The sequence below is a fragment of the Ilumatobacteraceae bacterium genome (assembly GCA_033344875.1).
In the GTDB taxonomy this organism is placed as follows: domain Bacteria; phylum Actinomycetota; class Acidimicrobiia; order Acidimicrobiales; family Ilumatobacteraceae; genus Ilumatobacter.
On sequence record JAWPMO010000001.1, the window covers coordinates 2,357,503 to 2,588,188 of the forward strand.

Consider the following 230,686-nt stretch of genomic DNA (forward strand, 5'->3'; position numbering starts at 1 on the left):
CGATGTTCGGCATCGTCGTCGGCGGGCTCCTCGGCGCACTCGTCGGCTTCGTGCGCGGCCGCACCGAGACCGTGATCATGTCGATGATCGACGTCATCCTGGCGTTCCCGGCGCTGATCCTCCTGCTCGCACTCGTGTCGATCTTCCAGGTGCGCGACCTGTTCCTGATCAGCGTCGTGATCGGCGTGCTGTCGATTCCCGCCTACACCCGTGTCGCCCGCGCCAACAGCCTCGCGATCTCCAACCGCGAGTTCGTCATGGCCGCACGCGCCATCGGCACTCGACCACGCTCGATCCTGTTCCGCGAGATCATCCCCAACGTGTTGCCGACGCTGATCGCGTACGCGATGGTCGCGTCGGCGTTCGTCATCGTCGTCGAAGGCGCACTGTCGTTCCTCGGCCTCAGCGTGCAGCTGCCCACCTCGACCTGGGGCAACATGATCAACCAGGCACGGGGCGACATCAAGGTCGACGCGACGCAGGTGCTGTGGCCCTCGCTCGCACTGTCGCTGACCGTGCTGTCGCTCAACCAGGTCGGCGACTTCTTCCAGAAGCGCGGCTCGGTTCGGGGTTCCGCCCTGTGATCTTCCGCCTCGTCGTCGGCGTCCGACCGAACCGGCACCGGTCGGGCACCGACGCTCGGCGCGCGCGTCGCCGAGGGGAACACGCTCGATGATCGTGTCACGGGGGACATCGCCGAGTCGGCACGTACAGAAAGTAAGAACCCCTGGTGCAGACGTTTCACGACAGCTATGGTTCCGGCTCATGCTGACCTCGGGGGCGGGAGCAATCTGTTGAGCACACCTGTGCTCAAGGTCGACGACCTCCGCACGGAGTTCGACACTCCGGACGGTGTCGTCCACGCGGTCAACGGCGTCAGCTTCGAGGTCCGGCCCGGCGAGTTCGTCGGCGTCGTCGGCGAGAGCGGATCGGGCAAGAGCGTCACGATGATGTCGCTGTTGCGGCTGATCCCGATGCCGCCCGGTCGCGTGGTCAGCGGCACGGCCGAGTTCGACGACCACGACCTGATCGCCATGGACAACGGCGAGCTGCGCACGGTGCGAGGCGGCAAGATCGGCTTCATCTTCCAGGACCCGATGACATCGCTCAACCCGGTGCTCACGATCGGACACCAGATCACCGAGCCCCTCAAGCTCCACCTCCGCTGCGATCGCAAGACCGCCAACGAGACCGCCGCCAACCTGCTGACGATGGTGGGCCTGCCCGACGCCAAACAACGACTCAAGTCGTACCCGCACGAACTCTCCGGCGGCATGCGTCAGCGCGTGATGATCGCGATCGCGCTCGCCTGCTCCCCTCAGCTGCTGATCGCCGACGAGCCGACCACGGCACTCGACGTCACCGTGCAGGCACAGATCATCGAGATCGTGCGCAACCTGCGCGATCAACTCGGCACCGCGATGATCTGGATCACCCACGACCTCGGTGTCATCGCCGGGCTCGCCGACCGGGTCATCGTGATGTACGGCGGCGCCATCGTCGAAGAGGCGCGGGTCGCCGATCTGTACCAGCGCCCCGAACATCCGTACACGCAGGGGCTGCTGCGATCGATCCCTCGCCTCGACCAGAAGGGTTCGACGCTCGAGAGCATCACGGGCACACCGCCCAACCTCTACGCCGCGCCGACCGGATGCACGTTCGCTCCGAGGTGCCCGCACGCGTTCGAACGATGCATCGACGAGGTGCCGGTACTGATCGGGGTCGGCGACGACCACCGCGTCGCCTGCTGGTACGACACGGCAGCGGAGGCGCCCCGCGATGTCTGACGTCTCCACGGCCACGACGACCACCGCGACCCGGCAGGGCGACGCGCTGGTCTCGGTGACCGGTCTCAAGAAGCACTTCCCGATCATGAAGGGCGTGTTCCGCCGCCAGGTCGGCGCGGTGCGGGCGGTCGACGGCATCTCGTTCGACATCTTCCGCGGCGAGACGCTCGGCCTCGTCGGTGAGAGCGGCTCGGGCAAGTCGACCGCCGGACGCACGGTGCTGCGCCTCGAGAAGCCCACCGACGGATCGATCCTGTTCGAGGGCCGCGACCTCGCCAGCCTGTCCAACACCCAGCTGCGCAAGCTGCGCCCGCGCATGCAGATGGTGTTCCAGAACCCGCACTCGTCGCTCAACCCACGGATGACGGTGGCGTCGATCATCGGTGAACCGCTCGTCGAGCACCGCTCGCTCAGCAAGCAGGAGCGGCGCACCCGGATCGGCGAGTTGCTCGAACTCGTGGGCCTCGATCCGAGCCACGCCAACCGTTACCCGCACGAGTTCTCGGGCGGCCAGCGGCAGCGCATCGGCGTCGCCCGGGCGATCGCGCTCGATCCCGACTTCATCGTGTGCGACGAGCCGATCGCTGCGCTCGACGTGTCGATCCAGGCCCAGGTCGTCAACCTGCTCGAGCGGGTGCAGGACGAGTTGGGCCTCGCCTACCTGTTCATCTCGCACGACATGAGCATGGTGCGCCACATCGCCGACCGGGTCGCCGTCATGTACCTCGGACGCATCGTCGAACTCGCGCCGGTCGACCAGCTCTACGAATCGCCGAAGCACCCGTACACCCGAGCGCTCCACTCGGCGGTGCCGGTACCCGACCCCGTCGTCGAGGGCCAGCGGGTGCGGGTGATCCTCAAGGGCGACATTCCGAGTCCCGCCAACCCCCCGAGCGGTTGCCCGTTCCACACCCGCTGCCCGGTCGCCCGCGACCGGTGCGCGAGCGATGTGCCGGAGAACCGAGAGATCGCACCGGGCCACGTCGTGGCCTGCCATTTCGCCGACGAGCCAGGGTGGTGAACGCCGTGAACATCACGAACACGATGGTCACATCGCCGTCACACGGTTCGCTCGCACCATCGTCATCCCAGCATTTAGGATGATGAACACGATGCCGGTCGACCTCGACCGGCTCTGGGGGAGGGGAATCCACCACATGAAAGCAAGAAGAATGTTCGCAGCTGCTGCTGCACTGGCGTTGATCGCCGGTGCATGCGGCGGAGACGACGACACGGCAGAACCACCGGCAGATGCCACCGACGACGGTGGCGGTGACACGGGCGACGACGGCGGCGACACCGGTGACGACGGTGGCGACACCGGCGACGACGGCGGTGACACGGGCGACGACGGCGGTGACACCGGCGACGACGGCGGTGACACGGGCGACGACGGTGGCGACGACGGCGGTGACACCGGCGGCGACTCCACTGCCGGCCAGGGCGGCAACCTCGTGATGCTGCAGTGGCAGGCCCCGTCACAGGCCAACTCGTTGCTCTCCAACGGCACGAAGGACCTGCTCGCCGGCTCGCTCGTGCTCGAACCGTTCGCCGAGTTCACGCCCGACGGCGAAGTCGTCCCGGCACTCGCGACCGAGATCCCGACGCAGAGCAACGGCGGCATCTCCGAGGACCTGACGACGATCACGTGGAAGCTCCGCGACGACGTGTTGTGGTCGGACGGCTCACCGTTCACCGCGGCCGACGCCGTGTTCACGTACGAGTACTGCACCAACGAGGAGACCGGTTGTTCGGTCGAGGTGTTCGCCGACGTCACCAGCGTGGTGGCCGACGACGACTACACCGTGACCGTCACGTTCGACGCTCCGAAGCCGTACCCGTTCGCTCCGTTCGTCGGCTACACCAGCCCGGTCATCCAGGCGGCACAGTTCGCCGACTGCGTGGGTGCGGCAGCGAAGTCGTGCTCCGACCAGAACTTCCAGCCCATCGGTACCGGCCCGTACGTCGTGACCGAACTGCGCCCGGAAGACACCGTGTCGTACGCGATGAACGAGAACTACCGCGGCATCCCCGACGGCAAGCCGTTCTTCGGCACGATCGAGATCAAGGGCGGCGGCGACGCCGAGGCCTCGGCTCGTTCGGTCCTCGAGGTCGGCGAAGCCGACTACGCCTGGAACCTGCAGGTCGCTCCCGAGATCATCGCTCCGATGGTCGACGCCGGCAACGGCACGGTCAAGTCGGCCTTCGCGTCCAGCGTCGAGCACATCAACCTGAACCAGACCGACCCGGACGCGGATCCGCCCTCCGAGGGCACGCCGCACCCGCTGTTCGTCGACAACCCCGACCTGCACCGGGCGCTGTCGATCGCGATCAACCGTGACGAGCTCGTCGCGGTCGGTTACGGCCCGACGGGTGCTCCGACCTGCAACATGTGGCCGGTGGGCGCCGAGAACAGCACCAACAACGACTGGTGCCTGACCCAGGACATCGAGGCGGCCAACGCCCTCCTCGACGGCCTCGGTTACATGGACACCGACGGCGACGGCGTTCGCGAGGCCGAAGGCTTCGGACCGCTCGAGTTCGACTTCGTCACGTCGACCAATGCCGTTCGTCAGAGCAACCAGGAGTTGATCGCCAACCATTGGGATCAGATCGGCGTGAAGGCCAACATGAAGAACGAGGACGCGAGTCTGTTCTTCGACGGCACCTGCGCCGCCGACGCCTGCATCTGGAAGTTCTTCAGCCCGATCCAGATGTTCACCAACTCGTCCTCGGGTCCGGATGCCGGCACCTACCTCAACGGTTGGACGAGCGGCAAGATCCCGACGTCGGCGACGAGCTGGGGCGGCGACAACATCCCCCGCCTCAACAACGCCGACTACGACGCGCTCGACACGCAGTTGTCGGAGACGGCACTGGACGATCCGTCCCGTACCGATCTCGTCATCCAGATGAACGACATCTTGTCGACGACGGCGATCATCCCGTTGATCCACCGGGCCAACCCCTCGGCCTTCGCCAACAGCATCGAGAACGTCGGCGACCTCAACGGTTGGGACAGCGAGTACTGGAACATCGAGGATTGGACCCGAGCGGGCTGATTCATCGATGACGTGACGGTGGCGGGGGCCCGACCGGGCCCCCGCCACGGTCGAACATTCGATTCACGGGGGGAACATGGGGCTGTACGTCATTCGCCGGTTGTTGTTGGCGATTCCGACTCTGCTGGTCATCAGCTTGATCGTTTTCGCAATTCTCGATCTGGCACCCGGCGACCCGACGAGTCAGCTCCCCCTCACGATCCCGGCCGAGATCCGCGAGCAGATCCGCGAGTCGCTCGGCTTCAACGACCCGTTCTTCCTCCGCTGGTGGAACTGGAACAAGTTGATGGTGATCAACGAACCGATCCACGCGTTCGAGTCGATCACCAACACGTGCTTCGGCGACTGCGACAGTCGAGAGCGCATCATCTCCTGGAGCTCACGCTCACCGGCGATGGACACGGTGTACCAGCGGCTGCCGCAGACCCTGTGGGTCCTCGGCCTCGGCCTCCTCTTCGGCGTCCTGATCGCCGTGCCGATCGGCACGATGCAGGCCTACAAGCAGTACTCGTGGTTCGACAACGTCGGCACGGTGGTCACCCTCCTCGGGTTCTCCGTCCCGGTGTTCGTGATCGGGCCGCTCTTCATCTACCTCTTCTCGGTCAAGCTCGGCTGGCTCCCCACCTACTACACGACGACCCACGACGTGCAGTGGACGAGTTGGAGCAGCATCTGGTTTCAGATCAAACAGTTGCTGATGCCCGTCGGCGTGTTGACGCTGTTCAATGCCGCCACGTTCGGCCGGTTCGCCCGAGCCTCGGTGCTCGAGAACCTCAACCAGTCGTACGTGCGCACCGCCCGCTCCAAGGGCGTGCGCGAACGCTCGGTGATGACGACCCACGTGTTGCGCAACAGTCTGATCCCGGTGATCACGCTCCTCGCCCTGTCGGTCCCCGGCATCTTCGGCGGGGCGATCATCACCGAGAACATCTTCCGCATCAACGGACTCGGGCAGCTGCTGCTGGTCTCGATCGGGCAGAACGACCTCCCGATGGTGCAATCGCTCGTGTTCATCTTCGCGGTGCTCACCGTGATGTTCAACATCCTCGCCGACGTGCTGTACGGCTTCCTCGACCCACGGATCCGATATGACTGACATCGCTGACGAACCGCTGAACCCCGTGCTGGCCGTCGAGGGCGTCGGCATCGTGCCGCCGGCCGACGAGCTCCGCGAGTTCCGCTCGCTCCGGGCCGACGTGTGGCGCCAGTTCCGACGACACAAGGGTGCACTCGCCGGGATGGTGATGCTCACGGTGATCATCCTCGGCTGCTTCCTCGGACCGATCCTGCTGCCGTTCGACACGTCGACACCGGTCGTCCTCAACGCCAACCGCACCGCCGGCTGGCCGCACATCTGGGGCACCGACAACCTGGGCCGCGACGCATTCGCCAGGGCACTGCTCGGCGGGCGCATCTCGCTGCTGGTCGGCTTCGTCGCGATGGCGGTGTCGATCCTGCTCGGCGCCCTCGTCGGGGTGCTCGCCGGCTACTTCCGGCTCCTCGACGGAGCGCTCATGCGCATCACCGACCTGTTCCTCTCGCTGCCGCTGCTGCCCGTGTTGCTCGTGGTGATCGTGCTGTTCCGCGACCCGGTCCAGGACCGGCTCGGCGACGGCCTCGGCATCTTCGTGCTGATGGTGCTCATCATCGGCGGCACGAGTTGGATGCAGACGGCGCGCATCGTGCGCGGCGAGGTCCTCACGATCAAGGAACAGGAGTTCATCCTCGCCAGCCGCAGCATCGGGACCCGGTCGCGGCGCATCATCGTGCAGCACATCATCCCCAACGTGATGAGCCCGGTGATCGTGTCGGCGTCGCTCGGCATCGCGGTCGCGATCCTCACCGAGTCGGCGGTGTCGTTCCTCGGGCTCGGCTTCCCGCTCGAACTGCCCACGTGGGGGCGGCTGCTCAACGACGCGAAGGACCGCATCTCGCTCAACATCTGGCTCGTCGCCGGACCGGGCCTGCTGCTGTCGATGACCGTGATGAGCGTCAACCTGATCGGCGACGGTCTCCGCGACGCCCTCGACCCGCAGGTCCGCTCCAAGGGGTAGCGCCGATCGGCCTCACCCGCTCGACGAGCGAGTGAGGCCGAGTGGATCACTTCGGTGGCATGCGGATGCCGCCGTCGACCCGGATGGTCTCGGCGTTCATGTAGGGGTTGGTGATCAGATCGACGACCATGAACGCCAGCTCCTCGCCGGAACCGAGCCGCTTCGGGAACAGCACCGATTGGCCGAGGTGCGCCTTGAATGCCTCGGAGGCTTCGCCCTCGCCGTAGATCGGCGTGTCGATCAACCCGGGGGCGATCGTGTTGACGCGGATCCCGACGGCCGACAGGTCACGAGCGATCGGCAGGGTCATACCGACCACACCGCCCTTCGACGCCGAGTACGCGGCCTGGCCGATCTGGCCGTCGAACGCTGCCGCCGACGCCATGTTGACGATCGCGCCACGGCTGCCGTCGGCGTCGACCGGTTCGGTCTTGGCCATCGCCGCCGCCGACTGGCGCAGCATGTTGAACGTGCCCAACAGGTTGATCTTGATGACGAAGTCGAACAGGTCCTGCGGCATCGGATCGTTGTTGCGGTCGACCGTGCGTGCCGCACGGCCGAGGCCGGCCGAGTTCACCAGCGAGCGCAGTGGCCCCATCTCCGAGGCGGCAGCGACCGCTGCGGCACCGTCTTCCTCGCTCGACACGTCACACTTGACGAACAGGCCGCCGATCTCGTTCGCCACCTCGGTCCCGCGGTCTTCCTGGAGGTCGGCGATCACGACGCGCGCGCCGAGCGCCGCCAGCTGCCGGGCCGACGCCTCACCGATACCGGAAGCGCCTCCGGTGACGATCGACGAGGAACCTTCGAGATTCATTCTGGGCATCAGCTGATCCTTTCGATGATGGTCGCGTTCGCGAGGCCCCCGCCTTCGCACATCGTCTGCAGACCGTAGCGACCGTCGGTGCGCTCGAGCTCATTGAGCAGGGTGGTCATCAGCTTGGTGCCCGAACTCCCGAGCGGATGACCGAGCGCGATCGCTCCCCCGTTGACGTTGGTCTTCGCCAGGTCGGTGCCGTGCTCCTGCTGCCAAGCGAGCACGACCGAGGCGAACGCCTCGTTGACCTCGAACAGGTCGATGTCGTCGAGCGTCAGGCCCGACCGGGCCATGATCTTCTCGGTGGCGGGGATCGGGCCCTTGAGCATGGTGACCGGGTCGGTGCCGGCGACGGCGAAGCTGTGGAACCGGGCCCGCGGCGTGAGCCCGAGCTCGGCCGCCTTCTCCTCGCTCATGATCAGCACCGCCGATGCGCCGTCGCTGATCTGCGACGAGTTGCCGGCGGTGATCTTGCCGTCTTCCTTGAAGGCGGGCTTGAGGTTGGCGAGCGTCTCGGGCGTGGTGCCCTCGCGGATGCCCTCGTCGGCGGTCATCATCACCGTCTGGCCGTCGATCACGACCGGGACCGGGATGATCTCGTTCTCGAATCGACCCTCGGCCGTCGCCTGCGCGGCACGCCGCTGGCTCTCGGCCCCGAAGGCGTCGAGGTCGGCGCGGGTGATGCCGTACTCGTCGGCGATCATCTCGGCGCCGATGCCCTGCGGCGGCAGGCCGGTGTCGGCGTACCGGTCGATCATCGGCTGCGGGAACGGGAAGCCCATGTCCTTCACGATCGAGGCCCCCATCGGGGTGCGGGTCATCACTTCGACCCCGGCTGCGACGACGACGTCGTAGGCGCCGGCGATCACGCCCTGCGCGGCGAAGTGGAGCGCCTGCTGGCTCGACCCGCACTGACGGTCGACGGTCGTGGCGGGCACGGTCTCGGGCCAACCGGCGGCGAGCACCGCGTTGCGGCCGATGTTCAGCGACTGCTCACCGACCTGCATGACGCAGCCCATGATGACGTCGTCGATGATGGCCGGGTCGATGCCGTTGCGCTCCTCGAGCGCCTTGAGGACATGGGCAGCGAGGTCGGCGGCGTGCCAATCCTTCAGCATTCCGTTGCGACGTCCGCCCGGGGTCCGGACGGCGTCGACGATGACAGCGTTGGTCATGGTGTAGCTCCCTGATGGTGTGACTGGTTGGTGGATCGATGGAGGTTCTGTTGGAGACGGACGAGCGTCGCCGCCAGCGTCTGGCGATCGGCCCGTGAGATCCCGGCCCGGAGTTCGGCCCGCAGGACACGGTCGACGTCGGCGATCGACACCGACAGGTCGAGTCCGTCCGGCGTGATCGCCACGAGCCAGACCCGGCGGTCGCGGGGATCGGGACGGCGTTCGACGTGGCCGAGTGCTTCGAGCCGGTCGATCTGGGTACCGGTCACGGCGCGCCCCTGACCCAGGTGTTCGGCGACGCGCGTCTGGCTGACGGGGCCGTAGTCGGCCACGTAGGCGAGCAGGCTCGCCAGACTGAGCGTCAGACCGAGGTCGGCGAGCCGTTCGTCGTACGCGGCACGGATCGCGTTGGCGGTCGCCATCAGCGTGCTCTCGACCCGACGCCAGGGCGGCGCGTCGAGCTCGTGCTCCAGACCTGCCGGCGCAGTGGCCGCCCCGTTCGCACCATTTGTCGCGGACATGATTGTATGAGACCATACAGTCATCGGCGGTACAACGCCAAGCCGACATCGCCCGCCCGAGGAGACCCATGACCGACACGACCGACGCCACCCTGTCCCCCGCCGAGGCCGACGAGTTCCGAGCCAGGTGCCGCGCGTTCCTCGAGACGCACGCCCGCCCGGGAGCTCGCCGCAACCTCGACGCCGCCCGTGAGTTCCAGGGCGAGCTCGCCGCGGCGGGGCTGGCGGGCTTGGCCTATCCGACCGAGTACGGCGGCGCCGGGCTCACGTCGGAGCACGAACGCATCTGGCGCGCGGTCGCACAGGAGTTCCCGGCCATGACCGGCGAACTCGTGATCAGCCACGGTATGTGCCTCCCCGTACTCAACGAGTTCGGCACCGACGAGCAGAAGCGCACCTACATGCCCGACAACATCGCGGCGCGCACGGTGTGGTGCCAGATGTTCTCCGAGCCCGGTGCCGGTTCCGACGTCGCCAGCCTGCAGACCAAGGCCGAACGCGACGGCGACGAATGGATCCTCAACGGTCAGAAGGTCTGGACCACCCTCGCTCACGTCAGCGACTACGGCGTCGTCATCGCCCGCACCGACCCCGAGCAGCCGAAGCACGCGGGCATCTCGATGTTCATCGTCGACCTGCAGGCACCCGGCGTCGAGATCCGCCCGATCCACCAGATCGACGGTGGCCGCCACTTCAACGAGGTCTTCTTCACCGATGTCCGCGTCCCGGTCGACCACCTGATCGGCGAGTACAACAACGGCTGGCGGCAGGCGACCGCGATGCTCATGTACGAGCGGGTCGCGATCGGCTCGATGGGCGCCGGCTCGATCAGCCAGCCGATGTACGAGTTGCTCCGCAACGCAGCCACGGCCGCCGGCCGGATCGACGACCCGGTCGTGCGTGACCAGCTGATGGAGATCTACGCGATGGAAACCACCAAGTCCCTCGTCGCGATGCGCACCCGCGCCGAGATGAAGGCCGGCAAGGCACCGGGCCCCGGTGGGTCACTCGGCAAGCTCTACGGCTCGGTCATCTCGTGGCGATTCCGCGAGATCGCGATGGAGATCGCCGGCGCCGGATCACAGGCGTGGGACCCCGACGACGAGATCGCCGGCCTGCTCCAGAACACCGTCGTCGGGTCGTTCTCGTCGAGCATCGCCGGCGGCACCGACGAGATCCAGCGCAACATCATCGGCGACCGCGTGCTCGGTCTCCCCCGCGACATCTCCGTCGACACCAAGGTCCCGTTCAAGGACCTGAAGGTCGGCACCGCCCGCTGATCCGATCACGAGTTGTGCCTGGAGGATCAGCGGATCAGGCGCTGAAGCCCGATGCGGCGGGGTCGGCCCCCGGTTCGCGGCCGAATGTCGGCCAGAGGTGGCCGGTGTCGTTGTAGCACCGCACGACCCACCGCGTCGGCTCGACGACGAGGTGAGTGATCGAGCCGTTCGCCGCGCCGTTGAAGGTGAACCCCGTCGCGCCCGAGGCGATGTTCATCGCCTGACCGATCACGCCGCCGTGCACCACGACCGCGACGAGTTGATCGGGGTGTGCCGCGGCGATCCGCTCGATGCCGCGGCGTACGCGGGCCTCGAAGTCGGCCGCCGGTTCTCCGTTGGGGATCACATCCCACCGCTGCTGGCGGTACATCTCCTGTGCGACCGCGTCGCCGTCCGCCACCCGGCGACGGAACTCACCACCCTCCCAATCCCCGAGGAACACCTCGTGCAGGTCGGGATCGACGATGGGATCCAGACCGAGCCGGGCAGCCAACGGTGCCGCGGTCTGGTGCGTCCGGGTGAGCTTCGTGACGTAGATCGCCGCGATCGACTCCGCCGTCGACGCCAACCGCTCGGCCATGCGCTCGGCCTGTTCGACACCGTCGGGGTGCAGGTGCGGGTCGCCGTGCCCGTCGATGAGATCGAACGCCGACCCTTCGACCATCGGCGCGGACTCGCCGTGGCGGACGAGGAGGATCTCGCACGAGCCGGGTGCCGGCGCGAAGCGGTGCTGACGGAACTCTCTCGGAGGGGTCACCCCGGCGAAGTTACCGGCCGGCGTCGGTCCGCGGGGTGTTCGGCGGCGGTCCGGCGAAGCGGGTGCCCTCCGGGTCGACCGCCCACGGCGCGGCGTCGCCCCAACCGCCGTCGTACACCACGTCGCCGATCGGGAGCCGTCGCACCGGACCGTGACCGCCGAGCGGACGACCGAGCGGGATCGTCGCCGAGATCGCCACCCCGTCGGGAATCGACAGGAGCCGCCGTAGGTCGGCCTCGACCGGTGCGTGCCAACCGGTCAGCACCCCGCCGTACCCGAGCGCCCGTGCGGCCAGCAGGAGGTTCTGGCAGGCGGGATACACCGAGGCACCCTCGGACGGGTTGGGTTCGCGATAGCGCACCAGGCAGGCGAGCACGACGACGGGGACATCTTCGAAACGGTCGACGAGGTGTTGCATCGCGGCACGCTGCCTGCCCTTGCGTGAGTGCGGGTCGAGCGCCGACCCGGAGTCGTAGCCGGCGTCGTCGGACTTCGCGGCCCACCCTGCACGGAAGCCACGTGCGAGGGTCGCCTTGGCCGCGGCAGCGGTCTCACCGTCGCGGAGCACGACGAACCGGGTCGGCTGACGGTTGGTGCCCGACGGCGCACGTGTGGCGTGCCACAGGATCGTCGACAGGTCGTCGTCGGGAATCGGGTCGGGAGCGATCCGTCGGATCGCCCGCGTCGTCGCGAGACCGGTGAGCAGGTCGGGGATCTCCTGACTGGTCACCACTCAGAGACCGTCGCTCAGTGGCCAGAGGTCGGGGAACTCGGGTCGCCGCTGCTCCATCTGGGCAGCGAACGCCTCGGCCATGTCATCGGTGTCGAACATCGCTGCGTTCCAGTTGGCGATGAACTCGAGACCGTCGGCGACGCTGTGGTCGCGCGTGTAGTGCATCGCCTGCTTCGTGCCCCAGATCGCGATCGGGCTCTTCGCGGCGATCTCGGCCGCGGTGGCCATCACCGAGGCCATCATCGTCTCATGGTCGGGGAACACGGCGTTCACGAACCCGGCGGCGTAGGCCTCTGCGGCCGACCATCTGCGGCCGGTGTAGGCCAGTTCGCGCACGATGCCCTCGGCGACGAGCTTCGGCATGCGCTGCAGCGTGCCGACGTCGGCCGTCATCCCGATGTTGATCTCCTGGATCGAGAAGTACGCGGACTCGGTCGCGTAGCGCATGTCGGCGGCGGAGATCATGTCGATGCCACCGCCGATGCAGGCGCCCTGGATCGCGCACAGCACGGGCACCCTCGCTCGCTCCAGGCACGTGAACGAGTCCTGCAGCTTCAGCGCGGTGCTGCGGAACCGTTCGTTGCGACGGCTTCGGTGACCGGCGGCCGTTCCGTCGGCGGCACCCTGCCCGATCGTGTCGTCGCTGCCGAACACCGACAGGTCCATCCCCGAACAGAAGTGTTTGCCATCGCCGGACAGGACGATCGCCCGAACCGAGCCGGACGCCGAGAGTCCGTCGACGATCTGGGGGAGGTCACGCCAGAACGACGCGACCATCGAGTTCGCCTTGTCGGGCCGGGTCATGCGGATGTGACCGATCTTGTCGTTCACCTCGACGTCGAAACACTCATATCCCATCGCCCGAGCTTGGCAGAGCACCGGAGAACGTGACGGATCGGTGTACCGCCGGCGATGTCGCTCGACGGCTCAGGCGTCGGAGATACGGGCCTCGAGACGGGACAGGAAGTGTGTCCATCCGTCGACGTAGCCGGTTCCCTCGTCGTCGGAGTCGCACTCGTGCGTCACCGACACGAGCGTGCCGCGATCGGACGGGGCGAACATCACCTCGACCCGGCGCGGCGGCAGCTCTTCGTGGTCCCATGACCAGGTGAACTCGAGTCGTTCGCCCGGTGTCACGTCGCGGTACTCGCCACGCAAGGTGACGTCTGGCCCGGCCCAGAACAGTCGGTATCGCCCACCCTCGACGGCGTGGGTCTCCGCCTCGCTCGGCCACCATCTCGGCAGCAGCACCGGATCGACGAACCACTCGAACACGGCGACCGGGTCGCCGGGCAGGTCGTGCTCCACGTGGATCGTCGACATCGCGCTACGCCGGGGTACGGGCTGCCCACGGGGCAGCGGTCTCGAGCTGACCGGCCACCTGGATCAGCACGTCTTCGCGGCCGTAGGCGGCGACGAGTTGCACCCCGATCGGCAACCCGTCGGCGTTCCAGTGCAGCGGCACGTTGATCGCCGGTTGGCCGGAGGTGTTGAACGCCGGCGTGAACGGCACGAACTCGGCGGCCCGACGCATCCCGGCCATCGGGTCGTCGGGCAACGGGTCGAGCGCACCGATCGGCACCGGCGGCTCGGCGAGCGTCGGTGTGAGGAGGAGGTCCCAACCGTCGGCCCACCACTGCTGCGTCGCCCTGCGGAACTCGGCGACCGCCGCGAGCGACTTGGCGTAGTCGACCGCCGACAGATGCTTCGCGAACTCCGCCTGCGCCCAGTTGACCGGCTCGATGTCGGCCTCGGTCAGCGTGCGTCCGATCGTGTCGCCGTACCCCTCGATGCCGGCCGCCATCATCGTCGCCCAGATCGACATGAACCGCGCCGTGAACGAACCGTCGGCGAGGGTCGACGGGAAACCGATCTCGACGTCGTGGCCGAGCGACTCGAGCAACGTCGCCGCCGAACGGACCGCCTCGACGCAGTCGTCGTGCAGCGGGCCGCCGCGCGGGTGGACGTCGAGCAGACCGATCCGGAGGCGGCCGGGGTCGGCACCCACCTCGTCGGCGTACGGACGGCGGGGAGGCGGGGCGATCACGGTGTCACCGACGCCAGGCCCGTGCACGGCATCGAGGAGGCGGGCGGTGTCTCGCACCGACCGGCTGACACACAACTCGACGCTCAGCCCCGACTCGGTGCGCTGCGGGCCCAGCGTGATCCGACCCTGCGACGGCTTGAGACCGATCAGACCACAGCACGACGCCGGGATCCGGATCGATCCGCCCCCGTCGGAGGCATGCGCGATCGGGACCAGGCCGGCGGCGACCGCTGCTGCCGCACCGCCGCTCGAGCCACCGGGGGTCCGGCTCGTGTCCCACGGGTTCCGGGTCGGGCCGTACGCCGCCGGCTCGGTGACGGGAACGCTCCCGAGCTCGGGACTGTTCGTACGACCCATCGTCACGAGGCCGGCCGAGCGGAAGCGCGACACCAGCGTCGTGTCGGTCGGTGACACCGGCTGCGCCTCGACCAGGGCGACGTTGCCGTTCGTGAGCACCTGGCCCCGGTAGCTCGCCCAGAGATCCTTCAGCAGGAACGGGACGCCACCGAAGGGAGCGTCGGGCGTCGGGCCGCGTTCGGCGACCTCGCGTGCGTGGTCGTACCACGTGATCACGACCGAGTTGAGCGGGCCGTCGTGGGCCTCGATCCGATCGATCGCCGACTCGAGCAGTTCGAGTGGCGTCGCCGCTCCGCTCGCGACGAGTTCGGCCTGCGCCGTCGCGTCCATCCATCGTGTGTCGTCGGCCATCGTCCCCATGACGCGGTTCTACCAGGGCGGCGGGTCACGACCCGACCCGCGCGAGAGCCGACCGGTACGGTCGGAGCGACGTCGAGGAGGCTGACATGGGTGATCGGGTGGCAGGGAAGGTGGCGATCGTGACCGGCGGCGCGTCGGGAATCGGTCGTGCCTCGGCGGTGCGGTTGGCCGAGGAGGGCGCGATCGTCGTCATCACCGACATCCAGGACGACACCGGCAAGGACGCCGTCGCCGAGATCGAAGCCGGCGGCGGCACCGCCCAGTTCGCCCATCTCGACGTCACATCGGAGGACGAGTGGATCGCGTTGGTCGCTTCGGTGTCGTCCGAACACGGACGCCTCGACGTGCTGGTGAACAACGCCGGGATCGGCATCGGGGCGAGCATCGTCGAGATGACACTCGCCGACTGGCAGCGTCAGCAGGCGATCAACCTCGACGGCGTGTTCCTCGGGCTCAAGCACTGCATCCCGGCCATGCGCGACAGCGGTGGCGGTTCGATCATCAACATGTCCTCGGTCGCCGGCCTGAAGGGCAGTGCTCGCCTCGCGGGTTACAACGCGACCAAGGGCGGCGTCCGCCTCCTGACGAAGGGCGTCGCCCTCGAGTGCGCGCAGAACCGCTGGAACGTGCGGGTCAACTCGGTCCATCCCGGCATCATCGACACGCCGATCTGGAACTCCGTCGTACCCGGCTCACTCCGGCCCGGCGGGGAGCCGCTCGACGTGGCGGCGATGGCAGCGATGGCGGTGCCGACCGGCGTGCTCGGCCAGCCGACCGACATCGCCAACGGGGTGCTGTTCCTGGCGAGCGACGAGTCGAGCTACATGACCGGCACCGAGCTGGTCATCGACGCCGGTGTGTCCGCCTAGGGTTTCGACCGATGGCCGACTTCGACATGACCACCGAACAGCGCGAGGAGTTCCTCGCCGACCTGCACGTCGGCATCCTCTCGATCCAGCGCGACGGCAAGGGTCCGCTCGCACTCCCGATCTGGTACCGGTACGACGAGGGCCAGGTCGTCATCCACATGGGCCGCGACTCGGTCAAGGCCAAGCTGCTCCGTCGGCACGGTCGCGCCTCGCTCACCGTGCAGGACGAGACGCCCCCGTACCGGTACGTCATGGTCGAGGGTCCGGTCGCGGTGGCCCACGAAGACGAAGACATCACGGAGATGGCGGTCCGGTACCTCGGTGACGAGCTCGGTCGCCGGTACGCAGCCGACAACCCGGTGACCGACGAATCGGTCGTCGCGCGACTCACGCCCGAGCGCTGGCTGACCACCGATTACGGCTCGACCGGCTGACCGGCGCCCGAGGGCGACACACCGCGCCGTCGAGATCGTCCCTGCGGCCGACCCTCGGTCGTCCGGGCGGACGACCCCGATCGCCCAGCCGGGCGGTACCGTCGCACCCCATGTCCGCCGGCGCTCCCTCCCCCCACGCATCCACGGAGGCCGGTGCCGCCGTAGTCGACGACGTGGCCACCGATTCCGCGCACGATCGTTCCATCATCACCAAGCTGGCGACGTCGGCAGCGTCCAACTGGAAGATCACCATGGCGATCTGGGGCGTCGTCATCGCGATCGGCCTGATCGCCTACGGCGGCGGCCTCGCCCGCGAGGGCTTTCCGCCCGTCAACCTGCCGATCGTCGTGGTCGACGGCACCTACTTCGTCGACGACCCGTCCGCCGTCGACGACGACGTCGCACTTCCCCTCCAGAACGCCTACGCCGACCTCGACGGCGTCGTCGAGGTCCAGAGTTTCGCCCGGGGCAATGCGTTCGCGGTCATCGTCGAGTTCGACGACACGTTCAGTTCACCCGACGGAGCCGCCGTGCTCGACGCGGCCAACACCTCGATCGACCTGCCCGACGAGGCGTCGGTCACGGTCCGACCGATCGACGCGACCAAGTTCCTCGAGGTCTACGACCTGCTCGTGACCGTCAGCGGCCCGACCGATGCGACCGCCGAACAGCTCGAAGCGGAGGCGGCCCGGCTCGCCACCTACCTCGAGACCGGCGACGGCGTCGACCGCGCCGCCGTCCGCGATCTGCTGACCGAGGGCACCAACGCGACCTCCGGTGACGACGAGATCCGCCGGACGCGGTTCATCCGGGTCGCGTTCGCCGAGACGGGCCGCTACGACGAAGCGATCGCGATCGGGCTCGTCCGCTCCGCCGACACCGACCTCGACCTGCTCGCGTTCAGCGACGAGATCAACGAGCTGGTCGACGACGAGACGGTGCTCTCCGACGGCTTCAGCGCCGCCGTCACCGCCGACTTCGCCAATGACATCCGGACGCAGATCAGCTCGCTCACCCGCAACCTGCTGCAGGGTCTGATCGCCGTGGCGATCGTCAGCCTGCTCCTGATCGGTTGGCGCGTCTCGGTCATCACCGCTGGGTTCATGGCGACCGTGATGATGGCCGCCCTCGGCGGTCTCTGGTTCCTCGGCTACTCCCTCAACACGATCACGCTGTTCGGACTGATCCTCACGCTCGGCCTGCTCGTCGACGACGCGATCGTGATCTCCGAGTCGATCGATTCGGCACGCGATCAGTCCGACGACGAGATCGGTGTCATCCGCGCCGCCATCAACCGGGTCGGGACCGCATCCCTGTCGGGCACCTTGACGACCGTCCTCGTGTTCGCTCCGATGCTGTTCGTCGGCGGCGTGCTCGGCGAGTTCATCCGTGCGATCCCGGCGACCGTGATCCTGACGCTGCTGGTGTCGTTCGTGTTCTCGATCATCTTCATCTCGGCCGTCGCCAAGCCGTTCCTCCTCAAGGGCGCCGCCCCGCACAACCCGGTGACCCGAGCCGAGCGGGCCATCGCCGGTCGGCTCGGCCGACTCGCCGAGTACCCCTCGAGCCACGGTTGGAAGGGCGTCGGCGTCGGCGTCGGCATCTTCGTGGGCGCGATCGCCGTCATCCTGGGTTCGTTCCAGATCGCCGCGACGCTCGGGTTCAACATCTTCCCGCCGAGCGACGACGCGAACGCCGTGTTCATCACCACCGACTTCGACCCGGGTACGACGATCGACGAGGCCCAAGATCTCGCGGACGAGATCGACGCGGCCGTCGTCGAGACGATCGGCGACGACCTCGTGCGCTCCCAGTACATCAACGGCAACGAGCGGCAGGTTCTGACGTTGGTCGACCTCACCCCGTTCGACGAACGTGACACGAAGGCGCCGACGTACATCGAGCGCCTCGAGCGGCAACTCGGCGACCTGTCCGGCGCCAGGGTCTCGATCGCGATGTTGGAGAACGGACCCCCGGTCGAGGACTTCCCCTTCGCGGCCCAGATCGCCGTCGACGCCGACACCGCCGACGCCGGGCGACAGATCGCCTTCGACCTGCGCGACCGGCTGATCGGCGTCGAACTCGACAAGCCGAGCGGCGAGGCGACCACGATCGACGACGCGATCGTGTCGACCGACGGCGTCGTCTACCGCATCGACGGCACACAGCAGATCGAGGTGCGCGCGTCGTTCTCGACCGACGATCTCACCAACAACCTCGACGCGACCGAGGCACTCGTCGGCGAGCTGATCGACGCCGACGATCTGGAGGCCGCCGGCCTGACGGCCGACGCGATCGACTTCGACTTCGGTCAGGAGTCCGACAACCAGGACGACTTCGCGTCGCTCGGCCAGGCCCTCATGATCGCACTCGGACTCATGCTGCTCCTGCTGGTCGTGCAGTTCCGGTCGATCGTGCAGCCGCTGCTGATCTTCCTCGCCATCCCGTTCAGCTTCTTCGGGGTGTTCACCGCGCTCAGCCTCACCGGCAACCCGATCAGCTTTTTCGTGGCCGTCGGCTTCATCGCCCTGATCGGCGTCGTCGTCAACAACACGATCCTGCTCGTCGATGCCGCCAATCAGGCACGCCGACGGGGTCTCCGCCCCGGAGCGGCGATCGCCGAGGCCGTCGAACGACGCTTCCGGCCGCTGGTCGCCACGACGCTCACCACGGTCGTCGGCCTGCTCCCGCTCGCGCTCAGCGACCCGTTCTGGGAGGCGCTCAGCTTCACCCTGATCGGCGGCCTCATCAGCTCGACGATCCTCGTGCTCCTCGCGTTCCCGGTGTTCTACCTCGCCGTCGAGAAGGTGCGGACGCCGGCGCGGAACGCCGTTCGCTCGCGGCGCGGCAAGCCGCTGGTCTGATCGCTCAGCCCAGCACCGCGACCACGAGTCGGCGGCCCATCCGTTCGAGCCGGGCATCGTCGGCCGAGTTCGCGAGGTAGAGCACGGCGAAGTACAGCGCCCACGCCTCGGCCCGGCGCCACATCGCATCGTCGACCGCGGCGAACCCGGCCGAAGCCGCCGCACGGAAGACGGCGCGGTCCGGTTCGTCGAACAGCATCCAGGCGATCGCGAGATCGACCGCCGGGTCACCCGCACACAGATCTCCGAAGTCGATGACGGCTCCGATCTCGCCGTCGGTGACGACGAGGTTCGCGGCGTGCACGTCGCCCGCGACCCACAGCGACGGGCCCGCCCACCGCTCGGTCCGACGGAGCGATTCCCAACGGTGCGCAACGCGCTCGGCGCCGGACGCGGCGAGTTCGTCGAGCACGCCGGCCACGGCACGGTGCGCGTGTTCGAACCGCTCGGTCCGGTCGCCGGCGAACGTGTCACGGGCCGGGTTCGCCGGCGCATCGGACGGAGCGACGCGGTGCAGTGCCGCCATGAAGTCACCGAGCCGCCGCGCCTCGCGAGTCGGATCGGACAGATCGGTTTCGGCGGCGCTGGTGCCGCGGAACCAGGGCACCACACTCCACGACCACCGATATCCGAGCCCCGGCCGGCCCACTCGGACCGGTGCGGGAATCGGCAACGGCAGGCGGTCGGCCAGTTCGGGCAGCCAACGCTGTTCGTGCTCGACCAGGACCGCGCCGGCCGACCGGCGAGGAAGGCGGACGGCGAGGTCGTCGCCGAGTCGGAACATGATGTTGTCCCAGCCGTTCGCGAACGGACGCACGGGCAGATCCGCCAGATCGGCGTGCTGCGATCGCAGCAGCGCGACGACGAGTTCGACGCCGATGTCGACCTCGGCGGAGGGGATGGGCCTCGAGCCGCCGGATGTCATCGCGACCAGCCTGTCACGACGGTGTCAGTGACGGAGGTTGCGATCGAACAGGGCGAGCAGGCGCGACCAGTGGCGCTCGGCCGCGGCCTTGTCGTAGACCGGCCGCAGCGGGAACGCGAACCCGTGGTGGGTCCCCGGGTACCACTCGACGCGTGCGTTGGCGCCGATCTTCTCCAGGTGCTCCTCGAGCGAATCGATCATCTCCTTCGGCGCGTACTCGTCGGTCTCGGCGCACGCGAAGTACAGCTCGCCCTGAACCTGGTCCGCGAGGTTGGCCGGCGAGTTGTCGCCGAACAGACGGACGCCGTACACCGACGCCGCCGCCTTGATCCGATCGGGGAACGTGCCGGCCATCGCGAACGAGAAGGGGCCGCTCATGCAGTAGCCGACGCACCCGATGTGCGAGCCGTCGGCGTACGGGTCGGCGTCGACGAGCTCGAACATCGTCTCGGTGTCGCGAGCCACCATCCGGTCGCTGAGCCCGTACATGAGCTCGGTCATCTGCTCGCGCGTCTCGCCGTTGGGCATCCCGATGAGGTCGAACTCGCGGATCGACCGGTAGTACAGGTTGGGGAGCACGACGTAGTAACCGACGGTCGCGATCCGGCGCGCCATGTCGTGCAGCTCCTCCCGTTTGCCGGGCGCATCCATGTAGAAGAACACCACCGGGAACGGCCCGCCCTCGTCGGGGTGCACGACGAACGTGTTCATCGCACCGTCGGCGGTCATCAGGTCGAGATGGTGTTCGATCATGTCAGCCCCGCTCGACGACGGTCGTCGGGGTCATCCCCAGGTCGCCGTGCTGCCCCCACGTTTGCGAACTCGTGCCCCGGCGGGTTCCCCTCGGGTTGCGGCAGGCGTCGATGATCGGTGCATCCGGCATGGGACGAGTCTTGCCGACCTGCCCGCCGGTTCACGAGGCCGGGCCACCGGGGCGGAGCGAGCGAGGGCCCCGGCCGACCTGACAGGGGTCGACCGGGGCCCGGTGGGAGGATCAGAGATCGATCGGACGGAGCACGAAGCTGATGCCGTGTGCGATGCCGTTGCTCGCCTCGATGTCGAGCTTGCTCCGGACGAGGAACGGGTTGATGTCGTTCCTGTCCTGGTCGGCGAGGACCGCGGTGCCGAGGCGGCGCTTCGGGTACACGCGGATGTCGCCGCCCTGGAGCGTCGTGAGCGCCGTGCCGCGGGGCACGCTCAGTGCGGTCTCGGCATCGATGCGTCCCGGAACTGCGTGGTAGAGGATCACCGTCGCGAGGGTCTCCGCCCCGAGCGATGCAACCTTGTCGAGGATCTTCGCCTCGCCGGCGAACCAGTAGCGCCAGCCGAACAGATCGGCGACGAGGGCTTGGAACGCACGATCGTTCGGCAGGAAGACCGTCAGGTCGGCGGCCGGATCGTCGAGCGCATCGGACAGCCCGGCGACTTCGACCCCGGCGGCGAGGATGTCGAAGTCGTACCAGTTGCGGTCGGTGCCACCGCCCTGTGCTTCGAGCAGATCGGTGAGTGTCGGCCCGTCGACCTCGGTGGCCTCGGCGGGTGCAGCGACGGCGATGCTGCCGACCAGCGCGAGCGAAGCGGCGGCGGTGGCAAGGGAACGGAACTTCATGGGATACCTCCGGGTGGGCGATGCTGGACGCATCGGTGGGACGTTGAGGTGACTACGCACCGACCGCCCGTTCCGGATGCGACCAGGGCGAGATTCCCCGCTGCGACGCCGACCCGAGCGGGTCACTACCGTTTGGGCATGCAGCCGACATACCCGCCAGAGGCCGACGCGTTCCGCACGAAGATCAGTGGGTTCCTCGACACCAACCTGCCCGACGGTTGGTCCGGCATCGGCGCGTTGCCCGACGACGAACGGGTCGACTTCCAGCAGAATTGGCGGGCGACGCTGCGGGCGAACAACCTGCTCGCCCCGAACTGGCCGGCCGAGTACGGCGGAGGCGGCCTCACCCACATCGAACAGGTCATCCTCAACGAGGAGTTCGCGAAGCGTGGCGTCCCGACGGCCGGAGCCAACGACGGGTTCTCGATCGGCATGGTCGGCAACACGATCCTCGTGTGGGGCACCGAGGAACAGAAGGCCCACTACATCCCGCGCATCCTCGACGGCGACGACGTGTGGTGCCAGGGCTACAGCGAGCCCGACGCCGGTTCCGACCTCGCGAACGTCGGGTGCCGGGCCGAGCTCGACGGCGACGAGTGGATCATCAACGGCCAGAAGATCTGGACCTCGCAGGGCCACACGGCGAACATGATCTTCTGTCTCGCCCGCACCGCACCCGACCAACCGAAGCACGCGGGCATCTCGTTCCTGCTCGTGCCGATGGAGCAGCCCGGCGTCGAGTTGCGACCGATCACCAACATGGTCGGGCACGATCACTTCAACGAGGTGTTCTTCAGCGATGCGCGCTGCCCCAAGGAGAACGTGCTCGGCGAGCTCAACAACGGGTGGGCCGTCGGCAACACCCTGCTCGGCTTCGAGCGCGGCGTCGGCGCGACGGTCACGTCGCTCGCGTTCGGTGCCGAGTTCGACCAGTTCGTCGAACTGGTGCGAGCCCACGGCAAGGCCGACGACCCGAACGTCCGCCAGGACGTCGCTCGCTTCTACACGAACGTGCAGATCATGAAGTACCGGGGCATGCAGATGCTCACGCGGTACCTCCAGGGCAACCAGCCCGGGCCCGAGTCATCGGTGGGCAAGCTGTTCTGGTCGGAGCACCACCTGAAGATCACCGAGGCGGCGATGCACGTGCTCGGCGCCGATGGCATGGTCGGCTTCGGCACGGAGACCCGAGGTGGACTCGCGGCGCCGCCGATTGGCACCGAGAACACGCCGGGCAACTGGATGGCGTCGTTCATGATCGCTCGCCCGGGCACGATCTACGCCGGCACGAGCCAGGTGCAGCGCAACATCATCGGCGAGCGAGTGCTCGGACTGCCGAAGGAACCGCGCGCCGACGCCGGCCCGTGGAAGGACGTCAAGTGATCGCGAGTTACTTGCAGACACAAGCTTGTTGAGGAGATCATGGCAACACTGGGAATCCGACACGCCGTGCTCTGGGTCACCGACCCGGTGGCATCGGCCGACTTCTACACCGAGGCACTCGGCCTCGAGGTCAAGAACGCCGGCGACGGCCGGGCGTTCCTCAGTTCGCCCGATTCGGCGACCGATCACGACCTCGGTCTGTTCCGCTCCGCCGGCACGACCCCGGGGCAACGCACGACCGGCTTGTACCACATCGCCTGGGAGGTCGGCACGCTCGCCGAACTCGCCGAGGCCAAGGAGCGTCTGGCCCGGATGGGTGCGCTCGTCGGCGAGAACAACCACGGCATGAGCCGCAGCCTGTACTGCCAGGACCCCGACGGCATCGAGTTCGAGGTCATGTGGGAGCTGCCCCTCGACCTGTACGACGAGGATGCTCCGTCGAACGTCCCACTCGACCTCGAGGCCGACATCGCCCGCTGGGGCGCCGATCGTCCCGGCCGCGGCGCCGGCTGACCCCCGGCCGCCCCGTCGGGCGACGCCGACGAGCCGGTCGAATCGGCACCGAGCGGGCGCGGCTGCTTGACTGTTCCGATGACCGATCTGAGCCAGTCCGTCCGACTCGAGACCGTCGACCACGACGGTGTCGAGGTCGCCCTCGTCGTCGTGAACAACCCGCCGGTCAACGCGCTCAGCTGGCACGTCCGCCAGGGACTGTTCGACGGGATGACCCAGGCGGTCGAACGGGGGGCCAAGGCGATCGTGGTCATCTGCGACGGCCGCACCTTCATCGCCGGCGCCGACATCTCCGAGTTCGGGGGCAACGTCCCCGACGCCGCCGGTCTCCCCCAGGTGCAGTCCGCGATGGAAGACGCTCCCGTCCCCGTGATCGCCGCGATCCACGGCACGGCGCTGGGCGGCGGACTCGAGGTCGCGCTGTGTGCCCACTACCGCGTGTCGGTGGCGACGGCGAAGTTCGGCCTGCCCGAGGTCAACCTCGGCCTGCTGCCCGGCGCGGGCGGCACGCAACGGCTCCCTCGCCTGACGGGCGTGCCGATGGCGCTCGAGATGATGACGACCGGCCGGCACATCAGCACCGGCGAGGCGCTCGAGAGCGGGCTCGTCGACGAGGTCGTCGAGGGCGGCACCGACGAACTGCGCAACGCCGCGATCGCCTTCGCCGCACGGGCGGTCACAGAGGGCCTCCCGCTCGCGAAGGTCCGCGACCGCGACGACAAGGTGGCCGAGGCTCGCGGCAACGATCAGCTCTTCGCCGACTTCCGGAAGTCGATCGCCCGCAAGACGCGTGGCTTCCTCGCACCCGAGTACAACGTGCAGTGCGTCGAGGCCGCAGCGAACCTTCCCTTCGACGAAGGGCTCAAGGTCGAGCGGCAGCTCTTCAACGAGCTGATGGCCGGGCCGCAGTCGGGCGCGCAGCGCTACTACTTCTTCGCCGAGCGCGCCGCCAACAAGATCCCCGACATCCCCAAGGACACGCCGCTGATCGACATCCGGAAGGCCGGCGTCCTCGGTGCCGGCACGATGGGCGGCGGCATCGCGATGAACTTCGCGAACGCCGGCATCCCGGTGGTCATCGTCGAACGTGACCAGGACGCCCTCGACCGCGGCCTCGGCGTCGTGCGCAAGAACTACGAGCGCTCGCGTTCGACCACACCCGAGCAGGTCGAACAGCGCATGTCGTTGATCTCCGGCTCGACGAGCAAGTCCGACTTCGCGGACTGCGACATCGTGATCGAGGCGGTGTTCGAGGACATGGACCTCAAGAAATCGATCTTCCGTGAACTCGACGAGATCTGCAAGCCCGGCGCACTGCTCGCGTCCAACACGTCGGCGCTCGACATCAACGAGATCGCGACCGCGACGTCACGTCCCGAGAGCGTGATCGGGATGCACTTCTTCTCCCCCGCCAACGTGATGAAGCTGCTCGAGGTCGTGCGCGGCGAGCAGTCGTCCGACTCGGTCGTCGCCACGGCCATGGCGGTCGGCAAGCGGGTCGGCAAGGTCGCCACGCTCGTCGGGGTGTGCCATGGGTTCGTCGGCAACCGGATGCTGTTCCAGCGCCGGATCGAAGCCGATCAGCTGGTGCTCGAGGGTGCCACCCCGGCGCAGATCGACCGGGTGCTGTACGACTTCGGATTCCCGATGGGTCCGTTCGCGATGGGCGACCTCGCCGGGCTCGACATCGGCTGGAAGGCCGAGGAGTCGACGAGCTCGACGATCCGTGAGCTGATGTGCGAGAGCGGTCGCCGAGGCCAGAAGAACGGTCGCGGCTACTACACGTACGACCCAGAGACCCGGGCGGCGACGCCCGACCCCGAGGTCGAGCAGATGATCAAGGACTTCGCGATCGCCCAGGGGCACGAGCAGCGTGAAGTGACCGACCAGGAAGTGCTCGAACGGTGCCTCTACTCGATGGTCAACGAAGGAGCGAAGATCCTCGAGGAGGGCATCGCGATCCGCGGCAGCGACATCGACGTGGTCTGGGTCAACGGCTACGGCTGGCCCGTCTACCGAGGCGGCCCCATGTACTGGGCCGATTCGGTCGGCCTCTCCGACGTGGTCGAGCGGATCGAGCACTACGGCAACACGGTCGGCGGTCGCCACTGGGAGCTCTCGCCGCTCCTCGCTCGTCTCGCCGCGGACGACGGCAAGCTCCACCAGTTCTCGAACTGAGGTCGTGAGGGGCCGACTCGCCGCGCCGCGAGCCTCGGTCGGACCCCGCTGCGGTACGAGGGGCGGCGAGCTGCTACAAACCGTTGCTATGTCGATGACCTTCCACGAGGCGTGTGCAGCGGTCTGTGCGCCGGGCACCATGTTCGAGATCCAGGAAACCGAGGTGCTCGGCGTCCCGACCAAGGTCTTCGCCGGGACGCCACCCAACCTCCGCTACCTCTACGCCCTCGCCGGCGGTCGCACCGACGACTTCATCGTCTACGAGGACGACCGCTGGACCATGCCCGACGTGTTGGGCCTCGCGGGCAAGATCGGCCACGCGCTCGTCCACGAACTCGGTGTCGAGCACGGCGACCGCGTCGCGATCGCGATGCGGAACTATCCCGAGTGGATCGCCTCGTTCGTCGCGATCACGAGCGTCGGTGCGGTTGCGGTGCCGTTGAACGCCTGGTGGGCGACCGACGAGATCGTGTACGCACTCGACGATTCCGGCGCCAAGGTGGTCTTCGCCGACGACGAACGCCTCGCCCGGATCGCCGACGCGCCGGCCGGAACGATCGACACCACCGTGGTCGCCGTTCGGTCCGAGCGCCGACTCACCGACGGCGTGATCGCCCTCGACGACCTGCTTCGCGACGATGCCACGATGCCCGAGGTCGAGATCGCCCCCGACGACGACGTCACGATCCTCTACACCTCGGGCACCACCGGCCGTCCGAAGGGTGCGGTGTCGACGCACCGGGCGGTGTTGAGCGCGCTGCTGAGCTTCGCGGCTCGGGCAGCGGTCGCGGCCATCCGCGAGCCCGAGGAGCCCGATCCCGATGCGCCACAAACCGCGTTCATGCTGCCGATCCCGCTGTTCCACGTCACCGGCCTCGTGCCGGTGATGCTCGGCTCGTTCGTCAGCGGCGCCAAACTCGTCGTCACCCACAAGTGGAATCCCGACCGCGCCCTCGAACTGATCGAACGCGAGCGGGTCACCAACTTCGTGGCCGTCCCGACGATGAGTTGGGACCTGCTCGAGGCGCCCACGTTCGCCGAACGTGACACATCGAGCCTGCGCTCGGTCGGCGGTGGCGGCGCTCCGATGCCGCCCGAGCTGGTCAAGCGCATCGACGACAACTTCAGCAAGGGCAGTCCCGGCCTCGGGTACGGCATGACCGAGACCAACGCCTACGGACCGCAGAACGCCGGTGCCGACTTCCTCGCCAACCCCACGTCGACCGGTCGCGCCATCCCGATCATGGACATCAAGATCACCGATCCGCTCGGAGAGCCACTGCCGATCGGTGAGACCGGCGAGATCTGGTTCCGGGCACCGTCGCTGATCCGCGGCTACTGGAACCGTCCCGACGCCACCGCCGAGACGATCGTCGACGGGTGGCTGCGCTCGGGCGACATCGGCCGCGTCGACGAGGACGGGTTCGTCTACGTCAGCGATCGCGCCAAGGACATGGTGCTGCGCGGCGGCGAGAACATCTACTGCGCCGAGGTCGAGGCCGCGATCTACGAGCACCCCGCCGTCTACGAGGCCGCCGTGTACGGCATCCCCGACGAACGACTCGGCGAACAACTCGCCTGCCACGTCATGGCGAAGCCGGGCGAGTCGTTGACGGTCGAGGAACTCCAGCACTTCGTCGGTGAACGCCTCGCCAAGTTCAAGGTCCCGACCACCGTCACCATCGTCGAGGACCAGCTGCCGCGGAACGCGTCCGGCAAGATCCTCAAGCGCGACCTCCGCGACGCCGTCGTCTCCGACGCGTGACCCGTCGCCTCCCGGCCTGAATCGTCGGCCGGCGGGCGCGGCGCGTACCGTCGCCGACATGGAACTGAACGACAGGGTCGTGGTCATCACCGGCGGTGGGTCGGGCATCGGCGAAGCGCTCGCCAGAGCGGCGAACGACGCCGGTGCGCGCCACGTGGTGGTCGCCGACCTCAACGGCGGCGAGGCCCGGCGGGTCGCCGCCGACATCGGCGGCACCGGGGTCGAGATCGACGTCCGCGACGAGGCCGCGATCCAACGGCTCGTCGACGACACCCAGAGCGCGCACGGCCCGATCGACCTGTTCGTCTCGAACGCCGGCTACGTCACATCGGCGGGTCTCGAGGATCCCAACGAGTCGATCCAGAACATGTGGGACGTGCACTGCATGGCCCACATCTACGCCGCGCGCGCCGTGGTCCCGTCGATGATCGCCCGGGGCGAGGGGTACCTGCTCAACACCGCGTCGGCCGCCGGCCTGCTCACCCAGATCGGCTCGATGACCTACTCGATCACGAAGGCTGCTGCGGTGTCGCTCGGCGAGTGGCTGTCGGTCACCCACCACCACCAGGGCATCCGCGTCTCGGTCCTCTGCCCGCAGGCCGTCCGCACGAACATCATCGCCAACAGCCCGGATCATCGTGACCGCACCGAGGGCGACGCCTGGGAGGGCGGCGTGGCCAGCGGCGACGGCGTGCTCGAACCCGCCGACGTCGCCCGGTTGTGTCTCGAGGCGATCCGCGACGAGCGGTTCCTCGTCTTGCCGCATCCCGAGGTCGCGACGTACGTCGAACGCAAGGCCACCGACCGTGACCGCTGGCTCGCCGGCATGCGCCGCTACCAGTCGGCGCTCCACCCCGACGGCGTGCTCCCCGGCGACGCCATGGCCCCGAAGGTCTGACCGCCGACGTGCGGTCGAGCGTCAGCCGTTCGGATCGGGTTCGGGGTCGGTCACGTCGAGCAGCTCGTCCTTGCCCTGCAGGTCGGGACGAGCGCGGTAGTACACCGATCGCCCGAGCAGGTGTGCACTGACGGGTCCGGCGAGCAGCTGGAGCACCACGACGAGCGTCACCACCACGGTCGCGGGCACGGTTCGGATCGACAGCACCGTGCCGACCCCGATGCTCAGCAAGCCGAGCGCCGGCGCCTTCGCCGCCGCGTGCATGCGCGAGAACGTGTCGTGGAACCTCAGGACGCCCACCCCGGCCAGGGCGATGAACGCGGCACCGATGATCAAGAAGACGCCGGCGACGATCTCCATCAGCTTCCTCGCTGTTCGATGTAGCGGGCGAGGACGCTCGTGCCGACGAACCCGAGCAACGCCACGACGAGGACCGTGTCGATACTGATCGACGACCCGGTGAACGAGGCATTGACCATCACCCCGGCCAGGATCGTGGCGAGCAACCCGTCGATGGCGATCACACGATCGGCGATGTTCGGACCGATCAGCATCCGCACCATGAACAGCGCGGCGGCGATCGCGAGGAGTACGTAGGCGATCGCGATCATGGCGTCGGCTCTCCCGTTGCGTTGCCCCGTGCACTCTCGGCCAACTGGGCCCGAGCCCTGGCCGAACCGAACGCGCGGACCGACAACTCCTCGACGTGCAGCAGGTCGTGGCGGACGCGTTCGACGTCGTGGAGGTGCATCACGTTCACGTACAGCGTGGGAGGCGAGCCGAGCGACTCGATCGTGATCGAGCCGGGTGTCAGCGTGATCACGTTCGCGACGACCATCGCCGCCGTGGTCGACTCGGTCCGCAACGGCACCGCGACGACCCCGACGTTGATCCGGTTGCGAGGGGTCAGGATCTCCCAGGCGAGGTAGAGATTCGCCTCGACGAGCTTGAACAGCACGAAGCAGACGAAGTAGAGCGATGCCAACGGTCGGACCCGAACGCGGTCTTCGTCGCCGTGCTCGAGCACGCGAGGGGCACCGGCCACCACGAGCACGGCGGCGCCGACGAGCAACCCGGCGAGGACGTTCGCCACGCTGATGTCCTGCCAGAGCGCGACCCAGAGCATGGCCGACCACAGCAGAACACCGGAGAGCCGCATCGCGTTCATGGCGAACGCTCCAACACCGCTTCGACGTAGCCCGAGGGATCGAGCAGGTCGTCCGCTGCCCGCTCGGCGACGTCGTACAGCAACCCGGCCCAGACCGACACGGCGATCGACGCGATGACGAGCATCGCGGTACCGAGCAGCATCGCCCACGGCGAACCGAGCCGACCCTCGTGCTTCGGCTCGACCGGGGGGTCGATCTCGCGGATGCCCCAGAACACGCCGGCCCAGATCTTCGTCATCGAGTACAACGTCAGCAGACCGACCGCGAGGCTCGCGGCCACGGCGACAGCGGCGCCCGCATCGAGGCCGGCGTCGACCAGTGCGAACTTGGCGAGGAACCCGGAGAACGGCGGCAGACCGGCGAGGCTGAGCGCCGGCACGGCGAACAGGAGTGCGATCACCGGTGCCGACCGGACGAGCCCGCCGACTTCGGACAGGCGACTCGAACCCGCCCGGCGGGCGACGAGACCGGTCACCAGGAACAGGGCGGTCTTCACGATGATGTGGTGCACGATGTAGAACACCGCACCCGCGACACCGGCAACGGTGAACAAACCGAGACCGAAGATCATGTAGCCGATCTGGCTGATGATGTGGAATGCCAGGATGCGCTTCATGTCGTCCTGGGCGATGGCGCCGAGCACGCCGACGACCATCGTGAGCACCGCCACGACGATCAGGACGGTACCCATCCAGTCGGGGGCGTCGAACAGCAGCGTCTGGGTGCGGATGATGGCGTAGACGCCCACCTTGGTGAGCAGGCCGGCGAAGATCGCGGTGACCGGACCCGGTGCCGTGGGGTAGCTGTCCGGCAGCCAGAAGAACAGCGGGAACAGCCCCGCCTTGATGGCGAACACGACGAGCAGCGACAGCGCGAATGCGGCGCGCACCGCCGGGTCGATCTCGGCGAGCCGGACGCTGAGGTCGGCCATGTTGACGGTGCCGGTCGAGGCGTAGAGCAACGCGAGCACCGTGATGAACAACGTCGACGCCACCAGGCTGATGACCACGTAGCTCATGCCCGACCGCACCTGGTCGGGGCGACCGCCGAGCGTGATCAAAACGTAGCTGGCGGCCAGCATCATCTCGAACGCGACGAACAGGTTGAACAGGTCGGCGGTGACGAAGCTGGCCGCCACGCCGGCCGCGAGCACCAGGTACACGGGGTGGAACCCCACCCGCTGCTGTTCCTCGTCGGCCTCGCCGACGGCGAACACCATCACGGCGAACAAGGCCAGCGCAGACACGACCAGCATCAGACCCGCGAGACGGTCGACGACCAGCACGATGCCGAGGTCGGCCGACCAGCCGCCGGCATCGTGTGCGACGAAGCCGTCACGATCGGCCCGCACGAGGAGCAGCACGCTGATCACGAGGGTGGTCGCGAGCACCGACAGACTGATCCCGCGCTGCACGTTGCGATACCGGCCGACGAGGATCGACAGCGCGGCGCCCGCGAGTGGCAGCACGACCGGGAGTGGCACCAGTGCGCTCATGCCCCGTCCTCCGCGCTCGTCGCGTCGCCGGAGCTGTCGGTCGGCTCGAACTCGTCGAGGTCCTCGCGACGACGGGCGGCGAGTCGGTCTTCGAGGTCGTCTTCCACACGGTCGTCGCCGGTGATCTGCCAGCTCCGGAAGCCGAGGGCGAGCAACAGCGCCGTGACACCGAACGTGATGACCACCGCGGTGAGACCGAGCGCCTGGGGCAGCGGGTCGGAGTATGGGCCGTCGCCCGGACCGATGATCGGTTCGCGGCCCGCTTCGCCGCCGGCGGTGATCAGCAACATGTTGGCCCCGTGCCCGAGCAGTCCGATGCCGATGATGATGCGCGACAGCCGCCGTTGCATCAACAGCCAGGCACCGCACGCGAACAGGAGCGCGGCGACGAACGCCAGGAGCACGGTCATGCGGTCACCACCGCATCGGAACCGCCGTCGACCGCAGCATCGTCGCCCTCCGCCTCGGCTGCCTCTTCGCCGAAGGCCTCGTACGCCATCAGGATCACACCGAGCACCACGAGGAACACGCCGATGTCGAAGGGCAGTGCCGAGGTGGTCTTGACCTTGCCGAGGACCGGCAGGTCGGCCTCCCAGAGTGCGTGTTCGAGCACCGACCCGCCGAGCGCGAGCGGCATGATCGCCGTCGTCACCGCCGTGGCCAGACCGACCCCGAGCACCGTCCACGGGGCGACCGGCACGGACCGTCGCACTGCGGCGAGGCCACCCGCGATGTACCGCAGGCTGATCGCGGCGGCGGCGGTGAGCCCGCCGACGAACCCGCCACCCGGCTGGTTGTGACCGGCGAACAACAGGTACACGGCCACCACGAGGATGCTCGGGTACAGCAATCGCGCCGACGCATCGACCACCGGCAGGTGGGCGAACGGTGGTCGCTCGGTACCGGCGCCGTCACCGGGCCGGCGAGCGGCTCGCGCCAGTGCCACCAGACCGAGCGCGGCGACCGCCAGCACGGTGATCTCGCCCAACGTGTCGAAACCACGGAAGTCGACGAGGATCACGTTGACCACGTTGGATCCCTCGCCGTCGGGGACCGACCGCTCGATCATCTCGGCCGACACCGGCGCCTGCGAGACATCGCTGCGCGCCTGGGCGGCCACGAGCGCGAAGACGAAGATTCCGACGAACGTCATCCCGGCGACCACCAGCCGGATCGGCAGGCGGATCGCTGCCCGCTCGTCGACGAACTCGCGCGGGAGGAACCGGAGCACCAGCACGAACAGGACGGTGGCGAGCGTCTCGATCGCGAACTGGGTCAGCGCCAGGTCGGGCGCACCCTGCACCACGTAGAACGCCGCCATCGCGAACCCGACCGCGCCGAGCATCAGCGCGGCGGCGATGCGACGGCGGGTGATCGAGGCACCGACCGCGGCGACGACCACCACGGCCACGATCGGAATGTGAACCCAGTTGCCGATCAGCACCGGGAAACCGTCGAGTCCGGCGAGCGCCGGCCCGAGCGGAGCGGCCACCGCCACCCCGATGATCACGACCAGGTACGCCGGCAGCGACCCGTTCTGCACGATGCCGGTGACCCGCCGCCCGAACTGCGACACCCCGCTGACCGTGGAGGTGAACGCCCGGTTGGCGTCGGGGATCCATGCGATGGGGCGGTGGGCGAGGCGTTGGAGCCGTTCGACCGATGACCGCACGAGCACGAGCGCGACACCTGCGGCGATGATGATCGTCGACAGCAGCAGCGCCGAGTTGAAGCCGGCCCAGAGGACGACGTGCTTCGGCTTCGCGTCGGTGTACAGCGTGGTGGTCGCGCCGCGCACGAGCGAATCGATCAGCCACGGGACGACACCGAACGCGATCGACGCCAACCCGAGCAGCGCGGCCGGAGCGACGAAACGGCTCGCCGGCGGCGGTGCCGCACCTGGCTCGAGCACCAGATCGGGGTCGGCGTGGTCGACCAGCCGACCGCTCACGCCGAGCACGAACCGTGCCGAGTAGGCGAAGGTCAGCACCGACCCGACGACGACCACGGCCACGACGACCGGGGCACCCCCGAACTCGGCGTGCAGCAGCGCATCGAGCGCCTTTTCCTTGCCGATGAACCCGACGAGCGGCGGCACGCCCGCCATCGACGCGGCGGCGACGACCGAGATCGCGACGACCGGCCACCACCCGCGGCCGAGGCCGGCGAGTCGACGGACGTCACGGGTGCCCGTCTGGTGGTCGACGATGCCGACGACCATGAACAGCGCCGCTTTGAACGCGGCATGGGCGATCAGCACGACGAGCCCCGCCTGCGCGACCGCGTACACGCCGGTACCGAACAGCAGCATCAGGAACCCGAGCTGACTGACGGTGCCGTACGCGAGCAGGAGCTTGAGGTCGTGCTGACGGAGGGCACGCCACGCCCCCGTGATCATCGTCGCCGATGCGACCGTGAGCACGATCGGCCGCCAGGTCGACACCTCGCCGAGCACGGGGGCGAGGCGGGCGACGAGGAACACGCCGGCTTTCACCATCGTCGCGGCGTGCAGGTAGGTGCTGATGGGCGTGGGTGCGACCATGGCCCCGGGGAGCCAGCCACCGAACGGCAGCTGGGCCGACTTCGTGAACGCCCCGATGAGCACCAGGACCACCCCGACGCCGGCGGCGGTGCCGGTCGGTGGCGCGGTGAGCAGCTCGCTGAGCCGGTAGGTCCCGGCGTCCTGTCCGATCACGACGAACCCGGCCAGCATCACGAGCCCGCCCATGCCGGTGATCAGGATCGCCGACAAGGCAGCGGCACGAGCTTGGGGCTGTTCGTCGTCGTTGCCGATCAGCAGATACGACGTGATCGACGTCAGCTCCCAGAACACGAACAGCGCCAACAGGTGGTCGGAGGCGGCGATGCCGAGCATGGCTCCGGCGAACAGGGTGAGCAGCCCGGCGAGCCGACCGATCGCCGGGCCGGGGTGGGAGAAGTAGCCGACGGCGTAGAGGCAGACGAGGAGTCCGACACCCGACACGATCAGGGCGAGGACGAGGCCCACCGCGTCGAGACGAAGGTCGAGGGAGAGGCCGAGTTGCGGCACCCAGTCGAACGAGCCGGTGATCGCGTCGCCGCGGACCAGGCTGCGAGCCCGCGAGCCGATGAGCACGAGCGTGACCGCCGGGGCGACGGCGGCCACGAGGAACGCGCGTGCACCGAGGCGTTGCCCGCCGCCGAGCAGCACGATGCCCAGGACGAGATGGAGCAGGAGGACGGCGAGCAGCATGGCGGGAGATACCGGTCCGCCCGAAACTACCACGAGACATCTGCCTTCGGAAACGCATGATCGGATTGACCTTTTGGGAAAGGTGTGTTCTGATGCAGGCATGGACCGGCAGCGGAACGGGAAGGATCGGCGGCGCGGCCCCGCCGCTTCTCGAACCGATTCGCGAGCGTGGACGTTCCTCACCAATCACGCGCACGTCCTCCTGGCGATCAGCCGGAACCCCGAACTCCGCCAGCGCGAGATCGGCGACCTGGTCGGTATCACCGAAGGAGCGGCGCAGCGGATCCTCCACGAGCTCGAGGACGAGGGCTACCTCGCTCGCGAACGCGTGGGACGGCGCAACCGCTACGCCGTGATCGGCGGCGGACCGTTGCGCCACCCGCTCGAGGCCGGGCGCACGATCGAAGAACTGATCGACGCCCTCCGCCCGGGTGTCGGCCGCACCGACCGCACCTCCCCCGACAGCACCAACGAATCGGAGCCACGATGACCAAGCGCAGCCCTCAGATCGACGAACTCGTCGGACTCAACCGCGACTACGCCGCCGAGTTCCACGATGCCGGCCTCCAGGTCGAGCCGACACGCAACCTGGCCGTGGTCGCGTGCATGGACTCCCGCATCGACACCTTCGCCGTCCTCGGCCTCGGCAACGGCGAAGCCCACATCATCCGCAACGCCGGCGGCGTCATCACCGACGACGTGATCCGGTCGCTGTGCCTGTCACAGCGCTTCCTCGGCACTCGCGAGATCGTCCTCGTCCATCACACCGACTGCGGCTTGCAGAAGGTGAACGAGGCCGAGTTCCGCGACCAGCTCGCCGACGAACTCGGCCTCAAGCCCTGGTGGTCGCTCGAAGCCTTCCAGGATCCGTACGAGGACGTCCAGCAGTCGATCCGGCGACTCCGGCTGACGCCGTTCATCCCCCACAAGGACTCGATCACCGGGTTCGTGTACGACGTGACCGACGGACTCCTGCACCAGGTCGACGTCGAGCCGTCCTGAGCGCGACCCGGGCGGTGATCAGCGGCCGCGGCGCGGCGGCGCCGGCAGGCGACTCGCCGACGCGGCACCGAAGAACGACACGGCGGCCGAGAGCACGAACACCCAGGTGAACGAACCGAGCAGGTCGGCGAGCAACCCCCCGATCTGTGGCGAGACCATCTGGGTCACCCCGAACGCCAGCGTGGCGGCGCTGAACGCCGGCCCGTACGTGTCGACGTCGGTGTGGTCGACGACGTGGGCGATGATCAGCGCCGGCATGCCCGAGAACATCAGGCCGATCCCCACGCACGCGATCGCCACCCAGGGCTGCCGACCGGTCAGGAGCAGCAGCGTGCACGCCCCGAACCCGACGAACGCCCCGGTCAACGTCGCCCGGCGACCGATGCGATCGGACAGTGGTCCGAGCGTCGTCCCACCGAACACGGTCGCCGCACCGACCACGGAGAACATCGCCGACGCCTGACCGGAACTGAAACCGGAGTCGTCCTCGAGCCGCGCCACGAGGAACCCGAGGACCAGGATGTAGGCGAATCCGAACGCGGCGTAGGCGACCGTGGCGGGGACCCACGACGTCACCGACCTGAGCGCTGCGATCCCACCGAATCCGCCGGTCATCGAGGGCCGATCGCCTCGGGATCGGATCAGTGCGAACGCCCCGACGACCACGACACAGGCGACCGCGAACTCGATGCGGTACACCAACTGCCAGTTGTCGGGACCGTCGCTCCGCCGATCGAGGAACGCCGCCAACTGGCCAGCGAACAGGATCCCGATGCCGATGCCCGACCCGACGAGACCGACCGCCATGCCGGCTCGATGCGGCGGCAGCGCCCGCGCCGAGATCGCCGGTGCCGGAATCCAGATCACCGCTCCCCCGATCCCCATCGCGAACAGCGCCACGCCCAGCAACGGTCCGCTCGGAGCGAACGCTGCGAGCCCCAGCGCGAGGGTCGAGATCGAGAGCCCGATCCGCATCAACCCGACCAGCGTCACCCTCGATGCAGCCCATGACACGGCCAGGGTCCCGAGCAGGTAGGCGGTCACGTTCAGCGTGCCGAAGAAGCCGGCGAGCGTGTTGGAGCCGTCGAGCACGTCGTCGCGGGCCCCCGGCAGGACGACACCCCACGTGAACCGACCGAACGCCTGCGCCACACACACCGATGCCATCACGAGCACGATGACGACCCAGGCCCGCTCGCCGCGCAACGTCGACGACGCCGCCGGCACGGTCACAGGTCGCCTGCGTCGAGCGCGGCGACGACAAGAACGGCATGTTCGCGGACCGCGGGCAGATCGCCGAGTTGTCGCATCGCCGCCAACTGTCGCGCCATCCGGTGGTTCCCGGCGAACCGGTCGGCGTGGCGGGCGAGGAAGTCCCAGTAGAGGGTGGTGAACGGGCAGGCATCGTCGCCGGTCCGCTGCTTCGGATCGAACCGGCACCCACGACACGAGTCGCTCATCCGGTTGATGTACGCGCCACCGGATGCGTACGGCTTGGTCGCCATCCGTCCTCCGTCGGCATGCAACGCCATCCCCATCACGTTCGGCAGCATCACCCACTCGGCACCGTCGACGAAGCTCGCCCACATCCACTCCGTCATCGCCGCCGGGTCGACACCGGCGGTGAGTGCGAGGTTGCCGAAGACCATCAGCCGTTCGATGTGATGGGCGTACCCGTGATCGTGCAGGTGCGTGACCGCGTTGGCGACGCAGGCCATCTCGGTGGCTGCATCACCGGTGAACGCCGGCGGCACGGGCCGTGTCGCCCCGAGACCGTTGACGCCCCGGTAGTCGGGCATCCAGAGCCAGAACACGCCCCACACGTACTCGCGCCAACCGATGACCTGCCGCACGAACCCCTCGACCGAGTTGATCGGGGCATCGCCGGCCCACCAGGCACGCTCGGCGGCCTCGACGACCTCGCCGGGGTGCAGCAGGCCGAGGTTCATCGACGACGACAGCACCGAGTGCGCCAGCTTCCACTCGGCGGCGAGCATCGCGTCCTCGTGCGGGCCGAACGGAGCGAGACCGGTCGCGACGAACTCGTCGAGCCGGGCCAGCGCCTGAGCCCGCGTGACCGGCCAGGTGCCGTCGGGCGCCGCTCCCCAGCACGTGTCGGGAAGCCGGTCGATCACCTCGCGGTCGATCCCGTCCAACTCGAACCGGGTGATCTCCGGCCAGGCCCGCCCGTCCTTCGGGGGACGCTCACGGTTGTCGTGGTCGAAGTTCCACTGCCCGCCGGCGGGTTCGGCACCGTCGGGACCGTCCTCCATCAGCAGATCCAGGCGCCGCCGTTGCCACCGGTAGAAGTCCTCCATCTTGAACGAGTCGCGATCGGCTGTCCATTCGGCGAAGTCGTCGTAGTGGCAGGTGAACTGGTCGTTGCGCACGGTCTCGACGCCGAGGCCGTCGAGCAGGACACGGCCGTCCCAACTCATCGGCTCCATCGCGATCACCCGCCCGACGTCGAACTCGTCGCGGTGGGCGGTGACGCCGGCTGCGAGCGTGGCGGCACGCCGGACGTCGACGTCGAACCCCTCGGCCAGCAGTTCGTCCGCGAAGTGCAGCATCGCCGACAGCACCACGTGTAGACGTTGACGGTGCCAGCGTTTCGACGCGATCTTCCGCTCGCTCACCACGAGCAGCACCCGACATTCCCCCGGCTCGCGACCGGCGAGGGCGCCACCGTCTCGGCGCAGCTGATCGCCGAGCACCCACACGGTGGGAACGTCGCTCGACCCGCCGCCCACGGTCACCGGCGCTCGCCCACCGGGTCGAACCAGGCGAGATCGACCGCGACCCCCGGCGAGTAGCAGGCCCGAGGTGGCCCGACCGGGGTGGGCAGACCGGCCGCTTCGAGCGCCGTGCCGTGCACCTTGAACCGGTCGATGCGATGGAGCGGCCAGCGTTCGTGTTCGACCGCCCCGTAGAGCAGTCGCCGACGGCGAGACGTGAGGAGCGCCCAGCGTGCCGACAGGAAGTGGTCGAGCGGTTCGACGTCGTCGGCGGGGATCGGTGCGCCCACGTCGAACTCGATTGACGCCGTGGCCCGTTCACAGTGCGGCCATCGTCGCCTCATCGTGTACCGGTGGCGGTCGCCGACGACCTCGTGGGACGCGTGCGCCCAGCAGTACGGCAGCGAGAACACCGTTCGGGCGACGCCGACGATCGCGATCCGCGGCACGTCGAGCGAGAAGAACCAGATCGCGCGCCGGCCGAGCGCGTCGACGACGTACGTCCGCACGTTGGTCTCGATGAAGTGCGACAGGTACGGGATCGGGGGTGTCGGGCCGAGCTGGACCCGCCGCATCTCGAACGGGATCAGACCGACCCACGCCCGCCCGTCGAACGTGTCGACCCGGATGCCGTCGGGCAGCAGGCGCTGGACGTCCTCGGGGTCGTAGCTCCAGTGGAAGTACGCAAGTTCGTCCCACCGCTGGTGCAGGACGGCACGACCGCCGAGACGAGGCGGGTCGGGACTGACCGGTTCGATGGATCCAGCGTCGTCGAGCACCGACGTCGAGCGTACCGACGCACGACCGCCGGTCAGTCGGGCGCGGGGTCGGGCGTGTCGTGCGCGGCGAGGATCGTGAGCATCTCGCGGGCGACCATCGGTCCGGCGTTCTGGTTCTGTCCGGTGACGAGGTTGCCGTCGACGACCCAGTGGTTGGCGAGCGGGTCGCGGAACCTCGTCTCGCTCTCGAACTCGGCGCCGACCCGGCGGAGTTCGGTCTCCGGGTGGTGCGGCGTCGACCCGATGCCGAGTTCACGCACCTGCTTGTCGGTCACCGCCGACACCCGCCGCCCGGCCACGAGCGGTTCGCCATCGGTCCCCCGAGCGTTGATCAGACCGAGCGGTCCGTGGCACACCCCGCCGATGATCTTGCCGGCGGCGTTCGCCGCGGTCATCTGGTCGGCCAGCGGTTGCGAGAAGCCGAAGTCGAATGCCGCGCCCCAGCCCCCGGCGAGGAACACGATGTCGTACTCGGTGATGTCGACATCGGCGATCGACGGCGACTCGGTGACCTTGCGGCGGAACTCGTCGTCGGCGAGGAACCGGTCGTCCTCCGCGGTCCGGATCACCGGCTTGAGCGACATGGGATCGACGGGGACGACACCGCCGAGCGGGCTGGCGACGTCGACGTCCATGCCGGCATCGAGGAACGCGTAGTACGGCACGGTCATCTCGCTCGCGAACACGCCGGTCGGCTTGCCGATGTCGAGGGTGCCGTGGTTGGTCGCCACGATCAGCGCTCGCCGCCCGGGCAGCGAGAACTCCTCCGCCGCAGGGTCGTCCGGGTGGAGACCGAGTCGCTGCACGACCTTGCGGACGAGTCGGGCGGGCGGTGGTGGTCGTCGTGACACGGGTCCTCCGGTCGGCCGGCGGGTGGCGTAGGGCCACGGCTGGTTGCGTTCGGGAACGGCCCGCGCCCGTTCGGCCGCCAGAGCGGCGCGGAGCGCGGCGAACACGTCGGCGCAGGTGCCGTCGTGTGCTCGGTTCGCCGCTTCGATCGGATCGGCGTCGAGGTCGTAGAGCTCCCATTGGTCGGGCAGTGGGGTCGACCGGAACTGGTCGCCGGCAGGACCCGTGGCCGCCAGGTGGCGACGGCCCGGTTCGGTCCAGGTCGCCGGATCGTCGAAGGTGCGGACCAGCTTCCAGAGCGTGCCGTCGACCCGCTGGACGATGCCTTCGAAGTTCGCGGCGACGTGCGCCGGGACCCGGATCCGCAACGGCGCGGGTGGCCGCACGTCGCGGCCGAACCGCCGTGCCAGACCCGACGCTTCCGAGTCGCCCTCGAGCATGTTGTCGCGGGTCATCAGGTACACGCCACGCTCGGCGTCGGCACTGGTCGGGTCGTCGACGACCGGCATGAGGTTCGTGCCGGGCAACGGATGCACCTCGGAGAAGTCGCGCCGCAGTCGCTCACTCACGTCCGCCTGGTCGATTCCGGCTGCGGCGAGGAGTGTGGGCACGATGTCGACGTGCGAGGTCGGCGCCTCGGTGACCGTGGCAGGGCTGGTGACCCGGGTTCCGATGCGGGCGATCGAGAACGGCACCCGCGTCGCCTCGTCGTAGAGGTTGAACCACTTCTGGTGCAGCCCGCCGTGGGCGCCGAGCAGTTCGCCGTGATCGGACGTGCGCACGATCACGGCCTCGTCGGAGCCACCGTCGGTCACGGCACGACGGACCCGGTCGAGCGGGCCGTCGACCTCCGCGTGCAGGCGGTAGTAGAGGTCGCGGTACTCCTGCGCCCGGTTGCGGTACGTCGCCGCGACGCGGGCGGCCGGGCCGTACGCCGACGGGTAGGCCGAGCGGTAGGCGATCTGGGCCGCCGGTTTGGCGGCGAGGTCCTCGGTGGCCGTCGGCGGCGCGGCGACCGGTGGCGGGTCGAGCGGCGAGGGGTCCAACGGGGTTCCCCGCCGCGCCCACGCCGGGAACAGCACGATGTCGTGAGGGTTCACGAAACTCGCGACGAGCAGGAACGGTCGCAGCGCCGCTGCGTCACCGGCGCGGCGGCGGGCGTAGCGGTCGTGGAGCCAGGCGACGACGCGGTCGGCGATCAGCGGATCGCGTCGCACACCGGCGTTGGCGAGCGCTGCACCGTGGGGCTCGGGGCCGACCCATCCGTCGAACCCGAATGCGTCGAGTGGGTTGGCTTCCCGGTATCGGGCGTCCGCCGCGAGGTCGATGTTGCCGTGGTCGTCGTTGGTCGCCACCACGTTGCCGTCGTCGTCGATCAGGTCGGCGTGCGAGAGGTGCCACTTGCCGTCGTAGTGCGTGTCGTATCCCGCGGCACGGAACCAGTGCCCGAGCGTGGGCACTTCGCCCTCGGGAAGCCACCGCAGGCGCGAGTCGTCGGCCATCTTGCCGAGTCCGTCGGTCTGGGTGACGCCGTGGACGTCGGGATACTGCCCGGTGAAGATCGTCGGTCTGCTCGGCACGCACGCGAGCGAACCGGTGTAGTGACGACGGAAGTCGACCGCGTGGTCGTCGAACCAGGCTCGACCGGGCAGCGCGCAGCGACGCCACTCGGTCACCGCATCGGACTCGTACGGGGGCGCGGCACGCTCCTCGTCGGTCATCAGGATGACGATGTCGGGTCGGTGCGGCCCGCTCACGAGGTGACGCTGCGATCGACGTCGGCGGCGAGGCCGGCCAACATCTCGTCCGCGGCCGATCCGAACTTGCGGGCGATCACCTTGGCGATCAGCTGCTGTGGTGGGCGCGGGCCGGCGTCGATGTCGGTCCGGACGGCCACATCGGTGCGATCGTCGGGCGAACCGGTGGTGAGGGTCCAGGTCGTGACGACGGACCGGACGACCGGCGGCAGACCCGTGATCGAGTACGACAGCGTGGCGCCGGGGTCCCACACCTCGACGGTCTCGAGCAACGTGGTTCGCCCGGTCTGGATACGGCGGACCGCACCGATGCCCGTGGGCGTGTCGGTCATCGAGCACGAGTGGTCGACGTTGGACGCCCACCGGCTGATCCCCGGGAAGTCGGCCAGGACCGACCACACCGCGTCGAGCGGCGCAGCGACCGTCGCCCGCCGTTCGACGGTCGTCATCGGGCGGCGACCGCGTCGAGAACGACCTGCACGAGCTGCGGTGCCGCGTCCTCCTGGAAGAAGTGGTTGGCACGCTCGACGGTGACGTGCGGCTGTCCGGCCGCGCCCGGCACGAGCGAACGGAACGGCTTGTCGCCGCCCGCGGTCACGGGGTCGCTGTCGCTGAAGCAGCAGATCAGCGGCTTCTCCCAGTTCGTGAACACGTCCCAGGCCGCCCGGTTCGCCTCGGCGGCGGGGTCGTCGGGGCTGGTGGGGACGAGCGCCGGGAAGATCCGGGCTCCCGCCTTGAACGTGTCGTCGGGGAACGGTGCGTCGTACGCGGCGACCTCGCCGGGAGCGAGTTCGGCCTGCGTCGCGCTCTGGAGGAGGAATCCGACGTCGAAGACCGGGGTCGTCTGGCTGAACTTCTGCCACGCCAGGAACGCGTCGCTCGGCGAGTGATCCCCCGTCGGCAGACCGGTGTTGCCGACGATGACCCGGGCGAACCGATCGGGATGCTCGGCGACGAGACGCAGGCCGACGAGACCTCCCCAGTCCTGACCGAAGAACGTCGCGTCGCGCAGGTCGAGGTGGTCGACGACCACCGCTCGCATCCACGCGACGTGGCGGGCGTACGTGTAGTCGGACTGTTCGGTCGGCTTGTCGCTCTTGCCGAATCCGACCAGGTCGGGCGCGATGCACCGGTGGCCGGCCTCGACGAGCGCCGGGATCATCTTCCGGTAGAGATAGCTCCACGACGGTTCGCCGTGCATGAGCAGGATCGGGTGACCGTCACGGGGTCCCTCGTCGAGGTAGTGGACCCGCAGCGTGCCGCCGTCCTGGTCGTCGACGTCGACGTAGTGGGGAGCGAAGGGGTAGTCGGGGAGGTCGGCGAAACGTTCGTCGGGGGTACGGAGGGTGTGCATGTCACATACTTTCGCTGGGGTCGGTCGGTGGGGTCGTCGGGGCGACGGTGATCGTGTGCAAGTCGTCACCGAGTTCGATCGCGCCGTCGAAGTGTTCGGCGGCGAGGGCACGCCAATCGGCGCCGTCGCCGCCGGTGGGGATGGCCGGTACGTAGTGGGTGAGCACGAGCGTGCCGACGCCGGCGCGGGCGGCGGTCTGCGCCGCCTGCTCGGGCGAGGAGTGGTAGTCGAGCGTGTCCTGCAACCGCTGCAGCGGGACATCGGCGATGATGTCCTTGCGGATCACGGTGTGGACGACCGCGTCGGCGCCGTGGCACAGCGAGTCGAGCCCGACGCACGGCACCGTGTCGCCGGCGGTCACGACCGAGGCACCGTCGTGGTCGAACCGGAACCCGATGCTCGGCTCGACCGGTTTGTGGTCGGTCGGGGCACACGTGATCGTCGTCTGAGCGCCCAGCGGCACCGGCCCGGACTCGACCTCGATCACGGAGACCGGCGGCGGTTCGTTCAGGTCCTCGTGGTGAGCGATCCGGTACTCGATGTCGGGCCCCAGCGACGCGAGGATGTGGTTGACGACGGCACGGGTGCCGACCGGGCCGACGATCGTCAGCGGCGTCGGCGTGAAGGTCATCACCCATCGGGTGGTGATCACGTCGTTGAGGTCGGTGATGTGGTCGCTGTGCAGGTGGGTGATCAGCACGGCGGCGAGGTCGGCGGCGCCGAGCCCGGCCGCCGCGAGCCGCATCAGCACACCGCGGCCGGCATCGACGAGGTAGTGCTCGGCCTGCTCGCCCTCGCCCGTCGAGACGAGCGTCGACGGCCCGGCCCGGTCGGGGCTGGGCATCGGACTCCCGGTGCCGAGCAGGGTGATCGTGATGCTCATTGGCGACTCATCTCGGCCGCGGCCTCGGCCTCGCGCGCGGCGAGATCGGCCGGCGACAGCAGCTGGATGACGACCTCGTGCAAGGTGCCGGCGAACGCGAACGGCGCTTCGTACCGATTCGACACCGGCGAGCCGTGGTCGTGGCCCACGCTCGGCCCGACCGACGACATCATCCGCATGAACAGCGGCAGATCGATCGACCCCGCCGGCGCGCCGTCGATCTCGATCGCCATCCGCCCGACACGACCGTCGGCGCGACGAACCTGCACGACCACCGTCGAGTCGCCGACCGGCACGACCGCGTCGGACTCGAGGATCGTGTGCTCGTCGAAGGCGTTGTAGTCGACGACCAGCCGGTCGTCCTGCACGAAGACCGACAGCCCCGCGTTCTGCGTCCCGGATGCGTAGAGCACGCCGTCGTCGCCCGCGGCACGGGTGAGCTCGGCGGTCAGGTCGAAGCTGCGACCCCCGATTGCGGCCGACGCCTGCCCGGGCATCGGTGACATCGGCGGTCGGTACACGTACCGGCGGTCTTCCGGGTGCGGCGAGTTCGGTCGGAACCGGGCGCCGAAGAGCTCGATGGTCCGGTCGTCGAGCGGGAGTACACCGTGCCGCTCGGCCTCCTGCCACCACAGCGCGATCAGCTCCTGCAACCGGTCGGGTTCGGCGGCAGCCAGATCATCGCACTCCGACCAGTCGTGATCGAGGCGGTACAGCTCCCACGGTTCGGTGTCGTAGTCGGCCCCCGCCGTGTGCTTGCACACCGCCTTCCACCATCCGTCCGCGAACCTGCCGACGACCGCGCGACTGCCCGCCATCTCGAAGTACTGGAGCGTGTTGGTGGCAGGGGCATCGGCATCGGCGAGCACCGAGGCGAACGAGTGCCCGGTGACCGGGAGTTGCTCGACACCCCGGTACGTGTCGGGCGGTGTGATCCCGACGAGTTCGTAGATCGTCGGTGCGATGTCGGCGACGTTGACGAACTGGTCGCGTTTCGATCCGGTCGATGCAGCGTCGATCGCACCCGGGGCGTGCACGATCATCGGCACGTGCACGCCGCCCTCGTGCGTGTTCTGCTTGTACCACTTGAACGGCGAGTTGCCGCACTGTGCCCATCCCCACGGGTAGTTGGTGTGGCTGTGCGGCCCACCGATGTCGTCGATACGGTCGATCACGTCGTCGGGCAGGTCGAAGATGCCGTTGAAGAACTTCATCTCGTGCATGACGCCGAACGGCCCACCCTCCTGTGATGCCCCGTTGTCGGCGAGCACCACGAGGATCGTGTTGTCGAGCTGCCCCATGGCGCGGAGCCCGTCGACCAGCCGTCCGATCTGGTCGTCGGTGTGGTCGAGGAACGCGGCGAACGCCTCCTGCAAGCGGCAGGCCAGCCGCCGCTGGTTCTCGGGCAGGTCGTCCCACGCGTCGACACCGGGGTTGCGGGGAGCGAGTCGGGTGCCCTCGGGGATCACGCCCAGTTCGAGCTGCCGCTCGAACCAGCGCTGCCGGACGACGTCCCACCCGTCGTCGAAGGCGCCGCGGTACTTGTCGAGGTATGCCTGCGGTGCCTGGTGCGGTGCGTGGGTGGCACCGAACGGCACGTACGCGAAGAACGGTCGGTCGGGCCGCACGCCCTTGCTGTCGGAGACCATCCGCAGGAGTTGGTCGACGAGGTCTTCCGACACGTGATAGCCGTCGTCGGGACCTCCCGGCGGCGTGATCGGGTGGTTGTCGCAGATCAGGTCGGGATGGAACTGGTCGGTCTCCCCCTCGAGGAACCCGTAGAAGCGGTCGAAGCCACGACCGAGCGGCCACTGGTCGAACGGACCGGCGGCCGAACACTGCTCCATCGGCGCGAGGTGCCACTTGCCGACGCAGAACGTGGCGTATCCGACATCGCGCACGACCTCGGCCACGGTGGCGGCGTGGTGGCTGATGTGGCCCAGCTGGTTCGGGAACCCGGTTCGGAAGTTCGACACGGCGCGCATCCCGACGGCGTGCTGCGAGCGACCGGTCAGCAGCGAGGCGCGGGTCGGCGAACAGAGCGGTGTCACGTGGAAGTTGGTGAACTGCACGCCGCCGGCGGCGAGCGCGTCGACGTTCGGCGTGTCGATGTCGGAGCCGTAGCAACCGAACTGGGCGAACCCGGTGTCGTCGAGCAGCACGAGCACGACGTTCGGCGCCTCGGGGCCGGGGTGCGGCGGCTCGTCGTGCCAGGCCTCGGAGTCCGCGACGGTCCGCCCGATGCTGCCCTCGAATCGTGATGGTCGCGTCATGGGATCCTTTCGCTCACCACCGACCGTAACTTATGCGAGTGCTACTCTCAACTGTTGGAGGCCCCGCATGACCGAACCAGTGCCCACCGACGACATCGACGGACGCACCCTTCGCCGCGAGCGCGGTCGATCCGCCGTCACCGACGCGATGATCGAACTCGTGCTCGAGGGTCACCTCCCACCCTCCGTCGAACAGCTGGCGTCACGTGCCGGCGTGTCGGTCGCGTCGGTCTTCCGGTACTTCGACGGCCTCGACGACCTCCGACGCGCCGCGACCGAGGTGTACTTCGAGCGGTACGCCGACCTCTTCGAGATCCCGCAGATCGGTGAGGGCACCCGTGCCGACCGCATCGACCGCATCGTCGAGGTGCGGCTTCGGCTGTATCTCGTCGCCGGGCCGATGGGCCGCCTGGTCCGCATCCGCGCCCACGACGACGAGGCCGTCCGGGCCAGCCTGGCACGGCTGCGACTCACCTACGCCGACCAGATCCGCCACCACTTCGACACCGAACTGGCGGCTCGATCCACCGAGGAGCAGTCCGACCTGGTCGGTCTCGCGGCGACGCTGACATCGTTCGAGTCGTGGGAGCAGCTCCGCGAGCACCTGGGCCGCACCGATGCCGACATCGCCCGGTCGTGGACGCAGGCGCTCACCCACCTGTTCACCGCCACCTGACCGCGGTCGACCCGGCCCCGCTCGACCACCACCCAACCGATACGATCGCGCCGTGCCGCGCTACGAGTTCCGATGCCGATCGTGTGACGACGTCTTCGAAGTGCGTCGCCCGATGAACGAGTCGGGCGACCCGGCATCGTGCCCGAGCGGCCACGCCGACACCGTCCGGCTGCTCTCGGTCTTCGCCCGGACCGGAGCCGCCGACGCGACGCGGGCCGGCGGCGCGCCGACCGGCGGCGGTTGCTGCGGTGGCAGCTGCGGCTGCGGCTGAGCCGCCGTGCCCGAGTTCCGGCCGCCGGTCGTCGCCTATCTGTCGACGTTCCTGATCGTCGGGTTCTCGCTGAGCGTCCTCGGTCCGGCGTTGACCGAACTCCGCGATCGGACCGGGAGCGACATCGCCGACATCGGCATCCTGTTCGTCGGCCAGAGTCTCGGCTACATCGTCGGGTCGCTGTTCGGCGGGCGCCTCTACGACCGGTTCGACGGACACCGCGTGGCCGGCGCATCGCTGGTGCTGATGGCGGTCGGGCTGGCGCTCCTGCCCCAGTTCGATCACCGGAGCGGGTTGTTCCTCGCAGTCGCCGTGCTCGGCGCCGGCGCGGCGACCACCGACATCGGGGCCAACACCCTGCTGCTGTGGCAGCTCGGGCCCGCGAGCGGTCGAGCGATGAACATGCTGCACCTGTGCTTCGGGATCGGTGCGCTCTCGGCCCCACTCCTCGTGCACGTCGGCCTCGACCTGTCAGTGCGCGGCGCGGCCGTCGCGTGTCTCGCACTCGCCACGTGGCTCGTCGCCGTGCCGGCGCCGACCGCGCCCGCGGCGCGCGACGAGCACGTCGTGCACGACCGGCCGATGCTCGCGATCCTGGCGCTGTTCTTCCTGCTGTACGTCGGGCTCGAGGTCGGGTTCGCCGGCTGGGTGCAGACGTATGGCGAGGAGATCGAGTTCAGCGAACTCGCTGCGACGTGGTTGACCACCACGTTCTGGATCGGATTCACCGCCGGCCGGCTGCTGGCCAGTGCGTTGGGACACCGTTTCCGTCCCAAGGTGCTGCTGATGGCGTCGTGCAGCCTCACGATCGGGGCGGCGCTCGTGCTGATCGTCGGCGACGGCCGGACCGCTCCGGTCTGGGTCGGCGCGGCGCTGATGGGTGTGGCGACGGCACCCCAGTTCCCGGTGATGCTGACCTACCTCGAGCGGCGGATCACCGTCACCGGCGCTGCGACGGCGTGGTTCGTCGGCGGCGCCGGCGTCGGCGGACTGGTCTTCCCGTGGCTGATCGGTCGATGGTTCGACACCAGCGGGGCGTCGACCCTGCCCTGGGCGATGCTGGTCCTCGGCCTGCTGACGTTCGGGTCGTTCGGGCTGTCGAACCGCCGTCTCGGCGGCTGACGATCCGCGCCGATCACATCGTGAAGGCGAGATTGCGGGCGGCGCGTTCGCCGAGTTCGGCGTCGCCCTCCCACGCGATGCGACCGTCGTCGATCGGCAGCTGCGGATCGATCCGACCGCACGCGAGCAGCGCGAACGTCGTCGAGTCGGTGCGCAACGTCACATCGGGCGATTCCAACATCGCCACCTGCGCAGCCCGTCCGTCGACGGCGACGTGGAACATCCGGTCGATCGGGCCGGTCAGGTCGATCGTGATACCGGCGCCGTCGGGCAGACCCACCTTGCGACCGACGATGTAGCCGAGCGACATCTCGATCTCACGGATCGCCGCCTCGGCGGCGGGGCCGGTCTCGTGACCCGGCCGACCGAGCGGCACGCGGATGTCCTGCTCGTGCACCCAGAAGTCGAACACCCGGATGTCCATGAACCGCCCGTAGGTGCCGGGTCCGACCGGCGTCATGCAGGGCAGGTCGAACTCGTCGTCGGACATCGCCGCCAACTCGGCTCGGCGCCCGGCGATCACGTCGCGGTATCGCGCGAGCACCTCGGTGTCACTCAGGGCGGCGACCTCCTGCATCCACTCCCCCGCCTTCGCGAACGGCAGCGTCTCGGTCAGCGAGCCCGGGGCCTCGCCCAGGAGCATGTGCTCGATCGCGCCGAGGTGCTCCAACACCCCGCGCACCGACCAGTCGGGGCACAGCGACTGCGTCGTCCACTGGTCGGTGGTCAGGTCTTCGAACAGATCGTCGAGCGACGCCCAGCAGCGGTTGAGCTGATCGACCGCGGGTCGGTGGTTCATGAGGTGCTCCCTGTGGATGGCGGTGTTGCGGTCGAACGATCCCGATCGGCGGCGCCGACGACCTCGAAGCCGTCATCGGTGAAGCCGACCTCGACCCCACGGTTGATGCTCACCCAGTCGCGAGCCTCGAGATAGGGCCGGAATGCCTCGGCGATGCGGCGTTCGATCGCCTTCGTCTTCGGTTGCTGCAGTTCGTAGAGGTCGGGGAACTCGGTCCAGGCCGTGACCGCGTGCCACAGGCGCACCGCCGCGTCGCCCGTCGGCGGGTCGATCAGCACCGGTCCGAACAGGCAGTGATCACCGAAGAACAGCGTCGGCACGCCGTACCCGCCGGCGGCCACCACTCGATCGTGATCGTTGCGAACATCGTCGTGGGTGGTCGGGTCGGCGATCGCCGCATCGACGAGCGCCGGGTCGAGATCGAGCCGTTCGAGCAGATGGCGGGCCACCGCCGGCTCGTGTGGCCGGTTGCCGTCCTCGTGCAAGGCCTTGCCCGCGATCGCGTACCAGCGTCCGAGGTCGTCGTTGCTCGTGCGTCGGAGCAGGGCCCCGATCCGCATCAGCGACCAGCCGTACGACCACTCGCGTTCCCACGGGTGCTTCTTGCCATCGACCCGGTTGATCTCCTCGAGGCTGAAGAACTTCCAGGTGATCTCGAGGTCGAGTTGCCGACCGACGTCCCGGATCCACTTCGACGTCTGATAGGCGTACGGACACAGGACATCGAAATGGAAATCGATACCGGTGGGTGCTGGCGGTGCGCTCACGTGACTCCTCCACGTCGGATCCGTTCATCGTGGCACCCGCCCCCCGTCGACGGCGACCCGGGCGTCAGCCGAGCACCTGCCGGACTCGTCGTCGCAGGGTAGGCCCGACGTCGGCGGAACTCACGACCGCGCCGCGTCCCCGAGCGGGCCGATCGTGGCGCGGATCAGCGGCACGCCCGGCCGGTAGGCCAGGTGATGGTGCGTCGGAGCATCCAGCACGACCGCGTGACCCGCGGCGCCGGGAGCCAGGTGCCCGACGTCGTAGCGGCGGAGCGCGCGTGCGCCGCCCGACGTGACCGCCTGGACCGCCTCGTCGATCGTCATCCGCATCTCGCGAACGGCGAGCGCGATGCAGAACGAGATCGACGTCGTGTAGCTCGACCCGGGGTTGCAGTTCGAGGCGATCGCGACCCGCACGCCGGCATCGATCGCACGCCGGGCATCGGGATACGGCTGACGGGTCGAGAAGTCGGCGGCCGGGAGGAACGTCGCGACCGTGTCGCTCGCAGCGAGCGCCTCGATGTCGGCGTCGCTCAGGTACGTGCAGTGATCGACCGACGCACAACCGCACTCGACGGCGAGCTGCACCCCCGGTCCGTGGCCGAGTTGGTTGCCGTGCAGCCGCAGTCCGAGGCCCGCCACGCGTCCGGCGTCGAGCACGGCGCGGCACTGGTCGGCGTCGAACGCCCCCGTCTCGCAGAACGCGTCGACCCACGCCGCGTGCGGGGCCGAGTGCGCGAGCATCTCGTTGCACACCAGGTCGACGTACTCGTCGGCGCGCCCGGCGTACTCGTGCGGGAGCAGGTGGGCGCCGAGGAACGTCGTCTCCGGCGTGTGCGCGTGGGCGATCTCGAGCGACCGTCGCTCGTCGTCGACGTTCAGGCCGTAGCCGGACTTGATCTCGATCGTGGTCGTACCCGCCCGATGCGCCTCGTCGAGACGTTGCCGGACGAGCCGATCGAGCTCGGCCGTCGACGCCGTTCGTGTGGCCTCGGTCGTGACCCGGATCCCGCCACCGTCGTACGGTTCGCCCGCCATGCGTGCGGTGAACTCCGCCGAACGATCACCGGCGAAGACGAGATGCGTGTGGGAGTCGACGAATCCGGGCAGCACACAGGCCCCCGCGGCGTCGATGCGCTCGTCGCCGACGGCACCGGCGGGGCCGACGGACACGACGCGCCCGTCGACGATCACCACGGCGGCCCGTTCGACGATGCCGAGCGGTCCGCGGCCGAGTTCCGGTTGGTTGGTGATCAGCGAACCGATGTTGTCGATGACGAGCGCGCGGCCCGCGTCGACCGTTGCCGAGTCGGCAGCCATCCCGTCAGTCTCCCATCAGCTCGGGGATGATGTCGTCGAGTTCGGCGGAGACGTCGACCGCCAGGTGTCGGCCGTCGGCGACCACCGGGCGCCCGTCGATCAGCACGTCGGTGACGTCGGCCGCCACGGCGGAGAAAACGACCGCTTCGAGCAACGCGCGCTCGCCGGTGCCGGCCAGACGAGGCGTCGACGTCGACACGGTGACGAGGTCGGCTCGGCGACCGACCTGGATCGACCCGGCGTCGTCCCAGCCGAGGCACCGATGGCCGGCGACGGTGGCGGCGGCGAGCAGCGAGGCCGCCGGGTGCACGCCGCGCCGGCCCGAACGCAGCCGCTCGTCGAGTTCGACCGCCCGCGCCTCCTCGAACAGGTCGATGATCGCGTGCGAGTCGCTACCCAGTGAGAGGTCGACACCGGCGTCCACCAACCGGGCCGTCGGCCCGACGCCGTCGCCGAGGTCGCGTTCGGTGGTCGGGCACATGCACACGACCAACCCCTCGAGTGCCCGGATGTCGTCCGGGGTCAGGTGCGTGGCGTGGACGGCGGTGAACCGGACGTCGAGCAGACCCGCCTCGCGCAGTACCGAGACCGGTGTGACGCCGTATGCGGCGAGGCACCGTTCGTTCTCCTCGACCTGCTCGGACACGTGGGCGTGCACCGGCAGATCGCGCCCGCGCGCCCACGTCGCGACCTCGCGCATCGCGGCCGGGTCGACGGCACGGACCGAGTGGATTCCCGCTCCGAGCCGGGCGACTCCGGTGCCGATCGTCGAGTCGATGCCGTCGACCCGGTCGATCCAGGCCGCCACCGATCCGTCGGTGAAGCGTCGCTGCGCCCCGCTCGGCGCGCGATGACCGTCGGCGTCGAGTCCACCGTGGAGGTACAGCGTGTCGAGCAGCGTGATGCGGAGGCCGGCTGCCGATGCCGCCTCGACCAGCGCGGCCGCCATCACGTTCGGATCGTCGTACGGCCGGCCGTCGGGCCGGTGGTGCAGGTAGTGGAACTCACCGACGCACGAGATCCCCGCCATCGCCATCTCGGCGAACGTCGCGCGCGCGAGCCGGAGGTAGCGGTCGGGGTCGAGCCGTTCGGCGGCGGCGTACATGAGTTCCCGCCACGTCCAGAACGTTCCACCGTGGCGCTGGGTCCGTGACCGGAGCGAGCGATGGAACGCGTGGCTGTGTGCGTTGGCCAGGCCCGGGACCGTCACCCCGGCCAACCGGTGGTCACCGGCCGACGGAGCGGCACCGACCTGGACCGAGTGGAAGCGCCCGGCATCGACCGTGATGCGCACCGACGGTTCAACCGCTCCGTCGACCAGCGCGTGTTCGCACCAGTACCCGGCGTTCATGACCCGACGCGCTCGACGAACTCCGTGATGCGTTCGACGAAGGCGTCCCGATGGAACGCCTCGAACTCGGCCCACGTCGACAGCGTGGTCGGATCGCTCACCCGGTCGACGAACAACACACCGTCGAGGTGATCGCACTCGTGCTGCCACGTGCCGGCGGTGAGCCCGCGCTCGACCTGGTCGTGCTCGACGCCGTCACGGTCGAGATACCGAATCCTGACGTTGACGTTGCGTTGCACGTTGCCCCGCAGCGGGACCGACAGACACCCTTCGTTGATCTCGACCAGTTCGTCGTCGAGCGGCTCGATCACCGGGTTGATCGCGACGGTCAGCGGGATCCGCGGCTTGTAGGGATACCGAGGGTTGTCGGTGACCTCCATCACCGCGATCCGGAGCCCCTCGCCGACCTGCGGGGCGGCGATCCCGGCGCCGTCGGCATCGTGCATCGTGTCGATCAGGTCGTCGATCAGCGACTGGATCCGCTCGGTCGAGATCTGGTCGACCGGTACCGGACGGGCCACCTCGCGGAGCGTCGGATGCCCGATCGACAGGATGGGTCGGACGGCCATCAGCCCTCGTCCATCGGCACGCGCACGCCGCGCTCCGCGGCGACGTCGGCCGCCCGCTCGTAGCCGGCGTCGACGTGTCGGATCACCCCGGTCGCCGGGTCGTTGGTGAGGACCCGCTCGAGCTTCTCGGCGGCGAGGTCGGTGCCGTCGGCGACGCTGACCTGGCCGGCGTGGATCGACCGGCCGATCCCCACGCCACCCCCGTGATGGATGCTCACCCAGGTCGCGCCGGAGCAGGTGTTGACCAGCCCGTTCAGCAGTGGCCAGTCCGCGATCGCGTCGGAGCCGTCGAGCATGTCCTCGGTCTCGCGGTACGGCGATGCCACCGAGCCGGAGTCGAGGTGGTCACGCCCGATGACGACCGGCGCCTTCAGCTCGCCGGACCGCACCATCTCGTTGAACCGGAGTCCGAGTCGGTGGCGTTCGCCGTACCCGAGCCAGCAGATCCGCGCCGGGAGCCCCTGGAACGCGACCCGTTCCCCCGCCAACCGGATCCAGCGGGCGAGCCCCTCGTCGTCGGGGAACTCGTCGAGCACCGCTCGGTCGGTGGCGGCGATGTCGGCCGGATCGCCCGACAGCGCGACCCAGCGGAACGGGTCCTTGCCCTCGCAGAACAGTGGCCGGATGTATGCCGGCAGGAAACCCGGGTAGTCCATCGCCCGCTCGAAGCCACCGAGCTGCGCCTCGGCGCGCAGGCTGTTGCCGTAGTCGAACACCTCGGCGCCGGCGTCCATGAACCCGACCATCGCCTCGCAGTGCGTCGCCATCGCGGCGCGGGCGCGACGGGTGAACTCGCCCGGGTCGCTGAGCTTCAGTTCGGCGGCCGCCTCGGGTGCCAGGTCGTTGGGGAGGTAGCTGAGCGGGTCGTGGGCGCTGGTCTGGTCGGTGACGATGTCGGCCGCCACGCCGTCGGCGAGCAACCGTGGCAACACGTCGGCGGCGTTGCCGAGCAGGCCGACCGACAGCGGTCGCTTCGCCGCCTTCGCCTCGACGACGCGATGCACGGCCGAGTCGTAGTCGTCGGAGATCTCGTCGAGATACCGATGGTCGACGCGCCGCTGGAGCATGTGCTGATCGACGTCGACGATCAGCACGACGCCGTCGTTCATCGTGACGGCGAGCGGCTGCGCGCCGCCCATGCCGCCGGCACCGGCCGTGACGGTGAGCGTGCCGGCGAGCGTGCCGCCGAACCGCTTGCGGGCGATCTCGGCGAAGCACTCGTACGTGCCCTGGAGGATGCCCTGTGTGCCGATGTAGATCCACGAGCCGGCGGTCATCTGGCCGTACATCGTCAGGCCCTGATGTTCGAGCCGCCGGAACTCGTCCCAGTTCGCCCAGTCGGGCACGAGGTTCGAGTTGGCGATCAGCACCCTGGGGGCCCACTCGTGGGTCCGCAGTACCCCGACCGGCTTGCCCGACTGGACGAGCATCGTCTCGTCGCGCTCGAGCGTGGTCAGCGTGCGCAGCATCGCCCGGTACGCGTCCCACGACCGGGCGGCGCGACCGGTGCCGCCGTACACGACGAGCTGGTCGGGATTCTCCGCGACCGCCGGGTCGAGGTTGTTCTGGAGCATCCGGTAGGCGGCTTCCTGCTGCCAGCCGCGGCACGTCAGTTGCGTCCCGCGCGGTGCGGCGATGTTGGTGACCGGCGTACCAAGTTCCACGACGAAACGTCCCTTCCCGCTCGGCCACTCGGACGACCGGCGCGTCCTTGCAGTCTGGGCGGCCGTGTCCTAGGTTGTCAACTCACAACATTCATTGTCATGTGGTGACAGTCGCGACACCGCACGGCCGATCCGTACGAGAAAGCGAGCTGCTCGATGACGCTCACCACCGACGACCGACGCGATCCGACCGACCACGCCGTGCCGAGATCGGTCGGACGGGTGCTCGACCTGCTCGAGGTCGTGCTCGGCACGCCCGGGTGCACACTCACCAACGCCGCCGACGCGTGTGAACTCACGCCCACGACCGCGCTGCGACACCTCCGTGCACTCGAGGCGCGCGGCTACGTCGAGCGCGACCGGTCCGGCATCTACTCGGTCGGGCCGACCATGTCACGGCTGACCGCAGCCCTCGGCGACGACGATCCGATCCGCCGACTCGTCGCGGCCGCCCAGCCCCACCTCGACGCCCTCGCCGCGTCGACCGGCGAATCCGCCTACCTCGCCGTGAGCGACGGACGGACCGCCACCTACGTCGCCGCCGCCGAGAGCGACCGCGCGATCCGCCACGTCGGGTGGGTCGGCCAGAACGTCCCGCTCGACGGCACCGCACTCGGGGCCGCGCTCGCCGCGCCCGGCACCTGCGCCACCAGGACCGGGGCGGTCGAACCGGACATCACGGCCGTCTCCGTCGCGCTCCCGGTACCCGGCACCGTCGGCGTGGCGCTGTCCGTGATCGGGCCGCAGCACCGATTCGACGAGACCAATCGGCGCGAGCACGAACGGGCCCTGCTCCGCTCGGCAGCCACGCTGAGCCGACACCTCGGTGCGAGCGACGAGGTCGCATCATGATCGACCTCGACGGACCCGACGTCACGATCGACGACGTCGTACGGGTCGCCCGATACTGGGACAGCGTCGCGCTGACCCCGGCCGCGATCGACCGGATGTCGGCGGCCCGAGCCGTGGTCGAACGACTCGCCGAGGGCGAACCGAAGTACGGGATCTCCACCGGGTTCGGCGCGCTCGCGACCGTGTCGATCCCCGCCGACCGGCGCCGAGCCCTCCAACTCGCACTCATCCGATCACACGCGGCGGGCATGGGCGAGCCGGTCGAGACCGAGGTCGTGCGCGCGATGGTGTTCCTGCGGGCCCGAACGCTCGCGATGGGCCACAGCGGAGCTCGCCCACTCGTCGCTCAGGCGATGGTCGATCTCGTCAACGCCGGTATCACGCCGATCGTGCCCGAGTACGGCTCGCTCGGGGCGAGCGGCGACCTGGCACCGCTCGCGCACGGGGCACTGGCGTTGCTCGGCGAAGGTGAGGTCCGCCACGATGGCCGCACCCGACCGGCGGCCGACGCACTCCGCGACGCCGGACTCGCGCCGATCCGGCTCGCCGAGAAGGAAGGGCTCGCGGTCACCAACGGCACCGACGCGATCCTCGGCATGCTCTGTCTGGCCGTCGACGACACACGACGGCTGCTCACCCAGGCCGACATGGTGGCCGCCATGACGGTCGAAGGGCTCTTGGCGACCGACGCGCCGTTCGCCGCCGACCTCCAGGCGCTGCGACCGCACCTCGGCCAGGCGACCAGTGCCCACAACCTGCGCACGATGCTGGCCGACTCCCCGATCGTCGCGAGCCACACGAACGACGATCCCCGCGTCCAGGACGCCTACTCGATCCGGTGCACACCGTCGGTCCACGGCGCCGCGCGCGACACGCTCGACCACGCCCGGCGCGTGGTCGAGGTCGAGTTGGCCTCGGCGATCGACAACCCGATGGTGCTCGCCGACGGTCGTGTCGAGTCGTGCGGCAACTTCCACGGGGCACCGCTCGGGTTCGTCGCCGACTTCCTCGCGATCGCGCTCGCCGAGATCGGCGCGATCTCCGAACGCCGGATCGACCGGATGCTCGACCGCACACGCAGCCACGGTCTGCCGCCGTTCCTGGCCCACGAGGTCGGCGTCGACAGTGGCCTGATGATCGGGCACTACACGGCGGCGGCGATGGCGTCGGACAACAAGCGGCTCGCCGCCCCCGCCTCGGTCGACTCCCTACCCACGTCGGGCATGCAGGAGGACCACGTGTCGATGGCATGGCTCGCGGCGCGCAAACTCCGCAAGGTGGTCGACAACGTCCGCCGCATCCTCGCCGTCGAGTACGTGTGTGCGGCTCGGGCGATCGAACTCCGGGCCCCGCTCGAGCCGGCTCCCGCCACCGGTGTCGCGCTCGCCTCGCTGCGCACCGTCGTGCCGGGAGTCGGCCCGGATCGGTACCTGTCGCCCGAACTCGGCGCCGTCGAACAGCTGCTCGGTGATGGGGCGATCGACGCCGCGCTCGGCGACGCCGGGGTGATGCTGCGGTAGCGCCGACGATTGGTCTCCGGTGTCACCGGGTACACGCGGGTGACATCCGCCCGACAGAGAGGAAACCCCCGTGTCACCCACCTACTCCCCCCACTCGCCCGCCACGACGCCCCGCCCGGCCCGCCGATTTCGCCGTGCGTTGGCCATCGGCGCCGTCGTGTCGCTCGCAGCAGCCTGCGGCGGCGACGACGACACCCTCGAGGGAGCGGCCGACGACCTCAGCGCCGATCTCAGCGCCGATGACGTCGAGGATGCCGCCGACGACGTCGCAGATGCCGCCGACGACATCGCCGACGACGCCGAGTCCGGCGCAGCGGATCTCGCGGACGCGCTTCGGGACAACGGTCTCGGATCGATCGCGACGGCCGTTTCGGCGATCGATTTCGGCGAGATCACCGACACCCCCGAGTTCACGTTCTTCGCCCCGAACGACGAGGCGTTCACCGCTCTGACGTCCGACGAACTGACCGACCTGCTGGCTCAGCCCACCGAGATCGCCGACGTGCTGCGCAATCACACGATCGGCGAGCGCGTTGCGGCCGGCGACCTCACCGACGGCATGGAGCTCACCACCGAGGCCGGCAACGTGTTGACCGTCTCGATCGACGGCGACACCGTCATGGTCGGCGACGCCACCGTGGTCACGACCGACGTCGACGTCGACGACGGCGTCGTCCACGTCGTCGACGCACTCATCGTCCCCTGATCGAAGCCTCTCGACCGACGACCGGATGTCACCCCTGGCGGAAGATCAGCAACGCCAGGGGTGGCAGGTCGACGATCACCGAGGCGTCGAAACCGTGGGTCGCCTCGCCATCCGCGACCAGCCGCTCCGGGGCGGCCATGCCGGAGCCGCCGTACCCGGGATCGTCGCTGTTGGCGAGCAGTTCCCACGTACCACCGGTCGCACCCAGGCGGTAGCCGTGACGAGGCGCCGGCGTGTTGTTCATCACCACGAGAACCGTGTCGTCGCCGTCGGAACGCAGGAACGCGAGCACGCTCTGCTCGTGGTCGTCGTTGACGACCCACCGGAACCCAGCCGGGTCGCGATCGACCCGATGCAGCGCCGGCACCTCGCGATACAGCTCGTTGATCCGGCGCACCCAGCCCTGGACACCGGCGTGTGCCGCGTCGCCCAACACCGGCCACGGCAGCTCGGCTTCGTGGTTCCACTCGTCGGGCGAGCCGAACTCGCCACCCATGAACAGGAGCTTCTTGCCGGGCGCCGTCCACTGGTAGCCGAGCAGCAGACGGAGGTTCGCGAACTGCTGCCAGCGGTCGCCGGGCATCTTGGTGAGCAGGCTGCCCTTGCCGTGCACGACCTCGTCGTGGGAGAGCGGCAGGACGTAGTTCTCCGAGGCCTGGTACACCGACCGGAACGTGATCCGGTCGTGGTGCCACTGTCGATGGATCGGGTCCTGCGACAGGTATTCGAGCGTGTCGTGCATCCAACCCATGTCCCACTTGAACGCGAACCCGAGACCGCCTGCGTCGGCAGGGTTGGTGACACCGGGCCACGCCGTCGACTCCTCGGCCACCATCAGCACGTCGGGGAACGCGCCGTACACCGTGCGGTTGAGATCTTGCAGGAACGCGACCGCCTCGAGGTTCTCGTTGCCGCCGTGGATGTTCGGAATCCACTCGCCGTCTTCGCGGGAGTAGTCGAGGTAGAGCATCGAAGCGACCGCGTCGACGCGCAGCCCGTCGACGTGGAATTCGTCGAGCCAGAAGTGGGCCGACGAGAGCAGGAACGACCGGACCTCGGGCCGCCCGTAGTTGAACACGAACGACTTCCAGTCGGGGTGGAAACCCTGCTTCGGATCGGCGTGCTCGTACAGATGGGTCCCGTCGAAGTAGCCGAGCGCGGCTTCGTCGGTCGGGAAGTGCGACGGCACCCAGTCGAGGATCACGCCGACCCCCGCCTGGTGCAGGATGTCGACGAGTTGCATCACGTCGTCGGGGCGGCCGTAGCGCGCCGTCGGCGCGAAGTACCCGGTGCTCTGGTACCCCCATGACCCGTAGAACGGGTGCTCCATGATCGGGAGCAGCTCGACGTGTGTGAAGCCCATGTCGACGCAGTAGTCGGCGAGTTGGCGGGCGAGCGCCTCGTACCCACCCGGCTCGTAGCGCCACGAGCCCAGGTGCACCTCGTAGGTGGAGATCGCAGCGTCGTGACGGTTGCGTTCGCCGCGGCCGGTCATCCAATCGGCGTCGCTCCAGTCGTGGGACGCCGCCGCGATGATCGAGGCCGTCTCGGGAGCGATCTGCGAAGCCCGGGCGAACGGGTCGGACTTCGCGACGTGGTGCACACCGTCGGCCGACACCACCGAGAACTTGTAGAGGTCGCCGACCGAGTAGCCGTCGAACGTGCCGCGCCACACGCCGGACGTGTCGGGCTCGAGCGCGTGTTCGCCGGGACGCCACCCGTTGCGCTCGGACACGACCGACACGGCGGACGCGTTGGGTGCCCACACCCGGAAGGTCGTCGCCGACCCGGTCGGGTGGGCGCCCATCACCTCCCAGAGTCGGGTGTGGCTCCCGGCGGCCAGATGCCACGCATCGTCAGCATCGAACGCCCTCGTCATCGGCCGGCCCCCGGGTACCTCATCGCAACAGCCTACGATGATGTCATGTCCACGGCTTCAAACGACCGAGTGCTCAGCATCGTCCTCGCCGGTGGAGAGGGCAAACGACTCATGCCCCTCACGCTCGACCGCGCCAAACCGGCGGTCCCCTTCGGCGGCAAATACCGCCTGATCGACTTCGCGATCTCGAACCTCGTCAACGGCGGGTTCCGCAAGGTCGTCGTGCTGACGCAGTACAAGAGCCACAGCCTCGACGTGCACATCTCGCTGACCTGGCAGCTGTCGACGTTGCTCGGCAACTACGTCACCACCGTCCCGGCCCAGATGCGGAAAGGCCCCCGGTGGTTCACCGGTTCGGCCGACGCCCTGTTCCAGAACATGAACCTGCTCGACGACATGCGCCCCGACCACGTGATCGTGTTCGGCGCCGACCACATCTACCGCCTCGACCCGCGTCAGATGCTCGACTTCCATCGCGAACAGGGTGCCGGTGTCACCGTTGCGGGCATCCGTGTGCCGGCCGAGGAGGCGTTCCAGTTCGGGGTGATCGAAAAGGAGGACGACTCCACCAAGATCGTCAAGTTCCACGAGAAGAACCCCGACGCACCGCGACTCGCCGACGCACCACACCAGGTCCTCGCGTCGATGGGCAACTACATCTTCGACGCCGAGGTGTTCCGCGAGATCATGACCGCCGACGCGAACGACGAGAACTCCAAGCACGACGTCGGCGGCGACATCATCCCGAAACTCGTCGCCGCCGGCCAAGCGCACGTGTACGACTACACGACCAATGTCGTGCCGGGCGAGACCGGGCAGGAGGACCACTACTGGCGCGACGTCGGGACCCTGGACTCCTACTTCGATGCGCACATGGATCTCGTCGCGCGACTCCCGGCGTTCGACCTCTACAACCACGACTGGCCGATCTTCACCCGGACGCTCACCGAACCTCCGGCGAAGATCACCGAGGGCGACAGCGGTCCGAGCAGCATCTCCAACTCGATCCTCGCGAGCGGTGTGATCGTCTCCGGGGGCATCGTCAACAGCTCGGTGCTGTCGGGCGGGGTCACCGTGACCGACGCCGAAGTGCAGGACTCGGTGTTGATGCAGGGCGTGCAGGTCGGCTTGGGGGCTCGTTTGCGGCGCTGCATCATCGACAAGAACGTCGTGATCCCGCCCGGGTTCGAGATCGGTCACGACCTCGACGCCGACCGCGAACGCTTCACCGTCTCCGACGGCGGCGTCGTCGCCGTCGCCAAGAACACGATCATCGCCTGACCATCCGGATCGAACACGATCATCGCCTGACCATCCGGATCCCGGCCTGAATCCGGTCGTCGGGCCCGGCAGACGGCGTTCGCGCTGTCGCCGCTGGTTCGGCAGGGCGCCAGAACGACGACGTCGCGCCGAAGGGCGTTGACCCGACGATCACAGTCGGAACTCGTCGCACCGACCGGTACAGCACGGGCGAAGAACGGGTCGAACCCATGACTTCGGTCCGTACCGAACCCGACCAGCAGCGTCTGGCTCCACTGGAACTCGGCCGAGAGCGCCGCCCGGCCTGACGCCGACTCTCGGCGCCGACCTCGCCGTGCCCTCCCCGGGTTCGCGTCCGCCCCGAGTCGACCCCGTCGCACGCTGGTCGGTGACGATGAAGCGAGCAGTTCGTTATAAGACTATGATCATTGCAACATTACGCCGGACGTGCCGGGGCACGAGGGCGGACGGTCCAGACAATGCCGCGCGGGCGAACCACGGGTTCGTCAGCGAGTCGACGAGTGGGGATCTCGAGTGAGAACGCAACCGGTCATCAGAAAAGAGGATCATCGGCTGCTGGTGGGCACGGCCGACTTCGTCGACGATCTCGGTGGCGACGACACGCTCCACCTGGCGTTCGCACGCTCGATCAACGCCCACGCCCTGATCCGAGGAATCGACATCCAGTCGGCGAGCTCAGCCCCGGGAATCATCGGCGTGTATCTCGGCACGGACGTCGGTATCGCTCCCCAACGGGGATACCACTCACTCGATGCTGCGTTCGACCGCCCGCCGCTCGCCATCGAGCGTGTCCGATTCGTCGGTGAGCCCCTCGCCGCGGTCGTCGCACGATCACGGTCACTTGCGGCCGATGCCGCAGAGCTCGTCGAGGTCGACTACGAGTCACTCCCCGTCGTCGTCGATCAGGAGGTTGCGGCCGAGCCGGACGCACCGCAGTTGTTCCCTGATCATGGGACCAACGTCGCACTGGAGATGAGCTTCGGAGAACCCGACGAGATCTTCGACGACGTCGATCACGTCATCTCGGCGCGTTTCGTGAACCAGCGTCTCGCCTGTAGTCCGATGGAACCGAACTCGGTGTACGTGGAGCCGGGCGCCGACGGTCGTCTGTCGGTCTGGCTGTCGACACAGCGTCCGCATGCGGCACGAGACGCGATCGCCCGAGCGCTCGAGCTGCCGTCGGAAGCAATCCGAGTGATCGCGCCACACGTGGGCGGCGGTTTCGGAGGAAAGTTCGAGGTCTATCCGGAGCTGTTCGTCGCTGTCTGGGTCGCTCATCGACTCGGACGGTCGGTCAAGTACATCGAAGCGCGCACCGAGAACCTGATGAACATGCCGCATGGCCGAGGGCAGATCCAAGACGTCGAACTCGGACTGCACGACGACGGGACGTTCCACGGGCTGCGAGTCCGCGTCTTCGCCGACGCCGGGGCATACCCGTCGCTCGGCGCGCTCATTCCCAACGCGACACAACGTGTCCTGGCCGGACAGTACCGATTCGAACAGATTGCCTTCTCGGCCAAGAGTGTCGCCACCAACACGACGCCTGTGGGCGCGTACCGGGGTGCCGGGAGACCGGAAGCGATCACACTCCTCGAGCGAATCATCGACATCGCCGCCGACGAGCTGGGCGTCGACCCGATCGAACTTCGCCGCCGCAACATGTTCAGCGCCGACGAGTTCCCCGTCGTGACCGCCACGGGAGCCGAATACGACACCGGGTCGTACGCCGAAGCGCTCGAGCATGCGCTCGAGACCGCCGGTTACGCCGACCTTCGATCGCGCCAAGCCGAGCAACGCCGTGCCGGGTCGAGCACCGTGCTCGGCATCGGAGTCGCGAACTGGGTCGACGCGACACCGTTCCAGCTCACACGGGAGTACGCGTCGCTCGCGCTCGAGGTCGTCGACGGTCGCGTGGAGGCACAGCTGGCCGTCGGGACTTCCGACCACGGCCAAGGCCACGACACGACGTTCTCGGGCGTCGTCGAGCGACTGCTCGGCATCTCCACCGACTGCGTGACCTACACCCGACCCGACACCGACGTGATCCCGCGAGGTGACGGCACCGGTAGCGCCCGCTCCGCGCAGGTGGGGGGTGGCGCGTCCCATGCCGCCGGCATGGAGATGATCCGACTCGCGCGCTTGATCGCCGGCGACCTGTTGGAAGCCGACCCCGAGGACGTGGCGTTCGATCCGACCGGCACGTTCGCGGTGCAAGGTGTTCCCTCACGAACTGTCGATCTCGTCGACGTCGTCGAGGCGGCCCGAACCCATGACGGCCTCTCGCCGACGACGCGCCAAGCTGTCGGCGGTGAGGGCCTTCGGGTCGCGATCGACTGGGAGCAGGTCGGCTCGACGTACCCGTCCGGTTCTCACGTGGCGGTCGTCGACGTCGATACGCAGACCGGATCGGTCGCACTCCGACGCTTCATCGCCGTCGACGACTGCGGTGTGGCCATCGAGCCGACCCTGGTTCGGGGCCAACAGCACGGGGGGACGGTTCAAGGGATCAGCCAGGCCCTCTTCGAAGGGGTGCACTACGATCGGGACGGCAACCCGCTGACGTCGACGTTCATCGACTACTTGCTGCCCTCCGCCGCAGACGTGCCCTCCTTGGAAGTCGATCTGATCGAAACGCCCACCTTCATGAATCCCCTGGGCGCGAAGGGCATCGGTCAAGGCGGTGCGATCGGCGCGGCTGCGGCCGTCCAGAACGCCGTGGTCGATGCGGTGAGCCACCTCGGTGTCCGCCACATCGACATGCCGCTGTCCCCATTTCGGGTGTGGTCAGCGATCCACGACGTTCAATCGGATCGATGTGGCGAGCAAACGAGCGCGGCGACGAAGCAGACGACCAACAAGGAGCAGTCATGGGCAGAGTAGACGGCAAAGTGGTACTGATCTCGGGTGGGGCGAGAGGACAAGGTGCCCACGAAGCGGCCCTGTTGATCGACGAAGGTGCCAGCGTGATGATCGGCGACATTCGACAAGAGGAGGGCAGCGCCGTCGCGACGCGTCTCGGAGACCGTTGCCGGTACGTTCCGCTCGACGTCACGGACGAATCCGACTGGGAGCGCGCCGTCGATGCGACGCTCGACACCTGGGGACGACTGGACGTCCTCGTGAACAACGCCGGCATCGTCGACATGACGCCGATCGAGGACACGACGCGTGAGGCCTATGAACGAATCATCGCTGTCAACCAGACCGGAACGTTCCTCGGTATGCGCAGCGTCATCGATGCCATGAAAGACAACGGAGGCTCGATCATCAACATCTCGTCCACGGCCGGGCTGATGGGTGTCCCCGGAGTCATGGCCTACTCGGCCAGCAAGTGGGCGGTGCGTGGCATGACCAAGAGTGCGGCCCTCGAACTGGCGCGATACGGCATCCGGGTCAACTCGGTACACCCCGGGGTGATCGACACCGACATGGTGCGCGACCCGAACGTGAACAGCCACGATGCGGATGCCGCCTGCGCGAAGTTTCCGATACCGAGGATCGGTCGCCCCGAAGAGTGCGCCAACATGGTGCTCTTCCTCGCGAGCGACGAGAGCAGCTACTCGACCGGGGCCGAGTTCGTTCTCGACGGCGGCTACACAGTGGGACGCTTCTGACAGGACGAGGTCCAACCCCGACGGTCCCAACTTCGTAGCACCGGCTCTCCGAACCTGGGCGGCTTCATTCGGTTCACTCCCGGCGAAGCCGCCACGGTTCGATGTGGCGCTGCGACGAGTTCACGCCACGGCCGTCACGATTCGACCATGCCGAGCTGTCGCGCCCACTCGAGGTTCTGGCGAGCAGAGCCCACGTGGGCGAGGTGCACGATATGGCCCTCGCCGTCGTTCGGGTCGCCGTAGAGAATTGGTGCGCCGTCCCCGTTCTCCGCCTCCGTCGCGAGCCGGTCGAGATCTTGCCAGTAGCGGAGCTCGTCCTCGGTCGGTGAGAAGATCTCGTGCGTGAGGTCGAGGTGCTTCGGGGTCTCGAGCATCATGCCGTAGTAACCGAGGTTCCGGAGCGACACCGCCCAGCGGCGCATGCCGTCCAGATCGTCGACCTTTCCTCCCCACATGCCGCTGATGGGGTACCGGATCCCTGCGGCCCGGCAATCGAGCAGCGCCTTGGACCGGAGGTGGAACGTCTCGTCGGCCTCGGGCGTCCATCGATAACCCAGCGACTGGTGGATGTCGCCGAATCGAGAGATCGCACCACCCATGTAGGTGACTCTCGGCGATGCGGATGCGATGTCGAACGCGTTCCGAACCGACAGCGCGGTCTCGAGGATCGGGTAGATGAGCGTGGACCCCTGCTCTCTCCCGGTCTCGGCTTCTGCGCACGTCAGGATGGCGTCGGCTGCGATGACGTCGTTCGCTCCCTGGATCTTCGGGAGCAACACCCCGGCGATCGGTCCGCGCAGGACTGCCAGGAGGTCGCGCAGCATGAACCCGCTCGCCACCGACTGGACCCGAACGAACATCCGCGTCGGGACATCCGGTGCGAGGGAGGCCAGGTAGTCGCCGACGTGCGTGCGCACCGACGCCCGCTCGCTCTCGCTGAACGGGGTGCGCGGCTCTTCGATGTCGATCACCACGGCGTCGGATCCCAGAGTATGTGCCTCCTCGACGGACGTCTCCAGATGCCCGGGGACGAACAGCAGGCTCCTGATCGGTGGCACGGACGGTTTGTTCATCGGTCTCTCCTTGGGGTTGTCTGATCGGTCTGCGCAGCGATGTCGCGCAGGACGAATTTCTGGACCTTGCCGCTCGCCGTTCGAGGCAACTCGTCGACGATCTCGACTCGCTCGGGGAACTTCTGGCGTGCGAGGCCGCGCTGCTCCAGGTACGCGACCAGCAACGGCAACGTGGGCACGGCATCGTTGGCCGCCACGACGAACGCGCACGCACGTTCGCCCATCCGCTCGTCCGGCATGGCAACGATCGCGATGTCCTTCACCGCGGGATGGTCGAGGAGCACCTCCTCCACCTCCCGCACGCTGATGTTCTCACCACCACGGATGATGATGTCCTTCTTCCGCCCATGGATCGTGATCGCTCCGTCGGGACCGATGGCAGCGAGGTCGCCGGTTCGAACCCATCCGTCGGTCGTGAACGCGTCCGCGTTGAGAGATGCGTCGAGATACCCCAGGAACCGTTCAGGTCCACGTGCCTCGAGTTCACCCACGCCGTCGTCAGCATCGGTGATCCGGCAGGTGATCTCACCGATCGGCGGACCGTCGGTCTCGGCGGCGAGTTCGGCCGAGCCCTCCGGACCGGTACAGCTCACGGTGGGGAACTCCGACGATCCATACACCCGGACGACCGTTGCGTCCAACACGTCACGCGCCCGTCTGACGAGATCGGGAGGAACGTCAGCGCCGCCGCACGCGAACGCCGTCAGTGGACAGTCGCCGGGATCGGATTCGTAGTTCGAGGTCAGACCTGCGAGAAACGGGGTCGCGCCCACGGTGAATCGGCACCGTTCGCGATCGATGAGGTCTCGCGCCGTGGACGCATCCCAGATGTCGAGCAACGCCGCCGTGGTCCCGAGCATGGGAGGCAGGAGCACGCCGTACAGGAACCCGGTGATGTGGGTCACCGGCGAACCCATGAACACGATCGATTCTCCATCGAGCCGGAACAGGTCGACGATCGACACGTTCTCGTGATGAAGAGTTCGGTGATCGTGCAGCACGCCCTTCGGGTCGGCCGTGGTCCCCGAGGTGTAGAGGAGCAGCGCGATGTCGTCAACCCGGCCATGGTCGGCGCCGTCCGGCTCCCCTGATGCGAGCAGTTCGTCGAAACTCAGGTAGCCCGCCGGCAGTGGGCCTTCCGGTCGCACGACGATCACGGTCGGAGCGTGCTCATCACGACGGAGGACGCGCTCGCACATCGCGACATAGTCGAACCCGCGGAACCGATGGGGAATCAGCAGGACTCGCGGTCGAGCCTGGCCCACGATGAACGCCACCTCCCGGTCGCGGTAGATCGGCACCACGGGATTCACTGCGGCGCCCGTCCGCAGCGTCGCGTGGATCGCGACGGTCGTCTCCCACCAGTTCGGGAGTTCCAGCGTCACGACGTCACCACGTGTGACGCCGATCGAACGCAGCCCCCCGACGAGTCGTCGGACGTCGCTGTACAGCCCGGCGTTCGTGATACGACGAGTGCCCTCGACGAGGGCCGGGGCATCCGGTGCATGCGATGCTGCCGTGGCGACGTACGAACCGAGGGTTGGCCAGTCCCGCTCGAGCCGTAGCAGCGCCGCGTCGGGAGGGAAGGTGCCGCTCATCATCTGGGCGTCACTCGATTCTCAGCGTCGTGACCACGTCAGGCGAACGGCGTGACCAAGTGCTCGACGAGCCACGCGCGTCCCTGCTCCGCAGCGACCTCCAGACGGGACTTGTTGCTGTACAGCGTCATATGGCTGGTTTCGTCGAAGATGAACAGACGCTTCTTCGCGGTCGACAACGAGTTGTAGACGCGGATCTCGTCGTCCCACATCGTGATGTCGTCCTTCTCGGCCACGGTCATCAGCGTCGGGACGTTCAGGATCCGGGGGGCGAATCCTGCGGCGTCGTAGCTGAGCAGCAGCTCGACCGACTCGACCGTGTTGAAGTGTTCGTGGTTCGGCGCCTCGGTCTCTTTCAGTTTCACGAACGCATCGGTGACCTCGGGGAATGGCCATGTCACGAGTTCGTCATTCGGGTTGGTCGACGACATCGGCAGAACGCCGCCCTCGCCCGTCTCGAACCGCTTGCGACGATCTTCGGCAATGAGTTCCTGGAGTTCCCTGAACCGCAACGATCCGTGGACCAGCCGCATGGTCGACAAACCGTCGATCACGGGAATGTTGGAGACGATGCACTTGACGCGCGGGTCGGTCGCCCCGACGACGAGCACGTGCCCGCCACTGTACGAGATGCCCCAGATCCCGATCCGGGAGCTGTCGAGTTCGCTGCGGGTCTCGGCGTAGCTGATGGCGTTCTTGTAGTCCTCGATCTGCTTCCACGGGTCGAGATGTTGGCGCGGCGTCCCGTCGCTGTCGCCCATGTACCGGTAGTCGAAGACGAGTGCCGCCACGCCGGCCGCGGCGAACACCTTGGCGTAGTCGGGCTGGACGAGTTCTTTGACGTAGCACCATCCACCCGCCATGACGACGACCGGGAACGGGCCCTCCCCTTCGTCGGGAAGGTACAGGTGACCTCGCAGGGTGGTGCCTTCGCTGCTGAACTCAACGTCTTGACGCATGGTCGATCCCCTCTGTATTTCGTCGCGGCCGTCCTTCGCCGGTTGGCGATGGCCCGTCGCCGATTGTGCCACCTGGACGCTGTGTTGTCAAAGAATAGTATGATTACGGATTTGACGGGATGGTCGCGTCGACGACGCCGCGCTCTCGGCGCGACGCATCCGCGACGGCCGTGCCCTCGAAGAACGCCGGGTTGGCCTGGGTGAACATCTCGTGGGCGTTGGTGAAGGTGAACTCCCGGAAGTCGCGATCGTCGATCAAGCCCTTCGCGACGAGACCGTGCGCCTCGGCAACAACGCTCGACATGTCCTCCACGTCCCAGTGGGCGATGTCGGAGCTGAACACGGGCTTCAAACGCGCCCCGAACGCATTGGCGGGCGAGAACGCGAACGCAACCGTTCGGTCGTCGGCTTCGCACCCGAAGTAGAACGGCTCCACGAACAGGTCGCGGATGTCCTCTTTCGATTCGATGCCCACGTGGACAAACTCGTCGAGCTGCTCCGGCGGCACCCCGAACGTCGGGATCGTTCGGATCGCGTCGGACGTCGCTTCGGACGGGAAGAGGCCGTCGCCGTACTCCCGCACGAGAGCGTCGAACTCGTGCCAATCGACCGTCGCCGGGTCGAGGTTGGCTCGGAGCGCATCGAGATTGCGCTTCTCCCAGTGTTCGACGATGTCGGCCAAGAGGGTGGAGGCCCAACCGACACCACACTCGAGGAACGCGACGTTGAGGTCGGGATGGCGGCGCGTGACGCCGCCCAGGAACAGCGATTTGCACATGCGAGCCATTCGCTCACCGAAGAAGCCGATGTGGTTGTACACGTAGCTGGAGATGGAGGTGAACGTGTGGGGCACCATGTTCCCAAGGCCGCCATGAACGTTCGCGACGAACCCGTTGTCGACCAGCGATCTCCAGACGGGGTCATAGTCGTACGCCGAGTCGAGCCCAAACATGTCGAACCAGTGGGTTTGGTTCGGCATGAGCCACGGCGACTGGCGTCCGAGTTCGGGATCGGGGATCTGTCGCAACACGCCCTCTGGCAGACCGACGGTCGTGAACCCCAGTTGCTTGCAGTGCTCGATCTCGGCGACCGCTTCATCGGGCGTGTGCATCGGGATCAGGCCGGCGACCGCGATTCGGTCTCGGTAGGGCCCGTACGTGTGGGCGAGGAACTCGTTGTACCCGTGACACACCCCGGCCCGCATGTCGCCGTCAGCGATCCCGGGCATCCCCATCGCCTTCGTCGGGAACAGGACCGAGAAGTCGATCCCGAACTCGTCGAGGCGCTCATGCAGCAACTTGGGGAGCGCCGCCGTCGCCAGGTCGAGTGTGTTCCCGGCCGGCGTCCCCCACCAGGCGCTCTGCGGAATCCTGCCCTGGAGTCGGTCCTCCCACGAGGCGCCGCCCACAATCGCTCCGAGTGGCGAACCCTCGCTCACGTATCGGTCGAACAGATCGGGACCGAGGCTTTCGCGAATGTACGGCAGCGCCGCTGGAAGATACTCGAGCACATGACCGTCGACATCGATGACGGGATGGTCGAGCGAGGCGCGGACATCGCGCGAGCGAGCGTGGTTCATGTTGGTCTCCTCAGTAGTGCGGGATGAAGATCGGTTGCTGTGTCACTGCTGCGTCATCGGATGTCATCGACGAGCGTTCCGCCTCGGGCGAGGGCGCTCTCCTCGACCGGTGGCTGATCCCGCGCATAGGTCTGAACGGACGCCTCGGCCCTGAAGTTCAAGAATGCATATCCGTCCGGTCCACCGCTCAGCGCATACCTGACATCGCGCGGGATGAACAAGGCGGTACCAGCGCCGTATCGATGCGCGCCCATCGTCACACCACCCTCCAGGAGATAGATGACCTCGTGGGCCGAGTGACTGTGCGGAGGACCGTTCTTGTCCGCCTCGGCCTGGGCAACGTGCAGCAGTGTCAGTGGGCATCGTTCGTCGGATGAATCACCGAACCAGCGGGCCTGCACACCCTCTCGGCTTCCCGACTCATAGCGGGCTCGCTCACCGATCACCAGGATCTCGGGAGCGACGTCGCCGCCGGAGTGTGGCTCGCCGCCTCCGAAATGAGCCAGCCGGGTCGCACCCACGGCGGTGGCGTCCAAGGTCTGACCTCCGCCGATCATCACCGCACCGTCGGGAGGGCATTCTCGACCGTCGTGGAGACGCAGTCCACCGCGCTCGACGAACACCGCGGCTCCAGGCGGACGCGCCACGATGGTCACCCGGGCAGAGTCGGCCAGGGTGGTGACGGCCAACCAGAGCCCCGAGGTCTCGGAGGTGAGCAGCCGACTCTCGATCACGGCCGACGCCGACGACCCCGGGACGGCATATTCCGCGGCGGGAGTCGCCTCGTCCACGCGCTGTGCTTCGAACTTCGCCATCCCGACCCTCCCCCTCGCGAACACTCAAACTATGTAAGCCTTGCAATGATTGTCAAGGCTCGCGGACGAGCACCACCGGTGGACGGCAGGAGGACCGACGACCGTTCGCATCGAGCCGTCTGCGGCAGGTCGCATCCCGACGGTCTCGACCGCGAGTGACGACCGATCATCGCAGTGACGACCGATCATCGCAGCGCGAAACACTCGAGTCCGCGAACGCCGGACTCGTTTGTGGCGCTACTGATCAGGCAGTCGGTCGGTGGCACGGACCACGCGTCCGTCGAGCCCGGCGGCGCCGTAGGTCTCCGGATGCGCACAGTGGTCACCGACCAAGATGAGAGCGCGAGACGCGTCGCCGGCGTCGATCGCTTCCAGGATCTCCTGATGGGCACTCAACCCGTCGCGTCGTAGTTCCGGATCGGGTGACTCGGAGGTCGTCACGCGACGCGACCAGGCCGCGTCCTGCTGTGACCACAGTTCCTCGAGTGTCCCGACCAACATGATGAGCGAATGGTTACCGCAACACGAGACGAGCGCCCGATGGAATCCTCGTGCGTGGCTCTCGAACAGACGCACGTCCTCGTCCATCGATTCCAACGCCGCGTCCTGCGCAGCCTGGAGAATCGGCGTGACAGCGGTCTGGCGGTCGGGCCGCTGCGCGCAGAGGCGTGCGCACAGCGCTTGGAGATGACCGAGCGCGACCGCGACATCGGCGATGTCGACGGATCGCGACTGGAGCACCAACCCGAGCGTGAAGGCCGCCCCTTCGGCGGTCGGGCGGTGCACGACCGCCCCACCGACGTTGCCGCGACGCACCGTGATCAACCCTTCGCTCTCGAGAATCCGGAGCGCCTCGCGCACCGACGGAGCGCTGACGTTGAACTCGGTCACGAGTCGGTCCAGCGTCGGCAGCGTCGCCCCGTCTTCGAGGTCGCCGTCGACGATCCGCTCCCGGAGTGATCGTGCCACCAGATCGGCAAGTCGGGGTTGACGCAGTTGGCTCATGGGTTCGGTCGCTGTGCCCGGGCAGTCGACGCCGGACCGACAGGGAGTGTACCGCTTCCGGTTCGGTGGACGGAACGATCTACCCGCGCCACCTGCGGTGGACACGCCCTCATGACGCGTGATCCCGCAGCACTCGGCCGGGCCGGCGCTCCGCCAAGTCGTCACCGTCCCTGCGGATCGGCTCACCGTTGACCCAGATGTGGCGGATACCGACGCTCGGCGAGACCAGGCGGTCCGCGCCTCCGGGCAGATCGGTGACCCGGACAGCCGGGCCGGCGCCCACCTCGGAGGGGTCGAAGACGACCAGGTCCGCCCAAGCCCCCACGGCGACGACGCCTCGTCCGACGATCCCGTACACCTCGGCCGGATGAGACGTCAGTTTGCGCACGGCCTCCTCCAAGGTCAACACACCACGCTCGCGAACCCAGTAACCGAGCAGATACGTCGCGTAGTTGGCGTCGCACAGCTGACTGGTGTGCGCCCCCGCATCGGAAAGGCCGAGCAGGAACCGGGGTTGCTGCAGGAGTTCGGCGACCTGATCTTCGTCGTCATTGATCATCACGACACGGAAACGCGTCTCGAGATTCTCGGCGATGGCGAGATCGAGCATCACGTCGAAGGAATCAACACCCCCGCGCGTCCGGCCGATCTCGCTCAAGGTCAGACCGCCAACCATCTCTGCGTGCAACGACGACTCGTCGATCGTTGCCTGGTCGAGTTTGTCGCCCCATCGTTCCCGCACACTGCGGCGAGCCTCTCGGCGCCACTCGGGGTCGGCGTACAGTTCGGCGCGCCGTTCACGAGGCAGCTCCAGCACGCGATCGAACCCCGTCACGTTCGCGAGCGGAGACGGGTCGGCCAATGTCACCTGCACGACGATCGGTCGGCACGCGATCTGCGGATGGACCGTCCCCTCCGATGCGAGGGAGCGCTCCGTCAGCGAGTTCGCCCAGTCGGGGTTTCCGGCAATGCTGAGCAGCGCCGCCCACGTGATCGGTCGATCGACCTCGGCCGCGAGCTCGGCGAACTCCTCCACGAAGAAGTCCGGCCCCCAAGTCGCTTCGAACGTGCCACGTCGCCGGCTCCCGAGCACGCCGACGAGGGTCTGCAGTTCCGCACGGGTCGCAAGTCGACTCGGGACGGGCCGGCCGTACGCACCGAGGTGCGTCTCCGAGCGCGACGAGGAGAACCCGACGGCACCAGCCGAGAGCGCCTCGCTGACCAGGTCGGCCATGGTCGCGATCTCGGCGGCGGTCGCAGCACGCTCGGAAGCGTCGCCCCCCATCACGAACGTGCGAAGCGGCGTGTGGCCGAGCATCGCCGCAACGTTGAGCCGGATCGGCCCAGACTCGATCGCGTCGAGGTACTCGGGAAACGTCGTGAAGTCCCATGGAATCCCCTCGGATAGCGCTGCGAACGGCATGCCCTCGACATTTTCGAGAGTTCGCATGATCGTCTCTCGATCGGCGGCACGAGTCGGCGCGATCCCGAAGCCGCAGTTGCCCATGATCACGGTGGTCACTCCGTGCCAGCACGAGGGTGTGAGGTCTCGGTCCCACAGGACCTGTGCGTCATAGTGGGTATGGGGGTCGATGAAGCCTGGAGCGAGGACCAATCCGTCGAGGTCGACTTCCTCGTCACCGGCCGCGACATCGCCGATGGCGGCGACCTTTCCGTCGAGCACCCCGACGTCGGTGACGCGACCCGGCGATCCGGTCCCGTCGAACAGATGTGCATTACGGAGGACGAGGTCCATGTGAGTTCCTTCCTGCGCACCCGAAGGCACGGCCAAAACTTACAATGATTACTGCGACACACGCCATCCTGCCAGATTCGCCGCACCATCAGGGCTGGCACCGGGCGAACCGCTTTCCATATATTGATTGCGCTGATTGATTGACATGAATTGATTCGAATGGAAGGCTCCGCTGGTGGAAGCCGAAGGGACACCAAGAGCAGGGCATCCGGGAGCCGCTGTGCGGCGACAGGAAGACCGTGAACTCCTCATCGGGAGCAGGGAGTTCATCGCCGACCTCGCCGTCGACGATGCGCTGGCCGTCGCCTTCGTGCGCTCAGATCTCGCCCACGGCACGATCGAATCGATCGATGTTTCGGCGGCGACTCAGGTCCCCGGCGTCAGAGCCGTGCTCACTGCATCCGACCTCGACGTGAGGGCGAGCCTGCCGCCGTTCACCGAGTCATTGGTCGATGACGAGTTCCGGCGACCGCCGATCGCCACCGACAAGGTCAGGTTCGTGGGCGAGATCGTCGCCATGGTCGTCGCCGACTCGTGGCCTGCGGCGCTCGACGCGGTCGACGTCGTCGAGGTGCGAATCACACCGCTCGAGATGGTGGTCAACGCCGACGACGCAACCCGCGCCGACGCACCGCTCCTCTTTCCGGGTCGACCCTCGAACGTCGCGATCCACAACGAGTTCAACGTCGACGCCGAGCCGGTGTCCGACGGGATGCGCAGTCTGTCGTTCTCGACCACGAATCACCGGATGGCGGCTGCCCCGATGGAGGGACTCGCGATCGTGTCGATCCCCGGGCCCGGGCCATCCCTCACCGTCCACGTCTCGACGCAGGTTCCCCATTGGACGCGCGACCATCTCGCCAAAGAGCTCGACCTGCCGACCGATGCGGTGCGAGTCGTCGCTCCTGCGGTGGGTGGCGGCTTCGGCTCGAAGACCGCCTGGGAGGTCGAGTACCTGCTCGTCGCAGCCGCTGCCCGCCTGCTCGACAGAACATTGCGGTACATCCAGACCCGTTCGGAGAACCTCATGACCGCGCACGCACGGGGTCAACGCCACGACGTCACGCTCGCGTTCGACGACGACGGCGTGGTGCACTCCCTCGACGTCCGGGCGTTCTGCGACTGCGGCGCCTACCCAACGGTCGGAGCACTGCTGCCGGCGATGACCCAGCTGATGAGCGTCGGGGTGTACCGCATCCCGCGGGTGACCTGGGTCCGAGACTCGATCGTGACCAACACCGCCCCCACCGGCGCGTTTCGCGGCGCCGGACGGCCGGAGGCGACCGCGATGATCGAACGCGCGCTCGACCTCGTCGCCGGCGACCTCGGCATCGATCCCATCGAGGCGCGACGTCGCAACCTGATCCCGAACGACGCGTTCCCGTACACGACGCCGACCGGGGCAACGTACGACTCCGGGGACTACGGCACATGCCTCGACCTCGTCGCCGAACTCGGCGATTACCAAGGTCTCCGCGCCGAGCAACGTCGCCGTCGACTCACCGATGGGACCAGCCATCTCGGCCTCGGGCTTTCCTGCTACGTCGAGGTCACCGCCGGACAGGGAGGCACCGAGTTCGCCGAGATTCGGATCACGGCCGAGGGCCGACTCGACGTCGCGGTCGGGACGATGTCGCACGGCCAGGGGCACGCGACGACCTACACCCAACTCGTGTCGTCCGAACTCGACGTCCCCGCGTCGATGATCCGGATCGTGCAGGGAGACACCGCGCTCGTCGAATCGGGACACGGCACCCAGGGTTCGCGATCGATCCAGCTCGGTGGCAGCTCGGTCCACGACGCCGCCCAGCGATTCTGGACCAAGGTGTCGACGCTGGTCGCCGAACAGTTGGAGACGAGCCCGGATGACATCGTGTCGTTCGGCGAATCAGGCGTCGGCGTTCGCGGCGTTCCGCACTCAACTCTCGCATGGCCCGAAATTCATGCCCTCTCGTCCGGTCGGGACGGGACCACGAGCGGGCTCCCGACACGCGGTGAGGTGACCCAGGTCGGCGGGTCGTTCCCGTTCGGGGCCCATCTGGCGGTGGCCGAGGTAGATGAGGAGACCGGTCGGGTCGACCTGGTCGGGTACTACGCCGTCGACGACTGCGGCACGATCATCAACCCGCTCTTGGCCGAGGGCCAGTTACACGGGGGGATCGTCTCGGGCATTGCGCAGGCGCTCTTCGAGTCGGTCGAATATGACGACAACGGCACCCCGTTGACGACGTCGTTCGCGACGTACGCCAAGCCGTCTGCGGCTGACGTGCCGAGCATCCACCTGCGCAGCTCGGTCACGCCCTCCCCGCTCAACCCGCTGGGCGCCAAGGGCATCGGAGAGTCGGGCACGGTGGGCGCCACCCCTGCCGTCCAGAACGCGGTGATCGACGCCGTCGCGCACCTGGGTGTCCGTCACATCGACATGCCACTGTCGCCGGAAACGGTCTGGAGCGCGATCCGAAGGGCACGATCCACATGACCACCGCCAGAGCCGCCGTCCTGCGTGAAGCAGGGTCACCCCTCACGCTCGAGACGATCCGCATCGACCCACCGAAGGACGGCGAGGTCATCGTCGAGATGGGTGCCGTCGGGCTGTGCGGCTCGGACCGATTCGTGCTCGATGGCCACTACCCGGTCGAGCCCCCAGCGGTCTGTGGTCACGAAGGGGCCGGCAAGGTCCTCGAGGTCGGTCCCGGCGTCACCGGACTGACGCCGGGCGACCACGTCGTGCAGATCTTCATCGGCCCCTGCGGCGATTGTGGGCCGTGTCGTCGGGGCCTCAAGACGTTCTGTCGGACGGGGATGCACCCGTCCGGACGCCTCCGCGACGGGACGTTCAGAATGTTCGCCGGGGACGAGCCGATCGGCACCTATCTGGGTCTCGGCAGTTTCTCGACCACCACGGTCACTCCGGCGCGGCACCTCGTCAAGGTTCCTGCCGACGTGCCGTGGGAGATCGCCGCACTCGTCTCGTGCGGGGTCTCGACCGGCGTTGGCGCAGCAGTGAACGTCGCTCGTGTCCGGCCGGGCGACTCGGTGCTCGTCGTCGGGCTCGGCGGGGTCGGCGCATCGGCCGTGATGGGCGCCGTGCTCGCCGGCGCCGCGCGCGTCGTGGTGAGCGAGGTCAGCCCCGACAAGCTGGCGATGGCCACGACCTTCGGCGCGACCGACACGGTCGATGTGACGCAGGTCGATCTGGTCGAAGCGATCGCCGACCTCACCGACGGCAACGGTGTCGACGCCGTGCTCCTGACTCCCGACCGAGTTCGGGCAGCGCACCACATCGACGCCGTCAACTGCCTCGGTCCTGGCGGCGTGGTCGTCCAGGTCGGCGGAACGGCGGTTGACCTCGACGTGATCCCGGTCTCACCGAACGCGCTGCTTTCCCAGCAGAAGTCGATCACCGGCACCGTCATCGGAGGGCCGGATCCGGCGCGTGACGTGCGGCGCTGGATCGAACTGTATCGAGCAGGCCGACTGCCGATCGATCGGCTGATCACCCGCAGGTACGCATTCGATGACATCAACGTGGGGTTCGACGACCTGAAGGCCGGCACCAATGTGCGCGGCGTCATTTCATTCGCGCCTTGACACGTTCCCCCCATACATTACAATGATTAGTAGAACACCGGGCTGCGCCGATGGCGGCCGGCCGACACAGACAGGAGACACACCCGTGACCATGATCACCGAGGCGCAGGACGCCCAGGCCGGGCGAGAGCGCCAGCACCATCCGTACCACTTGATCTCGGCAGACAGTCACGTCAACGAGCCGGCCGACCTCTGGGTCAGTCGTGTGGCCGCCAAGTTCCGGGATCGCGTGCCGCGTGTCGAACGGTTCGAGCAGGGCGATGCGTGGGTGATCGAGGGGCTCGACGGGCCGATGCCGATCGGTCTGAACGCGTGTGCCGGGCAAGACCCGCGCCTGCGCCAGAACTGGGTTCGCTTCGACGAGATCCGCACCGGTGGGTGGGATCCGGCTGCACGGGTCCAGGAGATCGAGGTGGCGGGTGTCGACGCAGAGGTGCTGTACCCGACGCCGCGCCTCTCGCACGCCATCTTCGCGACGACCGAGCCTGACTTCCACCTCGCCCAGGTCCAGGCGTACAACGACTGGCTGCACGAGTACGCGTCCTACGATCTCCGGAAATTCCGGGCCCTGCCGATCCTGCCCAATCGGGGCGTCGACCAAGCGTTGGCCGAGATCGAGCGAGTCGGGGGTCGGCCATCGACCGGTGGCTTCGTGATCGGGGCGTACCCCTCCGGCGAGCTCACGCCACAGCCCGAGGACGACCCCGTCTTCGCTGCGCTCGAGGAGCGGAACATCACCCTCAACATCCATGTCTCCCTCAAGAACACGATGCCCGTTCAGAAGAACCTGCTCGCGCTGCCGGCAGCCGGTCGGTTCACCGGAGCGACGACACACCTCATCGATCTGATCTTCTCGGGCGTGTTCGACCGGTTCCCTGCGCTGCAACTCGTGTTCGCCGAGGTGGACTGCGGTTGGCTCCCCTACTTCAAGGAGCAGTTGGACGACGGGTTCAGTCGCTATCGGTTCCGGTTCGACCTGGCCAAGCTCCCGAGCGAATACATCCAGGAGCACGTCCACTTCAGCTGGGTGACCGACACGTTCGGCATCGACAACCGTCACCACATCGGCGTCGAGCGCATGCTCTGGTCGAGCGACTACCCACACGGCAGCTCGAACTACCCGGACGCATGGTCCCCGACCATGGCTGCCATGGCCGGCGTTCCGCTCGCTGAACGGAATCTGATGCTCAAGGGGAACGCACAGCGCCTCTACAAGTTCCCCAACCCGTGACGTCGTCGCAGCCGGGGAGGGGCGCCGACCGCGTCGCCGTCGTGCCAGCACGGCGAACCTCCCCGGCCGACGATCACCCTCGCGCCGGATGTCCCGGCGCGGAACGGTCGACATGACGGACGACTCCGGGACCGGCGGCGAGTTCGACGGCCTGACGATGGTCGTCACCGGCGGCAACGGAGGAATCGGGCTCGCTCTCGCGGAAGCAGTCGGCTCGGCCGGGGCCAGCGTCGCGATCTGGGGTCGCAATCCGACCAAGAACACAGCTGCGCTCGCACATCTCGAGGCACTCGGTATCGAAGCGCTCGCGGTCTCGTGCGACGTGAGTGACGAGGAGCAGGTCACCGCCGCCATGGCGGCGACCGTCTCGCGCTTCGGGCGGGTCGATTCCCTGTTCGCCAATGCCGGCATCGGCGGCCGGGAGGTCCCGTTCGTCGACCTGCCGATGGAGGAATGGCGATCGGTCATGGCGGTCGACCTCGACGGCGTGTTCCTCACGTTTCGCGAGGGTGCGCGTCAGATGGTGGCCCAGGGAGACGGCGGTGCGCTGGTCGCTGTCTCATCGATCGTGTCGAGATTCGGCGCACCGCGCAAAGCTGCCTACGGAGCAGCGAAGCCGGCCGTCGAGGGCCTCGTTCGTTCGCTCGCGGTCGAGTTGGCCGGCGCAGGGATCCGATGCAATGCCCTTGCACCCGGATGGACCGACACCGACATGGTTGCACCGTCGGGAAGCTTCGGAGGATCCGCGTACGACCGCTTCCGTGAGGCGACGTTGCGGCGGACACCGGTCCGGCGGTGGGGTCAGCCGGCCGACCTCCACGCGGCCGCCCGATTCCTCGCAGACCCGCGCGCCACCTTCCACACCGGCGACGTGATCGTCGTCGACGGCGGCTACTCGATCGCTTGAGCAACTTGCCGACGGAGCGCGGCGAGGGTCGGGCTCGCGCCCGGGTCAACCGACGTCGAGGCTCACGACCGAGAACTCCCGAGAGCTCTTGGTGGCGGATTCGATCGGCTCTCCACACACCGGCGTCGGGACCACGCGCCCGGCGGCGACCGTGGCGACCGCCCGGCTGTTGCCGTGCGGACCATGCCACGACATCGACACGTGCCAACGCGCGTCACCGTCGACCTCGCTGTGCACGTCGTCGAGCACGCAGTCGACCCACGACGTCCCGACATGCAGGGCGATCTCCCGCTCGGCAGATTGCTCCCACGGGTCGAGCGCGTTCGAACCGCGGTAGTACCGACGAGCGTCGGCATCGAGCCACGATCCCTCGATGACCGCGCCGAGCACGGTCTCGTCCATGTGCGCCCACATGCGGCCGTCGTGGGGCGTGAGGCATGTCGGCGCGAATCGGTGGCCACCGAGATGGCTGCTCCGTCGGATGCGAACGGCGGGCCACTTCGTCTGCGCGACCATCTGTAACTTCACGCCGAGCTTCCCGCAGCACCGGTCCCGCCGTCCATGGCCGCAGACCAACACGTCGAACGGCGCTGGGTCGCCGGACTCGAACTCGTCCTCGTTCAGGAGACGCGGCAGGACGTCGACCAGAGACGAGCGGTCGACGAGGTGATCGGTTCCCACGAGTTCGGACAACGAGCGCCGACGGTAGATCGTGACCAAAGCGCGTTCCGGATCTTGCACGGTGACCTCGGTCGCCAGAACCGTGGTGAACCGACCGAGTTCCGAGGCGAACACCGGCATGGTCTTGATGTCCGCCGGCCACGGACCGGGAGTCTCCACGAGGACGATCGTGTCCGCTCGACCGGCGGAACCGACGGGATCGACGTGATTCGTCTGCGTCCAGTCGGAGCAGCGCACCGGCATCCCTCCGTCAGGCCGGCACTCGATCGTCGTCATTCGCCAGCGCCACGCAAGCCGGACAACTCGTCGATGTCGAGAGCGCCGAGGATCGCTTCGACCTCACTGCATTCGTCGTCCCCGAGTTCGAGGAACGGCGGCCGCAGGTGGTGTCCTGGCAGACCGAGCACCCTCATCACCGTCTTCAGGTAGCGCATGCTTCCTCCCGGCCACCGATTGGCGCTGAAGAAGCGCAGCACGTCACGAAATGCTGCCTGCGAGGCTCGCAGGTCACCGTTCGCGTGTGAACGCACGACGTCGACACACGTCGCCGGAATGATGTTGCCGTCCGTACTGAGGAAGCCCTGGCCGCCGAGCGCGAGGATCGTCAACGCCTGCATCGGTCCCCCGACGTGAACGTCGCAGCGGTCGTCGACCACGTCAACGAGCGCTGACACGTACCTGACGTCAGGATTGGTGACGTTGATGCCGCGAATCCTGTCGCCGTAGTCGACGAGCAGCCGATCGAGTACGGGAAGCGGCACGACGTACCCGTTGTAGATGTGGCTCGACACGACGCAGTCGATCGTCGAACCGTCGAGAATCGTGCGGAAGTAGCACTCGAGCTCGCGTTCGGTCGGGATGTTCGCATGACCGCTGTCGACGCAGTAGAGCTGCATGGCCTGCATCCCCGTGGCCTCGGCGATCCGAACCAGTTCGAGGTAGTCGAGCGCGGTGTGTGTCTCGACGCCCATCGCCCTGACGCTCACGTCTGCTCCGACCGCATCGACCGCAGCCCCGTACAGCGCTTCGGTCTCGTCGGCGTCGAGGGTGTACCCCTCGCCCGGCGACGAGCTTCCGACGTAGACGCCCATGCCGGACGCGGCAAGCCGTACCAGGTGGGACCGCCACGCTTCCAGATCGAGGCGGCCGGCAGCGTCGAACGGCGTCACGGTGCAGGTGAAGGTCGACGGTGCACGCGTCATGGTGCTGCGTCGGAGTCGCCGTGGTAGTGCCGCGACCCGTCCCACCCGCGTTCGGAGAGCAGCGCAGATGCGAACTTGTAGACCGGTTCCTCGAGATCGGTCTCCATCGTGTCGTTCCATCGGTTCCAGAAGCCGAACATCGACACCGTGATCACCATCTCGGCGATCTGGGGGTCGTCGAAATGCTGACGCAGGGCGTCGAAGTGCGATCCGTCCACCGCACTCGGTTGTTGGACCATCGCCAGCGCCAACCGGAGTGCCGCACGCTCGGCCTCGGTGAACAGTTCGGACGTCTCGAATTCCCAGATGGCGCGAAGCTTCTCGTCGGACACACCGAAGCTCGACGCGGTCTTTGCCGTGTGGGCCTCGCAGAAGCGGCAGACGACAGCGCTGCTCGACAGATGGCTCATCAACACCTTGAGGCTCGGGTCGACGCCGTTCATCTTCCTGAGCGCAGCAGACACCTCGGTCATGGCCCGAAGAAAGTCCGGCTGATGTCCGAGGGTCAGATAGGCAGTGGGCAGATAGCCGGCCAACGACTCGAGGGTCTGGAAGAAGCCTTCGAACTCGGCCAGTTCCTCACGCGGGCGAGGCGCCAGGTTGCTCATGAGCTCACCGCCTCGATCAGAGGGAGGGTCGACGGCTGGGCTGCAGGCGATGTCATCGCAGTGGTCCAGGACTGCGTAGGTCATCGAGCTGCTGACGCTCTACGAGACCCCGCTCGCGGCTTGTTCTGGTCATGTCACCCTGCTTCCCCGGTGCGGACGGAAGCTCCATCATCACACCATTAATTTGATACTTGCAAACTTATAGTAGATTGAAGAAGGCTGCAAGGAGGACGTCAACATGGCCCAGCTCACCAACGAGATCGCACTCGTGACCGGCGCAACAGGCGGACTCGGACGCATCATCGCGCTGACGCTCGCCCGCCGGGGTGCCGCCGTCGCCGTACACGGACGTGACGACGAGCGCGGGGCACGTCTGGTGGCGGACATTCGACACTCCGGAGGAACGGCAGACTTCTTCGCTGCCGACCTCACGTCATCGGACGCGGCGACCAGGATGGTCGACGCTGTCGTGAGCACATTCGGCCGACTGTCGATCCTCGTCAACAGCGCCTACGCGAGTGATGACATGGCTGACGACGCTTCGGTCGGCGAGATCACCGACGAAGCGTGGGACAACATCCTCACGGGCAACCTGACGACCAGCCTCTGGGTCACCCGAGCGGCACTGACGACGATGACCGAACGGGGTCGAGGCTCGATCGTCAACATCAGCGCACGCGCCGGCGTGGTCGGCACCCCCGGCATGGCTGCGCACGCAGCATCGAAGGGCGCGATCAACGCGCTGACCAGGTCGATCGCGGTCGACTACGCAGACAGAGGAATTCGGTGCAACGCGGTGGTTCCCGGCCACATTCTTCACGAGGTCAGGGACGCCAACGCCTCGGCCGAACGGATCGCATCGCTCGAAGCCATGCAACTGACCCGGCTGGCGACACCAGAAGACGTCGCCAACAGCGTCGCATTCCTCGCGGGACCCGACGCGGAGGTGCTGACCGGTGTGCTTCTGCCTGTCGACGGGGGAAGCACTGCTGCACGCGCCGCAGTCGTCGGAGGTCCCGATCCGCGCTGCTCGTAGGACTCGCTCGTCGTCGATGCCGACAACGCTCGATCGCGTATCCGGCTCGGCTCAGCTCCCCGGCACCAGTTCGCGGTAGAGGTCGACGAACTCCCGCGCCGGGTCGGTCCACGACCAGTCGGGGGTCATGCCGCGACGCTGGATCGCCTTGCGGCGGCCGGCGTGGCGCCAGGCCCGCAGCCCTCGGTGGAGCGCGTCGACCACGCCGCTCTCGTCGAGCGCGGCTGCGACGAAGCCGGTGCCGTCGCGATGCGCGTCGGCGTCACGGACCGTGTCGACCAGGCCGCCGACGCCGGTGACCACCGGGATCGTGCCGTATGCCATCGCCTGCATCTGCGCCAGACCGCACGGTTCGAACCGACTCGGCATCAGCAGGAGGTCACCGCCGGCGAACAGCAGGTGTGAGAGCGGCGCGTCGTAGCCGTTGAAGAACCAGAATCGGTCGGGCTGCGTCTCGGCCAACCACTCGCCCCACGAGGCGAGCCGGGGGTCGCCGGACCCGAGGACGACCATGCGTGCCTTCATGCCCTCGAGGAACCGGGCCGCCTCGAACGCGAGATCGACACCCTTCTGGTCGACCAGCCGCGTGACGATGACGACCAACGGCTCGTCGGTGTCGGCCCACCCGGCACGTTCGATCAGTGCCGCCCGGGCGGTCGTCTTGCCGGTGAGGTCGTCGACGTCGAACTGCGGCGCGAAGGCGTCGGTCGCCGGGTTCCAGGCGCGGGTGTCGATGCCGTTGAGGATGCCGCGCAGGTCGCCGCCACGCTCGGCCAGTACCTGTTGCAGGCCCATGCCGGCCGCGTCGGTCGTGATCTCGGCGGCGTAGTTGGGGCTGACGGCGACGACACGATCGGCGAGTCGGATCGCTCCGGCGAGGCCGTTGACGGCGTCGCCCCACGAGTACGCCTCGCGGTGGCTGGGGAGGCGATGCAGCCAGTCGGCTCCCGCCCACCCCTGGTGGGCGAGGTTGTGGATCGTCATCACCGTCGGGATGCCGTCGCCGAGGAACGCCGGCGTCAGCGCGGTGTGCCAGTCGTTGAGCTGCACGAGGTCGACGTCGAGCGCACGGGCGAGCGCGGCGACGGCGGCCGAGAAGGCAGCGAAGCGTGCGTCGTTGTCGGCCCAGCCCTCGCCGTGTTCGTCGACGTACGGGTCGGGCCGGACGATGCCCGGCACGTCGACGACTGCCAAGCGACCCGCCTCCGGGTGATCACCGAGTCGAGCCGATGCGGGCGACGCCCAGTCGGGTACCGAGAGCTCGATGTGCTCCTCGTTCTCGAGCGCGAACGCCGAGTACCCGGGCAGGACCGTGATCACGTCGACACCCTGCCCGCGCAGGCCGGCGGCCAGACCTGCCGCGGCCTCTCCGAGGCCGCCGGCGCTCGCGAGCGGTCGCAGCTCGGCGGTGGCGAAGAGCACTCTCATGTGCCGCTCGGCAGGATCTCGTCGCGTTCGAGGAGGACCAGCGTCCATGCCTCGACCTTCCAGTCGTCGCTCGTCTCGATGACCTCGTCGATCGAATCGGGGTCGGAGGTGTCGACGACGACCCGCCATCGGCTCCCGCCCAGACCGACCGGCACCGTGAAACCGAGCGGATCGGAGCCGGCGTTGCACATCACGAGGAAACTGCGGTCGAGCGGACGTTCGGGTTCCGGTCCGTGGGGACCGATCGCGTTGCCGTTGAGGAACACCGAGATCGCCCTCGCATGGTCGACGTGCCAGTCGTCGCGATGCATCGGCTCGCCGTCGGGCCGGAACCATCCGATGTCGTCGAGCTGGCTCCCCATCGTACGCTGCCCCTCGAAGAAGTGGCGACGGCTGAAGACCGGGTGTGCCGCGCGCAGGGCGATGAGCCGCTTCGTGAAGTCGAGCAGATGCTCGTCGACCGCCGACCAGTCGTGCCACGACAGTTCGTTGTCCTGGCAGTACGCGTTGTTGTTGCCGTGCTGGGTGCGACCGATCTCGTCGCCGCCCGAGATCATCGGCACCCCCTGCGACAGTGCGAGTGTGGCCAGCATCGAACGCACACGTCGACGGCGATTCTCGTTGATCGTCTCGTCGGCCGTCGGGCCCTCGGCACCGCCGTTCCACGACCGGTTGTCGTTGTGGCCGTCGCGGTTCTTCTCGCCGTTGGCCTCATTGTGCTTCCGCTCGTAGGCGACCAGGTCGGCGAGGGTGTAGCCGTCGTGAGCGGTGACGAAGTTGATGCCGGCCGAAGGTCGGCGACCGCCTCGGTCGAACAGGTCGGCACTGCCGGTGAACCGACTGGCGAACGCTCCCAGTGCGCCGGGTGTGCCTTTCCAGAAGTCACGGATGTCGTCGCGGAACCTGCCGTTCCACTCGGACCACTCGGGCGGGAAGTTGCCCAACTGGTAACCACCTGGGCCCACGTCCCACGGCTCGGCGATCAGCTTCACGCGGCCGACGACCGGGTCTTGGTGGACGATGTCGAAGAACGCCGAACGGGGGTCGAAATGGTTGGTGTCGCGGCCGAGCGTGGTGGCGAGGTCGAACCGGAAACCGTCCACGTGCATGTCGGTGACCCAGTAACGAAGGCTGTCGAGGACGAGCCGCAGCGCGGCGGGGTGCTGCACGTTGAGGCTGTTGCCGGTCCCGGTGAAGTCGACGTAGCGGCTGCGGTCGTCGTACGAGAGTCGGTAGTAGGTCTCGTTGTCGATGCCACGCAACGACAGCGACGGTCCGCGCTCGTTGCCCTCGTTGGTGTGGTTGTAGACCACGTCGAGGATGACTTCGATGCCCGCGGCATGGAGGGCCTTGACCAGACCCTTGAACTCGGTGACCTGCTCACCGCGCTGGCCCGTCGCGGCGTATGCGCTGTGCGGGGCCATGAAGCCGATCGTCGAGTATCCCCAGTAGTTCCGGAAACCGCGTTCGGCGAGGAACCCTTCGGTCAGGAAGTGGTGCACGGGCATCAGCTCGACCGCGGTCACGCCGAGTGTCGTGAGGTGATCGAGGACCGCCGGGTGTGCCATGCCGGCGTACGTGCCGCGCAACTCGACCGGGACATCGGGATGGGTCATCGAGAGGCCGCGAACGTGCGCCTCGTACAACACCGATTGGTGGAGCGGGGTGTCGGGTGGCGTGTCGTCACCCCAGTCGAACGACCGGTCGACGACGATGCACTTGGGCATGAGCGGCGCGCTGTCGTCGGTGTTGGGCTCGAGCGGATCGGCCGGGTCGTACCCGAGCAAGGCTTCACCCGCGACGACGTCACCCTCGATCGCGAGCGCGTACGGGTCGATCAGGAGCTTGGCCGGGTTGGCACGCTCGCCGTGGTGGGGGTTCCACGGGCCGTGCACCCGGAAGCCGTACCGCTGCCCCGGCTCGACCCCGGCGACGTAACCGTGATGGGTGCACGCGGTGTGATCCGGGAGCTCGAACCGCTGCTCGCGGCCGTCGTCGTCGAAGACGCAGAACTCCACCTTCGTGGCCGACTCGGAATAGAGCGCCACGTTGACGCCGTCGCCGTCGTAGGTCACCCCGAGCGGGTGCGGGACGCCGTAGGTCGCTGCGGAAGTTGTGGTGGCCATGGGGTTCGCTCCGGTCTCGTGACCCGTGCCGAGGGGTCACGACATGATAGTGGCGAACCGTCAGGCGTCGGGTGGGTCGCCCGCCTCGGCGCCGAGGTCGTCGGCCAACTCCTCGAGCTGTTCGACCTGCCCGGCCGGTGTCGTCTGCTGCTCCGGGACGGCTTCGTCCGAAGCCGGCGGTCTGGGATCGTTCGGTGCTGCGCTCATGTCGACGCGGTACCCACGCCGCCCCGGCACCAAACGGTGGTCAGCCGCGGAAACCCACCTCGGCGTGTGATCCGTCGCACAGCGGCTTGTTGCCCGAGGCGCCGCAGCGGCAGAGCGTGACCCGGTTGCGCGTCTCGATCGGTCGTCCGTCGGCGCGCTCGATCGGGACACCACCCGTCACCCACAGCGGGCCGTCGGTGATGACGTCGATCTCGACCGGGAGAACCGGTTCGACCGTCTCGCCCTCGACCTCGTAGGTGAGCGCCCCGGACGGGCACCGTTCGATCATCGCCATCACCTGGCTGCGCACGATCGTGTCGTCGGTCTTGCGTGCCATCTTCCACACGTTCGACGCCTTGTTGCCACAGAAGCCGGCGTGCTCGCAGATCCCTCGGTCATCGTGCACGGTGATGCCCGTACCGGGATACGCCTTGCTGCGCTCGTCGTAGGTGTCGGCCGGTGCGGTCTCGGTGCCGTCGAACTCGGCTCGGGCGTGGGTGCCGTCGCAGAAGGGCTTGTTGGCCGACTGGCCGCAGCGGCACAGCGCGTACCGGTCCTTCGACTCGATCTCGGTCCCCGTCCGCCACGCGAGCGACTCGCCGTGCTCGGACACGATGATCTCCCGCCGCCGGAGCGGGACATCTCCTGCGACGAGGTACGGACCGTCGGCCGTGATCGTGATCCGTGGTTCGGCCATGGTGCGTCCTCCTGCGTGGCGGTCTGACACCCGCAGTCTGCCAGAGCGGCGAAGCGGCGTCGCCTGGCGGTACTCATCGCACCGATCGCTCCGGTGATCTCGACGCTGCAGTCGAGCACGACCAGATCGGGATCTGCGAGGTGCTTCTGCAACCATGCGACGTCGACGAGCGTGTCGATCAACCGGCCTCGTCGATCACGTCGATCAGCACCTTGCCCTCGGAGTGGCCTTCGGCGAGGTAGCGGATCGCGTCGGCGGTCTCGGCCAGTGGGTAGGTGCGGTCGATCACCGACCGCAGTTGGCCCTGCTCGACCATCCGGGAGAGCGCGGCGAGTTCGTCGGCGGTTTCCTTTGCGGTGAACGTGACGGCCTTCTGGCCGCCGATCAGGAACCTGATCTTCGCCCTGATCGAACGGGCGATGGGGCCGAGCAGGCGGTTCTTCTTCGGGCCGCTGACGATCACGAGCACACCGTCGTCGGTCAGCAGGCGGCGGCAGTCGGCCAACGACCGGTTGCCGACGTTGTCGAGGATCGCGTCGTACGTTCGGCCGGAAGCGGCGGCCTCGGCGACGACGTCGGTCGTGGTGTAGTCGATCACTCGGTCGGCTCCGAGCGACCGGACGATCTCGACGTTGTGCGTGCCGCACACGGCGGTGACCTCGGCGCCGAGCGCCTTCGCGATCTGCACGGCGTAGTTACCGACACCGCCACCTGCGCCGTTGATCAGGATCGATCGCCCCGGGCCGGCCTCGGCGTGGTCGCGGAGGCCCTGCAGGGCGGTGACGGCGGCGACGGGCATCGCCGCCGCGTCGCCCATCGTCATGCCGGCCGGCAGCGGTGCCAGCGCGGTCTCCTTGCACACGACGTACTCGGCGAACGCACCGTTGCCGCCACCGAACACCTCGTCGCCCGGAGCGAACCCGGTGATCGACGAGCCGACCGCCTCGACGACACCGGCGAGATCGACACCCCGTCGTGGCTGCTTCGGCGTGCGGAGGCCGGCCATCAGGCGCAGCAGCCACGGTGTCCCCGTCAGGAAGTGCCAGTCGAGCGGGTTGGTCGCTGCGACGTGGACACGGACGAGCACCTGGTCGTCGGTCGGCTCAGGCCGCTCGACGTCGCGGAGTTCGAGCTGGTCGGGGCCGCCGTAGCCGCGCTGTTCGATCGCCTTCATCGCGACCAGCGTGCCAGCTCGGCACCCGGGTGCGTGTACTGCGCCCTACCGATCGCGGCGACGCTGTTCGACGCGCTCGCGTTGCGACCGCCGGACGCCCGAGCGGCACCACGGAACCATGACGCCGCACGGGTCATCCACGGCCGGATGGTCACGAGATGGCGGTCGAGATCGACGACGGGGGCCGACCGGTGGACCAGAGGGTACGTACACTGTAAGTTCTGCATGTCGACCACCATAGACGTACACTGTACGTAGTGCAACCCCTGAGCAACGAGAGCCGACGAGAAATGTCCCAGAACGACCGAACCCCGCTGACCCGCGAGCGAATCCTCGCGACCGCGATCGCGATCGCCGACGAGCACGGCGCATCGGGCCTCAGCATGCGCAAGCTCGCCAAGGAACTCGGCTACGAGGTGATGTCGCTCTACAACCACGTCGCGAACAAGGACGACCTGCTCGACGGGATGGTCGACACCGTCGCCGGCGAGATCGCCCTGCCGGCCGAGGAGCTGCCGTGGAAACGTGCCGTGCGCCAGATCGCGGTGTCGTGGCACGAGACGCTCGTACGCCACCGCTGGGCCGCCGCGATGTTGCCGCAACGTTGGCCGGGGCCGAACCGGTGGCGGCACATGGACAACCTGCTCCGGCTCTTGAACACCGCCGACCTGCCCGACGACATCGCCGACCTCGGGTTCCACGCCGTCACGATGCACATCCAGGGCTTTACCCAGCAGCAGATCAACTACTCGACGCAGGTCCCCGACGAGGCAGCCATGTTCGAACGGTTCCGAACCGAGGTCTCACCCGAGGTGTTCCCACACATCGTCGCCCACGTGCAGTACCACCGCGACACCGAGCAGCACCCCGACGAGTTCGGGTTCGTACTCGACCTGATCCTCGACGGACTCGAACGAGCTGCGACCCAGGGGTAGCCTCCCTCGAATGCCGGATTGGACGCCAGAGACGTGGTTGATCGCTGCCGGACGCACCCGGGTCGCCGGTGATCCGCTCAACGTTCCCCCGGTGTTCGCGTCCAACTTCTTCCTGCCCCACGAGCGCATCTACAGCCGCTCGGAGGGCACCGCCACCACCGACGCACTCGAGGAGCTGCTCGGTGGGTTGGAGGGCGGCCGGGCGCTCGCGTTCGGGTCGGGGATGGCGGCCGTCGCCGCCGTGTTCCACCGACTCCCGGTCGGCTCGCGCATCGCCGTGCCAGAGGACCCCTACCACGGCGTGGCCGGCATCGTCGCCGAGGGCGAGGCGCAGGGCCGGTGGACGGTCGACCGACTCGACCAGGCCGACACCGCCACGTGGATCGACGCGCTCCAGGTCTGCGATCTCGTGTGGTTGGAGTCGCCGGAGAACCCGCTGATCACCGTCGCCGACCTGCCGGCGATCTGCGGCGCTCCGCGGCCCGCGACCACGCTCGTCGGCGTCGACTCCACGTTCGCCACGCCGCTCACCCAGCAGCCGCTCGACTACGGCGCCGACGTGGTCATGCACTCGGCGACCAAGTTCATCGGCGGCCACTCCGACCTGCTCGCCGGCGCACTCATGGTGCGCCGCGACGACCTGTACGACGAGTTCCACCAGCGACGCCTGCTGTACGGGGCGACGATCGGCGCCATGGAGGCGTTCCTCACGATCCGCGGTGCCCGCACCCTCGGGCTCCGGATGGACAAGGCGCAGGCCAACGCGATGGAGTTGGCGCAGCGGCTCGAATCCCATCCGGCGATCACACGGGTGCGCTACCCCGGGCTCCCGAGCCACGACACACACGAGGCGGCCAAGCGGTTCATGACCGGGTTCGGCGCGATGCTCTCGTTCGAGACCGACGGCGACGCCGCCCGCTGCGACGTGATGCTCGGCCGACTCGAACTCGTCAACCACGCCACGAGCCTCGGCGGGGTCGAGACCACGGTCGAACGACGCGCATCGATCCCCGGTCAGGAGCGGATCCCGCCGACGCTTGTTCGGATGTCGGTCGGCTGCGAGCACGTCGACGACCTCTGGTCCGACCTCACCAACGCCCTCACCTGATCACGAGTTGGATCACGAGTTGTGCCAGGCACAACGCGTGATCAGGCGACTCGGCCGTCAGTCGTCGAACAGCGACGGCGGGAAGCCGCCCTTGCTGAGCGGGCTCCACCGGGTCGGCGTGATCAAGATGATGCACTTGCCCTGATCGACCATCGCCTGTCGGTACTCGTCCCAATCGGGGTGCTCGCCGGAGATGCTGCGGAAGTACTCGACGAACGCGTCGGAGGCCTCGGGCATGTCGAGCACCTCGGCGTCGCCGTCGATCTGCACCCACGCGTCGTCGAACGCTTCCCCCATCACGGCGACCGACACGTGCGGGTTGCGGCGGGCGTTCTTCGCCTTGGCGCGCTGCGGGTAGGTGGCGATCGCGAGGCGACCGTCGGCGATCATGCCACCCGACACCAGGCTCATCTGCGGGCGCCCGTCGGACCGGGTCGTGGCCAACACCCACCGGTGACGCCCGGTGAGGTGCTCGGCGAGCTCGGCGCGTTCGAGTTCGACGTCGCTCGCCCGGTACTGCGCACGTCGGTCGTCGGCCGGGATCTTCTTCACCATGCCCCGATCCTCCCATCACGAGTTGTGCCTGGCACAACTCGTGATCAGGTGGGGTGGATGGCTCGCCAGACGCGCTCGGCGGTGGCGGGCATGTCGATGTGGCGGACGCCGAGGTGGGCGACCGCGTCGATCACCGCGTTCTGCACGGCGGGCGTGGCCCCGATCGTGCCCGACTCGCCGATGCCCTTGGCGCCGATCGGGTTGCGAGGCGTCGGGGTCTCCTGCTCGATCCGTTCGAACGACGGCAGCTCGGCCGCCGACACCAGGCCGTAGTCGGCGAAGTTGGCGGTGTTCGGGTTGCCGTCCTCGTCGTAGATGAACTCCTCCATCAACGCCTGCGCGATGCCCGACGCGATGCCGCCGTGGGCCTGACCGTCGACGAGCAGCGGGTTGACCAACGTGCCAGCGTCGTCGCACGCGACGTGGCGGAGCACGGTGACCTCGCCCGTGTCGCGGTCGACCTCGACCACCGACAGGTGCACACCGAACGGGAACGTCGCCCCCGGCGGTTGGAAGTCGATCTCGGCGCGGAGCGGCTCACCGCCGTCCTGCTGCACGAACTTGGCGATGTCGACCCACGTCTTGCTCAGCGCCGGTGTACCGGCCACGGAGAACTGGCCGTTGTCGACATCGAGCACGACGTCGTCGGGATTCGCCTCGAGCAACTCGGCCGCGATCTCCTTCGCTCGCGCGACCGCGGCTTCGCTCGCCTCCCAGATCGCGCTGCCGCCGATCTGGAGCGACTTCGAGCCGCCGGTCCCGCCACCGCGCTTGACCTCGTCGGTGTCGCCGTGGCGGACCACGATGCGGTCCATCGGGATGCCGGTGATGTCGCTGGCGATCTGAGCGAACGCTGTGTGGTGGCCCTGTCCGTGCGACGACGAACCCGTCAGCACGACGACCGAGCCGTCGGGCTGGAGCTCGAAGCTGCCGAACTCGCCGTTGACGATCGGGTTCGCGATCTCGACGTACGCCGACCAACCGAGGCCGAGCAGCCGTTGCTCGGCGGGGTCGTTGCGGCGACGCTGCTGCTCGGTTCGCAACCCGGCGTAGTCGACGGCGGCGAGCACCTTCTCCAACGCCTGCTCGTACTCGCCGGTGTCCATCTCCGTGCCGACGGCGGTCGTGAACGGGAACTGCTCGGGACGGATGAAGTTCCTGCGGCGCACCTCGGCGGGATCCATGCCGATCTCGGCGGCGAACACCTCGACCATGCGCTCGATCGCGGCCGCGGCCTCCGGCCGGCCCGCGCCGCGGTAGGCACCCATCGGCACGGTGTTGGTCATGACCGACGTGAACGAGAAATCGATCTTGGGGATGTCGTAGACACCCGACACCATTCGGGCCGTGATGAACGGCAGCACGGCGCCGACGTTCGGATACGCGCCGCCGTCCTGGAGGCTGTGGACCCGGTAGGCCTGCACGTTGCCGTCGCGGTCGCCGCCGATCGTCGCCGTGAACACGCACCCGCGCCCGTGGACGAGACCGAGCATGCTCTCGGATCGGGTCTCGACCCAGCGGACCGGACGGTCGATCTCGCGGGCGACGAGCGCGACCACGATGTCCTCGGGATAGCCGCCGTTCTTGGCGCCGAACCCGCCGCCGACGTCGGGGCAGATCACACGGACCTGCGCTGGATCGACTCCGGTCGCCGCGGCGAGCGTGTCGCGGGTGCCGTGCGCCCCCTGGGTCGACGACCACTGCGTGAGCCGCTGCCCGCCCTCGTCGGTCGTGTCCCAACGGGCGACCGTGGCTCGCACCTCGAGCGGGCACGGCGCAATGCGCTGGTTGTTGAACGTCAGGTCGACCGTGACCTCGCACCCGTCGAAGAAGTCGTCGCCCGCCTGCGACGGTCCGGCGAACACGACGTTCGTGCCGGCGTCGGGGAACAGCAGCGTCTCGTCCTTCACCGAGTCGGCCGCGGTGACCACCGCGGTCAACGGCTCGTAATCGACGTAGACCAAGTCGACGGCGTCGGCGCCGGCCGCGGCGGTGTCGGAGATCACGACCGCGATCGGCTCGCCGACGTACCGGACCCGATCGGTCGCCAGGAGCGTGCGCAACATCGACTGGTTGAGCATCGGCATCGACGGCGGCTCGGCGGGCAGTTCCAGGTCGGCGGCCGTGTAGATCCCGATGACACCGGGGATCTCGAGCGCATCGCTCGTGTCGATGCCCGTGATCTCGGCGTGCGCCATCGCCGACCGGACGAACGTGGCGTGGACGGCGTCGGCCGGCGCGAGGTCGTCGACGTACTTGCCACCGACGGTCAACAGGTCGGGATCTTCGACCCGGACGACCCGGGTTCCGAGCAGACTCATGGGTATTCCTTCCCGCCGAGGTCCGACCGGACCGCGGCGACGCCATCATGGCAGCCCGACGTCATCGGCCCAGCGTCAGGTGCCGGTCTCGAAGTACCCGATGATCCAGGCGTCGTCGATACCCGTGGCCTCGGCACAGCTCTGCGCTCTGGCGAGTTCGGCGTCGGAGAGGAACCACGGAACCAGACTGTCGACGGGATGCCCTTCCGCCGTGCCGGACAGTACGTCACCCACCGATACCGAACTCCCGAGCCGGTGGACGACGGACGACGTCGCCGCATCCCACGTCGAGCCGTGGGAGAACACGGCGAGGCCGACGCCTGAGCCAGTGTCGATGTACAGACACCCGTCTTCGAGCACCAGCACTCCGTCGAGCGGCCCGCTCGCGTATCCCTCTTGTTCGACGACGACGATCATCGGACCCGTCGGCGCAGCCACTGACTCCTCGACGGCCGAACTCGCCGACTCCTCATCGCCGCACGCTCCCACCACGAGCACTGCAACACCCAGGAGTGCTCGCACCCGCATGACCGGAGCGTAGATGACGCCGGTGGCCGCCGGCCCGGCACCCGCCGATCGATAGTGTCGCCGACATGGTGGAGCCCGACTTCCTGCGTTTCGATTCGCTCAGCCTGCACGCCGGGCAACGGCCCGATCCGACGACGGGCGCCCGGGCGGTGCCGATCTACTTCACGACGTCGTACTCGTTCCCCGACACCGACGAAGCCGCAGCGCTGTTCAACCTGGAGGCGCCCGGTCACATCTACAGCCGGATCTCCAACCCGACCGTCGCCGTGTTCGAGGAGCGCGTTGCGGCACTCGAAGGTGGTGTGGGCGCGGTCGCCACCGCGAGCGGCACGGCCGCACTCCACCTGGCGGTGGCGTCGCTGCTGAGCGCCGGCGACCACATCGTGGCGTCGAAGAACCTGTACGGCGGGTCGTACAACATGATGAACCTGACGCTCCCCCGCTTCGGGATCACGACCACGTTCGTCGACCCGCGCGACCCACAGGCGTTCGCCGACGCCATCCAGCCGAACACGAAGCTGTGCTACGGCGAGACGTTGGGCAACCCCGGCATCGAGGTGATGGACGTCCGAGCCGTCGCCGACGTGGCGCACGCTCACGGGCTGCCGCTGATGGTCGACTCCACGTTCTCCACGCCGTACCTGTTGCGCCCGATCGAGCACGGTGCCGACATCGTGATGCACTCGGCCACCAAATTCCTCGGCGGGCACGGCACCGCGCTCGGTGGGGTGCTCGTCGACGGCGGACGTTTCGACTGGGCCGCGAGCGACAAGTTCCCGACGATGACCGAGCCGTACGCCGGGTACCACGGGATCGTGTTCGCCGAGGAGTTCGGACCGGCCGCACTCGGCATGCGCGCCCGCGCCGAGGGGTTGCGCGACTTCGGTGCCTGCATGAGCCCGCACAACGCGTTCGCGCTGCTGCAGGGCATCGAGACGTTGTCGCTGCGGATGGCGCGCCACGTCGAGAACACCGACCGGGTGCTGGAGATGCTGGCCGCCAACGACGCGGTGACGTGGGTCAAGCATCCGCGTGTGCCCGACCACCCCGACCACGAACTCGCGCAGCGGCTCTACCCGAAGGGAGCGGGCGCGATCTTGAGCTTCGGGGTGAACGGCGGCCGCGCTGCGGGCCGGAAGTTCATCGAGGCGGTGCAGCTCGCGTCGCACCTCGCCAACGTCGGTGACGCCAAGACGCTGGTGATCCACCCGGGGTCGACCACCCACGGCCAGATGTCAGCGAGCGAACTGGACGCGGTCGGCATCAGCGAGGATCTCGTGCGGTTGTCGGTCGGGCTGGAGGACGCCGACGACATCGTGGATGATCTGGCGCGGGCGCTGAAGGCGAGCCAGCGGTGATCGTGCAGGTCGACGGTGCCGATGCCCACGCCGCGACCGGCGGTGTCGACATCACCGCTGCCGACGGCCCGGTCGTGCTGTTGATCCACGGCGCCGGTATGGACTCGACCGTCTGGCAGCTCCAGACCCGCTACCTCGCGCATCGTGGCCTGCGGGCGGTTGCGGTCGACCTGCCCGCCCACGGTCGGAGCGCCGGCGAGGCGTTGGCGACGATCGACGACATGGCCGACTGGGTCGCCCGGTTCGTGGCGGCCGCGGCGCTCGGTCCGGTCCACGTGGTCGGGCATTCGATGGGCACGTTCGTCGCGCTCGAACTGGTGCGTCGGCACCCGGACGTCGTCTCGTCGATCACGCTGTGTGGCACGGCGACGGGCATGCCAGTGCATCCCGAACTGCTCGACGCCGCCGAGCACGACCTGCCCCGTGCGGCCGCGTTGATGGCGGCGTGGGGACACGCCAAACCCGCCCACACCGCTCCGAACCCGACACCGGGACTGTGGATGTCGGGCGGATCGATGGCACTGGTGGAGATCAGCCGGCCCGGTGTGTTGGCGACCGACTTCCGAGCGTGCATGGCCTACGAGCGCGCCGTCGAGGCGGCCGCCGAGGTGACGTGCCCCGCGACCGTGGTGATCGGCCTCGGCGACAAGATGACGCCGGCGAAGGGCGGTCGTGCGCTCGCAGCAGCACTGCCATCGGCGACCGTGATCGAGCTTCTCGGCATCGGCCACCAGATGATGACCGAAGACCCGACCGCCGTGAAGCGAGCGATCCTCGCGACCGTCGACGCCTGACGCCGACCCTTCGCCGGCGGAGTCGTAACCTCGGCGCATGACCGCCGATGTGCTCGCCGCCACGCTGGTGGCCCCCGGACAGCTGGAGCTTCGACGCTACCCGTACCCCGTCGAACTCGAACCGGGTGCGGTGGTGCTCCGCATGCTGGCGTCGGGCATCTGCGGTACCGACAAGCACACGTTCAAGGGCGAGACCCAGCAGTACGCCGGCACCGACCACGCGTCGAGCACGCCGTTCCCGATCGTGCAGGGTCACGAGAACCTCGGTGTGATCGCAGAGATCGGCGCGGGCGGAGCCACCGCGTTCGACGGTTCGCCGCTGGCCGTCGGCGACCGGGTCGTTCCGGCACCGAACCGATCGTGTGGCGAGTGCGAGTACTGCATCGGTGACTTCCCGTACTACTTCTGTCGACGGCTCGAGAACTACGGCAACTCGCTCACGTCAGCCGAGGCGCCGCACCTGTTCGGAGGCTGGGCCGAGCACCTCTACGTCCGACCGCGCACCCCGATCTTCAAGGTGCCGGACGGTCTCCCCGACCAAGTCGCGGTGCTGACCGAGATCTTCGCGGTGACGCACAGCCTCGACCTCGCCCGCGACATGCCGCGCCCCGGCGGGTTCCTGGAGGGCGACACGGTCGCGATCATGGGTGCCGGTCCGATCGGGATCGCACATGCAGCGAAGGCCCGACTGATGGGTGCGTCGACGGTGATCGCGATCGACCCGTTCCGGCCGCGGGCCGAACTGACGGGCGAGCTCGGTGCGACCGATCTGATCGTCGCCTCGGCCGGTGACACCTCGCTCGTCGGTCATGTTCGCGATCTGACGAACGGGCGTGGGGTCGATCTCGTGGTCGATGCGACCGGCCACCCCGACAGCTTCGGACCGTCGCTCGAACTGCTTCGTGACGGCGGGACACTCGTCGAGGTCGGCGCGTTCGTCGACCTCGGCACGGTGCCGATCAATCCCGCCACCATTCTCGGGCGCAACCTCACGATCTTCGGCGTGGCCGGCGAGGACGCCCGCGCCTACGACCGGACACTGGCGATGTTCGCCGAGCACCACGAACGGGTGCCGTTCCACCGAGTGGTGACGCACGAGTTCCCATTGGCCGACGTCGAGGACGCGATGCAGACGGCGCTCAGCGCCGACACAGCGATGAAGGTCATCCTCCGCCCGAACGGCTGACACCGGGTGACCGGCCACCGGTCTCCCGGCTGACCCGCCCGTCGGGCTCGCTCAACCGCGCCGCGAGCGAACGACGAAGCCGGCCGCCGCGAGCGCAACCAGCGCCGCCCCGATAGCGGCAGCGATCAGCGACGAACTCGACGTCGACGGCGCCCCTTCGTTCGACTCGTCGCCAGCAGCGACGCCGGTCGAAGGCGGGGTGCCGTCGGTCGATGTTGCAGGAGGTGCGCTCGCCGGAGGGCTCGTCGCTGACGCGATGGACGTCGCCGTCAACGGGCGCGGCCCGAACGTCGCAACCGTCGCTCCGGTGGCCGACAGCGCCGGCGCATCGGTGACGAGGAACCAGGGGTCTGGGCTGTAGGCGGCGTCCCCCTCGTAGCGGGCCTGCACTTCGGCAGCCCCGGTTCGCAGATCCGTCGGGACGACCACCGTCACCTCGAACTCGTACTCGGCGTCGGCCTCCCCAGTCGCGGCCAGCCACTCATCGTTGCCCTGCACGATGTACACACCGATTCCGGTCAGGGGACGACCCAGAACGCCCTCACCGGCAGGCGGGTGACCGGTGTCGTAGCAGTTGTCCCCCCATCCGGATCCGTGGATCACCAGCTCGCCGCCGCGAACGACCTCGCGCGACGCGACCTCGACGGTCGGTCCGATGCAGTCGGCAGCGGCCGGGCCACCGGACACGACCAGCAGCGCGGCAAGCACGAACGCAGAGGCGACGGCGAACCTCATGGCCGTTGGACGCCGTCGGCGGCGCCAGGGTTCCCAAATCCGCCCAAATCCGCCCGAATCCGCCCGACGACGACGGGTCGATGTCGCCGGCCATGTCGTAGATGCTGTCGATCCAGTGACAACACAGCACGGCGGAGTGCTCGCGACCCGTCCCTTGCCGGTTGCCCCGTAGATACAGAAGGTCCAGATCACGCTCTTCTCGTCGTCCGCGACCTGAGACCCTCCCAGGTGATGTCGGAGAAGCTCTCCTCGATGATCCGCCTGGACAGCACAGCCATGTTCGCCGGCTCTGCCTCGCCCATCGGTTCCACACGCGATCGACCAGAGATCTGGGCACGTTCCGAACGCTCGCTCACTCGAAGTCGTCGGGATCGACGACCTGCACTCCTGGCCCGGACAGACGTGATCGGCTGTTCGTTGCCGCTCGTCGACCGTGCGTGCTCGTCGACCACAAGAGGCCCGCGCCCGACTGCTGATCTCCAGCGCGCCCAACCCAAGGAGCTCTTGGGCAGAGTTTCACGCCGGTTGACGCTGATCGAACATACGTTCGATTATGATGGCTTTCATGACCTCACCCGTCGATCCGTCGGTGGCACTCCGGGTGCTCACGGGAGCGACGACGCGGTCGGCCGATCCCGATGAGTGCGCCGGGCTGCTCGGCACGGTGAAGCAGCTCCGAGGATGGATCGACTCGTTCGAGGCCGGTGTCACGTCACGGTTGCGAGAACTCCACGCGACCGCCGGTGCAGCGCCCGCGGCCGACCTCCACACCAGGTGCGGAGGGGTCTCGGCCGCCGAGGGCAAGCGCAAGGAGCGCCGCTCGAAGACGATCGACGAAGCACCGTCGTTCGGCGACGCATTGGCGTCGGGTGATGTCGGCGCCGAACACATCGACGCGCTGGCCGCCGCCACCTCGAAGCTCGACGACGATGTGAAGACCGCGCTGCTCGGCCACGAAGACGACCTGCTGGCCGACGCGACCCGCATGTCGCCCGAGCGGTTCGGTCGGTCGTGCCGCGACCTCGCTCGCCGGCTCGAGCGCGATCAGGGCATCGAACGCAACACGCGCCAGCGACGCGACACGTTCCTCTCACGCAAGCTCAACGGCGCGACCGGCATGGTCGAGGGCCGGTTCGCGTTCCATCCCGAACTCGCCAACCAGGTCTTCGGCGCGGTCGACCGCGAGGTCGCGGCGATGATCAAGGCCGGCGAGGGCCGTGGCGAACCATGCTTCGTCGAACGGTCGATCGACCGCAACCAACTCGCCGCCGAGGCGCTCGGCACACTCGTCGGCGGCGGCCACCAGCAGATCAGGCCGCTCGAAGCCGACATCACCCTGATCGTCGACGAACAGACCGTGGCCACCGGCGAGCTGCACGACCACTCGGTGTGCGAAACCACCGACGGTGCCGCGCTCCCGCCGGCGTCGGTTCGCCGTCTGATCTGCAATGGTCGGGTCACCCCCGTGGTCGTCGACCAGCACGGCAACCCGTTCGACCTCGGCCAGACCACCCGCCACGCCAACCGGCACCAGCGTCGAGCGCTGCAGACGATCTATCGCTGCTGCGGCTTCGCCGGTTGCGACGTGGCGTTCGAACGGTGCGAGATCCACCACATCCTCCCGTGGGAACTCGGTGGGCCGTCCGATCTCATCAACCTGATCCCACTGTGTTCACGCCATCACCACGTCGTCCACGACGGCGGATGGCAGCTCGACCTCGACGCCGACCGAACCCTCACGATCCGACAACCCGACGGTCGGGTGTTCGCGGTGACGAAACCAGATGTTCCGGTCCGCCCAAACGGCAGACGATCGAGCGAACCACCGGTCGATCCATCCGCTCCGCCCGATCGACGACGACCCGCAGTGTGACGCGCTCGACCGGGTCCAGGTGTGCTGCTCGCTCGTACTGCCCTGATGCCGACCCTGACCTGGGCTCCGGTGGGTCCGGCTATCGGGTGAACTGGCGGACGGGCGCCCGCGACATCTCCCCCGTGGTGGTGTACGAGCCGTCGTTCGCGAGGAAGGCGATCGACTCGCCCTGCTTCTCATCACGAAACGTCGGCGTCAGGCACGGCGTTCGAGCGAGCGTCGCCGCCATCGTCTCGCCCGGCTCGATCGGCCAGGTCCAGGCGCTGCGGTAGCCACGAACGATGAGCGCCTGCCCATCCATCCGAATGTCGGCTCCCGACATGTCGGTTCGAGACGACAGCGTCCCGGCCGGCACCTCCTGCATCGTCGTCACCCCACTCGTCGACTGCGGAAACGGCGCCATGAACACCTTGGTCCCGGCCGACTTCGTGATCACGTAGATCGTGCCATCGGCGCCGACCGCCATCGCCTCGCTGTTGTATCGGGCGTTCGGATACTTCAGCGTGATCGATGCGACGCCGGACAGCGTCGTCATCCCGCCTCCCGAGACGGCCGGCTCCCGAACCCGGTACACGACGATCGAATCCCGCTGCTTGCCGTTGTCGCCGACATCGCCGAGATAGAGGTAATGCACACCCGGCTCAGGACCGGGTCCGACCGCCATGTCTTCCCAGTCCCTCGCATTCGCGCCGGCGAGCCGGAAGGTCTTGCGGACCGTTCCGTCGAGGCGCAATGCGTGCACGTCCGGCTGCGCTCCGGAATCCTCGTGCACCCACAGCACCGACTCGTCGCGACGCCCTCGGGCCATACCCGAGATCTCCGTCAACGTCGGATCGCTGACGCTGCCGGCTACCGACGCCCGATAGTCACGGCAGACGAAGGGGTCGAGACTCGGGCCACCTGGGACCGCGTCATCGCCGGGAACCACGTCGCCCACGCGAACCGCTTGCACATCGACAGTCGCCGCTTCATCGATCTGCCCGATGGCTGCGCTCGCGACCGCTGCGAACATCGCCGCGGCGACTGCGCCACCGAGTACTGCCATCGGACGAACTCCCACCCCACCAGTATCGACGATGTGCAGTCGACTCGAACGTCGGACCGCGCCGGCGGCGTGATGTCGCGAGTTGTGCCTGGCACGACTCGCGGAGGTCAGTCGGTGGTGTTCCAGCCGCTGACGGCCTTGACCTCGCAGAACTCCTCGATGCCCCATGTGCCGCCTTCACGGCCGTTGCCCGACTGGCCGTAGCCACCGAACGGCGAACCGGCACCGCGCGCCTGACCGTTCATCTCGACCATGCCCGAACGCAGCCGGCGAGCGACGCGACGCGCTCGCTCGGGGTCTTGGGTCTGCACGTAGTTGGTCAGTCCGTAGGCGGTGTCGTTGGCGATCGCGATCGCCTCGTCCTCCGTGTCGAACGGCATGATCGACAGCACCGGGCCGAAGATCTCCTCCTTGGCGATCGTCATGTCGGGTGTCACGTCGGCGAAGACGGTCGGCCGCACGTAGTAGCCGGCGTCGAGGCCGTCGGGGCGACCGGTGCCACCGGCGACGAGGCGGGCACCCTCCGCTTCACCCTTCGCGATGAGGCCCTGGATCTTGTTCCACTGCACCTCCGACACGACCGGTCCGATGTGACGACCCTCGTCGTGCGCGTTCGCCACCGCGGTCTGGGCTGCCGCCTTCTCCGCCTCCGCGAGCGCCTCGGCATATCGCGAACGGTGCACGAGCATTCGGGTCGGCGCGTTGCACGACTGGCCACTGTTGTTGAAGCACTGCCGGACACCGCGCACGACCGCCTTCTCGTCTGCATCGCCGAAGATGATGTTGGCGCCCTTGCCACCGAGTTCGAGCGCGACCCGCTTGACCGAGTCGGCGGCATTCTTCGTGATCGCCACACCGGCGCGAGTCGAACCGGTGAATGAGACCATGTCGACGCCGGGATGACCGGACAGCTGCGTGCCGACCCCGGCACCGTCGCCGTTGACCATGTTGAACACGCCCGCCGGGAACCTGGCCTCGTGCATCATGTCGGCGAAGAGGTACGACGACAGCGGAGCGATCTCCGACGGCTTGAGCACCATCGTGCAGCCGACACCGACGGCCGGCGCGACCTTGAGCGTGACCTGGTTCATCGGCCAGTTCCACGGCGTGATCAGTGCGCACACGCCGACCGGCTCGTAGAGGATGCGGTCGCCGGGCGCATGGTCACCGAGCGGCCGATCGAACTCGAACTTCTTCAGCTCCTCGATGAACGACTGGAGGTGCCAGGTGCCCGAACCGGCCTGCGCGGTCTGCGCCATCGAGATCGGCGCGCCCATCTCCAACGAGATCGCCTCGGCCATCTCGCCGTAGCGAGCGGTGTACACCTCGAGCAGCTGCTCGAGCAGTGCGATCCGTTCGGCCGGTTCGGTCTCGGCCCAGCCGGGGAACGCCGCCTTGGCCGCGGCCACCGCCGCGTCGGTGTCGGCTTGCGACCCGAACGAGATGACGGCACACGGTTGCTCGGTCGACGGATCGATCACGTTCACGTCGTTCGGTGTGCTGGGGTCGACCCAGGCGCCGTCGATGTAGAACTTCCGGCGGTCGAGGAGCTGATCGGTCGTCATCGTGACTCGCTTTCGAAGAGGTGTTTCCGGCCTCCGACGGTATCGGTCAGCACCGCCGATCCACCGGGCGCCAGCGCTCAGCGGATCGGGTTCTTGTATGCGTCGAGGTAGGTGATCTTCTCGACCGGCGGCCGCTGTGCCGGCTTGAAGTCGGTGCCCTTGGTGTACGCCACCGGGAGCAGCCCGGCCTGCGTCATGTGCTCGGGGATCCCGAGCAACTCGGCTGCCTCCTGCTCCTTGCCGAGGTGCAGCGTGGTCAGGCAACTCCCCAGGCCGCGGCTCCGCAGCGCGAGCTGGAAGCTCCACACCGCCGGCAGGATCGACCCCATCAGGCCCGCCGCCGCGCCGGTGCTGTTGTCGGGCAGGCGACCGATGATCATCGGGATCACGAGCACCGGAACCTCGCCCAGGTGCTGGGCCAGGTAGTTGGCCGAGTCGATCACCCGGCCCTGCTGGGTCCCGTCGTCGGCGGCCGCCGCAGCCGATGCCAGGTACTCGCCGCCCGCCTCGCGGTACATCTCGGCGAGCGCCTCCTTCTTGGCTGCGTCGCGGACCACCAACCAGCGCCACCCCTGCTGGTTCGAGCCGGTCGGTGCCTGCACGGCGAGCTGCAGGCATTCGAGCAGCACGTCGTCGGGCACGTCGCGGTCGAGGTCGAGCCGCTTGCGCACGGCGCGGGTGGTCGAGAGCAATGCGTCGGTCTGGGCGAGATCGAAATCCATCCCGACATCGTGGCCGACGGACGCCACGGCCGCCGCACCAGGCGTGGGCGCCGCTGCCCCGGAACTCGTCGTTCCGGGGCAGCTTCGGGTTGCCGTGACGCGGTCAGCGCATCAGCACGTCACGAGCAGGTGGAACCCCCGGTTCTCGACGCCCGCACCGTTCTGGTCCTTCGTGAACACGATGACACCGTGCTCCGGGTCGTCGGTCCAGTTGGCCACTTGGGCGACGCCGGGCAACGGTCCGACGTTGACACCCGGGCGGCCGACGGTCGCCTGGTAGGCGCACTCGCTGATGTCCCGCTCGAACACCACGGCGTAGTCACCGGCCGGCACCGCTCCGTCGAGCAACTCCGCCGAGGCGATACCCTCGCTCGACCGCACGAGCGTGCCGTTGGAGTCGACCACGGCCCACAGCATGTCGGTCTGCTGCACGTACCGATCGTCGTGGTTGTGGTGCTCGTAGTAGCCGTTGACGTCGACGATGATGTCGGTGGTCCCGAACGCGTTGAAGAGCGAGAACATGCCCGCTCCGTCGAGTCCGGTCGTGACCGAGTTCGGCGTCGGCGCCTGTCCCGGCAGCAGGTTGAGGTTCGACGTGGTCGGCTGCGCCTCGTCGGTCGGGAACACGGTCACGAACGTCGGCGCGGTCGCGTTGAGCGCCGTGACGTTCAGCGAGAGCGCGATCGCCTCGGACGGGATGTCGCAGTTGCCGTTGACGCCGTGGGCGTTGACGTCGTACTGCTCACCCGCACCGAGCGGCGTCGCCCGCGGGCCGACCTGCGTGTCGGGTCGGGTGTCGGTGAGCCGGCACGGGTTGATGTCGACGAGGATCGGGCGGTCGCCCGAGTCGACGGTCGCGTGAACCAGCCCGATCCCGCCGGTGCCGAGCGACACGGCGACGGCGGCGCCGATCGCCGCCCAGCGGGTGCGCAGGAACCCGACGCGGCGTGCCGACGATCGGTCGTGACGCCCATCGTCCGCCGCTGCCGCGACGCTGCTGTTGGTGGATGTGATGTTCATGATGCCCTCCCAAGGGACGTGTCGTGTCTGTCGGGAGTCCGGAGCGGCGTCCGTGGGCGATCTCGCAGAAACCGGTAAGAATTTCTCAACGGCCGCTCGGCCGCTCGGCCCGCCGGCTCGCTCAGTAGCTGCCGGGCGTGAACTCGAGGTCACCGGCGACACGGGGCGTCCGCACGACGACGTAGTCGGCATGCACGTCCATCGTGGCGCCGTCGATGCCGGCCAGCCACCACAGCCGCGGCTCGGCGCCGACGATCCGGAACTCGGTCCACGCCGACGGATCGGGATGTAGCGGGTCGAGGGTGAGCAGTAGCGCTCCGTGCTGCCACTCGGCTCGTGTCAGCACCACCTCGGCGACGTCGATGCCGACCACCTGCGGGCACGGTTCGAGCGGGGCGGCCGACAGCGCTGCCCACCGACCGGGCCCGCCGGCCTCGGCCGCCGCCAGGAATGCGTTGTACTGCCCACGCGGGTGCGGCTCATCGAGGCCCATCCCCCACGTGAACTCGCCGCGCCCGGTGTCCCACGTCGGTTCGTACGACGCCTCGATCGCGGCGGCGAGCCGGGTGGCCAGATCGTCGAGCCCCCACTCGCGGGCGAGCAGCAGCGACGACGCCGGAGCACGACCGGCCCGGAGCGGCGTGGCGATCTCACCGTCGTACCCCACGGTGGCGCACCCGGCGGCGAACAGGCGCCGCGCGTCCGTCGGCATCTGCGGCGCGGCGTAGAACGCCGTAGTCAGCGCTGCATGCGCCGGGAGTCGATGGTGGACGTCTTCGACCGGGTCGTAGTAGAAGGTGGTCGTCGTCGGCAGGTCGTCGCGATCGAGATCGAGGTAGTGCTCACGGGCGTATGCCCACCACGACTCGAATGCCTCGGCGTGGAAGCTCGTTCCGTGTCGGTGGTCGTGGAGCCTCAGACCGAGGCCGGCGCCGGCCAGTCAAAACGGCCAGACCTTCGTGTTCTCGCAATGGCAGCCGATCGGGGTGTCGCGCCACTGATCGCGGAGGTTCCGGGCGATCTGCGAGTGCGACCACGTGAACGAGTGCTCGCCGTCACGGATCAGCTCGAACGGCTCGTTCCACCGGTCGGTGTCGCCGGGGCCGTTGGCGACCATCGAACGGACCCCGAGCAGCACCAGGAGGAAGCCCTGGTAGAAGAGCATGCCGTCGGCGGCGATCGGGTCGATCTGCACGCCGTACGGTTCGATGCCGTTGGCCGTCCAGCCCGGCACGTCGTACTTCCCCCACAGCTCTTCGGGGACGAACATCCGGTAGACGTCGGGGTACTCGCCACGGTCGGGGTCGTGCCCGAACTGCGTCAGCCAGTCGGCCGCCGACCACCACTGGGTGTGCCGTTCGATCAGCTGGTCGAGGATCGCCACGTACGGCTCGGTCCACGCCGGTGTGCGATGCGCCATCAGCCCCATCGCATACGACGAGTCGACCAGGTCGAAGCGGTGCCAGCTCGCCATCGGCGGGTCGGACCGGTCGTCCCAGTGCGGGTGCGGGTGGCCCTCGCGGCTCCAGTCGTCGGGCGTGTGGGCCTTGCGGTGGAGGTACCGCAGCCACCCGACCGATCGCTGCGACAACCCCACGCCGCGAACCTACCGCCCTGCCCTGTTTGCAGCGCAACAGCGACCAACGCCGATCGCCGGTGGTCGGCCGACCTGCCAGACTTTCGGGCATGCCCGACGCCGCCGCCAAGGACACGTTGCATCGCTATCTGCAATCGGCACGCGAGGCGCTGCTCTGGAAGCTGGAGGGGCTGTCGGAGTACGACGTCAGGCGGCCGCTCACGCCGACCGGTACGAACCTGCTCGGCATCGTCAAACACCTCGCCATGGTCGAGTTCGGCTACTTCGGCGACACGTTCGGTCGTCCGTACGACGACGTGCTCCCGGAGGTCGGACCGGATGCGGAGCCCAACGACGACATGTGGGCGAAGGCCGACGAGACCCGCGAACAGATCATCGGCTGCTACCAGCGGGCGACCACGCACGCCGACGCCACGATCGACGCGCTCGGGTTGGACGACACCGGGACGGTGCCGTGGTGGCCCGACGACGTCAACCCGGTCACGCTGCACCGCATCCTCGTGCACATGATCGCCGAGACGAACCGCCACGCCGGGCACGCCGACATCCTCCGGGAGCAGATCGACGGCGACGCCGGCCTGCTCCCATCGGCCGACAACCTGCCCGACGTCGACCCCGAGTGGTGGTCGGCCTACGTCGGCCGCGTCGAGGCGGCAGCTCGCGCCGCCTCCGGCACCGCCTGACGTCGGGGGCTTCGACCGGGCCGACGCCCGCCGGCCGGCGCTATCGGTCGATGGCGTGCAGCGTCTCGAGACGGGACCGGAGATGCTCGCGCTCGACCTCGTTGGCACACCGATCGATCGCCAGCCGGAACGACGCCTGCGCAGTGTCCCGATCGCCGGCGCGAGCCGAGAGTTCGCCACGGACCGCCGCGAGACGGTGATCGTCGGCGAGCAACTCCTCGACGTCGGCGAGCAGGGCCAGGCCCGCCCGCGGACCCTCCGCCTCGGCGACGGCGACGGCCCGGTTGAGTCGGACGATCGCCGAGTTGGTCAGGGTTTCGAGCGCCGCGTAGTGACCGGCGATCACCGCCCAGTTCGTCGTGTCCGCGGTGGGGGCGATCGCGTGCTCCGCTGCGATCAGTGCCTGGAGTCGGAGTTCTTCCGTGTACCCCTCCCCCGCCGTCAGACCGGCGACCAGCGAGACGGCAACCTGGATCTCCTCGTGGTGCCAGGTCGAGCGGTCCTGTTCTGCCAGCGTCACGAGGCGACCGTCGCGCTCGCGGGCCGAGCGACGCGAGTGCTGGAGCATCAGCAGCGCGAGCGTCGCTCGAACCTGGGCGGCATGCGGGACGAGGTGGTGCAACACGGCGGCCAGGCGCACGGCTTCGCCGGCCAGGTCGGCCCGCACCAGTTCGGATCCGCCGCCTGGCGTGTACCCCGCCGTGAACGCCAGGTAAATGGTGCGGCAGACCTCGTCGAGACGGTCGTCGAGTTCGTCGTGGAGCGGAGCACCGAGGGGGATGCCGGCCCCGATGATCTTCTGCTTCGCCCGGGTCAACCGGGCCGCCATCGTCGTCGTCGGCACCAGGAACAGGCGGGCGATCTGCTCCGTCGGCATGCCGATGACGAGGCGGAGCGCCAGTGCGGATCGGGATGCACGAGGCAACGCCGGGTGGCAGCAGAGCAGGATGAGATGCAGCCGGTCGTCGCCGAGATCCTCGTCGGCCGCCTCGGGCGGCGTCCAGCCCGGACGGACCGCGAGCAGGTGCGCCTTGCGCCCCGCCACGGCCTCCGCTCGGAGCCGTCCGACGATGTGACGGTGCGCCGTCGTGTACAGCCACCCCGCCGGATTGTCCGGCACCCCGTCGACCGGCCACCGAGCGGCCGCACGGGCGAACGCCTCGGCGAGCGCGTCCTCGGCGAGATCGAGGCGTCGTGTGCGAGCGACGAGCAGCGACAGCAGGCGACCCCATTCGCCCCGATGGACCTCGTCGAGCACCCGCTCAGGGGGTGGCGAGAACCGGGCGGATGTCGATGTCATACGGGGGCAGGACCTTGCACAGTTCGATCACCGTGTCGAGATCGGGCGCTTCCAGAACGTAGTAGCCACCGATCTGCTCGGCCGTCTCGGCGAACGGCCCGTCGGTGATGGTCAGTTCACCGCCGCGAGTGCGGAGCGTCGTCGCCATCGAACCGTCGCCCAGGGCTTCGCCGCCGAGCATCTCCACCCCGGGTCGGCTCGCGCACGCCTCATCGAACGCGACGTGCTGGGCGATCCCCGCCTCCTGTTCGTCGGGCGTCAGGTCATCCCATGACGACATCTCACCCATGGTGGCGAGCAGAACGAAGTACTTCATGACAACTCCTCGGTTCGTGGGTCGGCGACGTTCGCCGACACCACCATGACGCGCCGGACCGTCGCAATTCGACAACGCTCGAGAAATGTTCGACACAATCCGGCGGGCGCGGCGTCTGCGGCCGGCGCCGGCGCGTCGTTCTACCCGCAGCTGCCGATGCAACGATCGCCGTGCCACTCCACCCAGAGGAAGAACGCATCGCCGATCACCACCCCGGCGACGATCACCCCGGCGACGACGGCGAGCCCCCGCCGGCGACGAGCCCCGGGCGCAGGCAGCGACAGCCGCGCTCCCGACGCTGCCGCCGCGAGCAGCAGCACGTTCGCGGCGAACATCAGCAGCCCGACGAGTTCGAACTTCAGGCCTTCGTTGGTGCGTTGCCGGTACAGATGCGCCTCCCGCAGACCGGCTGTCGCCCCAACCATCGCCACCACGCCGACGACCGAGCCCACCCAGAGCACGGCCCACCTGACGCCACGCCGGTGCCTCGGCGTCAGTTCGATCATCGACGGGACCCTACGTCACCCTCCGACCAGCCGAACCTCGCGAGATCCGTCAGTTGGATGCGGTCAACTCGGGAGCCAGCTCGTGGAGGAGGGCGAGGACGGCCGGACGATCGGGGCCGACCGCCATCACGACGACGGTGTCGTCGGCAACGGGCAGCCGACCGCCCGCTGATGCGCCGGAGACGCGGGTGCGCGCCTGCCCGGCGTCGACACCGACGAGCACACCCGAGCACACGTGCCGCGCCGCACCGACGCCGACGACGCTGCCGTGGCCGGCCACGTCGGGGCCGAACCGTTCGGCGTGGTGGACGAGCACACGACCGCCGCGTTCGACGCGGAGCTCCCACTCCAACGCTCCCGAGGCCTCCCCGTGCCGACCGAGCGACAACTCGTCGAACAAGCGGCAGGTCGCGGTCGGAGCGAGTTCGACGCGCGTCGAGATGAGGTGATCGGATCCGACGACCGATACGGTCGGTTCGGGACGCCAGTCGAGATGAGCCCCCTCCCCCAGGACGCACGACGTCGACATCGCGGATCGACCGGGCTCGGCACCCGGCCACACCATCGTCGCGGCGACGGTGCCGAGTTCGAGCGACGCGCCGGCCCCGACAGCCACGTCGAGCGACAGTTCGTCGCCACCCACCGGCGACGCGGCCGACCCGGCGACCATCACCCGGTCACCGCAGCGGCGGATAGCGAACGGCGGCTCCGACCGTACGTTCGACAGCACCAGCGCACCGTCGGCGTCGATGACCTCGAGCCGGGCATTCGCCCGCAGGCTCACGGCGCGACGCCCGCCCGCCAGGTCCGCACGCTCGCCTCGACCCACTCGGCCACCTCCGCCGCACCGGCAGGGTCGACGATCGAGATCGGCAGCACGGGTCGGCCGGATCGACGGTCCGCGGCGTCGGCGCGCATCCGTTCGACGTCCGAGCCGACGTACGGCGCGAGGTCGGTCTTGTTGATCACCAGCAGATCGGCGAGCGCGACACCCGGTCCGCCCTTGCGCGGCACGTCGTCACCGCCGGCTGTGTCGATCACGAACACCTGCTGGTCGACGAGACCGCGACTGAAGATCGCGGTCAGGTTGTCGCCGCCCGACTCGACCAGCGTGATGTCGACCGGATCGTGGGCACGTTCCAGCCGTTCGACCGCGTCCAGGTTGGCGGCGATGTCGTCGCGAATCGCCGTGTGTGGGCAGCACCCGGTCTCGACGGCGGCGATCCGGTCCTCCGGCAGCACTGCCGCCGCGCGCAGCGCCTCGGCATCCTCGCTGGTGAAGATGTCGTTGGTGACGACGACCACCGAGTAGCGGTCGCGCAGCAGCGTGCACAGCGCGCCGACGAGCGTGGTCTTGCCACTCCCGACCGGTCCACCGATGCCGATGCGCAGCGGGCGTTCGCCCGGGCCGGATCCGGGTGCCGTCGGCCCCGGCGGCGCGTGCAGGTGCTGGTGGAGACCGACGAGATCGATGTCGTGGGGAGGGCTCATGTCGAAACCTTTCGTGTCATGCGACGAACAACCTCGCGTCCCACTCGCCGTGGCGTTCACCGAGCAGTTCGGTCAGCGTGCCGCCGAGCGCCGGCAGCTCGCCCGGCGACGTGGTCGACCACCGCTCGACCACGTCGGCCGACACGATGTGCCGATCGAGCGCACGCGCCTGCACGGCCGCGACGGCGAGCGGGTCGAGGCCGAGGAGACGGACACCGGCGGTGCACGCAGCGGCGGCGAGATGGTGCAGGGAGATCGACGCGGCGTCGGCGGGCGAACCGCCGCACGCGCCGACGGCGACCCCGAGCGCCACCGGCTGGTGGGGACCGTCGACCGACGACGCGAGCCGGGACAACTCGGCGTCGGGCCACACCGCGGACGCTGCCCTGGCGAGCTGACGCCCGAGCCGGCGGCTGACCGTGCGGAGCCGTGGCGACAGCACCCGGGCGTCGAACTCGGCGTCGAGCAGGTCGAGCCGCCCACCCGCCGCACCGACGGCGCCGACGGCGAACGCCGCCTCGACCACGCCGAGTGCCAGGCGACCGTCGAGGTAGCGGTCGAGCGAGGCCAGGTCGTGGACGTCGCCGACGTCGACCGCCGACTCGACGCCGGCCGAGTAGGCGTGACCACCGGCAGGGAACCGCCCGTCGGCGAGCAGCAGGACGGATGGGTTCATCGTGCGTCCATCGGCTCAGAAGAGGAAGTAGCGCTGGGCCATCGGCAACTCGGTGGCCGGTTGCTCGACGATCAGCTCGCCGTCGATCCGCACGGCGAAGGTGTCCGGGTCGATGGCGATGTCGGGGCGTGCGTCGTTCAGTGGCATGTCGGCCTTGCCGACCGAACGGGTGTCGACCACGGGCACCATCTCCCGCTCGACCCGCACCCGACCGGGCAGGCCGTCGTCGAGCGCGGCCTGCGACACCCACGCCACCGACAGGCCGGGTGCCACCGCCGGCGCGGCACCGAACATCGGCCGCGGCAGCTCGGGCTGCGGCGTGGGGATCGACGCGTTGGCGTCGCCCATCGTCGCCCAGGCGATCATCCCGCCCTTGACGACGACGTGCGGCCGCACGCCGAAGAACGCCGGGTCCCACAGGACCAGATCGCCGAGCTTGCCGACCTCGACCGACCCGACCTCGCGCTGGAGCCCGTGGGCGATCGCCGGGCAGATCGTGTACTTCGCGACGTAGCGCCGAGCCCGCAGGTTGTCGGCCGTGCCGTCGCCGTCGAGCGGGCCGCGGCGGACCTTCATCACGTGGGCGGTCTGCCACGTGCGGAGCACGACCTCACCGATGCGGCCCATCGCCTGGGAGTCGGACCCGATCATCGAGATCGCGCCCAGGTCGTGGAGGATGTCCTCCGCCGCGATCGTCGACGGCCGGATGCGGCTCTCGGCGAACGCCAGATCTTCGGGCACCGCCGGGTTGAGGTGGTGGCACACCATCAACATGTCGAGGTGCTCGTCGACGGTGTTGACCGTGTGCGGTCGGGTCGGGTTGGTCGACGACGGCAGCACATTGGCGTGGGAGGCGACCGTCATGATGTCGGGCGCGTGGCCGCCGCCGGCGCCCTCGGTGTGGAACGTGTGGATCGAGCGGCCGGCGATCGCGGCGAGCGTGCTCTCGACGTACCCCGCCTCGTTGAGCGTGTCGGTGTGGATCGCGACCTGCACACCCGACTCGTCGGCGACGCGCAGTGCGGCGTCGATCGCCGCCGGCGTGGTGCCCCAGTCCTCGTGCAACTTGAAGCCCGAAGCGCCGGCTCGCAACTGCTCCCACAGCGCGTCGGCGTTGACCGTGTTGCCCTGCCCCAACAGCGACACGTTGAGCGGCCAGTGATCGACGGCCTCGAGCATCCGCTCGAGGTGCCACGCGCCGGTGACCGTGGTCGCCTTGGTGCCCTCGGCCGGCCCGGCGCCTCCGCCGATGATCGTCGTGATGCCCGATCCGAGCGCCTCGTCGAACAGCTGGGGGCAGATCAGGTGCACGTGACAGTCGATCGCGCCGGCGGTGACGATCTTGCCGTTGCCGGCGAGGATCTCCGTCGACGGGCCGATCTCCAGCGCCGGGTGGATGCCGTCCATCGTGTCGGGGTTGCCGGCTCGACCGATGCCGACGATCCGGCCGTCGCGCACACCGATGTCGGCCTTGACGACACCCCAGTGGTCGAGGATCACGGCGCCGGTGATCACGAGATCGGGTGCACCGTCGGCGCGCGTGCGCGTCGACTGGCCCATCGACTCGCGGATGACCTTGCCGCCGCCGAAGACCGCCTCGTCGCCGCCGACGCAGTGGTCGTCGGTGACCTCGATCCAGAGATCGGTGTCGGCAAGGCGGATCTGATCGCCGGTGGTCGGGCCGAACAGCGCCCGGTAGCGGGAGCGGCTGATGTGGCTCATGACGCCCCACCGCCCGGCGTGTCGAGCGGACCGGCGACGGCGTTGCGGAGGCCGGCGACGACCCGGGCGCCGACGAACGGCACGAGGTCGACGTCGGCGACGATGCCGGGCTCGAACCGGACCGCCGTGCCGGCGGGGATGTCGAGGCGCCGCCCGCGTGCGGCGGCACGGTCGAACACGAGCGCGTCGTTCGCCTCGGCGAAGTGGTAGTGCGAGCCGACCTGCACCGGTCGGTCGCCGTGGTGTTCGACCCGCAGCGTCGTGACCGGGCGACCGGCGTTGATCTCGATCATGTCGTCGGGGCCGCGGACGGCACCGGGCACGAGCGCGTCGGGGCCGGTGGTGCCTGGCTGGATCGGGTCGTGCAACGTGACGAGCTTCGTGCCGTCGGGGAACGTCGCCTCGATCTGGATCTCGGGGATCAGCGAGGCGACACCGTCCATCACGTCGTCACCACTCAACACGTGGCGGCCGGCCTCCATCAGGTCGGCGACGCTGCGGCCGTCGCGGGCGCCTTCGAGCACCCAGGCGCCGAGCACGGCGATCGCTTCGGGATGGTTGAGGCGCAGCCCCCGATCACGCCGGGCAGACGCTGCCGACGCGGCGGTGAAGATCAGCAGCCGGTCCTGCTCATGTGGTGTCAGACGCACGATCGCGCTCGCTCAACGACCCGGCACCAGGAGCGCGTCGGCCACGGCCGCATGACAGCCGACCGTGCCGTCGACGACCTGTGTGATCCCGAAATCGACCGCCACCGAGGCGAGCGAATACGCCTCGTCGACGCTGAACCCTCCCCGGTCGACCAGCAACCGCAGCGCCAGGTCGGCGGTCATCGCCATCGCTTCGTCGAGGTCGTCGCCGAAGCCGTGGGTGAACCAGTGCGTGTCGGTGCGGAGCAGCGGCGAGGTCGTCGTCACGTCGTCCGCGAGCGAAAGACGGAGCTTCACGTCGAGCGATGCCTCGATCGCCGTGCCGCAGATCTCGCCGTCGCCCTGACTGAAGTGCGGGTCACCGACGTAGAACCCGGCACCCTCACGGAACACGGGATAGTGCACGGTCGCGCCCGGACCGAACCGCCAGTTGTCGACGTTGCCACCGAACACACCGGGCGGGATGCTGCTGACACGGCCCTCGGGCGCAACACCCATCACGCCGAGGTGGGGTCGAACGGGCACCGACACCTCCCGGCCGAACGGTTGCCGCGATGCCGGGTCGGGTGGGGTGACGACGCCCGGGACGTCGTACAGCTCGAGCGTGGTGAAGTCGAACGCGAATTTCGGTCGGGCCGTCGACGGGAATCCGCCGGCCGGAGGGTCGACGAGTTCGTAGATCGTGATGCGCTCCTTGCCCATCCGTTCGTGGAGCAGGCCCCAGTTCGCAGCGCAGTTCGAGCCGTACGGCAGGCGGGGCCGCATCTCGAGGATCTCGACCCGCAGGGTGTCGCCGGGCTGCGCACCGACGACGTCGATCGGCCCGGTCATGATGTGGACGCCGGGGCCGCGGTCCGGCTCCGGGATTCCCGCCCAGATCGCCTCGATCCCTTCGTCCATCAGCAGGTCGGGAGCGTCGCCTGCATGGTGGGTGACGGCTTCGATCCACAGCTCGGTCCCCGGCTCGACGGTGCGCGTCGCAGGGACGTCGGGGTCGAGATGACCCCAGAAGCAGGTCGTCGGATCGGCCGTCAGATCGGTGGTGCTCACGTGGTCTGACCGTAGGACCGGATCGTGAACGGAACGTTTCCGACATGTCACGATTTGCTCGCGCCGCGTCTCGACGGTGCTTCGTCGCTTGGCCCCCTGCCGCGTCGGGTAGACCTGGGCCATGAGTAGCCGTCCGCGCCCCGTCCCGTCCGAGCATGTCGACGGGGTCCTGATCATCGGCGGCGGGTACGCCGGCCTGCATGCAGCGAAGGCTGCCGCCGATGCCGGCGCCGAGGTGACCGTGCTCGATCCGAACGGTCGCCACGACTTCGTGACGCGGCTGGCCGCGGTCGCCGGTCGTGCTGCGTCGACCTCCGACGGCTCACGGGATCTCGCCGCATTCGGACACCGGGTCATCACCGGTACGGCGGTCGGACTGGCCGACGGCGGCGTCACCCTCGCCGACGGGTCGCGCCGGACGGCTGACGCGGTCGTGTTCTGCGCCGGTGCGGGCGAGACACGCCCACCCATCGACGGTATCGACCACGCGCTCCCGCTGCGGACCGCCGAGCACGCCGAGGCGATCCGCAACCGTCTCGACCCCGAAGGAGCGGTGACCGTGATCGGCGGCGGTGCCACCGGGGTGCAACTGGTCGGGGCGATCAGCGCGAGCCGGGCCGCTTCCACGGTCCGCATCGTCGAGGTCGAACCACGACTGCTGCCGACGATGCGACCGGACTCCTCCGAAGGCGCCGCACGGATCCTGCGCAGCCGCGGCGTCGAAATCCTGGCCGACGCGACCGTCGACCGGATCGGCCCGGACCACATCGTCGTGGACGGCGAAGAACTCACGGGCCTGGTCGTCTGGACCGGCGGGTTCGCTCCACGGACCGACGGTCTCGAGGTCGCCCTGAACGACGGCGGACAGATCGTCACCGACGAGTTCCTGCGGGTCTCGGGGATGATCCGCACGTTCGCCGCCGGCGACGTGGCCGAGCACCGCACCGATGACGGCGACACGCTGCCGATGTCGGCGCAGATCGCCGTGCAGGCCGGCGACGCCGCCGGTGAGAACGCGGCCAGGGTCGCACGCGGCGACGAACCCGAACGGGCGTCGCTGTCGCACCAGGGTTGGGTACTCGACCTGAGCGGTCAGCGCGGGATCGCCGAGATCGGCGGGTTCTCGCTGTCCGGGCCGTTCGCCGACCTGATCCCGCCCTTCCTGCACGAAGCGATCGACGTGAAGTCGCTGTTCGGCATGGGCGGGTTCGGCGCCCTCAGGTTCTGATCAGCCGCTGGCTCACTTCTCATTGTCAGTCGTCGTCGACGGTGGCCGGGTTCGGTGGGCTGTCGTCGCCCGGCAGGTTCGACGTGGTGTCGACGAACTCGGAGGGCATGCCCTCGTCGCCCGCGACCTCGTCGTTGCGCGGGTCGTTCGAGGTGTCGTCGGGATCGGCGGTCGGCTGGTCGTCCATGGGGTTCCTCTCATCCGGTGGTCTCCGGTTGCGGGTGAGGTACCCCGGCGCCCGGATGGTCAACCGTCGCTCGTCTCAACCGTTCGTCGCCGTCCGCACGTCGTCGGCCGCTCGCGTGAGCGCATCGGTGGCATCGAGTTCGCCCCGTCGGAGCTGCTCGAGGCGCTCGCCGAGCGGGCCCCAGACCTCGGCCACCGCCACGATGTTGGGGATCGCCACCCCGGCCTCGGCCGACTCGACGAACGCACGTGCCGGGTCCCGCTCGGGAAGCGATCGCGCCACCGCCGACCAGGCCGAGTCCACGACGCCCGCCACGACGAACTCGCGCATCGTGTCGTCGGTGGCGACGTGGTCGGTCAGGAACGACGCAGCGAGCGCCGCCTGCATCGAGTTCGCCGACACGTACCAACCGGTCGCTCCGACGAACGGTCGAGCGGGCTCGCCGCTCATGCGGGGGATCGACGAGACCTCGAACGGGATCTCCGTCTCGGCGAGTTCGGCGAGTTCCCACGGGCCCGACAGCCAGAACGCAGCCTCGCCGTCGATGAACCGCCGGCGGGCCTCGACGTAACCGGTGTCGGGGATCACCCCGGCGCCGACCTGGCGCTCGAGGAACTCGGCGCCGTCGATCGTCGATGCGGCGTCGATACCGACCGAGGCTGCATCGAACCCCGTCGCATCGTCGTATCCGAACACGAAACCGCCGAACGCCGACAGGAACACGAACTGCGCGTAGGCATCGGGGTCACCGGTGCCGCCGGGCACCGCGACACAGGTATCGACCAACGCCGACTCGCACGCGGTGACCAGTTCGTCCCACGTACCGGGGGCGTCGGCGACCAGGTCGGTGTTGCGGTACATCGCCATCGACTCGACCGTCGCCGGCACCGCGTACAGATCACCGTCGACATGGAAGGCCTGGAGCGCCACGCTCATGAACTGCCCGCGGGCGGCGTCGAGCACGACCGGCACCACGAGTTCGCTCTCCACCAGGTCACCCGCCCACACGTGCTCGCCGACGAAGACGTCCGGGGTACGGCCGGTCGTGCCGGCCCCGAGGATCTCACCGCGCACCTCATCGATGTCGACCTCCTCGATCGTCACGGCGACGTCGGTCGCCGTGGTGAACGCAGCCGCCACCGCTCGGAGGACCTCGACGGTACCGGCGTCGGTCCACACGAGGAGTCCGGTCCCGTCGTCGGCGGGCGCGGAAACGTCGATGTCCGACGCGGCATCGCCCGACGGGTCGATCGTCGGCCCGCCGGCGGGCGCGGCGTCGCTGCATGCGGCGACGGTCGCCAGCACGACGACGGCAGCGATTCGCAGCTGCACCGGCATGTCCCCTCCCACTCCTCGATCCGTCGGGCGTCTCCGGGACCGCTGGTTGCGGTGCGCGGTTCGATCGCTCCGACCGACCCGAAGGTAGTTCCCGCCGCATGGCCCGACCGGTACCGCTCCCATGGACCCCGGACGGACGCCGGACGGGCGACACCGGATCGACCCGAGCCGATGCCACACTGACCGGCGTGCCGTCTTGGTCGTCTCGTCGTTCACTGATCGCGCTCCTCGCGATGACGATCGCCGCCTGCAGCTCCGACGTCGTGCCATCGCAGGTCGCCCCACCCACGACGCCCGCGCCGGCGACGAGTCCGTCGTCGACGACCAGCCCCCCTTCGCCCTCCACGACGATCACCGGGCCATCCACCAACCCGACCACCTCCACGACGACGACCACCACCAGCAGCAGCACCACCAGCAGCACCACCAGCAGCAGCACCACGACGACCTCGACCACCAGCGCCACGACGGCGCCGGACACCGGGTCGATCTACGACGTGCGCCCGGCATCCGATCTCCCGGCGCCGCCGCTGCCCGCCGGCTGGACGTCCCAGTCGATCGGGACCTCCGTCGAGGGCCGGCCGATCACCGCGCTGGTCCGGCGTGTCGACTCACCCGACCACGTCGTGCTCGTCGTCGGCGCCATCCACGGCAACGAGCCGGCCAGCCCGCCGACCGTGCGGGCGATGGTCGACGCGACGTTCGCCGACGACGTCGCCGTCTGGCTCGTGCCCGAACTGAATCCCGACGGCGTCGCGGCCGGCACCCGGTGGAATGCGAATGGCGTCGATCTCAACCGCAACTTCAGCTGGGACTGGCGCCCGGAGGACGGCGGCGAGGCCCCCATCTCCGAACCCGAGACGTTCGCGATCACCACGCTGATCGACGGGATCCGACCCGATCTCGCCATCTGGGTCCATCAGCCGTATGGCTACGTCAGCTCGGTCGGGTCGACCGACCGGTCGTTCGAGTCGGCCTGGTCGATCGGTTCCGGGCTCCCCACACGGTCGGGCGTCACCCAGCACGGAGGCGGCGAGAGCTGGACCGTGTTCGAGGCGAGCACCCCGGCGATGCTGATCGAGATCGACACCTGGGCCGCGACCGAGGAGGTCGTGCGTGCCGAGATCGCCGGGTTCCAGTCACTCCTCGACTCGCTCGGCTGGGGCGCCTGAGCCGCGGCCCGTCACGCCGTCACCCGTCGGCGGTTGCTACGTTCCGACCGTCCCCCAGGGAGGTCGAAACGATGCCAGAAAACGACGAGTTCGTGCCAGATCCCGACGCCGTCGCAGCGATGACGTCTTCGCGCCCGATCGGCCACGGTCGGATTCCGGCCTACGACTGGATCGCGCATCACGCCGCGAATCGCCCCTCGCACGAAGCCGTTCGCGAACTCGACACCGGCCGGAGCTTCGCCTACGCCGAACTCGACGAGCGTGTCGAGGCGATGGCGGCACACCTCCGATCGCTCGGCATCGGGCGAGGCGACCGGGTCGGCGTGCTCGCCCACAACGGCGTCGAGTTCTTCGACATCCAGTTCGCCTGTGCACGCACCGGATCGATCTGTGTCCTCCTCAACTGGCGGCTCACGGTCAGCGAACTCGAGTACATCGTCGGTGACAGCTCACCGATGCTGCTGGTCCACGACGCCGAGTTCGCGACCTCCGCCGACGAACTGCGGGAACGCTGCGCCATCGGTCACCTGCTCGAGATCGACGGCGGCAACGCCGACAGCGACTACGAGCGCGCCCTCGCCGAGCAGCACGGCGTCGAGGTCGAGCGGGTCGCTCTCACCCACGACGACGTCGTCACGATCATGTACACGTCGGGCACGACCGGGCTGCCGAAGGGGGCGATGATCACCCACGGCATGAACTTCTGGAACTGCGTCAACCTCGGGATCCCCGCCGGGATCGGTATCGACACCGTGCATCTCAACGTGCTCCCCCTGTTCCACACCGGCGGACTCAACTGCTACAGCAACCCGGTGCTGCATGCCGGTGGGACCGTCGTGATCCTGAAGGCGTTCGATCCGGCCGAGACGCTGCGCGTGCTCGGCGACCCCGACCAGGGGATCACCCACTTCTTCGCCGTGCCGGCGCCGTATCAGTTCATGATGCAGCACCCCGACTTCGACGACACCGATCTCTCGCGACTGCGGGTCGCCGGCGTGGGCGGCGCCCCGTGCGCGCTGACGATCATGGAAGCGTGGAACGAGCGCTGTGTGGCGCTCGCGCAGGGATTCGGCATGACCGAGACCAGCCCGGCGTGCATCTTCCTCGATCCCGGTGACGCACTCCGCAAGATCGGTTCGACCGGCAAGGCGCTGATGCACACCGAGTACCGCATCGTCGACGAGTCCGGTGCCGACTGCGCCCCCGGTCAGGTCGGCGAGCTCTGGGTGGCGGGTCCGAACATCACTCCGGGGTACTGGAACAAGCCCGAGGCGACGGCCGGTTCGTTCGACGGTCGATGGCTCAAGACCGGCGACGCCGCCCGCGTCGACGACGAGGGGTTCGTGTACATCGTCGACCGCTGGAAGGACATGTACATCTCCGGCGGCGAGAACGTCTACCCGGCCGAGGTCGAGAACGTGCTCTACCAGCTCCCGCAGGTGGCCGAGGCGGCGATCATCGGCGTGCCGAACGATCGGTGGGGCGAGGTCGGGTTGGCGGTGCTCGCGCTGAGACCGGGCACCGAGTTGGAGCGGTCCGACGTGATCGAGCACTGCGTCGAGCGACTCGCGAAGTTCAAGGTTCCGTACGACATCACGATCGTCGATGCACTCCCCCGCAACGCGACCGGCAAGGTGCTCAAACGTGAGCTCCGCACGCAGTTCGTCGACACCGACGCGCCGGCGATCTCCTGAGGGCGGTTCAATCGGCGGCGAGCGCGGCCAGCGCGGCGCCGACGACCGCGGCGATCTCGGCGGTCGCGTCGACGGTCACCACCTCGTGCTCGTCGGCGGCCGGTGGTTCGAGCGCGTCGAACTGGCTCGCGATCATGCCGGCGCCCATGTAGTGGCCTGGGCGTCTCGCCGCCCGCTCCTCGGCGGTCGCCATGTCGAGGTCGAGATGGACGAAGCGCACACCGTGCCCGCGCAACCGGTCTCGGTACACACGACGCAGGCCTGAACACGCCACCACGACTCGTTCGTGGCGTCGCAGCACGTCTCGCACGCTCGCGAGCCACGACCAGCGGTCGTCGTCGACGAGCGGGATTCCGGCCGCCATCTTCGCGACGTTGGCCTCGGAATGGAGGGAGTCGCCGTCGACGAACTCGGCGTCCAACTCGACCGCCAGACGCCGCCCGACGGTCGTCTTGCCGGAACCGGCCACACCGGTCACCACGACGCGACACACCGCCGCACCGGACGGGGGCCGGTGCGCTGGCATGGGCCGAGCCTACGGCGTGCCGACCACCGGGGTCGACGATGTCGCTCCTGCGGCCGGGCGTTCGAGCGCCGGGAGCCGGAGCGTGAGCAGCCATGTCACGGCGACGACCGCGGTCGACCCCCACAGTGCGGCACCGAGCCCGCCCCACAGGTAGAGGATCCCGGAGAGCAGCGTGCCGGCGAGCCGCCCGGCGGCGTTGGCCGAGTAGTAGAACCCGACATCGAGCGAAACGTCGTCGCCACTCGAGTAGGCGAGCACCAGGTACGAGTGCAGCGACGAGTTGACCGCGAAGACGACGCCGAACACGACCAGACCGCCGACCACGACGGCGGTCACCGCCACGTCGGCGGCGACACCGACGGCGAGCGCTCCCGAGACGCCGGTGAGCGCGAGCGCCCAACGGCGGGCGGCACCGATCTCGGCGGCGACGGTCGCGAGCGAGCGGCGCAGGAGCCGCGGCGCGAACGACTGGACGATGCCGTAACCGATCACCCAGGCCGCCAGGAATCCACCGATGCCCTCGTACGACCAGCCGAGGACCTCGTCGAGGAAGACGGGCAGCGCGACGACGAACCAGATGTCGCGCGAGGCGAACAGGAACAACCGGGCCGCCGACAACCGGTTGATCGCCGTCGACTTCGACAGCACCGACCGCAACGCCGGCTTCCGCTTCGCCCGGCCGATGTCCTCGTCGAGCAGCACCGCGACCGCGATCAGCGCGACCGCGATCAGGGCGGCCATCACCACGAGCGCCCCGTCGTAGCCGAGCGACGCCAGGAGGGCGGCTCCGACGAAGAACCCGACGCCCTTCAGGGCGTTCTTCGACCCGGTGAGGATCGCGACGAGCCGGAACAGGGCACCGTCGCCGGCGATGAACTTGACGGCGCTCTTCGAACTCATCTTGGTGAGATCCTTGGCGACGCCGGACAGCGCCTGGAACCCCATCACGAAGCCGACCGACAGCCACTCGCGCCAGGCGGCGTCGTGGAACGTGAGCCCGAGGAGCGCGACCACCTGGAGGGCGAGTCCGGCGAGCAGCGTGCGGTTGAGTCCGCTGCGCGCTCCGACCCAGCCGCCGACGAGGTTGGTGACGATGCCCATGAACTCGTACAGCAGGAACAGGAACGCGATCGACACCGGCGAGTAGCCGAGCTCGTGGAAGTGCAGCAGCACCAGCATGCGCAGCGCACCGTCGGTCAACGTGAACGCCCAGTACCCGGCGGTGACCAACGCGTAGTTGCGGAGCTTCACGGGTTCGTTCCCGTCATCGACCCGGTGAGGACGAGGCGCCGACCCGGGCGGCCAGTTCGGCCATGCGGTGCACGTAGCCGTACTCGTTGTCGTACCAGGCGAGCACCTTCACCATCCGACCGTCGACGACCATCGTGGACGGTCCGTCGACGATCGAGGACCGTGTGTCGTTCGTGTAGTCGGCGGAGACGAGCGGTCGATCCTCGAATCCGAGGATGCCCTGGAGTTCACCCTCGGACACCTCCCGCAACAGCCCGTTGACCTCGTCGACCGTGACGTCGCGGGCCATCGTGAACACCGCATCGGTCAGCGACGCGTTCAGGAGCGGTACCCGAACGGCGATCCCGTTCAGCTTCCCGGCCAGTTCGGGGTAGATCATCGTGATCGCCGTCGCGGACCCCGTCGAGGTGGGGATCAGCGAGTTGAGCGCCGACCTGGCCCGGCGCAGGTCCTGGTGCGGGGCGTCGACGAGCACCTGCGTGTTGGTGACATCGTGGATGGTGGTGATCGCCCCCCGTTCGATCCCGATCCGTTCGTGGAGCACCTTCACCACCGGTGCGAGACAGTTGGTCGTACACGACGCGGCCGTGACGACGTGGTGAATCGCCGGGTCGTACAGGTGGTCGTTGCAGCCCATCACGACGTTGAGCACCCCGTCGCTCTTCACCGGGGCCGCCACGACGACCTTGCCGACGCCACGCTCGAAGTACGGCGCCAACGACTCGGCGGTCCTGAACTTGCCGGAGCACTCCAGCACCAGATCGATCGATGCCGCCGACCACGGCACGTCCCCCGGCGACGTGTGCGACGAGTACGACACGGCGTGACCGTCGACGACCAGGCCGCTGCCGAACTCGTCGACGGTGATCTCGCCCTCATACCGGCCGTGCACCGTGTCGAACTCGACGAGATGGGCCGCCGTCGCGACGTCGGCGAACGGCTCGTTGACGTGCACGAGTTCGAGGCCCGGCTGCTCACGGAGCGCTCGGACGACGAGCCGCCCCATTCGTCCGAACCCGTTGATCCCGACCCGAACGGTCATGACGCCGGTTCCGAGATGGCGCGGTCGAGACCGAGTTCGCCGATCAGCGTCTCGACCCTGGCACGGATGTCGTCACGGATCTCTCGCACCACCTCGATCGGCTGGCCCGACGGATCACGGAGGTCCCAGTCTTCGTAACGCTTGCCCGGGTAGATCGGACACGCGTCGCCGCAACCCATCGACACGATCACGTCCGCCGCCATGGCGATCTCCTCCGTCCACGGCTGCGGCAACTCCGAACGGATGTCGATCCCGACCTCGGCCATCGCGTCGGCGGCAGCCTGGTTGATCTCGACACCGGGGTCGGTGCCCCCGGAGAACACATCGACGCGGTCTCCCACGAGGTGACGCAACCACCCGGCCCCGATCTGTGACCGGCCGGCATTGTGGACGCACAGGAAGAGCACGGCGGGTTTCCCGAACGCACCGAGTTGGATTCGCGCCAGCGCACGCAGGCGATCCCTGGTCAGGCGCTCGATCAGGATCGGGAGCCACATCGTGAACTTGGCTTGCGATTCCAGCAGTTCCTGCGAGCTGTGCATGTACCGCTCGATCGTTTCGGTGTTGAACGTCCCGGCGAACTCGGTTCGCAGCCGCTCCGCCGCCTGACGGATCAACATGATCTGTTCGGTCGTCAGCGTCGTCGGATCGGTTGCTCGTTCGGTGTTGTCGGCCACGATGGGTCTCCGGTTCTGTTGTTCAGAGGGCGACCGCGCGAATGCGGTCGTCGAGTTGGGCGACGACCGCGTCGAACGCGGCGTTGGTGCCGATGGCGACGGGATCCGGCAGCGACCAGTGCCACCAGTCCGGCGTCGCGTCGAGTTCTTCGTGCGCTTGGTCGCAGACGGTGACGACCTGTTCGTCGTCGTCGAATGTGTCGAGTCGGCTCGGCCGACCGCCCGACAGGTCGAGTCCGATGCGCCTCCCGGCGGCGATGGCCCCGGGGTGCACGGCGTCGGCTGGGTGCGTCCCCGCCGACCTCGCTGCGCCACCCGTGCGCGCTGACCACATGGCGGCCGCGAGCTGCGACCGGGCCGAGTTGTGGCTGCACACGAAGAGCACACGGTCGACGGATCGCGCGCCGATGGGCGCAAGTTCTGCCAGCGGGTCGTGTCGGAGCCGGACGTAACGTCGCCGCCGGTCGCCCGACGACACGAGACGCTCGATCAACCCGACCGACTCGAGCACGTCGAGGTGGTGTGCCAGCAGGTTGGACGGCACCCCGGTGCGGGCGGCCAACTCGGTCGGTGACCGGTCGGTGATCGACAGCTCGTCGACGATCGCGAGCCGAGCCGGCTCGCCGAGCGCCGCGTGGACGGCGGCTCGCTGCGCCGAGCGGCGCGCCGTGGGGCCGTCGTCGTCGGCGGTGTCGTCCATGCCGACGAACCTACCGACTCAACGACCATTGACTCAATACGTATTGAGTCAATTCACCTGGTGTTCACCGGCCGACGTTCACGCCGTGTCGACCAGGGTCTCGGCAGTGGTCCGGTCGGTGACCAGGCAGGTGACGAGCCTGCCGGTCAACGCCCCCCGAATGGCGTTGACCTTGCGCGCCCCACCGGCGACCGCGATCGAACGCGGGACCGCTCGGATCTGATCGAGGCTGACGCCGATGACCCGGTCGCGCAGCCCTCCGAGCACCTCGTTGCCCTCGGCGTCGAAGAAGCGCAGGCACACGTCGCCGACCGCGCCCCGCGCACCGAGTTCGTCGAGTTCCGACGGGTCGAACACGTTGCCGCTCTGTGCGAGCAGTGGCGAGGGTTCGAGTGCGCCGATCCCGGCCAACGCGACCGTGAGCTTGGGGAACAGCGACGAGGCACGGCTGACGAACTCGTCGTCTTCGAGAATCCGCCGCGCCTCGCTCGAACCCACGATCCCTGGCACGGGGAGGAAGACCGGCGACCCGTGGAGCAGTCTCGCCATCCGTCGCGTCAACTCGGTCGCGTAGACCTCGGCGCCGGGGTCGCCGACGCCGCCCAGCGTCTGGACGACCGTGACGCCTTCCGCCGAACGCACCGGCCGCATCGCGTTGACCGTGGCGAGCAACGTCGAGCTCCACGACGAGATCCCGACGACGTCGCGCGATCTCACGGTCGTCTCGATGTGCAGCGCAGCAGCCGACCCGAGCGCATGCATGAGCGAGACCTCGTCGTCGTCGGACGCGTCGACCACGATCGCCTCCGCCAACCCGAACCGTTGTCGGAGCTCCTCCTCGAGGGAGATGTTCAACCCGGCCGGCGGGTTGATGGTGATCCGAACCACGCCCTCGGTGACCGCCTGCTTGAGGAGCCGGGAGACCTTGGCCTGACTCAACGTGAGCTGCGCCGCGATCTGGGGTTGGCTGAGCCCGTCCTCGTGGTACAGACGCGCGACCCGCACGAGGAGCCGCTGGTCGGCAGTACTCATCGTCCACACCGTACCCAGTGCCGAGACCGTGCGATGGCGTGCGCGTCGGTCCGCGTCGGTGTCGGCATCATGGGAGTCGTGGGTGTCGGGGGGAGGGGCCCGCCGGGCCGCGACGTCGGTGAGGACGTCACGACCCGACGGGCCAGGACGATCGTCAGCAGGGGTCGGTGGACCCGGTGGGTGCGAACGATGCGTATTGGCAGGCGTTGTCCGGGGTGAGGAGCACCATGTCGATCGACTGCTTCTCCGGCTTGCCGGTGCTGCCGTTCTTCAGGTACTCGTCAGCCTGGATCACCGCTTGTTCGGCCATCTCCGCAACCGGCTGCAACGACGTCGCCTTGAGCTCACCGTTGCCGATCGACTGGATCGCGTCGTCGCTCCCGTCGAACCCGACCACGATCACGTCGTCACGACCCGCCGCGATCAACGCAGCCTGCGCACCCAACGCCATCGTGTCGTTGCCCGCGATGACACCCTTGATGTCGGGGTTCGCCTGCAGGATCGACTCCATCACCGTGAAGCCCTCGGTCTGACTCCAGTTCGCCGTCTGCTGGGCGACCATCTCCATGTCGGGGAAACTGTCCAACACGTCGTGATAGCCGTCGCTGCGAACATGCGCATTCGCGTCGACGTCACGACCGGTGAGCTCGGCGTACTTGCCCTCACCCTCCATCAGCTCCGCGAAGTACTCCGCCAGGATCGTCGCACCCTGGAAGTTGTTCGACACGATCTGCGACACGGCGACGCCCTCCTCGCTGATCTCACGATCAACCAGGAAACTCGGGATCCCGGCATCGGCTGCAGCCTGCACCGCTGCCACCGATGCGTCGGTGCCCGCGTTGTCCAACACGATCGCCGCGACCTGCGACGTGATACAGCTCTCGATCAACTCGAGCTGCTTGTTCGCATCGTCATCGTGCACCAACTGCCGCGGCTCATAACCCAGCTCGACCGCCTTCGCCGCAGCGATGTCCGACATCGACCCGAAGAACGGATTCTCCACCGGCGGCACGATGATGCACATCGCCTGGGTAGCACCTTCGTCGCCGCCGTCGTCGGGCGTCGAGCCACACGCGTCGGTGGACCCGGTGGGTGCGAACGATGCGTATTGGCAGGCGTTGTCCGGGGTGAGGAGCACCATGTCGATCGACTGCTTCTCCGGCTTGCCGGTGCTGCCGTTCTTCAGGTACTCGTCAGCCTGGATCACCGCTTGTTCGGCCATCTCCGCAACCGGCTGCAACGACGTCGCCTTGAGCTCACCGTTGCCGATCGACTGGATCGCGTCGTCGCTCCCGTCGAACCCGACCACGATCACGTCGTCACGACCCGCCGCGATCAACGCAGCCTGCGCACCCAACGCCATCGTGTCGTTGCCCGCGATGACACCCTTGATGTCGGGGTTCGCCTGCAGGATCGACTCCATCACCGTGAAGCCCTCGGTCTGACTCCAGTTCGCCGTCTGCTGGGCGACCATCTCCATGTCGGGGAAACTGTCCAACACGTCGTGATAGCCGTCGCTGCGAACATGCGCATTCGCGTCGACGTCACGACCGGTGAGCTCGGCGTACTTGCCCTCACCCTCCATCAGCTCCGCGAAGTACTCCGCCAGGATCGTCGCACCCTGGAAGTTGTTCGACACGATCTGCGACACGGCGACGCCCTCCTCGCTGATCTCACGATCAACCAGGAAACTCGGGATCCCGGCATCGGCTGCAGCCTGCACCGCTGCCACCGATGCGTCGGTGCCCGCGTTGTCCAACACGATCGCCGCGACCTGCGACGTGATACAGCTCTCGATCAACTCGAGCTGCTTGTTCGCATCGTCATCGTGCACCAACTGCCGCGGCTCATAACCCAGCTCGACCGCCTTCGCCGCAGCGATGTCCGACATCGACCCGAAGAACGGATTCTCCACCGGCGGCACGATGATGCACATCGCCTGCGCAGCACCATCCCCACCACCATCGTCGCCCGGTGGTTCGGCGGTCGATGTGTCGTCGTCGGTCCCCGTTGCGTCCGACGTCTGCGTGTCGTCATCCCCCGATCCGCATGCGCCGATCAGGGCGGCTACTGCGAGTACCGCAAGCGCCTTTCTGGTGGTTCTCATCATGTTCCCCTTGGTTGTGTTGAGCGTTGGTGTTGTTGTTGTGAGTCGGGGTCGGTGACCGCCGAATGGGGCGAGGCACCGACCGTGTCGAGCGCATACCGGGGGGTCATGCGAGTTCTTGCTGTCGTTGGAGGGCCAGGCGCTCCTGCATGCGGGCCTGCGCCTGATCGATGACCACGGCCAGCACGATCACGAGGCCCTTGATCACCTGCTGCCAGAACGAACTGACGCCCTTCATGATCAGGCCGTCGCCGAGCACACCGATGACGAACGCACCGATCACCGTCCCGAGCACGCCGCCGCGCCCGCCGGCGAGGGCGGTGCCGCCGAGCACCACGGCTGCGATCGCGTTGAGTTCGAAGAACTGGCCGGTGGCCGGGTGCGCTGCGACGAGCTGGGAGGCCACGATCAAGCCGACGATCGCGGAGCAGAATCCGCTGATCATGTAGACCGACGTCTTGACGCGCTTGACCTTGATGCCGGAGAGTTCGGCGACCCGCTCGTTGCCGCCGATCGCGAACACGCGCTTGCCGAACGGGGTGCGGGTCGCGACGAACGCCGCCAGCAGACCGAGCACGACCATGATCCAGATCGACCAGTTGATGCCGAGCAACTCACCCGACCCGAGTTCGGCGAAGCCTTCGTTGCCGAGTTCCGGACGCCCGACGAGGTTCGGGAACGTGTTGCCGTCGTTGATCAGGAGCGCCAGACCGCGCGCCATGTAGAGCATGCCGAGCGTCGCGATGAAGGGCGCGACGTTGAGTCTCGTGATCAGGAGCCCGTTGACCGCTCCCATCAGCGACCCCGCAGCGAGCGACAGCACGATCACCAGCCAGATCGACGGATAGGCGACCGAACTCGAGAACGGCAACGCGATCCCTTCGTTGATCAACATGCCGGCGACCATGGCGGTGAAGCCGACGATCGAGCCGACCGACAGGTCGATGCCGCCGGTCAGGATCACGAACGTCATCCCGATGCCGAGGATCGCGTTGATCGCCACGTGCTTGCCGATGATCTCGAAGTTCGCGGCGTTGACGAAGTTCGGCACGATGATGCTGAACACGACCACGACGACGATCAGCACGATGAACGCTCGCGCCTTGAGCAGCAGTTCCTGCACGTCGGTCCTGGTGAACTTGCGGCCCGGCGGTGTCAGCACCGCCGGATCCGCGTGCGCCGAGGTTGGCGTGGTCATCGAATCGTCTCCCCTTTGTCGGTGGGCCGGTGCCCGGCGGCGGATGCGGCGACGAGGGCTTCCTCGGTCGCTTCACTGCGGTGGAGGGTCGCGGTCAGTCGGCCCTTGCTCATCACGAGAATCCGGTCGGACATCGCCAGGACCTCTTTGAGTTCCGACGACACGAAGACGACGCCGAATCCTTCGGACGCCATCTTCGCCATCAAGGCGAAGATCTCGGCCTTGGCGTTGACGTCGATGCCCCGACTCGGCTCGTCGAGCAGGAGCACCCGCGGCGAGGTGAGCAACGCCTTCGCGAGCACGACCTTCTGCTGATTGCCGCCGCTGAGCGACGTGATGAGCTGGTTGGGCGACGCCACCCTGATCCCGAGACTGGCGATCTGCTCGGCCACCGCCTCGCGCTGGCTCGACGTCCGGAGTGCCGGCACGACGTCACCCAGGTGATCCTCGAGTGAGGCGAGCACCATGTTGTCGGCGACCGACAGTGGCTGCACCAAACCGTCTCGCTGCCGATCCTCCGGTGCGAGGATGATGCCGGCCTTGATGCGATCGAGCACCGTGGACGACTCGAGCAACTCGCCCGACAGGTAGACGTCGCCGGTCGCGTCGCGATGGCGGCCGGCGAGGCACTCGAACAGCTCCGATCGGCCGGCGCCCATCAGCCCGTAGATCCCGACGACCTCACCGGCGTGGACGCTGAACGAGACATGATCGACGACGTAGCCGCCGTTGCGGATCAGACAGAGGTCCTCGACCCGCAGGCGCTCCTCACCGACCTCGCCGCCGTGGCCTTCGAACAGTTCCGCCGGGTCCTTGCCGACCATCTTCCGGATGATCCACGGAACGTCGACCGCATCGATCTTCGACTCGTCGACGAGTTGTCCGTCGCGCAGCACCGTGATGTAGTCGCCGATCTCGATCAGTTCTTCGAGCCGATGTGAGATGTAGACGATCGCCACACCGGCCGTCGTGAGGTCGCGGATCACGCCGAACAGCTCTTCGACCTCGGCCGCGCTGAGCGCCGACGTCGGTTCGTCCATGATCAGCACCCGCACCTCGTGGGTGAGTGCCTTGGCGATCTCGACCACCTGCTGCTGGCCGATCCGCAGGTCGCCGACCAACATGTCGGGGTCGATGTCGTGACCGAGCCGCTGGATGATCTCGCGGGCGCCGTCGCGTTGCGCCGACCGGTCGATGCCACCACGACGGGTGATCTCCCGACCGAGATAGATGTTGTCGGCAACGGTCAGGTTCGCGCACAGGTTGAGTTCCTGGTACACGATGCCGATCCCGTGATCTTCGGCATCACGTGTGGAGTGCAGCTCGATCGGCTCGCCGTCCATCAGCAGTTGCCCGCTCGTCGGCCCCTGGACGCCGGCGACGATCTTCATCAGCGTGGATTTGCCGGCGCCGTTCTCGCCGACGAGCACGTTCACCTTGCCGCGACGCACCCGGAAGTCGACGTCGCGCAACGCCACCGTGCCGGGGAACACCTTGGCGATCTGCTCACAGCTCAGCACGACCTCGTCGTGCACCTCGTCGGCAGCGACGTCGATGTCCGTGTTCATCGTCATCCCGCCATCTCGATCCGGACGGGCACGATGCGGATCGACGACAGGTCGATCTGGACGAGGTTGAAGGTGCGGATCGCCAACGCACCCATGAACGAGATCTGCCGGCCGGTCAGGTCGGTGTCGGCCAACGGGTTCAGCACGTCACGCACGATCCGCTTGTTGATCTCGCTCGCGACCTGTCCGTACTCGGTCTGCGTCTTGAAGTCGCCGAAGTCGATGGAGCCGACGCCGTCTCGCACCGACGTCTCGTCGGATGGGATTCTCGTCCCGGCGTAGATCACGACGTCGGTCGGCCCGTCGTAGCCGTCGAGTGCGATCGTTGCGAATCCGCGGTCGCTGACCTCGGTCACCGTTCCCGTACCCCGCACGAGGTAGACGTGCGCCTCGCCGACCGTGATCGTGCCGTACTCCTCGGTGACCTGGACGAGTTGCGCCTTGTCGCCGTTGCCGCCGGCATCGACCTCGATCGCGTCGAGCACGGTCGCCAACTCCTGGGCCTCGTCGTCGATCGTCGGCAGCAGCGATGACTCCCAGATGTCGTCGACGTACACGACGGGATCGAACGCCTCCGATTGCTGCTGGGCCGAGAGCTCACCCTCGTCGACGATCACGAGCGCCGACGGCAACGCCGCCACGAACGCCACGGCGGCGATACCGGCGATCCAGCGACCCTGGTGCTTCATGAGTTCGCTCCCGTTGCATGGAGGTGGGCGTCGGGCGAGTCGGCCCCGACCGGCACCTCGTTCGTGTTCCAGCCGCGCGACCGTTCGACCGCCTCGCCCCAGCGTGCGTGAGCGAGCTCCCAGTCGCGATCCGGCGCCGGCCGGAACTCGGTGACCGCCGGCCGCAGTCGGTCGACGTCGTCCAGCGACGGCCACCATCCGATCTGGTGCCCGGCGAGGTACCCGACACCCACGGCGCTGAGATCGGTGGTGGTCGGCCGGACCACGACCATGCCGGTGACGTCGGCGACGAGCGAGGCGAGCAGGTCACTCCGCATCGCTCCGCCATCGACGTGGAGTCGTCGGCCCGCCGAGGACGGCGGCAGAGCGTCGAGCACGTCGCGCACTTGGAAGGCGATCGATTCGTAGGCTGCTCGAGCGAGATCGCCGGCGACCGAGCCGCGGGTGAGGCCGACGATGGTTCCCGTCGCCGTGGCGTCCCAGTGCGGCGCACCGAGGCCCGACAGGGCCGGGACGAAGTAGACGCCGGCTGCCGCCCCACGATCTGCGGTCGCCTCGCGTTCGAACCTCGCGAAGTCGTCGGTCGTGCCCGTCAGGCCGGCGACGCAGTCGAGCGCTGCCCCGGTTGCGTAGATGTTGCCTTCGAGCGCCCGGATCGCTTCGACACCGTCGGCGGTCCGGCGGGACCAGCCGATCGCCCGGGAGAGCCCCGCGACCTCCCGATCGTCGGCCACGGGAGCGAGGACGGAGGTGCCGGTGCCGAACGTCGCCTTGACGCTGCCGGGTCGCAGTGCGCCGTGTGCGACGAGCGACGCGTGCGAGTCACCGGCCACCGCGCAGACGGGCACTCCGCTCAGCTCGGCGATCGCGCCGGCGCCGAACTCCGCCGCTGAAGCGAAGACCTCGGGCAGCGCGGCGCGTGCGATCGAGAACATTTCGAGCAGCTCGTCGGACCACTGCAACGTCGCCAGATCGAGGAGCTGCGTGCGCGAGGCGTTGGTCAGGTCGGTCGCATGGACCCGTCCTCCGGTCAGGTTCCAGAGGATCCACGAGTCGACCGTCCCGAGACAGATCTCGCCGGCCGCCGCGCGCCCGCGACCGTCGGGCACCTGGTCGAGCAACCACGCCATCTTGCCGGCGGCGAACATCGGGGAGAGCGACAGCCCGCTGAGCCGACGGATGCGCTCACCGGATCCGGACGCGGCGAGCCGTTCGCACAGCGGTTGGGATCGACCGCACTGCCAGCTGACGACGGGACCGAGCGGCTCACCCGTCGATCGATCCCAGATCACCGCCGATTCACGTTGGTTGGCAACGGCGACCGCGACGAGATGCGGGCGTTCGAGCGCGATGAGGCACCGCTGCGCGGCCGACGCGGTCGCCCGCCAGATCTCGGCGGCGTCGGACTCGACCCAACCGGGCCGCGGGAACGACAGTCCGGCGTGCTCGGTCGCCTCGGCCACGACGCTGCCGGTGCGGTCGAGTGCGATCGCCTTGGTGTTGGTCGTGCCCTGGTCGAGGCAGAGGATGATCTCCCGCTCGGGCATCGCGGTCATGACCGCCCCGCGATCAGTTGCCGAGCCGCTTCGGCGATCCCGAGCGCGTCGAGCCCGAAATGGTCGAGCAGCCACGGCGCCGAACCCGTCGGGGCGAACCGAGTGACGCCGAGCGACCGCACTGGCACCGGGTGACCGGCGACGACGCACTCGGCGACCGCGCCACCGAGGCCGCCGCGGACCGACGCCTCTTCGACCGTGACGATGGCGCCCGTTGTCCGTGCCGCGTCGAGCACGGCCTCGTGGTCGAAGGGGCTGAGCCAGGCGAGGTTCAGGACTCGCGACTCGATGCCGTCGGTGGCGAGCAGTCCGGCCGCGGCGACCGCCCGCTCGACGACCACACCGTTCGCGATGATCGTCACGTCGCCACCATCACGGAGGCGGATCGCCCGACCGACCTCGAAGGCGGCGTCGGACGGATTGACCCGAGGTACCGGGATCCGGCTCGTCCGGATGAAGCACGGCCCATCGCTGTCATGTGCGCGCCGTAGCGCCTGAGCGGTCTCGATCGGATCGGCAGGGACGACCACGTTCAGCCCGAAGATCGCCCGGAGCCAGGCGAGGTCCTCGATCGAGTGGTGGGTGGGCCCGAGCTCGCCGTACGCCATGCCGCTCGACACCCCGACGACGGTGACGTTCGCCGCCGAGTACGCGAGGTCGACCTTGATCTGTTCGAGCGCCCGACCCGTGACGAAGCACGAGGCGCCGAAGACGTACGGCATCATGCCGCCGTTCGCCAGCCCGGCGGCGATCCCCACCATGTTCTGCTCGGCGATGCCGACGTTGATCAGCCGGTCGGGAAAGCGTTCACCGAATCCGCCCAGCTTCGATGACCCGACCGAGTCGTTCGCGACCGCGCAGACGCGCTCGTCGGCCTCGGCCAGCTCGATCATCGTGGCCGCGATCGAATCGCGGCAGTCGAATCGCGGTGCGTCGGTGAAGACCTCGTCGGCCGCTGCGGTCACGCGGTGGCCCCCAACTCGTGCAGGGCGATCTCGTACTCGTCGGCGGTCGGCACACGATGGTGCCAGGCGACGTTGTCGGTCATGAAGCTGACCCCGTGTCCCTTCTCGGTCCGGGCGATCACGCAGTTGGGGCGCCCGTCCGCGTACGGCGTCGCGGCGAACGCTGCGGCAAGCGCCGGGTGGTCATGGCCGTCGACCTCGTGCACCATCCATCCGAACGAGGCGAACCGTTCGGCGAGCGGGTCGAGGCGCATGGTGACCTCGGTCGGTGCTCCCTGCTGGAGACCGTTGCGGTCGACGATCAACGTGAGGTGATCGAGTTCGAACTGCGACGCCGCCATGGCCGCCTCCCACATGCTGCCCTCCTGGAGTTCGCCGTCGCCACAGAGCGCGAACGTGCGCCACGAGGCGCCGCGCAGCTTCGCCGCGATCGCCATCCCCACCGCGACCGGCAGGCCGTGGCCGAGCGGGCCGGTGCTGGCCTCGACGCCCGGCACCTTGAGCCGGTTCGGGTGTCCGTTCAGCGTCGACTCGGGTTGCGCGAAGGTCTCCAGCAACTCGTGCGGGATGAAGCCCGCCTCGGCCAGCGTCACGTACAGCGCCCCGGCCGAGTGCCCCTTGCTCAGCACGAAGCGGTCGCGGTCGGGATCCTCCGGCGCATCGGGGTCGATCCGAAGCGTGTCGAAGTACAACGCGGTCAGCACGTCGATGGCGGAGAAGTCACTGCCGACGTGGCCGAGACCCGCGGCGTAGATCATCCGCAGGTCGGACTCGCGGATGCGGCGCGCTCGTTCGCTCAGCGACACGATCTCGGTCACGAGCGCCTCAGATCGAGGAGCGAACCGAGGATCTGACGCTGCGTGGCGAGCGCATCGTGACGGTCCTGCGCCTGACGCAGGGCATCGAGATCGAGTTGATCGAGTTTGGCCGACATCGCCTCGATCACGTCGATGCTGAGTTGCGCGGCTCCGACGGGGTCTTCGCGGAACGGGAACTGGTCGAGCAGGATCGGCTGATCCCAACCGATCTTGCGCACGGTGTTCAGGAACTCGAGCGTGTCGATCGGGTGCACGCTGCCGACGACGAGATCGTCATCCCACTCGAGGAGGTTGTCGTTGATCTCGACGCTCACGAGGCGGCCTCGGCGATGGATCAGCTGCAGCATCTCCGACGGCGACTCCTTGGCGAACAGAGAGTGCCCGAAGTCCATGACGATGCCCAGGTTGTCGCAGCCGATGTCATCGATCGCGAGGAGCGTCTTCGCCCCCGTCGACAGCGTCATGTGGAGGCGCGGCTCCTTGAGTTTGTACTCGATCGCGAACTGGGTGTCCGGCGCACTCCGGACGACGGCGCCGATGCCCTCGACCTCGTGGTCCCACACCTGCATGTGGTCGACCTGGAACGGGTAGTCGTGGCCGTCCTGGCCGGGCCAGAACTTGACGTAGTCGGCGTCGAGCTCGCCCGCGACGTCGACCGCCTGTTTGCACAGGTCGATCGCCTCCCGACGCACCGCGACGTCGGGATGGGTGAAGCTGCCCTTGGCGAAGCGGCGCGAGTAGATCGCCGGCGTCACCGCGATGGCGCGCATACCGTGTTCGTCGAGCACCCGGCGGACGTCGGCGGCCGAGATGTCGGGCGACGTGAACGGATAGTTGATGTCGAGATGCGTCAGGCCGCGCACCTTGCTCGCGGCCACGATCGCCTCGAGCGTGCTGACCTCGTCACCGTACGCATCGGTGGCGTACCGGTCGACGAACTGTCCGAAGAGCCAGAGGCCCGCGCCGAACGCCATCGGCTGGTCGTTGCTTGTCATCGAAAGTCCCCCTCAGCCGTCCCCCTCGAACGGTCTGATGGATATCGAAGCAGGTGACGAATAGTCAGTCAACACTGAATAAATATTCAGTGTTGATGCGTCTCGTCCGAACACGCGCCCGGGCGCGCAAACGGCCCAGGAACCGGGGGGTTCCTGGGCCGTCCGGCGATCGAGCGGGCGCCGGGGTTACCGAGGTGTCACGCGTCGGCCGGCACCGGTCGGTTGGCAGCAGCGGACTGCTCGCGGTAGGCGTCCTGCCAGTCGACATCCTTCGGCGCCGTGAAGAATCCACTGCGTACGTCGGCGAAGGTGTCGGGATCGTCGACACCCGGGGCGAACCCGGTCTCGGCGAAGTTCCGTGCGGCGTGCAGGATCCGCCGTCGTGTCCGCACGATCATCCGGTCGGACGGCACGAGATGTTCCTTCGTGTGATCGGTGATCGCCCCCATGCTCTCGGTGAGGCCGGTGTTGCTGAGGCCGAAGATCGGCGTGCCGTCGGGACGGGTGGCGTTGGCCTTGCGGGCCCGCGTGCCCCCTTCCATCCCAGGTGCACACACATCGTGGGTTCGTCGTCCATCGGCACCCACGCCCTGGCGTGCACGTTGTTGGCGAACGGAGGGGCCGGCGTCTGGCTCCAGAACGGGAACAGGTAGTTGGCCACCCGCCAGTAGGTCTCACCGGCGCTGGTCTCGCGGTGCGCACCGTACGACGTGCCCCAGTCGGTCTCGATCGCGTGGTACTCGGGGGCTCGATTGACCACCGTGTACCGCACCAGGTCGTCGTCGGCGAAGTCGTTGCCGTCGAGGTGGCCGGCGTGGAGGAACCCGAAGTGCGACGTGTCGATGTCGCCCTCGAGTGATTGCAGCCAGTTGCAGTCACGTTGCGCCCACGCGAGTTGCATGTCGTCGATCGGCATCATCGTGGCCTCGAGCATCGGGAGCGGCGGCGGCGTTTCGCGCGGACCCATGTACACCCAGATCAATCCGTTGCGCTCTTCGACCCGGTGGCTCTTGGCCTTGACGGTCTGCTTGAAGCCCTCCTCCTGCGCCGGCGGGAGGTTGGGGATCTCGATCGCGCGGCCCTCGGTGTCGAACTTCCAACCGTGGTACACGCACCGGAGGCCGCCCTCCTCGTTGCGACCGAGGAACATCGACGCGCACCGATGCGGATCGGTATTGCCTGCAATCTGACGAGGTCAACTCGGGGCGTTCGGGAGCCGATCGGCGACCACTCGATGATGACACCCGTCCTCACCCGTGACATCGTCGGTCGGAAACCCGAGCGAACCCGACGACGCCGCGTCGAACCGGCCGACCGATCCCCCAGGACTGGACCCCATGACCCGAACCCCCGACACCGTGCCCGGCTGGACGTTCGCCGACGTCTTCGAGTCCGTCGCCGCCGCACTGCCCGACGCTCCGGCGCTGCTCCACGGCACGCTGACACGCACCTGGGCCGAGTTCGACCGGCGCGCGGACGGCATCGCCCGATTCCTGCTCGATGCCGGAGCCGGCCACCAGGACAAGGTCGCGTTCTACCTCTACAACCGGCCCGAGTACATCGAGCTGTTCCTCGCGTGCTCGAAGGCGTCGCTCGTGCACGTGAACACCAACTACCGCTACGTCGACGACGAGTTGGTCTACGTCTGGGACAACGCCGACGCCGGCGCCGTCGTCTTCCAGGGCGCGTTCACGTCGACGATCGAACGGATCAGGGACCGCGTCCCCGACGTCCACACCTGGCTGTGGGTCGACGACGGTGAGGGGTCGTGCCCCGACTGGGCCACCGAGTACGAGACCGCCGCCGCCACTGCGACGACCGGTCGGGTGACCGCACCCGCCGGGCGCAGTAGCGACGACCTCGTGCTGCTCTACACCGGCGGCACGACCGGCATGCCCAAGGGGGTCATGTGGCGCCAGGACGATCTGTTCCTCGTCACCGACCGGGGCAATCGCCACGCGCTCCCCGAGACCCCGGACCTCGACGAATCCGGACGATCACCCGCCGCGATGGCACGGTGCCGGAAGCCCGGCCCGATCGGACTGCCGGCGTGCCCGCTCATGCACGGGACCGGGTTGCTCAGCTCGCTCAACACGATGGCACTCGGCGGCGCGACGGTGACGCTCGAGAGCACCCGTTTCGACGTCGAGGAGTACCTCGACGTCATCGACCGGCAACGCGTCAAGAGCACGATCATCGTCGGCGACGTGTTCGCCAAGCCGATCCTCGCTGCCCTCGACGAGCACCCCGGGCGCTGGGACATCTCCTCACTGCGCCTGATCGTGTCGTCGGGCGTGATGTGGAGCGCCGAGTCGAAACAGGCGCTCCTCGATCACCATCCCGGCCTGATGCTCGTCGACTCGTACGGCTCGTCCGAGGCGCTCGGCATGGGGTCGTCGATCTCGACCGGTGACCGTGCGGCCAAGACCGCCAGCTTCCGGCTACGCGACGACGCGGTCGTCATCACCGACGACGGACGGCTCGTCGAGCCGGGCTCGGGCGAGATCGGTCGGGTCGGGCTCACCGGACGAACCCCGGTCGGGTACTACCGCGATCCCGAGAAGTCGGCGGCGACGTTCCCCGTGATCGACGGCGTGCGGTACTCGGTGCCCGGCGACTTCGCCACCGTCGAGGCCGACGGCTCGATCAGCCTGCTCGGGCGTGGTTCGGTCTGCATCAACAGCGGCGGCGAGAAGATCTTCCCCGAGGAGGTCGAAGAGGTCCTGAAGCGACACCCCGCCGTCGCCGACGCCGTGGTGGTCGGCGTGCCCGACGACCGTTTCGGCCAAGCCGTGAACGCCGTGGTGCAGCCGACCGGCGACGCGAACGAGGCCGATCTCATCGCCCATGTCAAGGCGCACCTCGCCGCGTACAAGGCCCCCAAGCGGGTGTTCACCGTCGCCAGCCTCGAACGCGCTGCCAACGGCAAGGTCGATTACCAGGCCTGGGCGACCCACGCCGCGAGCCGACCCTGAACGACGCGAGACAGCACCCCACCATGACGAACACCGACGACATCCACGACCTCCACGACCTCCACGACCTCCACGCGCTCCTCCGCTCACACCGGTCGATCCGGACCTTCACCGACGAAGGCGGTCCCCGATCAGGTGGTCGCCGACCTCGTGCAGTCCGGGCTCTGCGCAGCGACCTCGAGCAACCTCCAGGCCACCACCGTCATCCGCGTGCGCGACTCCGAGCACCGGGCCCGCATCGCGGAGGTCACCGGTGGGCAGGCCCACGTCCGGGACGCGCCCGTGTTCCTGGTGTGGTGCGCCGACCTCCACCGGAGCCGCATCGCGTGCGAGATGGCGGGCGGGACGATGGCCGCCGGCATGACCGAGCAGTTCATCATCGCCACCGTCGACGTCGCCCTGGCCGCCCAGAACGCGGTGGTCGCCGCCGAGGCGACCGGACTCGGCATCTGCTACATCGGAGGCATCCGGAACGACCCGCAGGTGGTCACCGACCTCCTCCGACTGCCCGACGACGTGTACCCGGTCTTCGGCATGTGCATCGGTCACCCCGGCCAGGATCCCGACGTCAAACCGCGGCTGCCGCTCGATCTGGTCCTGCGAGACGGCGTCTACGACGACACGGGCGACCGGGAGCTCATCGCTGCCTACGACGACCTCATGCGTCGGTACTACCGCGGCCGCACCGGCGGTTCGAAAGACACCAGCTGGAGCGACGCGATCGCCGGGCTCGTCGGCGGCGAACGGCGGCCGCACATGCGCGAGTTCCTCCGCCGCCGCGGCTTCGAACTGCGCTGACCCACCTCGACGCCGTCCGCGCGTCGCGGCTCGCCATTACCCACCCGCCGTGATGGTTGATTCGTTTCAACAGAATTGGTCAACCGGTTGCGCGCGTGACGGACCCGGTTCTACAGTGGCCGCGTGACGCCGCGGGTCGACAAGACGGTCGAAGAGATCACGACGGCCCTTGGCGGCGCGATGCCGTCCGACACCGTCGTCTCCGAAGTCGCTCGTCGACTCCTGGCCTACGTCACGAGCGGCGACATCGAACCCGGCACCCGCCTACCACCCGAGCGGCAACTCGCCGCGTCGCTCGGCGTCGGTCGCTCGGCGATCCGTGAGGCGCTCGCCGCACTCGACATCCTCGGCATCGTCAACGTCCGCCCCGGCTCGGGCACCTATCTGCGCGGCACCGCCTCCGAGCTCCTGCCCGAGACACTCAGCTGGGGGCTGATGCTGAGCGACGACCGCACCCACGACCTGATCGAGATCCGCCAGGGGCTCGAGGTCCAGGCTGCACGGCTCGCCGTGCAGCGGGCCACCCCCGACCACATCGAGCGACTCCGCCGGTGTGTCGCAACCATGAGGCAGACGATCCCGTCGCTCGACGGGTTCGTCGAGGCCGACATGGCGTTCCACCTCGAACTCGCCGACGCCAGCGGCAACACGGTCCTCAAAGACCTGCTGCAGACCGTGCGGGCGCTCCTGCGGGTCTGGGCCGATCGAGTCGTACGCGACCCGGCCGACGCCCGGTTCGCGGTCGACGAACACGAGGCCGTCCTCGTGGCCATCGAGCGACGAGACGAAGACGCCGCCGCTGCAGCGATGTCCACCCACATGACCACCGCCGGCGAACGCCTGCTGCGCGCGGTCGGAAACTAGGCGCGGCGCACGACCTCATGGGCACCCGCATGAATCCGTGTGACCGGTCCGTCCTCGTCGCCGGCACCAGCGAGATCCCTCCGCCGCCGGCGAACGTGAGCGTCGGATCGATCACGGCCCTGCTCGACGCCGGGGCGCTGCGACGTCTCGCGATCGGCCCGATCGAGGTGGTGCGGCGGATCGACTTCACGGTTCGCGACGAGAACTGGTCGACGTACACACCGATCGTCACCCACGAGCAGCTCGACACGATGCCCGACGGCTTCCGGTTCGAACAGCACTTCGACGTCGCCGACGAAGCGCTCGCCTGTCGCGTCGTGTTCGAGGGTTTCGCCGATGGCACGATCCGCGCCGTCGGCGAGGCGACCGCTCGCCGCGACTTCTCGACCAACCGGACCGGCTTCACGATGCTCCACCCGATCGCAGGGATCGCCGGGCGGCCCGTCGAGGTGACGCGATCCGACGGACTGCGACAGCCGGCGACCATGCCCGATCTGATCGCTCCTACGCAGCCCGTCCGTGACTTCATCGGCCTCGAGTTCGAGATCGAGGGCGTGCCGGTCGTGATCGACTTCGCGGGTGACACCTTCGAGATGGAAGACCAGCGCAACTGGTCGGACGCGTCGTTCAAGACCTACTGTCCGCCGCTGCGAGAGGACGGCCTCTACGTGATCCCGGCCGGCTCGACCATCCGCCAGGAGATCGACATCCGCATCGGAGTGCCCGGGTGCCCGCCGACCGCATCGGCGCCACCGACCGGCGACGCGGCCGCCGGCGTCACGATCGGTGGACCGCTCGACGAGGACCTGCCGACCTTGCTCCTCGCCGCCGAGCGCGGTTGGCTCCCCGACGGCGTCGGAGCCGCTCGGCTCGCGTCGCTCGGCGCCCTGCTCCTCCGGGTCACGCCGACCGACGCGCCAGACCTCCTCGAGCAGGCCGGCGCCGTGCTCGCGGGCCGCACCACCCTCGACCTCGAGATCGTCCTCGACGACGCGCCCGCCGGACCGCAGCTCGACGCCGTCGCCGACGCATGCCGGCGGGCGGGTGTGACTCCCACCCACGTGGTCGCGCTGCCGTCGACCTACCTTCGGAGCCACCAGCCCGGCGGCACATGGCCGAGCGGACTCACGCCGGCCGAGGCGTTCACCGCCGCCCGAGCCGCGTTTCCCGACGCGTCGGTCGGCGCCGGGATGCTGACCAACTTCACCGAGTTCAACCGTCACCGACCCGACGGTCTCGATGCAGATCACTTCACCCACGGCAACTCGGCGATCGTGCACGCCGCCGACGATCTCAGCGTGACGCAGACCCTCGAGGGCCTCCGTGAGATCTTCCGGAGCGCCCGGTCGATCATCGGCGACCGGACGTACCGACTCGGTCTGACCGCGATCGGCATGCGGACGAATCCCTACGGCGCAGCGGTCTCACCCAACCCCGATCAGCGACGGGTGACGATGGCCACGTACGACCCGCGCGCCCGCGGCCTGTTCGGCGCGGCGTGGGCGGTCGGCGTACTGGCGGCGACCGAGGGGCATCGCATCGAGGCGATCAGCTTGGCCGCGCCCACCGGACCGTTCGGACTCCTGGCCGAGCCGGGCCCCGTCGACCGGCCCTGGTACGACGATCACGCCGATGCCGTCGCCCACCCCGTCTTCCACATCCACGCCGCGCTCGCCGCCGGCGGTGCCCGGCACCGGGTCGTCGGCCTCCCCGACGGGCTCGCCGGGGTCGCGGTGGTCAGCGCCGATGAACTCCGGGTCGTCATCGCCAATCCGACCTCGACCGCTCGCACCATCTCGATCGACGTCGGAGGACGGCACGCGCTCCTCGACACGGCCACGTTCGCCGCCGCCGCGGCCGACCCCGCCTGGCTCGACCGGGCAACGACCGATCCCACACCGACCACACTCACGCTCGAAGCGTCCGCGGTGCTGTTCATCCGACGCGACGCCGACCCAGGGAACACCCGATGACCGCCGACACCCCCGACCGACTGATCTCCTTCTACGGCGACGACTTCACCGGTTCGTCCTCCGCGATGGAGGTGCTGGCCTTCGCCGGCGTGCCGACCGTGATGTTCCTCGAGCCGCCCGGCCCCGACGAGCTCGCCCGATTCCCCGACGTGCGCGCGATCGGAATCGCCGGTGTGGCGCGTTCGCGCACCCCGGAATGGATGCGCACCCGGCTGCCCGACGCGTTCCGAGCGTTGGCGGACTTCGGCGCACCGGTCGCCCACTACAAGGTGTGCTCGACGTTCGACTCGTCACCGACCGTCGGCTCGATCGGCACCGCGATCGACGTCGGCGCGCCGATTCTCGGCAACCGTTGGCACCCCCTCGTCGTCGGCGCGCCGGCGATCCGTCGGTACCAGGCGTTCGGCAACCTGTTCGCGGGCATCGACAGCCGCGTCCACCGCCTCGACCGGCACCCGGTGATGCGTCGCCACCCGGTCACGCCGATGGACGAATCCGACCTGACCGTGCACCTCGCCCGACAGACCGACAGGTCGATCGGCCTGGTCGACCTCGCGTCGATGGCGGCCGGCGACGCCGACACGTGCCTGGCGGGAGCACTCGCCGACGGTGCCGAGATCGTCGCGATCGACGTGATCGACGACACCACACTCACCGAGGCCGGTCGGCTGATCTGGCGCGACGGGCACGGGCCGGTCTTCGCCGTCGGTTCACAGGGCATCGAGTACGCCCTCGTCGCCCACTGGCGAGCCATCGGGCTCCTACCGAGCACGGTCGAGACACCGACGTTCGCGCCGGTCGATCAGATCCTGTGCGTGTCCGGGTCGTGCTCCTCGGTCACCGCAGCCCAGATCGCGACCGCCGCAGCGGCCGGCTTCACGATCATCGACCTCGACGTGACCCGATCGGTCGATGAGGCCACCTGGGCCGAGGAACTCTCACGAGCGACCGAGGCGACCTTCGCCGCGCTCGCCGGCGGCAACGACGTCATCGTAGCCACCGCCGGTGGTCCGATCGACGAGGCGACGGCTCGGCTCACCGACGCGCTCCGGGTCTCCGGCGTGGCCGCGGAGACGGCCAACGATCGCATCGGGTCGGGTCTCGGTCGGATCGTCGCCGACGTCCGACGGACCACCCGCCTGCCCCGCGTCGCGATCGCCGGCGGCGACACGTCCGGGCACGCCATCACGGCGCTCGACGCCACCGCACTGTCGGCGATCGCCCCACTCGCCCCGGGCGCTCCACTCTGTGCGGTCCACTCCGACGACGCCGACATCGACGGCCTCGAGGTCACCCTCAAGGGCGGCCAGATGGGCAGCGCCGACTTCTTCGAACTCGCCAAGCGCGGACTGGCATGACACGCCGCCGAGCAGCGCTCGTTCCCCACCCTCCACGACAACGAAAGAGGTTCAGTTCATGATCAGCATTGCTTTGTTCGGTGCGGGCGGCAAGATGGGTGTTCGTCTCGCGACGAACCTCGCCGACTCGCCGTACACCGTGCACCACATCGAGGTCAGCGAAGCCGGCCGGCAACGGCTCCTCGACGAGACCGGCCTGACCTGCACCACCCAAGCCGACGCGCTCGCGGACGCCGACGTCGTCATCCTCGCCGTACCGGACCGGTTGATCGGCACGATCCTGGACGGCTTCGTCGACGAACTGCGCCCGGGTACCGCGGTGATCATGCTCGACGCCGCAGCACCATCGGCGGGCAAACTCCCGGATCGGGCCGACCTCACCTACTTCGTGACGCACCCGTGTCACCCACCGATCTTCAACGACGAGACCGACCCCGAAGCCCAGACCGACTACTTCGGCGGCTACAAGGCCAAACAGAACATCATCTGCGCGCTGATGCAGGGCCCCGAAGACCACTACGAACTGTGCGAACAAATCGCCCGCGCGTTCTACGCACCGGTGATGACCGCACACCGCTGCACCGTCGAGCAGATGATCGTGCTCGAACCCGCCCTGTCCGAATCGGTCGGTGCCACGTTTTCGTACATGCTCCGCGCGGCGGTCGACGAAGCCACCCGACGCGGGGTGCCAGAGCAGGCTGCACGCGACTTCCTGCTCGGCCACCTGTCGATCCTGTTGGCGGTGTCGTTCGATCTCCAACCCGGCGGTCGACTGTCCGACGGGTGCATGCTCGCGATCGAAGAAGCCAAACCCCTGATCTTCCACGACGACTGGCTCAACCGCATCTTCGACCCCAACGCCATCACCGCCTCCGTCGAATCCATCGTCCACTGACCCACGACGAACGCACGACCTGACCGAGACGACCCGAGGGCCGCTCGCTCAGCCGAACTTGCTGAGCGCGGCGGCCAACTCGGGGTGCGTGGTCGCGTACTCGTCGAGCGGGATGTCGGCCTCGGCGGCGTCCCACGCCTGACGAGTCGCGGCCACCCCTGCGGCCGGTCCCATCGGATGGCCGTGGATGCCGCCGCCACCGAGGTACATCAGGTCGAGGGTGCGGCCGGTGCGCTGGTACGTCTCGGGCGCCTGCCCGCCCCATTGCCCCGAACACACGACCGGCAAGGGGCGGTCGGCGTCGGAGAAGATCGGCGTCATGCAATCGTGGAACGACCGCACGAAGCTCTCGTCGGGCTCCCAGTACTTCGCCCGGATCCCGTTGATCTGGAACTGGTCGACGCCGAGCAGGCGCCAGATCTTCTGGTAGGCCCGGAACTCCATGCCGAGGCCCGGGTGGCGGGTGAGGATGTCCCATCCGTTGCGATGGGCGTGCAGGCACAACTGCGACCGGCGACGGAGGAACGACATCCCGCCGTACCCGATCGAGTTGATGTTGATCACCGCGGCGTTGCCACCCGCGGCGACCACGGTGTCGTGATTGGCCATCATGGTGTCGGGGTCGGCCGACGAGATCCCGAACGCGTACATGACCCGCTTGCCCGTGCGCTGCTCGTGCTCGTCGATGACGGGCATGATCGCGGCCACCCGGTCGGCCAGCGACGAGTAGCCGGGGCTCATCAGCTTCTCGTCGTCCTTGATGAAGTCGACGCCCGCTTCACACAGGATGCGCACCACGTCGGCGGTCTCGTCGGGGAGCAGACCGAGCGACGGTTTGATGATCGACGCGATCATCGGGCCGGCGTCGACGCCCATGAGCCGGCGCGAACCTTCGATGCCGAACTGCGGACCGGGGTGGCACGCCCACTCCTGCGGTAGGTCGATGTCCATCACCCGGATGCCGGAGAGGCCCTTCGCCGCGTACACGCCACCGATCGCGATCGTCATCAGGGCGGCGACGTCGGTGCCGACTGCCTCGAGCGGGTACGAGATGACGGCGTCGGCGCGGTGGTACGGGCCGCCGCCCCCGGGGTCGGGAATCGACGGGACGTCGAGCGGTTCGAGCGCTGTCACCTCGACGACACGAGCGGCGCACCGGGCCTGCACCTCGTCGGTCTCGCCCGGCAGATCGGTGAACGTGCCCGTCGACTGATCGGAGGCGATCTTCGTCGCGGCCGCCGCGGGATCACCCGAGGTCTCGATGCGGTAGGTGACCCTGATCTCCGAAGCTGTCATGCCGTCCTCTGCGGTTCGGTCCGCGGATTGAATCGTTTCGTTCTCTTCATTATGACCCGTGGAACGGGCATCGAACGGATGAGTACCATCGAATCCGGCCGACGTGGAAGTGGGGATGATCGTGCAGACCAAGAAGATCGTGAACGATGGCGCCGACGCGGTCGACGAGATGCTCGACGGCGTGCTCGCCGCCCATCCCCGACATCTCGAACGGGTGGACGGCAGCACCCGCGCGGTCGTTGCCCGCTCGGGCCCCCGGCCCGGCAAGGTCGGCCTGGTCGTCGGCGGTGGATCCGGGCACGAACCGACGTTCCTCGGCTTCGTGGGCCGGGGACTCGCCGACGCGGCGGCGGTCGGCAACGTGTTCGCGTCGCCGCCTCCCGACCCGATCCTGGCGTGCACCCGTGCCGTCGACGGTGGCGCCGGCGTGCTCTACCTCTACGGCAACTACGCCGGCGACGTCATGAACTTCGACATGGCCGCCGAGATGGCGGCCATGGACGACATCGAGGTCCGCACGGTGCTGACGACCGACGACGTGGCCTCGGCGCCACGCGACCGGCGCGAACAGCGGCGCGGCGTGGCCGGCAACTTCTTCGTGTTCAAGGTGGCCGGCGCAGCCGCCGACCGGATGATGTCACTCGACGACGTCGAACGACTCGCACGCCACGCCAACGACCGCACGTTCACGATGGGCGTCGCGCTGAGCCCGTGTTCGCTCCCCCAGACGCGACGACCGAACTTCGAGATCGGCGACGACGAGATGGAGATCGGCATGGGCATCCACGGCGAGCCCGGCGTCGAGCGCGGGCCGCTGCAGTCGGCCGACGCCATCGTCGACGAGATGCTCGATCGGATCCTCGACGAGATGGCCCCTCCCGCCGGCGACCGGGTGGCCGTGCTGGTCAACGGTCTCGGCGGCACGCCGCTCATGGAGCTGTACATCATGAACCGACGGGTCGAACAGCGGCTCGGCCAGGCCGGTGTCGGCGTGCACGCCACCTGGGTCGGCAACTGGTGTACGTCGCTCGAGATGACCGGCGCATCGGTCACGTGCCTGCACCTCGACGACGAACTGACCGAACTGCTCGACCGCCCGTGCGACGCGGCGATGTTCCGGGTGCCGTGATGCCCCTCGACACGACAGCGCTCCGCCGCATGTTCGCCGCGATCGACCACGACGTGGCGGCGGCCGGCGACGAACTCTGCCGCCTCGACGGGTTGATCGGCGACGCCGACCACGGCGTCACCATGGCGCTCGGGTTCGGCGCCGCTCACCAGGCGGTCGCTGCCCTCGACCCGACCGCCGACCCGACGGCCCTGCTGAACGCGGCCGCCTTGGCCTTCCTGAACGCCACCGGCGCGTCGTGCGGGCCGTTGTACGCGACGGCGTTGATGCGAGCGGCAGCTGCGGTCGCGGGCCGACGCGAACTCGACGACGCCGACGTGATCGCGGTCGTCGGTGCGATCGCGACCGGCATCCGCGATCGCGGCAAGGCCGAGCCCGGCCAGAAGACGATGCTCGACGCGTGGGTGCCCGCCGCCGATGCGGCGAACGCGGCACACGCCGACGGCGAGCCGCTCGGCGTCTGTCTCACCGCCGCCGTCGACGCCGCCCGCGCCGGGGCGGAAGCGACGCGCGACATGGCCGCGGCGGTGGGTCGGTCGCAGCGACTCGGCGATCGAGCGCTCGGGCACGTCGACCCGGGCGCCGCATCGGCCGCGATCGTCGTCGAGGCGATGCGCCGCTCGCTGACGACCTGATCGCCGGCTGCGACCGATCAGCAACCGAGGTATTTGGCCTCGACCTCGTCGATCGCGTCGACGTTGCCGGCCGAGCGACCCGCTGGGTCGAACGTCTGGGCGAGGAACGCGTCGGCGACCGCCTTGGCGAGCTCCGGCCCGATCACCCGAGCACCCATCGTGATGATGTGGGCGTTGTTCGACAACGCCGCTCGCTCGGCCGAGTACGTGTCGTGGGTCAGCGCGGCCCGGATGCCCGGCACCTTGTTGGCCGAGATGCACACACCGATGCCGGTGCCGCAGACCAGGATGCCCCTGTCGTAGGTGCCGTCCTTGACCAGGTTGGCGACCCGGTCGGTGAGATGGGGGTACAGCTGTTCGGCGTCGGTCTGCGGTGCGCTCAGGTCGTCGACCTCGTGCGTGTCGGCGAGATGCTCGGCGATGATGCCGGCGAGTCCGATGCCGGCGCTGTCACCGGCGACTGCGATCTTCATGGGGGTCTCCTGGTCGTCGTTCGAATCGAGGGTGTGGGTCAGATGGCGGCGGATGCCCGCTGCAGTATGTCGATGTAGCCGTCGGCGGCCCACGCCGACCGACCGATGAACAGGCCGTCGACGTGCGGGCGGGCGATCAGTTCGGCGGCGTTGTTGGGGTTGACGCTCCCGCCGTAGAGCACGGGCGGCTCGGCGGGCAGCAGGGCGCCGGCGACCCGCTTGATCAACGCCTGCTGCCGGTCGGCGTAGTCGGACGAGGCCGGGATGCCGCGCTCGCCGATCGCCCACACGGGCTCGTAGGCGAACAGGATCCGTGCCGGCCGCTGGGTCTCGTCGAGGAGCCGGAGCGCTCCCTCGGTCTGCGCCGTGAGCACCTCGTCGGCGCGACCGGACTCGCGCTCGTCGAGCGTTTCGCCGACACAGATCAGCGGTACGAAGCCGTGACGCACCGCTGCTTCCGTCTTGAGTCCGACCGTGTGGTCGGTTTCGCCGAAGTGTTCGCGGCGCTCGCTGTGACCGAGTTCGACGACGTCGACGCCGCAGTCCCGCAGTTGCACCGGCGAGACCTCGCCCGTCCACGCGCCGGCGTCGGCCCAGTGCATGTTCTGGGCGCCCACCTTGACCCGCGTGTCGGCGAGCGCCCGCTGCACGTCGCGGACACAGGTGAACGACGGGATCACGAACGGTTGGATGCGATCGTCGGCATCGGGCAGGAACGCTCGGAGCGACTCGGCGAACGCGAGCGCTTCGGCCAGCGTCTTGTTCATCTTCCAGCTGGTGCCGACCCAGTAGTTCACGAGAGCACCTCGGTCGCTTGGCGGGTGGCGGAGTCGCCGACGGACGCGGGATCGACGGGTCGGTCGAGACGCCGGAGGAAGCAGGGAGTCGCTCGGATTCTGCCAGGATATGCGCGCGACGACGGGTCGATGCGGTTCGGTTGAAACGGTTCATGACAGGAGGACGGGATGTTCGGAGAGATCGAGGGCACGGGATTCGAGGTGCTCGATCCGCGGTTCGGCGAGCTCTTCGCGCCGCACATCCGTGTCGAGCGGCTGTGGACCGGCGCCCGCTGGAGCGAAGGACCCGCGTGGTTCGCCGCCGGGCGCTACCTCGTGTGGTCCGACATCCCGAACAACCGAATGCTGCGGTACGACGAGACCGACGGTTCGGTGTCGGTGTTCCGCTCGCCGTCGAACAACACCAACGGCAACACGGTCGACCCCCAGGGGCGCCTCGTCAGCTGCGAACACCTGACGCGTCGCGTGACCCGGACCGAGCACGACGGATCGATAACAGTCGTCGCCGACCGGTTCGACGGTAAGCGGCTCAACTCGCCGAACGACGTCGTGGTGCGCTCCGACGGTTCGATCTGGTTCAGCGATCCGTTCTACGGCATCGCGACCGACTACGAGGGCGAGATCCAGGAGCGGGAACTCGACGGCTGTCACGTCTATCGCGTCGACCCCGACTCCGGCGAGGTCACCCGGGCCACCACCGACATGGTGCTGCCGAACGGTCTGGCCTTCGGGCCGGAGGAGCGCACCCTGTTCATCGCCGACACCGGGGCGACGCACACGCCCGGCGGTCCGGCCCACATCCGCCGGTTCGAGGTCACCGACCACGGCACGCTGACCGGCGGCGAAGTCTTCGCGACGAGCGCGTCCGGCCTGTACGACGGGTTCCGGGTCGACACCGCCGGGCGGGTCTGGACCAGCGCGCTCGACGGCGTGCACTGCTACGACCCCGACGGCTCGCTGATCGGCAGGATCCACATCCCCGAGATCGTCGGCAACGTCACGTTCGGCGGTCGCCGACGGAACCGACTGTTCATCTGCGGCACCTCGTCGCTGTACTCGGTCTACGTGTTCGCGACCGGCCTCGCCATGGGCTGACCGCGCGGCTCGCTCCCGATGATGGGCGCCGCGATGATGGGCGCCGCGATGCTTCACTGAGGAAAGCATCTCGGTAGCCTCGCTCGGGTGCCTTCCGCCGGCCACGACGGCCCCACCCTCGAACTTGCCGCACGGCTGCGCGCCGTGATCGTTCCGCTGGGTCGCTCGCTGCGCCAGCAGTCGGGCGGCCGGTTCACCCCCACGCAGGCATCGGTGCTCGGCACGGTGCTCCGCCACGGTCCGATCGCCCTGTCGGCGCTCGCCGCCCGCGAGCAGTTGTCGTTGCCGATGGTGTCCAAGGTGGTCGCCCTGCTCGAGTCCGAACAGCTCGTGGTGCGCACCACCGACCCGACCGACGCGCGGGTGTCCCGGATCGCCATCTCCGGCGACGGCCGAGCGTGGATCGAGGAGACGCGCGGCCGCCGTGACCAGTGGTTGGCGGATCGGCTCGCCGAAACGAGCGCCGACGAGCGCGAGGCCGTGGCACGAACCGTCACGACACTCGAACGGATCCTGAGGGATCCGGCGTGACCGCGACCGGCACCGGGCTCGGCGACGCGGACCCGCACACGGGCGTCCCCCGCTCGGCGGGGCGGACGCCGATCTTCCGCGGCTGGAAGATCGCAGGCTCCTCCGCGATCATTCTCGCGTTCCAGAGCTCACTGATCCTGCAGGCGTTCGGCAACTACGCCGTCGTCCTCCAAGACCGATTCGGTTGGTCGAAGAGCACGATCTCGGTGGCGTACTCCTTCAACCGGGCCGAGAGCGGGCTGCTGGGTCCGGCGCACGGATGGGCGATCCAACGCTTCGGCACGAAACGGATCATGCAGCTCGGTGCCGTCATCGTCGTCGCCGGGTTCATGTGGTTCAGTCAGATGTCGTCGCCCGTGTCGTTCGTGCTGTCGTTCTTCGTGATCGCGATCGGAGCCGGGCTCTCCGGTTTCATGACGGTCAACACCGAGGTCGTGCGATGGTTCGAGCGTCGACGGGCACGCGCCCTGTCGCTCACCAGCATCGGCATCGCTGCGGGCGGACTGTTCGCCCCCGTGCTGGTCGCCGCGCTGACCCACCTCGGGTGGCGCACGACCGCGGCACTGTCGGGCCTGGCGCTGGGCGCCGTGACGCTGGCGATGTCGCGACTGTTCGGCTCGAGCCCCGGCGAGCACGGACTCCCGATCGACGGCCTCACGGATCCGCCGGCCGCCGTTGGCCGTCAGGCAGCTTCCCTCTCGGCGGCACACCTCACCGCCGGGCAGGCCGTGCGCACGTCGGCCTTCTGGTTCCTCGCGATCGGCCACGCCTCGGCGTTGCTCGTCGTGGGCTCCGTCGTCGCCCACCTCTCGTTGTTCCTCACCGAAGAGCAGGGGTACACGCTGCAGGGAGCGAGTTTCGTCCTCGCGGGCATCACCGTCAGCCAGGTCGTCGGGATGCTCCTCGGGGGCGCGGTCGGCGATCGACTCGACAAGCGCTGGTTGTGTGTGGCGGCGATGTTCGGCCACGCGTCCGGCCTCCTGATGCTGACGTTCGCCGCATCGGCCGCGTGGGTGTGGTGCTTCGTCGTGCTGCACGGGTTGGCGTGGGGCATGCGCGGGCCCCTCATGAGCGCGATCCGCGCCGACTACTTCGGATCGAGCGCCTTCGCCCAGATCATGGGCTACACGTCGATGGTCCTGATGGTCGGCGTCGTCGGCGGCCCACTCTTCGCGGGCATCCTCGCGGACGTGACCGGCAGCTACCGAACCGGCTTCACGATCCTGGCGGTCCTCGCCGGGAGCGGCAGCGTGATGTTCGCGCTCGCGAAGCCACCGGGGCCACCCTCCGCCCCGCTCACGTCCGGCTGATCGGGCTGCGACCGAGCGCTTGCTTGGTGAGGACCCTGGGTGCCAAGCTCACCCGATGACTGCACGACGGATCGACGGCATCGACGGACTCGCTGCGTGCGTCGGTGAGCACCTCGGGGGCAGCGACTGGCTCGAGGTGACGCGCCCGCGAGCCGAACGGTTCGCCACGTCGCTCGGCGCCACGTTCGATCCCCGGTCGGACACCGCTCCGGAGTTCCTCACCCTGTCGCTCACGCCCGTGCTGCTCCCCCAGGTCGTCGACGTCAGCGGGTTCTCGACGGGTGTCAACTACGGCTGCACCAGCGTGCGGTTCCCCTCACCGGTCGGCATCGGGCAGCAGATCCGACTGGGCGTCGAACTGCTGGCAGCCGACCCGATCGCGGGTGGGGTCGAGATCGGCTACCGACTGACCTTCGAGATCAGGGACGTCGACCAACCGGCCTGCGTCGCCGACGTCCTCTTCAGGTTCTACACCTGAAGCCGAGCCGCTCAGCGCAACGCGTTGGTGACCGACGACGCCGGGGGTCGACCGAGTTCGTCGCAGATCCACACCGACGTCTCGACGAGCCGGTCGAGGTCGAGGTCGAGGTCGAACTCGGGTGAACCGCCGACGGCGTAGACGACGTCCTCGGTGGCAACGTTGCCCCGAGCCCGAGGCCCGGCGAAGGGGCAGCCACCGAGGCCGCCGATCGACGCGTCGATCGACCGCACGCCGACGTCGAGCGCGGCGAGCGCGTTCGCCACACCCATACCGTAGGTGTCGTGGCCGTGGAAGCTCAGATGCTCCAACGGGACGTGATGCTCCAACGCCTGGAACAGCGCCGTCGTGCGGCCGGGCGTTCCGACGCCGATCGTGTCGGCGACGCTCACTTCGTGGCAGCCCATCGCGAAGAACGCCTCGACCAGACGAACCACCTCCGACTCGGCGATCTCGCCCTCGTACGGGCATCCCATCACGGTCGACACGTACCCGCGCACTCGCATGTCGCGCTGGGTCGCCTCGGCCGCCACGGCACCGAAGCGCTCCAGGCTGACGTCGATCGAGCAGTTGAGGTTCCTCTGGCTGAAGGTCTCGCTGGCCGCACCGAACACGGCGACCTCGCTGATCCCCGCCTCGGCCGCTGCCGCCAGGCCACGGACGTTCGGCGTCAGAGCGATCGACCGGAGGCCGGGCAGCCCGATGACCGCAGCTGCGACCTCGACACCGTCGGCCATCTGCGGAACGAGGTCGGGGCGAACGAACGACGCGACCTCCATGTCGGCGACGCCGCACGCGGCGAGCCGCTGGATGAGCTCGATCTTGGTCGCCGTCGGGACGATCGCGCTCTCGTTCTGCAGGCCGTCGCGAGGACCGACCTCGACGAGCGTGACGCGGTCGGACCGAGCCATCGTCAGTCGCCCGAGGGGCAAAGCAGCCCGTCGAGGTAGAACCCGGCCACCTGTTCGCCGAGCTGACGAGCCGAGACCGGTCCACCGGGGATGAACCAGCGGACCGCTGCCACGAGCGAACCCATCATGATCCGGTAGGCCAGCTGCGGGTCGAGGTCGGCCCGGAACGTGCCGTCGGCCGAGCCACGCGCGAGCGTCTCGACCCACATCCGCTCGATCGCCTTCGTGCGCTCCTCGACGAACGCCAAGCGGGGCAGGCGCGAGATGTACGCCAGGTCGTTGTTGAGAACCTGGATCTCGTCGGACAACGACTCGAGGAAGCTGTAGCCGGTCGCGACCAGCGAACGGATCGTCTCGTCGGGCGACGACGCCGACTTCATCACGTCGACGTAGCCCTGCTCCATCTCGTCGAAGATCCCGCGGAGCAGGTCTTCGAGGATCGCGTCCTTCGATTCGAAGTGGTGATAGAGGCTGCCGGAGAGGATGCCCGCCTCTTCCCCGATGTCGCGTACGGTCGCATTCGCGAAGCCCTTCTGGGCGAAGACCCGCGCCGCCACCTGCAGCAACTCGTCGCGTCGGGACAACGGCCGATCATCGTTCTGCAACTTCGTCATCGTTCTCCCATGTACTCGCGGATCGGCCGGATCGGCGTAACGAGCCTCCAGCGTCGAGGCTGGATCATTGTAGGTTCCGGGCCACCGGCTGCCGGTCTTTTGCGCCGGGCGCGGGCTCGCGTGGGAGGCCGAGGATCCGCTCGGCGACGTTGTTCTTCAGGACCTCGTCGGTCCCGCCACCGATCTTGAGCCCCGGGGCCCCCAACACGAACTCGGCCCACGCTGCACCCTCCGGCCGATCGCCGGCGACGAGTGAGGCGCCAAGCGTCCGCGACGCCAGTTCGCACATCCCCGCGACGACCTCGGTGAGGGCCAACTTCGTCAGCGCGAACTCCGGGCCGGGGGTGTCGCCGGCTCCGTACGGCTCGGCGATCCGACGCTCCAACCACTTCGCGATGGTGAGCCGACCCGCGACGTCGGCTGCGAGGACGACGAGCCCGTGATCGGGGTCCGACGCCCTCACCACGTCGAGGAGTCGTTGCATGATGCTCTCGTCGGGCAGGAGTTCGTTGCCGATCGACGACCGCTCGTTCATCAGGGCGTCGATCACGATCGCCCATCCGCCGTCGACCTCGCCGACGATGTGGTCGTCGTCGACGGTCACACCCGTGAGGAAGACCTCGCAGAACTCGGCACCACCGGTCATCTGGCGGATGCGGCGGACCTCGACGCCCGGAGCGTCCATCGAGATCATGAACGCCGTGAGGCCGCGGTGCCGTTCGCTGCCGGGTTCGGTCCGAGCGATGCAGAGTCCGGTGGCGGCATCGAGCGCCCCGGACGACCAGACCTTCTGCCCGTCGAGCACCCACGAGTCGCCGTCGCGACGTGCCAGCGTCTTGATGTTGGCCAGGTCGGAACCGGCGTCGGGCTCGGAGAACAGCTGGCACACCAGTTCGTCACCGCGATGGATCGCCGGCAGGTGGTGGCTCCGCAGGTGATCCGTGCCGTGTTGGAGGATCGACGGCCCGAGCACCTGGGTGCCCGTGCGCACGAGCGTGTCGTCGGGGACGTCGAACTCGGACATGACATCGCGCAGCACTTCGAGATGCGCCGGAGAGAGGCCGGCACCGCCGAGTTCGGGCGGCCCGGTCACCCAGCCGTAGCCGGCGTCGAACAGGCGACGCTGCCACGCACACGACGCGGCGACGAGGGCCCGGTGCTCCTCCTCGGTCCCGGCCGGTCCGGCGACGATCGGGAGGGCGACGCGCGAGTCGCGGGTCGCCGCGCCGGCATCGGCCGGCGGGTGGTGCTCGCCCACGAACTCGGTGAGCGCGATCCGGAACGCTTCGACGTCGACCGTCTCCATCGTCGCCGCGTCGGTCATCCCGGTTCGGCTCCGACGATCGACACGAAGCTGACGACCTCACCCGGCTGCCCGCCGAGGTTGTGCGTCATGCCGAGCTTCGGATCCTCGATCTGTCGCTCGCCGGCTTCGCCACGGAACTGGAGCCACATCTCGAACAGCATCCGCAGGCCGGACGCCCCGATCGGGTGACCGAAGCTCTTCAGCCCTCCGTCGGGGTTGATCGGCAGGTCGCCGTCGAGGTCGTAGCGACCGGCGAGCACGTCGGCGATCGCGCCGCCGCGCTCGGAGAAGCCCATGTCCTCCATCAGCACCAGCTCGGTCGGCGTGAAGCAATCGTGCACCTCGGCCATCGAGATCTCGGTCGCCGGATCGGTGATCCCGGCCTGTCGGTACGCGTCGTTGGCGGACGCGACCACTTCGGGGAACGTCGTGTAGTCGTACTCGGTGTCGGTCGCACCGGTGCCGGCACCGACCGCCAGCGCGAGCGCCCTGACGTACATCGGGTTGGTCGTGTACCTCGGCACGTCCTCGATGCGGCAGATGATCGCAGCGGCAGCACCATCGGAGATACCTGAGCAGTCGAAGACGTTGAGGTCGCCGGCGATGGTGGGCGCGGCCGAGATCGTGGCTTCGGACACCTGACGCTGGAAGTGGGCGCGCTCGTTGAGTGCACCGTTCGCGTGGTTCTTCGAACCGATGTGACTGAGCGCCTCGCGCATCGTCTCGAGCGGGATGCCGTACTTCTCCGCGTAGGCCGGGACGATGAAGGAGAACATCGCCGGCGCCGTCAGGTCGACCTCGGAGCCGTCGGTCGGCGCGGTCGGGATGACCAGACCGGTCATGTTCGAGTCCTTGAGCTTCTCGACTCCGACCGCCATCACCACGTCGTACGCGCCGGACGCGACCGCGTAGCAGGCGTTTCGCACGGCCTCGGAGCCCGTGGCGCACATGTTCTCGACACGGGTGACCGGCTTGTTCTGCAGCTTCAGCGGGCGGCTCAGCACGAGGCCGGACTGGCCGGTCACCGCCGTGCCCAACCAGAACGCGTCGATGTCGTCGATCGCGATTCCGCCGGCCGACGCGAGCGCCTCCTGGACGGCGTCGATCACCAGGTCGTCGGCGCTGCGATCCCAGTGGTCACCGAAGCGGGTGCATCCCATACCGACGATCGCGACGCCGGGGAACTTGTTGCTGCTCATGAGTCCTCCTCGGACACGGGGCGTGCTTTCCAGAAGTAGTTGCGGACACCGTTCGGCGACTCGGAGACGAGCCGGTAGACCATCTCGACGCGGTCGCCGACGGCCACATCGGCGGCCACGACGTCGGTCAACTGGCAGCGGTAGCGTCCGCCGCCGTCGAAGTCGAGCACCCCGACCACGACCGGCGGGTTGATCGACGCGGCGAGCCGGTCGATCGTGAAGGTGCGCACGACCGCCTGCGTGTCGCGCAGCGCGACGGGCTCCATCCGGTCGACGGCCTGGCAGCGCAGGCACACACGCTGGGGCGGCATGTGCCGAGTGCCGCATGCCGTACACGTCGAGCCGTTGAACGCCAGTTTCCACGGCTCGTTGCGAGCGACCGCGGGAGCGGCAGGCGCCTCGGCCGGCGGACGACGCAACGCCGCTCGTTCGATCAGACCGCGCCACAGCAGGTAGGTGGACGGTTCGATCGGCGTGCCGTCCTCGACCGGCGATGCACCGGCGGCCGTGAAGCCGGAGCTCGTCCGCAGCACCATGGCATCGGCACCGTCGGCGCCGGTCGCCACGAGGATCCACTGGTCGGGGCCTGCAGCGTCGAGCACCGAAGCGAGCCGCACGCCGACGTCGGCGGTGCCCGAGTAGCCGATCGCGGTTCGCGGGTCGCCCTCGTGAGCCGGCGCACCGAGTCGCTTCGCGAGCTGTGCTTCGGCACGGGCCGAGGGGCACGACACGACGGCGGCGGTCAGATCGGTCGCTGCGATCCCGGCCTGCTCGAGGACGTCGGCGATCACCCGCTCGACCAGGGGCACCTGGTGTTCGGCGGTCCACCGATCGTCCCACGTGGACGACCCGATGTCGCCCTCGGCGCGCCACCGGTCCATCACCGGCGACGAGACCGACGACTGGGCGACGATCTCGACCAGCGGGTCGGGGCCGAACGCGAACGCAGCGGCGGCGTCGGCGCCCGAGGCTTCGTCGTCCGATCCGGGGCGGCCGAATCGCACGTCGGACAGCGCAGCGATCGCAGGGCTCGTCTGGCTCGCCGCAGCGCGGAGTGCGGCGACACCGGAGCGGATCGACCCGCCGGTGTCGTACGAACCGACGTGGTCGGGCAGCCCGATCGCCGCCGACAGGACGGCTGCGTTGCCGCGGTCGAGCATCGGGGCATGGCTCGTGGCGAACCAGCACGACTCGACGGCGCTGTCGGCATCGACCAGCGGACGAGCCGCTTCGACCGCCATCGTCAACGCGTCCTCGTCCGGCCCCGCCACCGATCGGAGACCGCGTGGTCCGGCCACCTGGAACATCGACGCGAGCGCCGAGCGGTCGAGCCGGGCCCGCGGCACGTAGCTGCTCCATCCGACGATTCCGTTCACGATGACGTCCTTCCTTCGAGGCCGATGATCTCTGCATACCGGCGGGCGTTGGCTTCGTACCCGTCGACCTCGAACCGTGGCGAGACGACGACTTCGTGGAGGCCCAGGGGGGCACAGGCCTCGATGTAGCGGGCGTCGTCCTCCCAGTCGGCTTCGGTCTTCCCCTTGGCGCGGCGACCCACGCGGAGCTGGATCTCGTCGAGCGACCGTCCTGCAGCGGTCAACGCCGTGTCGAGGCGCTCGATGAAGCGGGCGACCTCGTCGACTTCCAGGTTGTATCCCGCCCAGCCGTTGCCGTGCTCGACGATGCGGCGGATCGTGGCAGCGGAGTTGCCACCGACGACGATCGGCGGGTGGGGGCGCTGCACGGGTTTCGGGTAGGCGAACAACGGGTCGAACGACACGAACTCGCCGTCGTACGACGACAGTTCATGGTCGCTCCACAGCACCTTCAGCGCCGCGAGGATGTCGTCGGTCCTGGCGCCGCGGCGGGCGAAGGGCACACCGAGTGCCTGGTATTCGGATTCGGCCCAGCCGACGCCGATGCCGAAGTCGAATCGGCCGCCCGACAGGCCGTCGACGGCGGCGACGTCGCGCGCCAACGAGATCGGCTCGCGCTGGGCGATCACGCAGACATAGGTACCGAGGCGGACGGTCGTCGTCGCCGTCGCGATCGCTGCGAGCGCGACGAAGGGCTCGTACACGCCACGCAGCGCGCCGACCTCGTTGCTGCCGAGCGTGCCGTAGGGGTACTCCGACGTGTACTCGGGGAAGAAGACGACGTGCTCGGGGAACCAGATCGCGTGGAACCCGAGGTCTTCCAACAACACCGACGTGTCGCGGAGGAACGTCGCGTCCCGCCCGTCCTCCCCGGTGAAGAGTTCGCTGATCCCGATCTTCATGATGGCTGCCCTCCCTGAGCTGCGGTGCGGACCGCGTCGATGCCGTACAGGTCGACCGCGGTGTTGCACATGGCGAGTTCGAGTTGCTCGGCCGACAACACGGCGGGTCGGCCCTCGTACGGTTCGGCGAGCGCCCGGAACTGGTCGACCCAACGCTGCAGGTCAGCGCCGTCGGCGTCTTCGCCCGGACCGCGGATGATGTCGGACCCGAACATGAGACGGTGCGCTCCCACTCGCCCGCAGGCAAGCCGAACACGCTGACGGAACTCTGCGTAGTCGAAGTCGGCCGACCGCTGCCAGAGCGACAGGTCGAGGTAGGCGCGCTGCCACCCGAATGCGATGTCGACGGCCTCGAGCCACCAGGCCTCGAACCCAGCGTGCCCGAACACCCAGGCGATATCCGGGAACTCGGCCATGACCGGTGCCATCGCAGCCGGACGCGAGTTGGGGGTGACGTTGGGGTCGCCGCCGAGCGGCGCAGTGTGGATGACGAGCGGTCGGTCGTGCTCGCGGGCGAACTCGAAGACCCAACGATGGGCCGGGTCGTCGAGACGCCACCCGGCCGACGGGTACAGCTTGAAGCCGACGCAGCCGGGACGGGTCAGGGAGCGCTCGGCGATCTCGCGGGCGTTGGCGTGGCGCGGGTCGAGGCCGGCGCAGAACACGAAGCGTCCGCCGCTCGAATCGAACAGGTCGTCGTGGTGATCGTGCAGCTGCTCGATCGTGATGTCGCCGTCTTCGCGACCGGCGACGACCGTCCAGTCGACCACGGGGATCACGCCGGCGTCGATGCCGATGCGGTCCCACGCTGCGAGGGTGAGTTCGCCGGTCGGGTCGCTCTGGCGGACCATGACGCGGTCTTCGTAGTCGCTCGCCTCGCCGCCGGCGACCCGGCGGCCGACGGCCTGGCGCGCCCAGGCGCGACGCATGCCGGCGGGCACCCAGTCGCGATCGAGCACGTGGAGGTGGGCGTCGATGATGCGGGTCACGAGTCACTCACCAGCACGTGCGCGGTCGAGACGGCGGTCTCCCAGTCGATCACGCCGCCGCCGACCTGGGCCAGCGCGACGCGCGGGTCGTCGGCCTGGCGCTCGCCGGCCTCGCCACGCAGCTGGAGGGTGAGTTCGTGGATCTGGGCGAGGCCGCTCGCGCCGAGCGCGTGGCCTCGTGCGATCAGGCCGCCCGACGGGTTGACCGGGAGCTTGCCCCCGAGCGCGGTGTGTCCCTCGATCGCCCATCGTTCTTCGTCGCCGGGTTCGCACAGGCCGCAGGCGGTCCAGGCCATCGCCTCGTAGGCGGCGCTCGCGTCGTGGACCTCGGCGATGTCGACCTCGCTCGGCGAAACGCCGGCCATCTCGTAGGCCTGGCTCGTGGCCAGCGCCGCCGACGAGGGCCCGTCGGTGCCCTTCGGCGGCCGGCTGGCGAGCGTCGATCCGGCGATCCGGATGTTGACACCGGGGCCGGGGTGGCGGCTGACGATGACCGCGGCGGCGCCATCGCTGATCGGTGAACTCATCAACGACGTGATCGGATCGACGACGAGTCGCGCTGCGAGCACGTCGTCGACGTCGACGTCGAGTTGCCGGTGTGCCGACGGGTTGAGTCGTGCGTAGGCGTACGCCTTGGCGGCGATCGACGCGAGCCCACGACGGGTCATGCCGGCGCCGTCGAACAGGGCTTGGGCGAGCACCGCCTGCCGGTCGACGAGCGGGGTGCGGTCGGTGCCGGCGCCGTCACCGGTGTCGAACATCTGCTCGACGTCGGTGCCGGCCTTGTACGCCGAGAACGTCCGGGCCTTGTCCTCGTGGTTGGCCTTCTCGACCCCGAGCGCGAGCACCGTGTCGTGCATGCCGGCACGGACGGCCATACACGCGAGATGGAGGGCGTTGCCACCCGAGGCGCAGGCGTTCTCGACGTTGTGGATCGGAATCGAGCCGAACCCGAGCGGGTAGGCGACCACTTCGCCTCGGATGCACTCCTGCCCGGTGATCAGCCCCGCCAACGAGTTGGAGAAGAACATCGACTCGATGTCGCCGACCGCCATCTGTGCGTTGTCGAGCACGGAGCCGACCGCCTCGGCGCCGAGGTCCTTCATCGAGCGGTCGAGATGTCGACCGAACCTCGTCATCGAGGTGCCGCGGATGTAGATGTCGGTCATGACGGCGGGTGCCCCTCTGTGGTCGGTCGTGTGATCTGTGGTGATGGCCAGGCTGCGGCGACGCCGCCGTCGACGACGAGGCTGTGACCGTTGACGTAGCTCGCGTCGTCGCTCGCCAGGAACAGCGCGGCGGCGGCGGCTTCTTCGGGGGTGCCCTGTCGACGCATCGGCACGACCGCGTCGCGAGCGGCCGCCGCGGCGTCGTCGGCCACGAACTCGCGGCGGACCATCGGTGAGTCGATGATGCCGAGGACGACGGCGTTCGAACGGACGCCGTGGCCGCCGTAGCGCGTGGCGACGTGTCGCATCACGGCGAGCTGTGCCGCCTTGCTGGCCTCGTACGAGAGCGAACGACCGGAGCTGAGCACCGCGGCCGTCGAACCGACCCACACGAAGCAGCCGGACCGGTGTTCGATCATCGACGGCAGCAGCGCCTGGGCGACGACCCAGTGACCGGTCACGTTGACAGCGGTGCTGAGGTCCCAGTCGTCGAGCGTCTGGGTGCGCAGTCCCTGGTGCCCGGAGATCGCTGCGTTCGAGATCAGCGTGTCGACGGGACCGAAGTGGTCGGCGGCCGAGGCGCCGAGCGCCGCGCAGTCGTCCCGGTCGGCGAGGTCACAGCGGACCGCGACCGCAGAGCCGTCGCACAGATCGACGGTGCGTTGGGCCGACTCGAGGTCACGGTCGACGACGATGACGCTCGCGCCCTCGGCAGCGAGACGCACGGCCATGGCCCGACCGTTGCCCATCGGAACGCTGTCGCCGGCCTTGGCCGGACCGTCGCTGCCGCCACCGAGGATGATGGCCACGCGGCCCGCGAAGCGCGGGTCGTTCGCCATGTCAGTAGCTCCTCGGCAACCCGAGCACGTTCTGCGCCAGGTAGTTCAGCGTCATCTCCTGGCTGACCGGGGCGATGCGCATCAACCGGGCCTCGCGCCAGTAGCGCTCGACGTGGTATTCCGACGCGTATCCGAGGCCGCCGTGGGTTTGCATCGCACGGTCCGCTGCGAGGTAGCCGGCTTCGGCGGCGAGGTACTTCGCCGTGTTCGCCTCTTCACCGCACTTCATGCCGTTGTCGTACTTCCATGCCGCGAGCATGACCATCTGCCAGGCCGCTTGGAGGCGGGCGTACGCGTCGGCGAGCGGGTGGCTGATCGCCTGGTTCGCGCCGATCGGCCGGTCGAAGACCTCGCGCTCGGTCGCGTAGCCGACGGCTCGACGGAGGGCCGCCTCACCGATCCCGATCGCCTCGGCGGCGATGAGGATCCGCTCGGGGTTGAGGCCCGAGAGGATGTGGTAGAAGCCGCGGCCTTCCTCGCCGACCATCCGCCAGTCCTCGACGGGAAGGTCGTCGTAGAACGTCTCACCGGTCGTGACGGCATTGCGACCGACCTTCTTCGTCGGTCGCACCGTCACATGGTCGGGATCCATGTCGGCCAGGAACAGGGTGAGACCGCCGAAGCGATCGTCCGGGTCGTCGCCGGTCCGGACCAGGATCAGGATGACCTCGGCCTCGAGCGCCTTGGTGGTCCAGATCTTCTGCCCGGAGATCGTCCAACCGCCGCCCGGCGCGCGCGTGGCACGGGTCGCGATCTTGGAGGTGTCGGTGCCGGCGTTCGGTTCGGTGACACCGAACGACACGTGCAGGTCGCCGGACGCGGCGCGCGGCAGGAACGTCTCCTTGAGTCGGTCGTTGCCGAACTTCACCACGGGCTGCAGACCGAACACGGTGAGGTGCAGCGCGCTGCACCCGTTCATCGCGGCGCCGGACTTCGCGATCTGGCGCATCAGGATCGAGGCCTCGGTGATGCCGCGACCACCGCCGCCGTACTCCTCGGGGAGCGCCATGCCGAGCCAGCCGTCTTCGGCCATCGCGGCGTAGAAGTCCCACGGGAAGCGGTGCTCCTCCTCGCACGCGAGCCAGTACGAGTCGTCGAACTCCGCACACCGCGCGGCGATGGCGTCGGCGATGAGTTCGTGGTCTTCGTTCGGTGTGAAGTCCATCAGTTCGTGATGCCGAGTGATTCGATCGACGCCGCCAACTCGGCTGCGAAACCCTCGTGCTCGTCGGCCACCATATGCCCGGCCGGGTCGATGATCTCGATCCGGGCGTGCGGGAACACCTGCTGCCAGTCCGCGGCCAGCGAGACCGGCACGAGACCGTCCTGGGCACCGAACCACAGCCGCATCGGCACGTCGGCCAGGCGATAGCCGCGCCCGGCGACGTTGGTGTCGGGGATCGGGAACAGGTACCGGCTGGTCGAACCGAGCGTCTGGACCCGGCGGATCGACGCCAACCCCTTCTCGTACGCGTCGGCCGGGGGCGGGAAGTGGCGGGCGACCAGTTCACCCTGGGGGTCGGTGTACAGGTGGGGGTTGAGGTCGCGCGGCAGCAGGGCGAACATGTCGACGCCGGTGTCGTCGGCCCGGAACATCCCGAACGGCGCTGCGAGCGCCAACGACCGGACGGCGCCGGGCTGCTGGATCGCCAACTCGACGGCCAGGGTGGCACCGAAGCCGTGGCCGGCGACCGACACCCGGCCGAGATCCAGGGACTCGAGCGCCCACCAGACGACCGAGGCGAGCTCGCCGATCGAGTCGAAACGGTCGCCGCCATCGGCGACGCCCCATCCCGGCAGGTGGACTTCGACCACGTCGAACCGCTCACCGAGCGCGTCTCGGCCCGGCAGCCCGTCGAGGGCACCGAACTGACCGTGCAGCCAGACGAGCGTCGGTCCGGAGGCGAGCCCGGAGCGGTCGACGACGATCTGGGTGCCGTCGATCGGGGTCTGGAGTGTGGTTCGGGTCATCGTTGTGCCTCCCTGGCGACGGGCTGGACATGGGTCTCCTGGAAGCCCTCGATCGGCTTCGGCCACCACTGGTGTTCGTGCTCGTCGAAGGTGCCGCTCAGTGCCGGCATGACCTTCTCGGCGAACATGTCGATGTTGTGCTTGGCGAGGTCCTTCGGCATCGAGCCGATGTGCATGAGCATCACCCAGTTGCCGATCGACGAACGCTTTGCAGCTGCTTCGAGCTTCTCGCGGACCGTGTCGGGGCTGCCGGCGATCACGATGCCCTGCTCGACGAAGTCGTCCCAGCCGTACTTCTGAGCGGCAGCGAACGAGTCGGGGCGGCTCGACGAGGTCGCACCCTTGGCGGGCAGCACCTCCTGGAGCGAACGGATCGTCTTGTAGCCGGGGGCCTCGGTGAAGCCCGGGTAGATGTGCGTGCACCGTTGGTAGAAGTACTGCACGTGCGGCTCGTAGAGCCGGCGAGCCTCTTCGTCGGTGTCGGCCACCATGACGAGCTGCACCATGCCGGTGCGGTACGGGTTCCGGTCGCGGCCGGCGAGCTCGACACGCTCCCAGTACTTCTCGAACAGGTCGGCGGCGTAGTCGGCCCCGAAGTACGACAGCAGGAAGAACGGGGCGTCGAGTTCGACGGCGAAGTCCATCGTCTCGACCGACCCGCTGCCCGGGATCCAGATCGGCGGGTGCGGCTGCTGGAGCGGCTTGGGCCAGGGGTTGACGTAGCGCAGCTTGCTGAACCGGCCGTTGTGCGAGAAGACCTCGTCGGTGGTCCACGCCTTGAGGATCAGTTCGAAACCTTCACGGTGCTGCTCGCGCATCGTCGCCGGCTTGACCCCGTAGGCGAAGTTCGAGTCCTGGCTGCTGCCGAGCGGGAATCCGGTGATCAGACGGCCTCCCGACATCACGTCGAGCATCGCCAGTTCTTCGGCGATGCGGATCGGCGGATTGTAGAGCGGTACTGCGTCGCCCATCACGAGCAGCTTGCTGTCGGTGTCGGTGATCCGGCGCGCCAGCGCGGCACCCATCATGTTGGGGCTCGACATCAGGCCGTACGCGTTGTTGTGGTGCTCGTTGACGCCGATCGCGTCGAAGCCCTTGACCGCGGCGTGCTCGAGTTCGTCGAGGTAGTCGTTGTAGAGCTGGTGGATGCGCGGGACGTCCTGCACCTCGGGCGGGATGTCGACCCACACGCTGCGGTACCGATCACCGAAGTCCTCGGGCAGGCCGTCGAACGGCATCAAATGGAAATAGGTGAACTTCACCGGTGCTTCCTCCGAATCGCGAGTTGGTTCGCCGGTCGATCCGGGACCAACCAAGCAGTTGCTCGGTTACAGTAGCCGAGGGCCTCGGCGGCCGTCAACGGGAGCTGCCGATCACGCATCGCCGGCGCCGATCATCGACGTCAGCAGGGCGAACTCGTCCTCGACCGACGAGATCGCCGGGGCGTCCGACACATCCCGGACCGCCCCGAGGTTGGCCAGCACCGACTCGGGCGTCGGCGCGCTGGAGTACCAGCCCCGGGTCTGCCCGGTGACCACGGCGGCCACGCGTCCTCCACCCGCGATCAGGACCTCACCCGAGATCGGACACGACTCGTGCACGAGCATCGCGACCACCGGCGACACGAGCGACGGGTCCATGTGTTCGGCCAGGTCACCCATGATCTCCTCGGTCATCCGGGTGCGGGCACCCGGGGCGATCGCGTTGACCTTGATGTCGCGGCGGCCACCTTCGATCGCGAGGGCCTTGGTCAGGCCGATCAGGCCGGCCTTCGCGGCGCTGTAGTTCGCCTGCCCGAAGTTGCCGAGGTAGCCGGCGACCGACGTCGTCATCACCACCCGACCGAATCCCTGCTCGCGGAAGTGCGGCCACGCCGCCATCGTGACCCAGGTGCTCCCGAGCAGGTGCACCTCGAGGACCCGCGCCATGTCGGCCGGGTCGAGATTGTGGAACGCCCGGTCGCGGAGGATGCCGGCGTTGTTGACCACCGCGTCGACGCGCCCGTACTCCTCGATCGCCGTCTCGACGATGGCCGCGGCCGATTCGGGCGTCGAGACGTCGTGGGCGTCGGCGACCGCATGGCCTCCCGCCGCCTTGATCTCGGCGACCAGTTCGTCGGCCGGGGTCGCCGAGCCGTCGGCCCCGCCGTCGAGCGCACCACCGACGTCGTTGACCACCACGGCAGCACCCCGGCTCGCGAGCAGCAGCGCATGCTCACGGCCGAGCCCGCGCCCCGAGCCGGTCACGATCACCACCCGGCCGTCGAAATCCATCGGTGTGTCCCCTGCGTTGCTCATCACATCTCCTGTCGCGTGGTCGTTCGGTAGATCGATCCGAACGCTCCCCTGGAGTGCGCCAACCTAGCACTTGCTTGTTTGCAGGTCGATTGCTAACGTCCCGCCGGTGGGGACAGGAGGCTCGAAGCACGTGGTCGTCGACGCCACGACGACCCTGTCCGACCTCCTCCCGGCCGGCAGCCGAGTGGTCGCGTCGCCCGGGTGCGGCTCGCCGAGCACGTTGCTGGAGCTGCTCGCCCGGCGGTCACACCAGGTCCCGCTGACCCTGATGTCGGGCCTCCAGATCGACGGCTACCCCTTCCTCGGGCAGGTCGACACCACCACGTTCCGGTACCTGACCTGGCACGTCGCCGGCCCCCTCCGCGATCAGTTGGCATCGGGTGTCGTCGACTACGTCCCCGCTCGCGCGTCCGACGTGCCGCGGTTGATCCGCGGGTGGCAGGCCAACGTGACGCTGATCAGGGTGTCGCCGGCCGATGCCGATGGCTTCCACAGCCTCGGGCCGTCGGCGAGCTACCCGCACCCGAGCGCCCACTTCACCCCGATCGTGATCGCCGAGATCGACCCGGACGTCCCCCGCACCAACGGCGCCATGATCCACGAGTCGCTGATCACCGCGACCGTCGACTCCCAGTCGCCGATGCCGGTGTACGAGGCCGGGGTGCCCGATGCGACCAGCCGGGCGATCGCGCGACACATCTGCACGCTGCTGCCGGAGCGTCCAACCCTGCAGCTCGGCATCGGGGCGATCCCCGAGGCGGTCACGGCGGAACTGGCCGACATCGACCTCGGTCCGCTGCGCTTCGCCGGCATGGTGACCGACTCGATCGTCGCGGTTGCCGAAGCCGGTCGGCTCGATGCCGATGCCGTGCACCCGGACGCGTGCATCTCGGTCGCCGAACTGATGGGCGGGCCCGAACTCATGCGCTTCGCCCACGACAACCCACTCGTCGCCGTGACCGAGTCGTCGATCTCGCACAACCCGCTCGTGTTGGGCCACGTGCCGCGGTTCGTGAGCATCAACTCGGCGATCGCCCTCGACCTCACCGGCCAGATCAACGCCGAGACGGTCAACGGTCGCCAGATCTCGGGGATCGGCGGCAGCGTCGACTACAGCGAGGCCGCGTTCGCGTCCGACGGCGGCCTGCGCATCATCGCCATGGCGTCGACCACCCGCGACGGGCGGCACAGTCGGATCGTCGAAACCTTCCCGCCGGGCGATGTCGTCACCGTGCCGCGGAGCACCGCCGACATCGTCGTGACCGAACACGGCGTCGCCGACCTGCGCGGGCGCAGCCTCGCCGAGCGCCGAGCGGCGTTGCTGGCGATCTGCGACCCCTCCTTCGCCACCGAGTCAGCCGACCATCCGGCCGACCACCCAGCCGACCACCCAGCCGACCACCAGGAGATCCCCACATGAGAGTGTTCGAACGCCGAGGCCGCTACTACGACGAGTACGAGATCGGCGACGTGTTCAAGCACAAGCCGGGCCGCACGATCACCGAGACCGACAACACGCTCTTCACGACGCTGACCATGAACACCCAGAGCCTCCACCTCGACGCCGAAGTCGCCGCCCAGAGCGAGTTCGGGCAGCGGCTCGTCAACAGTCTGATGACGCTGTCGATCGCCGCCGGCCTGAGCGTCGGCGACACGACCGAGGGCACGACGATCGCCAACCTGGGCTTCGGGGAGATCGGTTTCCCCCGACCGGTGTTCATCGGCGACACGCTGTACGCCGAGACCGAGATCATCGCCAAGCGGCCGTCGAAGTCGCGCGAGGGTCAGGGCATCGTCACGTTCGAACATCGCGCCCGCAACCAGACCGGCGACATCGTGTGCACCGCGCAGCGATCCGCTCTCGTGTGGTTCGACGAGGAGGCCCAGTCCGCGTCATGAAGCTCGACCACAGCCTGATCGGCCACACCTCCACCCGGGCCGCCGACGACGCCCGATGGGCCGAGGACGCCGGGTTCAGCGGTGTCTGGGCGACCGAGAGCGTCACCGACGCCTTCCTCCAGTCGATGGCGGCGGCGCTCACGACCGAGCGCGTCGAGGTCGGCACGGCGATCGCCGTCGCGTTCGCCCGCAATCCGATGACGACGGCGTACGCGGCGTGGGACCTGGCAGCGGCGACCGAGGGCCGCTTCGTCCTCGGGCTCGGCACCCAGATCGAGGCACACATCACGCGTCGCTTCTCGATGCCGTGGAGTTCACCGGTCGACCGGATGGCCGAGTACATCGAGGCGCTCCGCGCCATCTTCACGGCCTGGCGCGACGGCTCGCGACTCCGATTCGAAGGCGAGTTGTACCGCCACACCCTGATGTCGCCGGTGTTCACCCCGCCGCACCACGAGCACGAGATCCCGATCGGCATCGCCGCGGTGGGGCCACGGATGATGCAGCTCGCCGGGGGTTCGTGCGACGTCGCGATCCTGCACGGCATGGTACATCCCGCGTACCTCGACGACGTCGGCCTTCCCGCTCTCGACGTCGGCCTCGCCGAGTCGGGTCGCTCCCGCTCGGACATCACGCTGTCGTGTCCGCTGTTCATGGCGATGGGCGACGACGACGAGACGATCGCCGGCGAGGTCGCCAAGACCAAGGAACAGGTCGCGTTCTACGCCTCGACGCCGGCGTACCGGCGGATCCTCGACCCGATCGGCTTCGGCGACCTGCAGCCCGAACTCCAGGCGCTCTCTCGCGAGCAGCGGTGGGGCGAGATGAGCGGCCTGATCGGTGACGACCTGCTCGCCCACGTCGCCTTCATCGGGTCGCCCGAGGACATGCCCCGCCTCGTTCGCGATCGTCTCGGCGACCGCATCGACCGGGTGTCGTCGTACTTCGGTTGGCCCGCCGACGACCTCGACCGCCTCCGAGCCATCGCCGCCGACTTCGAACGAACGGAGCACCCGACGTGAACACACGCGACCAGCTGTCCGACGACGATCGACGATCGATCGAACGCCTCCAGTACCGGTACTGCGATCTGGTCGATCGGGCGCGGGTCGACGAGCTGGTCGACCTGTTCGCCGATGACGCCGAGATCGACTACGGCCACGGCCGGAGCATCTCCGGCGCCGACTCGCTCGCGACGTTCTTCCACGACCGGTTCCGCGCCTACAGCGGCACGAGCCACCACCTGTCGAACGTGATGATCGACGTCGACGAGGACGGCGCGGTCAACGTGCAGTCGTCGATCTACGCATGGCACCAGTTCCATGACGGGTCTCAGGTCGAGGTCTGGGGTCGGTACCTCGATGTCGTCGTCCGGTGTGACGACGGGTGGCGTTTCGGCACGCGGGCGATCCGTGCCGCCGGATGGCGCGGCTTCACGGTCCCCGAGGGCGAACAGGGCCCGTTCCAGATGATCGATCGCGAGGTCGTCAGGTGACCGAGCTCCTCGACCTCGACGAGATCATGGCGACGGCGCGGGCGACGCGCAGCTTCCTCGACCGCCCCGTCGACCGCGCCCTCCTCACCGAGATCGTCGAAGCGGCGACCTGGGCACCGAGCCCGCGCAACACGCAACCGTGGGAGTTCGTCGTCGTCGACGACCCGGAGCCGCGTGCGCGCATCGGCGCCCTGCTCGAACCGCGCGCGGCCGAGGTCGACGCCGCGGCCGAACGTCTCGACACCGAGGCGCAGCGCAAGATGTACCGCAGCGCCGCCGCGCTGATCCGGTCGATCGGAACTGCGCCGGCCGTCGTGTTCGTGTGTGGCCGTGCCACCGATTACGGCCGCGATTTCGACGCGGAGGACATGGTGCTGAGCGCGGTGTACACCGCGTCACAGAACCTGTTGCTCGCGGCGAGGGCCCGCGGGCTGGGCGCTGCATTCACGACCCTGCACATCCACGCGGACGCGGCGATCCGCGACGTGCTGGCACTCCCCGACGGTGTATCGGTCGGCGTCACCATCCCGGTCGGGTGGCCGACCACGCCGTTCAAGCCGCTCCGTCGGCGTCCCGTCGCCGACGTCCTGCACTGGAACCACATCGAGGAGACACCATGACCAGCTCGAGTTCGAACACGCTGGAAGCCGTCCACGAGGGCGGGTCCCGCGACCCCGATCGGCAGCGGTCGTTCCTCCCGGAGCCGGTCGTCGCTCCGCCTCGCCACACGATCATCTCCGCCGACGACCACGTCCTCGAACCGCCCGACCTGTTCGTCGGTCGGGTCCCGAGCAAGTTCGCCGACGACGCGCCGCGGGTGATCGAGGGTGACGACGGTGGGCAGTACTGGCTGATCGACGGCAAGCCCGAAGCGATCCGCGATTGGAACGTCGCGATGGGGCGCGCCACGTCGGAGTGGGGCGGCGAACCGGCTCGCTACGACGAACTCCGCCGCGGCGGCTGGGACGTCGATGCCCGGGTGCGCGACATGGACGTCGCCGGCATCGCGCTGTCGCTGAACTTCCCATCCGCGATCTGGGGATTCTGCGGTCGCGTGTTCTCCGCGATGCCCGACGCCGAACTCGGCCTCGCCTGCCTGCGGGCCTACAACGACTGGATGATCGAGGCCTGGTGCGGCGCGCATCCCGGCCGCTTCATCGCGTGCCAACTCCCCTGGCTCCGCGACGCGGAGGTCGCGGCGCAGGAGATCCACCGCAACGCCGCCCGCGGCTCGACGTGCGTGTCGTTCTGCGAGAACCCCGAGAAGCTCGGGCTCCCGTCGATCCACTCCGGGTACTGGGAGCCGTTCTTCCAGGCCTGCGCCGACACCGACACGACGATCAACCTGCACGTCGGTTCGTCGTCGGAGATCGCCCAGCCGTCGAGCGATTCGCCCCACAGCGTCACCAATGCACTGTTCGGCATGAACTCGATGCTCGCCACCACCGACTGGCTCTTCTCCCGCGTCACCCTCCGACACCCGAACCTGAAGATCGTCCTGTCCGAGAGCGGCATCGGTTGGGTGCCCGGGCTGATCGACCGCCTCGACTGGGTCGACCGGTACCGCGACTCGATCACCCTGCGCGACGACTGGGACATGGCCGACGGACGGCCGAGCGACGTGCTCAAGCGCACCTTCTGGTACACGAGCATCTGGGACCCGGCCACGTTCGGCGTCATCGACACGATCGGCGCCGACCGCGTCATGCTCGAGGTCGACTACCCGCACCCGGATTCGTCGTGGCCCGAGTGCCAGGACGTCGTCGACGACCAGCTCGGCGGACTCGACCCGCACGACATCGAGTTGATCACGCACCGCAACGCGCTCGACGTCTACCGCTGTTCGCTGCCGTGAGGCACCGCATCGCCGAGCCGGTCATCGGTCGTCGGCGGCTGCCCGAACTTCGTCCCGAACTCGAGTTCGCGCTGCTGGCCAGGGCGCTCCACCGGGCCGGCTACGACGACGAGGGTCTCGGTCACTTCGTGTACCGCCAACCCGGCGGCACGCTGCTCGCGAATCCGTTCGAATGCGGATGGGACGAGCTGACACCGGCCGACGTCATGCGGATCGATCTCGACGGCAACGTCCTCGCCGGCGACTGGACGGTGTCACCGGCGACCCGGCTCCACCTCGAACTCCTCGCTCGTCGCGACGACGTGATCGTCTCGATCCACAACCACCCGCGGTGGGCGACCGTGTGGGCCGACGCCAAACTGGTCCCGCCGATCTTCGACCAGACCGGCGCCACCGTCGGCGACGATCTCGTGCTGCTCGACGAGTACACCGGGTCGGTCGATCAGCCGATCAACGCGTCGGCTGCCGTCGACGCATTGGACGACGCGTCCTCGATGCTGCTCGCCAACCACGGTGTGCTCGTGACGGGGGCGTCGGTCCAGGAGGCCCACCTCCGAGCGGTCACGCTGGAGTGGCGCTGCCGACGGGCGTGGGAGGTGCGTTCGATCGCACCCGACGCCGAGCCGCTCGCCGCGGACACCGTCGAGTACGTCCGCCGCGAGGTCGCGAGTGGACGGCGTACCCCGGCGTGGGAGTTCGCGGTCCGTCGCGAGCTCCGGCTCGATCCGGCGCTCAGCCCGTCGGACGTGGACGGGTGTTGAAGAAGTCGAACGCGTGCAGCGTGTCGCAGTACTCGCGCACCGCCGCCACCTGCCCCTCGACGAGGTCGAGCACGAAGCAGTACCGGTTCTGATACGTCGAACCGTCGCCGCGAACACCGTGGCTCGCGGCCTCGACCGCGACCGACGTGTCGCCGGCGGTGATCCACTGCGGGTGCAGCGCCCAGCCGCCTTCGAACGTCGCGATCAGGCCGGGAAGGTGCTTGGCTCGGTCGGCGAGCACGGCTTGACCCCAGAGCGGCACACGGTCACCGCCACGCGGTTCGGCGTCGAACCGACCGGGCTCTCGGTTCGGGCCGGAGTCGGCCCACCAGATCGCGTCCGGCCTGGTGATCGCCGCGAGTCGGTCGGGGCTGGCGGCCGAGATCGCCCCGACGAAGTCGAGTCCGATCTGCGCTCCGGGCGGGTCCGCCTCGACGACCACCGGGGTGGGTTCCGTCGCGGTGGTGCGGCGGTCGAGGTGTCGGCCGGAGAAGACGTCGGCGGCATGTGCGGTGTCGAGGTACTCGTGCACCCTCACGACGAGGCCGTCGCGGGTCTCGATCGCGAACGCGTAGCGATTGGCATAGCGCCCGCCGTTCGCGAACACGCCATCGCCTTCGACCTCGACGACCGCACGCCGGTCGTCACCGAACGAATGCCACCGGCGCTGACGGCAACCGTCGGGGAATCTCGTCCGCAGCCCTCGGAGGAGTTCGAGCTTCTCGCCGAGCGGCATCGTGCCGTGCAGCGGCCACGGGCGGTCCTGTCCCGGGTCGACGCCCTGGACACCGGCGGCGCGATCGAGCCCGGTGTCGACCCACCAGGAGCCGTTCGGGTCGCACAGCGGCAGGAGTTCGTCGACGTCGTTGCGATCGAGTGCGTCGATGAACCGCTCGGCCGCCACGACGGCCGCGCCGCTCATTCGGCCGCACCGAACTGGTCGCGGAGCACGTGCTTCTGCACCTTGAGACCGGCGTTGCGAGGGAGCTCGTCGACGAACTCGACCCGCGTCGGCTTCTTGTAGCTCGCCAGCTGCTGCCGGGAGGCGTCGATCAGTTCGGCGGCGGTGAGCTCGGAGTCGGGAGCCCGGACGACGACCGCGGTGACCGCCTCACCCCAACGCTCGTCGGGGGTCCCGATCACTGCGACCTGCTCGACGCCGGGGAGGCCGACGAGCACGGCCTCGACCTCGGCCGGGTACACGTTCATGCCACCGCTGATGATCATGTCCTTGGCTCGGTCGGTGATGTAGACGTAACCCGCCTCGTCGATCCGCCCGACGTCACCGGTGAAGTACTCGCCGTCGACCAACACCTCGGCCGTCTTGGACGGGTTGCCGTAGTAGCCGGAGAACATCGTGTCGGCACGCACCGCGAGCTCGCCCGTCTCGCCGGGCGGCAGCGTGTTGCGATCGGCGTCGACGATCCGGATCGATGCGGTCGGCAGGGCGCGACCGACCGACGCGAAGATGTCGTCGGCCGACGACCCGCCGCGCCAGTCTTCGCGTGCGGTCACCGTCAGCGGGGCGACGGTCTCGGTCATGCCCCAGACCTCGACGTAGCGTTCGCCGATCACCTCGACGAGCTCACGTGCCTGACTCGCCGGTAGCGGTGACGCCGAGTGCAGCACGGATTCGAGATGGTCGAGCACCTCGGGGCGTTTGCGGGCCTCGGCGATGAAGCCGGGCACCAGCGGCGACGGCGCGTAGGTGAACGTGGAGCGGTCGTCGATCATGTGATCGACCCACGACTCGACGGTGTAGGGCACCAGGAACGTCACCGTGCCGCCGACGTAGAGGTGCGGGATGATGACACCCCAGATGCCACTGACGAACGACAGGGTGCCGGTGAACGCGCATCGACCGTACATCGGCAATCGGTAGGCGAACGGGATCAGCTTGATGCAGTTGACCACGGCTCGATGGCTCGCCATCGCTCCCTTGGGGAACCCGGTCGTCCCCGACGTGTAGCCGAGGATCGCCAGGTCGTCCGGCGCGCGGTTCGGGTCGACGATCGTCGTCGAGGCGGCAGCGAGCAGGTCGTCGTAGTTCGATGCGCCGGCCGCCGGCTGATCACCGATGGTGATCACGGTGCGGAGCTCGGGGCGGGATTCGAGCGAGTCGATGAGTTCGTTGCGACCGTCGGTGTGCACGAGGGCCACCGTGTCGGAGTCGCGGAGGATGTAGTCGACCTCACGTGCGACGAGACGGTCGTTGACGTGCACGATCGGGAATCCGCCGATGGCGCACCCGACGTACACCTCGAACGCCGCGACCCGGTCCTCGAGCAACGCCGCGACGTGATCGCCGGGCTGCAATCCGGCATCGCGGAGCGCGTTGGCGAGCCGTGTGCCGTGGTCGAGGAGTTCGCGATACGTGCGGGTGCCGTCGCGTCCGACGAGCGCCGGGCGATCGCCGTACCGCTCGCAGGCGGCGATGAACAGTTCACCGAGCGTCGTGGCCACGGGGTACCTCCAGGGTCGGTTCGGTCGGTTCGGTCGGTTCGGTCGGTTCGGTCGGTTCGGTGTGCATCGTCGCGCTCACCACAGCAGTCCGGCCAGTTCGAGCAGCCGATCGTCGACCGACGAGACCTCGATCGCACGGACGGCGGCGAGGTCGTCGTCGACCACCGCGTCGGTGCCGCCGCGGCGGCGCATGTCGACGAGCAGCGACGTCGCGGTGTCGACGGCGTCGGTGCGGGCGATCTCGGCGACGCACCGGGCCCGGGCGACACCGGGGTCATCGGCGTCGGTCAGCAACTCGAGCTGTTCGGCCATCAGGGCCGCCCCGTCGAGCGCGATGCAGGCGTCGGCCAGTCGGAACGCCCCCGCCTGTTCGGCGAGCAGTTCGGCACCCACCGGCGAGGCACGAAGTCGGTCGATCGCATCGCGCACCGGGTCGAGGCCGTCGCCGACCCGCTCGACCGGCTCGGCGGCCAGTTCGGCGCGAGCGATGATCGACCGTTGGATCTCCGAGGTGCCCTCGTAGATCGTTGCCTGCCGTGCGTGCCGGGCGAGCGATTCGATCGGCCGCCCGACGGTGACCCCGCGGGCCCCGTGGATCTGTTGCGACTCATAGATCGCACGACACGCAGCCTCCGTCGCGAACAGTTTCGAGATCGCGGCCTCGCGGACCGAGTTCTGCTGCGCGTCGCGGAGCGCTGCGGCACGGTAGACGAGGCCACGGCCGATCGTGGCGTCGGCCCACATGCGGGCGAGCTTCAGGCGGATCGCCTCGAGATCGCCGAGCAGGCCGCGAGAGACCGACCGGTTGGTCGCGACGTCGAGCGCCAGGTCGAAGGCTCGCTGTGTCATGCCGACGGCGAGGGCCCCGACCGACGGCCGGTACACCTCGAGGGTGCCGAGCGCGACCTTGAGACCCTCACCCTCCACACCGATCATCCGATCGGCCGGGATCACGACATCGTCGAGCACGATCGTGCCGATCGAGTGCGGCGCCGCGAGCTCGATGTCGGAGCGGATCGTCACGCCGTCGGCGGCCGGGTCGAGCAGGAAGGCCGTGTACGACGGCCGACCGTTCGCCTCGCCGGTCCGGGTGACGAGCACGACGACATCGGCGTCGGGCGCACCGGAGATGTACGTCTTGGTCCCCGTGACACGGTAGACGTCGCCGTCGAGCACGGCGTTGGTGGTCATGCCGCGGACGTCGGAACCGGCCTGCGGTTCGGTGACCGCGAACGCGTACACCCGCCGCCCGGCGACGAGGTCCGGGAGGAACTCGGAGCGCTGCTCGTCGGTGCCGTGGCGGACGATCGCGACCGTGCCGAGGCCCTGGAGCCCGAACGTGAAGTCGACGCCCGGGTCGCGGTAGCCGAGGTGCTCGCGGAGGATGCACAGCAACGTCGAGTACCGGTGGTCACCACCGGCTCCGCCGTACTCGGCCGAGATGTTGAGGCCGAGCAGACCGTGGTCGGCCATCGTCTCGAGCAGTTCACGGGAGATCTCGTGACGCTCCCCGAATCGTTCCGCGATCGGCAGGAGGTGTTCGACCGCGACCGCATCGACGCGTTCGGCGATCGCCACTTCGTCGGGGGTCAGGCCGAGCACGTTCACGTCGGGGCCGTCACCGACAACGTCGTCGCGTAGCTCTCGAGGAACGTGCGGACACCCGAGCGCGGGATCGACAGACCGAGCACGAACTCGTCGACGCCGAGCGCCCCGACCTCGGCCACGTAGTCGGCGAGACCGTCGTGGTCCCCGTGGTGGGGCATGCCGAGGACGACGCGGAACCCGTCACGGGTGCGTCCGGCTGCGGCGAGTTCCTCGTCGAGGATCACCAGCGCATCGGCGAGTTCGTCGACCGTGAGCTTCCAGCCGTACCAACCGTCGCCGTGGACGGCCGACCGGCGGAGCGCGCCGCGGGTGATCCCGCCGACGAGCACCGGCGGGTGCGGGGTCTGGACCGGCTTGGGGAACGCGACGACGTCGGAGAACGAGACGAACTCGCCGTCGAACGACGCTCGGCGCTGCGTCCACAGCGCCTTCATCGCCTGGATGTACTCGTCGGCCCGGACGCCTCGGCGTTCCCACGGCACACCGAGCGCTTCGTACTCCTCGCGGAGCCAGCCGATGCCGATGCCGTAGTCGAAGCGGCCGTCGCTGAAGTGGTCGAGCGTCGTGATGTGCTTCGATCGTTCGACCGGGTGCCGCTCGGTGATGATCTCGACCGAGGTACCGACCCGGATCCGGCTGGTGACCGCGGCGGCGGCCTGCAGCACCATGATCGGCTCGAGCAGACCCTGGTCCTGCTTGAAGCCGAACGTGCCGTCGTCGCTGTGCGGGTACTTCGACGTGAACTCGTCGAAGAACACGACGTGGTCGGGAGCCCAGTAGCTGTCGAACCCGAGTTCTTCGAGTGCGACGGCGGTCTCCTGGACGAAGTCGAGCCCGCGGCCCGGCACTCCGTCAGCGATCTGTACGACGCCGTAGCGCATGCGGCTGTCCCCCTCCTCGTGGGGCGTGGCGCCGTGCGGGTTCGCACGCGTCCGTCACGCCCTCGTCGTCACGTATGACCGGGCCATGGTAACCCAACCAAGCGTTTGCTTCAATCATCGGCGCGGGTCCCCCAGCGCGGTCCGAACGGCGTCGAGCGCCTTCGCCGCGGTCACGCCGTCGATCAGACGATGGTCGGCGGCGAGCGTCAACCACATGGTGGGGCGTGCGACCACCTGGCCGTCGACGACGACCGCGCGCTCCTTGATGGCACCGGCGAACACCATCGCGGTCTGCCCCGGCGGGATGATCGGCGTGCCGATCTCGACGCCGTGCGCCCCGAGGCTCGACAGGGTGACGCCGGCACCGGTGACCTCGTCGATCGTGAGGCGGCGGGTGCGGGCGCGCTCGGCGAGGTCTTGGAGCCGGGTGTGGATCTCGCCCACGTCGAGCGAACCGACGTCGCGGAGCACCGGCGCGACCAGACCGAACTCGGTGTCGGTCGCGACCGCCACCGACACGTACTCGCGGTGGCGGATACCTGCGCCGACGATCTCGGCGTGCAGGACCGGGAGCTCGCTGCAGGCGGCGGCGAGCGCCTCGATCAGGTAGGCGGTGATCGTCGGCCGACCCTCGGTTACCGCCCGTCGACGGTCGAGGAGCGCGCCGGCGTCGATGCACACCGACTCGACGAAGTGCGGGATCGTGGTCCAGCTCTTCTCCATGGAGAAGAACATCGCCCGGCGGTGCCCGGTCAACGCCTCGACGCCGTCATCGGCTGCATCGTTCTGTTCGTCGTGTTCGTCGGTCGCCGCGGCAGGCATGGAGTCGGGCACCGGAGGTGGCGGCGGCGGGAGTGCTGCACCGCTCGTGTCGGCCGCCGCCAGGTGCCGTTCGACGTCGGCGGACGTGATCGAGCCGCGGTCACCGGTGCCGGTGACCGACGCCAGGTCGATGCCGTGCTCGCGAGCCAGTGCTCGTGCTCGCGGCATCGCGCGCGGACCTCGTCCCGACGTGACCGGACCGGTGTGCTCGCCGGACGGAGCGGCAGGCGTGGACGGCGTGTCGGCGACCGCCGAGCCACCTGCGAGGAACCGATCGACGTCGTCGTCGGACGGTGCCGACTCGTCGGGGGCGGTGATCACGGCGAGCGTCTCACCGACCGGGACCTCGTCGCCTTCTCCGGCGACCCATCGAGCGAGCCGGCCGGCACTCTTGGCCTCGACGTCGATCTCGACCTTCTCGGTCTCGACGACGTACAGCAGGTCGCCCGTCGCGAACGAGTCGCCCACCTCGACCGCGAGCCGCACCACCACGCCGGCGTCCATCGTCTGGCCCAGCCGGGGCATCGAGAGCACCTGCATCGTCATCGGGTCATCTCCTCGTCGTTCGGGGTCGTCGTCATGGTTCGTGTGCGGTCGGGAGCGTCAGCGCATGACCTTGCGGACCGCATCGGCGATCTCGGTCACGCCGGGCAGCATCAGCCGCTCGAGGTGCACGCTCTGCGGGAAGTACGTGTCCGGGGTGGTGACCCGGAGGACCGGCGCCTCGAGCACGTCGATCATCCGGTCGGCGACGACGGCGGCCACCTCGGCACCGGGGCCGCCGGCGCCCGGCGCCTCGTGCACGAGCACCAACCGGCCGGTCTTCTCGACCGATGCCAGGATCGTGTCGATGTCGAGCGGCCGGATGCCGCGCGGGTCGATGACCTCGACGTCGATCCCTTCGTCGGCGAGGGCGTCGGCTGCCTGGAGCGATCGTGGGACCAGGTTGCCCCACGCCACGATCGTCACGTCGTCCCCCCGCCGCGGGGTGGCGGCAACCCCGATCGGCACCAGGTGCTCGCCGTCGGGCACCGGCCCACGCTTGGAGTACAGCGCCTTGTGCTCGAGGAACAGCACCGGGTTGTCGTCGCGGATCGCCGACTTCAGGAGCCCCTTCGCGTCGGCCGGGTTGGTCGGCATCAGCACGTACATGCCGAAGGCGCTCTGGAAGAGACCGCCGGGCGATTGCGAGTGCTCGGCACCGGCACCGCCCTTGGCGCCCTCGGGGGCCCGCACGACCATCGGCACATTCAGACGCCCGCCGTGCATGAACTTCCACTTGGCGGCCTTGTTGTACATCTCGTCCATGGCGATACCGAGGAAGTCGGAGTACTGGAGTTCGGCGACCGGCCGGAGACCGGTGATCGCCGCGCCGACCGCGGCGCCGACGATCAACGTCTCCGACAGTGGGGTGTCGAACACGCGCCGGTCGCCGAACGTCTCGTGCAACCCTTTGGTCACGCCGAACACGCCGCCGAACGCCGCGACGTCCTCGCCCATCACGAAGACCGACGAGTCACGTTCCATCTCCTCGACCAACGCCTCGTTGATCGCCTGGGTGAAGGTCAGCTCTCTCATGCCAGGATCCCTTCGAAGAGGCGGCTGCGGTCGGGCACCGGGGCAGCGCGCGCGACGTCGACGGCCCGCTCCATCTCGCGGTCGGCCTCGGCGGCGAGCGCGGCGAGGCTCGCGTCGGTCGCGAGACCGGCCTCGATCAGTCGGTCCGCGAGGAGCGTGATCGGATCGCGCTCCAGCGCAGCCGTGTCGGCGTCACCGCGGTAGCTCTGCGGGTCGCCCTCGAAGTGCCCGCGGAATCGCACGGTCTTGGCCTCGATGAACGTCGGGCCCTCGCCCTCGCGGGCGCGACGTACCGCGGTGTCGACCGCCTCGTACACCGCGATCGCGTCCTGTCCGTCGACGATCACCCCCGGCATGCCGTAGCCGGCCGCCCGCGTCGCGAGGTCGGCGACCGGCGTCGACGCCGACTGCGGCACCGACACGGCGTAGCCGTTGTTCTCGCACAGCCAGACGACCGGGAGCTTCCAGGCGCCGGCGGCGTTCGCCGACTCGTGGAACGTGCCGCGATTGGCGGTGCCGTCGCCGAACATGCACAGCACGACCTGGCCCGAGTCGCGATACTTGGCCGACAGGGCCGCTCCCGCAGCGAGCGGGAAGGTGCCGCCGACCGTGCCGCTCTGACCGAGCACGCCGACCGACGGGTCGACCACGTGGACGATGCCGGCACCGAGCCCTCGGGTCGAACCCGCGGTGTTGGCGAGCACGTCGCCGAACAGTTCGACGGGATCGATGCCCTTGGCCAGCAACTGGCCGACGCCGCGATGGACGTAGAACATGTAGTCGGAACGACGGAGCGGAGCGATCGAGCCGACCGCGACCCCCTCCTGGCCGCGCGCCGAGTGGTACAGCACGAGCGCCTCGCCGCCGTCGATCAGACGGAGGATCCATTGCTCGGCTGCCTGGCCGCGCACCATCTCGCGGTACATGGACAGGCCGACGTCGTCGATGGTCGCCATCAGTGAACCTCTTCTCCCCCGGTGACGTTGATGGCTTCGCCCGTGATGAACGACGCCGCCGGGGAGGCGAGGAAGTACACCGTGTCCGCGATGTCCGCCGGCGTGGCGAAGCGGCGGAGCGGGATCAGCCGTTGCTGCTTGCGACGGGCCTCGTCGCGCGTGGCGCCGCTCTGCTTGGTGAACACGTCCATCGGGCCGCCGTCGATGTCGAGCAGCGGCGTGTCGACCGTGCCGGGGCAGACCGCGTTGACGCGCACGCCCTTCGGGCCGAGCTCACGGGCAGACGCCTGCGTCAGCCCGATGATCGCGAACTTCGCGGCGCTGTAGGCGCTGAGGAGCGGCCAACCGGTCTTGCCGGCCTGGCTCGACATGTTGACGATGCAGCCGCTGCCTCGCTCGATCATGTGCCGGCCGGCGGCGCGGGTGCCGTAGAACGTGCCGGTCGCCATGACGCCGATGTTGCGATCCCATTCGTCGTCGGTGACCTCGACCGTCGGCTTCAGCCCGAGGCTCACGCCGGCGTTGTTGACGAACACGTCGATGTGACCGAACTCGTCGATCGCACGCTGAGCGAGTGCGTCGACCTCGGCGGCGACGGTCACGTCGCAGCGGTGGCCGATCGCACGACCCGGTCCGATGTCGGCGAGGTACGAAACGGCCTGGTCGATCGCGTCGGGCGGCGGCACCTCGTAGTCGGGGAACGATTCGAGGCGATGCCCGATGTCGGACACCACGACGTCGTGCCCCTCGCGCACGAAGCGCTCGGCGATGGCGAGGCCGATGCCGCCGACCCGGGACGCCCCGGTGACCACGACGACCAGTCGGTCGTCCGCGCCTGTGCTCATGATGTACCTCCGGGTTGGACGAGGACCTTGACCGACGACCCGGCATCCGCCTGGGCCTCGAAGGCCTCGGTGATGTGTTCGAGACCGAATCGGTGCGTCACCAGATCGTCGGCCGACACGTCGCCCGACGCGACCAGTGCCGCCGCTCGACGGAAGTCGTCGTCGTAGCCGAACGTGCCGACGACGCGCACGCCGCGCCGCACGATCGACGTGGCGTCGACGGGGAACGGTTGATCGTGCAGCGCTGCCAGCACGAGCGAGCCACCGCCGCGCAGGGCGGGCATCACGCCGGTGATCAGCGGGGCGACGCCGGCACAGTCGATGATCGCGTCGCACGCTGCAGGGGCGCCGTACGCGCCGCGACCGGTGATCGCCGAGACGGCGGCGATGATGTCGTCGGTGCTCCCGGTGACCACCGTCGCTCCCGCCGAGCGTGCCGCCTCACATCGCTTCGGCGACAGGTCGGTCGCGATCACGTGCCGCACGCCGGCGGCCCGCAGCGCGAGCACAACGGCTTGTCCGACGGTGCCGAGGCCGAGCACGACGACGACCGAGTCGGGCTCGACCATCGCCAGTTCGACCGCGTGCACCCCGACGGCGAGCGGTTCGACGAGCGCTCCGCTTCCCGGGGCCAGGTCGTCGGGCAGCGCGAACACGGTCTCGTCTCGCCGGGCACCGGGAAGGTGGAGGTACTCGGCGAAGCCGCCGGGTAGGCCGTTGGCGATGCTCGATCGGAACGCTGTCTCGCAGAGCGACGTGCGACCGGATGCGCATCGCGCACACTCCGTGCACGGCACGTAGGGCAGTGCGGTGACCAGCTCGCCGATCGCTAGGTCGCGCACGTCGGACCCGACCTCGACGATCCGCCCGACGAACTCGTGACCGAGCACCTGCCCCGGTCGGGCGAGACGACCGGATCGATAGGTCTTCAAGTCGGAACCACAGATGCCGCACGCATCGACGGCGATCACGATCCCGTCCGGCGCGGCGACCGGGTCGGGGATGTCGTCGACCGACAGTTCACCCGGTCCTTCGAACACGGCAGCTCGCATGTCAGTTCCCTCCTGAGCTCGGGTCGATGTACTGGGTCCGCAGTTCTCGGCGCAGCACCTTGCCGGTCGGGTTCAACGGCAACGGCTCCGATCGCACCACGACGCGCGACGGGCACTTGTAGCGACCCAGGTGTTCACGGCAGTAGGCGATCACGGCATCCGGTTCGAGTCCGCTGTCGTCGCTCGTGACGACGACGGCGAACACGACCTCGCCCCATCGGTCGTCGGGGATGCCGACGACCGCCGCCTCGCGGATGTCCGGATGCGAGTAGAGCACGTTCTCGACCTCGGCCGGGTAGATGTTCTCGCCCCCGGAGATGATCATGTCGGTCACCCGGTCGGTGAGATACAGGTAGCCGTCCTCGTCGAGGAACCCGGCATCGCCCGTGTGCAACCAACCGTCGGAGACCGCCGCTGCCGTCGCCTCGGGAGCGTCGTAGTAGCCCTTCATGACGCTCGGACTGCGTGTCCACACCTCGCCGACGGTGCGGGGTTCGACCTCGTCGCCGGTCGACGGGTCGACGACCTTCATCTCGACCCACGGCATCGGCCGCCCACACGACTTCATGCGCTCGGTGCCGGGGCGGTGCTCATCCCACTGCATGGTCGTGACCGTGCCGGTGCACTCGGTCAACCCGTACGCATGGTGGAAGGCGCATCCGGGCATCAACTCGATCGAGGTGTTGAGCACTGCCTGCGAGATCGGCGAGGCGCCGTAGACGATGTGGCGCAGGCTCGACAGGTCGCGTTCGCGCGCCTCGGGCTCGGACAGCACCATGTTCAGCACGGCCGGCACCATCATCGTCAGCGTCACGCGCTCGGACTCGACCTTGCGGACGAAGTCGACCGGGTCGAACGACCGCCGCAGCAGAACGGTGCCACCACGGTGCATCGTGATCACCGGCCACGCGGTGCCGACCGCGTGGAACGACGGGTACGGCACGTAGACCACGCAACCGGGTTCGAAGTGCCACTGATCGGCCAATCCGTCGATCATGTCGATGAGGTTGCGATGCATGAGCATCACGCCCTTCGGCTTGCCGGTCGTGCCCGACGTGTAGAGCTGCCACATCACGTCGTCCGGGGCGACATCGGCGTTCGGATCGACATCGGGGCCGGCGTCGACCAACGTGCCCCAGTCCCGGGGGCCGTCGTCACCCGAACCGACGGTCAGCAACCGGTCGCCGAGCCGCTCGGTGTGCGCGTCGCCGACGAGATGGAGCAGATCGTGTTCGACGAGCAGCAGCTCCGGTTGCGCGTCCGACAGGATTCCGGCGACCTCGCCGGGTGCCAGTCGCCAGTTGACCGGGACCGTCGCGGCGCCGAGCTTCGCGGCCCCGAACATCAGCTCGTAATACTCGATCCGGTTCATCGACAGGAACGCGACTCGGTCGCCTCGGCCGATGCCGAGTCCGGCGAGCACGCCGGCCGCCCGGTTGGAGCGCTCGTGGAGGCCGACATAGGTGACCGACCGCTCGTCGGCGGCGATCGCGACCCGGTCCGGGTGCGAGGCGGCGCCGGCGCGGATGATGTCGGCGAGCGTGGTCGGCATCATCGGCTGTCGCCACGGTCGGCCGACGCGAACAGGTGAGCCAGCGGCCAGATCTCCGGTGCGACCGCCAGCTCTTCGGCGTGCCGGACGCGGACGGTCCGCTCGGCGATGCGCCAGGCCCCGTCGCGACGTGTCAGCCGATCGTCGTAGTCGGCGACCATGACGAGGTGCCGTTCGCTCGAGCCCGGTTCACGCCAGTGCAGCGCGAGGCAGGCGGTGCGTGCGGTGACCTCGTCGGGACCGACAGCATCGAGGTCGGGGGCACCGAGGAGGTGCAGCGTGCCGGCGAACGCAACGAGTTGTTCGGCGAAGTGTCGGACGAGCCCGTCGGGCCCGCCGCGGTACACACCGTGGTCATCGACGGCGTCGCCGTGATAGCACGCGAGCACTCGGCCCCAGTCACCGTCGTCGACGCCTCGTGCGTAGTCGTTGAGGACGCGGGTGATCTCCACCCGGTCGGACTCGGGTGGATGCGTCATCCCTCGGCGTCGTCCCAGTACGGGTCGCGCAGCAGTCGCTTGTAGAGCTTGCCGTTCGGATCGCGAGGCAACGCGTCGATCAGGTCGATCGAACGCGGCACCTTGTACGCGGCGAGATGCGACCGGCAGAACGCCACCAGCTCCGCGAGCAGTGCGTCGTCACCGACCGTGCCGGCCGTGAGCTCGACGACCGACTTGATCTGCTCGCCCCACTCGGGGTCGGGGATGCCGAACACGGCGACGTCGGCGACCGCATCGTGCTGGATCAGCACGCTCTCGATCTCGGACGGATGCACGTTGACCCCGCCCGAGATGATGATGTCGCTCGACCGGCCCTGCAGGAACAGGTAGCCGTCGTCGTCCATGATCCCCACGTCACCGACGGTGAAGAAGCCATCTCGCTTCGACGTGGCGGTGCGTTCTGCGTTCTTGTGGTACTCGAAGTCGAGGGCCCCTGCCATCATCCAGACCTCACCCTGGTCACCGCGCGGCAGTTCCTCGCCGTCGGGACCGAGGATGCGGACCTCGGCGCCGGGCCAGGCCCGGCCGACGGTGCCGGGACGGGCGAGCCAGTCGTCGGAGCCGACCTGGGTGCCACCACCCTCGGAGGCGCCGTAGTACTCGTAGATCACCGGACCGAACCAGTCGATCATTGCCCGCTTGGTCTCGACCGGGCACGGTGCCGCGCCGTGGATCGCGTACCGGACGCTCGACAGGTCGTACTTCTCGCGGACGGCGTCCGGCAGTTTGAGCATGCGGTGGAAGTGGGTCGGCACCATGTGCGACGTCGTGACCCCGTAGCGCTCGATGAGCTGCAGCGCCTGCTCCGCGTCCCAGCGCTTCATCAGGACGATCTGGTGCCCGAACTGGGCCGAGGCGTTCATGTAGACGAGCACGGCCGTGTGGTAGATCGGCGACTGCACGAGGTGCACGTGGTCTTCGCCGTCGATCCCGAAGATGCGCATCGGGAGACTCCACACCTCACCGACGTCGTCGGGGTTCATACCACTCAGCGGCCGCTTGATGCCCTTCGGCGACCCGGTGGTCCCCGACGTGTAGGTCATCATCCAGCCGGCGGTCCGGTCGTCGGGCAGCTCGCCGGACGCGGCGCCGATCACCTCGTCGTAGTCCTCGAACGCGGCATGACCGCCGACGCAGAGTCGCGCCTCGCGGGGGATCGTCGTGCGGTCGGCGGCGGCAGCCACGACCTCCGCGTGGTCGCTCGAGCAGACGACCGCCTCGGCGTCGCTGTCGTTGAGGATGAAGGCGATCTCCTCCTCGGTGAAGTGGTAGTTGATCGGCACCACGTACCACCCGGCCTGGAGCCCGGCGAAGAACACCTCGAGGTGGGCGATCTCGTTGTCGAGGATCACGCCGACGACCGAACCGTGCCCGAGCCCGCGCGCACGCAGCGCATGCACGACCTGGTTGGTGCGGCGTGCGAGTTCACCGCGGGTGGCGCTGCGGCCGGTGCCGGCTTCGACCACCGCCGTGCGGTCGGGGTCGGCCGAGGCGAGGTTCCAGAGTCCGATCATGAATGCTCCTTCGAAGGGGTGTCGGCGCCGGCGAGGCCGACCGCTCGGGCGAGGTCGTGCAGTTGCTCGCGGAAACGCGAGCGGGAGATGCCGGCGGCGATCACGAGTTCGTCGATGCCGAGCCCACGACAGGCGTCGGCGTACGCCGAGAGCTCGTCGAGCGAGCCGTTGAACGGGATCCCGATGTTGAGCTTGACGTCGTCGCGGGTTCGGCCGACGGCGGCGAGCTCGGCGTCGAGCTGGTCGAGCGTCGTCGCGAGGTCGGTGGCCGACAGGTTCCAGCCGTGCCAGCCGTCGCCGAGGCGGGCGACGCGCCGCAGCGCAGCCGGGCTGTTGCCGCCGATCACGATCGGGATCGAGCCCTGGACGGGCTTGGGCATGAACACCACGTCGGAGAACGACACGAACTCGCCGTCGTAGCTCGGCCGGGCTTCGGTCCACAGGGCGCGCAGCGCCTCGATGTATTCGTCGAGGCGCTTGCCCCGCCGTTCGAACGCCAGGCCGAGCACGGCGTACTCCTCGCGCGACCAGCCGCTGCCGACGCCGTACTCGACACGGCCGTTGCTGGCGACATCGAGGGTGGTCAGCTCGTTGGCGCGGATGATCGGTTGGCGTTCGGTCAGGATGTCGATCGACGTGCCGAGCCGGATCCGTTCGGTGACCTGGGCCGCGGCGAGCAGCACCATCAGCGGTTCGAGGATGCCCTGGTCGTCCTGGAAATCGATCTCGCCCGATTCGGTGTGCGGGTACTTCGAGTCGTACGAGTCGAAGAACACGACGTGGTCGGGCACCCAGAGCGAACCGAAGCCGAGCTCCTCGGTGGTCTGTGCGTATTCGCGGATGTGGGCCAGACCTCGACCGGGCGTGCCGTCGAAGATCTGGACCATGCCGACCTCCATCGCGCTCATCCGAGGTACGCGTCCATGACCTCAGGCGAGTCGGCGAGCACCGACGGCGGACCGTCGATGACGAGCCGACCCCGTTCGAGGACGTAGGCGTGATCGGCGATCGCGAGGGCCAGCGTGGCGTTCTGTTCGACGAGCACGATGCCGAGATCGAGCTGACGGATCTGATTGATCGCATCGAACACCAGGTCGACGATCGACGGGGCGAGTCCCATCGACGGTTCGTCGAGCAGCAGCACCCGCGGCTGGGTCATCAGCGCTCGGCCGAGCGCCAGCATCTGCTGCTCTCCCCCGCTGAGGAGACCGGCGTGCTGGGAGCGCCGCTCGGCGAGTCGCGGGAAGAGGTCGTAGACCTGGTCGAGCGTCTTGCGGTACGGCTCGCGGGCACGCTTGTTGAACCGAGCGAGGTCGAGGTTCTCCTCGACGGTGAGTGGAGCGACGACCATGCGCCCCTCCGGAACGATCGCCAGGCCGCGCTTGACGACGTCATGCGGTTTCATGCCGGCGATGTCCTCACCGTCGAGCAGCACGCTGCCGGAGATCGGTTTGTGCAGTCCGGCGATCGAGTTGAGCGCGGTCGACTTGCCCGCGCCGTTCGAGCCGATGATGGCGATGAATCCTCGTGGTGGTAGCTCGAGATCGAGGTCAGTCAGGGCTCGAATCGCCCCGTACCCCGAGCACAGCTTGGACACGTTCAGCATCTGACTGCTTTCCAAAATAGGCGGCCTGGACTTCTTCGTTCTCCACGCACTCGCGAGGAGTTCCCTCGGTGATCAACTCACCGAAGTTCATGACGACCGCATGCGAACAGAAGTTGAGCACCAGCTTGATGTTGTGCTCGATGAGGACGAGGGAGAGTCCTTCGTCGCGCAGGTTCACGAGCAGTTGGCCGAGCGCGTCGGACTCGACGTCGTTCATGCCGGCGGTGGGCTCGTCGAGCATGATGACGCGGGGATCGGTGGCGAGTGCACGTGCGATCTCGACGCGGCGCTGCTCGCCGTACGGCAGCGACTCGGCGAGTCGCTCGGGCGGCGCGGTCACACCGACCCGGTCGAGCAGGGCTCGCGCCTTCTCCTCCGCCTCGCGACGTTCCCGTCGCTCGGAGGGCAGGCACAGCACCGACTGCCACAGCTGCGAAGATCGCTGACGGTACGAGCCGGTCACGACGGTCTCGAGCACGGTGAGACCCGGGAAGAGCCGGACGTTCTGATAGGTGCGTGCGATCCCGGCCGCTGCCACACGATGGGCCGAGAGGCGTTCGACGCTGTCACCAAACACGCTGACGGTGCCGGAGTCGGCCTTCATCAGGCCGGAGATCAGGTTGAGCACCGTGGTCTTGCCGGCACCGTTCGGGCCGAGCAGACCGAAGATCGAGTTGGCCGGCACGTCGAACGAGAGGCTGTCGACGGCCCGGAGTCCACCGAAGGCCTTGGACAGCCGGTCGACCGACAGTGCCGGCTGCTCAGCCTTCGTGGTGACGTCGGTTGCGCTCATGACAGCACCGCCTCGGGTTGCTCGTCGATCGCGGGTCCCGACGACGACCGACGGCTCGGCGGCCACAACGGTCGCTCGCGCTGTTTGCGGCGCCTCGGATCGACGATGCCGCGAGGCAGATAGATCATGATGATGACGAGCAGGATGCCGTTCGCGATCTCGTGGCCGTCGTCGATGAACTCCGACAGCAGTTCCGGCAGGAAGCGGAACACCATGGCGCCGACGATCGCCCCGAACCAGTGGTACGCCCCGCCGAGGACGACGGCGGCGAGCATCGTGAATGCCAGGTCGATGTAGAACGTGTTGGGTCCGATGAACTGGAGCTGGTCGGCCATCAGGACGCCGGCGACGCCGCCGATCCCGCCGCTCAGGAGCAGACCGATCCGCTGCACGTGACGCGGGTCGACGCCGAGGGTCGACGCGGCCTGCGGATCTTCGCGGACGGTCACCGCGGCCATGCCGTAGCGCGAGTTCGCCAAGCGCCAGAAGATGAACAACGACACCGCCGTGACCGCGAGCACCGACCACAGCGACGACTGCCGCGGAACGGAGATGCCGTTCGCGCCACCGGTCAGATCGGGCAGGTTGACGATGAACACGCGGGTGATCAGCACGAGCGCGATCGTGGCCATCGCCACGTAATGGCTCGCGAGCCGCAACAGCACGAACGACAGGATGATCGCCGTGGCCATGCCGACCCCGATGCCGATCAGCAGCCCGAGGCCGAGCCCGAGGTCGTGGTCGAGCCGGATGCGGGCGTAGGTGAATCCACCGACGGCGCCGAACGACGCCGCCGCCACGCTCAGCACTCCCGACGCCAGCGACGCATAGGTGGAGAGCGCGAACAATCCGTAGATCAGCCCGAAGGTGAAGGTGGACTTGTAGTCGGTGAAGAACTCCAGGAAGGCGATCATGTCAGGCCCGCTTCAGCTCGAGCTCCGAGAACAGACCACGTGGTCGTACGAGGAGGACGGCGAACAGGAGACCGAACGTGATGGCATCACGGAAGCTCGACGAGATGTACTGCGCACCCATCACCTCAGCGACACCGATCAGGAGACCGCCGGCGAGCGTCCCGCGGACGTCGCCGAACCCACCGACGACGACGGCGGCGAATCCCTTGAAGAGCAGGCCGTCTCCCATGCCGCGCGAGATGTTGCTGGTGGCTCCGCCGGCCAGGACGCCGGCCAGTCCGGCGATCGCTGCGGCGAGGAAGGCGGTGAGGAGGATGATCCGGCCGGAGTTGACGCCGCTGATCGCGGCGGCGTTCGGGTCGTAGCCGACGGCTCGGATACCGGATCCGATGCGGGTGTGGCGCATCAGCACGTACAGGCCGGCGGCGAGCGTGAAGGCGGCGATGATGTTGACGATCTGGATGAACTGCAGACCGAGGCTGCCGACGCTGATGAGTTCTTCGGAGAAGGTGCCGCTCGGGAACCGCTTCGAGCGATGATCGGTGAACCGGTCGACGAGGGAGCCGAGCACGATCGAGACGCCGATGCTGGTGATGATCGTGCCGAGCAGGCCGGTCCCCCGCTTGCGCAGCGGGTTGAAGGCCAACCGGTCGACGGCGACCCCGATGAAGCCGGCACCGACGATGCCGACGATCACGGCACCGACGAACGGCAGGTCGTACTTCTCGACGCACCAGAGGGCGATCAGGGCGCCCCACGAGGCGAACATCCCGTGCGCCACGTTGAGGATCCCCAGGGTGGCGAACACGAGACCGAACCCGAACGCGAAGAGCGCGTAGGTGGATCCGAGCGCAATCCCGTTGAGCAATTGTTGGAAGAACAGTGTCATCGCCACCCCCGAGTAGCACCGACCGGTTGGAGTACGAACCAACCAAGCGGTTGCTTAGTGTAGGCGGACCACCCACACCCGTCAAATCTTGACCGGCCGACGCCGGCCGGTCCCAGCCCGAAACGAACGAGGGGCGGATCCCGGTCGGGATCCGCCCCTCGGCTCAGTGTCGGCCTGCCGTGCAGGCCACCTCGATCACGGCGTCCAGATGGTCTGGCTGCCGTCGGCGTTCCACTGCATGAACGTGGTCGGGCTGGCGAGCGACGCCTGTCCGTCCTCGAAGACGATCTGGCCGTACGGCGTGGTCATCTCCGTGATGCCGGCCATCGCCTGGGCGACGGCTTCGGAGTCGCCGGTGCCGGCGAGGCGCAGGCCTTCGGCGGCGACGAGGACAGCGGTGTAACCCTGGGCGGCGAACACGTCGGGCACTTCGCCGTGCTCGGCCTCGTAGGCCTCGGTGAAAGCGACGGCTTCCGGCGTGGTCATCTGCGGGGTGAAGGCGATCGGGAAGATGATCCCGTCGAGCGTGTCGCCACCGATCTCGTAGTTGGCGGCATTGCTGATGCCGTAGGTCGTCACGAGACGACCTTCGTATCCGCGGTCACGCAGCGCCTTGGCGAGCAGCGTGGCTTCCTGGCCGAGCATCGACAGGGCGACGACATCGGGGTTCTCGTCGATGATCTGGGTCGCCGGGCCGCTGAAGTCGGTGTCACCGGTTGCGGTGTCGACGGTCTCGAGGACCTCGATGCCCGCTCCGGAGAACGCGTCGGCCCAGATCACACCTTCGTTGGTCATGCCGTCGTTGTCGGCGGTGACGACGATCACGCCGGTCGACATGCTGCCGTCCGAGTTCAGTCCGTCGATCATCTCCTTGTAGGCCGGGTCACCCAGCAGCAGGACCGGCCGGTACATGTACGGCGGCTCGTTGAGCCCTGGCAGGATCGCCGACGTCACGACGCCGGCGGTCTGCGCGTTGGCCAGGATCGGCTTGACCGAACCGGCGACGCTCGACAGTGCGCAGCAGAGCACCGCCGACACGTCGTCACTGAGGAAGCCCTCGACGATGCCGATCGCCTTCGCGGCGTCGCCTCCGGCGTCTTCCTCGTCCATCCGCAGGGTGACGCCCTCGCCGAGGAGGCCCTCCTCGTTGATGATCTTGACCGCGAGGTTGGCGCCGTTGGCCAGCGGCACGCCGGCGAACGCCGCCGGGCCGGAGGTCAGGGCCTCGAAGCCGATGGTGTACTCACCGGCCGGCAGACCCGAAGCTTCTTCGGTGGGCTCCTCGGTCGTGGCGGGCTCGTCGGACATGTCGTCCGACGCGTCATCGGACATGTCGTCCGACGCGTCATCGGACATGTCATCCGACGCCTCGTCGGTCACGTCGTCGGCGGTCGAATCGGCGGTGCTTTCGTCTTCGGTCGGCGTGTCACCGGCATCGCCGGCGTCGTCGTCGTCGCCACCGCAGGCGGCGAGTACGAGTACTGCGGCCAGCGTGGCGCCGACGATGCGCCGGCGTGCTGTGGGTCGAGATGCGGTCATTGGTGTTCCCCCTGGGAGTGTTGAGCTGAACAAGCAAGTGCTTGTTTAGTCCATCGCTTCCGAGAACACAAGGTTTCGATTCGGTTCGGGCGCTTGACAGCCGCTCGATCTTCGCTATTCTTTCGTCTACCAAGCGCTTGCTTGTTTCTGCGGTGCGAACGGAGGACGCCATGAGCAACCGAGATTCCCTGACCTGTGCGACCGAGACCGTCGTGCTGAATGCCACCGAATTGTGTGGCACCGTCGAGCTGGGCGACCAGCGCGGTCGGACGATCGGATTCCCCACCGCCAACCTCCCCCTCGCCGCGACGTCGGCGCTGGCCAACGGCGTCTATGCCGGGCGGGTGACGCTCAGCGACGGGCGCCAGTTCGTCGCTGCCGTCAATGTCGGCCACCGTCCCACGATCTACACCGATGGTGTTCGCCTCGTCGAGGCCCATCTGATCGGCTTCGACGGCGACCTGTACGGCAGCACGATCGTGGTGCGTCTCACGCGACGTCTCCGGGACGAGCAGCGTTTCGGGTCGCTCGAGGAGTTGCAGGCCCAGATCGCGCTCGACACCGAGCGTGCCATCGAAGCCGCCGGCTGACCGCGCCGTCGACCCCCCGGTCGACGCGATCAGCCGGCGGCTCCGGTCGGCGGCCCGTGGTTCAGTGCGGCGCTCGGTCGCCCACCGGGGAGAGGTCGGTGTCGGCCTCCGGATCCTGCGGGCGCACGCGGATGCGGGTGATCTTGCGGCCGCGCACCTCTTCGACGGTGAGATCATGCCCCTGCACCGTCGCCGACGTTCCCACCGTGGGGAGGACGGCGGTGGCCGCGAGCACGACGCCGGCGATCGTCGTGACGTCCGGGTGCTCGATCACGATGCCGTGGTCGTCGGCGAGTTCGTGCAGGGTGACCTCACCGCTCAGGCTGAGCGACCCGTCGTCGTGTCGCACCGGCCCGCGCTCGTCGGCGTGGGTCTCCTGATCCATCACGTCGGCGATGATGTCGTCCATCGTGACGATGCCGAGCGTCGCCCCGTGCTCGTCGACGACGAGCGCCGCGTGCGTCTGCTCGCGCCGGAAGCGTTCGAGCACGTCCTCGGCGGTGGCGGTGCCTGGCACCGTGGGGATCCGACGCATCAGTTCTCGCAGGGCGAGGCTGCCGCCGCGCTGCTGTGCCCGGATGAAGTCCTTGATGTGGAGCACGCCGACGACGGCGTCGAGCGACCCGTCGATCACCGGGTAGCGGCTCCGCTCCGACGACGTGATCCGATCGAACACCTCGTCGGCGGGGGTGGTGGTGTCGAGCGTCTCGACACGGCTGCGCGGCACCATCAGTTCTTCGGCGGTTCGTTCGTCGAGCTCGAACACGTTGCGGATCAGGTCGCGCTGCATCATCCCGAGCTGTCCGCTGCTGGCGGTCTCATCGGTGACGATCGCCAGTTCGGCGCTCGTGTAGAGCGCCAACCGCTGATCGGGTTCGGGAATGCGCAGCAGCCGCATCAGACCGAGCGCGGCCGCGTTGAGCACCTTGACCGCCGGCCGGAACACGAGGCCGAACACCCGCATCACCGGGTTGATGCGGAGACTCACCGTTTCCGGAGCCTGCAGCGCGAGCGCCTTCGGGATCATCTCGCCGAACACGACGTGCATGTAGGTGATGCCACTCAGGGCGATGATGAACCCGACCGTGTGGGCGGCGGCGTGGGACAGGCCCCAGTCCTCGAACGGTCCGTAGAGCCAACCCGCCACCGCCGGTTCGCCGTACATGCCGAGCCCGATGCTGGCGAGCGTGATCCCGAGCTGCGCGATCGCGATGTAGCCGTCCTTGCCGGTGGGGTCGTCGAACACGCCGAGCAGCGACTGTGCCGGCCGGCTGCCGTCGTCGGCGAGGGTCTGCAGTCGGCTCCGGCGGGCGCCGACCAGGGCGAACTCGGCGGCCACGAACGCGCCGTTGGCCACCACGAGCACGACGATCACGAGGATCGGGATCACGACGTCGGACATCACCGCGCATCACCCGGTTCGTCGAAGCTCGCCCTGACGACTCCTCGACCGTTCATGGTGTCGACCCGGATGACGGGGCCGCCGGGGATCGTGATCGTGTCGCCGGGGAGGGGTGTGCGTCCGAGGTGGTGCCAGACGAGCCCCCCGACGGTGTCGACGACGGCATCGCCGAAGTCGAGGTCGAATCGGTCGTGCAGCGTCGCGAGCAGCACGTCGCCGCGCACCGAGACGCGTCCGTCGCCGACGACGATCGGGTCCTCCTCGAGGTCGAACTCGTCCTGGATCTCACCGAAGACTTCCTCGATCGCATCTTCGAGCGTGACGAGGCCGGCGACGTCGCCGTACTCGTTGACGACGAGCGCGCAGTGTTGCGACTCGTCGCTCAGTGTGCGCCAGAGTCTCGGAACGGTCACGACCTCGGCGACCGCGACGACCGGGCGGGTGACGTCGCCGACCGAACCGTCGGGGTGCGACTGGGCGTGCACGAAGATGTCGCGGAGGTGGGCGATCCCGACGACGTCACCGTCGGCACCGGTGACCGGGAACCTGGTGTGCGGCCCGACCGCGAGTTGCGTCAGCGCGTCGGCGACACCGGTCGCTTCCGGCACGGTCACGAGTCGCGGGCGTGGGGTCATGATCTCGCGGACTCGGCGAGCATCGACGTTGAGGATCCCGGCGAGCATGTCGCGCTCGGAGGCGTCGATCAGGCCGCCCTCGGCGCTGGCCCGGTAGAGGCCCGCGAGCTCTTCGGGTGAGTGCACGTGCGCGTGGCTGTGGTCGATCTGCAGCTTCCACAGCTTCATCAACTTGGTCGCCGACCCGTTGAACAGACCGACGAGGGGGCTGAACACCCACTGGCTGACCCGCATCGGAGCGAGCGTGGCCGTCGCGAGTCGTTCTGGATAGCGCAGCGCGACGGTCTTGGGGAGCAGCTCACCGATCACGACCTGCATCGCGGTGACGAACACCAGCACGATGAACACCGCGGCGCCACGTCCTCCGACGCTGCCCAGCGACGGTTCCAGCACAGGGGTCAGTTGCGCCTGGCCGTAGGCACCGGCGACCAGGCTGCTGAGCGTGATGCCGATCTGGCACGCGGCGACGTAACCATCGAGCCGCTTGGGGTCGGCCATGATTGCCAGGAGACGTTTCGCCGAGCCGCTGCCCGCCGCTGCGTCTTGCTGCACACGCGAACGCCGTGAGCCGACCGTGGCGAACTCGGCCGCCACATACAGCGCGTTGAAGGCGACCATCACCGTGATCACCAGGAGCGGGACCACGACGTTCACCGACGCCCCCGAACCTGCAGTCGCCGTCGAACCATCGCGTCACACCGTTTGGGCACCCCAGCACGGTAGCGAGGCGACGCGACGTTCGGGGCGTCGACCCCCGAGCCCGGCGAACGGGCGTCGCTCCCGTCGGTGGGTCACCACTGCCCGCAACGTGACGTTGGACCCTGGGGAATCCGCCTGTGCGCACCCATGCTGGGTGGCACAGGAGCCGCTCCGACGCTGTCGACCATCCCCGTCGGCCGGGTCGGAGCCACCGAGAAGGGACGACGCCCATGGGCGACCACGGCTACGGCCAACCAGTACTCGACGAACTCCGACCGCTGCATCGTGAGCTCCGGCACGCCGTGCCCGAGGTGTACCAGGGATTCGGTGAGTTCCACCACGCCGCATTCGCATCCGGAGCGCTCGACGTCAAGACGAAGGAACTCATCGCGTTCGCCATCGGCGTCACGCACACTGCGACGGTTGCATCGCTGCCCACGCACAGGGCGCCGCGAAAGCGGGAGCGAGCCGTCAGGAAGCAGCCGAAGCCATCGGTGTGGCGATGCTGATGAACGGCGGCCCCGGCACCATCTACGGCCCTCGCGCCTACGCCGCCTTCTGCGAGTTCGTCCCCGAAACCACGGACTGACCCGAAGACGCCGACCGGTCGCGCCCAGAACGACCACGCGTGAGCGGCGCCTCGCCTCCGAGAGCGACCGCGATGCCACCTCCTGGCGCGAGCCCGGCCCACGCAGCCGCTCCCCGGTTGCGAGCCCGTGTCAGCCGCCGGCGGTTGCCGCGGTCGTCATCCCAACCGGACCGGGTCGGGTACGAGAACGTCCTCGGGCAGCGACGTCGACGATGCACCTGCGGAGGCCGGCGACGCGATGACGGAGGCGAAGGCCGTCGCAGCGACCGCGTGGAGCGCAGGAATTTCATCGGCGGGCAGGGCCGGAGCGAAGAGCCACCCTTGGGCAGAATCACAACCCAGCGCGCGGACGATGTCGAGCTGATCATGGGTTTCGATACCTTCGGCCGTCACCGACAGCCCGAGGCCGTGCCCGAGGTGAACGATGGTGCCGGCGACCGTCCTGTCGTCCGCGCTCGTCGCGATGTCGGTGATGAAGGAACGGTCGATTTTCACGCCGGTGACGGGGAATCGGGCGAGCCGCGAGAGCGAGGAGCTGCCGGTGCCGAAGTCGTCGATCTCGATGCAGGACACGCCGAGGTCCCTGACCCGGCCGAGCAGATCGATCGCGGCGTCGTTCTCCTGCATGAGCGCGTCCTCGACCACCTCGAGGCACAGCGAGCGCGGATCGAGTCCGCTCGACCGCAACACATCGCGGACGATGTCGGCCAGCGTGGCATCGAGCTGTTCGGCGGCCAGGTTGACCGACACCCGCAACGGAGTCGCGCCCGTGCTGTTCCAACGCGCCGTGTCGAGGATCGCCTGCTCCAGGATCGATCGTCCCAGTTCGGCGAGGAGCCCGGCGGAACGCGCCGGACCGATGAATGCGCCGGGGCCGAGCAGCCCGCGGGTCGGGTGACGCCACCGGGCCAGGGCCTCGACACCGATCAGCGCGCCGTCGCTGAGTCGCACGAGCGGTTGATAGTGCGGCTCGAACTGCCCTTCGGCGATGCCGTAGCGCAGCTCACGTTCGATGCGGAGCCGCTCGACCGCGGCAATGCGGACACAGTCGTCGAAGAGTTCATAGCGTCGCCCACCTTGCTCTCGGGCCCGGTTGGCAGCGATCCCGGCGTCGCGCAGCACCGAAGCCGTGTCGCCGACGCCGTTGGCGAGCGCGACACCCACGCTGGCGGTCAGGAACAACTCCTCGGCCGGATCGGACACGACGATCGGCTCGGCGACAGTCGCCAAGACCAGGGAGGCGAGCTTCATGGCTTCGTGGCCGTCGTCGACCGTCGCGGCCACGACGAACTCATCACCTTGCAGCCGAGCGACGGTGTCACCCGGGCCGCACAGCGTGCCGAGGCGGTCGGCGATCTCGATCAGTGCCCGATCGCCTGCCTCGTGGCCGAGTGAGTCGTTCACCAGCGTGAACCGGTCCATGCTGATGTGGACGACAGCAGTGTTGCGACCAGCGGCGCGGGTCTGCACGATGGCGACGTCGAGGCGATCCTGGAGGAGCGCACGGTTCGGGAGTTCGGTGAGTGGGTCGTGCAACCCTCGATGCACCAGCGCCGCAGTCGCCTCGGCACGGCCGGCGACCGCTCCGATCGTGTTGGCCACGGCACGCAGGAAGTTCGCATCCTCCGCCGTGAACACATGGGCCGCACGGGAGTGCACGCTCAACACACCCCACGGTCCCGAGCCGGATCGGATCGCCACACTCACACCCGAGCGCACGCCCCTCGCACGCAGCAGTCGGATGTCCGCGAATCGGCCATCACACTCGAAATCCTCGACGACGATCGCCTCATCGACGGCCAAGGCAACGCCGGCCGGCGATGCGTTTCCGACGGGCACGAGCGTCGAGCCGAGCATGCCCGGTGCCCAGCCCCGTCCGGCGACGAGACGCAAGTCACCGCCGCCAGGCTCGAGGCGGAGCACTTCGGCGAGTTCCGCATCGAGCGTCGCGGCCACCGAGGCGACGGCATCCTCGATCGCCTCGTCCAGAGAGGCGGACGCAACGGCGCGCTGGCCGAGTTCGACCAGGACCGCTGACTGCTCGGCACGGCGGGCCAGACGGTCGCTGGCGGCGACCCGATCCGCGATGTCGATGATCACTCCGACGATGCCACGGATCTCCCCGTCCTCATCGGCGACGGTCCGACCGAGGACCCGCGCCCAGCCGACGCGTCCGTCGGCGCGGGCGACCTGCAGTTCGATGTCGATGTCCTCGCCGGTCGCGATCGCGTGCCGGAACGCTTCCCGGTAGCGGCCGAGATCATCCGGCACCACGATCGAGAGGGCCTGATCGAACGAACCGTCGAAGTATCCGGCGCCGTATCCGAGCAGCGCGTCGAGTTCCGGCGAGCTCCGCACCATCCCGTCGGCGAGATCGATGTACCAGGTGCCCATCTGCGCGGCGGTGAATGCGACGCGGTGCCGGCCCAAGAGGTCCGACGTCGCCACGTCACGGGCGGCGAGTTCGACCGCCTGACTCCGCTGTTCGCGGTGGGCGGCCAACGAACGGGCGGCGAGCAACCCGAGCGCGCCGATGCCGAGCCATCCGAGCACCCGATCCTCGTCGGCCGACGGCTGGACGACGTGGATCCCGACCTGGACGACGGCGACCGCAGCCACCGCGATGACCGGGAGGAGCGAGCCGGTCACGGAAGGGGTCTCGACATCGTCCGGACCGCGGGCACTTCCGTGTGCTGGCACGGTGAAGACCGACGACGTGATCAACACCCACCCGACGATCCATCCGAGGTCGATCCACGGGCTGCGGACAGCGCTGTCTGCGAAGTGAGCGAACGAGAAGGCCGTGTCGGCCACCGCGAACGTGGCCAGGGCGACGGCGACGAGTCCCGTGGATCGACGCCACGGCGGCCGAGCCGTCGCGAACACTGCGACGGCCACGGTCGTCAGGACGACGTCGCCGAGGGGATAGAGCACTCCGAGCGAACCTGCCCACGTGTCGAGATCGAGCGCACCGGAGAAGGGGTGCAACGCGAACGCCCACACGATGTAGCCCAGCGAGGTCGCGAACAGGAGCGCGTCGAGCACTCGTCGAGCGCTCGCTCCCGGCCGGCCGACGCGCCTCGGCGCTCGAAGCAGCCCGGCCACCACCAACGGGTACGCGAACAGGAAGCCGAGGTCGCCCACCGACGGGAACGGCGAGATCCGATCCAGGATCAGTTCGTTGACGGTCCACCACCCCTGACCGATGGTCCACGACGCCGCGGCCCCGGCAACAGAGATCAAGTACCGGCGAGACGGCCCTGCAGCACCGAGCGCCTTCCATCCAGCGCAACCCGTCGCTGCCAGGGAGACGGCGAGAAGCATGATGTTGTGGCCACCTCGGCGAACCGCCGGAGCGTCGATCTGATGGAACACGAGCCACACGGCGGACGCCGCGAGCAGCGTCACGGCAATGCGGCTCGCTACGCGTCGAAGAGGGGTGTCCACGCTCGCTCATCGGCAGTTCGACGACCCGGGACAAGGTGAATTCTCACCAGACGAGGATGTCCGCCGATTGGTCACTCGTTATCACGTGCGTCCTGTCACCACACGGGTTGCGCCCTCGCGCGGAAGACAGGGTTCACACGCCTCGCGACAGACGTGCGAACCCGGGTCGCCGTCGTCACGTCGTGCCGGTCTCTCGTCGGCGGCGAAGCGTGACGAACGCTGTGAGCGCGGCGCCGATCGCCGTTGCCGGCCCGAACACCCACCGCTCGACACCGCTCGACGATGCCAGGTTGCCGACGGTGTTCAGCGCGAGATAGCCGGAGATCCCCCACGAGGCCGGCGAGAGCCAGGGGGTGGATCGGCCGATGAGCCCGGCCCGGCCGGCGACGATCGCCGCTGCAGCGGTCAGGGCAACGGCGGCACCGCCGGCGACGGCCCGCATGCCGGTCGGGAGCACCCGATCCTGGCTGCCGCCCCAGACGTGTTCGCCGAGCGGGGCGCCGGCGGCGAGTGCGACCTGCAACCCGGCGAATCCGAGCAGGATCCCGGCGGCACCGATGGCGGCAGCCCTGACCCCCGTCGTCGCAGCGGGCCCGGACGGAACTGCTCGGGCGAATGCGGTGGTCATGACGTCCTCTCGGCGGTTTCGTCGCTGCGGAGCAGCGCGATGCCGGCGCCCACGAACCAGACGATCGAGCCGAGCCCGAACACCATCTCGATGGCTTCGAAGGCGGGGACGACGGTGAACAGTCCGGCAACGGCGGTGACGACGCCGGTGACGTTCAGCCAGCGAGGGAGTCGAGCGGTGAGCAGTCCGGCGATCGAGACGAGGCCGATCCAGATGCCGCCGACGAGTTCGTTGCCGCCGCCGAGGCCGTTGGTGACGGCGTCGATCGCCGAGTGCACGGTGATGGCACGGTCGGGGTCGGATTCGGCGAGGTCGGCAACGGCTTCGATCCCGATGTTGGAGATCATCCCGGTGGCGAACATGAGCGCCGCCCAGATCGCGGCGAACACCATGCCGGCATTGGCGAGCAGCGGCGTCCGGTCCACGAATCGTTCGCGAAGCGCGAGTCCCATCGGGACGAGCGCGGCACCGAACACGATGAAGATGCCGATGTACCAGGCGAGCAGCGACCCCTGATGACCGACGAGGAAGTCGACCGATTCGGCCGGGGTGGCGTCGGGGTCGACGTAGTCGACCATCGTCGTGGCGAACAAGGCGATGCCGTACGCGAAGGTGCCGGCGGCGAGCAGGAGAGCGATGCCGCCGACCCGCGTCAAGGTGCGTCGTGTCTCGCTCGGCGCCGTTGCGGCCGATGGGGTGGTGATGGTCGTCATGATTGCTCTCTTTCGGATTGGCTGGGAGTGGGTGTCGTCGGACACTCGATGCTCGTGGGCTGGTCGAGTCGACGCAGCTCGATCACCTCGACGTTGAGCGAGGTGAAGTGGGCGATCAGCCCGTTGAGGTGCGACGAGTCGCGGATCGCACCGACCAGGCGGGTGGTTCCCGACGTGGTCAGCTCGATCGTGAACTCGTCGATGACCGGACGCAGCACGCGGTCGGAGGCGTGGCCACCGATCTCGATCACGTAGCGGGTGGAACCCGTTCCTCCGGTCATGGCACCACGATCTCGACGAACCGGGTGACCCGGCATCGCTCCCCCGCCGATCTCACCCGGGTGAGCCGAATCTGGGAGGAGATCTGCGGGAGCGCCTAGCCTCGGCACGATGACCGGGGTGGACCTGGGCGCTTTGGTCGCCACGAAGCTGCAGGCGCCGACGGCGCCACGACACCTCGTTCGCCGCGCCCGGCTCGACCGCCTCCTCGACCGGGCGATCGAGGAGCGACACCGTCTCGTTCTCGTGAGCGCACCTGCCGGATCGGGAAAATCGACCCTGCTCGCAGGATGTCTCGGCGATCGTGACCTCGATCTGGCCTGGCTCCAGGTGGAGGACAGCGACGCCGATCCGGCGCGGTTCTGGTCCTATCTCGCAGCGGCGATCGATGGTGTCCGACACGGTGTCACCGACGCGGTCGGTCCGATCATCGTCTCGTCGGGAGGCTCACCGGATGCCGTGGTCACGGCGCTCGTCAACGTGCTCGCCGAGGCGCCGGACCCGCTCGTGGTCGCGATCGACGACTATCACGTGATCGACAATCCGGCCGTGCACGCCGGCGTCGAACGGCTGGTCGAACTGTGCCCCGACCACGTCCGGATCGTGATCGCGACCCGCGCCGATCCGGCGTTCCGGCTCGGCCGGCTCCGCGTGAGCGGACAGCTCACCGAGATCCGCGCCGCCGACCTGCGTTTCGACGCCGACGAAGCCGCTGACCTCCTCGATTCGCCGCTGCTCGATCGGCAGATGCTCGACGAGTTGTGCAACCGGACCGAGGGGTGGGCGGCCGGGCTCGTCCTGGCCGGGCTCTCACTGGCCGGCACCGACGACGCCACGAACTTCATCTCTGGGTTCCGCGGCGACGACCAGCTCGTCGTCGACTACCTCACCGACGAGCTGCTCGCCTCGATCACACCCGACGATCGGCGACGCTTGCTCGAGTCCTCGATCCTCGAACGGCTGACCGGTCCGCTGATCGACGCGGTCACCGGGTCGACCGACGGCACGGCGTGGTTGACGCGCATCGCCGCCTCCAACCAGATGGTCGTGGGTCTCGATCGGACCGGCACCTCGTACCGCTACCACCATCTCCTGCGCGACCTGCTCCGGTTGGAGGCCGAACGCGAGATCGCTGACCGTCTGCCCGATCTGCATCTCGCCGCCGCCGCGTGGCACCACGAACACGGCGACATGTACACCGCGATCGAGCACTACATCTCCGGTGGCGATCTCGTCACCGCCGGAGACCTCATCGCCATCCACGCCACCGCGCTGTTGAACGGCGGGCAGATCTTCACCGTGCTCCGGCTGCTCGACCGACTCGGGGACCTGCCGGAACGCCACGCGCGCAGCGCCCTCGTGCGGGGCTGGATCAACCTGAGCACCGGTCGTTTCGCCGGTGCCCGGCACTACTACGACGTCGCCGCCGAGTTCGACGACGGCACCGACGCCAACCTCACGGCGTCGCTGGGCATCATGGTCCACCTCGCCGAGGGGGACCTGGGCGAGGCGCTCTCGATCGCCGGTCGCATGACCGAACCGACCGAGTCGACCCAGGCCATCGGTCTGGCCGCCGCCCACACCTGGGCAGGGAAGTTCGACGCGGCGCGCCGGCACATCGCCATCGCCCGTGAGCTCGCCGCCGCCGAACCATCGGACTACGCAGCATCGGTCGCCCCCGGTCTCGCGGCGGTCGTCGAGTTCGAGTCGGGCAACCTGGCCGCCGCGGCCGAACACGCCATGTCGAGCCTCGACCACGCCCACGGTCACGGTCTCGCCGAGTCACCCCAGCTGTCGGTCTCCCATGCGATCCTGGCGCGGACCACTTCCGACCCGGAACGCCGCACCGCCGCCGCCGAACGTGCCATCGAACTCGCCCGACGGGCACCCGAGCCGTTCACGTTCGGTTACGCCCATGCCATCGTCGGCGACACGGCCTGTGAGCACGACGACCCGGCCGGGCCCGACCTGCTTCGCGTCGCCCGGGGAGCCGTCGACCGGAGCACGGAAGCCGGCATCGTCGGCGCGACGCTCGCACGCATCGAGGCCCGTCACGGACTCGCCGAGCGGGCTCCGGCCCCACCGGGACTCGTCGATCAGATCACCGACCGCGAACTCGCCGTGCTGCGCTACCTGCCGTCGCAGATGTCGCAGCGTGAGATCGCCGGTGAGTTGTACGTATCGCTCAACACGGTCAAGACGCACTGCAAGGCGATCTACCGCAAGCTCGGCGTCGACGGCCGCAAGTCCGCCGTCCACGCGGCTCGCGAGCTCGGCCTCCTCTGAGCACCCGCTCGGTCCCGGCACCGTCGTCGCTCGCAGCGAACTGATCGGATCAGGCACTCGACGACTGCCTCGTGGCTCGTTCCGAGGCGTCGACGGGACCGGTCTTGACGATCTCCGGTGCGAGGGGTTGGTTCGCCGTGGCAGATCGCGAAGCGGCTGGGTGCGGTGATGCGGTTTGCCCACACCGGATCTCACCCGGGTGACCGAGTACCGGGCGGGAGGCGGAGTCACCCCGGGCGGGCGGATGCTGATGTCGCACCCGTTCACCCCTCCGACACGAAGGAACCCGACATGACCTCGACACTCCAACTCCCCGCACCAGCCGCACCGTCCGCTCCGGCGCCGGACCCGGCGCGGGTCGCCGCAGCAGCTCGCGACGCCGTCAAGACCTATGGCAAGGGCGACGCCGCCGTCCAGGCACTGGCCGGCGTGAGCGTCGACTTCGAGCGGGGTCGTTTCACCGCGATCATGGGGCCCTCCGGCTCCGGCAAGTCGACGCTGATGCAGAACGTCGCCGGACTCGACACGCTCACGTCCGGCTCGGTCTCGATCGGCGGTGTCGAACTCTCGTCGCTGTCCGACCGGCAGCTCACCCGGCTGCGCCGCGACCGGATCGGCTTCATCTTCCAGTCGTTCAACCTGGTCCCGACGCTGACCGCGAAAGAGAACATCGAGCTCCCGCTCGACCTTGCCGGACGCACGCCGGATCCCGCCTGGTTCGACGAGGTCGTCGCCACCGTCGGGTTGGAAACCCGCTTGCGCCACCGGCCCGCCGAGCTGTCTGGCGGCCAGCAGCAGCGAGTCGCCGTCGCCCGTGCGTTGGTCAGCCGGCCCGAGATCGTTTTCGGCGACGAACCCACCGGCAACCTCGACAGCCGCTCGGGCGGTGAGGTCCTCGCGTTCCTTCGCGACGCCGTCGATCGCCTCGACCAGACCGTCGTGATGGTCACGCACGATCCGGTCGCCGCGTCGTACGCCGACCGGATCGTCTTCCTCGCCGACGGTCGGATCGTCGACGAGATGTCCCAGCCCACATCCGACCGCGTCCTCGACCGCATGAAGCGCTTCGGCAACTGACCGACCCCCCTCGATTCCAGGAGACCCACATCATGTTCCGCATGTCCATCCGCAACCTGTTCGCCAAGAAGCTGCGGCTCGTCGCGACCGCGCTCGCCATCGTGCTCGGCGTGGCATTCACCACGGGGACGATGGTCCTCACCGACACGATGCTCGAGTCGCTCGACGGAGCGATCGCCGAGGTCAACGAGGGCGTCGACGTGTTCGTCCGCGGCCTCCCAGTCGGCGAGGACGAGGTCTCCACCCTGCGCGGCCCGGTCGACCTCGACCACGTCGAACGCATCCGGTCGATCGACGGCGTGAGCGCCGCCGAGCCCTATTGGGTCGGCTACACCCAGGTGGTCGGCACCGATGGCAAGGCGCTGAGCATGATCCAGAGCGTCGGTCTGAACTGGATCGACGACGCCGAGCTCTCCGCCTTCGAACTCACCGACGGACGACCACCCGGTGCCGACGATGAGATCGTGTTGGGGACCGAAGCTGCCGACGAGGCCGGCGTCGACGTCGGCGACCCCGTCGACGTCATCACGCTCGCCGGCCGTGAGCGTTTCACCGTCTCGGGCCTCGCGTCAGTGGATGGTGTCCCCGGCGCTGCCAACTCGGCGTTCACGTTCTTCACCGCCGACGCAGCCGAGCAGCGTCTCGGTGACGTCGGTACGGCCGCGCAGATTCTGACCCGGAGTGACTCGATGACCGCCGACGAACTCGCCGGGCGGATCGGTCTCGTGGTTCGCGACGCCGACGTCGTGACCGGTGACGCGCTGACCACAGAACGACAGGACGATCTCGCGTTCGCGCTGGGCGTGTTCGAGACGATCCTGCTGGTGTTCGGCGCCATCGCGCTGTTCGTCGGTTCGTTCACGATCGCCAACACGTTCACGATCACGGTCGCCCAACGCACCAAGGAACTCGCCCTCGTTCGGGCGATCGGCGCGAGCCGCCGCCAGGTGCTCGGGTCCGTCGTGATCGAAGCGGCGCTGACCGGGTTGCTGGCCGCCGCCGGCGGTCTCGTCGCCGGTCTCGGCGTCGCACGCGGCCTCATGTCGGCCTTCGCGAGCTTCGGTCTCGACTTCCCTGATACCCCGCTCGTGATCCAGACCTCGACGGTCGTCGCCGCCTTCGCCGTCGGCGTCGGCGTCACCATCGCTGCGGCGCTGGTGCCCGCTCGACGCGCCGCCACCGTCGCGCCGATCGACGCCATGCGCGATGCCTCGATCGAATCGACCGGGATCTCCCGCAAACGACTCGCTGTCGGCGGGGTGCTGGCGGCCCTCGGTGCCTATGCCCTCGTCCGTGGTGTGGTCGCGACCGACGCACCGCTCGTCGGTCTGGGCAGCGTTGCGACGTTCCACGCGGTGCTCGCGCTGGGGCCGATGCTCGTCCGGCCGATCACCCGCCTCGTGGCGTTCCCGCTCCGTCGGCTCGGCACCGCCGGCCGACTCGCAGCTGCCAACGCCGACCGCAACCCGCGCCGCAGCGCATCGACTGCCGCTGCGCTCACGATCGGCGTCACGCTGGTCGCGGGTGCATCGATGTTCGCCTCCACGGCGAGCGCTTCGGTACGCGGCGACGCGGCCGAGGTGCTGGTCGCGGACGCGGTGGTCCGACCGATCGGGGCGAACCCCGGCCTCCCGTCGGACGTCGTCAGACAGGCGGCTGCCGTCGATGGGGCCGAGGCGCTCCCGCTGCATCAACTGTCGGCCGAGGTCGACGGATCGATGGAGTTCGTCGGTGGCATCGACCTGGCCATAGCCGACGACTTCGTCGATGTCATGGTGCTCGACGGCTCGATCGGCACCGCGATCGACACCGTCGTGGTCGGTGACGACCTGGCCGACGAGCGTGGCTGGGCACCCGGCGACCAGATCATGGTGGTGTTCCCCGACGGTGCGCGGCCGACGCTGCGGATCACCGGCATCATCGAGCAGACCAACGCGTTGCCCGCGATCGTCGGGACCTACCAGGCCATCGCACCACATGGCATCGGCCTCGACCGCGCCGTGCTGCTGGCCGGAGACGCCGCGGCGATCGACGCGGTCGACGCTGCACTCGCCGGACAACCGACCGCCGTGGTCGAGTCGATCGACGACTACGCCGAGTCGCTGGTCGGAGCGCTGAACACCATGCTCAACCTGGTCCTCGGGTTGCTCGGACTCGCCGTCGTGATCGCCGTGCTCGGCATCGCCACGACGATCGGGCTGTCGGTCCACGAACGCACACGAGAACTGGGGGTGTTGCGTGCGATCGGCATGGAGCGGCGGCAGGTTCGCCGGTCCATCCGCCTCGAGGCGGTCGTCATCGCGATGTTCGGCACCGTGCTCGGTCTCGCCATGGGTCTGGGCTTCACGGCCGCTGCGATCTCGACGCTCGCCGACGACGGGTTCGGCGCTCCGACGATCCCGGTCCCGACCTTGATCGCCATCGTCATCGGTGCCGTCGCGGCCGGAACCATCGCTGCCGCGCTGCCCGCACGAACCGCTGCTCGGCGACCCGTGCTCGACGCCATCGCCACCAACTGACCCGTTCTGACCTTCGAGAGGAATCCTGATGATCCCCGAACCCATCCACCCCCGTCGGCCTCGCCGACAGACCGTCGTCGTGGCCGGCGCAACCGGCTACCTCGGCCGGCATGTCGTCCGGGCGCTCCACACCGACGGCTGGTGCGTGCGTGCACTCGTCCGCGACGAGTCCCGACTCGGCGACGCCGCCGACTACTGCGACGAGGTGTTCGTCGGCCACCCCACCGATCCGACGACGCTCGAGGGGCTCTTCGACGGTGCCGACGCAGCGTTCTCGTCGATCGGCGTCAGATCGTTCCGCCGTCGGCCGAGGTTCCGCGACGTCGACGAGCACGCCAACCTGCACCTCGTCGAGGCGGCCGAACGAGCCGGTGTCGGACGGTTCGTGTTCGTGTCGGTCCTCCGCGGCGACGAACTGCGTGATCGGTCGCCGCTCATGGACGCGCGCGAGCGTGTGGTCGACCGCCTGCAGGCGAGCCGAATGTCGACGACGATCATCCGCCCGACCGGGTTCTTCAACGACATCGCGGTATTCGGCGAGATGGCGGCGCGCGGGAGGGTCTGGATGATCGGTGACGACCGGACACGCCTCAACCCGATCCATGGCGCCGACCTCGCCGAGGTCGTCAGGAAGGCGTTCACCTCCGACGACACGAGCGATCGCAGCGTCGGTGGCCCCGATGTGATGACCCAGGCGGCGATCGCGGCATGTGCGTTCGAAGCGAGTGGTCGACCGGTCAAGGTGACACGGGTCCCCAGCGGCATGGTCCGCACGATGGGGCGGCTCATCGAGCCCGTCAACGCCAACGCCGGCGCCAACCTCCGGATGTTCGCCTTGATGGGCGAAGTCGACATGGTCGGCGACCCGGTCGGCACCCACCACCTCGCCGACGAGTTCACCGACTCGTCGTGACGTCCGGGGCGAACTGGGTTCGCGACTTCCGAGTGGGAGGCCGCGAGCTCAACTCGCCGTCACGGGCTGCTCGGCCGAGCAGCGGAGTCCGAACCGCACAAGATCCAGGCCGAACGCGTACCCGATTCAACCGCGCACCGGCGCCGTCTCCGACGAGCAGCAACCGTGGGGACACAGACGTGCTGATAGCGGACGGCTTGGCTCGGCCGATCGATTGCACGTTCTGTGCGGCTCACGCCCGTCAGTCGCCTGGTTCGGTCGGCTCCTCGCTCTGGTAGCCGTCGCTGTACCGGACCGTGAAGTCGCCGTGCTCGGAGTCCGCGTTCGGCCTCGGAGGTTCCGGGAACTCGATGCTGGCAACGCAACCATCCCCGAGATTCACCACGGCAGCAAACGTGAGGCCGTTCTCGATCACGTACGGGTACACCCTTGCGGCACGCTCTTCTCCGCCGTCGTACTCGAACGAGCAACCGGGCCGGTCGGGTCGTGGGAGCCCGATGTCGTACACCGGAGCATCAGCGGCGACATGATTCGGCAACCAGCCCTCGCCCCGGAGCACCGTGAACGCGCGAGCGGTAACCGGCACGACCGCTCGCACCGCCTCGCTCGGTATCGGCGCCCGGCACTTCGTCGCACGTTTCCGCGCAGTCGTCGCTGGCGTCTGTGCCTGATTGAGTCGACAGGTGCGTTGCGGCGGCTGTCGTAGCGTCGATGTTCTGAGCCGGCTGTCAACTCCCGAAGGTGACCCGATCTCTGAGCCAGCCGGCGAGCCACTTCTCCTCGACGTCGCGTGCAGCGACGGCGATCATTGCGTCGACAGCCTCATCGGTGTCGGGTTGTGAGTCGTTCCACGATCCGTCGTTGAGATCGACGAACAATACGAGGCAGGCCCACGCTGCTCGCTTGTTACCGTCAGGAAGCGGATGGTTCCAGGCGATCCGACAGGCGAGTACCGCAGCCTTGTCGTAGACATCCGGGTAGAAGTCGGTGTCGTCGAAGCCGGCCTGGGGCGCATGGAGCGCAGAATCGGCGAGATCGACACGACTCGCCTTGATCAGCGTCGCGGCGTCGACTCCGGTGACGAGTTCGGAGAGAAGCCAGAACTCAGCAAGGCTGAGGTAGCGGGTCACTTCGCGAGTCGGTCGAGGATCTCTCGGTCGCGCTCGAGCAGCTTCTTCGCGCGGGCGGTGAAGTTGTCGTCGGCTCGCACCCGTTCGATCTCGGCGGCAAGCGAGTCGATGATGAGTTGGTTGACGCTGTCGCCGCGCACTCGTGCGACGGCTTCGGCGTCGTCGGCGAGGTCGTCGGGCAACCGAACAGTGGTCTGCTTCGTCATGACATCATGATATCACGATGCGCAAGCGCAATATCGACACCCCTGCCGTGCTCCGCAGGAAGCGGTACCCGTCATTCTGTGCGGTGGTCTGTTGGCCAGCGGATGAGACGGGGCCGTGTGCGCGGTTGAACCGGTCACGAAGGCGAGTTCGAAGAGACCGCCCGGCAAAGCGAAGGGCGGTCGATCGGTGCGCTCACCTCGACAGCACCTTGTCGATCTGTCGCTGCTCCCAGGTCGACGAGGACGCAGTCGGCCGGTTCAGCCGGACCACGAGACCGTGGACGGCGATGCCGAGACCCCAGCCGATGAACGCCCAGGCCGACCACCACGACCGCCACTCGCCAGCGATGCCGGCACCGAGGTTGGTGGCCAGGTTCACGAGGAAGATGATCACCATTCCGCCGGCGAACACGCCGGCGTGGACGTAGAACGCCTGCAGCTGGCGCACGAAGAGCCGTGCCGCTTCGGCGGTTGGCTGGTCGGCCGGCTCAGCCGGCTGTTGGGGAGTGGGGTGGTTCATGGTGGGCTTTCCGTGTCGGTGGGATGTCGTCGGGGCGGCGACCGCTCAGGCGGCCCGCTGGCGGTGGGCCCGGGTGAGGAGCCAGAGTCCGAACCATCCTTCGGCGATCACCGATGGCAGCGCGACCATGACGAGGAATGTGTCGGCGTGGTCGGCGTAGTTCGCGAGGACGGTGTGGGCCGTGGTGTCGATGATGTAGGCGGCGCCGGCCACGATCATCAGGTGGCCCAGCCAGCGTGGAGTCTCGGTCGATCGGGCGGCGAGGAAGCCGAGCACGATCAGGTGGAGTCCGAACGCAGCGAGACCGATCATCCAGGCGGAGTTGAAGAGTTCGAGACCGGCGTACGCCTGGGCGTTGCGTTCGGCCGAGCTCATCACGTCGGCGACTGCGGCGGAGTCGTAGAAGACGAGGGCCTGGAAGAAGAACACGGCGGCGACGCCGAGCAACACCGTGTACACGAGGCGCGACCAGGCCGCGACGAGCGACAGGTCGTGGTGCTGGGCTCGGAACACGATGTGCAGTGCCCATGCGACGACGATGTCGATGAGGAAGATGGCCACGAAGGCCAGGAGGCCGAACCGGAACAGCGTGTTCGATTCGGCGATGTTGATCGCGGTGGCCTGGGCGTCGTCGGTGACGACCAGTCCTTCTCGGACGAAGAAGTTGGCGAACACGGCGAGGCCGAACAGCAGGACGTAGCCGACCCCGGCGATCATGGCGGCTCGTCGTGGCGCGATGCCCGGGCTCTTCACCGTCTCGTGTGTGAGATCGGGTGTCAACATCGTGGTGGTCATCGCTTGCTCCTTCGAGAGTCGGTATTCGGATCGAGTCGGGTCTTCAGTGCGGTGAGCGGGCCGACGGTGGTGGCGATCCACAGCGCCAGCGGCCATGCCACCTCGTCGGTTGCGAAGATGACGATGGCCCAGGCGGCGGACAGGCCGAGCCACATCCATGGCAGGGATGCCACGACGCGGGTCCGGAACGTCACCGTGTCAGCGGCGTCCTCCGTCGACACGGGCCGTTCACTCGACATGGTCGGCTCCGTCGTCACGAACGACGACGACGGTCTTGCCGGTCGCCTTGCCGCTGTCGAGCTGCGCGATGCCGGCGGCGGCATCGGCGAGCGGGTGGCTGGCTTGCACCGCTGGCACGACCGCTCCGGTGGCGAGGTGCTCGGCGAGCCGCTCCATACGGGAGGGGTTCGTGGTGCTCACGAACATCGTGAGTCGCTGCTCGACGAACGGTGACAGCATCACGGCTCGGAGTTGGCGGCCGATGCCGCCGGTGAAGCGGTTGCCGCCTTCGCCGCCGACGATGACGAGCGTCCCGGTCGTGGTCAGGACGCTGCGAAGGCGCCTGACGCTGTTGCGGCCGCCGATGTCGATGATGAGGTCGTAGCGCTGGTCGGTGGCGGTGAAATCCTCTGCGGTGTAGTCGACGACGTGATCGGCGCCGAGGGAACGCATGAAGTCGAGGTTCCGGGTGCTCGCGACTGCGGTCACCTCGGCGCCGACGGCCTTGGCGATCTGCACCGCGAAGCTGCCGACACCACCGGAGGCCCCGACGATCAGCACGTGCTGACCGGCCTGGGCGTCCCCGATGTCGCTCACCGCCTGCAGAGCGGTGACTCCGGACACGGGTACGGCGGCCGCCTGTTCGAAGCTCACATTCGCCGGCTTGACGGTCAGCTTGTCCTGATGAGCGGTCGTGTACTCGGCCAGCGAGCCGTCGGCGAGGCCGAAGACTTCGTCGCCGGGGACGAACCGGGTGACCTTCGATCCGACGGCCACGACTCGACCGGCGACGTCGAGGCCGGGAATGGTCTGCTTCGGCCGGGTGAGCCCGAAACCGATGAACCGGATCAGGTACGGGGTGCCGGACATGAGGTGGCAGGTGCCTCGATCGACTCCTGCGGCAACCACCTCGATCAGCACTTCGTCGGGCTTCGGCTCCGGTCGGGCGACGACGTCGAATGAGAGCACGTCGGCCGAGCCGTATCGGTCCTGGGTGATGGCGTGCATCTGTGTTGCGCTGAGGCGATCGGCGTCGGTCTGTTCGTGGTTGGGTTGTTCTTGGATGGTCATGTTGTTCCTGTCGGTCGAGGTGTCGATGGCGGGTACGGGTGGCGGGGCGATGGAGATGATGTCGATGTTGACGGAGGTGAGGTGGGCCACGATTCCGTGGAGGTGGGCAGGATCACCGACGTCTCCAACGAGGCGGGTCACGCCGTCGTCCGCTGTGTCGGACGGGGCGTCGATCGTGAAGTCGTCGAGGAGCGGCCGAAGCAGACGGCGACTCGGTCGGCCCCGCAGCACGATCTCGTAGGTGGTGGGTTCTGCCATGACTCCATGCTGCAGTCCGCTGGTACCAGGCGGCCTCCTACGATCCGTGATCTCACCCGGGTGAGATCGGTGGACGGTCAGGAGCTGCGTTCGCCCGCGATCTATGGTCGAAGCCATGGCCGGGCACGGAGACAGCGGATTGGCAGCGACGAAGCTCGTGCCACCGACGCTGCCCGACCGGCTGGTTCAGCGGTCACGTCTGAACGATCGACTCGATGCCGGTCTGGCCGGCCGAGCCCGGTTGGTTCTGGCCAGCGCCCCGGCCGGATCCGGCAAGTCGACGCTCCTCGCGTCGTGGCTGGCGGGGCGCCCCGAGCACTCCGCCTGGTTGCAGGTCGAGGACGGCGACTCGGATCCGGCCCGGTACTGGACCTACCTGATCGCCTCCATCGCCGAAGCCGTTCCAGCGGTGGCCCGCTCGCTCGAGCAGCTCGTCAACGGTTCGGACAGCAACGAGCAGATGCTCGTCACGGCCATGGTCAACCAGTTCGCCGATCTCGCCGAACCGTTGATCGTCGTGGTCGACGACTACCACCTGATCGACCATCCGTCGGTGCATCGCGGCATGGAGCGCCTGATCGGGCTCTGCCCGCCGACCGTCACGATCGTCGTGTCGACCCGGGTCGATCCGCCGTTTCGGCTCGGGCGACTTCGAGTCAGGAAACAGTTGACCGAGATCCGGGGCGACGACTTCCGATTCGAGGCAACCGAAGCCTCTGGTCTCCTCCTCGACCACGAGGGACGGTTCCTCGACGAAGGCACCGTCGAACGACTGTGTCGCCGCACCGAGGGGTGGGCCGCGGGCCTCGTGCTCGCCGGGTTGTCGCTGCACCACTCGGCCGACCCCGAACAATTCGTCGACTCGTTCCACGGGGACGATCAGTTCGTCGTCGACTACATGACCGACGAATTCCTCGCCGGGGAGGGCGAAGAACAACGGCGACGCCTGCTCGAGACCTCCGTGCTGGAGCAGTTCAACGGCCCGCTCGTCGACGCCGTCACCGAGAGCACCGGTGGCGCACAATGGTTGGCCGAAACGGCACGGGTCAACCAACTCCTGATCGGGCTCGACCGCACCGGCTCCTGGTTCCGCTATCACCACTTGTTGCGCGATCTGCTGCGGTTGGAGGCACACCAGGCCCTGGCGCCCGAGCATCTGAACGAGCTCCATCGACGAGCCGCAGCGTGGTTCGAGCGTGAAGGCGACCCGCTGCGCGCGATCGGGCACCGGCTTGCGGCGGGCGACGACCAGGCAGCGGTCCGGCTGATGTACGTGCTCGGGCCACAGCTGATCTCCGACGGCCAGATCGAGACGCTCCGCGGTCTGCTGGAACGGATCGGCGAGCCGGCGACGACCGACCCGGCGTGCGCGCTGACGTGGGGCTGGTGCGACTACATCGGCGGTCGCTACGCCCGAGCCCACGAGTGGGTCGAGACCACCCACCGCCTCGCATCACCCGGCTTCGACCTGGTCATCACCGCGCCGCTCCGCATGAACCTCGCGCTCGCGCACGGCGACGTCGGCGCCGCCCTGGACCTCGCCCGCGAGATGCACGCAACCGATCAGTTCGCGACCCACGGCCCGGAGCTCGCAACGACGGCCGGTGGCGTCTTCATGTGGGCCGGCCGAACCGCGGAGGCACGCGAAGTGCTCGAGATCGCCGTCGAACGGTCCGCAGCCGCCGACGTCCGAGCAACCCATGTGCTGAGCCGGATCTATCAGGCGCTCAACGACTTCGACGACAGCGGAGACACCTCGGGAGCCGAACGGGCGCTCGACACTGCCGAGGAGTTGGCGATGAGCTCCTACTACCGGATCGCCCCGGCGTACGCGATCCGAGGACGCGGCACCGCCGACCCTGCGTCAGCTCGCGCCGATGCCGTGAAGGCGGTCGATCTGGCGCGGCGGATTCCCGGCGACCTCGCGTTGGCGTACACCCTCACCATCTGTGGCGACACGCTCATCGATGCAGGTGACGACTCCGGGCGAGCGCTGCTGGCCGAGGCCCGGTCGGTCATCGATCGGTGCCCCGATCCGGGCATTGCCGGCCGTTTCTTGGCGCGCATCGAATCGCGACACGGTGTCGACGGCCGGAGTCGATCGCGAAGCGGGAACGCGGTCCGAGACACCGACGTCGTGATCGAGCAGCTGACCGAACGAGAGACCGCCGTGCTCCGATACCTCCCGACCAAGATGTCGCAACGCGACATCGCGTCCGAGCTGTTCGTGTCGCCCAATACGGTGAAGACCCACTGCGCTGCCATCTACCGCAAACTCGGCGTCGGCGACCGCAAAGCCGCAGTCCAGACCGCCAGAGACCTCGGCATCCTCTGACGTCAGGTCCGCACACCCGCTTCAGAGGCCGGGTGGCGTTGCATGGCCCGCAAGTCGCCGGATGAGCAGCGTCACGGCGTCGGCGACAGCGGCCGGCTCGATTGCGGCAACGGGAGCATTGAGCGCGACGCGGACGATCGACAAGGTGAGGTGATCGACCTCCTCTCCGTTGATGCGGATCACGCACGCGTCTGCTGCGGTTTCGACGACGTGGTGGTCGACCATGGACAGCATCGGTTCGATCTCGGCATAGGCAGCATCGACGACGACCACCGCCTCGACGTTGCGGGGTATGGACGCGATCGATGCGGTGAGGAAGGCTCCGGCGTCGCCGCCCGGGATCTCGCGGGCGGTGAAGCGGCCGCCGGCCGGCTTGGTGGCGCTCAGCCGGTCGACTCGAAAGGTCCGCCAATCGTTCCGGCGAAGGTCGAACGCGACGAGATACCAGCGACGCTCGGCGGTGACGAGTTGGTGCGGTTCGACGAGGCGCTGGCTGCGGTCGCCATCACGCCGTCGGTAGTCGAAGCGGACTTCCTCGCGGTCGCGGCACGCAACGGCGAGGATGCTGAGTGCGTCGGGGTCGACGTCGTCGTCGGGGCCGGACCAGCGGAGTTCGACGACGCTGTTGTGCAGTGCCGAGACTCGGCGCCTCAGTCGGTCGGGAAGGAGTTGCTCGATCTTCGCCAAGGCGCGCAGCGAGGTGTCTTCGATGCCGCCGACGGCCGCGCTCGCGGCAGAGCGCAGCCCGAGCGCGACCGCGACGGCTTCGTCGTCATCGAGGACGAGCGGTGGCAGATGCGCGCCGACGGCAAGTCGGTATCCCCCGTCGGTCCCGGTCGTTGCGTCGACGGGATAGCCGAGGGTGCGGAGCCTGTCCACATCGCGCCGCACCGTGCGTTCCGTGACGTCAAGGCGTTCGGCGAGTTCTGCGGCCCGCCACAACCGATGCGTCTGCAGCAGGGACAGCAGGTGCAGCGCTCGGCCGGTCGGATCGTTCGTCACCGTCTCAGATTGCCACGCGTTGCGGACAGATCCTGTCCGGAAGGGTTCGTACGGTGGCCTCGTATCAACAACACCCATCCTCGAGAAACGAGAATCACCATGTTCAACCCATCCGACTTCCCCGAACCCACGATCATCCCGGTCAACGGAGTGGAACTCGAAGTCTTCGAAGCGGGCCGTGACAACACCACGCCCATCGTGCTCTGTCACGGCTGGCCGGAGCATGCGTTCTCGTGGCGCCACCAGATGCCCGCCCTTGCCGCCGCGGGCTATCACGTGATCGTCCCCAACCAGCGGGGCTACGGCAACTCGTCCCGGCCGGTCGACGTCACCGACTACGACATCGCACACTTGACGGGTGACCTCGTCGCGCTGCTCGATCACTTCGGATACGACAACGCCACGTTCGTCGGTCACGACTGGGGCGCGAACGTCGTCTGGGGAATGGCGCTGTTGCACCCGGACCGGGTCGAGGCAGTCGTCAATCTGGCCCTGCCCTACCAGGAGCGCGGCGAGCAGCCCTGGATCGAGATGATGGAACAGGTCTTCGGCGGCGACTTCTACTTCGTCCACTTCAACCGGCAGCCAGGCGTTGCCGACGCCGTGCTGGATGACAACGCCTTCCGGTTCCTTCGCAACATGTACCGGAAGAACCTGCCGCCCGTCGCGCCGGAGCCGGGCATGATGATGATCAACATCGCACGGGCCGAAGCCCCACTGGGAGAGCCGATCATGAGCGAGAGCGAACTCGCCGTGTTCGTGTCCGCGTTCGAGGGTTCAGGGTTCACCGGCAGCATCAACTGGTACCGGAACCTGGACCGCAACTGGCACTTGTTGGCAGATGTGGATCCGATCGTCCACGCGCCGGCACTCATGATCCGCGGCGAGCGAGACGCGATCCCGAAGTTCGAACGACTGTCGGAGTTCGTACCCAATGTCGAAGAGGTCAGCCTCGATTGCGGTCACTGGATCCAGCAAGAACTGCCGGATGAGTCCACGCAGGTGATCTTGAACTGGCTGGCGCAGCGGGCGGAAGCCTAATGGGGATCGATCGTCCGAAGCCGTGTGATCGGTCAGGATGGTTCCGAGCCGCCGGTCGGTCAGCACTTTTGGAGCCAGAGCCTCGAGCTCTACGCCTAGATCGTGCGCCGGTCGGTTGGTGAGGTCGACTCGTGATGGCTGGTGGGATGACGTGCTGCGAGCACTGAACCATTAGGGAGCTGCTGGTCGCCTCGGGCTCGAACGATAACCGATTGAACAAGGAGGTGACCGATGAGGCAGGTGTTCGTCGGCCTGGACTGGGCTGAGGACCATCACGACGTGTTCGTCGAGGACGACAACGGCCAACGGCTCGGCGGCGGCCGGCTGCCCGAAGGTGTGGAGGGTGTCGCCCGGTTCCACGAGTTGGTGGCCGGTCGCGTCGACGACCCGGCCGATGTGATCGTCGCGACCGAAACCGACAGGGGGTTGTTCATCGGCGCCCTGGTGGCTGCCGGGTACACGGTGCTGGCGGTGAATCCGATGTCGACGTCGCGCTATCGCGAACGGCACTCGACGTCGGGCGCCAAGTCCGACCCCGGTGACGCCAAGGTGCTCGCCGACCTGGCCCGCACCGACGCTCACAATCACCGGCCGGTGGCCGGCGACAGCGAACTGGCCGAAGCCGTCAAAGTGCTCGCCCGGGCGCATCAGACGATGATCTGGAGCCGGCAACGCCACACCAACCAGCTGCGTTCCACGTTGCGCGAGTTCTACCCGGCAGCTCTGGAAGCATTCGATGAACTGGCCGGACGCGATGCTCTCGCGGTGTTGACGATCGCGCCGACCCCGATGACCGGCAAGCTGCTGTCACGCTCGAAGATCGCCGCTGCTTTGCGTCGCGGTGGTCGGCAACGGCGCATCGACGAACGCAGCGTCGAGATCCAGACCGCGCTCCGCACTGAGCAGCTCGAAGCACCCGCTCTGGTCACTGACGCGATGGGCGCCAGCGTTGCCGCTCTCGTGGCGGTGATCGTCGAGATGCAGATCCAGGTCGACCGCCTCGAGGCCGAGCTGGCCGACCGTTTTGAACAACACCCGGACGCCAAGGTCATCCGTTCCCTGCCAGGATTGGGGATGACGCTCGGCGCCCGGGTGCTCGCCGAGTTCGGGGACGACCCGAACCGCTATGCAGACGCCAAGTCTCGCAAGAACTACTCCGGCATGTCACCCATCACCCGCGCCTCGGGCAAACATCACGTCGTGCTCGCCCGCTACGCCCGCAACCGGCGCCTCGCCGACGCTTGCTACCAGTGGGCCTTCGCAACACTCACCGCCAGCCCCGGAGCCCGCTTGTTCTACGACGCCCGCCGAGCCGCCGGCGACACCCACCACCGAGCACTACGCGCCCTCGCCAACCGCCTCGTCGGCATTCTCCACGGCTGCCTCCGCCACCACACCATCTACGACGAACACACCGCCTGGGCCCACCGGCTCAACCTCGCCGCTTGACACCTACCGCCCGTGGGATGTCTAGGGGTGCTCCTCTCGGACGGCATCGACTGCGTGGAGCAGCATCAGGAGTTGGGCGTGGGCCGTCTCGGCGTGAGCACCGAGCGTGTCCTCGGTATTCGTGAGGATCGGCGCAAAGAGGTCGCCGGCGTGTTGGTGAGCGGCGCGCCCGGCGGCGGTGAGTTGGACTCGGTAGGAGCGCCCGTCCTCGGCGTTCGGGATGCGGGAGATGTGGCCGCGCCGTTCGAAACGCTTCACATAGCTCGACACGGTCGTCGGCGCCGCTGCCATCCATTGGGCGAGTTCCGAGGGTGTCAGCCCACCACCTGACGCCAGCACGGAGTACACCGCGAACTCGTCAGCGTCGAGCCCGGACTCCTCGATGGCGACGTCGATGAGTCGGTGAACGGATCGGGAAACCAGCCAGGCATCGAACAAGACATTGGTCGGCCCACGGCTGTTTCGACGCCCGACCGAGTGACCGTTCCCGTTGGCCTGGTTCATCGTGCCGAGCCTATGGCGCCGAGTTCGTCAGCCAGTTCGGATGCGACAGGGGCTTCAGCGGTGGCTCCCGGCAGCCGAGACCGGATCGCCTGAACGACGATCGCTACGACGGCGGCGACGAGCACCAAGACTGCAGCCCACGAGGTCGAGGTCTTGACCGCCGAGGCGACACCGAGGACGTGGCTGGTGGCGATCGGGTCCGGGTAGCTGGTCAGCGCCAACCAGGCGAGCGCGTTCTCGAGGTAGTCGAATGCGGCACCCGCGAGCGGAAGCGCGACGAGCCAGAGAGCTCGCCCGGGTCGCGACGAGAGACGTCTGATGGCGAGGCTCAGTGAGGACGCCAGGAAGATGCCCACGATGGCGGGATAGAAGATGTCGGCCAGTTGCATGTTCCGATAGGCGTCGCGCCCGTCGGATCCGCAGCCGTCGAGAAACTCGGTGACTCCTTCAGCGGTGGTGAAGAACCGCATGTCAGGCGGGGCCTGACGGCACGCAGCCTCGACCTCGAAGACGGAGATTGGCGCCGACGATGCGAAGAACATCCACGCGAACGGAACAAGAATCAATGCGCTTGCAATCCACAGCTTCAATGACGCAAGGCGGGTCAGAAGCAGGGTGGACTTCGTGAGCGGTGTGGTGGGTGACATAGCGGAAACTCCCTAGTTGATACGATTTCGCATTACTTTAGTGCGATCTGGTACTACTTGTCCAGCCTGCTCCTCCTGTGAACGCGATGGGTGCCCGTCGCGTTGTACCGGTGGTGTCCGAGCGCGGTTCGGACAGCACACGCAATTCCGGCCGGGGCTTCGTTCCGCCACCGCGGGTCCTGGGCAGGCCGTCCGTCAGCCCTCGTTGTCGACGTCGAGTCCGGGAACCATCGCCATTACCGTGTCCTCGACGATCGGGCCCCAGCGCAGTCCGTCGCTGGTCGACGCCCAGAACGCTGTCCTGCCCGACTCGGGGTGGTGGAACACGAGCGCTTCGAAGCCGAAGATCGATCCGCCGTGGCCGATCAGGCTGTCGTCCTCGTCCCACGGCTCGATGCCGAGGCCGTACTCCTCGTTGGCGATCATCTCGACAACGAGCTCGTCGGGGATGATGTCGCCCGCGACCAGGGCGGTGAAGAGACGGTGCAGATCGTCGCCGCTGCTCACCATCGAGCCCGCCGTCCACGCTGCGGTGGCGATCGAGGTGTAGTCGAAAGTCGATCAGCTCGGTCGGCTCTCCCGCGAGCCCGCTGAACGCTGCGACCGCCGCGGGCCCGTCCTCGACTCCGTCCAGGTAGGTGGTCGGCATCGCCGACCGCCTACCGGCGATTCAGTGCGGTGCGTTCACTGGCAGCGGTCGACGACGCTGCCACCACCGGGCACGAGTCGATCCCATTCGGCCTGGGTCATCGGTCGGCCGGCGACCTCGCAGGCCCGCTCGATCCAATGCTGCGGATCGAGCGGGACGGCGATCAGCCGTCCCGATGTCTGCACCCAGAGCTCGCCGGTCTGCTCGTCGATCCACGACAGCTTGCCGCCGACCGATCCGGTGCCGTTCCACACGAGTCCGGCGGAAGCGTCTCGCTCCACGTCCCAGATGCGCACCGAGCCGTTCGCGTCGATGAGTGCGAGGAGCCGACCGTCGTCAGCGAAGGTCGCGTTGGTGAAGTTGCCGTCGATGGGCAGGCGCTCTTGTCCATCGGTCTCGAGATCGATCAGCACGACGCCGGCTGGCTCGGCTCCTCCGCCTTCCGTCGGCACCGCGATGATCGAACTGCTCGGGTCGGGGTTGATGGAGAGGCCGTCGCCGATGCCGGTCGCGACCTCGTGGACGAGCTCACCCGCCGGGTCGTACGAGCGCAGTGTGCCGTCGTCGGTGAGCACGACGAGGCCGCCGTCGGTCGTCGGCTCGGCGACGTAATTCTCGGTGAGCGTGTCGACGGTGAACGTGGTGCGCAGGTTCCCCCGGTCGAGCGCGTTCATCCGGATCTGGCTGGCACCGTCGGCGAGTGTGTCGAAGGTGGCGACGAAGCCGAACACCACTCTCCCGCCGTCGATCTCGCTGCGGCGTGGCAGGCGTTCGACGATCTCGCCGTCGGCGAAGCGCACGATCTCGTTCCCGGCGCCGATCGCCCACATCCCGTCCGCCTCCGGGATCACGACCGCTGCCTCGAAGGCCGTGCCGTCGGCTCGGGTGATCGGCTCGTTCGTCCGCTCGCCGGTCGTGAGATCGATCCGCTGTGGCGTGCCGCCAGGTGGCGTGACCGCAGCGACGACCCCTCCTGCGTATCCGAGGTTGGCCGCCCCGGAAACCGCCCACGACCGCTCGACGAGCGCGTTCCCGCTCAGGTCGATGACCTGGCTCACTCCGCGGTCGTCGGTGATGATCGTGATGCGTCCGTCGTCGCGGATTCGGGCGCCGGCGACGCCGCGCAGCTCGACGGGGTCGCCCACGCGACCCGTCCGTCGGTCGAACACGCCGACCTCGCCGGGCAACACGATCGTGATCAGGCCGTCAGGCTGGATGCGCATCGCAAGGGGTTGCGCGTCGATGACTGCGTCGAGGCGGGCCACGGTCTCCCCGGTCTCGATGTCGAACGTCGTCATCGATCCGCCCTGCTCGATCGTCACGATCTGTCCGGCGTTCTCGTCGACGTCGAACGAATCGACCGGGAGCGGCGTCGCCAGCTCCTGGGCGAGCCGGCCGGTCGACGCGTCGTACAGCAGCGTTCGACCGACACCACCGTCGGATTCGGCGAGGGCGACGGGGAGCACCACCAGATCGCCGGAGCCACTGAGGCCCGGGTCCAGCGGAAAGACACCCGATTCGATCTCGATCGTTGCGAGCGCCTCGCCGGTCAGGTCGTCGAGCACACGCATCTGGACGCTCCCGTCGGGACGGTCGACGCCCATGAGGATCGTGCCGGAGGCGTTGTGTCCGAGCTCGATGATGAAGGACACGTCTGGTTGTGGGATCCCCTCCGACCAGGGCCCGTCGTAGGTTGCGGTCCAGATCATGCCTTGGTCCCGGGAGAACGCCAGCTTCCGATCGAGTTCTCGCGACCCCATCCAGATCGGACAACCATCGGTCGGCGGCGGTCCGACGTTGTCGATCTCACCTGTCAGCCGGTCGCGGATGACGAACTCACCATTGCGGATCGCCGTGTCGAACCGGCCGTCGTTCTGAGCGATCGCGACGCCTGCGCAGGTCGAGTCGTCTCCCCACGGGGGGAGGCCGAGGCTCGACAGCACGTTCGGGAGGGCGCTCGATCCGAGCGCGTTGAGCACCGCCTGCTCCGTCTCCGGGCCCGATGATCTCCCGTTCGCCTCGAGCGCCAGGAGGAGACCGAGCCGGGGGTCCTCGGCGGCGACCGACGCCGACCGACTGACCAGCGTCGCCAGATCGGCCCGCGCGGTCGCAGCGCGCGCTGCCTCTGCCTCCGACTCCGCATCGGCTGCGGCAGCCGTGGCGGCTGCAGCTTCGTCGTCGGCACGGCGTTGGGCGACCAGTGCGACGCCACCGGCGACGAGTGCGACGACGAGCGCACATGCGACCGCCACCACGAGGCGGCGGAGTCGCCGCACCCGCCCGGCCTCGTCCTGACGCTCGGCCTCGGCCGCAACCCGAGACGCCTCGACGAAGTCCCGATCGACCGGTCGCAGCCGATCACCCGCCGTCGCCACGAGCCCGAGCGCCGACTCGAGCCGACCGCCGCGAGCGAGATCCGACTCGTCCTGGCCGCCGCCGTCCCACGTCGTCGCGGCCCGATGCAGCTCGTCGACCGAACGCAGCAGCGCCGCATCCTCGTGCAACCAGTCGACCAGTCGCGGCCATTCGCGCAGCAGCGCTTCGTGGGCGACCTCGACGGTCGGTTCTCGTGTGGCCACGTCGCGATCGAACGTCACCAGCCGCGCGGCGCCGAGTTGATCGAGCACCCACGCCGTCGCGACCTCGCCACCCAGATCGGCGACCGGGACGCGCCGTCGGAGATCCGCCGACGACGCAGCCGGGTCGGCCAGTGCGCCGAACACTCGACGCAGCGCGACCCGCTGATCAGCGTCGGCGCTCGCGTAGATGGCCTCGGCCCGCGACGCCAGCGCGCCGCTCAACCCGCCGACCTCGTCGTACGCAGCGATCGTCAGCATGGCGCCGTCGCGCCGGTCGAACAGCTCACTCAGCGCGTACTGCAGGAGCGGGAGCGGTGACGGCTGCCCGGACGCCTCGGCTGCGATCCGGGCGACGAGCCCGGGCTCGAACGCGACGCCCTGGCGACGGGCCGGCTCGACGATCGCCCGTTCGAGCTCGTCGGGTGCCAGCGGGGTCACATCGACCGCGGTCTCCTTCAACACGCGGGCGAACGTCGGGTGTGCCAGCGGACGGTCGTAGTAGTCGGCCCGCAACGTCGCCACCAGTCGCAACGGTGACGTCGGTTCGGCGACCGCTTCGGCCAGCGCGTCGAGGAAGTGGTCGGCGTCGGCAGCCGTCGCTCCCGTGAACACCTCCTCGAGCTGATCGATCACCAGGACCACGCGATCACGGTCGTTCGGCAAGCACCGGCGGACACTGCGAAGGATCCCTCGGCTGCCGTCACGAAGCTGGTCGAGCAGCGTCGGCGGCGGGTTCACCGCCACCCGGAGCAGTGCTGCCTCGAGCGCTTCGAACGGATCGGTGCCCGGCATCATGGTCGTCGAGTACCAGTCGTCGGAACCGTCGATGCGACCGACTCGGAGCGCCGGCACGAGGCCCGCCCGGACGACCGACGACTTGCCCGAACCGGACGGCCCCACGACGACGACCGACCGGGATCGGATCGTGTCGCCCGCCAGCCGATCGAGGAGCTCGCTCACCAGCCGCTCCCGGCCGAAGAACCGCCCGGCGTCGCCGTCGTCGAACGCCTGCAGGCCGACGTACGGATTGGCCACGGCACCGACGATCGGTGCGCCGCTGCCCGACGGCTCAGCGGCCGCCGGTTCGAGTGCGTCCAGGAACTCGGCGATGCTCTCGATGCGGTCGGCCGGATCTTTCGCGGTCGCCCGGAGGACGGCCTCGGAGACCGCCGTGGGCACGTCGCTGCGGAGCTCGGCGAGCGACGGATACGGCTCGTTCAACTGACGCTCGACGAGATCGCGCGCCGACATCGCCGCGAACGGCAGCGACCCGGTCAGGCACTCGAACAGCACCACGCCGAGACTGAACACGTCGGCCTGCGGGCCCAGCTGCTCGCGTCGGATCTGCTCGGGCGCCGAGTAGGCGGGCGAACCCGGCGAGAGCGCCGCCTCCGGCCCGGCCGATTCGGCCGCCTCCAGCGCGATCCCGAAGTCACCGAGGAAGGTGTGGCCTGCGTCGTCGAACAGGATGTTGCCGGTCTTCACGTCACGATGGATCACCCCGTGGGCGTGTGCCGCCGACAGCGCGCCACCGATCTGATGTGCCAACGACAACGTCTCCGCGACCGACAGTGGCCCGTCGTCGAGCCGGCGTTCGAGCGTGCCGCCGGGCAACCAGCGCATCACCAGGTAGGCCGAGTCGGGGTCGCGCCAGAAGTCGATCAGCGGCACGATGTGCGGGTGCTCGATGCGGGCGACGAGGTGCGCCTCGGCCTCGAAGCGCCGGATGAAGTCGGGCTGCGAAGCGAGCTCGGCGCGGATCTGTTTGATCGCCACCTCACGGCCGACCGACGGCTGGATGGCGCGCCAGACGACGGCAAACGCTCCGACCCCGGCCTCCTCGATCAGCCGGTAACCGCGCAGCGGGCGGCCCTCTGGCGCAGCTTCGAGCGACGGGTCACCGGTGAGCAGCGACTGCTCCAGTTCGACGACCGCGGGCGACGGATCGAGTCCGGTCGTGTCCGCCACGGTCCGGCGATGGTTCTCCAGGACACGCAACGCTTCGGGGGTTCGGCCACTGCGGTGGAGGGCGAGCGCGTACTGCCGGGCGGCCCGGTCGCGGAGGCCGTGTTCGTTGGTGAACGCCGCCAGCTCACCGGTGATCTGGGTGTGTTGACCGAGGGCGAGCGCCGTCTCCCACCGCTCCTCCAGCATCTCGAGTCGGTCGAGTTCGAGCTGTTCGATCTGGGCTCGCGCCGCGTCGACGTCGTCCAGTTCCCGGAACGGTCGGCCCCGCCAGAGACCCAATGCCTCGTCCAGGAGTTCTCGCGCCTGCGCCGGATCGTCGTGATCTCGGGCGGCCTTGGCAGCCGCCCGCAGGTTCATGAACCGGAGGTGCTCGACCGCATCGTCGGGTGCTCGGAGGCGGTAGCCCGACGGGACGGTCTCGATCCACTCCTGCGCCTCGTTCGGCAGCGCACCTCGGAGGCGCGATACGTAGGTGCGCAGCGCTGGTGCCGTCGCGGCTGGACGCTCGTCGTCGCTCCACAGGTGTTCGGCCAGCCAGTCGATCTCGACGACCGAGCCCGCTCGCAACGCGAGGAGCGCCAACAGCTGCTGTTGCCGGGGGCCTCCGATGCTGATGGGTTCACCGTCGACGGCCAGGCCCATGCCGCCGAACACGCGGATCGACGGCGCCATCGTGTCGTGCTCGCCCGGTGCCACTCTGGTCATGCCCCCATCGTCTGCGGGCGACCTTACAGCGACATCACAAGACCGAAATCCCCACGTTCAGGGGTTTCGCGCCCCGACATCGCGCCGACGCCCGGTCGTCGGTGCCGCCCACGGTGATGGTGTCATCTGGTTGTGATGTCGATTCTTCATCGTGAACTCCGTGCTCGACCAACCGAGCACTCGAGACACGAGGAGTCACCATGACCGCATTCACACGCCAGACCAACACCACGATCGGCCGGCGAGCAGCCGTCGGGGTGGCCGCCGCGCTCGGCGTCATCGGTCTCGGCGCTGCACCGGCAGCCGCCGACGCACCCGTCGAGTTCAGCGTCACCGAGACCTTCACCGACGTGAACCCCTGCACGGGCGCCGAGCACGACGTCACGCTGGAGCTCGACATCCGCGAGCACGTGCACGGTGACCGAGTCGTCGTCCATCTCTCCCGCACCGGCACCACCAGCGACGGGTACGTGATGAGGAACGGTCAGGAGAACTTCGTCTTCAACGGCAACGTCGCCCGAGCCGCCTTCCACGACACGTGGCGCGACGACAACGGGTCGATGTTCAAGGCCCAGGGGTACTTCGTGGAGAAGATCGACGGCATCGTCGTCGAAGGCTTCCGCCTCCGCTGCATCACTCCCTGAGCGAACCGGTGCACGACACCGGCTGCGGCACCGTTCTTCGGGGCCGCAGCCGGCTCGCGTGCACGGGCCGACCGTTTCGGCCACACGGGTGGGCAGACCCGACGAGTCAGAAGTATGCGGCGGCGACCACGACGCCGTCGACGAGATCGACGTTGACGCGGTCGTCTCGCAGATCCAACGTGATGGCGTCACACTCGCCGTCGCGACCCACGACGCGCATGGTGAGACCCTCGGAGTTCGCGAGTTCTTGCGCCTCCGCTTCGTCGAGGCCCACGTAGTCGGGAGCGGGATCGCCTTGTTCAGCGGTGAGGCACGGCGCCGCGCCATCGACGGGGTCGCTGACATCCGACGACACGCCGGGCGCCGGCGAGTCGTCGTCCGATCCACATGCACTCGGCACCAGCAGCACCGAAGCGGACGTCATCGCGATCAATGTCGTGCGGTATTTCATCAGAAAGCCTTTCGGTTCGAATCGGGTCCGGCCCACCAAATGCTTCTTCCCAACGTCCAAGGGTCGGATACGTGCCAGTTCGATCGCGCCCCAGGACCACTGCGGCTCGGGCCGCCGAGCTCGATGGTCAACGGCATGAGTTCGATCGCGAGCGTGTCGATACATCCGATTGCGTTATGCAAGCAGTCGAACTACTCTGCCGGTGACCGGTTACGAAACACCAGCGGGTCAGCGACTTCCCGAGGAGAACACGATGCAGCAACGGATCAGGGTTCAGAACTTCACCGTGTCGGCCGACGGGTACGGCACGGGTGAGGGTCAATCGCTCGAGCGTCCGTTCGGCCATGCCGATCCGACGGAGTTGATGGCGTGGGGCCTTGCGACTGCGAGTTGGCCTGGCCGGACCGGCGCGGCCGGTTCGAGGGGGCTCGACGACTACTTCACGCGCGACTTCGCCCATGGGATCGGCGCCGAGATCATGGGCCGCAACAAGTTCGGCCCCCAACGCGGCCCGTGGTCCGACGACGACTGGCGCGGTTGGTGGGGCGACACGCCCCCATTCCACACACCGGTGTTCGTACTGACCCACCACGAACGGCCATCGTTCACGCTCGCCGACACCACGTTCCACTTCCTCGACGCCACCCCACACCAGGCGGCGGAGCGGGCCCGTGCCGCAGCCGGCGGGCTCGATGTCCGACTCGGCGGCGGTCCGACCACGATCCGTTCGTTCCTCGACGCCGACGTCGTCGACGAGATGCACGTCGTCGTCGCACCGATCACCCTCGGCGCCGGGGTCCGCTTCTGGGACGACCCGACCGAGTTCGACGACCGTTTCCACCATGACACCATCCCCGGCCCGAGCGGCGTGACCCACCACATCCTCTGGCGTAGCGACACCTGAACAGACCAGCGCGGCTGTGCTGATCCGAGCGATGTTCTCGGAGACCTCGGCGTGACGGCCGTCGCGTCGGCCGTCCAGCACCCCACCGACCTGGATCCACCCTTCACCGCGGGACGGAGGTCACCCCTGGTTGCGCTCGACGGTGATCGGAAGCGTGATCGGAAGGCGGACCGTGAACGCCGACCCTCGATCGATCGCCGTGTCGACGGCAACGGTGCCACCGTGGGCATCGACGATCGCAGCGACGACGGACAGGCCCAGGCCCGAACTGCGAACGCTGGACGTCCGGGACTCCTCGGCCCGGTAGAAGCGGTCGAAGACATGAGCGGCGACATCGTCGGCCATGCCGGGTCCTTCGTCGGTGACCGTGACGGTGACATGGGTGTCGTCGCAGACGACGCCGATGTCGATCGGAGAACCGGCGGCGTGGACTCGAGCGTTCGTGACGAGGTTGGCGAACACCTGCTGCAGCGCGTCGCGGTCGCCGACGACCTCCGGTCGCCCATCACGGACTTCGTCGAGCGGCGCTGCCAGGGCGATGTATCGACCGTCCGCCAGTTGTCCGACGGTGACTCGATGGTTCGGCCCTCCATCGGTGCCGTCGACCGTGAACGTGTTGCCGACGCGATCGATGATTCGGCTGGAAGTGAGATCGGGTCGCGGGAGCGGGTCGTCGACGGGACCGGCGAGAATCTCGAGTTCGACGGCGCCGAGCTCGTCGATGATGAACGTGGCCAGCGAATTGGTGCGGATCTCGATCGCGTCACCGGCCGCGCCGACGTCGTCGACACGTTCATCGCCGAGCTGCGCGACACCCATCGGCGGCGCCCGCGGCTCCAGCGGGAGTTCGACCGGGCACGACTGCCCTGAGCAACGATGCCGAGCAGCCGCTACTCGGGCTCGGGTACGATGTCGACGTGGCCAAGACCGCTGATGACCTGCGCACCGAGGTGCTCGCACTCCCCGCCCAGGAACGAGCGCGGATCGCTACAGAACTGCTGGCGAGTCTCGACAGTGAGGCCGTCGACGAGACCGAGGTCGACGAGCTGTGGACGGCAGAGACGCAGCGACGCGCCGCGATGCTCGACACCGGCGACGCACGAACCCTCGCCTGGGGAGAGATCGAGCAGCGCTTCGCCGAACGCCGCGCTCAGCGCGGCGCGTGAGCCTTCGTATCGAGTACCACGAGCTCGTCGACACCGACCTCGAGCACGCCTGGACCTGGTACGAGGACCAGGAGGACGGCCTCGGCGACCGATTCGTCGACGCGATCCACGTAACCGTGGTGCGAGCCTCCCGATGGCCGAACACAGGCGTTCCAGTCCTTCGAGACGACCGTGACGAGATCGTCGAGCGCAAGCTCCCCGTTCACGGCTTCCCGTACGCCGTGCGCTACCGGATCCTCGATGACGACCGGCTGATCGTCATGGCGGTCCTCCACCAACACCGACACCCAGGCTTCGGAACCGACCGTCAGCCCTGAGTTCGGCCGCAGCAACGTGGCATCGGAGGACTCCGTTGGACACTGAGCTTCGAGTTGGTGTCGAAGTCGTCAACGCTGTCGGGGATGAGCTACATCGTGCAACGCAAGGACGCTTCAGCACTCGACCGCGCCGCGGAACGCAAACTTGTCGACACCAACGTTGCTCGCCTCACCCGCCGACGGCGACGCCCGGCCGCGAGTAGCGCCGCGCGCACCTGGACCGCAGGCGAACTCAGCCGCTTCCTGGCCGCTGCCCGTGAACAACGCCTCTACCCGGCGCTGCACCTCGCCGCCCACACCGGAAGCGACGCGGCGAGATCATCGGTCTCAGGTGGTCCGACCTCAACGTCGCCCACGCCCGACTCTCGATCTCACGCACTCTTCAGAACGTAGGCGGCCGCCCCGTCGAGTTCGGCGTCAAGACCCGCACCAGCCGCCGCACCGTCGAACCCGACCAGACCACCCTCCAGCTGCTGTTGCGATGGCGACGACGGCTCGAACGCGACCGACTACCGGCAGGCGCGGATGACTGGGTGTTCTGCAACTCCAGCGGCCGATTCCTCAACCCCGAATCAGTCAGCCAACTGTTCGAACGAATCGTCCGCCGCAGCGACCTACCGCGAGTCCGGTTCCACGACCTGCGCCACACACACGCCTCGCTACTCATCGCCGACGGCGCCCCGATCAAGGTCGTGTCAGAACGCCTCGGCCACGCCCACCCGTCGTTCACGATGCACACCTACCAACACCTGCTCCCGGGCATGAGCTCCGCCGCCGCCGAACGATTCGCCACCCTCATCGCCGACAGCGGCCGGTAGATGTCTACCGGCCATCACGACGCGAAACTCCTGGTCAACGACTCGACTCCAACAGAGCCGGTAGACATCGCCGGTGACGCCCACCCGAACCAGCAAACGCAGAAGGCCCGGAACCTCAACGGCTCCGGGCCTTCCAGTTGGTGGCGGGGGCAGGATTTGAATCTGCGACCTTCGGGTTTATGAGAACCGAGCCCGTCGTCTGCTCTGGTGAGCGCGAGGCTGCGTTCGTCCAGCTCGGACGCCCCGTGCGTCTCCAACCCAAGCTCCCTCATCGGCTCTGGTCCGCAGCGGTCGGTGGCCGTCGCGTTGTACGAGTGTTGTACGAACCCACGCCAGCGGGCCGGAATCGCGAATGGCCAGATCGCGGCCGGTGCGAGCCCCCGCGCTGGGCATGGCCGAACGCCCGCCCGATGATGTGCAGCGGTCCGATCACATCTCTTCAGGCAAGCTCCCTTCGGTGATCAGGTCGTTGTGGACAGCAGGCACGCGAATGATGAAGGTCGAGCCGCAACCGACGACTGACTCGACATCGAGAGAGCCGCCGTGCGCTTCGACGAGCGACTTCGCGATGGCGAGGCCGAGCCCGCTTCCCCCATGCGTGGGGCTGCTTGCGCCATCGACCCGGTAGAAGCGGTCGAACACGCGCCCGAGGTGGTCGGCAGGGATGCCCGGGCCCCGGTCGGCAACCCGGATGACGACTGCCTCGCCGTCGGTCTCGGCGCCGAGTGACAACGCAGCGGACGCCGGCGTGTGGGTGAGCGCGTTGGTGACGAGGATCGACACTGCCTGGAGCAAGCGGTCCGGATCGGCAGAGACTTCGACGGGCGCAGGGATGTCGACGGTGATCGGGCGGGCAGGCTGCACGACTCGGGCGTCGGTGGCGACGTCGTCGAGGAGCTGGCCGACGTCCACGATTCCCGGCTCGATGGGAACTTCGCCTTCGTCCAGGTTGGCGAGGAGGAGCAGGTGTTCGACGATTCTGGACATGCGCGTGGCCTCGGCCCGGATGCGACGCATGGCGTCGTCGACCGCCTCGTCTGACGTCAGCAGGCCCTGGCGGTGCAGGTCGGCGTAGCCCATGAGGGTCGTGAGCGGCGTGCGCAGCTCGTGGGAAGCGTCGGCGACGAAGGCGCGGAGTCGATCCTCGGTGTCGGCGGTGGTGTCGAGCATGAGGTTCATGGCCGAGCCGAGCGTGGCTGCTTCGGTGTTGCCCGAGCTCTCCGGGACGCGCTCGTCACGGCGGCCCGCCGTGATGGCGCGGGCGACCTCGGTGGCGGCGCGAATTGGTCGAATCCCGAGCCGGTTCACCCACGATCCGAGAACGACGGCGAAGGCGCCGATCGCTGCGATTGACACGAGTCCGGACACGCGGAGGCTGCGGATCGCATCGTCGATCGGCCCGGTGGACTGACCGATGACGAGGGCCACACCATCGAAATCCTGGACGATCACGCGCATGTCGCTGGCGCTGTCGGAGGTTCCGATGGTGACCGGTACGTCGCGCGGAGCGCGTCGGACGTCGTCGAGGTCGGGAACGAGACCGGGTGTCGAGGCAGGCGCTGCGACCGTGATCAAGCCGCCGTTGGCCACGGCACCGACGTAGAGCTCACCGGTGTCGCTGACCGGGTCGAGCTCGGGACGTGTCGGGAAGGCGGGGAAGCGCGAGACCTGGTCTGCGACCAGTGTCAGCTGGGTGTCGAGCTGATCGAACAGGACCTGCTCCTGTCGTCGTTCCACGCCGAAGAACGCGACGATGACCACGAGCAGGCAGGCACCACCGGCGACGAGCAGTCGGGTCCGGAGGGTCACCTTGGTTCCTTGATCGAGTAGCCGACGCCTCGCACCGTGTGGATCAACGTCGTCTCGCCGATGTCGACCTTGCGGCGGAGTCCGGAGATGAACGTCTCGACGATGGCCGACTCACCGTCGAAGTCGTACTCCCACACATGGTCGAGGATCTGAGCGCGGCTGACGACGCGGCCGAGATTGGCCAACAGCAGACGCAGCAGCTTGAACTCCGTCGGTGTGAGGTGCACGGGGTCACCGGCGACGCGCACCTCGTGGGCATCCTCGTCGAGGACCACGTCCCCGGCCCGCAGCTCCCGCTTCTCGAGTTTGCCGGCTCGCCGCAGCGCAACATGCACTCGGGCCACGAGCTCCTCCAACGCGAACGGCTTGGTGATGTAGTCGTCGCCACCACTGGTCAGGCCCCGGACTCGATCCTCGGTGGCGCCACGGGCCGTGAGGAACAGCACCGAACCCGACCACCCGTCGGCGCGGAGACGGCGCAGGATCTCGAACCCGTCGATGTCGGGCAAGTTGATGTCGAGCACGACCACATCGACGGGTTCGGTTCGTACGTGCTGGAGCGCGTTGGTGCCGTTGTCGACGGCGGCGACGTCCAGGTTCTGCACCGACAACGCCGAGCCGACCAGAAAGCGAATGTTCTCCTCGTCGTCGACGACGAGGACCTTCGGGCGGTCCATCCAGAGAGCATCGCATCTGATCCGGGCGATCGCCTGCGTGGAACCTTGAGGTTTCCTGAGGGCGCTGCGGGGATCGCCAGCAAACTCGAAGGGTTCGCCAACGTGATCTTCGGGGTCGAGATCGATGCTGGGGCTCCCCGGTGCACCCGGCACCGGCCAACTCAGAGGAGCAGGGATGCGAACCATCACCCCGCGACGCATGTCGGCGACAATCGCCGCCGTCGCAGCGATCGCACTCGCCGGATGCGGCGGATCGGACAGCGACAGCGCGGCGGACGGCGCCGAACCGGTCGCCGACACCGGCGAGCTCGTCATCGACGAGAGCGCCGCCGGTGCCACAGCACCCGCCGAGACGCCGGTGGCCGAGCCCGCAGGCGACGCCGACGGTTCGCCCGACGGACCCGCCGACGACGGTACGGCAGCAACGGGCGAGTCGACGGACGAGGAGAAGGCACTCGCATTCGCCGAGTGCATGCGCGATGAAGGCGTCGACTGGCCGGATCCGAGCACGAGTGCGGACGGCAGCGTCGACCTGCTCGGGGGACAGACCTTGGCCCAGGTGGCCGGATCGTCGCCCGAAGCGACCCAGGCCGCGGCCGATGTGTGCACACCGCTGATCGAAGGTGCCAGCTTCCTGCCGGGCGGCGGTTCCGGCACGTTCGACGCCGAGACTCAGGACGCGTTCGTCGAGTTCGCCGAGTGCTTGCGTGACGAGGGCCTCGAAGTGAGCGATCCCGACTTCTCGAGCGGCGGGAACCCCCTGGTTGGTCTGTTCGGTCCCGGCTTCGACCCGAACGACCTGGACAACGCCGCGGCGATCGACGCTTGCAGCGGCATCTTCGCCGGCACGCCGATCGGCGATGCGGCCGGAACAGGGAGCT

Annotated in this window: 213 protein-coding genes and 2 pseudogenes (2 of these 215 running past the window's edge); 75 read left to right on the top strand and 140 right to left on the bottom strand. The window is 68.5% G+C overall.

The window, feature by feature from the left end:
- From R8G01_11120 to R8G01_11145, 6 genes are all read left to right on the top strand, one after another.
- Positions 1-584, top strand: the 3' portion of a protein-coding gene (locus tag R8G01_11120; protein MDW3214542.1) for an ABC transporter permease. The gene continues 418 nt to the left of window position 1, outside the view; 584 of the gene's 1,002 nt are visible here — the last part of the coding sequence; the start codon falls outside the window, past its left edge; it ends in the stop codon at positions 582-584.
- A 210-nt stretch (positions 585-794) separates the two neighbouring features.
- Positions 795-1,787: an ABC transporter ATP-binding protein gene (locus tag R8G01_11125; protein MDW3214543.1), complete on the top strand. Its 993-nt coding sequence runs from the start codon at positions 795-797 to the stop codon at positions 1,785-1,787.
- A complete protein-coding gene (locus R8G01_11130; GenBank protein MDW3214544.1) occupies positions 1,780-2,808 on the top strand; it encodes a dipeptide ABC transporter ATP-binding protein in 1,029 nt (342 codons plus the stop codon). Before R8G01_11125 ends, R8G01_11130 begins: the two co-directional genes overlap by 8 nt.
- A gap of 82 nt (positions 2,809-2,890) precedes the next feature.
- Positions 2,891-4,849 carry a peptide ABC transporter substrate-binding protein gene (locus R8G01_11135; GenBank protein MDW3214545.1) on the top strand — a complete coding sequence of 653 codons (1,959 nt, stop codon included), beginning with the start codon at positions 2,891-2,893 and terminating at the stop codon, positions 4,847-4,849.
- A 76-nt stretch (positions 4,850-4,925) separates the two neighbouring features.
- A complete protein-coding gene (locus R8G01_11140) occupies positions 4,926-5,945 on the top strand; it encodes an ABC transporter permease (protein MDW3214546.1) in 1,020 nt (339 codons plus the stop codon).
- Positions 5,938-6,903 carry an ABC transporter permease gene (locus R8G01_11145; GenBank protein MDW3214547.1) on the top strand — a complete coding sequence of 322 codons (966 nt, stop codon included), beginning with the start codon at positions 5,938-5,940 and terminating at the stop codon, positions 6,901-6,903. The genes R8G01_11140 and R8G01_11145 overlap by 8 nt, the downstream gene beginning before the upstream one ends.
- Positions 6,904-6,949: 46 nt before the next feature.
- Here the strand turns inward: R8G01_11145 and R8G01_11150 are convergent, their stop codons facing one another.
- Genes R8G01_11150 through R8G01_11160 form a run of 3 tightly spaced genes read right to left on the bottom strand, consistent with a single transcriptional unit; the run spans position 6,950 to position 9,416 of the window.
- Positions 6,950-7,729, bottom strand: coding sequence for an SDR family NAD(P)-dependent oxidoreductase (locus R8G01_11150; GenBank protein MDW3214548.1), 780 nt, complete (start codon positions 7,727-7,729; stop codon positions 6,950-6,952).
- Entirely contained in the window at positions 7,729-8,895 is a 1,167-nt protein-coding gene (locus tag R8G01_11155; GenBank protein ID MDW3214549.1) for a thiolase family protein, read from the bottom strand. Before R8G01_11155 ends, R8G01_11150 begins: the two co-directional genes overlap by 1 nt.
- Positions 8,892-9,416 (bottom strand): MarR family winged helix-turn-helix transcriptional regulator, encoded by a 525-nt coding sequence (locus R8G01_11160; GenBank protein MDW3214550.1) that lies wholly within the window; start codon positions 9,414-9,416, stop codon positions 8,892-8,894. The genes R8G01_11155 and R8G01_11160 overlap by 4 nt, the downstream gene beginning before the upstream one ends.
- Positions 9,417-9,484: 68 nt before the next feature.
- Here R8G01_11160 and R8G01_11165 point away from each other — a divergent pair, with 68 nt between their 5' ends.
- Positions 9,485-10,696 carry an acyl-CoA dehydrogenase family protein gene (locus tag R8G01_11165; GenBank protein ID MDW3214551.1) on the top strand — a complete coding sequence of 404 codons (1,212 nt, stop codon included), beginning with the start codon at positions 9,485-9,487 and terminating at the stop codon, positions 10,694-10,696.
- Positions 10,697-10,730: 34 nt separating this feature from the next.
- Here the strand turns inward: R8G01_11165 and R8G01_11170 are convergent, their stop codons facing one another.
- The 5 genes from R8G01_11170 to R8G01_11190 form a co-directional block, all read right to left on the bottom strand.
- Positions 10,731-11,453, bottom strand: coding sequence for a histidine phosphatase family protein (locus R8G01_11170; protein MDW3214552.1), 723 nt, complete (start codon positions 11,451-11,453; stop codon positions 10,731-10,733).
- A 10-nt stretch (positions 11,454-11,463) separates the two neighbouring features.
- Positions 11,464-12,186 (bottom strand): nitroreductase family protein, encoded by a 723-nt coding sequence (locus tag R8G01_11175; GenBank protein MDW3214553.1) that lies wholly within the window; start codon positions 12,184-12,186, stop codon positions 11,464-11,466.
- Positions 12,187-13,044 carry a crotonase/enoyl-CoA hydratase family protein gene (locus R8G01_11180; GenBank protein ID MDW3214554.1) on the bottom strand — a complete coding sequence of 286 codons (858 nt, stop codon included), beginning with the start codon at positions 13,042-13,044 and terminating at the stop codon, positions 12,187-12,189.
- 69 nt (positions 13,045-13,113) lie between these two features.
- Entirely contained in the window at positions 13,114-13,509 is a 396-nt protein-coding gene (locus R8G01_11185; GenBank protein MDW3214555.1) for an SRPBCC domain-containing protein, read from the bottom strand.
- A gap of 4 nt (positions 13,510-13,513) precedes the next feature.
- Positions 13,514-14,950 carry an amidase gene (locus R8G01_11190; protein MDW3214556.1) on the bottom strand — a complete coding sequence of 479 codons (1,437 nt, stop codon included), beginning with the start codon at positions 14,948-14,950 and terminating at the stop codon, positions 13,514-13,516.
- Positions 14,951-15,036: 86 nt separating this feature from the next.
- On the opposite strand from R8G01_11190, the gene R8G01_11195 reads away from it, so the two are divergent.
- From R8G01_11195 to R8G01_11205, 3 genes are all read left to right on the top strand, one after another.
- On the top strand, positions 15,037-15,819 hold the full coding sequence (locus tag R8G01_11195; protein ID MDW3214557.1) for a glucose 1-dehydrogenase: 783 nt from the start codon (positions 15,037-15,039) through the stop codon (positions 15,817-15,819).
- An 11-nt stretch (positions 15,820-15,830) separates the two neighbouring features.
- Complete coding sequence (locus R8G01_11200; protein MDW3214558.1) at positions 15,831-16,253, top strand: pyridoxamine 5'-phosphate oxidase family protein; 423 nt, start codon at positions 15,831-15,833, stop codon at positions 16,251-16,253.
- Between the two features lie 110 nt (positions 16,254-16,363).
- Complete coding sequence (locus tag R8G01_11205) at positions 16,364-19,117, top strand: efflux RND transporter permease subunit (protein MDW3214559.1); 2,754 nt, start codon at positions 16,364-16,366, stop codon at positions 19,115-19,117.
- Between the two features lie 4 nt (positions 19,118-19,121).
- Here the strand turns inward: R8G01_11205 and R8G01_11210 are convergent, their stop codons facing one another.
- The 3 genes from R8G01_11210 to R8G01_11220 all read right to left on the bottom strand — a co-directional run bounded on the left by R8G01_11210 (position 19,122) and on the right by R8G01_11220 (position 21,651).
- Positions 19,122-20,042, bottom strand: a complete 921-nt coding sequence (locus tag R8G01_11210; protein ID MDW3214560.1) for an aminoglycoside phosphotransferase family protein — start codon at positions 20,040-20,042, stop codon at positions 19,122-19,124.
- A gap of 24 nt (positions 20,043-20,066) precedes the next feature.
- Positions 20,067-20,795, bottom strand: coding sequence for a dienelactone hydrolase family protein (locus R8G01_11215; protein MDW3214561.1), 729 nt, complete (start codon positions 20,793-20,795; stop codon positions 20,067-20,069).
- Between the two features lie 241 nt (positions 20,796-21,036).
- Positions 21,037-21,651, bottom strand: coding sequence for a fasciclin domain-containing protein (locus R8G01_11220; GenBank protein ID MDW3214562.1), 615 nt, complete (start codon positions 21,649-21,651; stop codon positions 21,037-21,039).
- A 138-nt stretch (positions 21,652-21,789) separates the two neighbouring features.
- On the opposite strand from R8G01_11220, the gene R8G01_11225 reads away from it, so the two are divergent.
- The 5 genes from R8G01_11225 (at position 21,790) to R8G01_11245 (ending at position 28,388) form a co-directional block, all read left to right on the top strand.
- Entirely contained in the window at positions 21,790-23,034 is a 1,245-nt protein-coding gene (locus R8G01_11225) for an acyl-CoA dehydrogenase family protein (GenBank protein MDW3214563.1), read from the top strand.
- A 39-nt stretch (positions 23,035-23,073) separates the two neighbouring features.
- Positions 23,074-23,547: a VOC family protein gene (locus R8G01_11230; GenBank protein MDW3214564.1), complete on the top strand. Its 474-nt coding sequence runs from the start codon at positions 23,074-23,076 to the stop codon at positions 23,545-23,547.
- 78 nt (positions 23,548-23,625) lie between these two features.
- On the top strand, positions 23,626-25,725 hold the full coding sequence (locus R8G01_11235) for a 3-hydroxyacyl-CoA dehydrogenase NAD-binding domain-containing protein (GenBank protein ID MDW3214565.1): 2,100 nt from the start codon (positions 23,626-23,628) through the stop codon (positions 25,723-25,725).
- A gap of 88 nt (positions 25,726-25,813) precedes the next feature.
- Entirely contained in the window at positions 25,814-27,490 is a 1,677-nt protein-coding gene (locus R8G01_11240; GenBank protein MDW3214566.1) for a class I adenylate-forming enzyme family protein, read from the top strand.
- Positions 27,491-27,548: 58 nt separating this feature from the next.
- Positions 27,549-28,388 (top strand): SDR family oxidoreductase, encoded by an 840-nt coding sequence (locus tag R8G01_11245; GenBank protein ID MDW3214567.1) that lies wholly within the window; start codon positions 27,549-27,551, stop codon positions 28,386-28,388.
- 21 nt (positions 28,389-28,409) lie between these two features.
- On the opposite strand, the gene mnhG is transcribed toward R8G01_11245, so the two are convergent.
- From mnhG to mbhE, 6 genes are read right to left on the bottom strand one after another with little or no spacing between them, the layout of a single operon-like run.
- Positions 28,410-28,748 carry a monovalent cation/H(+) antiporter subunit G gene (gene mnhG / locus R8G01_11250; GenBank protein MDW3214568.1) on the bottom strand — a complete coding sequence of 113 codons (339 nt, stop codon included), beginning with the start codon at positions 28,746-28,748 and terminating at the stop codon, positions 28,410-28,412.
- Positions 28,748-28,999, bottom strand: a complete 252-nt coding sequence (locus R8G01_11255; protein MDW3214569.1) for a monovalent cation/H+ antiporter complex subunit F — start codon at positions 28,997-28,999, stop codon at positions 28,748-28,750. Before R8G01_11255 ends, mnhG begins: the two co-directional genes overlap by 1 nt.
- Positions 28,996-29,556 carry a Na+/H+ antiporter subunit E gene (locus R8G01_11260; GenBank protein ID MDW3214570.1) on the bottom strand — a complete coding sequence of 187 codons (561 nt, stop codon included), beginning with the start codon at positions 29,554-29,556 and terminating at the stop codon, positions 28,996-28,998. Before R8G01_11260 ends, R8G01_11255 begins: the two co-directional genes overlap by 4 nt.
- Positions 29,553-31,052, bottom strand: a complete 1,500-nt coding sequence (locus R8G01_11265) for a Na+/H+ antiporter subunit D (GenBank protein MDW3214571.1) — start codon at positions 31,050-31,052, stop codon at positions 29,553-29,555. Before R8G01_11265 ends, R8G01_11260 begins: the two co-directional genes overlap by 4 nt.
- Positions 31,049-31,462: an NADH-quinone oxidoreductase subunit K gene (locus tag R8G01_11270; protein ID MDW3214572.1), complete on the bottom strand. Its 414-nt coding sequence runs from the start codon at positions 31,460-31,462 to the stop codon at positions 31,049-31,051. The genes R8G01_11265 and R8G01_11270 overlap by 4 nt, the downstream gene beginning before the upstream one ends.
- Positions 31,459-34,284 carry a hydrogen gas-evolving membrane-bound hydrogenase subunit E gene (gene mbhE / locus R8G01_11275; protein MDW3214573.1) on the bottom strand — a complete coding sequence of 942 codons (2,826 nt, stop codon included), beginning with the start codon at positions 34,282-34,284 and terminating at the stop codon, positions 31,459-31,461. Before mbhE ends, R8G01_11270 begins: the two co-directional genes overlap by 4 nt.
- Before the next feature lie 100 nt (positions 34,285-34,384).
- Between mbhE and R8G01_11280 the strand changes: the two genes are divergently transcribed.
- Both R8G01_11280 and R8G01_11285 read left to right on the top strand, forming a co-directional pair.
- A complete protein-coding gene (locus R8G01_11280) occupies positions 34,385-34,774 on the top strand; it encodes a helix-turn-helix domain-containing protein (protein MDW3214574.1) in 390 nt (129 codons plus the stop codon).
- Positions 34,771-35,286, top strand: a complete 516-nt coding sequence (locus R8G01_11285) for a carbonic anhydrase (protein ID MDW3214575.1) — start codon at positions 34,771-34,773, stop codon at positions 35,284-35,286. The genes R8G01_11280 and R8G01_11285 overlap by 4 nt, the downstream gene beginning before the upstream one ends.
- A gap of 18 nt (positions 35,287-35,304) precedes the next feature.
- Here R8G01_11285 and R8G01_11290 read toward each other — a convergent pair whose 3' ends face one another.
- Genes R8G01_11290 through R8G01_11325 form a run of 8 tightly spaced genes read right to left on the bottom strand, consistent with a single transcriptional unit; the run spans position 35,305 to position 45,916 of the window.
- Positions 35,305-36,519, bottom strand: a complete 1,215-nt coding sequence (locus R8G01_11290; GenBank protein ID MDW3214576.1) for a YbfB/YjiJ family MFS transporter — start codon at positions 36,517-36,519, stop codon at positions 35,305-35,307.
- Positions 36,516-38,042, bottom strand: coding sequence for a cryptochrome/photolyase family protein (locus R8G01_11295; GenBank protein ID MDW3214577.1), 1,527 nt, complete (start codon positions 38,040-38,042; stop codon positions 36,516-36,518). The genes R8G01_11290 and R8G01_11295 overlap by 4 nt, the downstream gene beginning before the upstream one ends.
- Positions 38,039-38,800, bottom strand: coding sequence for a DUF2071 domain-containing protein (locus R8G01_11300; GenBank protein MDW3214578.1), 762 nt, complete (start codon positions 38,798-38,800; stop codon positions 38,039-38,041). Before R8G01_11300 ends, R8G01_11295 begins: the two co-directional genes overlap by 4 nt.
- A gap of 32 nt (positions 38,801-38,832) precedes the next feature.
- On the bottom strand, positions 38,833-41,406 hold the full coding sequence (locus R8G01_11305; protein MDW3214579.1) for a sulfatase-like hydrolase/transferase: 2,574 nt from the start codon (positions 41,404-41,406) through the stop codon (positions 38,833-38,835).
- Entirely contained in the window at positions 41,403-41,855 is a 453-nt protein-coding gene (locus R8G01_11310; GenBank protein MDW3214580.1) for an SRPBCC family protein, read from the bottom strand. Before R8G01_11310 ends, R8G01_11305 begins: the two co-directional genes overlap by 4 nt.
- Entirely contained in the window at positions 41,852-42,760 is a 909-nt protein-coding gene (locus tag R8G01_11315) for a haloalkane dehalogenase (GenBank protein ID MDW3214581.1), read from the bottom strand. The genes R8G01_11310 and R8G01_11315 overlap by 4 nt, the downstream gene beginning before the upstream one ends.
- A gap of 1 nt (position 42,761) precedes the next feature.
- Positions 42,762-43,643, bottom strand: coding sequence for a ribonuclease Z (locus R8G01_11320; GenBank protein MDW3214582.1), 882 nt, complete (start codon positions 43,641-43,643; stop codon positions 42,762-42,764).
- A complete protein-coding gene (locus tag R8G01_11325; protein MDW3214583.1) occupies positions 43,640-45,916 on the bottom strand; it encodes an arylsulfatase in 2,277 nt (758 codons plus the stop codon). Before R8G01_11325 ends, R8G01_11320 begins: the two co-directional genes overlap by 4 nt.
- 67 nt (positions 45,917-45,983) lie before the next feature.
- Here R8G01_11325 and R8G01_11330 point away from each other — a divergent pair, with 67 nt between their 5' ends.
- From R8G01_11330 to R8G01_11340, 3 genes are read left to right on the top strand one after another with little or no spacing between them, the layout of a single operon-like run.
- The gene (locus tag R8G01_11330) at positions 45,984-46,592 is read left to right on the top strand and encodes a TetR/AcrR family transcriptional regulator (protein ID MDW3214584.1); all 609 of its coding nucleotides are present in this window, start codon (positions 45,984-45,986) and stop codon (positions 46,590-46,592) included.
- Positions 46,593-46,644: 52 nt separating this feature from the next.
- Positions 46,645-46,863: a zinc ribbon domain-containing protein gene (locus tag R8G01_11335; GenBank protein MDW3214585.1), complete on the top strand. Its 219-nt coding sequence runs from the start codon at positions 46,645-46,647 to the stop codon at positions 46,861-46,863.
- Positions 46,864-46,869: 6 nt separating this feature from the next.
- Complete coding sequence (locus R8G01_11340; GenBank protein MDW3214586.1) at positions 46,870-47,985, top strand: MFS transporter; 1,116 nt, start codon at positions 46,870-46,872, stop codon at positions 47,983-47,985.
- 13 nt (positions 47,986-47,998) lie between these two features.
- Here R8G01_11340 and R8G01_11345 read toward each other — a convergent pair whose 3' ends face one another.
- The 6 genes from R8G01_11345 to hutU form a co-directional block, all read right to left on the bottom strand.
- The gene (locus R8G01_11345) at positions 47,999-48,784 is read right to left on the bottom strand and encodes a maleylpyruvate isomerase family mycothiol-dependent enzyme (GenBank protein ID MDW3214587.1); all 786 of its coding nucleotides are present in this window, start codon (positions 48,782-48,784) and stop codon (positions 47,999-48,001) included.
- The gene (locus R8G01_11350) at positions 48,781-49,551 is read right to left on the bottom strand and encodes a DsbA family protein (GenBank protein MDW3214588.1); all 771 of its coding nucleotides are present in this window, start codon (positions 49,549-49,551) and stop codon (positions 48,781-48,783) included. The genes R8G01_11345 and R8G01_11350 overlap by 4 nt, the downstream gene beginning before the upstream one ends.
- Before the next feature lie 120 nt (positions 49,552-49,671).
- Positions 49,672-50,871 (bottom strand): imidazolonepropionase, encoded by a 1,200-nt coding sequence (hutI, locus tag R8G01_11355; GenBank protein ID MDW3214589.1) that lies wholly within the window; start codon positions 50,869-50,871, stop codon positions 49,672-49,674.
- Between the two features lie 4 nt (positions 50,872-50,875).
- Positions 50,876-52,222, bottom strand: coding sequence for a formimidoylglutamate deiminase (locus R8G01_11360; GenBank protein ID MDW3214590.1), 1,347 nt, complete (start codon positions 52,220-52,222; stop codon positions 50,876-50,878).
- Positions 52,219-52,791, bottom strand: a complete 573-nt coding sequence (gene def, locus R8G01_11365) for a peptide deformylase (GenBank protein MDW3214591.1) — start codon at positions 52,789-52,791, stop codon at positions 52,219-52,221. Before def ends, R8G01_11360 begins: the two co-directional genes overlap by 4 nt.
- A complete protein-coding gene (gene hutU / locus R8G01_11370; GenBank protein MDW3214592.1) occupies positions 52,791-54,455 on the bottom strand; it encodes a urocanate hydratase in 1,665 nt (554 codons plus the stop codon). Before hutU ends, def begins: the two co-directional genes overlap by 1 nt.
- A gap of 156 nt (positions 54,456-54,611) precedes the next feature.
- Between hutU and R8G01_11375 the strand changes: the two genes are divergently transcribed.
- From R8G01_11375 to R8G01_11385, 3 genes are all read left to right on the top strand, one after another.
- Positions 54,612-55,307: a helix-turn-helix domain-containing protein gene (locus R8G01_11375; protein ID MDW3214593.1), complete on the top strand. Its 696-nt coding sequence runs from the start codon at positions 54,612-54,614 to the stop codon at positions 55,305-55,307.
- Positions 55,304-56,827, top strand: coding sequence for a histidine ammonia-lyase (gene hutH, locus R8G01_11380; GenBank protein MDW3214594.1), 1,524 nt, complete (start codon positions 55,304-55,306; stop codon positions 56,825-56,827). Before R8G01_11375 ends, hutH begins: the two co-directional genes overlap by 4 nt.
- 70 nt (positions 56,828-56,897) lie before the next feature.
- Entirely contained in the window at positions 56,898-57,533 is a 636-nt protein-coding gene (locus R8G01_11385) for a fasciclin domain-containing protein (GenBank protein ID MDW3214595.1), read from the top strand.
- 28 nt (positions 57,534-57,561) lie between these two features.
- Here the strand turns inward: R8G01_11385 and glgB are convergent, their stop codons facing one another.
- Complete coding sequence (glgB, locus tag R8G01_11390; protein ID MDW3214596.1) at positions 57,562-59,412, bottom strand: 1,4-alpha-glucan branching protein GlgB; 1,851 nt, start codon at positions 59,410-59,412, stop codon at positions 57,562-57,564.
- Positions 59,413-59,457: 45 nt separating this feature from the next.
- Between glgB and glgC the strand changes: the two genes are divergently transcribed.
- The 3 genes from glgC (at position 59,458) to R8G01_11405 (ending at position 64,310) form a co-directional block, all read left to right on the top strand.
- Complete coding sequence (glgC, locus tag R8G01_11395; GenBank protein MDW3214597.1) at positions 59,458-60,693, top strand: glucose-1-phosphate adenylyltransferase; 1,236 nt, start codon at positions 59,458-59,460, stop codon at positions 60,691-60,693.
- Between the two features lie 513 nt (positions 60,694-61,206).
- The gene (locus R8G01_11400) at positions 61,207-63,576 is read left to right on the top strand and encodes a xanthine dehydrogenase family protein molybdopterin-binding subunit (protein ID MDW3214598.1); all 2,370 of its coding nucleotides are present in this window, start codon (positions 61,207-61,209) and stop codon (positions 63,574-63,576) included.
- Positions 63,564-64,310 (top strand): SDR family oxidoreductase, encoded by a 747-nt coding sequence (locus R8G01_11405; protein MDW3214599.1) that lies wholly within the window; start codon positions 63,564-63,566, stop codon positions 64,308-64,310. Before R8G01_11400 ends, R8G01_11405 begins: the two co-directional genes overlap by 13 nt.
- A 134-nt stretch (positions 64,311-64,444) precedes the next feature.
- On the opposite strand, the gene R8G01_11410 is transcribed toward R8G01_11405, so the two are convergent.
- The 7 genes from R8G01_11410 to R8G01_11440 form a co-directional block, all read right to left on the bottom strand.
- Positions 64,445-65,383 carry an aldolase/citrate lyase family protein gene (locus tag R8G01_11410; protein MDW3214600.1) on the bottom strand — a complete coding sequence of 313 codons (939 nt, stop codon included), beginning with the start codon at positions 65,381-65,383 and terminating at the stop codon, positions 64,445-64,447.
- Entirely contained in the window at positions 65,380-66,981 is a 1,602-nt protein-coding gene (locus tag R8G01_11415) for an AMP-binding protein (GenBank protein ID MDW3214601.1), read from the bottom strand. Before R8G01_11415 ends, R8G01_11410 begins: the two co-directional genes overlap by 4 nt.
- 38 nt (positions 66,982-67,019) lie before the next feature.
- Positions 67,020-67,940, bottom strand: a complete 921-nt coding sequence (locus tag R8G01_11420; protein ID MDW3214602.1) for a CocE/NonD family hydrolase — start codon at positions 67,938-67,940, stop codon at positions 67,020-67,022.
- A 103-nt stretch (positions 67,941-68,043) separates the two neighbouring features.
- Positions 68,044-69,519 (bottom strand): amidohydrolase family protein, encoded by a 1,476-nt coding sequence (locus R8G01_11425; protein MDW3214603.1) that lies wholly within the window; start codon positions 69,517-69,519, stop codon positions 68,044-68,046.
- Positions 69,520-69,572: 53 nt separating this feature from the next.
- On the bottom strand, positions 69,573-70,334 hold the full coding sequence (locus R8G01_11430; protein ID MDW3214604.1) for a cupin domain-containing protein: 762 nt from the start codon (positions 70,332-70,334) through the stop codon (positions 69,573-69,575).
- A 237-nt stretch (positions 70,335-70,571) separates the two neighbouring features.
- Positions 70,572-71,339: a GntR family transcriptional regulator gene (locus R8G01_11435; GenBank protein ID MDW3214605.1), complete on the bottom strand. Its 768-nt coding sequence runs from the start codon at positions 71,337-71,339 to the stop codon at positions 70,572-70,574.
- 109 nt (positions 71,340-71,448) lie between these two features.
- Positions 71,449-73,095 carry an amidohydrolase family protein gene (locus R8G01_11440; protein MDW3214606.1) on the bottom strand — a complete coding sequence of 549 codons (1,647 nt, stop codon included), beginning with the start codon at positions 73,093-73,095 and terminating at the stop codon, positions 71,449-71,451.
- Positions 73,096-73,315: 220 nt separating this feature from the next.
- Here R8G01_11440 and R8G01_11445 point away from each other — a divergent pair, with 220 nt between their 5' ends.
- The 4 genes from R8G01_11445 to R8G01_11460 all read left to right on the top strand — a co-directional run bounded on the left by R8G01_11445 (position 73,316) and on the right by R8G01_11460 (position 78,824).
- Positions 73,316-75,574: a xanthine dehydrogenase family protein molybdopterin-binding subunit gene (locus R8G01_11445; protein MDW3214607.1), complete on the top strand. Its 2,259-nt coding sequence runs from the start codon at positions 73,316-73,318 to the stop codon at positions 75,572-75,574.
- Entirely contained in the window at positions 75,571-76,686 is a 1,116-nt protein-coding gene (locus tag R8G01_11450) for an alcohol dehydrogenase catalytic domain-containing protein (protein MDW3214608.1), read from the top strand. Before R8G01_11445 ends, R8G01_11450 begins: the two co-directional genes overlap by 4 nt.
- A 91-nt stretch (positions 76,687-76,777) precedes the next feature.
- Positions 76,778-77,917, top strand: a complete 1,140-nt coding sequence (locus tag R8G01_11455; protein ID MDW3214609.1) for an amidohydrolase family protein — start codon at positions 76,778-76,780, stop codon at positions 77,915-77,917.
- A gap of 112 nt (positions 77,918-78,029) precedes the next feature.
- Positions 78,030-78,824 (top strand): SDR family oxidoreductase, encoded by a 795-nt coding sequence (locus R8G01_11460; GenBank protein MDW3214610.1) that lies wholly within the window; start codon positions 78,030-78,032, stop codon positions 78,822-78,824.
- Positions 78,825-78,869: 45 nt separating this feature from the next.
- Here R8G01_11460 and R8G01_11465 read toward each other — a convergent pair whose 3' ends face one another.
- The 3 genes from R8G01_11465 to R8G01_11475 are packed head-to-tail and all read right to left on the bottom strand — an operon-like array spanning position 78,870 to position 81,315.
- A complete protein-coding gene (locus R8G01_11465) occupies positions 78,870-79,781 on the bottom strand; it encodes a sucrase ferredoxin (GenBank protein MDW3214611.1) in 912 nt (303 codons plus the stop codon).
- On the bottom strand, positions 79,778-80,707 hold the full coding sequence (locus tag R8G01_11470; GenBank protein ID MDW3214612.1) for a dihydrodipicolinate synthase family protein: 930 nt from the start codon (positions 80,705-80,707) through the stop codon (positions 79,778-79,780). The genes R8G01_11465 and R8G01_11470 overlap by 4 nt, the downstream gene beginning before the upstream one ends.
- Positions 80,704-81,315, bottom strand: coding sequence for a carboxymuconolactone decarboxylase family protein (locus tag R8G01_11475; protein ID MDW3214613.1), 612 nt, complete (start codon positions 81,313-81,315; stop codon positions 80,704-80,706). The genes R8G01_11470 and R8G01_11475 overlap by 4 nt, the downstream gene beginning before the upstream one ends.
- 238 nt (positions 81,316-81,553) lie before the next feature.
- On the opposite strand from R8G01_11475, the gene R8G01_11480 reads away from it, so the two are divergent.
- Positions 81,554-82,351, top strand: coding sequence for an SDR family oxidoreductase (locus tag R8G01_11480; protein MDW3214614.1), 798 nt, complete (start codon positions 81,554-81,556; stop codon positions 82,349-82,351).
- Between the two features lie 51 nt (positions 82,352-82,402).
- On the opposite strand, the gene R8G01_11485 is transcribed toward R8G01_11480, so the two are convergent.
- The 5 genes from R8G01_11485 to R8G01_11505 form a co-directional block, all read right to left on the bottom strand.
- Complete coding sequence (locus R8G01_11485; GenBank protein MDW3214615.1) at positions 82,403-83,779, bottom strand: glycogen/starch synthase; 1,377 nt, start codon at positions 83,777-83,779, stop codon at positions 82,403-82,405.
- The gene (gene glgX, locus R8G01_11490; protein MDW3214616.1) at positions 83,776-85,905 is read right to left on the bottom strand and encodes a glycogen debranching protein GlgX; all 2,130 of its coding nucleotides are present in this window, start codon (positions 85,903-85,905) and stop codon (positions 83,776-83,778) included. Before glgX ends, R8G01_11485 begins: the two co-directional genes overlap by 4 nt.
- 60 nt (positions 85,906-85,965) lie before the next feature.
- Complete coding sequence (locus tag R8G01_11495) at positions 85,966-86,112, bottom strand: hypothetical protein (protein ID MDW3214617.1); 147 nt, start codon at positions 86,110-86,112, stop codon at positions 85,966-85,968.
- 40 nt (positions 86,113-86,152) lie between these two features.
- A complete protein-coding gene (locus R8G01_11500; GenBank protein ID MDW3214618.1) occupies positions 86,153-86,809 on the bottom strand; it encodes a CDGSH iron-sulfur domain-containing protein in 657 nt (218 codons plus the stop codon).
- Positions 86,810-86,987: 178 nt separating this feature from the next.
- Positions 86,988-87,983: an NAD(P)-dependent alcohol dehydrogenase gene (locus tag R8G01_11505; GenBank protein MDW3214619.1), complete on the bottom strand. Its 996-nt coding sequence runs from the start codon at positions 87,981-87,983 to the stop codon at positions 86,988-86,990.
- A 257-nt stretch (positions 87,984-88,240) separates the two neighbouring features.
- Between R8G01_11505 and R8G01_11510 the strand changes: the two genes are divergently transcribed.
- Together R8G01_11510 and R8G01_11515 are read left to right on the top strand one after the other, a co-directional pair.
- Positions 88,241-88,918 (top strand): TetR/AcrR family transcriptional regulator C-terminal domain-containing protein, encoded by a 678-nt coding sequence (locus R8G01_11510; protein MDW3214620.1) that lies wholly within the window; start codon positions 88,241-88,243, stop codon positions 88,916-88,918.
- Positions 88,919-88,928: 10 nt separating this feature from the next.
- A complete protein-coding gene (locus tag R8G01_11515) occupies positions 88,929-90,026 on the top strand; it encodes a PLP-dependent transferase (GenBank protein MDW3214621.1) in 1,098 nt (365 codons plus the stop codon).
- A gap of 57 nt (positions 90,027-90,083) precedes the next feature.
- Here R8G01_11515 and R8G01_11520 read toward each other — a convergent pair whose 3' ends face one another.
- The 3 genes from R8G01_11520 to R8G01_11530 all read right to left on the bottom strand — a co-directional run bounded on the left by R8G01_11520 (position 90,084) and on the right by R8G01_11530 (position 93,430).
- On the bottom strand, positions 90,084-90,581 hold the full coding sequence (locus tag R8G01_11520; GenBank protein ID MDW3214622.1) for a PPOX class F420-dependent oxidoreductase: 498 nt from the start codon (positions 90,579-90,581) through the stop codon (positions 90,084-90,086).
- Between the two features lie 44 nt (positions 90,582-90,625).
- Positions 90,626-92,902, bottom strand: a complete 2,277-nt coding sequence (locus tag R8G01_11525; GenBank protein ID MDW3214623.1) for a xanthine dehydrogenase family protein molybdopterin-binding subunit — start codon at positions 92,900-92,902, stop codon at positions 90,626-90,628.
- Positions 92,903-92,977: 75 nt separating this feature from the next.
- The gene (locus R8G01_11530; protein MDW3214624.1) at positions 92,978-93,430 is read right to left on the bottom strand and encodes a hypothetical protein; all 453 of its coding nucleotides are present in this window, start codon (positions 93,428-93,430) and stop codon (positions 92,978-92,980) included.
- 65 nt (positions 93,431-93,495) lie between these two features.
- On the opposite strand from R8G01_11530, the gene R8G01_11535 reads away from it, so the two are divergent.
- Genes R8G01_11535 through R8G01_11545 form a run of 3 tightly spaced genes read left to right on the top strand, consistent with a single transcriptional unit; the run spans position 93,496 to position 96,768 of the window.
- Positions 93,496-94,788, top strand: coding sequence for an O-acetylhomoserine aminocarboxypropyltransferase (locus R8G01_11535; protein ID MDW3214625.1), 1,293 nt, complete (start codon positions 93,496-93,498; stop codon positions 94,786-94,788).
- Positions 94,785-95,582 carry an alpha/beta hydrolase gene (locus R8G01_11540; protein ID MDW3214626.1) on the top strand — a complete coding sequence of 266 codons (798 nt, stop codon included), beginning with the start codon at positions 94,785-94,787 and terminating at the stop codon, positions 95,580-95,582. The genes R8G01_11535 and R8G01_11540 overlap by 4 nt, the downstream gene beginning before the upstream one ends.
- Before the next feature lie 37 nt (positions 95,583-95,619).
- Positions 95,620-96,768: a zinc-binding dehydrogenase gene (locus R8G01_11545; protein MDW3214627.1), complete on the top strand. Its 1,149-nt coding sequence runs from the start codon at positions 95,620-95,622 to the stop codon at positions 96,766-96,768.
- Positions 96,769-96,819: 51 nt separating this feature from the next.
- Here the strand turns inward: R8G01_11545 and R8G01_11550 are convergent, their stop codons facing one another.
- Positions 96,820-97,503 carry a hypothetical protein gene (locus tag R8G01_11550; GenBank protein MDW3214628.1) on the bottom strand — a complete coding sequence of 228 codons (684 nt, stop codon included), beginning with the start codon at positions 97,501-97,503 and terminating at the stop codon, positions 96,820-96,822.
- Positions 97,504-98,068: 565 nt separating this feature from the next.
- On the opposite strand from R8G01_11550, the gene R8G01_11555 reads away from it, so the two are divergent.
- Positions 98,069-99,376 (top strand): DUF222 domain-containing protein, encoded by a 1,308-nt coding sequence (locus R8G01_11555; protein ID MDW3214629.1) that lies wholly within the window; start codon positions 98,069-98,071, stop codon positions 99,374-99,376.
- 79 nt (positions 99,377-99,455) lie between these two features.
- On the opposite strand, the gene R8G01_11560 is transcribed toward R8G01_11555, so the two are convergent.
- From R8G01_11560 to R8G01_11585, 6 genes are all read right to left on the bottom strand, one after another.
- Entirely contained in the window at positions 99,456-100,421 is a 966-nt protein-coding gene (locus R8G01_11560) for a hypothetical protein (GenBank protein ID MDW3214630.1), read from the bottom strand.
- Positions 100,422-100,528: 107 nt separating this feature from the next.
- Positions 100,529-101,986 carry an aldehyde dehydrogenase family protein gene (locus tag R8G01_11565; protein MDW3214631.1) on the bottom strand — a complete coding sequence of 486 codons (1,458 nt, stop codon included), beginning with the start codon at positions 101,984-101,986 and terminating at the stop codon, positions 100,529-100,531.
- Positions 101,987-102,063: 77 nt separating this feature from the next.
- Positions 102,064-102,708 (bottom strand): nitroreductase family protein, encoded by a 645-nt coding sequence (locus R8G01_11570; GenBank protein ID MDW3214632.1) that lies wholly within the window; start codon positions 102,706-102,708, stop codon positions 102,064-102,066.
- A gap of 111 nt (positions 102,709-102,819) precedes the next feature.
- Positions 102,820-103,728: a hypothetical protein gene (locus R8G01_11575; GenBank protein ID MDW3214633.1), complete on the bottom strand. Its 909-nt coding sequence runs from the start codon at positions 103,726-103,728 to the stop codon at positions 102,820-102,822.
- A gap of 121 nt (positions 103,729-103,849) precedes the next feature.
- On the bottom strand, positions 103,850-104,440 hold the full coding sequence (locus R8G01_11580) for a hypothetical protein (GenBank protein ID MDW3214634.1): 591 nt from the start codon (positions 104,438-104,440) through the stop codon (positions 103,850-103,852).
- A gap of 228 nt (positions 104,441-104,668) precedes the next feature.
- Positions 104,669-105,325: a hypothetical protein gene (locus R8G01_11585; GenBank protein MDW3214635.1), complete on the bottom strand. Its 657-nt coding sequence runs from the start codon at positions 105,323-105,325 to the stop codon at positions 104,669-104,671.
- A gap of 89 nt (positions 105,326-105,414) precedes the next feature.
- On the opposite strand from R8G01_11585, the gene R8G01_11590 reads away from it, so the two are divergent.
- A complete protein-coding gene (locus R8G01_11590) occupies positions 105,415-106,008 on the top strand; it encodes a DinB family protein (protein MDW3214636.1) in 594 nt (197 codons plus the stop codon).
- A 40-nt stretch (positions 106,009-106,048) separates the two neighbouring features.
- Here R8G01_11590 and R8G01_11595 read toward each other — a convergent pair whose 3' ends face one another.
- The 9 genes from R8G01_11595 to R8G01_11635 all read right to left on the bottom strand — a co-directional run bounded on the left by R8G01_11595 (position 106,049) and on the right by R8G01_11635 (position 113,719).
- A complete protein-coding gene (locus tag R8G01_11595; protein ID MDW3214637.1) occupies positions 106,049-107,308 on the bottom strand; it encodes a DUF6596 domain-containing protein in 1,260 nt (419 codons plus the stop codon).
- Positions 107,271-107,624 (bottom strand): YciI family protein, encoded by a 354-nt coding sequence (locus R8G01_11600; protein MDW3214638.1) that lies wholly within the window; start codon positions 107,622-107,624, stop codon positions 107,271-107,273. Before R8G01_11600 ends, R8G01_11595 begins: the two co-directional genes overlap by 38 nt.
- A 140-nt stretch (positions 107,625-107,764) precedes the next feature.
- A complete protein-coding gene (locus tag R8G01_11605; GenBank protein ID MDW3214639.1) occupies positions 107,765-108,130 on the bottom strand; it encodes a hypothetical protein in 366 nt (121 codons plus the stop codon).
- 49 nt (positions 108,131-108,179) lie between these two features.
- Positions 108,180-108,914 carry an urease accessory protein UreD gene (locus R8G01_11610; GenBank protein ID MDW3214640.1) on the bottom strand — a complete coding sequence of 245 codons (735 nt, stop codon included), beginning with the start codon at positions 108,912-108,914 and terminating at the stop codon, positions 108,180-108,182.
- Entirely contained in the window at positions 108,911-109,621 is a 711-nt protein-coding gene (gene ureG / locus R8G01_11615) for an urease accessory protein UreG (protein ID MDW3214641.1), read from the bottom strand. The genes R8G01_11610 and ureG overlap by 4 nt, the downstream gene beginning before the upstream one ends.
- Positions 109,622-109,637: 16 nt before the next feature.
- The gene (locus R8G01_11620; protein MDW3214642.1) at positions 109,638-110,297 is read right to left on the bottom strand and encodes an urease accessory UreF family protein; all 660 of its coding nucleotides are present in this window, start codon (positions 110,295-110,297) and stop codon (positions 109,638-109,640) included.
- A gap of 15 nt (positions 110,298-110,312) precedes the next feature.
- Complete coding sequence (locus tag R8G01_11625; GenBank protein ID MDW3214643.1) at positions 110,313-112,019, bottom strand: urease subunit alpha; 1,707 nt, start codon at positions 112,017-112,019, stop codon at positions 110,313-110,315.
- The gene (locus R8G01_11630) at positions 112,016-112,669 is read right to left on the bottom strand and encodes an urease subunit gamma (GenBank protein ID MDW3214644.1); all 654 of its coding nucleotides are present in this window, start codon (positions 112,667-112,669) and stop codon (positions 112,016-112,018) included. The genes R8G01_11625 and R8G01_11630 overlap by 4 nt, the downstream gene beginning before the upstream one ends.
- Positions 112,670-112,681: 12 nt before the next feature.
- Positions 112,682-113,719 carry an acetamidase/formamidase family protein gene (locus tag R8G01_11635; GenBank protein MDW3214645.1) on the bottom strand — a complete coding sequence of 346 codons (1,038 nt, stop codon included), beginning with the start codon at positions 113,717-113,719 and terminating at the stop codon, positions 112,682-112,684.
- A 121-nt stretch (positions 113,720-113,840) separates the two neighbouring features.
- On the opposite strand from R8G01_11635, the gene R8G01_11640 reads away from it, so the two are divergent.
- Positions 113,841-114,947: an FAD-dependent oxidoreductase gene (locus R8G01_11640; GenBank protein ID MDW3214646.1), complete on the top strand. Its 1,107-nt coding sequence runs from the start codon at positions 113,841-113,843 to the stop codon at positions 114,945-114,947.
- 25 nt (positions 114,948-114,972) lie between these two features.
- On the opposite strand, the gene R8G01_11645 is transcribed toward R8G01_11640, so the two are convergent.
- On the bottom strand, positions 114,973-115,134 hold the full coding sequence (locus R8G01_11645; protein ID MDW3214647.1) for a hypothetical protein: 162 nt from the start codon (positions 115,132-115,134) through the stop codon (positions 114,973-114,975).
- Between the two features lie 75 nt (positions 115,135-115,209).
- Positions 115,210-116,472: an extracellular solute-binding protein gene (locus tag R8G01_11650; protein MDW3214648.1), complete on the bottom strand. Its 1,263-nt coding sequence runs from the start codon at positions 116,470-116,472 to the stop codon at positions 115,210-115,212.
- Positions 116,473-116,660: 188 nt separating this feature from the next.
- Here R8G01_11650 and R8G01_11655 point away from each other — a divergent pair, with 188 nt between their 5' ends.
- Positions 116,661-117,644, top strand: coding sequence for a DUF2817 domain-containing protein (locus R8G01_11655; GenBank protein ID MDW3214649.1), 984 nt, complete (start codon positions 116,661-116,663; stop codon positions 117,642-117,644).
- A 71-nt stretch (positions 117,645-117,715) separates the two neighbouring features.
- On the top strand, positions 117,716-119,338 hold the full coding sequence (locus R8G01_11660) for a long-chain fatty acid--CoA ligase (GenBank protein ID MDW3214650.1): 1,623 nt from the start codon (positions 117,716-117,718) through the stop codon (positions 119,336-119,338).
- Positions 119,339-119,345: 7 nt separating this feature from the next.
- On the opposite strand, the gene R8G01_11665 is transcribed toward R8G01_11660, so the two are convergent.
- From R8G01_11665 to R8G01_11740, 16 genes are all read right to left on the bottom strand, one after another.
- A complete protein-coding gene (locus R8G01_11665) occupies positions 119,346-119,864 on the bottom strand; it encodes a gluconokinase (GenBank protein MDW3214651.1) in 519 nt (172 codons plus the stop codon).
- A gap of 9 nt (positions 119,865-119,873) precedes the next feature.
- Positions 119,874-121,115, bottom strand: a complete 1,242-nt coding sequence (gene arsJ, locus R8G01_11670) for an organoarsenical effux MFS transporter ArsJ (protein ID MDW3214652.1) — start codon at positions 121,113-121,115, stop codon at positions 119,874-119,876.
- Positions 121,116-121,128: 13 nt separating this feature from the next.
- Positions 121,129-122,157, bottom strand: coding sequence for an ArsJ-associated glyceraldehyde-3-phosphate dehydrogenase (locus R8G01_11675; protein MDW3214653.1), 1,029 nt, complete (start codon positions 122,155-122,157; stop codon positions 121,129-121,131).
- The gene (locus R8G01_11680; protein ID MDW3214654.1) at positions 122,154-122,834 is read right to left on the bottom strand and encodes an arsenate reductase ArsC; all 681 of its coding nucleotides are present in this window, start codon (positions 122,832-122,834) and stop codon (positions 122,154-122,156) included. The genes R8G01_11675 and R8G01_11680 overlap by 4 nt, the downstream gene beginning before the upstream one ends.
- 22 nt (positions 122,835-122,856) lie before the next feature.
- On the bottom strand, positions 122,857-123,534 hold the full coding sequence (locus R8G01_11685; GenBank protein ID MDW3214655.1) for a helix-turn-helix domain-containing protein: 678 nt from the start codon (positions 123,532-123,534) through the stop codon (positions 122,857-122,859).
- A gap of 78 nt (positions 123,535-123,612) precedes the next feature.
- Positions 123,613-124,566, bottom strand: a complete 954-nt coding sequence (locus R8G01_11690; protein ID MDW3214656.1) for a sugar-binding transcriptional regulator — start codon at positions 124,564-124,566, stop codon at positions 123,613-123,615.
- A 154-nt stretch (positions 124,567-124,720) separates the two neighbouring features.
- Positions 124,721-126,673 carry a D-ribose ABC transporter substrate-binding protein gene (locus R8G01_11695; protein MDW3214657.1) on the bottom strand — a complete coding sequence of 651 codons (1,953 nt, stop codon included), beginning with the start codon at positions 126,671-126,673 and terminating at the stop codon, positions 124,721-124,723.
- A gap of 106 nt (positions 126,674-126,779) precedes the next feature.
- Positions 126,780-127,871 carry an ABC transporter permease gene (locus tag R8G01_11700; protein MDW3214658.1) on the bottom strand — a complete coding sequence of 364 codons (1,092 nt, stop codon included), beginning with the start codon at positions 127,869-127,871 and terminating at the stop codon, positions 126,780-126,782.
- Entirely contained in the window at positions 127,868-129,445 is a 1,578-nt protein-coding gene (locus tag R8G01_11705) for a sugar ABC transporter ATP-binding protein (protein ID MDW3214659.1), read from the bottom strand. Before R8G01_11705 ends, R8G01_11700 begins: the two co-directional genes overlap by 4 nt.
- Positions 129,442-130,128 (bottom strand): DUF2291 domain-containing protein, encoded by a 687-nt coding sequence (locus R8G01_11710; GenBank protein MDW3214660.1) that lies wholly within the window; start codon positions 130,126-130,128, stop codon positions 129,442-129,444. Before R8G01_11710 ends, R8G01_11705 begins: the two co-directional genes overlap by 4 nt.
- Entirely contained in the window at positions 130,125-131,684 is a 1,560-nt protein-coding gene (locus tag R8G01_11715) for an FGGY family carbohydrate kinase (GenBank protein MDW3214661.1), read from the bottom strand. The genes R8G01_11710 and R8G01_11715 overlap by 4 nt, the downstream gene beginning before the upstream one ends.
- Positions 131,681-132,649 (bottom strand): transketolase C-terminal domain-containing protein, encoded by a 969-nt coding sequence (locus R8G01_11720; GenBank protein ID MDW3214662.1) that lies wholly within the window; start codon positions 132,647-132,649, stop codon positions 131,681-131,683. The genes R8G01_11715 and R8G01_11720 overlap by 4 nt, the downstream gene beginning before the upstream one ends.
- The gene (locus tag R8G01_11725) at positions 132,646-133,467 is read right to left on the bottom strand and encodes a transketolase (protein ID MDW3214663.1); all 822 of its coding nucleotides are present in this window, start codon (positions 133,465-133,467) and stop codon (positions 132,646-132,648) included. Before R8G01_11725 ends, R8G01_11720 begins: the two co-directional genes overlap by 4 nt.
- Positions 133,464-134,462, bottom strand: coding sequence for a TIM barrel protein (locus tag R8G01_11730; protein ID MDW3214664.1), 999 nt, complete (start codon positions 134,460-134,462; stop codon positions 133,464-133,466). Before R8G01_11730 ends, R8G01_11725 begins: the two co-directional genes overlap by 4 nt.
- Before the next feature lie 197 nt (positions 134,463-134,659).
- Entirely contained in the window at positions 134,660-134,911 is a 252-nt protein-coding gene (locus tag R8G01_11735; protein ID MDW3214665.1) for a hypothetical protein, read from the bottom strand.
- On the bottom strand, positions 134,857-135,648 hold the full coding sequence (locus R8G01_11740; GenBank protein MDW3214666.1) for a Rieske 2Fe-2S domain-containing protein: 792 nt from the start codon (positions 135,646-135,648) through the stop codon (positions 134,857-134,859). Before R8G01_11740 ends, R8G01_11735 begins: the two co-directional genes overlap by 55 nt.
- Before the next feature lie 151 nt (positions 135,649-135,799).
- Here R8G01_11740 and R8G01_11745 point away from each other — a divergent pair, with 151 nt between their 5' ends.
- From R8G01_11745 to R8G01_11770, 6 genes and pseudogenes are all read left to right on the top strand, one after another.
- Positions 135,800-137,437 (top strand): AMP-binding protein, encoded by a 1,638-nt coding sequence (locus R8G01_11745; protein MDW3214667.1) that lies wholly within the window; start codon positions 135,800-135,802, stop codon positions 137,435-137,437.
- A 123-nt stretch (positions 137,438-137,560) separates the two neighbouring features.
- Positions 137,561-138,235 (top strand): annotated as a pseudogene (gene nfsA, locus R8G01_11750) (oxygen-insensitive NADPH nitroreductase).
- A 123-nt stretch (positions 138,236-138,358) separates the two neighbouring features.
- Complete coding sequence (locus R8G01_11755) at positions 138,359-139,099, top strand: FadR/GntR family transcriptional regulator (protein ID MDW3214668.1); 741 nt, start codon at positions 138,359-138,361, stop codon at positions 139,097-139,099.
- Between the two features lie 29 nt (positions 139,100-139,128).
- Positions 139,129-141,072, top strand: coding sequence for a hypothetical protein (locus R8G01_11760; protein ID MDW3214669.1), 1,944 nt, complete (start codon positions 139,129-139,131; stop codon positions 141,070-141,072).
- Positions 141,069-142,430: a four-carbon acid sugar kinase family protein gene (locus R8G01_11765; protein MDW3214670.1), complete on the top strand. Its 1,362-nt coding sequence runs from the start codon at positions 141,069-141,071 to the stop codon at positions 142,428-142,430. Before R8G01_11760 ends, R8G01_11765 begins: the two co-directional genes overlap by 4 nt.
- A gap of 58 nt (positions 142,431-142,488) precedes the next feature.
- Positions 142,489-143,325, top strand: a complete 837-nt coding sequence (locus R8G01_11770) for a phosphogluconate dehydrogenase C-terminal domain-containing protein (GenBank protein MDW3214671.1) — start codon at positions 142,489-142,491, stop codon at positions 143,323-143,325.
- Positions 143,326-143,373: 48 nt separating this feature from the next.
- Here the strand turns inward: R8G01_11770 and oiaX are convergent, their stop codons facing one another.
- Entirely contained in the window at positions 143,374-144,621 is a 1,248-nt protein-coding gene (gene oiaX / locus R8G01_11775; GenBank protein ID MDW3214672.1) for a 3-oxo-isoapionate-4-phosphate decarboxylase OiaX, read from the bottom strand.
- 115 nt (positions 144,622-144,736) lie between these two features.
- Here oiaX and R8G01_11780 point away from each other — a divergent pair, with 115 nt between their 5' ends.
- Both R8G01_11780 and dhaL read left to right on the top strand, forming a co-directional pair.
- Positions 144,737-145,750, top strand: a complete 1,014-nt coding sequence (locus tag R8G01_11780; protein ID MDW3214673.1) for a dihydroxyacetone kinase subunit DhaK — start codon at positions 144,737-144,739, stop codon at positions 145,748-145,750.
- A complete protein-coding gene (gene dhaL / locus R8G01_11785) occupies positions 145,750-146,385 on the top strand; it encodes a dihydroxyacetone kinase subunit DhaL (GenBank protein ID MDW3214674.1) in 636 nt (211 codons plus the stop codon). The genes R8G01_11780 and dhaL overlap by 1 nt, the downstream gene beginning before the upstream one ends.
- Positions 146,386-146,402: 17 nt before the next feature.
- Here dhaL and R8G01_11790 read toward each other — a convergent pair whose 3' ends face one another.
- Positions 146,403-146,858, bottom strand: a complete 456-nt coding sequence (locus R8G01_11790) for an RpiB/LacA/LacB family sugar-phosphate isomerase (GenBank protein MDW3214675.1) — start codon at positions 146,856-146,858, stop codon at positions 146,403-146,405.
- Between the two features lie 38 nt (positions 146,859-146,896).
- A complete protein-coding gene (locus tag R8G01_11795) occupies positions 146,897-147,655 on the bottom strand; it encodes a triose-phosphate isomerase (GenBank protein MDW3214676.1) in 759 nt (252 codons plus the stop codon).
- A gap of 168 nt (positions 147,656-147,823) precedes the next feature.
- Between R8G01_11795 and R8G01_11800 the strand changes: the two genes are divergently transcribed.
- From R8G01_11800 to R8G01_11815, 4 genes are all read left to right on the top strand, one after another.
- Positions 147,824-148,750: an SMP-30/gluconolactonase/LRE family protein gene (locus tag R8G01_11800; protein ID MDW3214677.1), complete on the top strand. Its 927-nt coding sequence runs from the start codon at positions 147,824-147,826 to the stop codon at positions 148,748-148,750.
- 87 nt (positions 148,751-148,837) lie between these two features.
- Positions 148,838-149,281, top strand: a complete 444-nt coding sequence (locus R8G01_11805; GenBank protein MDW3214678.1) for a MarR family transcriptional regulator — start codon at positions 148,838-148,840, stop codon at positions 149,279-149,281.
- Positions 149,278-150,591, top strand: a complete 1,314-nt coding sequence (locus R8G01_11810) for an MFS transporter (protein MDW3214679.1) — start codon at positions 149,278-149,280, stop codon at positions 150,589-150,591. The genes R8G01_11805 and R8G01_11810 overlap by 4 nt, the downstream gene beginning before the upstream one ends.
- 55 nt (positions 150,592-150,646) lie before the next feature.
- The gene (locus R8G01_11815) at positions 150,647-151,069 is read left to right on the top strand and encodes a dehydratase (GenBank protein ID MDW3214680.1); all 423 of its coding nucleotides are present in this window, start codon (positions 150,647-150,649) and stop codon (positions 151,067-151,069) included.
- An 11-nt stretch (positions 151,070-151,080) separates the two neighbouring features.
- Here the strand turns inward: R8G01_11815 and R8G01_11820 are convergent, their stop codons facing one another.
- The 13 genes from R8G01_11820 to R8G01_11880 form a co-directional block, all read right to left on the bottom strand.
- Entirely contained in the window at positions 151,081-151,980 is a 900-nt protein-coding gene (locus R8G01_11820) for a hydroxymethylglutaryl-CoA lyase (GenBank protein ID MDW3214681.1), read from the bottom strand.
- A 2-nt stretch (positions 151,981-151,982) separates the two neighbouring features.
- Entirely contained in the window at positions 151,983-152,594 is a 612-nt protein-coding gene (locus tag R8G01_11825) for a TetR/AcrR family transcriptional regulator (GenBank protein MDW3214682.1), read from the bottom strand.
- 64 nt (positions 152,595-152,658) lie between these two features.
- Positions 152,659-153,918, bottom strand: coding sequence for an acyl-CoA dehydrogenase family protein (locus R8G01_11830; GenBank protein ID MDW3214683.1), 1,260 nt, complete (start codon positions 153,916-153,918; stop codon positions 152,659-152,661).
- On the bottom strand, positions 153,915-155,099 hold the full coding sequence (locus tag R8G01_11835; protein ID MDW3214684.1) for an acetyl-CoA acetyltransferase: 1,185 nt from the start codon (positions 155,097-155,099) through the stop codon (positions 153,915-153,917). Before R8G01_11835 ends, R8G01_11830 begins: the two co-directional genes overlap by 4 nt.
- A complete protein-coding gene (locus tag R8G01_11840; GenBank protein ID MDW3214685.1) occupies positions 155,096-156,475 on the bottom strand; it encodes an OB-fold domain-containing protein in 1,380 nt (459 codons plus the stop codon). Before R8G01_11840 ends, R8G01_11835 begins: the two co-directional genes overlap by 4 nt.
- Positions 156,472-157,377 carry a TIGR03619 family F420-dependent LLM class oxidoreductase gene (locus tag R8G01_11845; GenBank protein ID MDW3214686.1) on the bottom strand — a complete coding sequence of 302 codons (906 nt, stop codon included), beginning with the start codon at positions 157,375-157,377 and terminating at the stop codon, positions 156,472-156,474. Before R8G01_11845 ends, R8G01_11840 begins: the two co-directional genes overlap by 4 nt.
- On the bottom strand, positions 157,374-158,366 hold the full coding sequence (locus tag R8G01_11850) for an amidohydrolase family protein (GenBank protein ID MDW3214687.1): 993 nt from the start codon (positions 158,364-158,366) through the stop codon (positions 157,374-157,376). The genes R8G01_11845 and R8G01_11850 overlap by 4 nt, the downstream gene beginning before the upstream one ends.
- Positions 158,363-159,535: a thiolase family protein gene (locus R8G01_11855; GenBank protein MDW3214688.1), complete on the bottom strand. Its 1,173-nt coding sequence runs from the start codon at positions 159,533-159,535 to the stop codon at positions 158,363-158,365. The genes R8G01_11850 and R8G01_11855 overlap by 4 nt, the downstream gene beginning before the upstream one ends.
- Positions 159,532-160,374, bottom strand: a complete 843-nt coding sequence (locus tag R8G01_11860) for an SDR family oxidoreductase (protein MDW3214689.1) — start codon at positions 160,372-160,374, stop codon at positions 159,532-159,534. Before R8G01_11860 ends, R8G01_11855 begins: the two co-directional genes overlap by 4 nt.
- Before the next feature lies 1 nt (position 160,375).
- Positions 160,376-161,539: an acyl-CoA dehydrogenase family protein gene (locus R8G01_11865; protein MDW3214690.1), complete on the bottom strand. Its 1,164-nt coding sequence runs from the start codon at positions 161,537-161,539 to the stop codon at positions 160,376-160,378.
- Entirely contained in the window at positions 161,539-162,345 is an 807-nt protein-coding gene (locus R8G01_11870; protein ID MDW3214691.1) for an alpha/beta fold hydrolase, read from the bottom strand. The genes R8G01_11865 and R8G01_11870 overlap by 1 nt, the downstream gene beginning before the upstream one ends.
- Entirely contained in the window at positions 162,342-163,607 is a 1,266-nt protein-coding gene (locus R8G01_11875) for an LLM class flavin-dependent oxidoreductase (GenBank protein ID MDW3214692.1), read from the bottom strand. The genes R8G01_11870 and R8G01_11875 overlap by 4 nt, the downstream gene beginning before the upstream one ends.
- 111 nt (positions 163,608-163,718) lie before the next feature.
- A complete protein-coding gene (locus R8G01_11880) occupies positions 163,719-164,642 on the bottom strand; it encodes an SDR family NAD(P)-dependent oxidoreductase (protein ID MDW3214693.1) in 924 nt (307 codons plus the stop codon).
- 106 nt (positions 164,643-164,748) lie between these two features.
- Here R8G01_11880 and R8G01_11885 point away from each other — a divergent pair, with 106 nt between their 5' ends.
- From R8G01_11885 to R8G01_11915, 7 genes are read left to right on the top strand one after another with little or no spacing between them, the layout of a single operon-like run.
- Entirely contained in the window at positions 164,749-166,062 is a 1,314-nt protein-coding gene (locus tag R8G01_11885; protein MDW3214694.1) for an acetyl-CoA hydrolase/transferase C-terminal domain-containing protein, read from the top strand.
- Entirely contained in the window at positions 166,059-166,541 is a 483-nt protein-coding gene (locus tag R8G01_11890; GenBank protein MDW3214695.1) for a MaoC family dehydratase, read from the top strand. The genes R8G01_11885 and R8G01_11890 overlap by 4 nt, the downstream gene beginning before the upstream one ends.
- Entirely contained in the window at positions 166,538-167,563 is a 1,026-nt protein-coding gene (locus tag R8G01_11895) for a TIGR03617 family F420-dependent LLM class oxidoreductase (GenBank protein ID MDW3214696.1), read from the top strand. The genes R8G01_11890 and R8G01_11895 overlap by 4 nt, the downstream gene beginning before the upstream one ends.
- Entirely contained in the window at positions 167,560-168,036 is a 477-nt protein-coding gene (locus tag R8G01_11900) for a nuclear transport factor 2 family protein (GenBank protein MDW3214697.1), read from the top strand. Before R8G01_11895 ends, R8G01_11900 begins: the two co-directional genes overlap by 4 nt.
- Positions 168,033-168,656 (top strand): nitroreductase family protein, encoded by a 624-nt coding sequence (locus R8G01_11905; protein MDW3214698.1) that lies wholly within the window; start codon positions 168,033-168,035, stop codon positions 168,654-168,656. The genes R8G01_11900 and R8G01_11905 overlap by 4 nt, the downstream gene beginning before the upstream one ends.
- A complete protein-coding gene (locus tag R8G01_11910) occupies positions 168,653-169,891 on the top strand; it encodes an amidohydrolase family protein (GenBank protein MDW3214699.1) in 1,239 nt (412 codons plus the stop codon). Before R8G01_11905 ends, R8G01_11910 begins: the two co-directional genes overlap by 4 nt.
- A complete protein-coding gene (locus tag R8G01_11915) occupies positions 169,888-170,652 on the top strand; it encodes a class II aldolase/adducin family protein (GenBank protein MDW3214700.1) in 765 nt (254 codons plus the stop codon). The genes R8G01_11910 and R8G01_11915 overlap by 4 nt, the downstream gene beginning before the upstream one ends.
- Here R8G01_11915 and R8G01_11920 read toward each other — a convergent pair.
- The 18 genes from R8G01_11920 to R8G01_12005 all read right to left on the bottom strand — a co-directional run bounded on the left by R8G01_11920 (position 170,624) and on the right by R8G01_12005 (position 190,164).
- The gene (locus R8G01_11920; GenBank protein ID MDW3214701.1) at positions 170,624-171,574 is read right to left on the bottom strand and encodes a nuclear transport factor 2 family protein; all 951 of its coding nucleotides are present in this window, start codon (positions 171,572-171,574) and stop codon (positions 170,624-170,626) included. The genes R8G01_11915 and R8G01_11920 overlap by 29 nt on opposite strands.
- On the bottom strand, positions 171,571-173,115 hold the full coding sequence (locus R8G01_11925; protein ID MDW3214702.1) for an AMP-binding protein: 1,545 nt from the start codon (positions 173,113-173,115) through the stop codon (positions 171,571-171,573). The genes R8G01_11920 and R8G01_11925 overlap by 4 nt, the downstream gene beginning before the upstream one ends.
- 75 nt (positions 173,116-173,190) lie before the next feature.
- Complete coding sequence (locus tag R8G01_11930) at positions 173,191-174,723, bottom strand: acyl-CoA dehydrogenase family protein (GenBank protein MDW3214703.1); 1,533 nt, start codon at positions 174,721-174,723, stop codon at positions 173,191-173,193.
- Entirely contained in the window at positions 174,720-175,604 is an 885-nt protein-coding gene (locus R8G01_11935; protein MDW3214704.1) for an LLM class F420-dependent oxidoreductase, read from the bottom strand. The genes R8G01_11930 and R8G01_11935 overlap by 4 nt, the downstream gene beginning before the upstream one ends.
- 114 nt (positions 175,605-175,718) lie before the next feature.
- On the bottom strand, positions 175,719-176,972 hold the full coding sequence (locus R8G01_11940) for a dihydrolipoamide acetyltransferase family protein (GenBank protein MDW3214705.1): 1,254 nt from the start codon (positions 176,970-176,972) through the stop codon (positions 175,719-175,721).
- A 57-nt stretch (positions 176,973-177,029) separates the two neighbouring features.
- On the bottom strand, positions 177,030-178,004 hold the full coding sequence (locus R8G01_11945; protein MDW3214706.1) for an alpha-ketoacid dehydrogenase subunit beta: 975 nt from the start codon (positions 178,002-178,004) through the stop codon (positions 177,030-177,032).
- A complete protein-coding gene (locus tag R8G01_11950) occupies positions 178,001-178,960 on the bottom strand; it encodes a thiamine pyrophosphate-dependent dehydrogenase E1 component subunit alpha (protein ID MDW3214707.1) in 960 nt (319 codons plus the stop codon). Before R8G01_11950 ends, R8G01_11945 begins: the two co-directional genes overlap by 4 nt.
- Positions 178,960-179,805, bottom strand: a complete 846-nt coding sequence (locus tag R8G01_11955) for an SDR family oxidoreductase (protein ID MDW3214708.1) — start codon at positions 179,803-179,805, stop codon at positions 178,960-178,962. The genes R8G01_11950 and R8G01_11955 overlap by 1 nt, the downstream gene beginning before the upstream one ends.
- Positions 179,802-180,857 (bottom strand): alcohol dehydrogenase catalytic domain-containing protein, encoded by a 1,056-nt coding sequence (locus R8G01_11960; protein MDW3214709.1) that lies wholly within the window; start codon positions 180,855-180,857, stop codon positions 179,802-179,804. The genes R8G01_11955 and R8G01_11960 overlap by 4 nt, the downstream gene beginning before the upstream one ends.
- 1 nt (position 180,858) lies before the next feature.
- Positions 180,859-182,412, bottom strand: coding sequence for a long-chain-fatty-acid--CoA ligase (locus R8G01_11965; protein MDW3214710.1), 1,554 nt, complete (start codon positions 182,410-182,412; stop codon positions 180,859-180,861).
- Complete coding sequence (locus tag R8G01_11970; GenBank protein MDW3214711.1) at positions 182,409-182,888, bottom strand: nuclear transport factor 2 family protein; 480 nt, start codon at positions 182,886-182,888, stop codon at positions 182,409-182,411. The genes R8G01_11965 and R8G01_11970 overlap by 4 nt, the downstream gene beginning before the upstream one ends.
- A complete protein-coding gene (locus R8G01_11975; protein MDW3214712.1) occupies positions 182,885-184,423 on the bottom strand; it encodes an AMP-binding protein in 1,539 nt (512 codons plus the stop codon). Before R8G01_11975 ends, R8G01_11970 begins: the two co-directional genes overlap by 4 nt.
- Positions 184,420-185,331 carry an LLM class F420-dependent oxidoreductase gene (locus R8G01_11980; GenBank protein ID MDW3214713.1) on the bottom strand — a complete coding sequence of 304 codons (912 nt, stop codon included), beginning with the start codon at positions 185,329-185,331 and terminating at the stop codon, positions 184,420-184,422. The genes R8G01_11975 and R8G01_11980 overlap by 4 nt, the downstream gene beginning before the upstream one ends.
- Positions 185,328-186,029 (bottom strand): ABC transporter ATP-binding protein, encoded by a 702-nt coding sequence (locus R8G01_11985; GenBank protein MDW3214714.1) that lies wholly within the window; start codon positions 186,027-186,029, stop codon positions 185,328-185,330. Before R8G01_11985 ends, R8G01_11980 begins: the two co-directional genes overlap by 4 nt.
- Positions 185,974-186,822 carry an ABC transporter ATP-binding protein gene (locus tag R8G01_11990; GenBank protein MDW3214715.1) on the bottom strand — a complete coding sequence of 283 codons (849 nt, stop codon included), beginning with the start codon at positions 186,820-186,822 and terminating at the stop codon, positions 185,974-185,976. The genes R8G01_11985 and R8G01_11990 overlap by 56 nt, the downstream gene beginning before the upstream one ends.
- On the bottom strand, positions 186,819-187,736 hold the full coding sequence (locus R8G01_11995; GenBank protein ID MDW3214716.1) for a branched-chain amino acid ABC transporter permease: 918 nt from the start codon (positions 187,734-187,736) through the stop codon (positions 186,819-186,821). The genes R8G01_11990 and R8G01_11995 overlap by 4 nt, the downstream gene beginning before the upstream one ends.
- Position 187,737: 1 nt before the next feature.
- Positions 187,738-188,625 carry a branched-chain amino acid ABC transporter permease gene (locus R8G01_12000; GenBank protein ID MDW3214717.1) on the bottom strand — a complete coding sequence of 296 codons (888 nt, stop codon included), beginning with the start codon at positions 188,623-188,625 and terminating at the stop codon, positions 187,738-187,740.
- Between the two features lie 195 nt (positions 188,626-188,820).
- A complete protein-coding gene (locus R8G01_12005) occupies positions 188,821-190,164 on the bottom strand; it encodes an ABC transporter substrate-binding protein (GenBank protein ID MDW3214718.1) in 1,344 nt (447 codons plus the stop codon).
- 170 nt (positions 190,165-190,334) lie between these two features.
- Here R8G01_12005 and R8G01_12010 point away from each other — a divergent pair, with 170 nt between their 5' ends.
- Complete coding sequence (locus R8G01_12010) at positions 190,335-190,754, top strand: riboflavin kinase (GenBank protein MDW3214719.1); 420 nt, start codon at positions 190,335-190,337, stop codon at positions 190,752-190,754.
- 61 nt (positions 190,755-190,815) lie between these two features.
- Here R8G01_12010 and R8G01_12015 read toward each other — a convergent pair whose 3' ends face one another.
- Positions 190,816-192,156, bottom strand: coding sequence for a hemolysin family protein (locus R8G01_12015; GenBank protein MDW3214720.1), 1,341 nt, complete (start codon positions 192,154-192,156; stop codon positions 190,816-190,818).
- On the bottom strand, positions 192,156-193,445 hold the full coding sequence (locus tag R8G01_12020; GenBank protein ID MDW3214721.1) for a hemolysin family protein: 1,290 nt from the start codon (positions 193,443-193,445) through the stop codon (positions 192,156-192,158). Before R8G01_12020 ends, R8G01_12015 begins: the two co-directional genes overlap by 1 nt.
- Positions 193,446-193,720: 275 nt before the next feature.
- Here R8G01_12020 and R8G01_12025 point away from each other — a divergent pair.
- Positions 193,721-194,079: pseudogene (locus R8G01_12025) on the top strand (carboxymuconolactone decarboxylase family protein).
- A 156-nt stretch (positions 194,080-194,235) separates the two neighbouring features.
- On the opposite strand, the gene R8G01_12030 reads toward R8G01_12025, so the two are convergent.
- The 4 genes from R8G01_12030 to R8G01_12045 form a co-directional block, all read right to left on the bottom strand.
- Positions 194,236-197,487: an EAL domain-containing protein gene (locus tag R8G01_12030; GenBank protein MDW3214722.1), complete on the bottom strand. Its 3,252-nt coding sequence runs from the start codon at positions 197,485-197,487 to the stop codon at positions 194,236-194,238.
- A 214-nt stretch (positions 197,488-197,701) separates the two neighbouring features.
- Complete coding sequence (locus R8G01_12035) at positions 197,702-198,154, bottom strand: hypothetical protein (protein MDW3214723.1); 453 nt, start codon at positions 198,152-198,154, stop codon at positions 197,702-197,704.
- Entirely contained in the window at positions 198,151-198,867 is a 717-nt protein-coding gene (locus tag R8G01_12040; protein ID MDW3214724.1) for a hypothetical protein, read from the bottom strand. The genes R8G01_12035 and R8G01_12040 overlap by 4 nt, the downstream gene beginning before the upstream one ends.
- The gene (locus R8G01_12045) at positions 198,864-199,148 is read right to left on the bottom strand and encodes a hypothetical protein (protein MDW3214725.1); all 285 of its coding nucleotides are present in this window, start codon (positions 199,146-199,148) and stop codon (positions 198,864-198,866) included. The genes R8G01_12040 and R8G01_12045 overlap by 4 nt, the downstream gene beginning before the upstream one ends.
- A gap of 109 nt (positions 199,149-199,257) precedes the next feature.
- Here R8G01_12045 and R8G01_12050 point away from each other — a divergent pair, with 109 nt between their 5' ends.
- The 4 genes from R8G01_12050 (at position 199,258) to R8G01_12065 (ending at position 205,941) form a co-directional block, all read left to right on the top strand.
- Positions 199,258-201,432 (top strand): LuxR C-terminal-related transcriptional regulator, encoded by a 2,175-nt coding sequence (locus R8G01_12050; GenBank protein MDW3214726.1) that lies wholly within the window; start codon positions 199,258-199,260, stop codon positions 201,430-201,432.
- A gap of 291 nt (positions 201,433-201,723) precedes the next feature.
- Positions 201,724-202,509 (top strand): ABC transporter ATP-binding protein, encoded by a 786-nt coding sequence (locus R8G01_12055; GenBank protein MDW3214727.1) that lies wholly within the window; start codon positions 201,724-201,726, stop codon positions 202,507-202,509.
- Between the two features lie 41 nt (positions 202,510-202,550).
- Complete coding sequence (locus R8G01_12060) at positions 202,551-205,028, top strand: FtsX-like permease family protein (protein ID MDW3214728.1); 2,478 nt, start codon at positions 202,551-202,553, stop codon at positions 205,026-205,028.
- A gap of 28 nt (positions 205,029-205,056) precedes the next feature.
- Positions 205,057-205,941 (top strand): SDR family oxidoreductase, encoded by an 885-nt coding sequence (locus R8G01_12065; GenBank protein ID MDW3214729.1) that lies wholly within the window; start codon positions 205,057-205,059, stop codon positions 205,939-205,941.
- Between the two features lie 241 nt (positions 205,942-206,182).
- On the opposite strand, the gene R8G01_12070 is transcribed toward R8G01_12065, so the two are convergent.
- The 7 genes from R8G01_12070 to R8G01_12100 form a co-directional block, all read right to left on the bottom strand.
- The gene (locus tag R8G01_12070; GenBank protein MDW3214730.1) at positions 206,183-206,527 is read right to left on the bottom strand and encodes a hypothetical protein; all 345 of its coding nucleotides are present in this window, start codon (positions 206,525-206,527) and stop codon (positions 206,183-206,185) included.
- Between the two features lie 142 nt (positions 206,528-206,669).
- Positions 206,670-207,071: a Fic family protein gene (locus R8G01_12075; protein ID MDW3214731.1), complete on the bottom strand. Its 402-nt coding sequence runs from the start codon at positions 207,069-207,071 to the stop codon at positions 206,670-206,672.
- Complete coding sequence (locus R8G01_12080; protein ID MDW3214732.1) at positions 207,068-207,277, bottom strand: hypothetical protein; 210 nt, start codon at positions 207,275-207,277, stop codon at positions 207,068-207,070. The genes R8G01_12075 and R8G01_12080 overlap by 4 nt, the downstream gene beginning before the upstream one ends.
- Before the next feature lie 193 nt (positions 207,278-207,470).
- Positions 207,471-207,797: a 2TM domain-containing protein gene (locus R8G01_12085; GenBank protein MDW3214733.1), complete on the bottom strand. Its 327-nt coding sequence runs from the start codon at positions 207,795-207,797 to the stop codon at positions 207,471-207,473.
- Between the two features lie 45 nt (positions 207,798-207,842).
- On the bottom strand, positions 207,843-208,592 hold the full coding sequence (locus R8G01_12090) for a DUF4386 domain-containing protein (protein ID MDW3214734.1): 750 nt from the start codon (positions 208,590-208,592) through the stop codon (positions 207,843-207,845).
- Positions 208,589-208,831 carry a hypothetical protein gene (locus R8G01_12095; GenBank protein ID MDW3214735.1) on the bottom strand — a complete coding sequence of 81 codons (243 nt, stop codon included), beginning with the start codon at positions 208,829-208,831 and terminating at the stop codon, positions 208,589-208,591. The genes R8G01_12090 and R8G01_12095 overlap by 4 nt, the downstream gene beginning before the upstream one ends.
- Positions 208,821-210,140 carry an NAD(P)-dependent alcohol dehydrogenase gene (locus R8G01_12100; GenBank protein ID MDW3214736.1) on the bottom strand — a complete coding sequence of 440 codons (1,320 nt, stop codon included), beginning with the start codon at positions 210,138-210,140 and terminating at the stop codon, positions 208,821-208,823. Before R8G01_12100 ends, R8G01_12095 begins: the two co-directional genes overlap by 11 nt.
- Positions 210,141-210,255: 115 nt before the next feature.
- On the opposite strand from R8G01_12100, the gene R8G01_12105 reads away from it, so the two are divergent.
- Positions 210,256-212,475 (top strand): LuxR C-terminal-related transcriptional regulator, encoded by a 2,220-nt coding sequence (locus tag R8G01_12105; GenBank protein ID MDW3214737.1) that lies wholly within the window; start codon positions 210,256-210,258, stop codon positions 212,473-212,475.
- 21 nt (positions 212,476-212,496) lie between these two features.
- Here the strand turns inward: R8G01_12105 and R8G01_12110 are convergent, their stop codons facing one another.
- The gene (locus R8G01_12110; protein MDW3214738.1) at positions 212,497-213,477 is read right to left on the bottom strand and encodes a YafY family protein; all 981 of its coding nucleotides are present in this window, start codon (positions 213,475-213,477) and stop codon (positions 212,497-212,499) included.
- 99 nt (positions 213,478-213,576) lie between these two features.
- Here R8G01_12110 and R8G01_12115 point away from each other — a divergent pair, with 99 nt between their 5' ends.
- Together R8G01_12115 and R8G01_12120 are read left to right on the top strand one after the other, a co-directional pair.
- Positions 213,577-214,518: an alpha/beta hydrolase gene (locus R8G01_12115; GenBank protein MDW3214739.1), complete on the top strand. Its 942-nt coding sequence runs from the start codon at positions 213,577-213,579 to the stop codon at positions 214,516-214,518.
- A 231-nt stretch (positions 214,519-214,749) separates the two neighbouring features.
- Positions 214,750-215,967, top strand: a complete 1,218-nt coding sequence (locus R8G01_12120) for an IS110 family transposase (protein MDW3214740.1) — start codon at positions 214,750-214,752, stop codon at positions 215,965-215,967.
- A 21-nt stretch (positions 215,968-215,988) separates the two neighbouring features.
- On the opposite strand, the gene R8G01_12125 is transcribed toward R8G01_12120, so the two are convergent.
- The 4 genes from R8G01_12125 to R8G01_12140 form a co-directional block, all read right to left on the bottom strand.
- Positions 215,989-216,471, bottom strand: coding sequence for a MarR family transcriptional regulator (locus tag R8G01_12125; GenBank protein ID MDW3214741.1), 483 nt, complete (start codon positions 216,469-216,471; stop codon positions 215,989-215,991).
- Positions 216,468-217,013, bottom strand: coding sequence for a hypothetical protein (locus R8G01_12130; GenBank protein ID MDW3214742.1), 546 nt, complete (start codon positions 217,011-217,013; stop codon positions 216,468-216,470). Before R8G01_12130 ends, R8G01_12125 begins: the two co-directional genes overlap by 4 nt.
- 300 nt (positions 217,014-217,313) lie before the next feature.
- Positions 217,314-217,628, bottom strand: a complete 315-nt coding sequence (locus tag R8G01_12135) for a hypothetical protein (protein ID MDW3214743.1) — start codon at positions 217,626-217,628, stop codon at positions 217,314-217,316.
- Between the two features lie 174 nt (positions 217,629-217,802).
- Positions 217,803-223,019: a protein kinase gene (locus R8G01_12140; protein MDW3214744.1), complete on the bottom strand. Its 5,217-nt coding sequence runs from the start codon at positions 223,017-223,019 to the stop codon at positions 217,803-217,805.
- Positions 223,020-223,219: 200 nt separating this feature from the next.
- Here R8G01_12140 and R8G01_12145 point away from each other — a divergent pair, with 200 nt between their 5' ends.
- On the top strand, positions 223,220-223,663 hold the full coding sequence (locus R8G01_12145) for a hypothetical protein (protein ID MDW3214745.1): 444 nt from the start codon (positions 223,220-223,222) through the stop codon (positions 223,661-223,663).
- A gap of 106 nt (positions 223,664-223,769) precedes the next feature.
- On the opposite strand, the gene R8G01_12150 is transcribed toward R8G01_12145, so the two are convergent.
- Positions 223,770-224,087, bottom strand: coding sequence for a hypothetical protein (locus R8G01_12150; protein MDW3214746.1), 318 nt, complete (start codon positions 224,085-224,087; stop codon positions 223,770-223,772).
- 229 nt (positions 224,088-224,316) lie between these two features.
- Here R8G01_12150 and R8G01_12155 point away from each other — a divergent pair, with 229 nt between their 5' ends.
- The gene (locus R8G01_12155) at positions 224,317-225,018 is read left to right on the top strand and encodes a dihydrofolate reductase family protein (protein MDW3214747.1); all 702 of its coding nucleotides are present in this window, start codon (positions 224,317-224,319) and stop codon (positions 225,016-225,018) included.
- Between the two features lie 120 nt (positions 225,019-225,138).
- On the opposite strand, the gene R8G01_12160 is transcribed toward R8G01_12155, so the two are convergent.
- The gene (locus R8G01_12160) at positions 225,139-225,837 is read right to left on the bottom strand and encodes a HAMP domain-containing sensor histidine kinase (GenBank protein MDW3214748.1); all 699 of its coding nucleotides are present in this window, start codon (positions 225,835-225,837) and stop codon (positions 225,139-225,141) included.
- A gap of 98 nt (positions 225,838-225,935) precedes the next feature.
- Between R8G01_12160 and R8G01_12165 the strand changes: the two genes are divergently transcribed.
- The 3 genes from R8G01_12165 to R8G01_12175 all read left to right on the top strand — a co-directional run bounded on the left by R8G01_12165 (position 225,936) and on the right by R8G01_12175 (position 227,319).
- Positions 225,936-226,184 carry an addiction module protein gene (locus R8G01_12165; GenBank protein MDW3214749.1) on the top strand — a complete coding sequence of 83 codons (249 nt, stop codon included), beginning with the start codon at positions 225,936-225,938 and terminating at the stop codon, positions 226,182-226,184.
- Positions 226,181-226,501, top strand: a complete 321-nt coding sequence (locus tag R8G01_12170) for a type II toxin-antitoxin system RelE/ParE family toxin (protein ID MDW3214750.1) — start codon at positions 226,181-226,183, stop codon at positions 226,499-226,501. Before R8G01_12165 ends, R8G01_12170 begins: the two co-directional genes overlap by 4 nt.
- 317 nt (positions 226,502-226,818) lie before the next feature.
- On the top strand, positions 226,819-227,319 hold the full coding sequence (locus R8G01_12175; GenBank protein MDW3214751.1) for a site-specific integrase: 501 nt from the start codon (positions 226,819-226,821) through the stop codon (positions 227,317-227,319).
- Positions 227,320-227,748: 429 nt separating this feature from the next.
- Here the strand turns inward: R8G01_12175 and R8G01_12180 are convergent, their stop codons facing one another.
- The gene (locus tag R8G01_12180) at positions 227,749-229,128 is read right to left on the bottom strand and encodes a HAMP domain-containing sensor histidine kinase (GenBank protein ID MDW3214752.1); all 1,380 of its coding nucleotides are present in this window, start codon (positions 229,126-229,128) and stop codon (positions 227,749-227,751) included.
- Positions 229,125-229,805: a response regulator transcription factor gene (locus R8G01_12185; protein MDW3214753.1), complete on the bottom strand. Its 681-nt coding sequence runs from the start codon at positions 229,803-229,805 to the stop codon at positions 229,125-229,127. Before R8G01_12185 ends, R8G01_12180 begins: the two co-directional genes overlap by 4 nt.
- A gap of 175 nt (positions 229,806-229,980) precedes the next feature.
- Here R8G01_12185 and R8G01_12190 point away from each other — a divergent pair, with 175 nt between their 5' ends.
- On the top strand, positions 229,981-230,686 hold the 5' portion of the coding sequence (locus R8G01_12190; protein ID MDW3214754.1) for a hypothetical protein. It continues 2 nt past the right edge of the window; 706 of the gene's 708 nt are visible here — the first part of the coding sequence; it begins with the start codon at positions 229,981-229,983; only part of the stop codon is in view: it crosses the right edge, with 1 base visible at position 230,686.

Coding starts and splice junctions, on each gene's coding strand:
- R8G01_11415 (MDW3214601.1), bottom strand. CDS start 66,981: ATGAGCGGCACCTTCCCTCCCGACGCGGCGCTGCTACGGCTCGAGCGG.
- R8G01_12000 (MDW3214717.1), bottom strand. CDS start 188,625: ATGACACTGTTCTTCCAACAATTGCTCAACGGGATTGCGCTCGGATCC.
- R8G01_11995 (MDW3214716.1), bottom strand. CDS start 187,736: ATGATCGCCTTCCTGGAGTTCTTCACCGACTACAAGTCCACCTTCACC.
- R8G01_11650 (MDW3214648.1), bottom strand. CDS start 116,472: ATGCCGGTGCAGCTGCGAATCGCTGCCGTCGTCGTGCTGGCGACCGTC.
- R8G01_11600 (MDW3214638.1), bottom strand. CDS start 107,624: ATGAAGTACTTCGTTCTGCTCGCCACCATGGGTGAGATGTCGTCATGG.
- R8G01_11580 (MDW3214634.1), bottom strand. CDS start 104,440: ATGCCGACGGACGCGCGGCGCCTGTTCGCCGCCGGGTGCGCCACCGTG.
- R8G01_11940 (MDW3214705.1), bottom strand. CDS start 176,972: ATGACGATGCAGGTGCTCTCGATGCCCCGGCTGGGCCAGACGATGGAC.
- R8G01_11960 (MDW3214709.1), bottom strand. CDS start 180,857: ATGCGAGCTGCCGTGTTCGAAGGACCGGGTGAACTGTCGGTCGACGAC.
- R8G01_12115 (MDW3214739.1), top strand. CDS start 213,577: ATGTTCAACCCATCCGACTTCCCCGAACCCACGATCATCCCGGTCAAC.
- R8G01_11710 (MDW3214660.1), bottom strand. CDS start 130,128: ATGAAGCACCAGGGTCGCTGGATCGCCGGTATCGCCGCCGTGGCGTTC.
- R8G01_11485 (MDW3214615.1), bottom strand. CDS start 83,779: ATGAGAGTGCTCTTCGCCACCGCCGAGCTGCGACCGCTCGCGAGCGCC.
- R8G01_11495 (MDW3214617.1), bottom strand. CDS start 86,112: ATGAGCGCAGCACCGAACGATCCCAGACCGCCGGCTTCGGACGAAGCC.
- R8G01_11320 (MDW3214582.1), bottom strand. CDS start 43,643: ATGAGCATCACGATCACCCTGCTCGGCACCGGGAGTCCGATGCCCAGC.
- R8G01_11265 (MDW3214571.1), bottom strand. CDS start 31,052: ATGAGCGCACTGGTGCCACTCCCGGTCGTGCTGCCACTCGCGGGCGCC.
- R8G01_11865 (MDW3214690.1), bottom strand. CDS start 161,539: ATGGACTTCACACCGAACGAAGACCACGAACTCATCGCCGACGCCATC.
- R8G01_11910 (MDW3214699.1), top strand. CDS start 168,653: ATGACCAGCTCGAGTTCGAACACGCTGGAAGCCGTCCACGAGGGCGGG.
- R8G01_12105 (MDW3214737.1), top strand. CDS start 210,256: ATGGCCGGGCACGGAGACAGCGGATTGGCAGCGACGAAGCTCGTGCCA.
- R8G01_11770 (MDW3214671.1), top strand. CDS start 142,489: ATGATCAGCATTGCTTTGTTCGGTGCGGGCGGCAAGATGGGTGTTCGT.
- R8G01_12080 (MDW3214732.1), bottom strand. CDS start 207,277: ATGACGAAGCAGACCACTGTTCGGTTGCCCGACGACCTCGCCGACGAC.
- R8G01_12065 (MDW3214729.1), top strand. CDS start 205,057: ATGATCCCCGAACCCATCCACCCCCGTCGGCCTCGCCGACAGACCGTC.
- R8G01_11425 (MDW3214603.1), bottom strand. CDS start 69,519: ATGAACCACGCTCGCTCGCGCGATGTCCGCGCCTCGCTCGACCATCCC.
- R8G01_12010 (MDW3214719.1), top strand. CDS start 190,335: ATGAGCAACCGAGATTCCCTGACCTGTGCGACCGAGACCGTCGTGCTG.
- R8G01_11990 (MDW3214715.1), bottom strand. CDS start 186,822: ATGAGCGCAACCGACGTCACCACGAAGGCTGAGCAGCCGGCACTGTCG.
- R8G01_11590 (MDW3214636.1), top strand. CDS start 105,415: ATGCCCGACGCCGCCGCCAAGGACACGTTGCATCGCTATCTGCAATCG.
- dhaL (MDW3214674.1), top strand. CDS start 145,750: ATGCCCCTCGACACGACAGCGCTCCGCCGCATGTTCGCCGCGATCGAC.
- R8G01_11845 (MDW3214686.1), bottom strand. CDS start 157,377: ATGAAGATCGGGATCAGCGAACTCTTCACCGGGGAGGACGGGCGGGAC.
- R8G01_12045 (MDW3214725.1), bottom strand. CDS start 199,148: ATGACCGGAGGAACGGGTTCCACCCGCTACGTGATCGAGATCGGTGGC.
- R8G01_11200 (MDW3214558.1), top strand. CDS start 15,831: ATGGCCGACTTCGACATGACCACCGAACAGCGCGAGGAGTTCCTCGCC.
- R8G01_12050 (MDW3214726.1), top strand. CDS start 199,258: ATGACCGGGGTGGACCTGGGCGCTTTGGTCGCCACGAAGCTGCAGGCG.
- R8G01_11185 (MDW3214555.1), bottom strand. CDS start 13,509: ATGTCGACGATCCACGTGGAGCACGACCTGCCCGGCGACCCGGTCGCC.
- R8G01_11135 (MDW3214545.1), top strand. CDS start 2,891: ATGAACACGATGCCGGTCGACCTCGACCGGCTCTGGGGGAGGGGAATC.
- R8G01_11360 (MDW3214590.1), bottom strand. CDS start 52,222: ATGAACGCCGGGTACTGGTGCGAACACGCGCTGGTCGACGGAGCGGTT.
- R8G01_11765 (MDW3214670.1), top strand. CDS start 141,069: ATGACCGCCGACACCCCCGACCGACTGATCTCCTTCTACGGCGACGAC.
- R8G01_11160 (MDW3214550.1), bottom strand. CDS start 9,416: ATGTCCGCGACAAATGGTGCGAACGGGGCGGCCACTGCGCCGGCAGGT.
- R8G01_11565 (MDW3214631.1), bottom strand. CDS start 101,986: ATGACGACCGATCAGCTCCTCGACCGCCGGAAGTTCTACATCGACGGC.
- R8G01_11310 (MDW3214580.1), bottom strand. CDS start 41,855: ATGACGACCGTCGAACGGCGGGCGACGGTCGCTGCGCCGCTCGACGCG.
- mbhE (MDW3214573.1), bottom strand. CDS start 34,284: ATGCTGCTCGCCGTCCTCCTGCTCCATCTCGTCCTGGGCATCGTGCTG.
- R8G01_11315 (MDW3214581.1), bottom strand. CDS start 42,760: ATGCACACCCTCCGTACCCCCGACGAACGTTTCGCCGACCTCCCCGAC.
- R8G01_11730 (MDW3214664.1), bottom strand. CDS start 134,462: ATGACAAGCAACGACCAGCCGATGGCGTTCGGCGCGGGCCTCTGGCTC.
- R8G01_11210 (MDW3214560.1), bottom strand. CDS start 20,042: ATGACATCCGGCGGCTCGAGGCCCATCCCCTCCGCCGAGGTCGACATC.
- R8G01_12160 (MDW3214748.1), bottom strand. CDS start 225,837: ATGGGTGTCGCGCAGCTCGGCGATGAACGTGTCGACGACGTCGGCGCG.
- R8G01_12140 (MDW3214744.1), bottom strand. CDS start 223,019: ATGACCAGAGTGGCACCGGGCGAGCACGACACGATGGCGCCGTCGATC.
- R8G01_11515 (MDW3214621.1), top strand. CDS start 88,929: ATGCCGGATTGGACGCCAGAGACGTGGTTGATCGCTGCCGGACGCACC.
- R8G01_12100 (MDW3214736.1), bottom strand. CDS start 210,140: ATGGCAGAACCCACCACCTACGAGATCGTGCTGCGGGGCCGACCGAGT.
- glgC (MDW3214597.1), top strand. CDS start 59,458: ATGTCCACGGCTTCAAACGACCGAGTGCTCAGCATCGTCCTCGCCGGT.
- R8G01_11950 (MDW3214707.1), bottom strand. CDS start 178,960: ATGGCGACCATCGACGACGTCGGCCTGTCCATGTACCGCGAGATGGTG.
- R8G01_11215 (MDW3214561.1), bottom strand. CDS start 20,795: ATGATCGAACACCATCTCGACCTGATGACCGCCGACGGTGCGATGAAC.
- R8G01_11700 (MDW3214658.1), bottom strand. CDS start 127,871: ATGACCACGCCAACCTCGGCGCACGCGGATCCGGCGGTGCTGACACCG.
- R8G01_11230 (MDW3214564.1), top strand. CDS start 23,074: ATGGCAACACTGGGAATCCGACACGCCGTGCTCTGGGTCACCGACCCG.
- R8G01_12035 (MDW3214723.1), bottom strand. CDS start 198,154: ATGACCACCGCATTCGCCCGAGCAGTTCCGTCCGGGCCCGCTGCGACG.
- R8G01_11605 (MDW3214639.1), bottom strand. CDS start 108,130: ATGATCGAACTGACGCCGAGGCACCGGCGTGGCGTCAGGTGGGCCGTG.
- R8G01_11825 (MDW3214682.1), bottom strand. CDS start 152,594: ATGACGAAGTTGCAGAACGATGATCGGCCGTTGTCCCGACGCGACGAG.
- R8G01_11835 (MDW3214684.1), bottom strand. CDS start 155,099: ATGAGCAGCAACAAGTTCCCCGGCGTCGCGATCGTCGGTATGGGATGC.
- R8G01_11405 (MDW3214599.1), top strand. CDS start 63,564: ATGGGCAGAGTAGACGGCAAAGTGGTACTGATCTCGGGTGGGGCGAGA.
- oiaX (MDW3214672.1), bottom strand. CDS start 144,621: ATGACAGCTTCGGAGATCAGGGTCACCTACCGCATCGAGACCTCGGGT.
- R8G01_12055 (MDW3214727.1), top strand. CDS start 201,724: ATGACCTCGACACTCCAACTCCCCGCACCAGCCGCACCGTCCGCTCCG.
- R8G01_12005 (MDW3214718.1), bottom strand. CDS start 190,164: ATGACCGCATCTCGACCCACAGCACGCCGGCGCATCGTCGGCGCCACG.
- ureG (MDW3214641.1), bottom strand. CDS start 109,621: ATGAGCCCTCCCCACGACATCGATCTCGTCGGTCTCCACCAGCACCTG.
- R8G01_11645 (MDW3214647.1), bottom strand. CDS start 115,134: ATGGACGACCAGCCGACCGCCGATCCCGACGACACCTCGAACGACCCG.
- R8G01_11675 (MDW3214653.1), bottom strand. CDS start 122,157: ATGACCGTTCGGGTCGGGATCAACGGGTTCGGACGAATGGGGCGGCTC.
- R8G01_12135 (MDW3214743.1), bottom strand. CDS start 217,628: ATGGTGAGCAGCGGCGACGATCTGCACCGTCTCTTCACCGCCCTGGTC.
- R8G01_12085 (MDW3214733.1), bottom strand. CDS start 207,797: ATGAACCACCCCACTCCCCAACAGCCGGCTGAGCCGGCCGACCAGCCA.
- hutH (MDW3214594.1), top strand. CDS start 55,304: ATGATCGACCTCGACGGACCCGACGTCACGATCGACGACGTCGTACGG.
- R8G01_11945 (MDW3214706.1), bottom strand. CDS start 178,004: ATGAGAGAGCTGACCTTCACCCAGGCGATCAACGAGGCGTTGGTCGAG.
- R8G01_11860 (MDW3214689.1), bottom strand. CDS start 160,374: ATGGCGAACGACCCGCGCTTCGCGGGCCGCGTGGCCATCATCCTCGGT.
- def (MDW3214591.1), bottom strand. CDS start 52,791: ATGGCCGTCCGACCCATCCTGTCGATCGGGCATCCGACGCTCCGCGAG.
- R8G01_11195 (MDW3214557.1), top strand. CDS start 15,037: ATGGGTGATCGGGTGGCAGGGAAGGTGGCGATCGTGACCGGCGGCGCG.
- R8G01_11640 (MDW3214646.1), top strand. CDS start 113,841: ATGAGTAGCCGTCCGCGCCCCGTCCCGTCCGAGCATGTCGACGGGGTC.
- R8G01_11735 (MDW3214665.1), bottom strand. CDS start 134,911: ATGGGGGCGATCACCGATCACACGAAGGAACATCTCGTGCCGTCCGAC.
- R8G01_12060 (MDW3214728.1), top strand. CDS start 202,551: ATGTCCATCCGCAACCTGTTCGCCAAGAAGCTGCGGCTCGTCGCGACC.
- R8G01_11890 (MDW3214695.1), top strand. CDS start 166,059: ATGAGAGTGTTCGAACGCCGAGGCCGCTACTACGACGAGTACGAGATC.
- R8G01_11760 (MDW3214669.1), top strand. CDS start 139,129: ATGAATCCGTGTGACCGGTCCGTCCTCGTCGCCGGCACCAGCGAGATC.
- R8G01_11375 (MDW3214593.1), top strand. CDS start 54,612: ATGACGCTCACCACCGACGACCGACGCGATCCGACCGACCACGCCGTG.
- R8G01_11330 (MDW3214584.1), top strand. CDS start 45,984: ATGACCGAACCAGTGCCCACCGACGACATCGACGGACGCACCCTTCGC.
- R8G01_11220 (MDW3214562.1), bottom strand. CDS start 21,651: ATGAAGTTCCGTTCCCTTGCCACCGCCGCCGCTTCGCTCGCGCTGGTC.
- R8G01_11450 (MDW3214608.1), top strand. CDS start 75,571: ATGACCACCGCCAGAGCCGCCGTCCTGCGTGAAGCAGGGTCACCCCTC.
- R8G01_11695 (MDW3214657.1), bottom strand. CDS start 126,673: ATGAGAACCACCAGAAAGGCGCTTGCGGTACTCGCAGTAGCCGCCCTG.
- R8G01_11975 (MDW3214712.1), bottom strand. CDS start 184,423: ATGATCGGACTCTGGAACCTCGCCTCGGCCGACCCCGACCGCACGGCG.
- R8G01_11285 (MDW3214575.1), top strand. CDS start 34,771: ATGACCAAGCGCAGCCCTCAGATCGACGAACTCGTCGGACTCAACCGC.
- R8G01_11965 (MDW3214710.1), bottom strand. CDS start 182,412: ATGATGCCGACCACGCTCGCCGACATCATCCGCGCCGGCGCCGCCTCG.
- R8G01_11430 (MDW3214604.1), bottom strand. CDS start 70,334: ATGGCGAAGTTCGAAGCACAGCGCGTGGACGAGGCGACTCCCGCCGCG.
- R8G01_11920 (MDW3214701.1), bottom strand. CDS start 171,574: ATGAGCGGCGCGGCCGTCGTGGCGGCCGAGCGGTTCATCGACGCACTC.
- R8G01_11625 (MDW3214643.1), bottom strand. CDS start 112,019: ATGAGCCACATCAGCCGCTCCCGCTACCGGGCGCTGTTCGGCCCGACC.
- R8G01_11570 (MDW3214632.1), bottom strand. CDS start 102,708: ATGGATTTCGATCTCGCCCAGACCGACGCATTGCTCTCGACCACCCGC.
- R8G01_11260 (MDW3214570.1), bottom strand. CDS start 29,556: ATGAACGCGATGCGGCTCTCCGGTGTTCTGCTGTGGTCGGCCATGCTC.
- R8G01_11470 (MDW3214612.1), bottom strand. CDS start 80,707: ATGACGCGTGCACCGTCGACCTTCACCTGCACCGTGACGCCGTTCGAC.
- R8G01_12095 (MDW3214735.1), bottom strand. CDS start 208,831: ATGTCGAGTGAACGGCCCGTGTCGACGGAGGACGCCGCTGACACGGTG.
- R8G01_11325 (MDW3214583.1), bottom strand. CDS start 45,916: ATGACGCGACCATCACGATTCGAGGGCAGCATCGGGCGGACCGTCGCG.
- R8G01_11935 (MDW3214704.1), bottom strand. CDS start 175,604: ATGCGCTACGGCGTCGTACAGATCGCTGACGGAGTGCCGGGCCGCGGG.
- R8G01_11345 (MDW3214587.1), bottom strand. CDS start 48,784: ATGAACCACCGACCCGCGGTCGATCAGCTCAACCGCTGCTGGGCGTCG.
- R8G01_11690 (MDW3214656.1), bottom strand. CDS start 124,566: ATGAGTACTGCCGACCAGCGGCTCCTCGTGCGGGTCGCGCGTCTGTAC.
- R8G01_11665 (MDW3214651.1), bottom strand. CDS start 119,864: ATGCCAGCGCACCGGCCCCCGTCCGGTGCGGCGGTGTGTCGCGTCGTG.
- R8G01_12185 (MDW3214753.1), bottom strand. CDS start 229,805: ATGGACCGCCCGAAGGTCCTCGTCGTCGACGACGAGGAGAACATTCGC.
- R8G01_11500 (MDW3214618.1), bottom strand. CDS start 86,809: ATGGCCGAACCACGGATCACGATCACGGCCGACGGTCCGTACCTCGTC.
- R8G01_12015 (MDW3214720.1), bottom strand. CDS start 192,156: ATGTCCGACGTCGTGATCCCGATCCTCGTGATCGTCGTGCTCGTGGTG.
- glgX (MDW3214616.1), bottom strand. CDS start 85,905: ATGGCCACCACAACTTCCGCAGCGACCTACGGCGTCCCGCACCCGCTC.
- R8G01_11240 (MDW3214566.1), top strand. CDS start 25,814: ATGTCGATGACCTTCCACGAGGCGTGTGCAGCGGTCTGTGCGCCGGGC.
- R8G01_11745 (MDW3214667.1), top strand. CDS start 135,800: ATGACCCGAACCCCCGACACCGTGCCCGGCTGGACGTTCGCCGACGTC.
- R8G01_11205 (MDW3214559.1), top strand. CDS start 16,364: ATGTCCGCCGGCGCTCCCTCCCCCCACGCATCCACGGAGGCCGGTGCC.
- R8G01_12125 (MDW3214741.1), bottom strand. CDS start 216,471: ATGAACCAGGCCAACGGGAACGGTCACTCGGTCGGGCGTCGAAACAGC.
- R8G01_11480 (MDW3214614.1), top strand. CDS start 81,554: ATGGCCCAGCTCACCAACGAGATCGCACTCGTGACCGGCGCAACAGGC.
- mnhG (MDW3214568.1), bottom strand. CDS start 28,748: ATGGAGATCGTCGCCGGCGTCTTCTTGATCATCGGTGCCGCGTTCATC.
- R8G01_12090 (MDW3214734.1), bottom strand. CDS start 208,592: ATGACCACCACGATGTTGACACCCGATCTCACACACGAGACGGTGAAG.
- R8G01_11560 (MDW3214630.1), bottom strand. CDS start 100,421: ATGGCAGTACTCGGTGGCGCAGTCGCCGCGGCGATGTTCGCAGCGGTC.
- R8G01_12130 (MDW3214742.1), bottom strand. CDS start 217,013: ATGTTCTTCGCATCGTCGGCGCCAATCTCCGTCTTCGAGGTCGAGGCT.
- R8G01_11790 (MDW3214675.1), bottom strand. CDS start 146,858: ATGAAGATCGCAGTCGCCGGTGACAGCGCCGGCATCGGACTCGCCGGC.
- R8G01_11595 (MDW3214637.1), bottom strand. CDS start 107,308: ATGACATCGACATCCGCCCGGTTCTCGCCACCCCCTGAGCGGGTGCTC.
- R8G01_11545 (MDW3214627.1), top strand. CDS start 95,620: ATGACCGCCGATGTGCTCGCCGCCACGCTGGTGGCCCCCGGACAGCTG.
- R8G01_11270 (MDW3214572.1), bottom strand. CDS start 31,462: ATGACCGTGCTCCTGGCGTTCGTCGCCGCGCTCCTGTTCGCGTGCGGT.
- R8G01_12040 (MDW3214724.1), bottom strand. CDS start 198,867: ATGACGACCATCACCACCCCATCGGCCGCAACGGCGCCGAGCGAGACA.
- R8G01_11440 (MDW3214606.1), bottom strand. CDS start 73,095: ATGGACCTCGTCCTCCGTAATGCACATCTGTTCGACGGGACCGGATCG.
- R8G01_11140 (MDW3214546.1), top strand. CDS start 4,926: ATGGGGCTGTACGTCATTCGCCGGTTGTTGTTGGCGATTCCGACTCTG.
- R8G01_11895 (MDW3214696.1), top strand. CDS start 166,538: ATGAAGCTCGACCACAGCCTGATCGGCCACACCTCCACCCGGGCCGCC.
- R8G01_11435 (MDW3214605.1), bottom strand. CDS start 71,339: ATGAGCCAACTGCGTCAACCCCGACTTGCCGATCTGGTGGCACGATCA.
- R8G01_11455 (MDW3214609.1), top strand. CDS start 76,778: ATGATCACCGAGGCGCAGGACGCCCAGGCCGGGCGAGAGCGCCAGCAC.
- R8G01_11410 (MDW3214600.1), bottom strand. CDS start 65,383: ATGAACAAACCGTCCGTGCCACCGATCAGGAGCCTGCTGTTCGTCCCC.
- R8G01_11550 (MDW3214628.1), bottom strand. CDS start 97,503: ATGAGGTTCGCCGTCGCCTCTGCGTTCGTGCTTGCCGCGCTGCTGGTC.
- R8G01_11800 (MDW3214677.1), top strand. CDS start 147,824: ATGTTCGGAGAGATCGAGGGCACGGGATTCGAGGTGCTCGATCCGCGG.
- R8G01_11855 (MDW3214688.1), bottom strand. CDS start 159,535: ATGACCGACATCTACATCCGCGGCACCTCGATGACGAGGTTCGGTCGA.
- R8G01_11980 (MDW3214713.1), bottom strand. CDS start 185,331: ATGAGCGCGATGGAGGTCGGCATGGTCCAGATCTTCGACGGCACGCCC.
- R8G01_11155 (MDW3214549.1), bottom strand. CDS start 8,895: ATGACCAACGCTGTCATCGTCGACGCCGTCCGGACCCCGGGCGGACGT.
- glgB (MDW3214596.1), bottom strand. CDS start 59,412: ATGACGAGGGCGTTCGATGCTGACGATGCGTGGCATCTGGCCGCCGGG.
- R8G01_11165 (MDW3214551.1), top strand. CDS start 9,485: ATGACCGACACGACCGACGCCACCCTGTCCCCCGCCGAGGCCGACGAG.
- R8G01_11520 (MDW3214622.1), bottom strand. CDS start 90,581: ATGGTGAAGAAGATCCCGGCCGACGACCGACGTGCGCAGTACCGGGCG.
- hutI (MDW3214589.1), bottom strand. CDS start 50,871: ATGGCTGCCGACTCGGCAACGGTCGACGCGGGCCGCGCGCTCGTCATC.
- R8G01_11880 (MDW3214693.1), bottom strand. CDS start 164,642: ATGAGCAACGCAGGGGACACACCGATGGATTTCGACGGCCGGGTGGTG.
- R8G01_11525 (MDW3214623.1), bottom strand. CDS start 92,902: ATGAGTCTGCTCGGAACCCGGGTCGTCCGGGTCGAAGATCCCGACCTG.
- R8G01_11870 (MDW3214691.1), bottom strand. CDS start 162,345: ATGACCCGAACCACACTCCAGACCCCGATCGACGGCACCCAGATCGTC.
- R8G01_11575 (MDW3214633.1), bottom strand. CDS start 103,728: ATGAACATCACATCCACCAACAGCAGCGTCGCGGCAGCGGCGGACGAT.
- R8G01_11955 (MDW3214708.1), bottom strand. CDS start 179,805: ATGAGCACAGGCGCGGACGACCGACTGGTCGTCGTGGTCACCGGGGCG.
- R8G01_11475 (MDW3214613.1), bottom strand. CDS start 81,315: ATGAGCAACCTGGCGCCTCGCCCGCGTGAGGAACTGGCCGAGTTCGAA.
- R8G01_11705 (MDW3214659.1), bottom strand. CDS start 129,445: ATGACGATGAACACGGACATCGACGTCGCTGCCGACGAGGTGCACGAC.
- R8G01_11685 (MDW3214655.1), bottom strand. CDS start 123,534: ATGGACGACACCGCCGACGACGACGGCCCCACGGCGCGCCGCTCGGCG.
- R8G01_11820 (MDW3214681.1), bottom strand. CDS start 151,980: ATGGCTCGGTCCGACCGCGTCACGCTCGTCGAGGTCGGTCCTCGCGAC.
- R8G01_11145 (MDW3214547.1), top strand. CDS start 5,938: ATGACTGACATCGCTGACGAACCGCTGAACCCCGTGCTGGCCGTCGAG.
- R8G01_11280 (MDW3214574.1), top strand. CDS start 34,385: ATGGACCGGCAGCGGAACGGGAAGGATCGGCGGCGCGGCCCCGCCGCT.
- R8G01_11815 (MDW3214680.1), top strand. CDS start 150,647: ATGACTGCACGACGGATCGACGGCATCGACGGACTCGCTGCGTGCGTC.
- R8G01_11780 (MDW3214673.1), top strand. CDS start 144,737: ATGATCGTGCAGACCAAGAAGATCGTGAACGATGGCGCCGACGCGGTC.
- R8G01_12150 (MDW3214746.1), bottom strand. CDS start 224,087: ATGACGTCCGCTTCGGTGCTGCTGGTGCCGAGTGCATGTGGATCGGAC.
- R8G01_11535 (MDW3214625.1), top strand. CDS start 93,496: ATGGTGGAGCCCGACTTCCTGCGTTTCGATTCGCTCAGCCTGCACGCC.
- R8G01_11460 (MDW3214610.1), top strand. CDS start 78,030: ATGACGGACGACTCCGGGACCGGCGGCGAGTTCGACGGCCTGACGATG.
- R8G01_11530 (MDW3214624.1), bottom strand. CDS start 93,430: ATGCGGGTGCGAGCACTCCTGGGTGTTGCAGTGCTCGTGGTGGGAGCG.
- R8G01_11970 (MDW3214711.1), bottom strand. CDS start 182,888: ATGACGCATCCACCCGAGTCCGACCGGGTGGAGATCACCCGCGTCCTC.
- R8G01_11620 (MDW3214642.1), bottom strand. CDS start 110,297: ATGAACCCATCCGTCCTGCTGCTCGCCGACGGGCGGTTCCCTGCCGGT.
- R8G01_11245 (MDW3214567.1), top strand. CDS start 27,549: ATGGAACTGAACGACAGGGTCGTGGTCATCACCGGCGGTGGGTCGGGC.
- R8G01_11190 (MDW3214556.1), bottom strand. CDS start 14,950: ATGGGGACGATGGCCGACGACACACGATGGATGGACGCGACGGCGCAG.
- R8G01_11830 (MDW3214683.1), bottom strand. CDS start 153,918: ATGACCGACGCGGCGACGATGGAGACGGTCGACGTCGAAGCGTTCCGG.
- R8G01_11985 (MDW3214714.1), bottom strand. CDS start 186,029: ATGCTGAACGTGTCCAAGCTGTGCTCGGGGTACGGGGCGATTCGAGCC.
- R8G01_11255 (MDW3214569.1), bottom strand. CDS start 28,999: ATGATCGCGATCGCCTACGTACTCCTCGCGATCGCCGCCGCGCTGTTC.
- R8G01_11465 (MDW3214611.1), bottom strand. CDS start 79,781: ATGACGACGATCGAGTGCCGGCCTGACGGAGGGATGCCGGTGCGCTGC.
- R8G01_11150 (MDW3214548.1), bottom strand. CDS start 7,729: ATGCCCAGAATGAATCTCGAAGGTTCCTCGTCGATCGTCACCGGAGGC.
- R8G01_11660 (MDW3214650.1), top strand. CDS start 117,716: ATGCCAGAAAACGACGAGTTCGTGCCAGATCCCGACGCCGTCGCAGCG.
- R8G01_11130 (MDW3214544.1), top strand. CDS start 1,780: ATGTCTGACGTCTCCACGGCCACGACGACCACCGCGACCCGGCAGGGC.
- R8G01_11715 (MDW3214661.1), bottom strand. CDS start 131,684: ATGACCGCGATGCCCGAGCGGGAGATCATCCTCTGCCTCGACCAGGGC.
- R8G01_11180 (MDW3214554.1), bottom strand. CDS start 13,044: ATGGGATATGAGTGTTTCGACGTCGAGGTGAACGACAAGATCGGTCAC.
- R8G01_11555 (MDW3214629.1), top strand. CDS start 98,069: ATGACCTCACCCGTCGATCCGTCGGTGGCACTCCGGGTGCTCACGGGA.
- R8G01_11420 (MDW3214602.1), bottom strand. CDS start 67,940: ATGCGTCAAGACGTTGAGTTCAGCAGCGAAGGCACCACCCTGCGAGGT.
- R8G01_11235 (MDW3214565.1), top strand. CDS start 23,626: ATGACCGATCTGAGCCAGTCCGTCCGACTCGAGACCGTCGACCACGAC.
- R8G01_12120 (MDW3214740.1), top strand. CDS start 214,750: ATGAGGCAGGTGTTCGTCGGCCTGGACTGGGCTGAGGACCATCACGAC.
- R8G01_11225 (MDW3214563.1), top strand. CDS start 21,790: ATGCAGCCGACATACCCGCCAGAGGCCGACGCGTTCCGCACGAAGATC.
- R8G01_11505 (MDW3214619.1), bottom strand. CDS start 87,983: ATGAAGGCGATCGAACAGCGCGGCTACGGCGGCCCCGACCAGCTCGAA.
- R8G01_12145 (MDW3214745.1), top strand. CDS start 223,220: ATGACCGCATTCACACGCCAGACCAACACCACGATCGGCCGGCGAGCA.